A 227,323-nucleotide genomic window follows, 5' to 3' on the forward strand; every position below is an offset into this window, starting at 1 on the left:
CCGGCAGCGATCCGCGCAACGGTGCCCGGGTGGCCGAGGCTCCGGCAAAGATCGAGCTGCGTTTCCTGGCGAAGGCGGATCCGGGTACGACGAAGATCACAGTCACCGGCCCGGACAACGTGGCCGCGTTGGGCGGCACGCCGACCTTCGCCGGTTCCCGGGTGAGCGTTCCGTTCAAGCCGGGCCGGGCGGGGCTCTACGTCGTCGGCTACCGGCTGGCGTCCAGCGACGGGCACCCGGTGACCGGCGAGGTGCGGTTCACCCTGACCACCGGCACCCCCGCCGAGCCGCCGACCGGCCCGAGCGCTCCTGCGTCGGCCGTACCGCCGTCGACCGGGGCCGGGCCGACCTCGGCCGCGCCCGGTCCGGCGAGCCCAGGCACGCCGGAAGCCGCGGTGCCGGCGGCGAAGGAGAACGACGGTGCGGCCGGGCGTGGCTGGCTGTGGGCGCTCGGCGGCGTGCTTCTCCTCGCCGCTCTCGCCGTGGGCCTGCTGCTCCGTCGCCGCTCCACCCGCCGCTGAGCGGCACCTACGGGGTCAGCGCCCGGACCGACGGTCCGGGCGCTGACGGGCTCAGACCAGGCGGACCCGGGCGGCGCGCAGCCGGCTCAGGGCGCGCTCGCGACCCAGCACCTCCAGCGACTCGAACAGCGGCAGCCCGACGGTGCGGCCGGTGACCGCGACCCGCACCGGGGCCTGGGCCTTGCCGAGCTTGAGCCCGCGCTCGGCGCCGACCGCCTCCATCGTCGACTTCAGCGTCTCCGCGTCCCACGACTCCACTGCCTCGAACGCCGCCGTGGCGGCGTCCAGCAGCTCCGCCGAGCCCTCCTTCATGGCCTTGGTCCAGGCGGCCTCGTCGATCAGCGGCGCGGCGAGGAAGAGGAAGTCGACGTTCGGCACGATCTCGCTGAGCACCGCGATCCGGGTCTGGGCGAGCGATGCCACGGCCGCGAAGGCGTCCGCGTCGAACTCCTCCGGCTGCCACGGCGGCGGGGCGATGGTGCCGGTGCCCGTCAGCCACGGCCGGCAGGCGTCGACGAACTCCTCGACCGGGAGCGCCCGGATGTATTCGCCGTTGAACGCGCGGAGCTTCTTCTCGTCGAAGAACGCCGGTGAGGGGTTGACCTCGTCCAGCCGGAACTCCTCCTCGATCACCGACCACGGGACGATCTCCCGGTCACCCGACGGCGCCCAGCCGAGCAGCATCAGGTAGTTGCGCATCGCCGCGGCCAGGTAGCCCTCGTCCCGGAACGCCTCCAGGGCCACCTTGTCCCGGCGCTTGGAGAGCTTCTGCCGCTTCTCGTTGACCACCACCGGCACGTGCGCCCAGATCGGCGGCTTGACCCCGAGTGCGTCCCAGAGCAGCTGCTGCTTGGGGGTGTTGGGCAGGTGCTCCTCGGCCCGGATCACGTGGGTGATCCCCATGGTCATGTCGTCGACCACGTTGGCCAGCAGGAAGACCGGCGAGCCGTCGCCCCGGGCGATGACGAAGTCCTCGATGAGCTTGTTCTCGAAGGTGGGCTCGCCGCGGATCAGGTCGACCACCACGGTCGCGCCCTCGTCCGGCGTACGGAAGCGCAGGGCGCGGCCCTCGCCGGCCGGCAGGCCCCGGTCGCGGCAGAACCCGTCGTAGCCCTGGTACTGCGAGCCGGTGCGGGCCTGCACGGCGTCGCGGGTGCAGTCGCAGTAGTACGCCCGGCCGGACTCGTGCAGCCGGGCGGCGGCGGCCCGGTGCTCGCCGGCGTACTGGGACTGGAAGTAGGGGCCCTCGTAGCTGTCGCGCTCGATGCCGATCCAGTCGAGCGCGGAGAGGATGCCCTCGGTCCACTCCGGCTTGTTGCGGGCCGCGTCGGTGTCCTCGATGCGGAGCACGAACACCCCGCCCTGCTGCTTGGCGTAGATCCAGTTCTGGAGTGCCGAGCGGGCACCGCCGACGTGGAACATACCGGTCGGGGAGGGGGCGAAGCGTACACGTACCGTCACGCCCCCAGCCTACGGCGACCCGCGACCGGATTCCGCCAGGGGTGCGGCTCAGGGCACCGAGCGGATCTTGAGCACCAGCACACTGCCCAGTACGGTGACCGCCGCGGTGACCGCGTAGAGCGCCGGATAGCCGCCGAGGTACACCACGAGCGGGGCGGAGATCGCCGGACCGAGCACCTGCGGAGCGGAGTTGGCGATGTTGATCACGCCCAGGTCCTTGGCCCGGTCGGCGGCGGCCGGCAGCACCTGGGTGATCAGCGCGGCGTCCACCGACAGGTAGATGCCGTAGCCGGCGCCGAGCAGCAGCGCGGCGGCCACGGCCACCGGCCAGACCGGCGCGACGGCGAGCAGCAGCGCGGCGACCGCCATGATCCCACCGGCCGTGATGACGAAGACCTTGCGCCGGCCGGACCGGTCCGACAGTCGCCCGGCCACCACGGCGGTGGCCGCCAGGCCGGCCGTGTAGAGCAGGATCAGCACCAGCAGGCCGCCCTCGGGATCGGGGTGGCGCACCTCGTCGGTGAGGAAGAAGAGCAGGTAGAGCGTGCCGAGCGCGTTGCCGAGCTGCACCAGGAACCGGGTGATCCAGGCCCAGCCGAAGTCGGGGTGGCGGCGGGGCGAGACCCACATCGACGCGAACAGGGCGCGCCACCGCAGTGCCGGGCGGTGCGCCCTGGGCAGCGGGTCGTCGGCGGTGAGCAGCGCGAACGGCAGGGACAGCAGCAGCACCGCCGCCGCCATCGCCAGGTAACCGGCGGCGGTGCCGCTCACCACGGCGGTGACCAGCACCACCCCCAGCACCAGCCCGAGCGCCTGGGGGATGCCGACCCAGCCGGAGACGCCACCCCGCTGGGCGACCGGCACCCGGTCCGGCACGGCGGCGGTCAGGCTGGCCAGCATCGCGTTGAAGCAGACCTGGGCGGCGACCCAGCCGAGCGCGACCCCGGCGACGGTGCGCTGCTGCGCCAGCAGCACCAGGGCGGCGGCGCCGAGCAGCGCGCCACCGGCGGTCCAGACATGCCGGCGGCCGAACTCGCGTCCGGCCAGCCGCAGGCAGGTCCGGTCCGAGAGGGCGCCGGCGAGGGGGTTGGCGAGCACCGCGGCGAGCGCGCCGAGGCCGGTGACCACGGCGAGCGCGGTCTCCTTGTCGGCCGGTGCGATCTGCTCCAGCTGCTGCGGCAGCAGCACCTGGATCGGCGTGAAGAACGCCATCCAGACCCCGAGGTTGCCGGCGAAGATCAGCGCGATCCAGCCCCGCCGGACCGGCACGGTCGGGTCGGCGAGCGCCGCCGGCAGCGAGGCGGGCGTCGGATCGACGGTGGTCACGGCCGGGCGATCAGGTCACGAAGCCAGGCGTACGAGGACTTGGGCGTACGGAGCTGGGTGTCGAAGTCGACGTGCACGAGGCCGAACCGCTTGGTGAAGCCCTCCGCCCACTCCCAGTTGTCCAGCAGCGACCAGACGAAGTAGCCGGTCACGTCGACGCCGTCGGCCATCGCGGCGTGTATGGCGCGCAGGTGCCCGTCGAGGTAGGCGATCCGCTCCGGGTCGTGCACCCGGCCGTCGGCGTCGGGCGTGTCGTCGTACGCGCAGCCGCTCTCGGTGATCTGGATCGGCGGCAGGTCGTCGGCGTACGTGCGGTGCAGCCAGCCGAGCAGTTCGTGCAGCCCGTCGGGGGCGACCGGCCAGTCGAAGGCGGTACGTGGGTATCCCTCCAGCGGCACCAGCTCGAACGGCAGCGGCGAGCCCTCCTGCGCGGCGCGTACGCCGGTGGGGTTGTAGTAGTTGACCCCCAGCACGTCGATCGGCGCGGCGATCACGTCGAGGTCGTCGGCGCGTACCGCGCTCGTGTCGAAGCCCAGCTCGTCGGGGTAGCCCCGGCCGAACAGCGGGTCGGTGAAGAGGCGGTTGTGCAGCGCCTCGTACGCCGCGACGGCCGCCCGGTCGGCGTCGCTGTCCCCGGCCGGACGGACGGGCGAGTAGTTGTTCGCGATGGCGATCGGGCTGGTGGTGTGCGTCCGCAGCGCGGCGACGGCGAGACCGTGGCCGAGGAGTTGGTGGTGGGCGACAGGGAAGGCGTCGAAGAGCAGCGTCCGGCCGGGGGCGTGTTCGCCCGTGGCGTGGCCGAGGCTCATGTGGATGAAGGGCTCGTTGAGGGTGATCCAGAGTTTCACCCGGTCGCCGAGCCGGGCGGCGGTGGCGTCGGCGTACTCGGCGAAGCGGTGGGCGGTGTCCCGGTTGAGCCAGCCGCCCGCGTCCTCGAGGGACTGGGGCAGGTCCCAGTGGAAGAGCGTGGCGACCGGGTCGATGTCGTGGGCGAGCAGGTCGTCGACGAGCCGGTCGTAGAAGTCCAGCCCGCGCGGGTCGACCGGGCCGTCGCCGGTGGGCCGCACCCGGGGCCAGGCGATCGAGAAGCGGTACGACGAGACGCCCAGCCCGGCGAGCAGCGCGACATCCTCGGCGTGCCGGTGGTAGTGGTCGCAGGCCACGTCGCCGGTGCTGCCGTCGGCGATCCGGCCGGGGGTGTGGGCGAACGTGTCCCAGATGGAGGTTCCGCGTCCGTCGGTGTCGGCGCCGCCCTCGATCTGGTAGGCGGAGGTGGACACTCCCCAGCGGAATCCGGCGGGGAACTCGGGCATTGCTGCGGTCGACATGCGCTCTCCCGTCATACGTGAATCGTGTTCGCGACTCTAGGACGCCATCGGTCGATGCGCCATAGGCCGTACGTCGTGGTAGCGCAATGCATTTCGGCGTGTCTTTTCCGAACCCGTCCCGGTACGTCCGAATTTGCGCATAGAGTGCCGATATCGTGGGAAGTCCTCACTGGAGGAAAGACGGAAAATGATCCTCGTGGAACGCAGTGCGCACGTGATGGCGCCAGTGGAAGCGGTCTGGGACGTCGTGCAGCGGGCCGAGCAGTTGCCGGCCTGGCTGGCGGGGGTCCGTGCGGCCGAGGTGCTCTCGGGGGAGGGCTACGGGCGTCGACAACTCGTCCAGGCGGGACGGGGCGCGGCCCATGAGGCCGAGGTGATCGCCTACCAGGAGCCGTCCCTGATCGGCTGGCGCGAACGCGCCAGGGGCGCCGGTGCCCGGGCGGAGGCGCGCACCGAGATCTACGTCCAGCTCACCACGGGTGAGGAGGAGGGCGGGACGATCGTGCGGCTCATCGTCGTACGCTGGCCGGCCGGTCCGGTCAAGGCCGCCCTGCTCCGCCTCGGCCTGCGCAGGGTCGGCGCCGACCTGGAGGAGTCGCTGGCCCGGCTCACCGACCTGGCCGCCGTCGGCTGACCACCCCGGCCAGTTCCTCGACGGCGGGGACGGCGAAGGGCCCGGCGCGGATGCGCCGGGCCCTTCGTCTCGTACGTGTCTAGCTGTCGCCGCCGGTCTCGCCGACCGGGGCCGCGTTCACGTCCTCGATGGCGTACTTCTTGGCCGCCTCGGCCGGCACGTTCGCCGGTACCGTGCCGCGCAGGGCCAACTGCCGCAGCGTCGCGACCACCACCGACTCGGCGTCGACGTGGAAGTGCCGGCGCAGGGCGTGCCGGGTGTCGGACATGCCGAACCCGTCCGTGCCGAGCGAGGTGTAGTCGCCGGGCACCCAGCGGGCGACCAGGTCCGGCACCGCGCGCATCCAGTCGCTGACCGCGACCTTCGGCCCGTCGGCGTCGGCCAGCTTCTGCTGGATGTACGGCACCCGCTGCTCCGAGCCCGGGTTGAGCAGGTTGTGCTCCTCGCACTCCACCGCGTCGCGGCGCAGCTCCGTCCAGGAGGTCACCGACCAGACGTCGGCGGCCACGCCCCAGTCCTGAGCCAGCAGCTGCTGCGCCTTGAGCGCCCACTGCATGCCCGTGCCGGAGGCGAGCACGTTGGCCTTCGGGCCGTCCACCTGCGGGGCGGGGGAGTAGTGGTAGATGCCCTTGAGCAGGCCCTCGACGTCCACACCCGCCGGCTCCGCCGGCTGCAGGATCGGCTCGTTGTAGACCGTCAGGTAGTAGAAGACGTTCTCCTGCGCCTCGCCGTACATCCGGTGCAGGCCGTTCTCCAGGATGTGCGCCAGCTCGAAACCGAACGCCGCGTCGTACGCGACCACCGCCGGGTTGGTGGCGGCGATCAGCAGCGAGTGGCCGTCCTCGTGCTGGAGCCCCTCGCCGTTGAGCGTGGTCCGGCCGGCGGTGGCGCCGAGCAGGAAGCCCCGGGTCATCTGGTCGGCGGCGGCCCACAGCCCGTCGGCGGTGCGCTGGAACCCGAACATCGAGTAGAACATGTACATCGGGATCATCGGCTCGTCGTGCGTGGCGTACGCCGAGCCCGCCGCGGTGAACGAGGCGACCGAGCCGGCCTCGTTGATCCCCTCGTGCAGGATCTGCCCGTTCGTGGACTCCTTGTACGACAGGAACAGCTCCCGGTCGACGGCGGTGTACCGCTGACCGTGCGGCGAGTAGATCTTCTGCGTCGGGAAGAGCGAGTCCATGCCGAAGGTGCGGGCCTCGTCCGGGATGATCGGCACCCAGCGCTTGCCGAACTCCTTGTCCTTCATCACGTCCTTGAGTAGGCGGACGAAGGCCATCGTGGTGGCCACCTTCTGTTTGCCCGAGCCGCGCTTGACGTCGGCGAAGCGCTCCGGGCCGGGAATGGCCAGCCGCTTCTGACCGGGGCGCCGCGACGGCAGGTAGCCGCCGAGCTGTTGGCGCCGCTCCTTGAGGTACGCGATCTCGTCGGACTTGTCGCCCGGGTTGTAGTACGGCGGCAGGTAGGGGTTGTCCTCCAGCGCCTTGTCCGGGATGTCCAGGTAGAGCCGGTCGCGGAAGGTCTTCAGGTCCTCCAGCGTCAGCTTCTTCATCTGGTGGGTGGCATTGCGACCCTCGAAGTGCGAGCCCAGCGTCCAGCCCTTGATCGTCTTGGCCAGGATCACGGTCGGCTGGCCGGTGTGCTCCATCGCCGCCTTGTAGGCCGCGTAGAGCTTGCGGTAGTCGTGCCCGCCCCGCTTCAGGTTCCAGATCTCGTCGTCGCTGAAGTCCTCGACCATCTTGCGGGTCCGCTGGTCGCGGCCGAAGAAGTGCTCCCGGACGTACGCCCCGGACTCCGCCTTGTAGGTCTGGTAGTCACCGTCGGGCGTGGTGTTCATCAGGTTGACCAGCGCGCCGTCGGTGTCCGCGGCGAGCAGCGGGTCCCACTCCCGGCCCCAGACCACCTTGATGACGTTCCAGCCGGCGCCCCGGAAGAACGCCTCCAGCTCCTGCATGACCTTGCCGTTGCCGCGCACCGGCCCGTCGAGCCGCTGGAGGTTGCAGTTGATCACGAAGGTGAGGTTGTCCAGCTCCTCGCGGGCGGCCACACCGATCGCGCCGAGCGTCTCCGGCTCGTCCATCTCGCCGTCGCCCAGGTAGGCCCAGACGTGCTGGTCCGAGGTGTCCTTGATGCCCCGGTGGTGCAGGTAGCGGTTGAACCGCGCCTGGTAGATCGCGTTCAGCCCGCCCAGGCCCATGGAGACCGTGGGGAACTCCCAGAAGTCCGGCATGAGCCGGGGGTGCGGGTAGGACGGCAGGCCGCCGCCCGGGTGCGACAGCTCCTGGCGGAACCCGTCGAGCTGGTGCTCGGTCAGCCGCCCCTCCAGGAACGCCCGCGCGTACATGCCGGGGGAGGCGTGGCCCTGGTAGTAGATCTGGTCGCCGCCGCCCGGGTGGTTCTTGCCCCGGAAGAAGTGGTTGAAGCCCACCTCGTAGAGCGAGGCCGAGCTGGCGAAGGTGGAGATGTGCCCGCCGACGCCGATCTCGGGACGCTGGGCCCGGTGCACCAGCATGGCCGCGTTCCACCGGACGTACGCCCGGATCCGCCGTTCCACGTGCTCGTCACCCGGGAACCAGGGCTCACGCTCCGGCGGGATGGTGTTGATGTAGTCGGTGGTGGTCAGGGACGGCACCCCGACCTGGCGCTCGCGGGCCCGCTCCAGCAGGCTCAGCATGACGTAGCGGGCGCGTTTTGTCCCGCGCTCGTCGATGACACCGTCGAGCGACTCGACCCATTCGCTGGTCTCTTCAGGGTCGATGTCCGGAAGCTGGCTCGGCAGACCAGCGGTGATCACCGGGCGCTTGCGTTCCGTAGCCACAGGCGTTCCCTCGGTTCTGTGTGGGATAGGTCTCTAGCGCCATCCTGCCCCCTGGTGGCACCCGCCGTCACGTCCACCGCCCGGAGACGCGACGCGCGACACAGGTACCCGCCAGTAACTTTGCGCAACCGGCCGCCCGGTGTGAGCCGGGCCGCTCGCTCGGTCGGCGGGGACTCCGGCGGCGGCCGGTCCGGTGGCGGGAACTCCGGCGGCGATTGCTGACCCGCTCGGGCAGAATGCGTCGTATGCGCAGTGAGGTGATCACGGTCCAGACCGGGTCCCGGCCGACCGTCCGGGACATCACGGCGGAGGCCGAGCGGTTCGTCTCCGGGCAGGGCGACGGTCTGCTGCACGTCTTCGTGCCGCACGCCACCGCCGGGCTGGCGATCATCGAGACCGGGTCGGGTTCCGACGACGACCTGCTCGCCGCACTCGACGACCTGCTTCCCACCGACAACCGGTGGCGGCACCGGCACGGCTCGCCCGGCCACGGGCGCGACCACGTGCTGCCGGCGTTCGTCCCCCCGTACGCGACGCTGCCGGTCGTCGACGGGCGGCTGGCGTTGGGCACCTGGCAGTCGGTCTGTCTGGTCGACCCCAACGGCGACAACCCCACCCGCACGGTCCGTTTCTCGTTCCTCCCCGGCTGACCACGCCCGCCTCGCGTCCCGGCGGTCCGCCGAGCGTCGCGAGAAGATCAACTGCTGAGCGTAAGTAGGCTGTGGGTCATGGCGCAGCACACCGCCCCCTCCACCCCGCCGGACTCCGCCGATCGTGCGGCGCTGGCCGGCGACGTGGTGCGCCGCATCACACACCTCGCCTCCGCGCTGCGCCACCACCAGGACGTGGAGATCGCCGAGCTGGGGCTCACCCCCGCGACCGCGCGGGCGCTGCACGAACTGGACCCGGACCGGCCGCTGCCGGCCCGGGACCTCGCCGAAGGGCTGGGCTGCGACCGCTCCAACGTGACCGCCCTGGTCGACAAGCTGGAGCGGGCCGGGCTGGTCGAGCGGCGCACCGACCCCGCCGACCGGCGGCAGAAGACGCTGGTGGTGACCGGGCCGGGGCGGCAGGTACGGGCCCGGGTGCGGCAGGTCATGTCGGACTCCCGACTGCTCGCCGGGCTCACCCTGGAGGAGCTGTCGGCCCTGCGTGAGCTGGTCTGGAAGGTCTCCGACGGCGGCTGCCCGGAGCGGTGCGGCGACGACTGATCCACCCCGTGTCGTTCGTGTCCGAGTGGGCGCTCGGGCCGCTTGTCGGTAATGCTGTCCGACGTGACCACCCCGCAAGATCTCGACGACCGCTTCCGGGAGGCGTTGGCCGCGCTGGCCGTCCCGCCGCAGCGGCGTGACCCGGCCCGGCCGGTCACCGACGACACGACGCTGACCGGCGCGCGGGCGCTGGAACTCTTCGACGCGCAGGCCACCAGTCGTCAGCTCGACCTGGCCGGCCGGTGGCTGCGCAGCTTCGGCGAGGGGTTCTACACGATCGGCTCCGCGGGCCACGAGGGAAACGCCGCGGTCGCCGCCGCCCTGCGCGTCACCGACCCGGCGCTGCTGCACTACCGCTCGGGCGCCTTCTACTGCGTCCGCGCCGCCCAGGCCGCCCGGTCGGCATCGTCCGACCGGCCCGAGGCCGAGTTGGCCGGTGCCGAGCTGGCCGAGGTCGACCGGCCCGGGGCTGAGCAGGGCGGTACCGACCGGCCCGGGGTCGAGCAGCCGGGTGCGGCCGACGGGCCCGCCGGAGCCGCGCCGGCCGGCCCGGCCGGATCCGGCGACGCCCCCGCCCCGGACTCCCCTGTCCCGGACGATCCGACCGGCGGCGCCGGGCCCGCCGTGGACCGGCCGTTCTCCCCGGGGTACGCCGAGGCGGCCCGCGACGTGCTGCGGGGCATGGTCGCCTCCAGCGAGGAGCCAGCCACCGGCGGACGGCACAAGGTGTTCGGCCGAGCCGACCTGGCCGTCGTCCCGACCACCTCCACCATCGCCTCGCACCTGCCCCGCGCCGTCGGGATGGGGCTGGCGGTGGAACGGCTCCGCCGGCTGGACACCGCGGGCCGGCGGGACGGGGCGCGGATCGGCAGCGGCGGGGCCGCCACGCAGGCGGCCTGGCCGCCGGACGCCGTCGTGGTCTGCTCGTTCGGCGACGCCTCGGTCAACCACGCCAGCGCCACCGCCGCGTTCAACACCGCCGGCTGGTACGACCACACCGGCCTGCGCATCCCGGTGCTCTTCGTCTGCGAGGACAACGGCCTCGGCATCAGCGTCCGCTCCCCGAAGGGGTGGGTGGAGACCACGCTGCGGTCCAAGCCGGGCGTCCGCTACTTCGCCGCGGACGGCGGCGACCTGGTGCGGGCGTACGAGGTGGCGGCCGAGGCGGTGGCCTGGGTGCGCCGGCACCGACGCCCCGCCGTGCTCCACCTGTCGACCGTACGGCTGATGGGGCACGCCGGCGCGGACGCCGAGACCGCCTACCGGAGCGCCGAGGAGATCGCCGCCGACCTCCACCGGGATCCGCTGGCCGGTACCGCCCGGCTGCTGGTCGGGGCCGGGGTTGCCACCGGCGAGGAACTGCTGGCCCGCTACGACGAGATCGGCTGGCAGGTGCGCCGGATCGCCGAGGAGGTGCTGGACGAGCCGAAACTCACCGCACCCGCCGAGGTGGTGGCCCCGCTGGCCCCGCGCCGGCCGGCCCGGGTCACCCGGGCGGTGGGCGAGGCGGCGGCCCGCGCCGCAGGCCCCGGTGCCGGAGCCCGGGCGGAGGCGTTCGGCGGGAAGCCGCCGGAGCTGGCCGGTCCGCTGACGCTGGCGCAGAGCATCAACGCCGCGCTCGCCGACGGGATGCTCGACCATCCGCAGATGGCCGTGTTCGGCGAGGACGTCGGCGCCAAGGGCGGCCTGTACGGGGTGACCAAGGGGCTGCGGGACCGCTTCGGCCCGGCCCGGGTCTTCGACACCCTCCTCGACGAGACCTCGATCCTCGGTGTGGCGCTGGGCGCCGGGCTGGCCGGGCTGCTGCCCGTGCCCGAGATCCAGTACCTGGCGTACCTGCACAACGCCGAGGACCAGTTGCGTGGCGAGGCGGCCACGATGCAGTTCTTCTCACGGGGCGCCTTCCGTAACCCGATGGTGGTGCGGGTGGCCGGTCTGGCCTACCAGGAAGGCTTCGGGGGGCACTTCCACAACGACAACTCGGTGGCCGTACTCCGGGATGTGCCGGGCCTGGTGATCGCGGTGCCGGCGCGGCCGGACGACGCCGCGCCGATGCTGCGCACCTGCCTGGCCAGCGCGGCGGTGGACGGCAGCGTCTGCGTCTTCCTGGAGCCGATCGCGCTGTACCACACCCGCGACCTGTACGCCGACGGTGACGGCGAGTGGTTGGCCCACTATGCCGAGCCCGGCGCGTGGGCCGGCGGGCACCTCCCCATCGGCAGGGCCCGCGTCTACGGCGTCGGCTCGGCCGAGGACGTCACCATCATTACTTTCGGTAACGGGGTCCCGATGTCGCTGCGCGCGGCGGCGACCCTGGCCGACGAGGGGATCGGCACCCGGGTGGTGGACCTCCGCTGGCTGGCCCCGCTGCCGGTGGCCGACGTCATCCGGGAGGCGGCGGCCACCGGCCGGGTGCTGGTCGTGGACGAGACCCGCCGGTCCGGCGGGGTCGGCGAGGGGATCATCGCGGCCCTGGTGGACGGCGGATACGTCGGAGCGGCGCGGCGGGTAGCCGGAGTTGACTCGTTTGTACCATTGGGCCCGGCGGCCCGTCAGGTTCTGGTCTCCGAGGAAGCAATTACCCAGGGTGCCCGCGCGCTCTTGGCACGGTAAATTCCGTTCCACCCGGTGCGCCACTTGCGCGGGGAGCCACAACTGTGTGGACTTTGCCTGACGGCGTCGACCTGACGCCGCGGGTAGGGATGAGATGAGGAGGCACGCGACAGTGAGCGCGACCGCTGGTCAGGCCGCCGACGGGGTACGCAGCCTGGCGGACCGGTTCGGGATCGAACCGGGGATGGTCGTCATGGAGATGGGGTACGACGACGACGTCGACCAGGATCTCCGGGACGCCCTGACCGACCGCTGTGGAGATCTGGTCGACGAAGACACCGACGAGGTGGTCGACGCGGTGCTGGTCTGGTACCGCGACGGTGACGGTGATCTCTTCGAGCTTCTCGTCGACGCCCTCGGCCCGCTGGCCGACAACGGTGTGGTGTGGCTGCTCACGCCCAAGGCGGGGCGTGAGGGGCACGTCGAGCCGAGCGAGGTCGCTGAGTCCGCGCCCACCGCCGGCCTCCAGCAGACCTCCACCGTCAACGCCGGCCGGGACTGGAGCGGCGCCCGCCTCGTCCTGCGCCGCGGGGCCAAGGGCGGCAAGAAGTAGGCGTCGCCGACGATCACCCGGCGGCGTCCGCCGCCGGGTGTGGCAGGCTGTTGCCCATCCGATCCCATCCTGAGGAGCTCGCATGCCGATCGAGGTTGGCGCCGAGGCGCCGGACTTCGTGCTCAAGGACCAGAACAACCAGGAGGTCCGGCTCTCGGACTTCCGTGGCAAGCGCACCGTGCTGCTGGTCTTCTACCCACTCGCCTTCACCGGGATCTGCCAGGGTGAGCTGTGCGAGGTGCGGGACAACCTCAACGACTACGGCAACGACGACGTCCAGGTGCTGACCGTCAGCGTCGACTCGGTCTACGCTCACAAGATCTGGGCCGACAAGGAGGGCTACCAGTTCCCGCTGCTGGCCGACTTCTGGCCACACGGCGCGGTCGCCCAGTCGTACGGCGTCTTCAACGAGGTCGCCGGCATCGCCAACCGGGGCACCTTTGTGATCGACAAGGCCGGAGTGGTCCGCTTCTCCGAGATGAACATGCCCGGGGAGGCACGCGACCAGCAGGGCTGGCGTAAGGCCCTCGCCGGCGCCGTCGCGGCCTGACCGACCGGGCACACCGTACGACCGGGCCGGTGGAGGGCAGGGTAAGCTTGCCAACCTCCGGCCCGCCGTACGGGCGTTCCGGGCGCGTAGCTCAGTGGGAGAGCACTCGCCTTACAAGCGAGGGGTCGCAGGTTCGAAACCTGCCGCGCCCACACTCTGACCAGCACGCGAGCAGGGCACCGGATGACCGGTGCCCTGCGTCGTCTCAGTTCGTTCGCCAGAGCAGTCCGGCAACCTGCTCAGCGATGCCGGAGATCGAGGTGCTGATAGCGGGTCGTCATCGCCATCTGCGACCAGCCCATTACCTCCATGACCGCGCGGGTCGGCACGCCGAGCGCCAGGAGCATGGTCGCGGCCGTGTGCCGGGCGTCGTGCAGGCGGGCATCCCGTACGTTCGCCTCCTTCAGCAGCGCCTTCCACGCGTCATGATCGGCGCGCGGGTCGATCGGTCGGCCGTTCGGTTGGGCGAACACCCAATCGCCTTCCTCCCAGAGTTGGGCTGCGGTCTCCCGTTCCTTCTCCTGGGCTGCCCTGTGCTGCTTCAGCGCTTTGAGCAGGGGAGCGGGAATACCGACGGCACGGCGACCGGCCCGAGACTTCACGTCAACCTCTTTGAGGCCGCCACCGTGGCGCTGAGGGCATTTGCTGGCGTGCCGGGTGCAAGTCGCGGGGGCACGGCGGCGGACACGCGAGCTGGTGGCGCTTGCAGTCCTTCGGGCAGGGCTCGACCTTGTGCAGGCGAGCGCCGCACGCGTGCGGGTTGTCGCAGCCGTGCTGCCACCGGTGCCGCTGAAGCTGCCGCGGCGTGCGGAGTAGCCCCTTGTCCAGGTCGATCCGGCGCCACTTCAGTCCGAGCGCCTCGGAGTGCGACACCCCGAACAGCGGACCGATCTGCCGCATGGTCAGGTTCGTGCGCCAGTACGCGGCGACCAGCAACACCCGATCGGCGAGGTCAAGCGACCACTGCCGGCCTGGCCGACCATCGGCGATCGCGTCACCCGCCACGCTCAGCGACCAGCCGGACCAGCCTGCGGAACTGGGCGGGCTGCAGCCCGGTGAACGGGAAGATCCACTCCGGGCGAACCGCCGAGATCACCTGCACCCCGACATAATCCACCATGGACGACCACCCGAGTTACGAGACGTCCCTTAGAAGGTGCACATATCTTACACCCCGGCCAGCATGCTCTTTTTCAAGTTTTCGCTCGGAAGCAGGTTGATGACTGGGTAAACATTCTTGATGAGGGTGACAGCGAAAAGGAGTCGTGCGATTCGTATATCTGGTTCCATCCGGCGGATGCTGAGGGTCCTCGCTGTGGTGTGAAAATTCATACCCAAGGAATTCCCCTGAGTCGCGGGAGGCCAGATGACGCCTATGTCATATTTGACGCAAATAGTTACTTCCGCGTTGGGCTTGAATTCTTGCGGAGCTATCCCGAATCGGAAGAAGAGATATCGGCGGACCTTGGAGGTGATAGGGAGGAGTTGTTCTGGATATCAGTACGAAAGCAAAGGCTTGAAATGATCCGCAAAAGCCGGCAAAAGGAATGAGATGATGCCTTTAGTGGCACTCGCCAACGACGCCCAGCGAGGCTGGACAGAGCGGATGTGATAATTACGTGTATGGGTGAGATGGTCGGCGTGCTAATGGAGCGGCTTGCCGGATGGGTGCCAACGATGCATTGGTACCCGCGCCGCTGTCGCCGCGTAACTACACTTCGTGGCTCTTGTCGGGAACGAGTGGACGGTAGCCATCGATGTATTCGCCGTAGTCCCATCCAGGGGGAGGGCATACTGCCATTACGCCCAAGTCTGGTTCGTCAAACCAGACGCGGGAATTGTATAGCTCGTAGAACTTGTTATCGCCGAGGTCAAAGAAGTGAAAGAAATGCGCCCCAATGATCCTGATCTTGCCGTCACACTTCGCGTCGACCAGCCCTAGGAAGTCGTGGAATCGGGCGTGGTCGAATAGTCCCCCGCCGTTGAAGGAGGCGCGGTTGAAGAATGCCCCGTCTTTGAATGTTGCCTTGTAGAACTCGACATGAGCTTCGAAGTGAGTGCTGACAAATGCGGCGGCAGAGCTAAAGATGCACTTATCGAACGACGCGCCGGATTCGAAGCGCGCTGACCGAAATTCGGCTTCGTCGTGGAACTCGCACTCGTCGAAGTAGGCGTGGCCGCCTAGCTTGGCTCCCGCAAACTCGACCCGACCAGCGAAGCATGCCCCTTCAAACCTGATGTCTTCGGCGATGTGAACATGCGAGAATTTCGAGCGCCCCTGGAAGATGCAGCCTCGGAATATTCCACGTCTCAGCCTGCACTCTTCGATATCGAAGTCGTAGAGCGTCGCTCCTGTAAGGTCCAGCTCGACCGGCTCCCACCGTGCTGCATCGCTTCCGGCAAGATGGCTCTTTAGTATCCGCTGAGCGGTATATCGAACCTCTAACTCGTCTCGGAATAACCAAGGGCTTGCCTCGGCTAAGTCAATTGGAGGCGCAAGGCGAAGATAGCCGCAGATCAGGTTGACTACGGTGTTCCTGTGGCTGGGATTATTCTCGCCTAGGCGGGATAGGGCGTATAAGGCGGCGATGCGCGCGGACGGTCGGTCGTGCCCCAGCAGTTCGGCGGCTTTGGCGTATAGGTCAGTTATCCGGCGTTCTTCTGCATCTCGCTCGGTGACTTGTGAGGTCCGAATTTGTAGCAGATGTTCGCGCTCGCTTAACCATTGCCTGCGCGCGGTGAGAAGAAGTGCCAGTGCTCCGCCGGTCCCCGCGCCTACGGTAAGGCCAGTTTTAATCGCTTCGATCTGGAGTCGAACCTCCTCGGCCTGGTTGCCCACCCCCTTGACCAGTGACAGTAGGAGATAAACGGATGCCGCGGCCGCCACGGCGACTAACGCGGCAAGCATCGCGATCGTCGCTCCGCTTATAGGGCGAAAGCGGCGAGGGTCTGTCATGGCTCACCCCGGGCTGTTGGACACGGACCTGCTCATCCTTGCTTGCGGGCGCAAGAGCGTGTGCCTGACCTGCCAGTGGCGAGCGCGACAGGGTCGTGCGTCCCGTAGGGCGCTCCACCCTTGTCACCCTGGCCCTGGCCCTGGCCCGCTCCACGGTGTGCGGGGCGACAGACGGGGTGGCAGGTGTTCGAAGGCTAGAGACCAAGCTTGCGGCGGTCGAAAGTCTCTTGAAGGCGGGCATAGTCAGCCATCGCCCGGAGGAGAGCAAGCATTTGAAGTAGAGCGTAGATGATTATCGAGATAACCATGAAGAAGCCAAGCCGGGAGCGTAGGCAGTGGGACGGGTCCACCATATTCGCGTCTCCCGCTATCGCAAAATACGCCATAGCCCCCACGCCTAGGGTAAGCTGAGCGACCATTGTCCATAAGAAGGTAAAGACGAGATCGCCGTACAAAGAACGGAATCGCGAGTTATAGCGGGCTGGAGTCAGAAGGTGCTGCTCGTCAGGATTTCGGGCCCGCGGCTTATCGTCTGGGCCAATGACAACCTCTGGTGCTCCTGGCCCATTCGCAATCATCGTGTAGTAGTAGCTGGTCTTAGGGATAGACAAAGCCAAGGCGGCGGCGGCTGTCGAGGCGCCGAAGCCAAGAGCGGAGTACGCCAGGAGCCCGGCCACAAAATCTTTGACCGCGATCTTCGTTAGGGCAGGGAAGAAGTCCAACTGGAAGGCCGCAAAGGTAAGGACTCCAGCACCGAGTAGACTTATCGACACATTACGATGAAAAACGGTGTCCGAGAAGCGAGGCCCTAGGTGCGAACGTGTGAAGCGAAAGTACCGCACGCGTGACTGCTTCGAACTCGTCATGATGCAACCCTAGGACAGGCGTACGACAAGTTTCCGGCTCTACCCCGACGCCTGTCGTGCCCTCTCCCTGACCAGAGGTAGGGCCGCTTCCGCCAGCTCCTCGGCCGCAGCGAACACCTGCTCATCCTGCTCCTCCTGGGGAGCTGCCGAATTGATCCGCGTTGTTGTCCGCATCTGATGCTTGTCGAGGGTGAGAATCCGGTCGGCAGCTTCTCCTTCCCTCCGGCCAACGATCCTGATATTCCGAAGGTTATGAAGGCCGTCTCGAAGGTGCTGTTTAACGAGACGAATCGCCCCAGAGGTGCGGGACAGCGACTTTCCGCGTTCCGCCTTCACTGCGATCTCGGCCTCGCCGGCGTTGGAATCGTCAGCCAAGCGTGATAGCAAGTCACTGGAATCGTCCCAATCGGAGTTGGGCCTTGCGACAACCAGAGCCGCTTCTCGAATGCGGACCAGTTGATTGATGTCTTCCTCGAATGATGGTGAAGGCATCGGGCTTAGATCGACGTGCAATTTCTCCACGAATCCGAGATTGCGAGCGATGTTGTTGAAATATCGCTCCAGATTGGTTGCCCCAACACCCACGCGACGACTCTCAATAAAGACGCACCGGTCCTCGGGGGCGACGGAAACCCTGGTTGACTGAACTAGCCAGGTCCCCTCTGGTGTGCGCCCCTGTACGGTTGTGCCGGTGCTCTCGTCGTAAAGAATTGGGATATCTCTCGGATTTCCGCTAACGAATCGGAAGTGATGCATCCCTTCTCGCTCAACTGAACGTACGATCGCAAGCACGACGTTGGAGCTAACATCGATTCTTGTTCGCCCGTAGGGGAGATTGACGAGCCAGTGAAAGAACTCGGGGTAATTCAAAAGCCCTTCGGTTGTCCGCCCATGAATGACGTACGCCTTGATGAACCGGACCTGGCTCTGCGGCACGATCTCCTCCTATCCGCCAACCCATCGAATGAGGCTGACGGGCTACAGCAAGTCGCGATCGTAGCCGCTTACAGACCTTGAATGGCCAGGTTCGTCCGATGTGGCCTGTGTGATGGCCTCGCGTTGGGGTAGATCGATGGGATGAGGTATCCCGATGGAGGTGGGTTGTCCGCGCGGGGGCGGGCGAAGCGTGAGGCGGTACGACGGCAGGCGGCCGGGTGGTTCGCCCAGGATGTGTCGGTGCCGGAGATCGCGCGCAGGCTGCGGGTGTCGCAGACCGCGGTGTACGGGTGGCGTAAACGGTGGCAGGTCGGTGGTGAGCAGGCCCTGGCCTCGAAAGGGCCGGGTGGGTCTCGGTGTCGCCTGGATGAGGGCCGGCTGCGGCGGCTGGCCGATGGCCTGGAGGAAGGGCCGGCGGCGCACGGGTTCGGTAGTGATCAGCGGTGGACCCTGGCGCGGGTGTCGGACTTGATCGCCCGGATGTTCCGTACCCGGTACACGCTGCGCGGGACGGCGAACATCATGTACCGGTTGGGTTGGTCGGTGCAGGTCCCCGCGCATCGTGCGGTCGAGCGTGACGAGGCCGCGATCGTCACCTGGCGGCGGGAGACGTGGCCGGCGGGAAAACGGTAGCGGCGCAGCGGCAGGCGTGGCTGGTCTTCGAGGACGAGGCTGGTCAGACGTTGCGCCCTCCGAAGGCCCGCACCTGGGGACGACGCGGGCACACCCCTGTGGTTCCGGTGGCGGGCAAGGGTTCCGGTCGGGTCTCGATCGCCGGGTTGACCTGTTACCGGCCCGGGAAGCGGTCCCGGCTGATCTACCGCACGATCACCCATCGCGGTCGCAAGAACGAGCGCCGTAGCTTCAGTGAACGCGACTACATCTGCCTGCTCGACGCCGCTCACCAGCAGCTCGGCGGCCCGATCGTGTGCGTCTGGGACAACCTGAACACCCACGTCTCCGCCGCCATGCGGCAGATGATCGACGCCCGGGACTGGCTGACCGTCATCCGGCTACCGGCCTACGCCCCGGACCTGAACCCGACAGAGGCAGTGTGGTCCCACCTCAAACGCAGCATCGGCAACCTCGCCGTGACCGGCGTCGACCACCTCCTCGCAATCGTCAAGAACCGACTCAAGAGCATCCAGTACCGCACCGACCTACTCGACAGCTTCCTCGCGCACACCGGACTGACCCTCAAACCCGACACAACCTGACCATTCAAGATCTGTAGCGCACCCAGACGCATAAGACAAACTATAAAGAATGGCCCTAAACTGGCGACAGGAAGTCAGTCGCCTTCCCGACAGCTCCCGTCCCCTTCAGGTGAGGGCCACTGCCACGTTGCCGCCGCTCGAAGTGTTGGGCGTCAGCCCAAAGCAGCTTGGTTGCTCTGGTGGCTCGTCGCGAGCATCTACCCGTCTCAGTTCTCGTCTCGTTCACTGACGTTCAGGGCAGGTCAGGAGCGGTGATACATGCCTATCCCTCCTGGCGATGGACACCGACGGACCTCTCTGGACAGGGCGTCATGGAACTTACAAGCGAGGGGTCGCAGGTTCGAAACCTGCCGCGCCCACACTCTGACCAGCACGCGAAACGGGCCGCCGGATGACCGGCGGCCCGCTCCGTCTCAGTTCGTCACGTTCCAACTGATGTGGTTGCCGACCCCAACTTCGGGGCTCGTCGCGTGCCGCCTCTGCGACTGGCGGGTCCGCGGAGCCGCTCGCTGGCAGCGGCACTCACGTCAGTTCTGCGATCACTGCGCGGACCATTCGGCGGCCGTGCTCGGCCATCCGGGGAAAGGTGTGCCGGTAGTAGTCGATGCCGGTCAGCGACGGTGCGAGGGCCCAGCCGCAGGCGCGGTGCCAGGTGGCGTCGTCGTACTCGATTGCCTTCCGGTACGCGTCCCGAGCCGCGCCGGTGAAGGTCCACAGCGCCGGTGCCACGTCCGGTGCCGGGTCGCCGACACCGAGTGCCCCGAAGTCGACGACCGCGACCAGCCGGCCAGCGTCGGTGATCAGGTTGCCCGGCTGCAGGTCGCCGTGGATCCATACGGGGTCTCGGTCCCAGTCGGGAGCGGCGAGGCAGGCGTCCCAGGCGGCCTCGGCTGCGGCCACGTCGAAGCCGTCGTCATGCTCGGCCAGGCGGGGCAGCACCCGGCGGACGTTCGCGTCGACGTGGCGCAGGGCGGACCCGCGGGAACCCGGTGGCTTGACCGGACCTTCGGCAGGATCCATCCGGTGCAGGGCATGGACGAAGGCCGCCACGTCGCGGGCCAGGGGTACGTCGTCGCAGCCGAGCCGGGGCGGTGTGTCGCCCGGGACCCACGGCACCACCGTCCACCGCCACGGGTAGCCCGCGCCCGGCTCGCCGACGTGCAGCGGAACGGGGATCCGCACCGGCAGGTGAGGCGCCAGCACGGGCAGCCATCGAGCATCAGAATCGGCTTGGTCGACCGCCGAGGCAATCTTGGGCATCCGGGCGACGAGGTCGTTGCCGATCCGGAACAGTACATGGTCGGTGCCCTCCAACTCGTCGGCCAAATTGGTAACGGGAAGGTCAGCCCACTGTGGGCACTGGGCCGTCACCAGGCGGCGCATCTGACCGACGGTGGCTCGGACCTCGTCATCGTGGATGGGCACGACCGGCACGGTAGTGCGGTGAGGCGGCGCGGTGCCAACCGATTAGTCCGGCACCGCACTTTGCCTACGCTCGCCGCGTTGGGCGTCAGCCCCATCGCCGCCGCCTGGCCTAGGGCGACTGCGAAGTCGGGCGGGAGCGCTTCGACCAGGGGGTCTGGGGGATTTGGGGTGGGCGCTGCTCCATGGCGGGGTATGCCTCCCGGTGCCTATGGAGCTGAGTCGGATACGACATCACCCGCGCCCGCCGTGCTCGGCGACCGCAAGCGCCGACCCGACGGTCGTGGGTCACCCGACGGGCCATGGCCCGACCGGCGTTGATGACGTGGACGACTCAGCTCCATAGGCGCCGCCCCACGGCATCGACCGCCTCGCCCACAGCTCCGCCCCGGCCACGAGCCCCGAACCGACCGGGGACCGCACCCGCGACAACGCAATGACCCTGCCTGGCCGCTCTCGTAGCTTGTTGTGAGTCATCTCGGTTCCCGTCTCGTTCACTGACGTTCAGGGCGGGTCGGGAGCGGCGGCGGGTGTCGATCTTTCCTGGTGATGGATGTCGGCGGACCTCGGTGGACAGAGCGTCACGGAACTTACAAGCGAGGGGTCGCAGGTTCGAAACCTGCCGCGCCCACCCATCACCACCAGCACCAACACCGGGCCGAAGATCAGAGATCCGGCCGATGACAGCAACGGCGGCCAGCTCCGACCCCGGGAGCCGGGTCCGTGCCGGGCGCGGTTGGGCCAACTGCGCCACCGTGGCGGTGTCCGCCGGGGGCGCGGTCCGTGACACGAGAGCCGACTCAGTCTGTTCCGGTGGCAGCGTCCGTACGTGCGTGAAGGCCTACTTGACGTAGCGGGCTGGGCGGCGGCCCGCTCTCCCCAGCGGCGGGCCGACGGCGAACGTGGTGGCAAAAGGTTCCTAGCGGATTCTTGCTGCCCGTTCGGACAATGATCGGCATGGCAGAGATGAGCCCGCGCAAGGTTAGACGGCTGGGTCGGCTGTTCATGCTGGGATTCCCGCTGTTCGAGTTGGTCTTCGACTTCGTCCTCCTCCTTGTCACGTATCTGGTGCTGGCCTCGATCGTTCCCAACGTGCTGGGTGAGGTGGCCGTGAGCCCTGCCAGGTTCGCTGCCTGGATCGCGCTGGTGAGGTTGCCAATGACCCTCGCCTACACGCTGGCCGTTTCGTGGCGCGGGTGGATGGCCTTGGTGACCAGGGGCGAGGTTCTCGATCCTCCGGTACGGAAGGGTTGGCGGCGCGCCCTGGTCAGGGTGCGCGACTGGGGAGCAGATGCCGCTTGGTCAGTGATGGCCGCGTTGATCGTCTTCGACCACGTAGCCGATCCGGGCGATGCAAGGGTCTGGCAGCTCGTCGCTGTAACTGCTGTCGGACCGTTCCTGCTGCCGAAGTCCGTGAGGGGATTGTTCTGGCTGCTGCGCTGGTGGTGGCGACGGAGGCGCATATACCGCGCACGGCACGCGAGGCCTGATCAGGAGACCATCAATGTCTGACAGCCGGGCTGAGTGACCAACTGGGTGACGATCGGGACGGACGCCAGCGGACGGGCAGGGACGCTGATGGACGGTTCCAGCAGGCCAACACCCATTAAATGGCAGGTCAGCGCCCCGTGTTGGTTGCCTGGGGGCCAAGTAGTCGGGTGTCGGCCCTCGCCTCTCACACGTAGTCACGCCAGAAGGCCACGGTCGCCTTGGGCTCCCGGAACTCTTGGTCGATGTAGTGGGCGAGGTCGTGGCCGTACACGATGGAATCGGTGAGTCGGTGGATGGACAGCACGGGATGCCCGAAGGAGCCGCGACCAGCCGGTAGGTAGCGGTGGGCGTACACGGGGATCATCCGGGGCACGTCGGCGAGGAGCCGCTTCGCCTTGGCCATGCGCCTGACGAGGTCGTGAGGGCGATTGCTCCACCCCGGTGGCCACTCGCCGTGCTGGATGTCGTCGAGCGCGGTTGCGAACGGCCAGTCGACCTGCTCTTGCAGGGTGGTGGAGCCGAGCTGCCGCCAGTTCGGCCAGCCCCAACTTGCCTTGGCGGGGTGGTCATCGTGGCCAGGCGTCCAGACGGGCAGCCCGGCCGCGAGGAAAGCGCGGTGGTCGTCGGCGAACTCGAAGCCGAACCGTCGCTCGATGGTGACGAACTCGGTGTCGGTGAGCCCCGGTTGGATGTCCACCAGGTCCAGATTGGCCATCCGGCGAGCGGCCTCGATACCCAATTCGACACCCGCACCGTTCGTCACCGGAGAAGGGTAGCGACCTGGGTGCCCCATGTGGGGTGACTCGTTCACACCGAAGCGGCCGGCGTCGGGGACAATACGTGGGCCGCCGGCCGACCGGCGGCCCGCCGTCGCCTCGGTTGGGCAGACTTCGGCAGGCGTCATCGTCCCCGCTGGCGGATCTTGATGCTGTCGAGATCAGTCGACACCGACGTGAGATCGCGGTGCTCGGCTCCGAGTTCCCGGACGGCGGCTGCGGCGAGCGCTTCCGCCCTGCCGATCACGACCTCTTCCTTGTCCTCCTCGGTGGCCGGGACGACGCAGCGGAAGGTGAACGACGAGAGCAGGGACCGCTCGTACGTCACGGTGCCCTCCTCGGTGAACCTGGCCCGGAACACGTCGTGTTCGTCGGCCTGAGCGAGCAGTGCGGCCCGCTGCTCGTCATTGAGGGGCGCGAACTTGCCGCGCACGATGACCTGATAGGCCTTACGGGTCATTGCTGGAGACCTCCGGATCTGGCTGATCGTCACGATCGTGCGGCGGGGTTGTACGTGACGACGAACGGCTGCGCGTGAATGTCGGGGATCACCAGCGCACCCGCGAGGCGCGTGCCTCGTCCGATACCGGCCGCAGCTCAACCTGGCCATCGTCCCGCCACCCTCGACTCATCGCCGGCAACATACCAACGAGCGTTACGGCGTCGCCGCCTCTTTATCGCCGCGCTGGCGGGGACACCCGAAGCCGATCCTGATTCCGCCCAGCGTCTCCTTTCTCGTTCATCGACATTCAGCGGAGACACGACGTATACCGCACGGCATGCAGCCGGGTCCTGTGGTCCCGCGCCGGACGACCGGCGCGGGACCACAGGCACTGGCGGGTCAGTTCGCGCAGACGGCGTACGCGCGCACCTTCCAGTTGCCGCTGAAGCCGTTCTCGTCCTCCATGGCGCGGACGGTGACGACGGTCGAGCTGGTGGCCCGCATCTCGGTCAGGCGCACCTGCCCGTCGCCACCGAGGATCTCGCCGCCCACCCCGTGCACGCGCGTGCCGGGAGGGCAGGTGGCGGTGACCGACTGGACACCGGCGGAGCTGTAGACGCTGTCGTCGATCACGCGCTGCTCACCGGGCAGCGGGTCGGCGCAGATCGCGGTGGCGTCCAGCCACCAGGTGTCGGCGAAGCCGGTGCCGTCCTCGGCACCCGCCACCACGACGCTGTTCTGGTTGATGCGCAGGTCCTCGAGGATGACCTCGCTGTTCGACGCCCCGACGACCGCGCCACCGACCCCGATGGCGTGCTTGCCGGCCGGGCAGGACTTCTCGAACCAGTTCGACGTGCCGAAGCTGGGCGCCGAACTGCCGGACACGGTCACCAGGCCCGGCGGCGGCGTGGCGCACAGCGCGCTCGCCGTGACCGCCCAGTTGCCGGCGACGCCGTTCTCGTCCTCCCGGCCGGTCACCGAGTACGCGTCCGAGCCGACCAGCGGCCGCATGATGTCCATGCCGACCTGCCCGAGGCCGGAACCGGTGATCGCACCGCCACCGCCGATGACCTTGGTGCCGGCCGGGCAGGTCGCGTTCTGCGACTTCGCGACGCTGTTGCTGGGGCCGGTCGTCGTCTTGATGCTCAGGCCGGGCACCGCCGCCACCGGCCCGGTGAGGGCCAGTTGGCCGAGCACGAGCGCGCTCAGCGCGGCTCCGCCCACGGCTGCCGTCCGACGCGACCACGGGTTCCGGTTCGATCCTTCTCGCATGGTGTCTTCCCTAATCTCAGGCTGTTCGGTTGCGATGACACCGGTAGGAGCGCGGTCGGGTCGGGATGCCAACAGAAAGCTCCAAGAAAAAAATTCCGCGGTTCTAATTGACCGGTCGACGAGCAGCGGGAGACACGGATGGACACGGCGGGACGGGACGACACCGCACTGGTCGAGGCGGTGCGTCGCGGCGAACGGGCCGGGCTGGAGGGCATGTACCGGCGGTACGCCGACCGGCTGTACACGTACGCCCGGACGATGTTGCGCGAGCCGGAGGCCGCCGCGGACGCCGTCCACGACGCGTTCCTCACCGCCAGCCAGCGCATCGGCCAGCTCCGGGAGCCGGACCGGCTGCGCTCCTGGTTGTACGCGATCGTGCGCACCGAATGCCTCCGGCAGCTCCGGGAACGGTCCCGCTCGCTGCCGCTGGAGGAGGCCGGCGAGCCGGTGGCCGACGCCGCCGATCCGGGCACGGGCGTCAACGCCGAGCAGGTACGCGACCTGGTGCACACCGCGGTCGCCGCGTTGAACCCGGGCGACCGGGAGGTGGTCCACCTGGCCATCCGCCACGATTTGTCGTCCGCCGACATCGGCGCGGCCCTCGGGGTGCCCGCGAACCACGCGCACGCCCGCCTGTCGCGCGCCCGCTCGCAGCTCGAACGGGCGCTGGGGGCGCTGTTGGTGGCACGCAGCGGAGCCCGGGACTGCCCGACCCTCGCCGGCCTGATCGACGGCTGGCAGGGCCGGCTCACCCCGACCCTGCGCAAGCGGGTCTCGCGGCATATCGAGAGCTGCGCGGTGTGCGGGCTGCTCCGGCGGGAACAGCTCAGCCCGGCGGCGCTGCTGTCGGCGTACACGGCACCGGCCTTCCTGGTCGTCGCCGACACGGTGTGGCCGAGACTGACCGAGGCCAGCGCGACCGACGTCCCGGCCGACGCGGGGGCTGATGTCCCGGCCGACACAGCGGCTGACATCCCGGCCGGCGCGCCGGCCGACACGACGGGTGCGGTCACGGCCGGCCCGGCGACCGACCAGGTGCCGGCGGACGGCGGGTCGGTGCCGCCTGGTGTGGCGCACGCCGTGCGGACGACCTCGTCGGCGAACCACGGCCGGCGCCGCCGGCGGCTGGCCGGGACGGTAGCCCTGCTGGTCCTCCTCGCCGCGTTCGGCACCTGGGCACTGGCACCGGGGCGCCCGACCGCCGCGCGGGACGGCTCCGGCCGACCGGTGTCCGAGACGCTCGGATCACCGGCCGGTGTTCCTGTGGCACCCGACTCCACGCCGTCGTCCGTCACGACCCCGTCAGCCGGCACGTTGGCTGCCGACCCGCCACCGGCCGGCGCCGCCGCTCCGACGTCCGGGACCGCTGTCGGGCCGGCGGACGGTGACGGGGCTGCCCGGACCGAGTCGCCCGAGGCCGCGCCCGGTGGCGTCGCACCGGTGCCGGCACCGGCACCGACCAGGCCGTCGGCCGGGCCCCGGCCGACGGCCGCACCGCAGATCGCCGCGCCGTTCACGGTCTCCGCCACCGCTCACGTGCGGTGCGGATCGGAGACGTACAGCCTCGTGGTGCAGGCCACCGGCAGCGCCACGCTCCGCGCCGCCGAGGTGCGCTGGGCACCCACCGGAGGCAGGACGTCGGTGCGGGCGATGACGGTGGACGGGTCGGCTGCGCGGTCAACCGTCGGGCAGTTGCGCACGCCGGCGCTGACCTGGTCGGTGCGGGCGACCACAGTGGATGGCCGCACGGCGCAGAGCCCGAGCTACCCGGTCACCGATCCTTGCGTCCGACCGGGATAGTCGGGACGGTCGTGGGTGGTCTGCGGAACAAGCGCTCGGCAGCAAGCCCGGCGCGACGTCCTGTTTGTTCCTCCTGGGCCGTCCGGTCCGGATGGCTGAAATACGGTGTCGGGGTGACGCTGAGACTTGAGCCGATGACCGACGAGCAGTACCTCCGGTACCGGCAGCAGGCGGAAACGAACTACGCGCGCAACATCTCAGACTCGGGTGCGATGCCGGTGCAGGAGGCGCAGCAGAAGGCGCAGGAGGAGTACGCGAAGCTCCTGCCCGACGGTCTGGCGACGCCGGATCACCATCTCTGGACGGCCTACGACGGCGACGACGAGGTCGGCATGCTGTGGCTGCACGTCGAGCAGAAGTCGGACGGCGCGCACGCCTTCGGCTACGACTTCGAGGTGCGAGCGGACCTGCGGCGCAAGGGCCACGGTCGGGCCATGATCGAGGCCGCCGAGAAGTGGTGCCGGGAGGAGGGTGTCGTCTCGATCGGCCTGAGCGTCTTCGGCTTCAACCTGCCCGCCCGGACGCTCTACGAGCAGATGGGCTTCGAGGCGACCGCCATCCAGATGCGCAAGCGGCTGTAGTTTTGGGGCGATGAGCTACGCGGAGGTCGGCGGGCTGCGCCTGTGGCACGAGGAGCACGGCACCGGCCGTCCGCTGCTGTTGCTGCACGGCGGCTTCGGCGCGGTGGAGATGTTCTCGGCGATCCTGCCGGCCCTGGCCGCGCGCCGCCGGGTGATCGCGGTCGACCTCCAGGGCCACGGGCGTACCGCTGACGTCGACCGTCCGCTGCGCTACGAGTCGATGGCCGACGACGTCGCGGCGTTGATCGACCACCTCGGCCTGACCGAGGCCGACGTGCTGGGCTATTCGCTCGGCGGCGGCGTGGCGTTGCGTACCGCGATCCAGCACCCGGCGGTGGTGCGGCGGCTGGTCGTCGTCTCCGCTCCTTACCGGCGAGAGGGCTGGTATCCGGGGGTGCTGGCGGGTATGCCCGACCCCGACGAGGCGGCGGGCGAGCGGATGCGCGGCACCCCGTCGCATGAGCTCTACTCGCGCATCGCACCCCGGCCGGGGGACTGGTCGCGGCTCTGGGCGAAGACGGGCGAGCTGCTGCGGCGCGACTACGACTGGTCGGCCGAGGTGGCGGCCCTGACCGTGCCGACCCTGCTGGTCTTCGCCGACGCCGACTCGGTCAGCACCACGCACATGGTGGAGTTCTTCGGGCTGCTCGGCGGCGGCCATCGCGACGCCGGCTGGGACGGCACCGACCGTCCGGCCTCCCGGCTCGCCGTGCTGCCTGGGCTCACCCACTACGACATCGTCGACTCGCCGGCGCTGCCCGCCGCCGTCCTGCCGTTCCTCACCCACCCGGTGTCGCCGCCCGGCTGACGCCGACACGGTGCCGGGCCTCGGGGTCGGCGAGGTGTGTCATGCAGGAGGGACCGGCTACTCAGCTTCGCGGGGGCGGGCGTAGTGGAGGATGACCACGCCGCTGTCGAACGGGCGGGTGTCGACCAGGTCGAACCGGCGCGGGTCGAAGCCGCGGGCGGCGAGCGGGATGCCGCTGCCGACCACGTACGGGTTGAGCTTGATGATCAGTTCGTCGACCTGGGGCAGGAGTTGGCCGGCGAGCTGGCCGCCGCCGCAGAGCCAGATGTCGCGGCCGGGCTGGCGCCTCAGCTCCCGGACGAACTCCACCGGGTCGGTGGAGACGATCTCCACCTCCGGCTCCGCTGCCGGCGGCAGGGTACGGGAGAAGACGTACTGCTTGAGGTGGGCGTACGGGCTGGTGACGCCGACCTTCAGCGCCGGGTCGTAGGTGGCCCGGCCCATCACCAACGAGTCGAAGCGGCCCTCCGGCTCGTCGATGCCGAACTGCGGGTGGGCGAACGTGGGAAATGTCTGCGACCAGTTCGCCGCCAGGTGGGCGGCCAGGTCGGGGTCCAACTGGAAGAAGTCGTACGCCCCGTCTGGGGCGGCGATGAAACCGTCGAGGGTGCTGGCGACGTAGTACACGAGCTTGCGCATAGAGTTCCCCAATCACTACTGGTGTCGTGGATCAAGTTACTACATGCGTAGTGGTTGTTGGCTAGGGTGTTTCCCATGGCGAGAAACGTGCAGCGACGGGCGACCCTGGCCGACGCGGGGCTGCGGGTGCTGGCGGCGACCGGGGCGCGCGGCCTGACCCACCGGGCGGTCGACGCCGAGGCGGGGGTGCCGACGGGCACCGCCTCCAACTACTTCCGCTCCCGGGACGCGCTGCTCGGCGCGCTCGGCGAGCGGATCATGGAGCGGTTCGCCCCGGATGATCAGGTCGTGGCCGAGTTGGCCGCCCGTGAACCGTCGCTGGAGCTGTTCACCGACTACCTGCGATACATCGTCGAGCGGACCACCCGGCAGCCGGATCTCACCCGGGCCCTGATCGAGCTGCGGCTGGAGGCGGCCCGCCGCCCCGACCTGGCTCGGATCCTCGGCGACACCCTGCGCCGGGGCTACCGCGACGACGTCGCTTTCCACCTCGCCTCCGGACTGCCGGGAGGCGCGTTCGAGGTCGCCCTGCTGCACTACGCCATTGACGGGCTGCTGCTCGACCTGCTCGGCACCTCCATCGAGGCGGGGTTCGACCCCGACGACGTGGTCGTGGCGTTCGTGTCCCGGCTGGCCGGCGCCGCCGGCCGGTGACCCGCGAGACGTCGAGGTGCATTCCGGACACCGGGGGCAGGGGCACGGGAGGCGGGATGATGCCGCTCATCGCGGCCGAAGTCGCCGCCCTCGGCCTACCCGAGCCGGGACGCCCCCGGGGTGAGCCGGGTCAGGAGTGTTCCCCCGCGCAGCGGGAACCCGCCCCGGACGCAGCACCTGGGGAGGAGCTACGGATGACGCATGGTGGCGGACTGACCATCGGTGTGCTCGGCTCGTACGGCGGTCGCAACCTCGGCGACGAGGCGATCCTGACCGGTCTCCTGGCCGATCTGCGGGAGCAGGAGCCGAACGGCCGGATCATCGTCTTCTCCCGGAATCCGGAGCACACCCGGATCGCCCACCCCGACGTGGAGGCGGTGCCCTGGGAGGGGGTCAGCCGGACCGACTCGGCGCTGGTCCTGGCCCAGCTCGACGTGCTGATCCTCGGCGGCGGCGGCATCCTCTACGACCGGGAGGCCCGCCGCTACCTGCGGGTGGTCCGGGTCGCCCAGGAGCGGGGCCTGCCGCTGCTGACGTACGCGGTGGGGGTCGGGCCGCTCAGCGAGAGCGTGGACACGGGCATGGTGCGGGAGACCCTGGCCGGCGCGACCCAGGTGACCGTGCGGGACCAGGAGTCCCGGATGGTGCTGGAGGAGGCGGGGCTGATCAACCCGATCACCGTGACCGCCGACCCCGCGTTCCTGCTCGAACCCGAGGACTTCCCGGCGGAACTGCTCCGTGAGGAGGGCGTGCCGGCCGGCACCCGGCTGGTCGGGATGAGCGTGCGGGAGCCGGGCCGGGCCGCCGAGCGGCTCGACGTCGACGGCTACCACCGCCTGCTCGCCCAGATCGGCGACTTCCTGGTGCACCGGATCGACGCGTACGTGCTCTTCGTCCCGATGGAGCGCGACGACATCCGGCACTCGCACGGCGTGCTGTCGCACATGGTCGCCGCCGAGCGGGGCCGGATCCTGCACGGCACCTACTCGCCCCAGCAGGTGCTCGGGCTGATGCGCCACTTCGACCTGGCCGTGGGCATGCGGCTGCACTTCCTGATCTTCGCCGCGATGGTCGGCACGCCGTTCCTGCCGCTGCCGTACGCCGGCAAGGTCTTCGACCTGGCCCAGCGGCTCGGGGTGCCGGCGCTGCGCGGCGTGGAACGGGAGGTCGAGGGCCCGTTGCTGGCCGAGGTCGACCGGCTCTGGGACGAGCGGGACCAGCGGGCCGAGGCCACCGCCCGGCGGGTGGCCCAGGTGTGCGACGAGGCCCGGGGGACCTCGCAGGTCACCCGGGCGGTGCTGGAGAGCCTGCGTGCGCGCACCCTGACCCGGGTGGGCTGAGCCGTCTCAGACCGCCGGCCCGCGCCAGTGGTAGCGCCACCCGTTGTCGCCGGCAGCCACGGACTCCAGCTCGTAGATCTCCGCCTCGGCCAGCCCTTTCGCACCGAGGTGGTGGTGGGTCAGCGGCGGTCGGCCGTTCGGGTCCAGCTCCACCGTGACGGTCTCGCCGTCGGCCACGCCACCGACCAGAGGGATTTCTGCCGTTGATGCCATGCGCCCCATCCTGCCCCGCCCCGCCCGGCCCCGCAGCGGATAGCGGGGCAGCGGATCGGGGCACCCGGGCCCTAGAGTCGGTGGATGGCGGAGATGGCGATCGATCCCACCCTCGGCCCGGTGTTGGCGCGCACCGGTGACGAACGGGCCGTGCTCGAATCCTTCCTCGACTTCCACCGGGGCGTGCTGCTGCGCAAGCTGCGCGGGCTCTCCGACGCCGACGCGGCCCGCCGGCTGGTGCCCTCGGCCACCACCGTCGCCGGCCTCGTCAAACACCTGATCCTGGTGGAACAGAACTGGTTCCCGCGCCTGCTCGCCCCCGACTCGGGCGACGTCCACCTCACCTCCGAGCAAGACGCGTTGGACAGCTTCACGCTCACCGACGGCGACACCGTCGAACGCCTCGCCGCCGCGTACGAGCAGGCCTGCGCCCGGTCCCGGGAGGTCGCCGGGCGGTTCGACCTCGACCACGTCGTGCCGCAGCCGCAGCTCGGTGAGGTCTCGCTGCGCTGGATCCTGGTGCACATGATCGAGGAGACCGCCCGGCACGCCGGGCACGCCGACATCCTCCGCGAGCTGACCGACGGCGCCACCGGCGCGGTCTGAGCGCCGCCCGACGGCATCAGCGACGCGGCAGCAGGCCGGGCGGATACTCCATGCCGTCGTGGGTGCAGGCCGCCGCGGCGACCCGGGCCGCGAACGCTGCCGCACCGGTCAGCGACGCGCCGCGCAGCCGGCCGGCGATCACGCCCGCCGCGAAGGCGTCCCCCGCGCCGTTGGTGTCGACGACCGGCGCGGGCGGCTCGGTGGCGGGCACCAGCGTCGGGTCGCCCGTGCCGGTGTGCAGCTCGGCGCCGTCCGCCCCCCGGGTCACCAGCACCGTGCGGGGCGCCAGCGCGGCGGCGAGGGCGCCGGCCCCCGCGCCCAGCCGGACTCCGCTGACGAAGACCAGGTCGGCCACCTCGGCGAAGGGCCGGTGGTAGGCGTTCGCGCCGTCCCAGTCGTGCAGGTCGGTGGAGACGACGGCCCCGTCGGCGAGCCCGGCGCGCAGGGCGGGCAGCAGCGGGAGCGTCCAATCCATGATCGACAGGTGTACGTGCGCCGCCTCCCGGGCCAGCGCCGTCACCTCGGCCGCCGGGAACGGGGCCGGGCCGTGCCAGGGGCGCGGGTCGTACAGCGACATCCGGCGGCCCGTCGGGTCGACCATGTTCACCGACCGCCGGGTGCCGGCCGAGGCGTCTCCCAGCACGGCGTGCACGCCGGTGCGGGCCAGGGCGGCCCGGACCACGTCGCCGGCCGGGTCGGCACCGATGACGTCGATCACCGCCACCCGCAGCCCGAGCGCGTGCCCGGCGAGGGCCACCCCGGCACCGGTGTTGCCGATCCGCAGCTCGATCGGGTCGACGGCGACGGAATCGGCGGCCGGCAACGGGATCGCGGGCACCCGCACCCGCACGTCGACACCGAGCCCGCCGACCACGAGAAGGTCGTACACGCGCCCGAGGCTAGCGCCTCGTCTGTGAACGTGGGTCGGGTGACTGGCCGCAAGCGGCGCCGCGACCGCCCCCGGAGACGGCGCGACCCGAGCCGCGCGGGAGATCTTGGTGAGAAACGGCCCTTCCGGGGGCCGTTTCCTGCCAAGATCTCCCGTCATCCTGAGGAGTGGAACGGGTTCCCGGAACATGGACGCTGGCGATTCGCCAGCTCGACCCAGGCACTGAAAGTCGGGCGGGGCCAGAGGGGTGACCCGCGCGCCGGGCGGGGCTTCCGTTGGGCGGGGCCGGGCGGCCGGTACCCGGCGACCGCTGGTCGGCGGGCATGCGCCGCTCGCGGCTGCGATCGGCGTGCTGCCGGACACTGCGCGGCTTTGCCGGCGCCGGCCCGATATCCTCGCCGGGGTCGCCGGGAGGAGGGGTCACGTGCTGGTCGTCCACGGGGTCTGGCGCGCGGGCGTCGGGCTCGCCGTCTGGGCCGAGGACAGCACGCTGCCGGCGCACGCGCCGCGCCGCCCGGGCCGGGCGCCCCGGGAACGGCCGCACCCGTTCGCCGCCGACCACACCGCGCTCGCCGCCGCGCTGGCCGGCACGGCTGAGCCCGCCGACCTCGGCACGGCGCTGCTCACCCTCCCCACCCGGGCCGGTACGCCGCTGGACTCCCCGGAGCTCGTCCGCGCCGACGCCGACGGGGCGGTCCGGGGCCCGGTCACCCTCGCCGGGTGGCGGGTTCCCGTCCTCTGGTACGCCCCCGACGCCGCCCTGCCCCTGCTGCGCGGCCTCGACGAGGTGGTCGCCGTGTCGGGCGCGACCCTGCGCCACCTCGCCGGGCTGGCCGACTTCGCGGTCGACCTGGCCGCCCGGGGCCGGGTCCTGCCCGGCCTCGCCGAGCCGCCCCTGCCGCCGGCCAGACCGGCCCGGGCCGGAGCCGCGGTATCAGCCAGGGCTGCCGGCAGGTCGCCGGCGGGGGCCACCGCCCGGGCGGTGTGGCAGCCGCTGCTGACCGGCACGGACGCCGCCTGGGCCCGGGCGTTGGCGCTGGCCCTGCCCCCGGCTGCCCGCGCCGCCGCCGGGCCGGACGAACCGGGCTACCCCGACGCCACCGACGCCTCGGGCACCACGTCCGGCGCCGGTCGCCGCCGCCCCGTGCGGCCCGGCCCGCCCGCCGGGCGCCACCGGTCCGGGCCGGACGCCGACGACGCGCCGGGCACGCTGGTCGCCGACGCGCTCGACGCGCTCACCGATGCCGCCGTCCGGGCGGCCCTGGCGGAGACCGCGCTGGCCCGGGGCGTACGCCCGAACGGCGCGGTTCCCGCCTGGCTGGCCGCGCTCACCGGACCGGTGCGGGAGTTCGCCGCCGACCCGGTCGCGCTGGACATCCTCCACGCCGAGCTGGACGCCTGGCAGCGCGACGCGGCCGGTGGCGCGGTGCGGGCGAGTTTCCGCCTGGTCGAGCCGCCGGCCGACGAGGACACCGAGCCGGTCGTCGTGGTGCCCGCCGATCCGGTGGCGACAGACCCGGCGACGACGGGACCGGCCGGGCGGTGGCGGATCGAGTTCGGTCTCCAGGCGGCCGACGAGCCGAGCCTGCACGTGGACGCCGGGCAGGTCTGGCGGGCACCGGAGACCGTCGCCGGGCTGACCGGTCGCGGCGACGACCCGCAGGAGACACTGCTCGCCGAGCTGGGCCGCGCCAGCCGGCTCTGGCCCGAGTTGGACACCGCCCTGCGTACGGCCACGCCGGAGGCACTGGAGCTGGACATCGAGGGGGCACACCAGTTCCTCCGCGAAGGCGCGCCGGTGTTGCACGCCGCCGGGTTCGCCGTGCTGCTGCCGTCCTGGTGGCGGCGCCCGTCGTCCCGGCTCGGCGCCCGGTTGCAGGCCCGCAGCCGGACCGCCCCGGGCACCGTCGCCACCACCGCCGGCGGCATCGGGCTGGACGCCCTCGTCGACTACCACTGGGAGGTGTCCCTCGGCGACCAGCCGCTCACGGCCGAGGAACTGGCGTCGCTGGCCGCGCTGAAGACCCCGCTGGTGCGGCTGCGCGGGCAGTGGGTGGAACTCGACCCGAAGCGGCTCGCCGCCGGCCTGCGGCTGCTCCGCTCATCCGGCGAGCTGACCGTCGCCGACCTGCTCCGGCTCGGCCTGGCCGACGCCGAGCAGCCGGACGCGCTGCCGGTGCTGGAGGTCAGCGCCGACGGCGCGCTGGGCGAGCTGCTCGCCGGGGCGGTGGAGCGGCGGCTCGCCCCGCTGGACCCACCGCCGGCGTTCCACGGGACGCTGCGGCCGTACCAGCGCCGGGGGCTGGCCTGGTTGGCGTTCCTACAGTCCCTCGGGCTCGGCGGGGTGCTCGCCGACGACATGGGGCTGGGCAAGACGGTGCAGTTGCTCGCCCTGCTCGCCGGGGACCCGGCCGATGCCGGCCCGACCCTGCTGGTCTGCCCGATGTCGCTGGTCGGCAACTGGCAGCGGGAGGCGGCACGGTTCACGCCGGGTTTGCGCGTACACGTGCACCACGGCGCGGAGCGGGCGCGGGGCGCGGCGTTCGACACGGCCGTGCGGGACGCGGACCTGGTCCTCACCACCTACTCGGTCGCGGCCCGCGACGCGGTCGACCTGGCCGGCATCGACTGGCGGCGGGTGGTGATCGACGAGGCCCAGGCGATCAAGAACGCCGCCACCCGGCAGGCCGAGGCGGTCCGGGCCCTGCCCGCCCGGCACCGCATCGCCGTCACCGGCACGCCCGTGGAGAACCGGCTGGCGGATCTCTGGTCGATCATGCAGTTCGCCAACCCGGGCCTGCTGGGCCCGGCGGCGACCTTCCGGAAGAAGTACGCCGAGCCGATCGAGCGGCACGGCGACGCCGAGGCGGCCGAGCGGTTGCGCCGGATCACCGGCCCGTTCGTGCTGCGCCGGCTCAAGACCGACTCCTCGATCATCTCCGACCTGCCGGAGAAGCTGGAGATGGAGGTGGTCTGCAACCTCACCGCCGAGCAGGCGTCGCTCTACCGGGCGATCGTCGACGACATGCTGGCGCGGATCGAGTCCAGCGACGGCATCGAGCGGCGGGGGCTGGTGCTCGCCGCCATGACCCGGCTCAAACAGGTTTGCAACCATCCCGCGCAACTGCTGCGCGACGGCTCGGCGCTGGACGGCCGCTCCGGCAAGCTGGCCCGCCTGGAGGAGATCCTGGACGAGGTCCTCGCGGCGGGGGAGCGGGCCCTGCTGTTCACCCAGTACGCCGAGTTCGGCGGGATGCTGCGCGGCCACCTGTCGGCCCGCTTCGGCCGGGAGGTGCTCTTCCTGCACGGCGGAGTCGGCAAGGCCGACCGGGACGCCATGGTCACCCGGTTCCAGGCCCCGCAGGGCCCGGCGATCTTCGTCCTGTCACTCAAGGCCGGCGGCACCGGGCTCACCCTCACCGAGGCCAACCACGTGGTGCACGTCGACCGGTGGTGGAATCCGGCCGTCGAGGACCAGGCCACCGACCGGGCGTTCCGGATCGGCCAGCGGCGCCGGGTGCAGGTCCGCAAGTTCGTCTGTGCCGGCACGGTGGAGGAGAAGGTGGCGGCGCTGATCGCCGACAAGCGCAGCCTCGCCGCCTCGGTCGTCGGCACCGGCGAGCAGTGGGTCACCGAGCTGTCGACGACGCAACTGCGCGAACTGTTCACCCTGGAGGCCGGGGCGGTGGTGGAGTGAGCGGGCAGCCGGCCCGCGACGGCGGGACGAACGGCCGGTTCGCCGACTACGGCCGGCCACGCCGGATCGACGGCGGGCTGAAGGCGCGCAGCACCCGGGGCGCCATCGGCCAGTCCTGGTGGTCCCGGCGTTTCCTGGAGGTGCTGGAGTCCTTCGCCCTCGGCACCAGGCTGACCCGCGGCCGGTCGTACGCGCGGGCCGGTCAGGTGGTCCGCCTGGACGTCGCCCCCGGCGAGGTCAGCGCCGCCGTGCAGGGCTCCCGCGCCCGCCCGTACGAGGTGAGCATCGCCCTGCACCCGTTCCCGGCGGCGCTCTGGGCCCGCATCGAGGCGGAACTGGCCGCCCAGGCGTTCTTCAGCGCCCGGCTGCTCGCCGGTGACCTGCCCCCGGAGCTGGAGGAGTTGTTCGCTGCTGCCGGCGCCCCGCTCTTCCCCGCGGACGTGGCGGAGCTGCGGCAGTGGTGCAGCTGCCCCGACTTCGCCGTCCCCTGTAAACATCTCGCGGCCACGTTCTATCTGCTCGCCGAGGCGTTCGACGCCGACCCGTTCCAGTTGCTGCACTGGCGGGGCCGGGGCCGGGCGGAGCTGCTCGACCGGCTGCGCATCCTGCGGGCCGCCGGACCCGTCGGCGACCGGCCGGACGCGACAGGCTCCGTGCCGTCGGACGCGACAGGCTCCGTGCCGTCGGACGCGACAGGCTCCGTGCCGTCGGACGCGACAGGCTCCGTGCCGTCGGACGCGACAGGCTCCGTGCCGTCGGACGCGACAGGCTCCGTGCCGTCGGACGCGCCGGGCACCGTGCTGTCGGACGCGCCGGATCGTGGCGAGCCGGGTGCCGGACGGGACACCGTGGACGCCCCGCCGGTCGGGGCGGCGCGGGCGCTCGCCGGCCTGCCGGCAGCGCCGCTGGGCGAGGCGGTCGACCGGTTCTGGCTGCCGCCGGTCCCGTTGCCCGACCGACCGCCCAGCCTGCCGACCGGACCGGACCTGCTGCTGCGGCAGCTCGGCGCGCCGGCCCCCGCCATCGGCGGACCCGGTCTTGTCGAGCGGCTGCGGCGGGCGTACCAGCTTCTCGGCCGGTGAGACGGCCGGCGGAACGGTACGGGACTCCGGGTCACAGCCAGCGGCGACGGAACCGCCACATCACCGCGGCGTTGGCCACCAGGACCACCGCGCACAGGGCCCCGGCCAGCCGCCCGGCCAGCACGGTAGTCGCCGGCAGTGAGGCCCACAGCACGATCGTCAACAGCATCAGCCAACGGCCGCGACGGGCCCGGGCCCGGCTGTCGAGCCGGGCGAAGAACGCCGGATCACTCTCCCGGAGCTGACGGGTGATCTGCTCGAACCTGCGCTGATCCTCTTTGCTGAGCATGTGCCTTCCCCTCACGTGTTCAGCGGTTCGGCGGCATACCCGCTGCGACGGCCGCTCACGCTCCCGTCCTGCTGCTACTTTGCGGCCCGGTCCGGCGGCACCGGTCCGCCCGCCGGTCGGTCGCGCTCGGGCCGCCCGCAGGTGAGCGGGGAAACGCCTCAGCTGCGGCTTAGTCGAACCTTAAATTTGTCTGTACCGATGAAAGTGGCGTCCCGCGTCGGGTGGGCGGGAATCGTCGGGTCCGGGCCGGGACGTGCCGCGTACGCCCTGCTCCGGAGGTCCGTACCGCGCCGGGTGGAAGCCCGGCGCCACCGACCCGCGTTGAGCTGCGCCTTAAGTGCCGTCGTGGGGGCTTCCGGTGCTGCTTGAAGGCACCTGAACGGTTCACTACCTTCCGGTGCAACCCCCTCAGGCACCAGCCGCCGCACCTGCACCCCGTGCCAGCCGTCGCGGCGCAGCAGAAACGGATTGGTACATGGCCGACCAGAATGTGCCACCACGTCGACCACGGGACGGCCGCGGATGGGACGGACGCCAGCACCCCGCCGCCGACGGTCACCGCGACACCCCCGCCCCCGCCCCGTACGGCCCCGGCGCGTACCCGCAGCACCAGGGTGGACATCTCGCCGACCCGCGCGGCCAGTACGCCCACGCCGGGCATCCGCCCGCGCGCGGGCCGCAGTGGGTCGGCCCGGACGGCTTCGCGCGGCAGGCAGGCGCGCCGTCACCCGGCCCGGTACTGCCCGATCTGGACGATGACGACGAGCCGGGCCGCGGGGTCGGCCGCCGCAGGGCCCTCGCCACCCTCGGCGGCACCGCGGCCGTGGTGGCCGGTGGCGCCGCCCTGGCGATGACCCCGCAGGTCCGCAGTCTCTTCGGTGACGAGGCGGTGGCCGGCGACGCCACCGGCGCCACGGTCACCGACGGCACCCCCGCCCGCCCGAGCGGCCAGCAGCCGAGCATGGTACGCACCTACACCGAGCAGAACGAGAGCTACATGGGCTCCCGGGCCGGCGAGGCGCTGAAGAAGAACGCCCCGACCGGCGGCCGCACCTTCTCCGGGCCGGCCGCTGCCGCCGCGGAGACCAAGGTGACCGTCAAGACGGTGCTCGCCAAGGATCCGATCCTGCACCTGGCCCGGCGGGCCACCTTCGGCGCCACCGGGCAGGTCGTCGCCGAGATCAAGGAACGGGGCATCGACGGCTGGCTGCGCTGGCAGCTCGACCCCGACAAGATCGCGCCGACCAGGGCCGAGCTGAAGCTCGCCGACCTGCCTACGCTGAAGCTGGGCACCGCGCAGCTGCGCGAGCAGCGCGACCAGCTCAACGAGCGGGGCGCGCACCCGGAGAAGGAGATGGTGGACGCCACCATCGCCCGGCAGATCTGGTCGAACCGGCAGCTGTTCGAGGTGATGGTCGACTTCTGGAACGACTTCCTGCACGTCGCCGCGGACTTCGACGGCGGCGAGGTGTACCGGGCGTCCTTCGACCGGGACGTCGTGCGGGCGCACGCCCTCGGCAGCTACCCCGAGATGTTGCTCGCCGCGAACCGGCACCCGGCGCTGCTGCTCTACCTCAACCAGAACGAGTCCCGCGGTGACGCGGTCAACGAGAACCTGGCCCGGGAGAACCTGGAGCTCTACTCGGTCGGCGTCGACGGCGGCTACACCGAGAAGGACGTCCGGCAGGCGGCCCTGCTCCAGACCGGCCGGGGCGTCAACGACGGCAAGTACGTGTTCCGCCCCGAGCGGCACTACCTCGGCAAGGTGAAGGTTCTCGGCTTCACCCACGCGAACAACTCGAAGGACCCGAAGAAGGCCGAGGCGGCCATCGACGCGTACCTGACGTACATCGCGCTGCACCCGTCCACCGCGAAGTACGTGGCGCAGAGCCTGGCCACCCGGTTCGTCTCGGACACCCCGCCGAAGTCCCTCGTGGAGCGGCTGGCCAAGTCGTACAGCACCAACAAGGGCATGATCAAGCCGGTGCTGATGACGCTGTTCAGCTCCTCGGAGTTCTGGGCGGCGGTGGGGCAGAAGGTGCGCCGGCCGATGGAGTACCTGGTCGCCACGTACCGGGCACTGGGCGTGTCCCCGGAGGCGTCGCCGAAGCACGACAACGGCGACAGCAAGCGCACCCCGTACGCGCGGGGACTGCGGCAGGTCCACGACCGGATGCGCGAGCTGGGCCAGTATCCGATGGGCCAGCCCACCCCCGACGGCTACCCGGACGTCTACGTGGCCTGGACCTCCGCCGGCACCATGGTCAACGGCTGGAACGAGGCGGGCGAGCTGCTCGCCGGGCGGCGCACCGTCTTCACGTACACCCCGGCGGAGAAGCTGGTGGCCAGGCCGCCGGCCACCGCCGGGGCGTACGTGGACGCGCTGGCCCTGCGGTTGGTGGGCCAGAAGCTGAGCGCCCGGGAACGGTCCCTGATCCTCGGCGTGGCCGGCGTGCCGGCCGGCGACCGGGTCGACGCCACGTTCGACGGGGCCGTCACCGCCGTCGCGCGGGCGATCCTCGCTTCCCCCCAGCACCACCTCCGGTGAGGCATCCGATGGAGAAGACTGTGCACACGTTCCCCCTGCACCCCGAATGCCCCGACCTGCGGCGGCTGGCCGACGACCCGGCCGAGGCGCTGCTGCGGGCGGAGGCCGACATCGTCGCCGCCGAGAACGCCGCCGAGGCCGACCGCTACCGGCGGCTGGAGGACCTGGAGGAGGCCCAGCAGGACGGTCGCGGCGTCAGCCGGCGGACGTTCGTGGCCGGCGCCGCCGCCACCGCCACCGCCCTGGCGACCGCCCAGTTCGTCACCACCTCGGCGTCGTTCGCAGCTACCAAGACCGGCACCCTGATCCACGTCTTCCTCTACGGCGGGCTGGACGGGCTGAGCCTGGTCGCCCCGGCGGACGACCCGGTGCTCGCCAAGGCCCGCCCCGACCTGCTGCTCGCCGACGACTCCCTGGCGGTGGGCCGAGGCTTCAAGCTCACCAGCGCGTTCAAGCCGCTGGAGAAATGGCTGAAGAGCGGCAACCTCGGCTTCGTCCCGGCGGCCTCCGACGAGCGGCTGTCCCGCAGCCACTTCCAGGCCGCCGACGCCTGCAACCTGGGCGGCCTGCCCAGCCAGACCGGCGGCCGGGGCTGGCTGGACAGCCTGGTCGACACGCTCGGCACAGGCACCGCGTTCCGCAGCGTCGGCATCGGCAGCACGCTGCCCCGGTCGCTGGTCGGCAACAACGGCGCGCTCTCCCTCAACAGCGTCGGCTCGCTGCGGCTCAACGGCGACGACCGGTACCGGGCCGCGACCGAGAAGGCGATCAAGGGCCTCTTCACCGGGATCAACCACCCGGTGCAGGAGGCCGTGCAGGACGGCCTGGGCGCGCTGTCCACCGCGCAGCGCCTCGCCGCGAAGCCGTACCAGCCGGCCGAGGGCGTCGAGTACAAGGGCGTCGGCTACGCGTTCCAGCAGCTCGCCCAGCTCATCAAGGGCGGGGCGAACGTCCGGGTCGCCACCGTCGGGATGGGCGGCTACGACACCCACGAGAACCAGGGCACCCGCGAGGGCGGCCAACTGCACCGGCGGCTGAACGAACTGGCCGGCGCCATGGCGGCGTTCCTCACCGACCTGGGGGAGAGGTCCGCCGACGTGACCATCATGGTGTCCAGCGAGTTCGGCCGACGGGTCGCCTCCAACGGCGGTGGCACCGACCACGGCCACGGCGGGGTGGTCACCCTGCTCTCCGGCCGCAAGCTCGCCGGCTCGCTGCTGGGCACCTGGAACGGGCTGGACGACCTGGACTCGGGCGACGTGCCCGAGTACAACAACATGTTCAACGTCTACGGGTCCGTCGCGCAGGGCCGGTTCGGGCTCACCAACGCACAGGTGGACAAGATCTTCCCCCGGCAGAAGTACACCCCGATGAAGCTGTACGCGTGACGTACCCGCGCGCCCACGCCGCCGGCCGCCGCACCGGGACGACCCCGTCCCGTCCCGGCGGCCGGCCGGCTGCGGACGTACGCCCGCTGGTGCCGCCACGACGCGGACCCGGCGGTCGGCGGCTGCTGGCCGCCCTGCTCGTCGTCGGACTGCTCGCCAGCGTGCTGCCCTGGTGGCTGGACACCCCCGCCGCGTCGTTGCGGACGATGGCCGCCACGGTCACCGCGGCCGGCCGGATCAGCGGGCTGATCGCCGGCTACCTGCTGCTCGTACAGGTGCTGATGATGAGCCGCCTGCCGGTGCTGGAACGCTGGGCCGGTAGCGAGCGGATCGCCCGCTGGCACCGCGACGTCGGGGCCACCCTGCTGGTCGCGGTGCTCGCGCACATGTCGCTGATCCTGGTCGGCTATGCCGGCCTGGAGGACAACTCGGTGCTCACCGAGGCCGGCGTGCTGCTGCGCGACCACGAGAACATGGTCGCCGCGTTCGCCGCCGCCGGCATCCTGGTGCTGGTCGGCCTCACCAGCGTCCGGGTGATCCGGACCGCGCTGCCCTACGAGCTGTGGCACGCCCTGCACCTGTCGAGCTACCTGGTGCTGCTGCTCGGCTTCGGCCACCAGTTCAGCAACGGCGCGCAGCTGTTCCGGCCCGGCCCGGTGCGCACCTTCTGGATCGCGATGTACGCACTGGTGCTCGCCGCCCTGCTCTGGGGCCGGGTGGTCGCGCCGCTGGCATTCAACCTGCGGCACCGGCTGCGGGTCGCCGACGTGGTCGCGGAGAACCCGGACACCATCTCGATCTACCTGACCGGACAGCGGCTGGAGCGGCTGGAACTGCTCGGCGGGCAGTTCTTCCGCTGGCGTTTCCTCGCCCGGGGCTGCTGGTGGCAGGCACACCCGTTCTCGGTCTCCGCCGCAGCCAACGGCCGCTGGCTGCGGCTCACCGTCAAGGTGGTCGGTACGCACACCGCCGACCTGCGCGACCTCGATCCCGGCACCCGGGTCTGGGCGGCGGGGCCGTCGGGCACCTTCACCGCCGCCCATCGCACCCGCGAGCGGGCCCTGCTGATCGCCGGCGGCAGCGGCATCACCCCGATCCGGGCGATGCTGGAGGAGTTGCCGCCCGGCGCCGCGCTGATCTACCGCGTCCGCACCCCGGCCGACGTGCTGCTGCACCGCGAACTGGACTGGCTCGCCGAGGCCCGGGACACCGCCATCTGGTACGTCGTCGGCTCCCGCGACGACCCCGGCCCCCGCCAGGTGATGAGCCGGGACGGGCTGCGCCGGCTGGTGCCCGACGTCGCCCGGCGTGACGTCTACCTCTGCGGACCGCCCGGCCTGGTCGAGCAGTCGCTGCGGGTGCTCCGCCAGGCCGGCGTGCCCCGTCGGCAGATCCACGTCGCCACGTTCGAACTGTAGGAAGGCATCCATGCGCCGCGCCCTGCTCGCCATCACCGGTTTGGCAGCCGGCACCACCGCCATGGTGGTGCTGAAGGGCTCGCCGGGCGCCGCCCCGGTCGCCCAGGACCTGCCGGCGGAGCGGCCGACCGTGGTCCCCGCCCCGGCCGGTCCGACCCCGAGCGGCGGGGACACCGCCGGCACGCCGCAGCCGGCCGACAGCACCGCGTCGCCCCGCCCCGGCCGCACCGCCACCCGGGCGTCGACGAGCCGGCCCAGCGCCACCACCCGGGCGCCGTCCGCCCCACGCACCACCACGAAACCGCCGCCCGCGCCGACCACCCGTACCGTCACCGGGCCGGTGGTGGAGAACGAGTACGGCAACGTCCAGGTGCAGATCACCCTCTCCGGGACGCGGATCGTCGACGTGGTGGCCCTGGAACTGCCCGAGGAGACCGCCCAGTCCGACCAGCGCAGCGAACAGGTCGACGGCCGCTACAGCGGCAGCTCCGGGCTGGTGGTGCAGCGGCAGAGCGCCGACGTGGACACCGTGTCCGGGGCGACCGCCACCAGCACCTCGTACAAGCGGTCGTTGCAGGCCGCGATCGACCGGGCGAACTGACGTGCCGACGTCGGCCTCGGCCGCCGCCCCGACAGCTCTCCCGACGGTGGCCTCGGTGACGGCGCCACAGCATGATCCGGGCGTGAGCCCGCCGGTGTCGGCGGCGCCGCGGCATGATCCGGGCGTGAGCCCGCCGGAGCCTGCTGCGCCGCTGCGGCGCGATCCTGGCGGGTGTCCGCCGGAGAGCCGGCCGGGGCTGCGTCGGGTCGAGCAGGTCATGGGTACCGCGATCAGTCTCGACCTCGCCGACGACCTGCCCGCCGCCGAGCTGGACGAGCTGGCCGGTGGCGTGTTCACCTGGCTGCGCGAGGTGGACGCCCGGTTCAGCACGTACCGGGCAGACAGCGAGGTGTGCCGCGTCGACCGGGGCGAGCTGCCGCTCTCCGGGGCCAGCGCCGACCTGCGGGCCGTGCTGGCGCGCTGCGCCGACCTGTGGAAGGCCACCGACGGCTTCTTCGACGTGTACGTCACCGGGCGGCTCGACCCGTCCGGCTACGTCAAGGGCTGGGCGGTGCAGGTCGCCTCGGACCGGCTGCTCGCCGCCGGGGCGGCGAACCACTGCCTGAACGCCGGCGGTGACGTGCGGGTACGCGGCCACTCCTCGACCGGGCAGCCCTGGCGGATCGGCGTCCGGCACCCGTGGGACGCGATGTCCACCTGCCTCGTGCTCACCGGCACCGACCTGGCCGTGGCCACGTCCGGCGTCTACGAGCGCGGCCACCACGTGTACGACCCGCGTCGGGGCGTACCGGCCCGGGGGTTGCGCTCGGTCACCGTGGTCGGATCGGACCTCGGGCTGGCCGACGCGTACGCCACCGCAGCCGTGGCGATGGGCCCCGCCGGCCTCGCCTGGCTGGCCGCCCTACCCGACCACCGCCACGCCGTCATCTCCGACAACGCCCACCTCCACCACTCCACCCCCTCCCCTGACCACCCCCGCGCCCCCGCGCCGCCCTTGCGCCCCCGCGCCGCCCTTGCGCCCCGCCCGCCCCCGCGCCCCCGCGCCCCGCCCCCGCGATCTTGCAGCTTGGGCCCTCGATATGCCCTGATCGCCCGATATTCCGGGGCCGAAAGTGCAAGATCGACGGCGCGGGGAGGCGTTGGGCGGGGCGGGGAGGCGTTGGACGGGGCGGGGAGGCGCTGGGCGGGGCGGGGTGGGGGAGGGCGGGGGAGGCGGCTGGGGTGGTTAGCGGAAGGGGCGGGTGGTGGCGGGGCGGGAGCCTGGGGGGCGGGGGCGGCCCGGACGGGAGCCGAAGGGGCGGGTGACCGGCCAGCGGCGGCGTGGCCGGTGCTGCCGGGGTGGCGGCTCTGCGCCGTCCGGCTGGCGCGTGGTGTCGTCGGTGGACATGTAACCCCCGCTCCCGGCGCGGGTGCGCCGTCGCCGTACTCAACGAGCGCCGGCCCTCCGGCGTCGCTGCCGAGCCGCCGTCATCTGCCCCGACCGGGGCGGCGGCAACTGCCGTCACCGCGCTCCGACCGGGCAGGGCAGCCGCCGTCATCTGCTCCGACCGGGCAGGGCAGCCGCCGTCGCCTGCCCCGACCGGGGCGGCGGCAGTTGCCGTCATCTGCCCCGGCGGGGCAGGGGCAGGTGTCCGGGGAGCAGGTCGGAGGTGACTGTGACGCCGGTGGCCCGCAGGGCCTCGATCAGCGCGTTCTGCACCAGGTAGGAGTCGGGCAGTTGCCAGCGGGCCTGTTCGGGCGCGACCGCCCACCGGACGGTGCCCTCCGGCAGCCGGGTCGGCGGGGCGGGGATCCACGAGCCGGGACCGTGCCGGACCACGTGGAAGCAGTGGTCCAGTTCGGGGCGCAGCGGGTCGCCGGGGCGGACCAGGAACATCCAGCGGCCGGTCGGGGTCACCAGCACCGGCCCGCGTACGCCGACGCCGGCCGGGTGCGTCCGGACCGCGTCCAGCACGTGTCGGCCGAGGTGCGTGGGGACCTCCAGCACGTCGAAGGTCCGCCCGGTCGGCAGCAGTACGCCGTGCGGCCGGGTACGCCACCAGGTGGCGACCCGGGCCGGGTCGGCGCTCGCCGCGTTTTCCCAGTTCTCCAGTGCGGGATGGCAGCCGACCGTCGGGCAGCCGGCTCGTCCGCAGACGAAGCGGCTGCGGGCGAGGCAGGCTCCCGGGGTGACGTCCCAGCCGTGCAGGGCGTACCGCACCGCCACCCGGCGCAGCCGCACCCGCTCCAACGGGGACAGTTGAACGACGCGCGGTGCGACATTCCCCCACATGTGCCATCTCCCCTCGCCGGACCCCGGCCGGTGCCCAGGTCGCATGTCGAGCACCGTCACTGCCGTAACCCGTGATCGTTGAGCTGACGAACGGCTGATGCAACTTGCACGAAAACTACGAGGACTGTCTGTACGGCTGACGTACACGCTGTGCGACCAGCGAAAACCTGAGACGTACGGATCGCCGCAACCGGGAGGACCGGCCGGCACACCCGCCGGAGCGGGCACAGGGAGAGGGACGGGTAGATGGACGAGTTGCCCATCGGGCGGCGGGTGGCCTACTGGCGGGGGCGGCGCAAGATGTCGCAGCAGGTCTTCGCGGACCGGTTGGGTAAGTCGAAGAGCTGGGTCGACAAGGTCGAGCGCGGGGTGCGCCGGCTGGACAAGTTCTCCGTCCTCTACGAGATCGCCGACATCCTCCAGGTCGACGTGCAGTTGCTGCTCGGCAAGGACCCGGAGCGGCGTACGGACGCGCTGAACTGCATCGACCAGGTCGAGGTGCAGGAGATCCGGGCGGCGCTGGAGCGGTACGACTCGATGAGCGCGTACTTCGACGCCGTGTCGTACCCGCCGCCGCTGGCCGACATGCGCAAGGCCGTCAACCACGCCTGGCTGACCTACCAGTACGGCCGCTACGGGATGCTCACCCGGGCGTTGCCGAAGCTGCTGCGTGACGCCCAGGCCGCCGACGCGGGCTATCGCGGCGAACACGCGCGCGAGGCGGCCCACCTGCTCGGGCAGGTCTACCAGATCGCCTCGTCGGTGCTGCGCAAGCTGGGCGAGTGCGACCTGGCCTGGCTGGCCGCCGACCGTTCGATGGCGGTCGCCCAGCGCGCCGACGACCCGCTGCTGGCCGGCATCGCCACCACCCGGGTCTGCAACGCGCTGGTGGCGATGGGCCGGCCTCGACCCGCCCTCGAACTCAACGTCACCATCGCCAACCGGCTCGCCCCCGGTGGCGGCAACGAGGCGTCCCCGGCTCTGCTGTCGGTCTACGGGATGCTGCTGCTCCAGGGCGCGATGGCCGCCTCCCGGATCGGCGACTCCGCCACGGTCGACGACCTGATCAACGGCGCGCAGGAGGCGGCCACCCTGCTGGGCGGCGACCACAACCACTACTGGACCTCGTTCGGGCCGACCAACCTGGAGCTGCACCGGGCGGCGGCGGCGGTCGAGCTGGGTGACGGCGGCCGGGCGGTGGAGGTGCACCGGCAGAAGATCCAGGAGCCGGCGTTCAACGCGCTGCTGCCCGAGCGCCGGGCCCACCACCTGCTGGACATCGCCCGGGGCTTCGCCCAGATCGGCGACGTGGCCAACGCCGGGGAGATGCTGCTGCGCGGCGACCGCCTCGCCCCGTCGGAGATCCGCTGCCGGCCGATCGCCCACGAAGTCATGTCGGACATCCTGCGTCGCACACGTGGTGCGCCGCCTTCTCCGATTGCGGAGTTGGCTGAGCACATGGGAGTAGGGGTATGAGCGTGGAGCTGGCCTGTTGACCGGCCCGCACCCGAGCAGCGAGCGCCGTGAGGTGCTCTACGTCATCGCCTGCGGTTCGCCGCTGGCCCGCCACGTCGGCCGGCTCGTCGAGCTGGCACACCAGGACGGCTGGGACGTCTGCGTGGTCACCACGCCGGACGGCGCCAAGTTCGTCGACCGGGCCGCGCTGGCCCGGCAGACCGGCCATCCGGTCCGCACCCACTACAAGAACCCGGGCGACTTCGACGTGCTGCCGCAGGCCGACGCGATGATCGTCTGCCCGGCGACGGTCAACACCGTCAACAAGTGGGCGGCCGGGATCACCGACACGTTGGCCCTCGGGCTGCTGGTGGAGGCGCAGGGTCTGGGGGTGCCGGTGGTGGCGGTGCCGTACACGAACACGGCGATGGCGGCCCACCCGGCCTTCCGGGCCGGCGTCGCCCGGCTCGCCGAGTGGGGGGTCACGGTGCTCTTCGGCGACGACTTCCTCCCGTTGCACGCGCCCGGCACCGGCGAACGGCACCTGCACGCCTTCCCGTGGGCCGTGAGCCTCGCCGCCGTGCGGGACCGGCTCTGCCCCGTCGCCTGACGCGAAGGGAAGGGTCCCTTGCTGGCGCCATGCGTCAGCAAGGGACCCTTCCTCGCGTCCCGGAGAGCGGTGGGGACACGCCGTCGCCTCGGTGGGCGACACCCCCGGGCGCGGCCCGCGCCGGTAAGCTGGCCCGCCGTGAGCACCGATGCGGTCCCGCCGACCGTCGCCGACGTGGTCGCCGAGCTGGAGCGGCGCTATCCGCCGGCCTGGGCCGAGGACTGGGACCGGGTCGGGCTGGTGCTCGGCGAGCCGGGCGCCCTGGTGCGCCGGGTGCTCTGCGTGGTCGACGTGGTGCCCGAGACGGTCGCCGAGGCGCTCGACGCCGGCGTCGACATGATCGTCGCCCACCATCCGTTGCTGCTGCGCGGCGTCTCCTCGGTGGCTCCCACGACCTTCAAGGGCCGGATCGTCCACCAGCTCATCAGGTCCGACGTGGCGCTGTACGTCGCGCACACCAACGCCGACGTGGCCGACCCGGGGGTCTCCGGCGCCCTCGCCGCCCGGTTCGGGCTGACCGGGCTGCGCCCGCTGCACCGGCCCGCGCCCGGTTCGCCCGCGCACGGTGGTGGCCGGGGGATCGGCCGGGTCGGCGAGCTGCCGGAGCCGATGACGCTGGCGGAGCTGACCCGGCACGCCGCCGCAGTGCTGCCCGCCACCGCCTGGGGAGTTCGCGCCGCCGGGGATCCCGGGCGTATGGTTCGTACCCTCGCGGTCAGCGGTGGCTCGGGGGACAGCTTCCTCGCCGACGCGACCGCTGCCGGGGTGGACGCGTTCCTCACCGCCGACCTGCGCCACCATCCGGCCGGCGAGCACCTGGCCGCCGGCGGCCCGGCCCTGCTCGACGCCGCCCACTGGGCGACGGAACGACCGTGGCTGGACGACCTGGCCGCCCTCCTGCGGGAGGCGACGGGTGTCGAGACGCTGGTGTCCGACCTGGACACCGACCCGTGGACCGTACACGCCGCCCCACCCGCGGCGGACGACAAGGAGCCCGACCGTGAAGGCTGACCCCCAGGTCCAGCGCCGCCTGCTCGACCTCCAGGCGATCGACACCACCCTCGCCCAGCTCGCCCACCGCCGCCGTTCGCTGCCCGAGCGGGCCGAGCTGGACGCGCTGGCCCGGGAGCTGTCCGCGCTGGAGGACGAGCGGGTCCGCGCCCAGGTGGCGGTCGACGACCTGGACCGGGACATCGCCCGCATGGAGAAGGACGTCGACCAGGTGCGGGCCCGCAAGTCCAAGAACGAGGCCCGGCTCACCGCCGGTACCGGTCCGGCGCGGGAGCTGGAGGCCCTCCAGCACGAGCTGGTCTCGCTCAACCGCCGCCAGGGCGACCTGGAGGACGCCGAGCTGGAGCTGATGGAGCAGCGGGAGACGGCCCAGGGCGTGCTGGACGGAGTCGAGAAGCGGCTCGCCGAGGTGCGGGAGAAGCGCGACGCCGTCGAGCGGCGCCGTGACGAGAGCCTGGCCGAGATCGCCAAGGAGGAGGAGTTCAAGCGCGGCGCCCGCCAGCCGCTGGCGGGCGACCTCCCGGTGGACCTGGTGCAGCTGTACGACAAGATCCGCGAGGACACCGGGCTCGGTGCGGCGCTGCTGACCGCCAGCCGGTGCGGCGGCTGCCGCCTGGACCTCTCCGGCGCCGACCTGGCCCGGATCCGCAAGACCGCGCCGGACGAGGTCGTCCGCTGCGAGGACTGCCGGCGGATCATGGTCCGCACCAACGAGTCCGGCCTGTAGCCCGTGGCGCCGCGCGTGGTCGTCGTCGAGGCCGACGGCGGGTCCCGGGGCAACCCCGGCCCGGCCGGCTACGGCGCGGTGGTCCGCGACCAGGACACCGGTGAGGTGCTGGCCGAGCGGAGCGAGTCGATCGGTGTCGCCACCAACAACGTCGCCGAGTATCGCGGGCTGATCGCCGGGCTGGAGGCCGCCGCCGAGCTGGGTGCCGCCGAGGTCGACGCGCGGATGGACTCGAAGCTGGTGGTCGAGCAGATGTCCGGCCGCTGGCAGATCAAGCACCCGGGGCTGCGCCCGCTCGCCGCGCAGGCCGCCGTCCTGGTGAGTCGTTTCGCCGCCGTCCGGTTCCACTGGATCCCCCGGGAACGCAACCGGCACGCCGACGCCCTCGCCAACGCCGCCATGGACGCCGCCGCCGGCCGGGCCCCCGCCGCCCGGGCCGCCGTCGTCCCGCCGCGCGTCGTGGAGCCGCCGCGTGAGGTCGCCGGCCCCGACTCGTCGGCCCGGGCGAGAGCCCGCGAGGTGGCCGCCCGGGCCGCGTCGACGGCGACCTCGGGCACCGACCCGGCCACCGCGCCCGCCTCCTGGGAGCCGCGGCCGAGCTTCACCGCCACCCGGCTGATCCTGGTCCGGCACGGCGAGACCGCGTACACCGAGCAGCGCCGCTACTCCGGCCGCGGCGACGTGCCGCTGTCGGAGCGGGGCCGGGCCCAGGTCCGGGCCACGGCTGCCCGGGTGGCCGCGCTGGCCCCGAGCGTGGCGGCCGTGGTCAGCTCACCCCTGTCCCGGTGTACGGCGACCGCGGAGGCGATCGCCGGGGTGCTCGGCGGCGTGCCGGTGCGCCGCGAGGACGACCTCATCGAGTGCGACTTCGGAGCCTGGGAGGGGCGCACCTTCGCCGAGGTCCGCGAGGAGTGGCCGGGGGAGATGGACGCGTGGCTAGCCTCGACCCGGGTGGCCCCGCCGGACGGCGAGTCGTTCGTCGACGTCGCCGAGCGCTGCCGCCGCGCGGTCGACGGGCTGTGCCGGGCGTACCCCGGGGAGACCGTGGTGGTGGTCTCGCACGTCTCGCCGATCAAGCTGGTGCTGCGTGACGCGCTCGCGGCCGGCGACGGCTTCCTGCACCGGCTGTTCCTGGACGCGGCCGGCATCTCGGTGCTGGACACCTGGCCCGACGGCGGCGTCGCCGTCCGCACGGTCAACGACACCGCGCACCTGGACGCGGTCGGCTAGCTGGCGCGGGTCGGGAGGATTCGTCAAGGTCGTGACGTTCCCGCGAATCTGTTGACAGGCCGCCGGCAGCCGTTCAAGATCGGTTCCGTGCGAAGCGTCCATCTGACAAAGCGGGGTCACATCGACCTCCTGCGTGTCGCCAGCGCCGCCTGTCGACGCTCTATCTGACGCCGGGTTCTTCCCCCTTTCTCGCACGCTGCTGGCGTTTCCGACCCCGCAGGTCTCCGGCCCTGCGGCGCGTCCGCCTGTGCGCACTCCCTCGTGACAGGAGACTGTCCTTGTCCGTCAACAGACTTTTTCCCCGGCTCACCGCGACGGCGGTAACCGTATCCCTGCTCGGTACGGCGGCGTGGGCCGCTCCGGCGACTGCCTCGGCGCTGCCGGCGGTGCCGCCGCGCGCCTCCGACGTCGCCGACGTCCGGGGCTATCCCCAGCGGAGCGCCCTGCCGGTCTGGCCCGACAATCCGGCGGACGCCTCGATCCCGATCGGCGTCATCGCCTACGACGACATCGCGCCGAAGCTGAACGCCCTCCAGGCCGCGAGCGACCGGGTCTCCGCCCGGGTGGCCGGAAAGTCGGCCGGTGGCTACGACCTGTACGCGGTCACGGTGACCGCGCCGGAGAGCCGGGCCGAGGCTCGGCAGCAGGAGATCTGGAAGCGCCGCATCGAGGACGAGCCGGCCTGGGCCCAGCGGGACCGGCAACTGCTCGCCGGCTACAAGACCCCGCTCTTCGTCAACGCCAACATCCACGGCAACGAGTGGGAGGGCACCGACGCGGCGCTGCGGGTCATCGAGGACCTCGCCACCAGCAGCAGCCCCGAGGTGGCCGGGCTGCTCCGGCGCAACCGGCTCGTCTTCAACGTCACCGCCAACCCGGACGGCCGGGTGGCCGGCAGCCGCGCCAACTCCGCCGGCTACGACCTGAACCGGGACCTGACGGTGGTGGCGCAGCCCGAGACCAACCTGATCCGCGAGCTGATCATCGACACGAAGCCGATCATCACGCTCGACCTGCACGGCTACGTGAGTCCGACGCTGCTGCACCCCAGCACCCCGCCGCACAACGTCAACAACGAGTACGACCTCTACATCAAGCACGGCCTGCCGAACGCGCTGGCGATCGAGGAGGACCTGCGTGGTCTCGGGCACGCCGAGACCCAGCGGGCCCGCATCCCGTTCCGCGACGACGAGCCCGGCGTGTGGGACGACTTCCCGCCGATCTACGTGCCGTCCTTCGCCATGTTGCAGAGCAGCATCCCGTACACCATCGAGGCGCCGCTCAACCCGCGCGGCGGCGCGCTCACCCCGGCCGAGCGGGTACGCCGCTCCGGCATCAACACCGACGTGCACGAGGTGGCGATCCGGACGTCGCTGCGGTACATCCAGGAGCACCGGGCGCAGGTGCTGCACGACCAGGCCGAGGTCTACCGGCGCGGCTGGGCGGGCGAGCCGCTGCGCGACCTCCCCGACGGCTTCGTGCCGGGTTGGGGCCCGGAGGACAACTACCACACCACCTTCCCCCGGGCGTACGTCATCCCGACCGGAACCGGCCAGCGCTCGGAGCCGGCTGCCGCGCGCCTCGTCGATCTGTTGATCAGCAGCGGCGGGCGGGTGTGGCGGGCGAAGAAGCCGTTCACCGCCGGCGGCCGGAGCTACCAGGCCGGCTCGTACGTGGTCGATCTGCACCAGCCCAAGCGCGGCCTGGTCAACTCGTTGCTTGAACCGGGTGCCGACATCACCGGTCGGGTGGACGACCTCTACGCCGGCCCGGCCGCCTGGAGCCAGGGACTCACCTGGGGCGCCACCGTCGAGACCCTCTGGAACGAGTTGCCGGCCGTGCGGCTGGAGCGGACGTACGACGGACGGGCCGAGGGCGGAGTTCCCGCCGGCAACGGTGACCTGCGCCTCGACCTCCGGGACGCCGCCGACCTGCTGGCGGTCAACTCGCTGCTGAACCGGGGTGTCGCGGTCCACCGCCTCGCCGACGGTTCGGTCGTCGTCCCCGGCACGCCCGCCAACCGCAGGCTGGCCCGCGCGGAGGCCCGCACCCACGCGGTGACCTTCGAACGCGCGCCCGCCGGCTGGCGCGGCACCCGGCTGGACAAGGTCGTCGTCGGCTATCTGGGCACGGTCGAGGAACGGGACACGCTGGCCGACCTCGGCTTCGAGGCGCGTGCCCTGACCGCCGCCACGCTCAGCACGAGCCTGACCGGCGACGTCGACGTGCTCCTCGTCGCCAGCAACGTCAACCTGGCGAACCTGTCGGCGGAGAACCGCGCCGCACTGGACGCCTTCCTGACGCGGGGCGGCGGCGTCGTCGGTCTGGGTACCGCCGGGGCGGGCTTCAGCAACGCCGCCTCGCTGCTCTCGGTGACGGCGACCGCCGGGCCGGGCCTGGCCAGTGGGGTGGCCAACGTCGTCAACACCGGCGGCCCGGTCAGCGCCGGCGCCATCCCGCACTCGTTCATCAGCCAGCCGGTCTGGTTCACCGCCCTGGGCGGCAACGTCACGGTCGAGCAGTCCTACGCGGCCGATCCGCTGCTCGCCGGCTGGTGGGCGACGGAGGGCGCCAACGGCCAGGGCGCGGCGGCCAACCAGGCCAGCATCGTCCGGGGGGTGTCCGCCGGCGGCAACGGGGTGGTGCTGTTCGGCACCGACCCGACGTTCCGTCTGCACCCCAAGGGCCTGCAACCGCAGCTCGGCCGGGCGCTGCTCTGGACGGCCGGGCGGTGACCGCCAAGCGGTGAGCCATTGACCGGCCGGTGACGGGCCCGGGTGCCGAGTTGGCGCCCGGGCCCGTCACCGTCCAGCTTTCAGGCCGGTTGCTGGCGGCGGGAAACGGCCTCGCGTACCCGCCGTTCGGCGCAGGACGCCGGCCGTTCGGCGCAGCAGCCTCCGACCATTGGGCGTGACGGCCGTCACAGAGTCGTAACCTCCGGCCGTCATCAGTGCCGATCTACGACACGCGGAGGTTTGTCGCAATGGCCGCACCCGAACCGGAGGCGCCGCCAGCGGCGCGGTCCAGGGCGAAGGACCACAGCCCCTGGAACTGGTTGCTCTTCATCCCCATCGTGCTGCCCCTGATCCCGGTGTTCTTCAACGCCGACTCGCCCCGGTTCCTCGGCTTCCCGCGCTTCTACTGGCTGCAACTCGCCTACATCCTGGTCGGCGTGGCCACCACCACGCTGGTGTACCAGCTGACGAAGAAGCGGGCCGCCGCGCCGTCGGACGGGCTGGCCGGCGCGGATGCGGGTGACCGCTGATGTGGCGCGAGCACCTCACCGAGATCATCGTCTTCTCGGCGCTCTTCCTGCTGGTCAGCGGCATGGGGTTCGTGGCGGCCCGGTGGCGTGCCCCGAAGGACATGGCGCACCTCGACGAGTGGGGGCTGGGCGGGCGCAACTTCGGCGGCTGGATCACCTGGTTCCTGGTCGGCGGTGACCTCTACACCGCGTACACCTTCGTGGCGGTGCCGGCGCTGATGTTCGGGGCCGGCGCGGCCGGCTTCTTTGCCGTCCCGTACACCATCGTGATCTATCCGTTGGTCTTCCTGGTGCTGTGCCGGCTCTGGTCGGTCTCGCACCGGCACGGCTTCGTCACCCCGGCGGACTTCGTCCGCAAGCGGTTCGACTCGCCGGTGCTGGCGCTGCTCATCGCGATCACCGGCATCGTGGCCACGATGCCGTACATCGCGCTGCAACTCGTCGGCATCGAGGCGGTGCTCAAGACCATGGGGGTCACCGGCGAGAGCGCCCTGGCCCGGCACCTGCCGATCATCATCGCGTTCGCGATCCTGGCCGCGTACACCTATCAGTCGGGGCTGCGCGCGCCGGCGCTGATCGCCTTCGTCAAGGACACGCTGATCTACATCGTGATCCTGGTGGCGGTGCTGTACCTGCCGTACAAGCTGGGTGGCTGGGGCGAGATTTTCGACGCCGCGGAGGCGAAGTTCGACGCGTCGCCGAACCCCAACGACGGGGTGCTGCTCAACGCCAACAACCAGCTCCAGTACGTCACACTGGCGTTCGGCTCGGCGCTGGCGCTGTTCCTCTACCCGCACAGCATCACCGGCGTGCTGGCCAGCCGGAACCGTGACGTGATCAAGCGGAACATGTCGGCGCTGCCCGCGTACAGCCTGCTGTTGGGCCTGATCGCGCTGCTCGGCTTCATGGCCATCGCGGCCGGGGTGAAGCCACTGCCCGGCTCGTCACCGGGGAGCGTGGACAGCAACACCGTGGTGCCGGTCCTGTTCGACCAGCAGTTCCCCGACTGGTTCGCCGGTGTCGCGTACGCGGCCATCGGCATCGGCGCGCTGGTGCCGGCGGCGATCATGTCGATCGCGGCGGCGAACCTGTTCACCCGCAACATCTACAAGGAATACCTGAAGCGGGACGCCAGCCCGGCGCAGGAGGCGAACGTCTCCAAGATCACGTCTCTGGTGGTGAAGGTCGGCGCGGTGGCCTGCATCGTCTTCCTCGACCCTCAGTTCTCCATCGACCTCCAGCTCATCGGCGGCGTGATCATCCTCCAGACGCTGCCGGCGGTGGCGCTCGGTCTCTACACCCGCTGGTTCCACCGTGGCGCACTGATCGGCGGCTGGGTCGCGGGCATGGGGCTGGGCATGTGGATGCTCTACCAGATCCCGAACGCCGCGACCGGCCGTAAGCACTTCGGCGGTTCGGCGTTCCCACTGGCCGACTTCGGGTTCGACACCCCGAAGACGATCTACGTCGGGATCGTGGCGGTGCTGGTCAACCTCGCGGTCGCGGCGCTGCTGACGGTGGTGCTGCGGGCGGCGAAGGTGCGCGACGGCGGCGACGGCACCACGTCGGACGACTACTTCGCCGACGAGGGCGACCCGCGCGTCGTGCCCGGCCCACGCCGCGACGCCGACGCCGCCCCGGAACCGGTCGCCTGAAAGGAAGGGCCCCCTGCTATCGGATTTTGATGTGCAGGGGGCCCTTCCTGACACCCGGCTGGCGTGTGGGAGGTCAGCGCAGCGCGCGCCAGAGCAGGTAGAGACCGATCGTCGTGCCGAAGACCACGATCAGCACCTTGAGCACCACCGGCGGCAGCCGGCGGACCAGCCGCGCACCGGCGTACCCACCGGCCAGGGTCGCCGGCGCGACCACCGCGACGGCCGCCCAGTTCACCGGCCCGAACAGCGCGAACACCACGAGCGTGGTCAGCCCGACGATGGCGGAGAGCAGGTTCTTGATCGCGCTAACCCGGGCCAGCGTCGCATCCAGCACCAGGGCCAGGCCGGCGACCAGCATCACCCCGAGGGCCGCGCCGAAATAGCCGCCGTACACCGCGCCGACCGCGACCATCACCTGCACCGTGACCGTACGGCGGCGCGGCGACAGGTCACGCGGATGCCCGACCAGCCGGCGTAGCGGATCCTGGAACGCCAGCACCGCCGTCGCCCCGAGCACCAGGAAGGGCACCACCAACTCGAACGCCCGCGCCGGGGTGGCCAGCAGCAGCAGGGCGCCGGCGATCGTGCCGACCAACGTCGTGGGTATCAGCGTGGCCAGCGCCCGGCGGGGCGGCAGATCCTGTCGGCTGCCCGCCACGCTGGCCACGTACCCCGGGAAGACCGCCACCGAGTTGCTCACGTTGGCCGGCACCGGCGGCAGCCCCACCGCGATCATCGCCGGGAAGGTGATCAGCGAGCCCCCGCCGGCCACCGCGTTGACCGTGCCCGCGGCGAGCCCGGCGGCGACCAGCAGCGCGGCGTCGGAGACATCCATGGTTCCCAGAGGCTAGTACGCGGTGCCGGCGGCTGCCGGCTGCGGTGTGCCGGGCACGCCGGCTGTGGTGCCGTGCCGGGCGCGGCTGGTTGCCGGCCGGGGTGGCAATAGACGCGCCCGCGGCGTCGTTAGGATGGGTGCGCGACGGACGAGTCGACCGGGCGGTCGCGTCGGCGGGCTTTGGCCCGTCGCCGAGGAACGTCCGGACTCCACAGGGCAGGGTGGTTGCTAACGGCAACCCGGGGTGACCCGCGGGACAGTGCCACAGAAAACAGACCGCCGGCCCATCGGGGACGGTAAGGGTGAAACGGTGGGGTAAGAGCCCACCAGCACCCCGGGTGACCGGGGTGGCTCGGTAAACCCCACCCGGAGCAAGGCCAAGAAAGGGCCGTCATCAGCATGATGACGACCCGCGCAGACGCTTGAGGGCTGCCCGCCCGATGTCTGCGGGTAGGCCGCTTGAGCCTGCCGGCAACGGCAGGCCTAGATGGATGGCCGCCACTGGCGCGAGCCTTTCGGGGCGCGCGCCGGTCACAGAATCCGGCGTACAGGTCGACTCGTCCGTCGCCCACCAGCTCAGAGCCGTGATCAAGGCCCTGAGCTGGTTCTATGTCCGGGCGTCGATGGTCGTCGTTGGTCAACTTTGGCCGACGTTTGACGGCCTGGCGACGGCCTGACGGCCTGGCGACGGCCTGACGGCCTGGAGACGGCCTGATCTTGGACGGGCCTTCATCGCTTTGCATCTATCTACGTCGGGGTTGTGGTCGGTTTCTGGCTCGGCGGCGCGCCGCACTTGCCCCCGGGCTGCCATCCCGTCACCGTCGTCCCACACCTCGTGGAGCGGGCCTGCCCCGGGGTGACAAGGTGGAGCGCCCTGCCGGACGAACGACCTTGGCGCCCCGGGGCAGGTCTGCTCGGCTTGCCTGGGACGGCGGTGACGGGATGGCAGCCACCTCAACCACCGCGGACCGTGAGCCGCTGACGGTCCCCAGCCATCCCGGAGCCTGAGGCCCCCGCCGGAGGCGCTTTGACCTGGCTCGCCGGGAGCCTTGCCCTGTTCGGCCGGCGGCGGCCTCTGTGGCTCTCTCGTTGCTGCGCCGTGCGCCGGGGCGTGACCGGCCGCCAGGCCGCACGCGCGCCCCGGCGCGACACGGCGGCGGGCCGCAGGCCCGCCCTTGACCAAGTAAAGAAAGTCTGAACACACTACGCTCCGGCCAACGGCCAAGTCACTGGCGACCAGCTCATAAGATTGGTTCATGCCGACCTACGGATGGATGGTCCTCGCGATCGCAACCGTCGTTGCGTTGGTCTCAATGGCGTGGCTCCGGCGCTCCCGGCGCGGCAGACCGCGTACCAAGGAACAGCAGCGCCAGGATGCGGTGCGGGCGGCGCGGTCAATACGCAGGAATTCACTCCGACCGAACCGGGACACCTTCGAGCGAGGCCACGGTGTGCCGGATCGGCACTCTCACGCCATCTTCGAGAACGGCGCCTTGGGTGACGGGGCCGGCGGTGGTGGTGGAGGCGGTGGGCACTAACGAGGGCGAAAGGTTGCAGTCCTCCCCAGCCTTAGGAGTTCATCCGCGCGACCAACACGTCAGCGATCTCCCGCATGCTGGTGACCACTACGTCGGCTCCGGCTTCCTGGAACTTCTCGACCTTGGCCGGGCGGTTCGCGTACCCGATCACTCGTGCCCCGGCTGCCCGCGCCCCGTCGATGTCCGAGAGGGAGTCGCCAATCAGTACGCACCGGGCCGGCGCTCCGCCTACTGCGTGTGCGGCTTGCCGGATCGGTTCCGGGTTGGGCTTCATCCGCTCCGGGGCGGCGTAGGCCCGGCCAACGATCGGCGAGACATGGACGGCAAGGCGGTGCGCTGCCAGGTAGGCGCTCACGGCACCGGCAGAGTTGTTGCTGACGACCGCCACGGGGAGGCCGGCTTGCCGGGCAGCGACGACGACTTCCCGGCCGTATGGCGTCGGTTCGGCGGTCTCGACGGCCTGGCGCTCAGCCGCGCACAGTGCATCCTCTACCGCCTGCGTGACCTTCTGGTCGCCGGTGGCCCCGATGCGGCGTAGTACCTCAAGCGGGTCCGGTTCGCTGGCGAGATCCGGCGGGACTTCGATGCCGCGCCGGTGCAACACCTCGACCAGTTCCGCGGCGACCCTCGGCGCTGGATAGCCCGCGAAGACGCTGCACACCGGCCCGTCGAAGTCGAGCAGCACGGCACCGACTTCGTCGAACAGCCGGCCAAGGTCGGCGTTCATGCGTCGTACCGGTAGGCGATGGTCGACCACACCGAGTCGAACCACTGGCGTGACGCTTCCACGAATTGCGTGCCGTGGGAGGCATCGTCGTCGGTTACCGCGTAGTGGAAGAGTGGCACATCCTTGCCCATCAGGTCATAGATCGCCATCGGTTCACCCTTGATCGACACGGTGCGCTCAACGACCGGATAGAAGCCGTAGAAGACTTCGTCGCCGTTGAGGATGTAGAGCTTGAACAGCGGGGATGCCCGGTGCATCCTCGACCGTGGTTGAGCGGATGAGCCCGAGGTCGCCCAGCTCGGTGACCTGGTCGATGATGCCGTCCGCTGCCCGGCGGGTGATCCGTTCCGCTCGCTCGCGTACGGCTGGATCGTCGGTCTGGGGCTCGGCTCGTGCGGGGAGTGCCATGGGGACGGTCATGTCGGAGATCAGGACGCGCACGGTGATCGTCTCTGGTGTGAGTCGCCCGACCCGGACCTTGTCGAGCGCCTCAGCGAGCGCGTCCCTCAGCGTCTCCCCGGAGAACCCGGCGAAGTCGATGCTGACGTGAGGTCGCTCGAATGCGGCTTCGATGTGGGGGCGCAGCTCGACGGCCCGCTGTGTCTGAGCGCGGACGAAGGCGCCGCTTCCCTGCCGGGTAACGATCAGTCGTTCTGCCCGGAGCAGGTCCAAGGCTCGCTTGACGGTTTCCCGTGCGACGCCGTAGCGCGCTGCTAGGTCGGGCTGTGACGGCAGCTTGTCGCCGGGGGAGAGCTCCGGCGTACAGGTCGACTCGTACGGGTTTGGTCAGCCGAGCAGTCCCAGGACGGCCGCCGTCAGGTCGAGCAGGGCGGCGATGCGGGCGATGGTGGCGGTGGCGGTGTGGTCGGGAGGTGATATCGGCCAGCAGCACCGGCAGTGTTCAGCTACGGATTTCACCGTGATCGGCCAGGAGGAGCCGAGGCGTCCACCCCTGTTTCAGCCAGCCACGGATCCACTGGTGGTGCCGAATCCGCCCCGCGCGGGGATACCTGCTCGGATGCGTGCGGCCTGGTCCATCGCGGCGATTTTCTGCTCTCCGGCAGTCGCCGGGAGCCTGCTCCCGGGCCTGTACCCAGAGCCGTACCGGCCGATGTAGATGTAGCGGTTGTGGTCGTCGTCTCCGTCACAGTCACTCTCAGGGAGGACGCGGCGCTGCTCATCGGCGCAGTAGGCGGTTCGGGCCGGCTCGCTCTCGGAGATGAAGTTGCGCGGCTCGCCGTCAGAGATGTCGCTGTCAGCAGGCGGTCGTCCGGTGTGGCCGCGGGTCGGCTCGTTGCCGACTGCACACCCAGCTACTACGAGGGCCAGGGCGGTGAACGTAGTGGAGAGGGGGATGTGGCTGCTGCGTAAGCGGCGGGCGTTGATCCTCATGAGTCTCCTCAGTCATGGACGTGGGGCTTGAGCCTGGTGACAGTCTCCAAAGGAGAGTCAAACTCGGGCGTCGCGCGCGCCGGCAGCGACTACGACGCCGCCCGCCTCGCTACGCGCGGCGACATCGTCGTGGTGACCCTCAACTACCGGCTGGGAATCTTCGGCTTCTTCGGCCACCCCGGGCTGCCCGACAGCGGTGCGTTCGGCGTGCAGGACCAGCAGGCGGCGCTGGGGTGGGTACGGCGCAACGCGACCGCGTTCGGCGGTGATCCAGGCAACGTCACGCTCGTCGGTGAGTCATTGGGCTCGCACTCGGTATGCGCCCAACTCGCCGCTCCGGCCTCGGCCGGCCTGTTCCACCGCGCGATCACGCAGAGTTCCCCATGTTGGAGCCAGGACGACCTGCCGGCGGTCCTGGGCGTGCCACCCTGGGTTCCCGCCTCGGCTCATGAGGGACACGGGCAGCTCATCGCCGAGCGGCTCTCCTGCTCCGACGTCACCTGCCTGAGGGGTAAGTCGGCTCTGGAACTTCTCGCGCAGCCCGCACTGCCTCTGCCCGGATACGGCAACGCCGTGCTGCCGGAAGACCCGGCGGAGGTGTTCGCCGAGGGACGCTTCCACCGGGTGCCGATCCTGTCCGGCATCACCCGGGACGAGGGCACCATGTTCGCATCGATGGTGTTTCCCAAGCTCACCGCCGCACAGTACGTCGATGGCCTCACCCAGATCTTCGGGGAACGGGCACCGGCTGTCCTGGCCGCCTATCCGCCCGGCGACGTGCCCACCCAGCCCGCTGCCGCCGTGCTGAGCGACCTCGACTGGGCGAGGTCGGCGCGGGACACCGATCGGTTGCTGGCCAGGCACGTCCCGGTCTATTCCTACGAGTTCCTCGACCGGACGGCACCGCAGCTGTTCCCGTTCCCCGACGAACAGGTGGAGCCCATGGCATCGCACGGCTCGGAACTGCCGTTCCTCTTCGACCCGTCGTGGGAATCCGCCCCGCTCACCGACAAGCAGCGTCGACTCGGCGACCTGATGATCGGCTACTGGGCGCGGTTCGCCGCCACGGGCAACCCCAACGGCCACGGCCTACCGGCGTGGCGGCAGCACCCGTACGTCCAGGGCCTGGACCTCGACAGGGTGGGCCACTTCGACCGGAGCGCCGCGCACCGGCTGACCTTCTGGGACGGCATCTGAGCCCGAAAGCGACGCGGACACCTGGCGGGCGATCACGTTCACCACGCATCTCTTGCAGCCGCCGGGCTCGTCGACATGACTCCGCACGACCTACGCGCCACCCACGCAAGCTGGGTGGCTGACTCTCACGGCGTGCTCGTCGATGCCCGACGGTTCGGGCATGCCAACGCCAGCGTCACCACCAGACACCACGCCCGCGCCCTCCCGACGCCCGCGACGCCGAGGCGGCCGTTCACCTCGACAACCTCGGTCGGAGTACGCAACGGGCACGGGATTGTCGAGAGGAAGGAAATGATCTTTGATCAAGGGGCCTGACATGATGCCGCCGGCAGAGTAGAACCTGCGACACACGGTTTAGGAATTCTCGGCCCTGCCGTTCAGGCGGCCTGCCACCTGCCGTTGCTGCTGAGTAGGCACCTCGGCCCCCGTCAGACCTTGACCGTTGTTGTCCGTTCGCTACCGCAGGATCGGGCACGCAACTGGCACGGTCCCGCCGCCGTCCTGACGTCTCGCTTACAAGAACCGTGCGCTTCGTCTGCCTGCGTCCGCATCCGTCGCCCGCCTCGGCCGACCGTCCACGCGACGCCGGGCGTGGTCGTCTTTGTTCCGGCTCGTAGCTGTCACCGTTGCTGTCGACAGCCCGCCCGGGAAAAGGCCACAATTCCCCGTCCGCCTGACGTTGAGCAGCCGGGCCAACGCCAGCGCCGATGAGGTGATTTCATTCGATCATGATCCAGCCCATACGCCGTGGCGCCTACCGGTTCTACGCCCGTCGCCTCCGCGCCCAGTTGGCCGGGAAGTCGCTGCCACGGCACGTGGCAATGGTGATGGACGGGAACCGCCGGTGGGCCAGGCAGGTGGGCTTCGATGACCCCGGGGTGGGCCACCGGTACGGCGCGGAACACGTCCACGAGGTACTGGGCTGGTGTGCCGACATGGGCATCCATCACGTCACTCTGTTCGTGGCCTCCGTCGACAATATGCGTAAGCGGGCATCCGAAGAGGTGGAGAACCTGATGCGGATGATCGAGGAGGTCGTCGCGGAGCCGCTCCTCCGCCCGGCCAATCCCTGGCAGCTTCACCTGGCCGGCCGCGCGGACGTCTTACCCGACTCGACACGCCACGCCCTGAAAATCGCGGAAGACGCCACCCGCGAACGCGGTGCCGAGTTCCATCTCACGGTCGCCATCGGCTACGACGGCCGCGAGGAAATCGTCAGTGCAGTTCGTTCCCTGTTGGAACAGGAGGCACGAGCGGGCGCCACACTCGACGACGTCGCACAGCGGCTAACCGCCGAGACTCTCGCGGCGCACCTGTACACCGGCGGCCAACCCGACCCTGATCTGGTCATCCGCACGAGCGGAGAACGCCGCATGTCCGGATTTCTACTCTGGCAGGCCGCCTACTCCGAGCTGTACTTCTGCGACGTGTACTGGCCCGGCTTCCGGAAGATCGACTTCCTCCGCGCCCTGCGCTCCTACTCGGCCCGCAGTCGACGATTCGGAGCGTGACAATCACATCCCCCTGCTCCCGGTTCCGTGGCGCAACCGCAAGGACTGGCGACCGTCAGACGTTGAAGCGGACCTAAGAGCCGCTATCCCCTACCAGCGGCGACACCGTCGGGCACCTGCTCACACGGCGTCTCGGGCTGTCATGGTTGTTCGCTGGTTGACGACGTTTCACGGTGTCTTGTGCCCCCTGTGTGCCCCAGGGCGGAACGTGTCAAGGGATTGAGGTTAACGGGAGTTAAGCGGCTTGTCGTTGCGGCTCGGGCTTGTTGATCCAGACCTGTTCGGGCAGGTCGAGGATCTTGGGCAGGGGCCGGTTGGTGCCGAACCGTTCCGGGTGCGCCGTCCGGGCTGCGGCGAAAGGGTCCGCGTTCAGGCGGGCCGCAGGCACTCCGGTCGTTCACGCCGGGGCAGAAGCTGGAGTTGTTGGTCGGGTATGAGCAGGCCGTCGCGGCTGGTGAGGGCGGTGCGTTCCTGCGGCGTGAGGGCTTGTACTCGTCGTTGATGTCGGAGTGGCGCCGGGCCCGCGACGCGGGTCTGTTGCGGGGCAAGCCGGCTGGGGAGACGGTTGGGAGGCCGTCGGCGGAGCAGGCTGAGATCGCCCGGTTACGCCGTGAGTTGGAGTTGGCGCAGGCGAAGCTGGCACGGACCGAGACGGCGTTGACGATCATGGGAAAAGCGCGCGAGCTCTTGGAGGACATCTCCAGGAGCGAGCCGGACGGTCCGGACGTGTTCGGGCTCGGCAGGCGCTGATGGCCGCCTATCATGCGTTGACCAGCGAGAGGATCACGACGCGGGACGCGAAGCGGCTGACCGGGATCGCCCGGTCCAGCGCCGTACGCGACCGGCGGCGGCCGACGCCGGCGGCGCCGGTGCGGCGGGCGCCGGCGAACGCGCTCACCCCGGCCGAACGTGAGCAGGTCCTGCGGCTGTTGAACAGTGCGGAGTTTGCTACGGCCTGCCTCCTCCGGTTGCCCCCTCTTGACCGCTGTTTCGGGCACGCTTCGCGGGTAGCGCAGGTGCACCAACTCGGGGATGATCATCGTCATGTCGGAGCAAGATCTGGCCGAAACCTGGCGTCGCATCATCCGGGGAGACAACAAGTCCTGGGTCGTGTTCGCCCACGGCACGTGCGTCGTACTACCAGACCCCGGACCCAGCGTTGACCTCGCCGCTCAGGCCGTCGACACCCTGCGCGAGTACGGCCCCGTCTACGCCGGCTCGCCTGCTGGAGACTTTGGCACCATTACCCTCGATCCCGGTCCCGGATGGGTGGTCTACGGCCACCACAACGACGTGCTGACCTACGTAGGACCCGACGAGATCTCGGACAGCAACGATCTGGCCGTTGGTCTGTACGGACGCAGCAAGCGAAACCAGGACGGCCATGAGCTTGACGTCGTACACGTCGAGGACAAGCGGCCTCGGTAAATCGGGGCCGAGCCGCTCCCGTTGTCAGACGTTGAAGCGGAACTTAGACCGGCAGTTGCGGGACCTGCTGCAACTCGGCCGGTGCGCTGCCCGGGGCCCTCTCATGGTCCTCATCGCCTCGCGCCGGTTGACGACGTTTCACGCTGTCTTGTGTTCCGACTGTCCCCCAGCAGCATCGCTCCGCCTGGGACAGGACTCAATCGCTATTGCCTCCGCCTGGCCGTCGCCACTCCTCGCGCCACAGCTCGTGCCCCCGCATCAGCCAGCCGACCCAGAAGATTGCAAACAAGATCAGGAAGCATCCGAACAGCACGACGGCAAGCACTGCCGCGATCGGCTGGAAACGCCCACCATCGCCGTTCCATCCGCTCGCCGCGACTGCTCCCAGGCCGAAGAAGATGATCATGAGCACGGTAATGACCGGCCGGTCAATCGGGTGAGGCTCACGGGGCAGACGCAACTCCGACTCCTTCAATCTGACGCAAGAGACGTCCACCCAAGGCCGCCTCCGATCGCCTGCATCCTGGCAGACGACAGCCGAAGATCAGAGACCCAGAATCCGGCGTACAGGTCGACTCGTCCGTCGCCCACCAGCTCAGAGACCTGATCAAGGCTCTGAGCTGGTCGTTTATCTGGTGCCGTGCTGGGAGCTTGGTTGGTTGTGGTGGGTGGTGTTCTGCAGGCGTAGGCGGGTGAGGCCGAGCATGTCGATCAGCCATCCGGGTCCGCCGGTGATGCCGCGGGTGCGTAGGAGGATAACGACCTTGTGGTGGGTCGGCCGGCCGCTCCCGGTCCGGGTCACACGCGCCTTGGCAGCATGGGGCTGACCTGTGGGCTGTCGCCGCGCTGCCCAGCGGTCACCACTACGGCCATCAGCTTGCGGCCCTGCTCATACGCCAGAAGCGTCTTGGTGGTCCAGCCGCCCCGAGATCGGCCGAGCCCATGGTCTGCCGGCTCGGCCTGCACAGCACTGGGCGGCTCCTTTTGCGCATCGCCGTCACGGCGGGCGGGTCGAGAAATCGATCGTCAAAAAGTTCCGGAGTCACGGCAACGTTTGCTGGGGTCGAGAGCGTAAGTAGTGGCCGTGAGATTGAAGCTGAGGGTGCGGGTGGCTGATGCATGATCGCGAGGATAAGGAGGTGACAGCCTTTGTGCGGGCGCGTTACGGATCGCTGCTCCGGACCGCCTTCCTGCTGTGTGGAGACCGAGGGAAAGCCGAGGACCTGGTCCAGACGACGCTGGCCAAGACGGTTGTGGCGTGGCCTCGGCTGCAACGCTCGGAAGGCGTCGATCACTACGTTCGACGCATTCTAGTCAACACCTTCGTGAGCTGGAGGCGGCGCCGGTCCTGGTGGGAACAGCCCTTGGGTCGGCTGGTGGAGAGTCAGGCACGCGACGAGTATGTGGGGGTGGAACAGCGGGACCTGCTCCGCCGGGCGTTGGACGGGCTGCCAGCACGACAGCGTGCCGCCGTCGTACTGCGCTTCTACGAGGACCTGTCCGAGCAGGACACGGCGCATGTACTGGGTTGTTCGGTTGGCACGGTCAAGAGTCTTTCATCAAGGGGACTGCAGACTCTGCGTAAGCAATGGGTTAAGGCCGACGCTGTTGCTGATGAAGAGGTGCGCTATGCATAACACGACCGAGTTGCGTGACGGCCTGGCGGATCTGGCCGAGTCGGTGGTACCGACCGAGGGCTATGAAGGCAAGATCATGCGGCGGGCAGACCGGCGTCGCGGGCGGCGGCGTGTCGCCGCAGCAGCCGCAGCCGCAGTATGCGTGGCGGTGCTGGTCACGATGTTTCGGGTTGTCGGATTCGGGCCCACACCGCAACTCGCTGCACCGCCGCCGGATGGCCCGTTTCTGGGCTGGTCCCCGGTGGGGGACGTGGACGCTGGCCTGGTACGTGAGGCCACCAGCGTCTGGGACCGTACCAACTCGGCAGGCCCGCACACTGATGTTCGGGCCCTTGTCGCGACGCGCCATCCACGCCTGCGCTCGACGGTGGTCGTCCTGCAGGGATACGACAAGCAGGGCGACGCGCGGTTGGCGTTCTTCACCGGTGATTCCGGTGCGGCGGACGCCTTGCGGATGCGGGTTGATCGGCCCGCGCCCGACCCGGTGAAGACTCAGGTGATAAGTCTGGTCAGTCCACGATTGTCCGGAGCCGCCGGCGAGGTTAGTAATGACCCCTGGGGCACCTATGCCATTGCCCTCGCCATGCCGGGCGTGACAGCGGTGCGGGTTTCGAGTACCGCAGTCGATGATGAAATGATACAAGAACCGGACGGACCGACCAGTCGCCTCATTGTAAAACGATTTCCGATCGCTGCGACCGCGCAGACGACGACGATCGCGGGGTTCATCAAGCCGAAGCGACCGTTCGCCAGCCTCACGAAGGTGTTCGAGGTACCTGGTGAGGACGGTGTGGACGGTGACGCGCGGGCCGTACCCGCTGAGGTAGTCGGCAGGAGCGGCCAACAGATAATCGTGGCGTTCCTGAAGGATCAGGGAGTCCGGCGAGGGCAACTAGCCGTTGTCGCCGAAGGTTTGGTCGGACGCGTAACGGCAGTCGATACCGTCCGCGGTGAAGCCACTGTCGACCTCGTTACCAGTACCGGGTTCACCGGCCAGGTGTACACGAATATCAGTAATGTTCCGGGTTCCGTACGTGGCACCGGCGGAAAGCTGGTCATGGAAGGCGTTCCCGCAGACGGTGAGGTTTACCAGACCAACCGTGTCTTGATGCCGGATCCGTCCCAGCGGAGCAATCAGGTTGGCGCTGTCACGATCGGGCGAGCGTCTGCGGACAAGGCGGCAGGCGCGACCACGGTGGAGCTTACGCCAACAGCCGACCTTGCCAACCTGACCAGATTGTCGATCATGACGCCATCCGCCCCCTGACGGCGACCCGCCCACGCAAGGATGCGCGGAGGCGACTCGCCTCCGCGCATCCTCAACAGGTCTGCAGGTCAGTAGTGGACCGAGCCGCTGCCGGAAGCCTTTGCGATGTCACCGCCGGAGTTACCAACGACGCCGTGGCTGCCCCGGCGGCGGGTCCGGAAGGACACCGGGGAACGACAACTGACTCCAGCGTGACCAGTTCACATCCCCAAGCCGGCTCTTCGGAGAAGGCACTTACCGGACCCGCCGAGACTCAGCTTAAAACCCGATCCCGGCGTTGTCTTGACACGGAGGGGAGCCGTGAGCGGATGTTCGCTAAACGCGAGTGCCGCTCCGCCGCGACGAGGGAACCAGACGCCACCGCCATCGTGTGTGAGCCCGACCTCAGATGTAACGGCCGCGACCACACGCGGACCGACTGATCGCCGCGGCGGCATGATCGCACGTATCGGCGCGGGGTCGTCGGGGACCGCTGGCGGGGCCCCGACGTCCAATGGACGATCGGGCACCATGGCCGTCGTAGACGAGAGGGGGGCCTGCATCACGCCCATGATTACGGAGAGTGGTCCGCTCTTGACGGGAGAGATTTTGTCTCACTAAGGTATCGACATGTCTAGATCGGTCTTGATCAGAGCATTGACCGTCACCTTCGCGGCCGCCCTAGTCGCTGCCGCTGGGCCAATCAGCGCTTCGCCCGCCCTTGCCTCCAACTTCGGGTCCACGGGGACAGTGGGTATCACCGGAACCACGAACGGCGTGTGGTTGACGACCAGCGCGAGTTTCGTCGTCGGCAGGATTTCGCTGACGAGTACCTACAGCAGCGCGGTGACCACTGTCATGAACGGCCAGTACGACCCGACTGACCTGACCGTCTCCATCGCGTCTCCAACGTTCTGCGACTCCAGCCTCGATACCTGCATCTATGATTCCGACTATGGAGACAACGGACTGAACGGCTGGAACGCCTGCGATGGACCGACGAGCGGGAGCCACCCGAACATGCGCTGCACGACCCAGTGGGTCCGGATCAACCAGCGGTACAACCCGCCAGCGAACCGAATCGTCTGCCACGAGGTCGCCCACAGCGTCGGCCTGCGCCACACGTCGGAACAGGCTTCATGCGTAAAAAGCACCGCTGATGGCGGAAACTCATCAACTCTGAGCGCCCACGACAAAGGACACATCAATGCGACCTACTGAGAAGGTCAACGAACCACGCCGGGCACGAGGAGTGGCCATTATCGCGGCGCTGTTCCTCGGCGTGTCGATATCTCTGTCGGCGTGCGCCGAGCCGCGCTCGGGCAGCGACCCAACGGCGGGCTCGGCCGAGGCGCAGAATTCTGACGAGCGCTTCTGGCAGACGTTCCGGATCTCCGGTGACGAGGTGGAGCCGTATGTCCCCCTGGGATCTATGGCGCAGACCGCTGACGCAACCGTGTTGGCCCGCTTCGGCAAGGTAGGAAAGATTCGCACTCTCACCGCCGAGGGTAACGATACGGTCCACTACGTATCCGTCGACCTGGCTGTGACCCGTGAACTCGCCGGCAAGGGCGGCCTTCCCTCGGTGGTCCCGCTTGAATTCATGGTCATTCCCGGACGAGGGCAATCGATCGATGACGTCGCCGGGGAAATGTCCGCAGCGCTCCCGAAGGAAGAAATGGTCCTCTTCCTGCGCGCGAAGAAGGGTGCCGGTGAGGCGGGGCTGTACCGCGTGGTCAACTCTCGCGGACTCTGGGCATCCACCTCGCGTGAAACCCTCGACACGCCTTTGGCCGAGAAGCCGGTGAAGGACGAGGCGCAGTACAAAAGCGATCTCGCCAAGGTGTCGACGATTCCAGAACTCGCCAACCTCGTCGACAACCTACGGTAACGCCCACGACAGGCTGCCAATGCCCGGTGACGCAGGTGATGGTTGCAGGTGGTTGCTTCGCGGCGAGGGTGGTAACCGTGCTGATGCTCAACCTTCCCTCGTTGATGCGACTCTGCCGCTGATCCAAATGGGGCAGACTCCTGGAGGGGTACGACTCCGCGCAGGCGAACGCTGAGGTGAAGAGGCGCAGCGTCCTGATGGCTGCCCTGACCGCAGTGCGGCGCTCGATCCTGCGTTCGAGCCCCGGTGGCCAAGCGCCGTTGTGGGTGTGCGCGCCGGCCGCCGGGTTGCCGTCGGCGCGCACACCGAAATGGTCAAGAGCAGTTTGACGCGGCTCCGTCGGAGGTCGGCTCCAACTCGGCCGCCGGGGTGCAGCAGGCGCTCTCGGTCTTCTTCTGGAGCTGGTCTGAGTCGGCCTTGACGGTGTAGACCTCCCAGGGCTCGTTGCCCGGACCGCGCACCCAGACCTTGTCCTGGAGGGCGTAGCAGCACTCGGTGCTGTTCTCCTCCAGGGTGATCAGGCCTGCGTCGGTGAGCCGCTTCGTGGCTGCGTTGACCTCGTCGGTGCTGAACACCTCGACGCCCAGGTGGTCCATTACGGTGGGCTGCTCGGGCTCGCCTTCGAGCAGGACGAGCTTCAGTGGCGGGTTCTCGATGGCGAAGTTGGCGTAGCCGGGGCGCCGCTTGGCCGGCTCGGTGTTGAACAGCCTGGAGTAGAAGGCGACGGAACCTTCGAGGTCGGACACGCGCAGGGCGAGCTGGACACGGGACATGGGATTTTTCCTGCTGTCTAGATGTTTTTCTAAGCAGGTCCACCTTTGCAGCCTGTTTCGACATCTGTCAACCTAGAGATATATCGAAACAATCCCTCCCTGTGGAGGTCTTCAAGCGGTGGCGTGCGCTCGTCGAGTTGTAGGTGTTTCCGGCCTGAGTCCTAAACACCCTAATTCCGCCCGAGTGGGGGATTTCGTACCACTTGACGTGACGTATCCTCCTACCTCTCGTTGCCCCCGGTGTCAACCATCCACAACACGGGGGAATACATGAGCAAGACCTCTGCGTCGCTCAGGCGAGGCGGCCTCTACGCGCGGCTGGCGGTGTTCGCGCTGCTGGCCAGTGGCCTGCTGCTCGCCGGCGGCTCGCCGGCCGCTGCCGCGTCGACGATCAACATCAACCCGGGGCACGTGCCGACGACGGCGGCTTCGTTCACCCAGAACTGCGACTTCCACGGCGGTGCCTACCCGGACGAGGACGGATGGGCGTTCGAACTGCCGGGCGCTCCCGACATCAGCGGCGTCTTCCAGACGATCACGACGACGTTCAGGACGCCGACCGGCGCCACCACGAGGACGATCCCCACCGCCCCCAACAGCGCCATCGTCAGGGGCCCGGGCACCAGCAAGGCGTGGATCCGGGTCCCGGCCGGCTGGACGTTGACCGGTGCCAGCGCGGTGGTCTCCGGTACCGCCGACTCCTTCGTGCTCAGGTCCACCTGCATGGCGTCGTCCGCCCCCCGGCCGAACTCGAAGCTGTACCTGACCAAGACCGGGTATCCGGCCAAGGACGTGAAAGCCGGTGATGAGGTCACCTACCTCTACAAGGTGACGAACCAGAGCACGGGCACGACCTACCCGATCAGCAAGATCGCCATCACCGACGACACGGTCACCGGTATCACCTGCGAGGCCACGTGGCTCGCGCCGAAGGCGAGCACCACCTGCACCGGCAAGTACACCGTCAAGAAGACCGACGTGAAGAAGGGCAAGATCGTCAACACCGCTCAGGCCACCGGGTGGTTCGACAGGCAGGCGGTGTGGTCCAACAAGGCGACGTTCACGGTGACCACCAAGCCGGAGCCGCCGAAGCAGGTCAGCCTGTCGATCGACAAGAAGGCCCGGGTCGAGTCGGACTGCCACAAGAAGTGTGAGAACGACGGCTACGCCGCCAAGGGCGACAAGATCTTCTACACCTACCGGGTGACGAACACCGGCACGGTCACCATCACCCACGTCGGCGTCCACGACCGGAACGCCGGACGCGTGGTCTGCAACAGCGGCACGCTGGCGCGCGGCACGAGCACCGACTGCCACGCCGTCAAGCCGCACGTGGTGACCAAGGCCGACGTCAAGGCCGGCAAGGTGGTCAACACGGCCCGGGCGACCGGCAAGTTCGACGGCAGGTACGTGGCCTCCGACCCGGCCACCGTCACCGTCTGCATCCGGCACGGCAAGTACGACCACCGGCACGACGACAAGGACGGCAAGCACGACAAGGACGGCAAGCACGACAAGGACCAGAAGGAGCTGCCGGTCACCGGTGACAGCTCCAACATGGCCCTCTCCCTCGGTGGCGGCCTGCTGGCCGCCGGTGGTCTCCTGCTGGGAGCCAGCCGGATCCGCCGCAGGGCGCACGTCCAGATCTGATCGGTACGGCAGACACTCCGGGCACCGCATTCGGTGCCCGGAGTTGTCTTTTCTCCGCCCTCCGACGTGCCTGTGGAGATCACTGGTTCGCGCCAGGGTCGGCCGCCGGCCGACCGAACCGGGCACAGCATGTCGGGTCGGGCACGGGCTTCCCGCCTAGCGTTGCTGCTCGTAAGGGAAAGGAGAACCGGGTGCTGGAGCGGCTCAACCAGGCGATGGAACACATCGAGCGGTACCTCGAACAGCCGATCGAGGTGGCCGAGCTGGCGCGGATCGCGGTGACGTCGGAGTACCACCTCCGGCGGCTCTTCTCGGCGTTGGCGGGAGTCGGCCTGTCCGAGTACATCCGCCGCCGGCGGTTGACCGTCGCGGGCGCGGAGGTGCTCGCGGGGGAGCGGGCGCTGCTCGATGTCGCCGTCCGCTACGGCTACAGCTCGACCGAGGCGTTCGCCCGGGCGTTCCACGCCGTGCACGGCGTGGGCCCCGGCGAGGCCCGGCGTACGGGGGCCGCATTGCGCTCCCAGCCCCGGATGTCCTTCCGACTCGTCGTCGAAGGGAGCAGCAGCATGCGATACCGGATCGTGCACAAGGACGAGTTCCAGCTGGTGGGTCGTAAAGCCCGCGTACCGCTGGTGCACGAGGGGATGAACCCGGCGATCGTCGCCTTCGTCAAGGGCCTCGCGCCCGAGACGGTACGCCGGATCGAGGCGCTGTCCGACCAGGAGCCGCAGGGCATCGTGAACGTGAGCGCCGACGTGGCCGACAGTCGCGCGGAGGGCACCGAGCTGGACTACTGGTACGGCGTGGTGACCGGCGCGGACGTGCCGGAGGACCTGGACGCGCTGGAGGTGCCGGCGGGCGCCTGGGCGGTCTTCGAGACCTCCGGGGCGTTCCCGCAGGCGGTGCAGTACCTGTGGCGGGACGTGTTCACGCAGTGGTTCCCGTCCAACCCGTACCGCAGCCGACCGGGACCGGAGATCTCCCGTACCCGGCTGTCGGCGGACGGCACCGAGGCGGACGCCGAGCTGTGGATTCCGGTGGAGCCCGTCACCCGCTGATCTCGTTCAGCACCGCTCGTTGGAAGGCGCGGGCCTCGGGACCGCCCGGCGGTGGCCCGCCGGCCCGCGCCGCGATCGACCGTTCGATCAGGTCGCCGGGCTCGCCGTGGACGCGGCGCTCGGCGCCTGCCGTCGGGTCGCCCGGCCAGCCGTCGGCGACCAGCCGACGGCCGGCGTCGACCTTCGACAGCCAGACGCCGTGGCGGACCTTGACCAGGGAACGGCAGGCGCCGAGCACCGCGTCCTCGGCGCCGGGGGCGGGACCGTCGCCGGGCGGGGTCGGCAGGGCCAGCCACCAGCGCAGCGAGTCGGTCAGCAGGCGACGCAGGTCGGCGGGGAAGAGGTCGGCGAAGGTCTCGGCGGCCGGCGGCCCGAGCAGGGCGTACCCGCACTGGTGCAGGATGCTGCGGTCCAGGCCGTACCAGAACAGGCCGTCCTCGGCCGGCCGGTCGGCAGCGGCCCACGTTGCCCGGAACGGCATCCGCGCGCCGGTGTTCAGTTCGACCTCGAAGCCGGCCTCCGGTGTGCCGGAGCGGGCGATCTTCCACCGGTACACGACCAGTTCCAGCCCGCGCGCGGGGCAGGGCAGCGCCTCGTGTCGCAGCCGCGCCACCAACTCCTGTTTGCGCGTGAGGTCGAGGGCTTCGGCGCTGACCAGCGCGACGTCGACGTCGCTGCGTCCCGGCTGGTACGCGCCCAGCCCGACGGAGCCGGCCGCGTACGCCCCGACGAGGTCGTCGCCGAGGACGTCGCGGGCGGCGGTGACCAGGTCGCCGAGGTAGCGGCGCAGGGGCGGGTCGAGGTCAGTCATCGGACTCGGCCCAGCCCGTGCCGGCGGGCAGGAACCAGGCGGTCGCCTCGTCACCGAGGGCGTGCGCGACGACCAGTCGGGCGTGCCGGTCCAGCGCGGGCAGCCGGTCCGGCGGGAACCAGCCCACGGCCACCGACTCGTCGTCGTTGACCCGGGCGGTGCCGCCGACCAGCCGGCAGCGGAAGCCGAGGTTGAGGAACTCGCAGCGGTCGCCGTTGGGGTAGGTGTGCGGGTGCGAGACGACGCTGCTCAGCCGGACCGGCTCGACCTGCACGCCGGTCTCCTCCCGCACCTCGCGGACCACCGCCGTGGCCGGCTGCTCGCCCGGCTCGATGATGCCGCTGACCACCGACCAGCGGCCGTCGTCGGCGCGCCTGCCGAGCAGCAGCTTGCCGGCGTCGTCGCACACCACCGCGCTGACGCTCGACAGCGGGAGCAGGTCGTGGCCGACGCGTTCGCGCAGCCGCAGGATGTGGTCCGGAACGCCCATCCGGCGACCCTAACCCGCCCCCGAGCGGCGGCCCGCCCGGCCAGCACCTCGCCCCGCCACGGCTGCCCCTAAGCGGTAGACGGGGTGTGCGTCGTGCACCGGCTTGGCCTGTTTTCGCAGTTCCAGCCCCTGACGGCGGGAGCACGTCTACTGTGGAGAACATCGGCGACTTGTGGTGTTCCGGTGGCGGACGGGTGGTTCCCGGTGCACAGTGATCCCATGAGCGACAGCGGAAACGGTGGGCACTACTACTGGTGCACCCGACACCACCGGGTCGAGACCGATGCCGACGTGTGCCCCGCCAGGCACGTTCTCGGGCCGTACGCCTCAGCCGCCGACGCGGAGAACGCCCTGCAGACGGTGCGGGAGCGCAACGACGCGTGGGAGGCCGAGGACGCCCGCTGGGCCGGGGAGAGCAGATAGGCGGCGCGGGACGGCCCGCGCCGAGATACTTGGTGCTCCGCGAGGGCGAGAGCACGTCCCCAGGAAGGGAACCGAGATGGCCGAAGCACAGCAGGCCACCACCCGCCCGGCCGCCAGACGTACGACCGCCAGGAAGACCGCCGCGGCGGAGCGGACCGCGGGCACCACGCGGACCGCGCGCCGGTCCGCCACGACCACGGCGGCGAAGAAGGCGCCGGCCAAGAAGGCGACGGGCGGTGCGGGGCGGGCCCCGGCGAAGAAGACCACCGCCGCGAAGGCGCCCGCGAACAAGGCGACGACCAGGAACGCCACGGCGGCGAAGAAGACGACCGCCGCCGCGAAGAAGGCCCCCGCCACGGCGAAGCGGACGACGGCGGCGGCCAGGAGCACGGCGGCGAAGAAGACGACCTCGGCGAGGACGCCCGCCCGAAAGGCGGCGACGAAGGCTGCCACCACGGCGAGGAAGACGGCCGCGCCGGCGAAGAAAGCCCCCGCCAGGACCACCGCCGCCGCCCGCAAGGCCACCCCGGCGGCGAAGAAGACCACCACCACGGCGGCGAAGACGACCGCCACCACAGTGGCGAAGAAGACTGCCTCGGCGGTGGCGAAGACGACCGCCACCATGGTGGCGAAGAAGACTGCCTCGGCAGTGGCGAAGAAGACCGCCGCAACGGTGGCGAAGAAGACCACGACGGCGGCGAAGGCCCCGGCGAAGAAGGCCGCCGCCAAGAAGACGACGCCGGCCAGAAAGACGACGCCGGCCAAGAAGACGACGTCGGCGAGAAAGACGACGCAGGCCAGGACGACGGCCGCGACCCGGCCTACCGGTGGCGCCCGCAAGGCCGCCGCGAAGAAGGCCCCCGCCAGGAAGGCCACCGGAACATCCTCGGCCACCACCCGCAAGGCGGCGGCGAAGAAGGCCCCGGCGAAGAAGACGACCGCCGCCAAGGCGCCGGCCAGGAAGGTCACCGCGCGCAAGGCACCCGCCCCGATGGCCGCGGCCCGGGCCACCGCTACCCGGGGCGTACGGGCGAGCGCGCGCAGGGCGACCGGCTGACCGCCACGCGGGGCGACCGGCGCTCGCCGGGAAGCGGATCATCCGCCACACTGTCAGGATTGACCCCGTGGTGATCCGACGCGTAATCGCACCCCGCATCGACTTCGGCGCGCTGCGTCGCGAGCTGGGACTGCCCGAGGGGTTCCCGGTCGCGGCGCAGCGCGAGGCCGACGCCGCGGCGGCCACGCCGCCCCGGCCCGCCGCCGACCGCACCGACGTCCCGTTCGTCACCGTCGACCCCGCCGGCTCGCGTGACCTCGACCAGGCGATGCACCTCGCCCGCCGCGCCGGCGGCGGCTACCGGGTGTCGTACGCGATTGCCGACGTCGCCACGCACGTCCGCCCCGGCGGTGCGCTGGAGGAGGAGACCTGGCGGCGCGGGCAGACCGTCTACCTGCCCGACGGCACCGTGCCGTTGCACCCCGAGGCTCTCAGCGAGGGCGCGGCGAGCCTCCTGCCGGACGTCGACCGGGCCGCCGTGGTGTGGACCGTCGACCTGGACGCCGACGGCGGCACCGTCGGGGTCACGCTGGAACGCGCGCTGGTCCGCAGCCGGGCCAAGCTGGAGTACGTCGGCGTGCAGGCAGCCGCCGACGCCGGCCGGCTGCCCGAGCCGATCGCCCTGCTGCCCGAGATCGGGGCCCTGCTCACCGCCCGTGGCCTGCGCCGGGGCGCGATCAACCTGCCACTGCCCGAGCAGGACGTGGAAGCCGACGGCGACGGCTGGCGGCTGGTGCTGCGCGGGCCGGTGCCGATGGAGGAGCACAACGCCCAGATCTCGCTGCTGACCGGGATGGCCGCCGCCGACATCATGCTGGCCGGGGAGATCGGCCTGCTGCGTACGATGCCGGCGCCGAAGCCCGAGGCGGTGGCCCGGCTGCGGGCCGCCGCCGCCCCGCTGGGCGTGCACTGGCCGGACGGGGCCGGCCCCGGCGAGGTGATCGCCGGCCTGGACCCTGCACAGCCCCGGTCGGCCGCCTTCGTCGACCAGGCCGCCGAGTTGATGCGCGGTGCCGCGTACACGGCCTTCGACGGCGCGTTGCCCGAGCAGCGCGAGCACGGCGGGGTCGCCGCCGCGTACGCCCATGTCACCGCGCCGTTGCGGCGACTGGCCGACCGGTACGCCACCGAGGTCTGCCTGGCTTTGCACGAGGGTCGGGCGGTGCCCGACTGGGCCCGCGCGGCGCTGCCCCGGCTGCCGGACGTGATGGCCAGCACCGACCGGGCCGCCTCGGCGGCCACTCGCGGTGCGATCGAGCTGGCCGAGGCGGTGCTGCTCCAGCACCGGGTGGGGGAGACCTTCGACGCGGCGGTGCTGGACGTGGACACGGCCCCGGACGGCAGGTCCCGCCCCGGTCGCCGGCCCGGCGGCACCGTGGCGCTGGACGACCCGCCGGTCCGCGCCCGCTGCCTCGGCGAGCTGCCGCTCGGCGAGCGGATCCGGGTCCGGCTGGTCACCGCCGACCCGGTCGCCCGCGCGGTGGCCTTCGAACGGGCCTGACAACCCGTCGGCGCCGCCCCGGTCCTCGGTCCCCGGCCCCCGGTCCTCGGTCTTCGGTCCTCGGTCCTCGTTCCGTCCCGGTCCCGGGTCGCCGGTTCCCAGCCCCGGCCGGTCGCTGGTCCGCTGGCAGCGGGGATTGTCACAGCGCCCGACGCTGCTGCTGGCGTCACCGGTTTGCGAGGATGACGGCATGGCTTACGACGCGAGCACGCTGCCCGACGTGTCCGGGCTGACCGTCGGCATCATCGGCGGCACCGGCGACCAGGGGCGGGGCCTCGCCTACCGGTTCGCCCGGGCCGGCCAGACCGTGCTGATCGGGTCCCGTTCCGCCGAGCGGGCCGCGCAGTCCGCCGAGGAGATCGCGGCCCTGCCCGGTGTGCCCGCCGGGGCCCAGGTCGCCGGCGGCGGCAACGAGGAGGTGGCCCGACGCAGCGACGTGGTCGTCATCGCGGTGCCGTGGGACGGGCACGCCGCCACCGTCGCGGCGCTCGCCGAGCCGCTCGCCGGCAAGATCGTCGTCGACTGCGTCAACCCGCTCGGCTTCGACAAGCAGGGCCCGTACGCGCTCACGGTCGCCGAGGGCAGTGCCGTGCAGCAGGCCGCCGGACTGCTGCCCGACTCCCGGGTCTGCGCCGCGTTCAACCACGTCAGCGCGCCGCTGCTGGCCGACCCGGAGGTCGACCGGATCGATCTCGACGTGCTGATCTGCGCCGAGGACCGGGAGTTGGTCAGCGTGGTCGCCGCGCTCGCCGCGCGGATCCCCGGCATGCGTGGCATCTACGCCGGCCGGCTGCGTAACGCGCACCAGATCGAGGCGTTCACCGCCAACCTGATCGCCATCAACAAGCGCTACAAGGCGCACGCCGGCATCCGCGTCACCGACCTCTGACCTCCGACCCGGGCGGACCGTAGCGGCCGGTGCTCTCCGCCGTCCAGCCATGATCGGACGGCAGGGGGTGGCGTCCGCATCAGGTCGGACGGCAGGGAGGTGGCGTCCCGGTCAGGGCCGGACTGGCGCCGCGTCGACCTCGAAGAGCATGTCGGACGGAGCGAGGGCCTGGGCGGGCGGCAGCCCTCCGGCCTCTCCCGCGACGCTCTCCCGCGACGCTCTCCCGCGACGCTCTCCCGCGACGCTCTCCCGCGACGCTCTCCCGCGACGCTCTCCCGCGACGCTCTCCCGCGACGCTCTCCCGCGACGCTCTCCCGCGATCTTGCAGTTTCGGCCCGCGTTATGAGTTCAATATTCCTTTTGCCGAGGCAAAAAGTGCAAGATCGCGGCCGTCGGCGGCGGCCGTCGGCGGTCGGCGGCGGCGGTCGGCGGCGGGGCGGGGGTTGTGGGCTGTGTGCGGGCCGGGGGCGCCGGGTGGGGCGCCCCCGGACCGCACGGACGGTGTCAGAAGGTGTGTTCCGCGGCCGGGAAGTCGCCGCCCCGGACCTCGTCGGCGAAGCGCCGGGTCGCGTCGGTCAGCGCGCCCGCCAGGTCGGCGTAGCGCTTCACGAAGCGCGGCGCCTTGCCGGTACGCAGGCCGGCCATGTCCTGCCAGACCAGCACCTGGGCGTCGGTGTCCGCGCCGGCGCCGATGCCCACGGTCGGGATCGGCAGTTCCGCCGTGATCCGCTTGGCCACCTCGCCGGGCACCATCTCCAGCACCACGGCGAACGCGCCCGCCTCGGCCACGGCACGGGCGTCGGCGATCACGTCGTCGGCCGCGTCGCCACGCCCCTGCACCCGGTAGCCACCGATGGCGTGCTCGCTCTGCGGCGTGAAGCCGATGTGCGCCATCACCGGGATGCCGGCGCCGGTGATGGCGGCGATCTGCGCCGCGCAGCGCCGGCCGCCCTCCAGCTTCACCGCGTGGCAGCCACCCTCCTTCATGAACCGCACGGCGGTACGCAGCGCCTGCGTCGGACCCTCCTCGTAGGAGCCGAACGGCAGGTCGCCGACGACCAGCGCGTGCCGGGTCGCCCGGACCACCGCGCGGACCAGCGGGAGCAACTCCTCGGCGGTCACCGGCACCGTCGTCTCGTAGCCGAAGACGTTGTTCGCCGCCGAGTCGCCGACCAGCAGCACCGGGATGCCGGCCTGATCGAAGATCGAGGCGGTGTACTGGTCGTACGAGGTGAGCATCGGCCACCGCTCGCCGCGCTCCTTGGCGGTGATCAGGTCGCGGGTGCGGACCCGCCGGGTGACCGGGCCGCCGTAGAGGGCGGTCACCTCGGACGGGGTGGACTCCACCATGACTGTCTCCTTCCTCGAGGCCGCGTGCGCGGTCCCCGGGTTCTGCCGCGATCGTCGCACCCGACGACCGGCCTGCGGCAGAGCGCAGTGGAGGATGTCACTCCCGGGCCAGCCGGGCCCCATGCGCCGCCGCCGCCGGCAGGCAGTCGACCGGGCCGCCGGCAGGCCGGGCCGCCGGCCCGGGAGCGATCCGGCTCAGCCGTCCTCGCGCCACCGGTTCGTGATCGGCAGCCGCCGGTCACGCCCGAACGCCTTCATCGAGATCTTCGTGCCCGGAGCGGACTGGCGGCGCTTGTACTCGGCGGTATCCACCATCCGCAGCACCCGGTCGACGACGGCCGGGTCGTGGCCGGATGCGACCAGCCCGTCCCGGCCCAGGTCACCGTCGACGTAGCCGATCAGGATCGGGTCCAGCACGTCGTAGTCGGGCAGGGTGTCGCTGTCCAACTGGCCCGGGCTCAGCTCGGCGCTCGGCGGCTTGCCGATCGAGTTCTCCGGGATGGGCGGGGTGTCGCCCCGGCGGGCCGCGTCGGCATTGCGCCACTTCGCCAGCCGCCAGACCAGCGTCTTCCAGACGTCCTTGACCGGGTTGAAGCCGCCGACCGAGTCGCCGTAGAGGGTGGAGTAGCCGACCGCCAGCTCGCTCTTGTTGCCGGTGGTCAGCACCAGGTGCCCCTCCTGGTTCGACAGCGCCATCAGGATCACCCCGCGTACCCGCGCCTGGAGGTTCTCCACGGAGACCCCGGAGAGCGACATGTTCGCCAGGAAGGTGTCCACCATCGGCTGGATCGGCTCGACCCGGTAGTCCAGCCCGGTCCGCTTCGCCAGGTCGGCCGCGTCCTCCCGGCTGTGCTCGGAGGAGTGCTGGCTGGGCAGCGACACCCCGACCACCCGGTCGGGCCCGAGCGCGTCGACGGCCAGCGCGGCCACCACCGCCGAGTCGATGCCGCCGGAGAGGCCCAGCACCACCGAGGGGAACCGGTTCTTGTTGACGTAGTCGCGCAGACCCAGCACGAGCGCCTGCCACACCTCGGCCTCGTCGGCCACCGGGGCGATCGTCCCGCCGGTGGCGGCGGGCCCGTCGGGTGCCGGCGGGATGTCGCCGGCCTCGGCGCGGACCACTCGCATCTCGTCCGCCAGCACCTGGTCGGGGGCGGCCGGCTCCCCGGCCGCCGGCAGCTCCACGTCGTGCACCAGCAGGTGCTCGACGAACTGCGGGGCCCGGGTGAGCAGGGCGCCGTCGGCGCTCACGATCATCGAGTCGCCCTCGAAGACCAGCTCGTCCTGGCCGCCGACCATGTTGACGTACGCGACGGTCGCCCCGGCCTCGGCGGCCCGGCGGCGGACCAGCGGCAGCCGGACGTCGTCCTTGTTCAGCTCGTACGGCGAGCCGTTGATGGTCAGGACCAGGCCGACCCCGGCCTGACGTGCGGCGGCGAACGGGCCACCGGCCTGCCACAGGTCCTCGCAGATGGTCAGCGCGACGTCCACCCCGCCGACGCGGACGACGGTCAGCGCGTCGCCGGAGACGAAGTAGCGGTCCTCGTCGAAGACCCCGTAGTTGGGCAGGTGGTGCTTGAAGTAGGTGGCGACGATCCCGCCACGGTGCAGCAGGGCCGCCGCGTTGCGGGTGCCGCGACCGGGCTCGGCGTCGCCGCTGAACTGCGGCGGGCCGTCGGCGTCCAGGTAGCCGACCAGCACCGGGAGCGCGCCCAGCCCGTCCGCGTCGAGATCGGCGGCGAGGCGTCGCAGTGCGGCCTTCGACGCGGCGACGAAGGACCGGCGGAAGACCAGGTCCTCGACCGGGTAGCCGGTCAGCATCATCTCCGGGAACGCGACGATCTGGGCGCCGGCGTCGGCGGCCCGACGGGTCCAGTCACGGACCAGGCCGGAGTTGCCGGCGAGGTCGCCGACGGTCGGGTTGACCTGGCACAGGGCGAGACGCAGGTTGGGCATGTCCTCATCTTGCCCCAGCCGGTCGGGCCCGACACGGCGGGCGGCGCGCCCGCCGGGCGTACGTCGTGCGGGAGGGCGCGGGCCGCGGGACAGGGCAGGACGCCCGCCTCCCGGTCGCGTAACGTCGGCGTAACGAGGCCGGTGGAGACTGGTCGGTCAGGCCGGGTCGACCCCGGTCGCAGGTGGGCATTGTGTCGCGAGGGGTGGAAGTGGACCGTCAGCAGGAGTTCGTCCTCCGTACGCTGGAAGAGCGGGACATCCGGTTCGTCCGGCTGTGGTTCACCGACGTGCTGGGCACGCTCAAGAGCGTCTCGGTGGCTCCCGCCGAGCTGGAGGCGGCCTTCGAGGAAGGCATCGGGTTCGACGGCTCGGCGATCGAGGGCTTCGCCCGGGTCTTCGAGTCCGACATGGTGGCCATGCCCGACCCGACCACCTTCCAGGTCTTCCCGTTCGAGGGTGGGGCCAGCGGCGAGAGCGCCCGGATGTTCTGCGACATCCTGCTCCCCGACGGCGGCCCGTCCTGGGCCGACCCGCGGCACGTGCTGCGCCGGGCGCTCTCCAAGGCCGCCGAGAAGGGCTTCACCTTCTACACCCACCCCGAGATCGAGTTCTTCCTGCTGGAGAACGGCCCGCTGGACGGCTCGGTACCGACCCCGGTCGACACCGGCGGCTACTTCGAGCACACCACCCACGCGGTGGCCCGAGACTTCCGCCGGCAGGGCGTCCTGGCGCTGGAGCGGATCGGCATCTCGGTGGAGTTCAGCCACCACGAGGTGGCCCCCGGCCAGCAGGAGATCGACCTGCGCTATGCCGACGCGCTGACCACCGCCGACAACATCATGACCTTCCGGCACGTGGTCAAGGAGGTCGCGCTCTCCACCGGCGTGCAGGCCACCTTCATGCCGAAGCCGTTCACCGACCAGCCCGGCAGCGGCATGCACACCCACCTGTCGCTGTTCGAGGGCGAGCGCAACGCGTTCCACGACGCCGGTGACCCGATGAAGCTGTCCAAGGTGGCCCGGGCCTTCATCGCCGGGCTGCTGGTGCACGCCCGGGAATACACGGCCGTCACCAACCAGTGGGTCAACTCCTACAAGCGGCTGTTCCCGCAGGCGCTGCCGGACCGGGTCACCGAGAGCCCGGCGTACGTCTGCTGGGGTCACCTGAACCGGTCGGCGCTGGTCCGGGTCCCGGCCTACGGCAAGCCGAACTCGGCCCGGGTGGAGGTCCGCTCGCCGGACTCGGCGGCCAACCCCTACCTGGCCTTCGCGGTGCTGCTCGGCGCCGGGATGAAGGGCATCGAGGAGGGCTACGAGCTGCCGCCGGGCGCCGAGGACGACGTCTGGTCGCTGACCAGCGCCGAGCGGCGGGCGATGGGCTACGAGCCGCTGCCGGAGAACCTGTCCGAGGCGATCGACGTGATGGCCGGCTCCGAACTGGTCGCCGAGGTGCTCGGCGAGCACGTCTTCGACTTCTTCCTGCGTAACAAACGGGCCGAGTGGGAGCAGTACCGCCGTGTGGTCACCCCCTACGAGCGGCAGCACTACCTGTCGCTGTAGGTCTGTCTCCCGGCGCCGGAGCGGGGCTCCCACCGCTGGCGCGGTGCCGCTATCGTCTCGGTCACCGCGCCGGCATCCCCGCCAGGCGCAGAGTGCGGGAGGCAGTCGGTGCTGGAAGACCTGCTCAACGGAGCCTGGCAGAGCCTGGTGTTCGGGGTCGTCGGGGTGGGCCTGATGGCGGCCGGGTTCGGGCTGGTCGACCTGCTCACTCCCGGCCGGCTGCGGGAGCTGATCTGGGTGCGGCGCAACGGCAACGCCGCGCTGCTGCTCGCCGCCAACCAGCTCGGCATCGCCGGGATCGTGTTCACCGCGATCCTGACCAGCTACAGCGACTTCACCAAGGGGCTCGCCTCGACGGTCGTCTTCGGCCTGGTCGGACTGGCCATCATGGCGCTGGCGTTCTTCGTGCTGGACCTGCTCACCCCGGGCAAGCTCGGCGAGATCATCTGCTCGGACGAGCCGCACCCGGCAGCCCGGGTCAGCGCCGCCACGCACTTCGGCGCCGCGCTGATCGTCTGCGCCTGCATCGCCTGAGCGGTCCGTCCGGCCCGCTGTCCGCCCGAGGCGGAGCTGTCCCGTCACACCCCCGTCGTAGGTTGCGGGAGTGAACCGGACGGACCGTCTCTACGCCCTGGTCGAGGAGCTGCGCGCCGTGTCGCCACGGCCGCGCAGCGCCCGCTGGCTCGCCGACCGCTTCGAGGTGAGCACCCGCACCATCGAGCGGGACATCGGCGCCCTCCAGGAGTCAGGTGTGCCGATCTGGGCCGAGGCGGGCCGCACCGGCGGCTACGCGCTCGACCGGGCGCGCACCCTGCCGCCGGTCAACCTCAGTCCCGTCGAGGCGGTCGCCATGGCGGTGGCGTTGCACCGGATGCGCGGCACGCCGTTCGCCGCGGCGGCCGGCACCGCCCTGCGCAAGCTGCTCGCCGTGATGCCCGCCACCGACGCCGCCGAGGCGCACCGGCTCGCCGCCCGGGTGCACCTGATCGGGGACGGGCCGGTGACGCCCGTCCCGGCCGCCGTCGCCGACGCGGTGCGCGCGCGCCGCCTACTGCGCATCCGGTACGCCGACCGTGCCGGCGCCGGCTCGCTGCGCGACGTGGAGCCGCTGGGCTACCTCGGCAATCCCCGGCACTGGTATCTGCTGGCCTGGTGCCGGCTGCGCGACGGCATCCGTGCCTTCCGCGTCGACCGGATCACCTCCGTCACCACGCTGGCCGAGCGGGTGCCGGAGCGCGAGCTGGCCGCCGACGACCTCGACATCCCCCGGGAGCGCATCCGCCGCCTAAGCCTGGTCTGACACCCCAGCCCCTGGTCTGACACCCCAGCCCCTGGCCTGACACCCCAGCCCCTGGCCTGACGCGGCCGCGATCTTGCACTTTCGGCCCGCGTGATGCCGCTTTCGCGACTTTCGTCGGGGCGACAAGTGCAAGATCGCGGGGCCCGGAAGAAAACACCGACAGGACGGTGTCGCGGACGGCGTCGAGGCTGACTCCTGACGGCGCCGGTCGACCGGCCGGCGCGTGGAACGGGAGGCCACACATGAGCATCGACAACGCCGTGACCTGGTTCGAGATCGGCACCGAGCGGCCGGACGAGGCCCAGCGGTTCTACGGCGACCTGTTCGGCTGGAGCTTCACCGAGGAGGGCACCGCGGAGGCGTCGTACCGGACGACCGAGGGCGGTGCCGGTGCGGGGATCAGCGGGGCGGTCCGGGGGACCGGCGGGGCGAGCCCGAGCTACGCGGTCTTCTACGTGCAGGTGGCCGACGTGGCGGAAACGGTACGGCGGGCGGAGGCGGCCGGCGGCAAGGTGCTGGTGCCGCGCAGGGAGAACGACAACGGGCTGACCTTCGCCCACCTGCTCGATCCGGCCGGCAGCCATTTCGGCGTCTTCGCCCCGCCGCCGGCCGGCTCGTGACCGGTTGAGGATCCCGGTCGCCGGTGTGGCGGTGCCACGGTTACGGGCACCGCCACACCGACGGGACGGGACTGCTCAGCCAGCCGTCACCTGTCGGTCGGCCACGTCACTTGTCGGTCAGCCAGCCAGCCGTCACTTGTCGGTCGGGTCGGCCGGACCGTCCTGCCCGTGCTGCCCGCCCCGACCACCCGGGCCGGGGAAGACGCCCGCCTCGGCGGCGGCGGTGATGGCATCGGCCTGCTCCTGGGTGAGCTTGCCGTCCTCGACAGCCTGCGCCAGGCGCTCCTTCATCGCGGCCTTCCGGTCGGCAGAGTCGCCCTTCTCGCCCTTCTCGGGCCGGTCGCCCTTGTCGCCTCGGTCGCCCCGGTCGCCCTTGTCTCCCCGGTCGCCCTTGTCGGGCCGGTCGGCCGGCTTGTGCTCCTCGCGCAGCTTCTCCAGCGCGGCCGTGACCTTGTCAGTGTCGACACCCAGCTCCTCGGCCAGCTTTCCGGCGAACTCCGCCTGCCGGTCGGTCCGCTGCTGCTGCCGCTCGTCGCTCCCGTTCTCGCTCGCGCTCGCGCTGGCGCTCGGCGTCGGGGTGGCGCCGTCCGCGGCGAATGCGACCGTCGGGGCCGCGATCCCCACGCCGAGTACGCCGGCTGCGGCCAGTCCGGCCAGCAGGTGCTTCTTCCTCATCGTGCGGGACATGCTGTCCTCCATCTGGTCGGGGTGATGCGATGACGTCACCGACAGTGATCGGCCGGGCTGGGGGGAAGCCGTGGCGATCCTGTCAGCGGGCTGGCAATTCGGCCCGCCGAGTCGGACAAACGGGTTGCCTCAGCCCTCTCGGGCGGTAAGGGTGGGCGGTCGACAGGCCCCGTCGGGGCGGAGCAGGTGACGGAAGGTGGCTCCTCTTGAAAACCTCCCCGAAGATCCGGGAAGTTCCGCTGACCGGAGCGGGCGCCGGCCCGTACGGCATCACGGTCGGCCCCGACGGCGCGCTGTGGCTGACGCTGGTCCATGCCGGCGAGATCGCCCGGGTGGGTGCGGACGGCGAGCTGCGCACCTGGCCGGTGGCGGCCGGCAGCCGGCCATTGATCATCACCCCGGGCCCCGACGGCGCCCTCTGGTTCACCCGCTCCGGCGACGACCGGGTCGGCCGGATCACCACCGACGGCGAGCTGAGCGCCGTCGCGCTAGCCCCTGGCACCGGCCCCTGCGGCATCGCCGCCGGTCCCGACGGCGCCCTCTGGTACGCGGGGATGAGTACCGACACGATAGGCCGGGTCACCGTCGACGGGGAGGTGACGCGGTTCCCGCTGCCGGTGAGCGGCGGCTTCGTCTCGATGGTCGCCGCCGGTCCCGACGAGGCCGTCTGGTTCACGCTCAACCAGGCGAACGCGGTGGGTCGGATCGGCATGGACGGCGCGGTGACCCTGCATCCGCTGCCGACCGAGGGGGCGGCGCCGGTCGGCATCACCGCCGGCGTGGACGGGGCGCTCTGGTTCGTCGAGATCGGCGCCGGTCAGCTCGGTCGGATCACCCCGAACGGCCGGATCGACGAGTATCCGCTGCCGGACCGGTCCGCCCGGCCGCACGCGATCGTCGCCGACCCGGCCGGCGGCTGCTGGTACACGGAGTGGGGCGGCAACCGCATCGGCCACGTCGCCCCGAACGGCGCGATCACCACCCACGACCTGCCGACCCCGGCCTCCGAACCCCACGGCCTCACGGTCGCCCCCGACGCCACGGTCTGGGCAGCTCTGGAAACCGGCGCCCTGGCCCACCTGACCCCCTAACCCACCCCCACCCGCCTCGGGTTGATCATGAGGTTGGCGGCAACGATTCCGACATTTCGCGCCGCTAACCTCATGATCAACCGGGTGGCCGGGTGGTCGGGGGTGGGGTGGGGTGGGTCAGTGGACGGCGGGGGCGATCTTGAGGGTGCCGGTGTTCGTGTCGAGGGTGGCCTCGGTGCCCACGGGGACGGTGAGCTGGCCGGGGCCGTGACCGATCGGGAGGCCGCCGAGGACGGGGACGCCGAGGTCGCCGAGGCGCTCGGAGAGCACGTCGGCGACGCCGACCGGCCAGCCGTCCGCGCAGTCGGTGAACTGGCCCACCGCCACCCCGGCCAGCCCGTCCAGCACTCCGGCGCGGCGGAGCTGGGTGAGCATCCGGTCCACCTTGTAGGGCGGCTCCTGCACGTCCTCGACCAACAGGACCGCCCCGGTCAGGTCCGGCATGTCCGGGGTGCCGAGCGACGCCACGACCAGGCAGAGGTTGCCGCCCAGCAGCGGGCCGGTGGCCCGGCCGGGCACGCGTACTCCGAAGCTCTCCTCCTCGGCGACGGCGCTCACCGTGACCGGCTCGGTGGTCATCAGGGCGGCGTGCAGCGACTCGGCCGAGCGCAGCGGCGTGCGCTCGTCCAGCCAGGCGGCTCCCGGGCCGTGCACGCCGGTCAGCCGGGCGCCCCGCCAGAGCGCGAACTGGAGCGCGGTGATGTCGGAGAAGCCGGCGACCACCTTCGGGTCGCGGCGTACGGCGGCCATGTCGATCGCGTCGACGATCCGCTGCGCGCCGTAGCCACCCCGGGTGCAGATCACCCCGCGCACCTCGGGGTCGGCGAACGCCGTGTTCAGGTCGGCGGCGCGCAGTTCGTCCGTGCCGGCGAGATAGCCCTGCCGGGCGTACGCGTTCGGCGCGAGCACCGGCCGCAGCCCCCAGCCGGTGAGCAGTTCGATGCCCCGAGCCACCCGTTCCGGCCGGGTCGGGCCAGACGGCGACACCAGCATGACGGTGTCGCCGGGGCGCAGCACCGGCGGTCGTACGGCGGTGGCGGGGGTCGGGTGGGTGCGGTCGGACACAGCGGCAGAGCCTAGTCGCGGCAGGTCAGGCTTCCACGTACCGGTCGGCCCAGTCCGCCGACGGTGGGACGGGCGTGATGACGTCGATCAGCACTCCGTCGGGTGCGGCGACGATGAAGTGCCGCTGCCCGAAGTCCTCGTCGCGCAGCCCCAGTTCGGCGCGCAGTCCGCCCCGGACGACGAGCCGCTCCCATTCGGCCCTGGCGGACACCCGGGCCGCCCTGGCCCGGATGCTCGACGCGTTGCGTATCCCCTGGCCCGGGTGCCCGGCCGCGCCGGGGCCGGTCGGCGGCGAGGTCGCCGCCGCGCGGGGTGGAGGCGTTCCGGGTTCCGTCGGGGTCACCGGCTAGCCTCGACGTCGTGGCTACCGCGTTGGTGATCGAGAACGACCCGACTGACGACGTCCGCCGGCTCGGCGAGTGGCTTACCGAGGCCGGCCTCGACCTGTGGGTGGTCCGCACCCACGCCGGTGACGAGATCCCCGCCGACCTGGCGGGATACTCCGCGCTGGTGGTGCTCGGCGGTCCGGTGCCGCCGTACCCGCTGCCGGACGGGTCGCCCGCCGAGCCCTGGCTCCCGGCGCTGGAGGGGCTGCTGCGCAAGGCCGTCCGGCACCGGGTGCCGACCCTCGGCATCTGCCTCGGCGCGCAACTGCTGGCCACCGCGCACGCCGGCGAGGTCGTGCGCAGCCCGAGCGGGCCGGAGGTCGGCCCCAGTGTGGTCGGCAAGCGGGACGCCGCCGACACCGACCCGCTGTTCCGTTACGTCCCGCTGATGCCCGACGTGTTCCAGTGGCACGCCGACGAGATCACCGAGCTGCCCCGTGGCGCCACCCTGCTGGCCGCCTCCACCCGCTACCCGCACCAGGCCTTCCGCATGGGCGACCGGGCCTGGGGGCTGCAGTTCCACATCGAGTGCGACACCGCCATGATCGCCGACTGGGCCGCCGACTCGGCGCTGCTGGCCGAGCTGGGTTACGACCCCGACCTGGTGGTGGCGGCCTGCCACGACGTGATGGTCGACGTCGAGGAGGTCTGGCAGCCGTTCGCCGCCCGGTTCGCCGCGCTGGCCCTCGGCGAGTTGGACGACGCCGAGCCCCGCCGTAGCCTGCCCCTGCTCGGGCAGTGATGAGCCGGCCGGCCAGGGCGGCGGGCCGGCTCGCCCGCTACGGCTTCGGCACCGACGGCGGCGTCGGTGCCACCCGCGCCGACGACCTGCTCGGCCCGGACGGGCTCGGGCTGTGGCGGCCGGACGTGCAGGAACCCGCCGACGACCGCGCGGCGGAGCTGCTCGTCGCGCTCTCCCGGGCTGCCGACCCGGACCTGGCGCTGCGCCAGCTGCACCGCATCGTCGAGGCTGAGCGCCGGACCGCCCCGGAGCACACCGCGTCGGCGCTGCTGGCGGCGCTCGCGGACGACCCGGGCCTGCGCCGCCGGCTGATCGCCGTCCTCGGCGCGTCCGCCGCGCTCGGCGACCACCTGGTCGCCAACCACGACCAGTGGCCGGCGCTGCGCACCGAACCGGACGGGCTGGCGCCGACCGCCGAGGGGCGGCTCGACCTGTCCGACGACGGGCAGCCGGTGGCGGTGCTGCGCAGGGCGTACCGGCTGGCGCTGTTGCGGATCGCGGCGGCCGACCTGACCGGCGGCCGGGGCCTGGAGCAGACCATGGCCGCGCTCTCCGGGCTGGCCGACGCGACCCTGGCGGCGGCGTACGAGATCGCGGTCGGCGAGCTGCCTGAGGGCACCCACCGGCCCCGGCTCGCCGTCGTGGCGATGGGCAAGTGCGGCGGCGACGAGCTGAACTACGTCTCCGACGTGGACGTGATCTTCGTGGCCGCCGAGGACGACGACCTCGCCGCGGCGACCACGGTCGCCACCCGGCTGATCCACGTCTGCGGGCTGGTCGCCTGGCCGGTCGACGCCGCCCTGCGTCCGGAGGGCAGCCGAGGGCCGCTGGTGCGGACGCTGGCCAGCCATCTCGCCTACTACCGGCGCTGGGCGCGCACCTGGGAGTTCCAGGCGCTGCTCAAGGCCCGGCCGGCGGCCGGCGACCTGGTGCTGGGCCGGGAGTGGATCGACCAGCTCGCCCCCCTGGTGTGGCGGGCCGCCGAGCGACCCGAGGCGGTCGAGGACGTCCGCGCCATGCGGCGCAGGATCATCGACAACATCCCGCCGAAGGAGCAGGAGCGCGAGATCAAGCGCGGCCCGGGCGGGCTGCGCGACATCGAGTTCGCCGTGCAGCTGCTGCAACTGGTGCACGGCCGGGGCGACGAGTCGCTGCGGGCGCCCGGCACCATCCCGGCGCTGCGCGCGCTGGTCGCCGGTGGCTACGTCGGCCGGGCCGACGGCGAGGCGCTGCTGCGCGGCTACCGCTTCCTGCGCGGCGTCGAGCACCGCCTCCAGCTCCAGGGGCTGCGCCGCACCCACACCGTGCCGACCGAGCCGACCGCGCTGCGCTGGCTGGCCGCCGCGCTGGGCCACACCGCCACGCCGGGCCGCAGCGCCGTCGAGGAGTTCCGCGCCGAGTGGGTCACCCACGCCACCGAGGTACGCCGGCTGCACGCCAAGCTGCTCTACCGGCCGCTGCTGGAGTCGGTGGCCCGGGTGCCGGCCGACGGGCTGCGGCTGACCCCCGAGGCGGCCCGGCACCGGCTGGAGATCCTCGGCTTCGCCGACCCCGCCGGGGCGCTGCGTCACCTCCAGGCCCTCACCGGCGGGGTGAGCCGCACCGCCGCCATCCAGCGCACCCTGCTGCCGGTGCTGCTCAGCGAGTTCGCCGACGCCCCCGAACCGGACCGCGGCCTGCTCAGCTACCGGCAGGTCTCCGACAAGCTCGGCAGCACCCCCTGGTACCTGCGCCTGCTGCGCGACTCCGGGCCGGTGGCCCGCCGGCTGGCCCGGGTGCTCTCCTCCTCCCGGTACGCCGCCGACCTGCTGGCCCGCGAGCCGGAGGCGCTGCGACTGCTGGCCGAGGAAAGCGAGCTGACCCCCCGGCCCAGGGCGGTCCTCTGCGAGGGCTTCGCCGCCGCCGCGGCCCGGCACGCCGACCCGGTCGAGGCCACCCGGGCGATCCGGGCGCTGCGCCGCCGGGAGCTGGTCCGGATCGCCTGCGCCGACCTGCTGAGCCGGGCCGGGTCGCTGGCCCCGTCGCCGCCCCGGCCCGACGGTGGGCGGGCGGCGCTCGGCCTCGCCGACGTGACCGCCGTCGGCACCGCCCTGGCAGGCGTCACCGACGCCACCCTGGCCGCCGCGCTGCGGGCCGCCCGGGCTGCCCAACCACCCGTGCCGGGGCTGCGCTTCGCCGTCATCGGCGTGGGCCGGCTTGGCGGGTACGAGTCGAACTACCTCTCCGACGCCGACGTGCTCTTCGTCTACGACGCGCCGCCCGGTGCGGGCGACGGCGTGGCCGGCACCGCCGCCCGCACCGTCGCCGAGGAGCTGCGCCGGCTGCTCGGCGTGCCCGCGCCCGACCCGCCGCTCGGCGTCGACGCCGACCTGCGCCCGGAGGGCCGGCAGGGCCCGCTGGTACGCAGCCTGGCCGCGTACACGCAGTACTACGCCCGCTGGTCGAAGGTGTGGGAGGCGCAGGCGCTGCTGCGCGCCCGGTTCGTCTGCGGCGACGCCGACCTGGGCGCGGAGTTCGAGGCGATGGTCGACCCGGTGCGCTATCCGGCGGACGGGCTGACCCGCGAGCAGGTGGTGGAGATCCGCCGGATCAAGGCGCGGGTGGAGCACGAGCGGCTGCCCCGGGGCGCCGACCCGGCCACCCACACCAAGCTCGGGCGGGGTGGCCTCGCCGACGTCGAGTGGGCGGTGCAGTTGCTCCAGCTCCGGCACGCCGGGATGATTCCGGCGCTGCGCGGCACGCGTACGCTCGACGCCCTCGCGGCGGCCCGGAACGCGGGCCTGGTAGATCCGACGGACGCCACCGAGATGGCGGCCGGCTGGACGCTGGCCGCGCAGGTCCGCAACGCGCTGATGCTGGTCCGTGGCCGGGAGGGCGACCAGCTGCCCCGGCACGGCGTCGAGCTGGCCGGGGTGGTCCGGCTGCTCGGCCGGGACGATCCGGGCGAGTTCCTCGACGAGTACCTGCGCACCGGCCGCCGCTCCCGGGCGGCGATGGAACGGGTGCTGGACTCCTGAGCCGGTGCGCCCCGGGCCGCAGAACGGTCCGGGGGCGCCCTCGGGGACTACCGCGTGCGGCGCACGAGCACCACGTTGTCGACCAGCATGCCGGTCTCGCCGTCCGGGCCGGTGGCCTGCCGGCTCGGGGCGTCGAGCCGCTCGGTCTGCCACCGGTCGGGGTCGAGGTCGAGCGCGGCCAGGGTCTCCTGCGGGGTGGAGAAGCGCGCGTGCCCGTGGTCGTGACGTCCCCACGGCGGCGCCTCGCCGTGCTCGACGACGAGCAGCCGGCCGCCGGGGGCCACGGCCCGGGCCGCCGACCGGAGCAACTCCGCCCGGGGAAACTCCAGCGGCGACTGGAGGAACTGCGCGGAGACCAGGTCGTACTCGCCCGGTGGGAACGTCCGGGTGAGGTCGTGCCGGCGGAACTCGACGCGCGACGCGACCCCGGCCGTGGTGGCCTCCTCGGACGCCCGGGCGAGCGCGGTCTCGGAGACGTCGACTGCGGTCACCCGCCAGCCCTGCCCGGCCAGCCAGATCGCGTCGCCGCCCTCACCGCAGCCGAGGTCCAGCACGGTGCCGGCCGGCAACTGTCCGGCTACCTCGACCAGGATCGGGTTCGCCCGGCCGCTCCAGACCCGGTCGTGCCGTCCGTAGTGCTCCTCCCAGAACCGCACGGTCTCGTCGTCCACGTCCGGGTTTTGCCGCCCGTCGTGGCCGGTGGCCGCCGTGGTGTCGTGGTGCCGGTGCCCACCGGTCGTCGCGTCGTGCATGTCTCGTCCTCCTGGTGCGCTGCCTCGGTGACCTGCCACGTCGATCGTGCGCGCTGGCGGCGGACGGAGCAAGTAACCTTGCCGGATCGGCAAAAGTGCGGGTGACGTCCCGGGGTCAGCTGCCGAGCCGGTACTGCCCGGCGCGGGGCACCGTCACCGCCGTCCAGCCGCCGTCGGCGGCGACCGTGGCCCCGCCCGAGGCGGTCAGCCAGCGGTTGTGCCGCACCCGGACCGGCACCGTGCCGGCGGCCGGCGCCCGGAACGTCACCGAGGCGCCGTCCTGCGCGACCAGCTCGGCCGGAGCGCCGACGATCGGGGTCGGGTCGGTCACCGCCCAGACCCGCCAGTGCGGGCCGGACCAGACGGGCGTCAGGTACGGCAGCCCGCCCGCGACCAGCTCGGCCTCGGCCCGCCCGACCCAGGACAGCGGGGCGTCCGGCACCGCGACGAACTGCACCGCGTTGTCGGTGAGCCAGTCCCGGTAGCTCGCGGCGGTCAACGGCACCCCGGTGCCGGCCGCCCCCGGCACGGTGGTGAAGAAGATCGGGTTGCGGTCGATGTCGGCCTGCCGCAGCCAGCCCCGGGCCAACGGCACCCCGCCCAACGAGGCGGCCTCCCAGTAGTTGCGGGTCGGCGGGACCTCCACCCGGCCGGTGAGTCGCTGCCCGTCGAGGAACGCCCGCAGCGGCGCGAAGTAGGCCGCCCGGCTGGTCGGGTCGTCGACGCTGCGCAGGTCTGCGGGGGACACCGGCGGCTGCCACCAGCACACCGCCGCCAGCAGCACGGCGAGCGCGACAGCTGGCACGGCGGGGCGGTGGTTCCGGCCCCGCCACGCCGTCAGCCGGGCCGGGGGCCGGGCGGCGGCGGCCAGCAGGGGCAGGGCGAACATGACGGCCAGCCGGGTGGCGTTCAGCCCGACGGGGGTGTGCACCAACGATGCCGCCAGCACTCCGGCCGCCGAGAGCAGCGCCCCCACCCGCACCGGCCGGTACCCCACCAGCGCAGCGACGAGCAGGCTGGTCAACACGGCACGGACCGTGTCGGTGCGGCTGATGTTCATCCAGCCGCCGTCGCCGAAGAGCAGGGCGGTCAGCCCTAGCGGCAGCGCGGCGGCGACGCCGAGCGCCAGGCCGTCGGCGTACCGGCGGGTCAGTAGCAGCGCCGCGCCGGCCAGGCCGACGAAGAGGCCCGCCACCGGGCTCGTCGCCGAGGCCAACAGCGCGCCAGCCGCCGCCAGCCCGAGCCGTACGAGCTGCCGGCGCCGCGCCCGCCCGTCCGCGCTGGCGTCGGTCGGGGCGTCCGGGCCGGTGTTTGTCGGCGGGGCCGGGACACGGGGGAGGGTGAGGGCGAGCAGCGCCCCGAGGCCGAAGGCCACCCCGAGGCCGTACGTCACCCGGCCCGAGACCAGGTTGCCGGCGATGGTGAGCACCCCGACCAGGCTGCCGAGCAGTGGCCGGGGCACGCCGGTGCGCACCAGCAGCGCCGCGAACGCGGTCGCCGCCGCCACCAGGGCCAGCGCACCGGTGACCCGCACCCCGAGCAGCGCCATCACCGGCTGGGAGAGCAGGCTGTAGCCGAACTGCTGCACGCCGCCGTACCAGCGCAGGTCCACCGGGGCGAGACCGTGGGCAGCGAAGAAGTCGGCCCGCGCGACCTGTGCCGCGAGGTCGGAGCCAGTCGGTGGAAGGGTGAGGTAGGCCACGCCGAGGAGCACTGCGGACACGGCGGCCACCGCCACCACCCGACTGCGCCGCATGCCCACCTCCGTACCGCGACCACCGTACTGGCAGCATGTCCGGCGTGCCTCACCACCTCGCGCGCTGGCTCGGCCTCGCCGGCTCGACGCTGCTCGCCGTGGCCGCGTTCCTCGGCGGAGCGCTGCCCGGCGGCGACCTGCGCCCCAACCCGGTCAGCATCTGGCAGGGCCCGCACGGCCCGCTGATCATCGCCGCCTGGGCGGTCGGCACCGGCCTGATGGCGTACGCCTGGTGGGCGTTGCGCGACCGGGTGCCGTCGACCCGTTGGGCGTTGGTCACCGTCGGGCTCTGGCTGCTTCCGCTGCTGGTCGCGCCGCCGCTGGGCAGCCGGGACGTCTACGCGTACGCCTGCCAGGGCGCCAGCTACTCCGCCGGGATCAATCCGTACGAGCAGGGCGTCTCCGCGCTGCCGTGCCCGTGGCTGGACACCATCTCCTACATCTGGCGGGACACCTCGGCCCCGTACGGGCCGCTGTTCGTGCTGATCGCCGGGGCCGTGGTGAAGGCGACCGGTTCGCTCTACGGCAGCATCGTGCTGTTCCGGCTGCTCGCCGTGGTCGGAGTGGGGCTGACGGCGGCCTGCCTGCCGGCGCTGGCCCGACGCTGCGGCGTACCGGCCGGCCGGGCGGTCTGGCTGGCGCTGGGCTCGCCACTGATCGGGGTGCACCTGGTCTCGGGGGCGCACAACGACGCGCTGATGGTGGGGCTGCTCGTCGCCGGGCTGGCCGTCGTGGTGTCCCGACCAGGTCGCCCCGGCCCGCTGCTCGCCGGGGGAGTGCTGCTCGGCCTGGCCACCGCGATCAAGGTGACCGCGCTGGTCGTGGTGCCGTTCGCCGCGCTGGCCGCCATCGTCGGGGCGTACTCGATCAGGGCGCTGGTGCGCGACGGCGGGTGGGTGGTCGGCGGGGCGGTCGCCGCCGTGGTCGGCGCGACCCTCGCCACCGGCCTGGGCTTCGGCTGGGTGACCGGGCTGGAGCAGGGCGGCCTGGTGATCGCCTGGACCTCGCCGCCGACGGCGGTGGGGCAGACCGTCGCCTACCTGGCCGCACCCTTCGGCTGGCACGGCGACCCGCTGCCGGTAACCCGGGGGATCGGCATGGCGGCGCTGGCGCTGCTGCTGCTCTGGCTGTGGTGGCGGGCCCGCACCCGGGAGCCGATCTGGCACGCCGGCCTGGCGCTGGCCGCCACCGTCGCGCTCGCCCCGCTGTTCCACCCCTGGTACTGGACCTGGCCGCTGGCGGTGCTCGCGGCCACCTCACGGCGCACCGGCTGGTTCGCGGTGGTCACGATCGTCTCGTCGTTCCTGGTGCTCGCCGACGGCACGGGGCTGGCCCGCTACACCAAGACCGTCGGGGCGCCGCTGATGACGCTGTTCGTGATCGTGGTGGTGGTCCGCTTGGTACGGTCGGCCCGGGCGGCCCGTCGACCGGCCGCCGTGGACTGAGGAGAGGGCCGCCGGTGACCACTCCCGGCACCCCGCCGGTCCCGCCTGGCTTTCCGCCGTCGCCTGACTCTCCGTCGCCGCCGGCCGGCCCTCCGCCGTCGCCGGGCACCCCGCAGCCTGACCCTTCGCCGTCGCCCGGTACCGCCCGGCTCGCGCGCTACGCCGGGTTGGCCGGTGCGGTGCTGCTGGCCGTCGCCGGCTTGCTGGGCGGCGCGCTGCCCGACACCGCCTCGGCGCGGGGCGGTCGCCCCGCCGACGAGCCGTGGACCGTCGCGCTGTGGCTGGCCGGCACCGCCCTGCTGGTCGGCGCCTGGTGGGCGCTGCGCCGGGGCGCACCGTCGACGCGGTGGGCGTACCTGACCGCCGGGCTGTGGGCGCTGCCGCTGCTGGCCGCCCCGCCGCTGGGCAGCCGGGACGTCTACTCCTACGCCTGCCAGGGCTGGGCGTACGCGCACGGCGTCGACCCGTACGCCACCGGGGTGGCCGAGGCCGGCTGCCCCTGGGTGGAGGCGGTCGCGCCGATCTGGCGGGACACCCCCGCGCCGTACGGGCCGATCTTCGTGCTGCTCGCCGCGCTCGCCGTGACCCTCGGCGGTGGCCTGGTGGGCGCGATCGTGGCGTTCCGGCTGCTCGCGGTCGCCGGGGTGCTGCTGGCCGCCCTCTGCCTGCCGGGGCTGGCCCGGGCCGCCGGCGTGCCCACCCGCCGGGCGGCCTGGCTGGCGCTGGCCTGCCCGCTGGTCGGGGTGCACCTGGTGGCCGGCGCGCACAACGACGCGGTGATGCTCGGGCTGCTCCTGCTGGGCCTGCTGGTGCTCGTCCGCGGCCCCGGCCGGCCCGGGCCGCTGCTGCTGGCCGGGGCGCTGCTCGGGCTGGCGGTGACCGTGAAGGCGACCGCAGTGGTGGTGCTCCCGTTCGCGGCGCTGGCCGCCGTGCCCAGTCGCCACACCCTGCGGGCGCTGCTGCGCGACGGCGGCTGGCTGGCCGGCGGGGTGCTCGGCGCGCTGGCGGTCACCTCGCTGTTGTCCGGCCTCGGCCTCGGCTGGGTGGGTGGGTTGACCCGCAGCGGCGACTCCGAGCAGTGGACGTCGCCGCCGACGGCGGTGGGCTTCGTGATCGACTACGCGGGTGGGCTCGCCGGTCGCGAGCCGGGCGCGGTGCCGGCGACCCGCGCGGCGGCGCTGCTGCTGCTCGCCGTGCTGGTGACAACGCTGTGGTGGCGGGCCTGGTCGGCGCTGCGCCACCTCGACGCCACCCGCCCGGATGCCGCCCGAACCCGGGTCGCCCTGCTCGGGGCCGGGCTGGCGCTGGCTGCCACGGTCGTGCTGGCCCCGGTCTTCCACCCCTGGTACGCCACCTGGCCGCTGGCCCTGCTCGCGGTCGCCGCGAGGCGGACCACCTGGTTCGTTGCGCCCTGCGCGGCGGCGGCCTTCCTCGCCCTGCCCGACGGCACCAACCTGGCCCGGTTCACCAAGGCCCCGGGCGCGCTGGCGATGACCGCGCTGGTGCTCGGGCTGGCGGTGTGGGGCCTGCTCCGGCTGCGCCGGACCCGCGTCGCGCGTACCGGCTGACGGGGCCGCGCCCTGGCTGACGGGATCGCCCTCTGCGCGCCCACGTACGACCTGCTGCGGCGCGTGGTTGCGGAGCAGCGGCGTAGGCCGTGGGCCCGGATCTGGACTGAGGCCCGTACTGGCCACCGCCGACCACCTCGACGCCCACGACGAGGAATGGGAGGCGACCCTGCGCTGACCGCCCGCCCGCCGCCGCGAGCGCCCTTCCGGCGAATGTCGGTCGCCCCGCCACTCGCCGCCGTTGATCGGCCGCGGCGAGTGGAACACCACGGCTGTCAAAACGGTCCGGTGACAGCCATGCCGTTCCACCGATCCCGCGGGGTGCCGAAGGCCTACGGGACCCGCTCGGTGGTGCGCCCGCAGGTCGGGCAGCGGTCGCTGGTGACGGTCGGCTTGGGTGCGCGCAGACGCTTGCGTAGGGCGATCGTCAGCGGCAGCAGCGCGGGGCCGGCCAGGCCGATCACGACGGCCGTCGCGGCGAGCGCGTACCAGCCCGGGTTGGGCGCGCCGCGCATGTTGCCGTCGATCGCGCCGGCCAGCGGGTGCAGGAAGAGCAGGCCGATCGGGGTCAGCAGCACCGCCAGCGCCCAGCCGCCCCGATGGTCGGCGCGCAGGGCGAGCCCCGTGCCGAGCAGCAGGACCACCACGAGCAGTACCACGGCGGCGCCGGGCAGGATCCCGCTCGCCGTCCAATCGTAGTAGCTGGCGTATTGGGGCAGAAGGTTGACACCTGCGAGGACGCCGGCGGCGACGACGAGCAGGGGCGCTGCCTGGAGCAGCGGCGGCAGCCGCTCGGGAAGGCCGAGCGCCACCAACCCCAACCCGACCTGCGGCAGCAGGACGAACAGCGGCGGTCGGGGCAGGCCGGCGAGGGCCGCGACCGGCACCACCGCCACCGTGAGCAGCAGGGCGAGGGCCACGGCGCGGCGGGTCCAGCGACCCGGGGCCGCCGCGTACACCACCGCGGCGAGGAGCCAGGCGGCCCAGACGCCGATCCCGAGCGAGACGAACGGCCCGGCGCTCGGCACACCCCACTCCGCTCGCGGTGGCCGCAGTTCCAGCACCGACCAGACCGCCGCCAGGGCGGTCGCGGTGAGGAAGGCGAGGACGGCGGCGAGGCGTACGCCCGGGATCAGGTCGGCGGCCCCGGCGGCCCGCAGCCGCTGGCGCAGGCCGCCGCGCAGCAGGTCCGCGGCGTCCGCTGGCGAGGGCCAGCGCCGACCCGGCCCGGCCAGGTCGAGGTAGGTACCGACGATCTCCGCGCCGCGCGCCCGCCGGTAGTCGGCCGGGTAGGCCCGTAGCAGGCGGTGGTAGCGCCGCTCCAACTCGCTCACGCCAACCCTCCGGCGGTACGCGGGGCGAGCGGTCGGGCCGCGCGGGCGCGTAGCCGGGCGGTGGCCGCCTCGACGTTGCGGCGCAGGCGCTCGGTCTCGGCGCTCAGGGTGGCGTCGCCAGCGGGGGAGAGGCGGTAGTAGCGGCGCAGCCGGCCGTCCACCACCTCCTCCCGGTCGACTTCGACCAGGTTGGCGTCGGTCAGCCGGTCGAGTGCGCCATAGAGGGTGCCGGGGCGCAGCGACACGCGCCCGTCGGAGAGGGCGGCGACCTCGCCGATCAGGCCGTAGCCGTGCATCGGCGCGCCGGCCAGCGCGGTGAGGATCAGGAAGGTCGGCTCGCGCAGCGGTGTGTCCACGTCCGCAATATAACGGACGCGAAGGTATCCCGATGGCCGTTACGCGGCCTAGCGGAGGAATCGTTCCGGCTGCGTCGCTCAGCGGTGCGGCTGCCTGCGCTGCCGCCTCGACGGGGCGGTGCGGACACTGAGCGTGGATCGGTCGGGTCGAGTGGAACACCATGGCTGTCACCGAGGGTTTTGACAGCCATGGTGTTCCACTCGTGAGTCGCGGAGCCGGCGAGCCCGGCAGCGCAGAAGGCCCCGGGTGAACCCGGGGCCTTCTGCGAAGGTTGCCTGCTGCGTCAGCAGTCGTAGTACATGGCGAACTCGTGCGGGGTCGGGCGCAGGCGCACCGGGTCGACCTCGTTGGCCCGCTTCCACTCGATCCAGGTCGAGATCAGGTCGGGCGTGAACACCCCACCGTCGAGCAGGTAGTCGTGGTCGGCCTCCAGCGAGTCGAGCACCGCCGACAGCGAGCCCGGCACCTGCTTGACGTCGCCCCACTCCTCCGGCGGCAGGTCGTAGAGGTCCTTGTCGATCGGCGCCGGCGGCTCGATCTTGCTCTTGATGCCGTCCAGGCCGGCCATCATCATCGCCGAGAAGGCCAGGTAGACGTTGGCCGACGGGTCCGGCACGCGGAACTCGACCCGCTTGGCCTTCGGGTTGCTACCGGTCACCGGGATGCGGGTGCAGGCGGAGCGGTTGCGCTGCGAGTAGACCAGGTTGACCGGCGCCTCGAAGCCCGGCACCAGCCGGCGGTACGAGTTGATCGTCGGGTTGGTGAAGGCCAGCAGCGACGGGGCGTGGTGCAGCAGGCCGCCGATGTACCAGCGGGCCATGTCCGACAGGCCGGCGTAGCCGGTCTCGTCGTAGAACAGCGGCTCGCCGTTCAGCCAGAGGCTCTGGTGGGTGTGCATGCCGGAGCCGTTGTCACCGAAGAGCGGCTTCGGCATGAACGTCGCGGTCTTGCCGTTGGCCCAGGTCTCGTTCTTCACGATGTACTTGAAGAGCTGGAGCTGGTCGGCGGCGTGCAGCAGCGTCGAGAACTTGTAGTTGATCTCGGACTGGCCGGCGGTGCCCACCTCGTGGTGCGAGCGCTCCACGGTGAACCCGCTGTCGATGAGCCGGCGCACGATGCTGTCGCGCAGGTCGGCGAGGTGATCGACCGGCGGCACCGGGAAGTAACCACCCTTGTACGGGGTCTTGTAGCCGCGGTTGCCGCCCGGCTCCTCGCGGCCGCTGTTCCAGGCGCCCTCGATCGAGTCGATGTAGTAGAACGACTGGTGCGCCGAGGTCTCGTGGCGGATGGAGTCGAAGATGTAGAACTCCGCCTCCGCGCCGAAGTACGCGGTGTCGGCGATGCCGCTGGCGGCCAGGTAGGCCTCGGCCTTCTTCGCCACGTTGCGCGGGTCCCGGCTGTAGGCCTCGCGGGTGAACGGGTCGTGGATGAAGAAGTTGAGCGCGATGGTCTTCTGCGCCCGGAAGGGGTCGACGAAGGCGGAGGCGACGTCCGGGAGCAGGAGCATGTCCGACTCGTGGATTGCCTGGAAACCGCGGATCGACGACCCGTCGAAGGCCAGGCCATCGGTGAAGAAAGCGTCGTCGACGGACTCGACCGGCAGATTGAAGTGCTGCATCACGCCGGGCAGGTCACAGAAACGTACGTCGACGAACTTCACGTCCTCGTTCTTGAGGTATCGCAGGAGTTCCTCGGGATTGGCGAACACACGTCCTCCTGGCACGTCCACGGTGGCTGGGCTCCTAGCGACGCTATGGCCGTGCGGTTGCCCTGCCATGTCTTGAGTGTTTCTGCCGTGTTACGTCCCTCGCGGAGCGTCATCCGCGCCGCTCGGGCAGGCCGGACCACGCGACGGGACGCCACCGGCGGTGCCATTGTATTGACACTTGCTCGCTTTCGCCCCTTTTCGCGGCTTGGGTGTGGGCTGGAGCTCGCCATCGACCGGCCCGCCGCCGACCGTCCCCGATCCGTCCGCACGCCCTGGATACCCTTGACCGTTGTGAGCAACCCGCATGATCGCCCCGTACCGCCCGCGTCGGATTCCACCTTCACCCCGCCCAGCCTGGGACGCCGGTTCGGCGCGCTGGTGATCGACTGGGTGCTCTGCGTCCTCATCGCCCGGGGCTTCGCCGACCCGGTCCGCGACGGATGGGCCCCCGTGCTGGTGCTGATCCTGGAGTACGGCTTCTTCCTCGGGCTCTTCGCGCAGACGCCCGGCATGTTCATCACGAAGATCCGCTGTGTCGGCTGGGCCGACGGAGGTCGCATCGGGGTGGCCCGCGCACTGCTGCGCGGCCTGCTGCTCGCCCTGGTCGTCCCGGCCCTGCTGATGGACGGCCACCGCCGTGGCCTGCACGACCGCCTCACAGCCTCCGTAATCACCGAAGCCCCCCGCCCCTAACCACCCCTGCCCCTGCCCCGCCCTGCCCTGCCCTGCCCCGCCCCGCCCCGCCCCGCCCCCGCGATCTTGCACTTTTGGCCCCGTCAAATGGGATATATGCCTTGCTGCGAGGGCTGAAACTGCAAGATCGCGGACTGCGGCGCGGGCGGCGCGCTGCGGCGCGGGGCGGCGGCGCGGGACTGCGGCGCGGGGCGGCAGCGCGGCGAGGCAGAGGGGCGATGGCGGAGCAGACGCGGGGCGCGGCGGCGGGGCGGGGCGGCGGGGCGGGGCGGCGGCGCGGGGCGGTACCGCGGGAAGTAGCGCGGGGGCGGAAGGAAGGCGGGGGACAGGCGAAGAGCCGGGCCCGTCGAACGGGTCCGGCTCTTTCGCGTACGTCTGGTGGGTCAGCGACCGCGCGACTGGCGGAAGGCGCTGCCCGAGGGCCGCATGTTCTTCGGGATCGCGCCCTTGGGCATCTGCGGGCGGGCGGTGAGCGCCTTGAGCCGCTTGTCCAGCGAGTTGACGTCCTTGCCGCTGAGGTTGCGCGGCAGCCGCATCAGCGTCATCCGCAGCTTGCGGATCGGCAGCTCGCCCTCCTCCTGCCCGATGATGTAGTCGAAGAGCGGAGCGGAGCCGATCACCTTCGCCAGCCGCCGCTTCTCCTGCCCGAGCAGGCCGCGTACCCGCTGCGGGTTGCCCTCCGCCAGCAGGATCACGCCGGGCCGGCCGATGACCAGGTGGATCATGTCCATCTGGGTGGTGGAGCTGACCGCCGGGGTGACCCGCCAGTCGCCGCGCATGTTCTCCATGATCTGGGCCGCCGCGCCGGGCTGCCCCTCGGCGGCGTTCATCATTGCCCGGTTGGATCGCAGGTTGAGCACGATCAGCAGGCAGAGCAGGGCGAACAGGATGCCCAGTGGCAGCCAGATCCAGCCCCAGAGCAGGACAGCGACCACGGTGAGCGCGAGCGGGATCAGCACCGCGCCGGCGGCCATCGGTGCGAACCACCGGTCCTGCTTGGCGGTGAACTTGAACACCATCCCGATCTGCTTCAGCCGTTGGCCGAACGAGACCTTCTCCTGGGGCTTTGCCATGCCGCAGAGTCTAGTGGGCGCCGCACGTCGCGTTGTCCGCGGCCGGGCTGAGTACCTTACGCCGCCGTCGTGCCCGTGCGGGCCGGGAGTAAGGAGGGGGAACGGGCGAAGATCAGGCGGCGCACCCATGCCCCCGGGGCACCTTCGCGCGCAGAGTCGGAGTCGACAGATGACGACGACAGCAGGGAGCCCGACATGTTCGGCACCGACGCAGACCTGATCCTCTCGATCCACCGTACGCACGCCGCCGAGCTGCGCGCCGAGGCCGCGGTCGACCGGCTCGCCCGGGCCCTGCCACGGCGTACCGCGCGTGACTGGCTGAGTCGTCGGCACCACCCGGGACGTGCCGGCGACATCCGTCGGTGAGCGTTCCCGCGCCCCCGGCTGTCGCCACCGACCCGCCGGGGCCCGGCGCCGCTGACCGGCCAGTCAGCGGAGTCGGCGGTGGGGGCCGTGGCATGCTCGGTGCCGTGACCGCACGCGCCGCCAGCACCGTCCTCGTGGGCCGCCAGCCGGAACTCGCGGCCCTGCGCGACGCCCTTGCCCGGGCCCGCACCGGGGAACCGGCCACCGTCCTGGTCGGCGGTGAGGCCGGGGTGGGCAAGACCCGGCTGCTGGAGGAGTTCGGTCGGTCGGCCACCGAGGCCGGCGCGCGGCTGCTGGTCGGCCAGTGCCTCGAACTCGGCGAGGCCGGCCTGCCCTTCGCACCCTTCGCCGCCGCGCTGCGGGCGGTGCTGCGCCGCGACGGCGCCGGCGTCTTCGACGGGTACGAGGCCGAGTTCGCCCGCCTCCTGCCGGAGCTGGCCCGGGGGCCGGCCGGCTTCGCCCCGCCCGCCGGCGGGCCGGTCTCGGACGCCCCGCGCGGCTACCTGTTCGACCTGGTCGCCGAGCTGTTCCAGCGGCTCGCCACCGGGCAGCCCCTGGTGCTGTTGATCGAGGACCTGCACTGGGCCGACCGGTCCACCCGCGACCTGATCTCCTTTCTGGTACGGGCCGCCCGCACCGCCCGGCTGCTGCTGGTCTGCACCTACCGCACGGACGAGCTGCACCGCGGGCATCCGCTGCGGCCCTTCCTCGCCGAGCTGGACCGGGCCCGTGGCGTCGAGCGGATCGAGCTGGGCCGCCTCGACCGGGACGGTACCGGGGCGATCCTGGCCGACCTGCTCGGTGTCGAGCCGCTCGCCCGTGCGGTCGACGACATCCACCATCGCACCCAGGGCAATCCGTTCTTCATCGAGGAACTGGCCGCCGCCGGCGACCCGATCGGCTGCGCCACGCTGCCGGAGACGCTGCGCGACCTGCTGCTGGCCCGGGTGGACCGGCTGCCCGACGCCGCCCAGCGGGTGCTGCGGATCGCCGCCGCCGGCGGCACCCGGTTCGCCCACCAACTGCTCGCCGAGGTCGCCGGGCTGCCCGAGCCGGAGCTGGAGGACGCGCTACGCGCCGCCGTGGCCGCCCAGCTCCTGGTGGCCGACCCGGAAGGTGACTACGAGTTCCGGCACGCGCTGGTCCGCGAGGCCGTCCACGACGAGCTGCTGCCCGGCGAGCACGCCCGGCTGCACGCCCGCTGGGCGGCGGCCGTCGAGGCCCAGCCGCACCTGGTCGCCGCCGGCCGCGCCCCGGCCGAGACTGCCCACCACTGGTACGCCGCCCACGACCACCCCCGCGCCCTGGTGACCGCCCGCACCGCGGCCCGCGCCGCCGCCGACCGGTACGCGTACGCGGAGCAGAGCCGGCTGCTGGAGCGGGTGCTGGAGCTGTGGGAACTGGTGCCCGACGCGGCCGACCGGCTCGACATGGACCACCTCGCGGTGCTGGAGGAGACGGTTGCCGCCGCCACCACCGCCGGCAACTACCAGCGCGCGCTCACCTTGACCCGGGCCGCCCTGGCCGAGGTGGACAGCGACACCGAGCCGCTGCGCGCCGCGCGGCTGCTGGACCGGCGCGGCCGGATGCTGTCCATGCTCGGCACCGGCGACGGCGTCGCCGAACTGCGGGAGGCGTACCGGCTGTGCCGCGAGGCGCCGGACGGGCCGGAGCGGGTCCGGCTGCTCGCCGACATCGCGGTGCAGCTGCTCCGGCTCGAACCCGAGCAGGCCGGCGTGCTCGCGGCGGAGGCGGCGGAGGCGGTCGAGGCGCTCGGCGACGACCTGGAGCTGCTGTCGACCCGGATCGCCATTCTCTGCCGTACCGAACCCGCACCCGAACGCCGCCTGGCCGGGCTGCGCCTGGCCGAGGAGCGGGCCCGCGCCGCCGGCCACGCACCGGCGCTGGTGAGCGCGCTGGTCCACCTCTCCGACGTGCTCTTCGAGCTGGGCCGGTACGCCGAGTCGGCGGAGACGGCCGCCGCCGGGGCTATCGAGGCGCGGCGGGTGGGGATCAGCCGCTCCACCGGCGCGTACCTGCTCTCCAACCAGGCCGAGGCGCTGATCGCCCTGGGCCGCTGGGACGAGGCCGACACGGCCTGCGCCGAGGCAGCCCGAATCGACCTGCCGGGCGTGTCCGGCCTGCACTGGCTCCAGCTCCGCGCCGGCCTGCGGCTGGCCCGTGGACACCCGACCGCGGACGAGCTGGTGGACCGCGCCCTGGCCTTCCTGGCCCGGCCCTTCCTCTGGCCGAACCACCGGCTGCCGCTGCGTGAGCTGTGGATCGAGGCGGCGCTGGCAGCCGACGATCCGGCCGGAGCGGTGCGCGCGGCACACGCCGCGCTGGCCGACGAGCGCCTGCCGCAGCTTCCCCGGGAGGGCTGGCCGGTGCTCAGCGCCATCGCCCGGACCGCCGCGCGGACCGGGGACGCCGAACTGCCCGGCGCGGTGTCCGCACTCGCCGCCGGCCTGCCGGCCCGCCACCCGGCCGAGCGGGCGCACGCCGCCCAGGTGGTGGCCCTCCTGGCCACCGGCGGCGAGGCGCTTCCGGCATGGCGTACGGCGGTCGCGGCGTGGCGGGCCGACGGGCAGCCGTACCCCCTCGGGCGGGCGCTGCTGTCGTTCGCCGAGGCGGCGGCGGCAGCGGGGGAGCGGGACGAGGTGGCGGCGGCGGTCGCCGAGGCTGCCGCGCTCGCCGACGGGCTGGGCGCGGCACCACTCGCGAAGCAGGCTGCCACCCTGGCCCGCCGGGTCGGCCTGCGCGGGGCGACCCGGGGGCGTCCCGGCGCGGACCTGCTCACCCTGCGCGAGCGGGAGGTGTTGCGGCTGGTCGCCGAGGGGCACAGCAACAGCCGGATCGCCGAGCAGCTCTTCATCTCGCCGAAGACGGCCAGCGTGCACGTCTCCCGGATCATCGCCAAGCTCGGCGTGAGCAACCGCGTCGAGGCCGCCGCGCTGGCCCACCGCCTCGGCCTGCTCGGCGAGCCCACCCCGCCCCGCTGACCGGCGAGCCTGCCGTGCCGTGCTGACCGGCGAGCCTGTCCGTGCCGTGCTGACCGGCATGCCCGCCGCGCCGCGTTGATCGACGAGCCTGTCACGTTGCGGTGACCGGCGAACTTTCCGCGCCGTACTGACCAGCGAGCATGCCGCGCCGCGCTGACCCGCCGTCCGACCGAGGCTTGCCGGACCGTCTGCCTGGCCGATCGCCTGCCCGTCCGATCGCCTGGTCGGGCGGTGCGCGGGACCGGGGCGAAGGCGTCGGTCAGCGGCGGGGGAGGTAGATCCGTCAGCCGGGGACGGTGACCAGGTCGAACGCGGTCGGATCGGTATGCCTGCGTTCGTCCAGGCGGGCGGCCAGCGGCGAGCCGACCGGTGCGACCCAGCCGGGGCCGCCGACTGCCGCACCGCCCGGCGGTACGGCAGGTACCGGTCGTGCCCCGGGCCCCGCTACGAGAGATCTTGGACAGTTGCCGTTCGAGCCTGACGGCAACTGTCCAAGATCTCTGGTGGATGGAGGCGGGGGGTGCAGCGTGCGCCAGGCGGAGAGGCCGGCCGCCATCAGGAGTAGCGGGAGGGCGACCGCCCACCAGAGCTGGCCGGGCGCAGCGGCTCGGGGAGTAGAAGCCAATGCCCAGCGGCGGGCCGAGCATCAGGCCCCGTGCCGCCGGTCCGTCCAGCCGGCGGGCTGCCCGGAGCCGCTGGCGGCGAGCACCGCCCCGAGCGGGTCGCGCCCCGCCGCCAGGCTGTGCGCCAGCAATGGTCCGGCACCGAGTAGCACGCCGGCACCGAGTAGCACGCCGGCACCGAGTAGCACGCCGGCACCGAGCAGCGCGGCGGCACCGAGCAGCACGCCGGTCCGGCCGCGCAGTTCCCGCCAGCGGTACGCGAGAAGCGCCACGCCGGTCGCCGCCACGTACGGCAGCACCCAGCGGATCCACCCAGAGCATCAGCCCGGCCAGGAAGCCTTACGCCGCCCAGCGCGGCAGCCGGCGCCCCGGTCTGCCGGCCGCCAGGTCGTACGCCCGCACGGCGAGCGCCATCCCGGCCGCGTTCATCTCCGGGTGGCCGCCCCGGCGATGAGCTGGTTCTTCACCACCGGGTGGGTCAGCCGGGTGGGTCAGCCGGCGGCGGCCGGGGCGCCCTCGCGGGCGTCGAGCGCTTGCCGGTAGAGCCGGCCGGCCCGGTACGATGAGCGCACCAGCGGCCCGCTCATCACGCCTGCGAAGCCGATCTCCTCGGCCTCCTCGCGCAGCTCGACGAACTCCTCCGGCTTGACCCAGCGGGTGACCGGGTGGTGCCGGGGGGTGGGTCGCAGGTACTGCGTGATGGTGATCAGCTCGCAGCCGGCGTCGTGCAGGTCGCGCAACGCCTGGGAGACCTCGGCGCGCTCCTCGCCCATGCCCAGGATCAGGTTGGACTTGGTGACCAGCCCGTCGGCGCGGGCCTGCCGGATCACGTCCAGCGACCGCTCGTAGCGGAAGGCCGGCCGGATCCGCTTGAAGATCCGTGGCACGGTCTCCACGTTGTGCGCGAGCACCTCAGGCCGGGCGCCGAAGACCTCGGCGAGCTGCTCGGGTACCGCGTTGAAGTCGGGGATCAGCAGCTCGACGCCGCAGCCGGGCTGGAGGGCGTGGATCTGCCGGACGGTCTCGGCGTAGAGCCAGGCGCCGCCGTCGGGCAGGTCGTCGCGGGCCACGCCGGTGATGGTCGCGTAGCGCAGGCCCATCGAGACCACCGACTCGGCGACCCGCCGCGGCTCGTCGGCGTCGAAGTCGGCCGGCTTGCCGGTGTCGATCTGGCAGAAGTCGCAGCGCCGGGTGCACTGGTCGCCACCGATGAGGAAGGTGGCTTCCCGGTCCTCCCAGCACTCGTAGATGTTGGGGCAGCCGGCCTCCTGACAGACGGTGTGCAGCCCCTCGCGCGAGACGAGCCCGCGCAGCTGGGTGTACTCCGGGCCCATCTTGGCCTTGACCTTGATCCACGGCGGTTTGCGCTCGATCGGCGTCTCGGCGTTGCGGGCCTCGATCCGCAGGAGGCGCCGCCCCTCGGGGGCGGGCGTCGCCGTGCGCGCTGCCTGGCCGGTCGTCGGCGCGGAGTGCTCGATCGTCACAAAACCGAGCCTACGCCCGATGGCCGCCGTCGATGTGGCTCGGGCGACCGGCGTCACCCCGGAAAGCTTGTGACGCCGGACACCGATGGCCGGAAAAAACCTGTCACAGGGGGTCGGCGGGGGTGCTAGCGTGCCCGGCAGAGCTGTGACGGAGCCGAGTAGCGCCCCGACCCGCCAGTTGGAGAGAGCCGCCGGTTGCTGTGAGGCGGTCTGGCGCCGGTGCGCGAAGACCCTCCCGAGCTGCGGGAAGAACGACGGGTGACCGGCGCTGCCGCGACTACGCGGACGGGCCGCCCCCGCCCAGTAGAGCCCGCCCGGTTGGCCCCGGTGAAAAGGCGACGAACGAGGCCCCCGTTTGCGGGGGTGAAGGTGTGGTGGCACCGCGAGGTTCCCGCTCGCCCACACCTCCCGGGGCTGAGGCGACGCGTCGCCGCCCCGCGGCGGCGAAGGCGTTGCGATCGATCGAGGAGCAGCCCACCGTGCAACGCATCCTTTCCACCCAACTGTCCGCCCACGTCGGCATGCCCGTCCGGATCGCCGGCTGGGCGCACCGCCGCCGGCTGCTCAAGTCGGTGGCCTTCCTGATCGTCCGGGACGCCGCCGGCCTCGCCCAGGTGGTCGTCACCGACCCGGCCGTCCGCGCCGAGGTGGAGAAACTCCCGGAGGAGACGGTCGTCGAGGTCACCGGCACGGTGGTCGCGAACCCGACCGCCCCCGCCGGGGTCGAGCTGACCGCGCCGACGGTACGACCGCTCGGCCCGCCCGCCGAGCCACCGCCGTTCGACCTGTACCGGCCGGCGCTCACCGCGAGCCTGCCCACCCAGCTCGACCACGCGCCCGTCGCGTTGCGCCACCCGACCCGAGCGGCGGCGCTGCGCGTCTCGGCGGCGGCGGTCGCCGGCTTCCGGGCCACGCTCGACGCCCGCGACTTCGTGGAGATCCACACCCCGAAGGTGGTCGGCTCGTCCACCGAGAGCGGGGCGAACGTCTTCACGCTGGACTGGTTCGGTCGGCCCGCGTACCTGGCCCAGTCGCCGCAGTTCTACAAGCAGCTGATGGTCGGCGTCTTCGAGCGGGTCTACGAGGTCGGGCCGGTGTTCCGGGCCGAGCCGCACGACACCGTACGGCACCTGGCGCAGTACACCTCGCTCGACGCCGAGCTGGGCTTCGTCACCGACCACCGGGACGTGATGGCCGTGCTGCGGCACACCGTCGCCGGCATGCTCGACGCGGTACGCGGGCGGGCCGGGGCCGCGCTCGCCACTCTCGGGGTGTCGGCCCCGGACGTGCCGGCCGAGATTCCCGCCGTGCACTTCACCGAGGCGCTCAGGATCGCCGGGGCGCCGGCCGACGAGCCGGACCTCGCCCCGGCGCACGAGCGGGCGCTGGGCGAGTGGGCGCGGCGGGAGCACGGCTCGGAGTTCCTCTTCGTCACCGGCTACCCGATGGCGAAGCGACCCTTCTACACCCACCCGGACCCGGCGCGACCCGCGTACTCCAACGGGTTCGACCTGCTCTTCCGGGGATTGGAGCTGGTGACGGGCGGGCAGCGACTGCATCGGCACGCCGACTACCTGGCGGCGCTCGCGGCCCGGGGCGAGGCGGTCGAGCCGTACGCCGGCTATGTCGACGCCTTCCGGCACGGGATGCCGCCGCACGGCGGTTTCGCCATCGGGCTGGAACGTTTCGTGGCCCGGCTCACCGGCGCGGCCAACGTCCGGGAGGTGACCGCCTTCCCCCGCGACCTGCACCGGCTCACCCCGTAGGGCAGTTCGTCGGGACGCCGTGGGGGCGGCGGGGGTTGCTCGTCGTCTCCACGGACCGCGCCGGAGGTCAGCCCCGGGCGGCCAGCCGGCCCCGTAGCGCCCGGCGGGCGAGCGGGCCCAGCTCCTCGACCACCTCGACCAGCACCGCGAGGCGTTCCAACGAGTCGAAGGCGTCGCGCGCGCCGGTCGGGTCGACCCCCTCGAAGAGCTCCAGGCCGACGAACGCGGCCGAGATCGCGCGGGCCAGCCCCGCCGGGTCGGCGACCGGGGCGACCGGCGAACCGCGCAGCAGCCGGTGCAGCACGGTCTCGATCTCGGCCGTCCACAGCCGGAGCGCGGCGGCGGTCGGCTCGGCGAGCCGCTCGTCGGTCTGGGCGCCCGCGAGCAGCTGGGCCAGGACGGCCACGTTGCCCTCGGCCCGTTCCTGCTCGTGCAGGACGCGACCCAGGTCGAGCAGCTCGCGCAGCGACCGTACCGCCGCGAAGCGTTCGCGGTAGACCGCGACGCGGGCCGTGGTCGCGTCGCGGCAGGCCTCGGCGAGCAGGGCGTCGACGCTGCCGAAGTGGTAGAAGACCAGGGCCTGGTTCACCCCGGCTGCCGTGGCGATGGTGCGGGCCGAGGCGCCGGCGATGCCGTGGGTGCGGATCGCCGCGAGCGCGCCGTCGATCAGCTTCTGGCGGGTGGCGGCCATGGGGGTCCTTTCCGTCAGTCCCCGGGATTCTCCCGCAGTGGCCGCACCGCCGCCGGCACCGGTGCCCGGTCTGGCCGGACGTACTGGACGGTGAAGCTGCCCGTGTAGCCGAACAGCGGTCCGACGAGCGGGTTGGTCACCCGCACCTCGATGCCGAACCGCCCGGTGGGCTCGTCGTACCACTCCCGCAGGTGTGCCTGGCCGGTGAGGGCCGCCGGGCAGGGCATCCCGCCGCGGAACCGCTGGGCACCGCTGCGGATGGTCAGCGCACCGGCCGGATCGACGCCCAGGTGCAGGTCGACGGCGAGGTGCTGGTGCGTGCCCAGGTAGTCGACCAGGACCCGGCGGCGCGGGCTGTAGACCATCGTGGCGTCGAAGCGGCGGCGACGGTGCGTCGCCACCTGGAAGGTCCGCACGAAGGTCAGCGTGGGCCGGCGGTACGAGTCGGCGTAGGCGTAGTTCTCGATGGTGAACGGAACGTCGACGCCGGTCTCCGGGAACAGGATGTGCCGCAGGGCGCCCAGGTGCAGGAACGGCGCGGTGAAGGCGGGGCCCCGCCAGACGCGCTCCATGACACCAGTGCCGACGCAGCCCACGTCGGTGCTCCCGTCGACACCGAACCGACGCCGTAGTCGGGGGTGCAGTCGGTCGAAGTCGGCGCCCAGCGCGCGTTGGAAGACGGAGGTCACAGCTTCTCCAACAGGGACGGCGGTCGGGCGGCGAGAAGGTCGGGCGGCCGGCGTCGGCAGCGGCGGGCGGCGGGGGCGTGCGGGTGGGGTGGCAGCGCCATCGCGACCACCGTGGCGGCGAGCACCGCGAGCGCCCCGGCCAGGGTTCTGTCGGTGACCCGCGCGGCCAGGGCGCCGACTCCCGCGACCGCGAGCGTCCGCAGGGCGACCTCGCGGGCGGCGTTGCCCAGGGCACGCTCCGGCGGTACGCCCTGCTCCAGCCACAGCCGCAGCCGGTCGAACGACCACGCGGTCGCCCAGCCGAACACCGGGCGGAACGCGAGGTCGGCGAGCCGGCCCAACGGTCCCCAGCGGGGCGCGTACGTGTAGCCCGTCAGGAAGCGCACCCCGGCCGGGCCGGGCACGTACCGCCAGTAGCCCGAGCCCGACGCGATCAGCGAGCGCGGGTCGTCGGAGCCGAACCGCAGCGCCGAGGTGCGGGTGCCGTCCGGCCGGGTCCGTTCACCGGCGTGTACGCCGTAGCCGCCGATCCGTACGGCCGGCAGCACCCGGGTGGCGTAGCTGAACCGGGCGGGTGTCGAGTCCGGTACGGGGTCGATGCTGCTGAACCGGGCGTCCCAGCGCGGATGCGTCGTGGGGTCCTGCGTCGCCCACCACACCTGTTCCATCGGCGCGTCGATGAGCGTCTCGACGTAGACGGCCCGCATCGGCATCCTCCATCATCTTGAGCGGTCGCTCAAAACAGAGCGTACTGCGATTTGAGCGACCGCTCAAGAGGTCGGATACCCGCCGGGCCTGGTGGGCGGTCAGGCCGGGCCGAGGAGGTCCCAGAGGTTGCCGGCGATGTCGCGGAAGACGGCGACCCGGCCGTACGGCTCGGTGCGGGGCGGCTTCACGAACTCGACGCCCGCCTCGACCATCCGCCGGTGGACGGCGTCGAAGTCGTCGGCCCGGAGGAAGAAGCCGACCCGGCCGGCGACCTGGTCGCCGACCGTCCGGGCCTGCCGGTCGCCGTCGGCGCGGGCCAGCAGCAGCCCGGTCTGCCCGCCGGGCGGACGGACGACGACCCAGCGCTTCGGGCGGCCGTCGTTGGTCAGCGACGGGTAGTCCTCGACCAGCTCGAAGCCGAGCACCTCGGTGAAGAAGTCGATGGCCGGGTCGTACTCGGCCACGACGATGGTGACCAGGTCGATCTGCATTCCAGAGAGAATAGGGGTGGGCTCGAGCGCCGGAGGCGGCCCGTCGACGGTCAGGCCAACAGCGTCGGCAGGCGCCGCTCGACGACCGGCAGCACGTCGGCCACGGTGACCGGGCGGCCCAGCTCGGCGGTGAGCGAGGTGACCCCGGCGTCGCGGATGCCGCAGGGCACGATCCGGTCGAAGTGCCCCAGGTCGCAGTCGCAGTTGATGGAGAAGCCGTGCAGGGTCACGCCACGGGCGACCCGGATGCCGATGGCCGCCACCTTGCGGGCCGGGCCCCGGTCGTCCTCCGGCACCCAGACCCCGCTGCGCCCGTCGATCCGGCCGGCGGTCAGCCCGAAGTCGGCACAGACGTCGATCAGCAACTGCTCGGTGCGGCGGACGTAGGCGACCACGTCGACCGGGTCGGGGAGCCGCACGATGGGATAGCCGACCAGCTGCCCCGGGCCGTGCCAGGTGATCTTGCCGCCCCGGTCCACGTCGACGACCGGGGTGCCGTCGACGGGACGGTCCCACGGCTCCGTGCGCTTGCCGGCGGTGTAGACGCTCGGGTGCTCCAGCAGCAGCACGGTGTCGCCGCGTTCGCCGGCCACCACCGACTCGTGCAGCCGGCGCTGCTCGTCCCAGGCGGCCTGGTAGTCGAGGACACCGGCGCGGACGGCCGTGAGGCCGGGGGTCGTCGTGGTCACGCTGCCAAGCCTAGACCCGTACCGGCCGGTCACCTGCGGTGACGCGGCTCACGGGTGGCCCTGCGGCGGGGCCGCGCGTCGTCGCGGGAACGGCCGGGCCCGTAGGCGAGGCCGCGCGCGACGGCTCAGCCCTGCGGGACCCGCCACAGCCACACGTCGTCCACCCGCTCGGGTGGGCCGAGCAGCGCCGTCACGGTCTGCCGGATCGCCTCCTCGTCGACCGGCCACTTCGCCCCGTGCACCTCGTCGGCCAGCACGACCGTCTCGACCCGCCAGTGCCGCAGGTCGGCGCGGACCTCCTGGATGCTGCCCTCGGTGACGATCGGCACCAGCCCGGTCCGGCCGGCCTGGTCCACCAGGGCGCCGAACGGGCGCGGCGGCGGGCCGATCCGTCCCCGGCCGTCCGGGCCGCCCGGGCCGAGGAAGAAGCCGGAGGGGATGGCGAACTCGCCCTGCCGGTGCGCCAGCGCGTACGCCTGCCAGCGCTGGCCGTCGGGGTAGACGTCGAGGGCCAGCGGCACCGGGGTCAGCACCCCGCCGGGGGAGACGTACTCCTGCCAGGTCCCGGCGGTGATGAACCGCGGGATCGGCTCGCGTTCGATGGTCAGCAGCGGGGTCGGCACCAGCGGCACCAGCGCCAGCGCGAACCCCGCCCACCAGGCCAGCCGCGCGGGGCGGCGCCGGGGTGGGTCGGCGCGGAGCTGGTCGACGGCGTACGCGAGCAGCACCCCGATCACCGGCGCCACGATCAGCGCCAGCCGGGCGGGCAGGGCGGCGTTCACGACCGGCAGGTGCCCGAGCAGGTCGAACGGCATCGGCAGGTCGAAGCGGCGGCCGTCGACCTTGGCCTCGGGGCCGAACGACAGCACCGTGAAGACGACGGCGGTCACGCCCAGCGCCCAGAGCGTCGCCCGGCGGCCCGGGTCGGCCCGGCGCCACAGCAGCACGAAGCAGGCGACGGTGAGCAGCAGCAGCGGGAGGCCGAAGAACGAGTTCTCCTCGGTCGGGTTGGGCGCCAGCCGGGTGCCCAGCCCCACCTCCCCGGCCAACGATCGGCGCGGGTACGCCCCGTACGCGACGACGTCCTCGGAGTGGATGACGGCGTCGAAGCCGGTGCCGTGGAAGCGCTGCGGACCGGCGAAGTGCAGCCACAGCGGGTACGCCAGCAGCACCCCCGCCACGACGGCGGTCACCGCGAGGCCGCGCAGGAAGGTCGGCAGCAACGTGCGGGCCTCGGCGCGGTGGGCCGGATGCAGCGCCCAGACGGCGACGAAGACGCCGAGGGCCAGCGCGGTGAAGAAGAGCCCCTCGGCGGCGATGGAGAAGGCGACGGCGACGAGCACGCCGAGGATCGCGCCGTCGCGCAGCGGGTGCCGGGAGCGGCGCAGCGCGAAGGTCCGCCAGATCAGCAGCGGCACCAGCCAGCCCGCCGTCCAGTTCAGGTGGGCGTTGGCGTGCGAGACCATGCCGGGGGAGAAGCCGATGAACAGCCCGCCGACGGCGGCGGCGAGCGGGCTGCGGACCAGGTGCCGGGAGAGCAGCCAGTACCAGGCGAGCGCGGTGGCGGCCAGGTTGAGGGTGAGGATCACCAGGAACGTGGCCGGCGGCCCGATCAGGTACGTCAGCGGCGCGAAGACGACGGCGTACACGGTGATCGAGGTGTTGACCGCGAGGTTCACCCCGTCGGGGACGTTGACCAGGTAGGTGAAGAGCGGGTTGTCGCCGTGGGTCACCGCGTGGCCGCCGAAGGCCAGCAGCCACTCGAAGAGCGCCTGGTCGCTGGAGTTGACCGTGATGGCGCGGGTGTTCGGGCCCCGCCACAGCCCGCTGGCCACCCAGACGGCGAGCGCGAGCGCGACCAGCGCCACGATCAGATCGGCCCGCCGGTGGCGGACGACGCGGGGCGGCGAGGCCGGCGAAGGCGCCAGGGACGGGGAGGACGGCACGCAGCGGACGTTACCAACCGCACCGGGGCACGCCGGTCAGGACGTACATCCTTCCGGCCGAGAATGTGTGAGCGTGCCCCATGTCACAACATCGACACATCGACGTAACCTCTCGGCAATTCGCGGGTGACCCAGTTCACAACCCGTCCCCAGGAGGCCCCCGTGCGTCGCTCCCCGTCCCTGCTCACCCGGCTGACCGGCGCGGTCGCCGGGGTGCTCCTCGCCGCCGCCGTGGTGACGACCGTCGCCGCCCCCGCCCAGGCCGCCACCCTCACCCAGGTCACCGGCTTCGGCTCCAACCCCGGCAACCTCACCATGTACGCGTACCGGCCGGACAACCTGCCGGCGGGCGCCCCGGCCGTCGTGCTGCTGCACGGCTGCACCCAGAACGCCGCCGGCTACTTCGCCAACTCCGGCTGGCAGAAGTTCGCCGACCAGTGGAAGTTCGCCCTGATCGTGCCGCAGCAGTCCGCCGCCAACCAGGCGCTGAGCTGCTTCAACTGGTTCGTCGAGCAGGACATCACCCGGGGCTCGGGCGAGGCGCTGTCGATCAGGCAGATGGTCGAGCATGCCAGGAACAACTACGGCACCGACGCCGGTCGGGTCTTCGTCAGCGGGCTCTCCGCCGGCGGCGGGATGAGCGCGGTCATGCTGGCCGCCTACCCGGACGTCTTCGCCGCCGGCTCGGTCATCGCCGGCCTGCCGTACCGCTGCTCGCCGCCCGCCTCCACCAGCACCTGCCAGTACAGCGGGGTGAACAAGACCCCGCAGGAGTGGGGCAACCTGGTCCGGGCCGCGTACCCCGGGCACGCCGGCCCGCGCCCCCGGGTCGCCATCTGGCACGGCACCTCGGACTCCACCGTGGTGCCGGCCAACTCCACCGAACTGCGCGACCAGTGGACCAACGTCCGGGGTGTGTCGCAGACCCCCACCAGCACCGCGTCGCTGCCCGCCAACACCAGCCTTGAGGTGTACGGCAACAACGACGTCCGCCTCTACCGGGTCTCCGGCATGGGCCACGGCACCCCGGTCGATCCGGGCTCCGCGCCCGACCAGTGCGGCACCGCCGCCGCGTACCTCCTGGACACCATCTGCTCGGCGTACCACGACGCGGTCTTCTTCGGCCTGAACGGCGGGACGAACCCCAGCCCCACCCCGACGGCGAGCCCGACCGCCTCCCCGACCGCCTCCCCGACGGCGAGCCCGACCGCCTCCCCGACGGCGAGCCCGACCACGGCGCCGACCTGCGTGACGGCCAGCAACTACGCGCACGTCGCCGCCGGCCGCGCCCACCACTCCGGCGGCTACGCCTACGCCAACGGCTCGAACCAGCGGATGGGCCTCTACAACACCTTCTACACCAGCGTGCTCAGGCAGACCGGCCCCAACCACTGGGTGATCGGCTGCTGATCGCGCTGCGCCGCGGTGGTCCACCGGCGCCCGGCCACGGTGGTGCCGCCGGGGACACTGACGACCCCGTTGGGATTGTGGATCTGAAGGCACCCTCTCTGTGTCAAGGCGTGGTGGCAGAGAGGTCTTCAACTTGTTGGAATTGGTTGAGTTCATGTCACTGACGTCGGTCGGTCAGGTCGCCATCTCGTCGCCGATATGGTGGCCGCGAGGCCTCCGGTTTCAGGTCTTCTGCTCGGTCGCTGAACCATCTACCGGAGACCTCGCTGCGTATCGATCACCGACACGCCGACCATCTGATCAGAATCAGCTGCCAGCCCTAGCCGTGAAACCTGGCCTAGCGCCGATGGAGATCAACCTTGTTGTTGCTGGGGTTGTAAGTGCAGTAATAGTCCCATCCGGCATTGTTGAGTTCGTACGCGGTGGCAAGCGGTGGGCAGTCGCCGCAAAGCTCTGGGGCCAGACTTAGTACCCAGTAGCTGTTGGGGTATGCGGAGGTGCGAAATCCGCATTGATTCGCCATGATGGAGATGTCGCCCGAAACTGCGTTCCGGGTGGCCTCCGCTTCGGTGGCTGGGGCGGCTGATGCGATGGTTGCTGACGCCAGAAGCATTGTCGCTGTTGCCAGGGCAACCTGAACGGACCTCACGAAGCCTTTACGCATTACACGTCCCTCCCGTGGTCGTCTTCCTCTTCCCAGGAATGGCACAATCCGCGATTTAAGACCCAAATCGCTCTTGGTGCCGCACCTGACGGTAGTGCCAGTAAGAGCTCAATGTCAAGACTCAGCTACTGTCCGCGACATCGAGCCTGGTCGAGGCCCGAATGTATTAATTATTACGAAAAATCATCCGATAAGGTACTGCTTGCTTGCAATCTGTCCGTGTGTTGCGCTGCTGAATCAGCGAGTCTGTGGCGACGGTCCGGCGAGGAATTTCAGCAACAGTGGCGAAGCGCTGAAGACGTAAAACCGAACTAAACACCGGTCAAGAAGGAACCGCGTGACCGGGAGCAGCGGCTATGTGCGGTAGGAGAGGAGTGTCGATTTCCGTGCTTGGGTGTGTGGTGTAATCGAGGTTGTTAGATGATGATCCGGAGGAGCGCGTCACCACCCCGACTGAGGTGTGCCCACCGGCCGGCCCCGGGCCGAGGGAGACGCATCCATGCGTGGTCATCGGAATCGACGCGCACAAGCGCACCCATTCATCCGCGTACCGCCGAAGCTGGATGGCACATGCCCGCGACGCCGACCGCACCTACGGCAAGTCCGACCCGATCGACACCCTGACCGTCGCCCGCGCCGCTCTACCGTCAAACGCCACGCGCGGATCAGTGCGTCCGAACGCCTAGTCCACGCGCCGCAGTATAGGCCCACGGTCGTGGACCCCTATCGCGAGACAGAGCCGTTCGTTTGACAGATTCCTAGTCGGCGAGGGCGGCGCGCAGGGCGGTGGCGAGGTCCGGGTGGCGGTAGGTGAAGCCGGCCTGGGTGAGCACCCCCGGCAGGACGCGGGTGCTGGTCAGCGCCTCGTGGGCGAAGCCGCCGAGCACCACCTTCAACGCCAGCGCCGGGATCGGGATGATCGCCGGCCGGTGCAGCTGTCGGGCCAGCTCGCGGGTGAACTCGGCGTTGGTCACCGGGGCCGGTCCCACCAGGTTGACCGGCCCCACCACGTCGTCGCGGTCCAGCAGGAACCGGGCGGCGTCCAGCCAGTCGGCCATCGAGATCCACGGCAGCCACTGCCGGCCGCTGCCGAGCCGGCCGGCGATCCCCAGCTTGAACGGCAGCAGCTGCGGCTTGAGTAGGCCGCCGTCGCGGTGCAGGGGCAGCCCGACACGCAGCCGCACGACGCGTACGCCCGCGTCCTCGGCCGGCCGGGTCGCGGCCTCCCAGACCCGGCAGACGTCGGCCAGGAAACCCTCGCCCGCCGGGGCGTCCTCCTCGACCGCCCGGTCGCCGGTGTTGCCGTACCAGCCGACCGCCGAGGAGTTGAGCAGCGCCCTGGGCCGGTCGCCCTGCGGCAGGCCGGCGATGGTGATCGCCAGCGTGGTCGTGGTGTCGACCCGGCTGGACCGGATCAGCTGCCGGTACCCGTCGTCCCACCGCTTGTCGCCCACGCCCGCGCCGGCCAGGTTGACCACTGCGTCCGCCTCCGCCACCACCGCCGGGTCGAGCTGCGCGGCGGACGGATTCCACTGCCGCTCGTCCGGGGTACGCGGCGGCCGGCGGACCAGCCGGGTGACCTGGTGCCCGTCCGCCGTGAGTCGGTCGACCAGCCGGGTGCCGAGGAAGCCGGACGCGCCGGCCATGAGGATCCGCATGCTCATATCTTCGGGTACGGAGCGGACTCGGCTGCGCCGAGCGGCATGAGTCACCGCCGCGCTGTCGATCAGATGTTGTTCTGCCGGGGTTGAGCTGGCGCTGAGGCCGGCCTTCCATCAAACGATCGAGACTGGAGTCGGCCGGCAGCGTGCAGTTGCCCGCCAAGGGTCGTACGACGCTGTCGAGCTGAGTCGTCTGTGACATCAGGCGGTGTCCGGGCCGATGTGGCACCAGACGGGGGTGAATCGTTTGCGACATCAGCTCGACAGCGTCTTGCGTGTGGATCCTCCGCTGTGCTGGCAGTCTCGCGCGAGCAGGAACGCCGCCAACCGTGCCCGGTTTCGCGCCGCGTGCAGCCAACCGCCCCACCGGCCGTAGCCGGTCCGCAGTGCCCCGCCGGCCGTCGTACACGACCGGCGGGGCACCGTTGTGTGGTCAGGCTGTCGCCGGGGCGGGGCGGAGGTCGGCCAGGAGGAGTGCTGTTCCGCTGCCTGCGTGACACCGGCATGCCGATCGCCGAGATGTCCCGCTACGCCGAGCTGTCCCGCGAGGGCGAGCACACCGTCGGCGAGCGGAAGGCGCTGCTGGAACGGCACGCGGAGCGGACCGAGGAGCAGATGCGCCTGATACAGCGCCAGTACGACCACCTCCGCGAGAAGATCCGCTTCTACGAACGGCTGCCCAGCTCTGCCTGACGGCGCAGGTGATCGGATGACGTTCCACCGGGCTGAGCCGGCGCTGGGGCCGGCTCCCCATCAGCCGATCATGACTGGCGCAAGCCGGCCAGCACCGGCGTGAGTGGGTCCAGCGCGTCCTTGCGTACGACGAAGCGGGTGACGCCCCAGCGCCGCCGGTGCGCGGCGACCGCCGCGACGATCTCGTCCCCGGTGCCGATCAACACGAACGGCGTCGCGAGCAGCTCGGCGACGGTCAGGCCGGTGTCCTCGGCGATCGGCGCGGCGGCGGCCTCGGCGTCGTCGGTTACGACGGTGTGCTGCACGAGCGCCTCCAGCACCGGCGGCTCGGCCCGCCCGGCCGCCCCGGCTGCGACACAGTCGAGCTGCTTCTCGATGTCCGCCTCGCGCCAGCGCACCTCGTGCGCGTAGCCGTCCGGCAGGGTGCGGCCGAGCCCGGAGAGGCCGACCACGTCGGCGTGCGCGCCGGCCCAGCGCAGCATCGCGGAGTTCGCCGTGCCGATGGTGAGCGGGATTCGGGTCTGCACAGGCCGGGGCTTCTCCAGGCGAGCCGTCCGCATCACCAGGTCGGGTGTGTCGACGGTGACCTCCTCGCCGTCGAGCAGGGCGCGGACGGCCTCGGCCACGGCCAGACAGCGGCGCACCCGACCGGCGACGTCGGGGCGTTCCCGGCCGACCGCGAGCCACTCCGCCGGGGTGTGGCCGGCGCCGAGGCCGAACCGGGCCCGCCCGCCGGAGAGCAGGTCGAGGCTGGCCACGTCCGAGGCGAGCAGCATCGGCTCACGGACGCCGGCGTTGGAGACGTACGAGCCGAGGCCGATCCGCTCGGTCACCGCCGCGGCGGCGGCCAGGGCGACGAACGGGGACGCCGCCGCGCCCGGGTGGTCGGCGGTGGACAGCCCGTCGAAGCCGGCCGCCTCGGCCCGCCGGGCCAGGTCCAGCCAGCTCGGGCCGTCGGACGGGGTCGCCTGGAGGGTGAAGGTCGCCATGTGGCCCACCCTGCCGGGCGCGGGCCAGCCGGCCAAGCCCGGTGGCGGCGATTCTGCTACCGGCAGACCCGCCGGTCACCGGTGGCGGCGACCACCACGACGGGCGATTGGACCGGTCCGGTCCGGCCCACCCTCGGGCGGTGGGAGGGAAACCCCGAGGAGATTCTCGGTGCTGCCCTCGGTCAGCGCGTTCAGCGCGCCGACAAGCTTCTTCTCCTCGTAGACGAAGTGCGTCTCGAGCAGCGCCGCGAGGGTGTCCAGCTCCGTCCGTACCTCGTCGGGCGGCGCGGTCCCGCCGACCAACTGCTCGACCCGGCGCAGGGTCTCGGCCACGAGGTGGTGGTCGGCCGCCAGCTCGCGCAGCACCGGGGCCAGCTCGGGCACCTGGTCGGCCAGCACCCGGAACGCCCCGGCGTCCTCGCCGGTGTGGTGCCGGGTCAGCGCCGCGCAGAAGGCCAGGCAGTGGGCCCGCAGCTCCCGCGGCCGTACGTCGGGGTCGTCCACGCCGTCACGGAGGCGGGTGAGTTCCTCGCGGAGCCAGAGGTGGACCTCGATCAGTTGGTTGCCGAAGGCCCGCAGGCGCTCGTCCGGCGTGAACGGAGGCATGTGTGTCCCATGCTGTCCCGCGCCTCCATGCCCTCGGCGGTCTGTTTGCCGGGTGCACCGCGACGCTGCGGCCAGCCTACGACAGGGATCACGAACGCGCGGACCCTGTCACGGCCGCCGGACCGGCCGGACGCTGACCAGATCCTCCAACCCGACGAAGTCGGTCGGGTTTATGGTGTAGAGCGACAGCCCGTTCGCGTGCGCGACGGAGGCGATCATCAGGTCCGCCAGCCGACGGCGGGTGGTGCGCCCGGTGGCCAGGACCGCACTCGTGACCAGGCCGAAGGCCCGCGCCGCCTCGGCGTCGAAGGGCAGCGGCTCGAACATGGCCTCGGCATGCTGAAGGATGCTGGTCCGCCGGGCCCGTTCGGCGCGGTCGTCGGTGTGGTGCGGGCCGGCGGAAAGCTCCGCGAGCGTCACGGCGCTGATCACCATCTCCGCGGGCAGGTCCTCCGGACCGAGGGCGCCGAGATGGATCACGATGTTCGTGTCGATCAGGCCACGGTCCGGCGCCTCACCACTCACGGCTGAACGGGTCCTGCTCCACCGACGAGTCGATGTCCGCGCGGAACCTCTCGTCGTCCAGCACCGGGGCCGGGGCGAAGGCGGCAAGCACCTCGCTCCGCGGCACGAACGTGCGCCGACGCAGCGGGATGAGCTTCCCGACGGGGGTGCCGTTGCGCGTGATGACGAAGGACTCGCCTGACTCGACATGCCGCATGATCCGGCCCGAGTCGTTGCGCAATTCCCGCTGCGTTATCTCCCGGTGAGCGTGCTCTGCCACGGCGTAATCCTAGTCGAATGTGCTACGGAGTGCTACGCCGCCGCCGGCAAGGGCCGTGCCGGCCGGGCGGGTCCGCAGGGCGTCACGTCGACGGTTCGTCCGTGGCGGGCTCCCGCCACCGGGCTCGCCAGGCAGCCTCGTGTGCCTCGTGGCTGGTCTTCTCCTCGAAGACCAGCTCGCGCAGCGCGCGCCGGGAGTCCGCCATGACCACCGCCTCGACCGCCACCAGCCCGACGCAGATGGCGGTGAGCAGGGCGAGAGCGGCCAGCGCCGGCAGCCGTTGGCCGACCGGAATGGTGGCGGCGAGCAGGAGCACCGCGCCGACCCTGGTCCAGGAGACGGTGCGCAGGGTGCGCAACTGGAACAGCATGTTCGCGCACAGGAAGCAGATCACCCCGCCGAAGAGCAGCAGCACGCCGGGGCCGTGCGTCGGGTCCCCGATCGGCACCTCGGTATCGGCGACCTGGTGCACGATCTCCTCGGCGCCGAGGGCGAACAGGATGACTCCGGCGATCATCGGCAGGTGCAGGTACGCGTACGCGTCCCGCGCCATCGAGACCCGGGGACGGCCCTCGGCGGCGTGCAGGGCGATCCGGGCGGCCGGTGCGATCAGGTCGTAGTGCGCCCACCAGAGCGCGGCCGTGAAGAAGATGCCGAGCACCGCCGCGGCGACCGCCGGCCACGTAGGGGCCTGGCCGAGCAGGTTGCTGCCGACGCCGACGGAGATGACCGACTCACCCAGGGCGATGATCAGGATGAGGTCGTAGCGCTCCGTCCAGTGCTCGGCGGAGGTCACCGTCCAGCCCCAGGCGCCAGCGACGAGACCCATGCCGTACTGGAGCAGGATGACGCTGACCCAGAGCCCGTCGCGCAGCATCGCGGCTTGGACCGGGTCGTCGATCTGCGGCGGGACCAGCGCGGCGGCCGTGAGCAGCAGGGTGCTGATCGTCACCTCCGGGGAGTACTTCAGCAGCATCCGGCGCTCGCCGGGTTTCTCCCGCGCGATGTGCCAGTACAGCGTCAGGTGCACGCCCCGGATCACCACGTAACTCAGCGCGACCACCATCGGCCCGGCGGCCACGTCGGTCGCGTCGCTGAACGCCTGGGGGAGGGACAGCGCGAAGCAGAACAGCGCGGCCATGCCGACGACCATCAGCACCGGGACGAAGCCCTCGCCGAGCCGGACCCGGGTGGCGACCACGCAGTGCACCACCCAGCACCACCAGAGCACGGCGAGCACGAGCATGGCGTGCCCAAGCCGCCAACCGGAGATGTCGGCGGCGGTGGTCCGGGTGATGATGAAGAACGAGAAGACGAAGACCAGGTCGAAGAAGACCTCGAACCGGTCGACCCGAGCGCCGGGGGCGATCGAGACGGCCGGTCCCAGCCGCTCACGCCACCGGATGCCACCCACCTCATCCACTCTGGCAGCGCCCCGACCCGACCGGGCCGGAATCGGGCCAGCCTGGTGGCGGTCGGGCCGACCGGACGGCGGGGCACGCCACACGGCAAGCGGGCCGGTCGGCGGCGTACCAGCCGGCCGGTCGGCATGCGGGCCGGACGGCGAAGGGCGCCCCGGTCGGTGACCGGGGCGCCCTTCGTGTCGTACGCGGGGAACTACAGGCCGAGCTCGGCCTCGAAGCTGCCCGACTCCAGCCGCTCCTTGATCGCGACCAGGAAGCGGGCGGCGTCCGCGCCGTCGATGATCCGGTGGTCGTACGACAGGGCCAGGTAGACCATCGACCGGACGGCGATGACCTCGCCCAGCTCCGGGTCGTTGACCACGACCGGCCGCTTGACCACGGCACCCGTGCCGAGCATCGCCGACTGCGGCGACGGCACGATCGGGGTGTCGAAGAGGGCGCCCCGGCTGCCGGTGTTGGTCAGCGTGAAGGTCGCCCCGGCCAACTCGTCCGGGCTGATCTTGTTGGTCCGGGTGCGCTCGGCCAGGTCGGCGATCCGCTTGGCGATCCCGCCCAGGTTGAGGTCACCGGCGCCGTGGATCACCGGCACCATCAGGCCCCGCTCGGTGTCCACGGCGATGCCGAGGTGCTCCGAGCCCGGGTAGGTGATCGTGCCGGCGTCGAGGTCCATGCTGGCGTTCACGATCGGGTACGCCTGCAGCGCCTCGATCGCGGCCAGAGCGAAGAACGGCAGGAACGACAGCTTCACGCCGTGCCGCTGCTGGAACGACTCCTTCGCCTGCGTCCGCAGCTTGGCGACCTTGGTGACGTCCACCTCGATCACCGTGGTCAGCTGCGCCATCTCGTGCAGCGACTCGTGCATCCGCTTGGCGATGACCGCGCGGATCCGCGGGAGCTTCTCGGTGCTGCCGCGCTTCGGGCTCGGCTGCGCCTTGGCGGCCGGCTTGGCCGGGGCCGCCGCAGCGGCGGGCTGCTGCGCCGGGGCCGGCGCGGCCTTGGCGGCCTTCGCCTTCTCCGCCGCCTCCAGCACGTCCTGCTTGCGGATCCGGCCGCCGACACCGGTGCCGTTGACCGAGGAGAGGTCAACGCCGTGCTCGCCGGCCAGCTTGCGCACCAGCGGGGTCACGTAGCCGGCGGCCTCCTCGCCGCCCTGGGCGGGCGCCGACGGGCGCTGCGGGGCCGACGGCACGGCCTTCTGCTCGGCCTGCGCGGGCTGCGCCGAGGTCTCGGCCTCCGCCGACGGCTCGTTGTACGACACGCCCGGGGTCGGCTCCTCGACCTTGGGCTCCGGCTTGGCCTCTGCCTTGGGCTCGGGCTTCGGCTCTGCCTTAGGCTCGGGCTTCGGCTCTGCCTTGGGCTCGGGCTTCGCCTCGGCCGGGGCGGCTCCGGCAGCACCGATCACGGCCAGGTCGGCGCCGACCGCGGCGGTCTCGTCCTCAGCGACCTTGATCTCCAGGACCGTGCCGGCCACCGGCGACGGGATCTCGGTGTCGACCTTGTCGGTGGAGACCTCCAGCAGCGGCTCGTCCACCTCGATGGTGTCGCCGACCTGCTTGAGCCAGCGGGTGACCGTGCCCTCGGTGACGCTCTCGCCGAGGGCCGGCATCTTGACCGGGGTGCCCTCGCCCGACGGCGCCGGCGCGGCCTGCTCCTGCGCCGGCGGCTCCTCGACGGCCGACTGCTCCGCCTCGGCCTGCGGCTCCGCGGCGGCTTCCTCGGCTTCCTCGGCCGGCTCCTCCTGCTGCGGGGCGGCCTCGCCGCCGCCGGTGGACTCGCCCTCGCCCGCGATCACGGCCAGCTCGCTGCCGACCTCGGCGGTCTCGTCCTCGCCGACCACGATCCGGCTCAGCACGCCCGCCGCCGGGGACGGGATCTCGGTGTCGACCTTGTCGGTCGACACCTCGAGCAGGGGCTCGTCGACCTCGACGGTGTCGCCCTCCTGCTTCAGCCAGCGCGTGACGGTGCCCTCGGTGACGCTCTCACCGAGCCGGGGCATGGTGACCGATACCGGCATCTTCAAAGACTCCTTCATTCCCCTGGTGGGATCATCGCCCGTCGCCGGACGCCGCGGTTGTCGTGATCAGGCGTGTGCGTGCAGCGGCTTGCCGGCGAGCGCCAGGTGCGCCTCGCCCAGTGCCTCGTTCTGCGTCGGGTGGGCGTGCACGAGCTGCGCCACCTCGGCCGGGTACGCCTCCCAGTTGTAGATGAGCTGCGCCTCGCCGACCATCTCGCCGACCCGGGCGCCGACCATGTGCACGCCGACGACGGGGCCGTCCTCCACCCGGACGAGCTTGACGAAGCCGGCCGTCTTGAGGATCTGGCTCTTGCCGTTTCCGCCCAGGTTGTAGTTGTAGGTCTTGACCTTGTCGGCGCCGTACTGCTCCCTGGCCTTCGCCTCGGTCAGGCCGACCGACGCCAGCTCCGGGTCGGAGTAGGTGACCCGGGGGATGCCGGCCTCGTCGATGACGGCCGGGTTCTGGCCGGCGATCTCCTCGGCGACGAAGATGCCCTGCTGGAAGCCCCGGTGGGCGAGCTGGAGGCCGGGCACGATGTCGCCGACCGCGTAGACGTTCGGCACGCTGGTGCGCAGCCGCTCGTCGGTCAGCACGTAGCCGCGGTCCGTCTTGACGCCCTGCTGCTCGTAACCGAGGTCAGCGGTGTTCGGGCCGCGGCCCACGGCGACCAGCAACAGCTCCGCCTCGACGGTCTCGCCGCCGGCGATGGTGACCTTGACGCCCTTGTCGGTCTTCTCGACCTTCTCGAACGGCTTGCCGACCTTGAAGTTGATCTTCCGCTTGCGGAACGCCCGCTCCAGCGCCTTCGAGGACTCCTCGTCCTCGGCCGCGACCAGTCGGGGGAGCGCCTCGATGATCGTGACGTCCACCCCGAAGGACTTCCACACGCTGGCGAACTCGACGCCGATCACGCCGCCGCCGAGCACGATCGCCGAGGCCGGAACCCGGTCGAGCGTGAGGGCGTGGTCGCTGGTGATGACCCGCTCGCCGTCGACCTCCAGGCCGGGCAGGCTCTTGGCGTACGAACCGGAGGCCAGCACGACGTTGCGGCCGGTGTAACGCTTGCCGTCGACCTCGACGACGTTCTTGCCGACCAGCTTGCCGTGGCCCTCGACGATGGTGATCGCCTTGTTGCCCTTGAGCATGCCCTGCAGGCCCTTGTAGAGGCGGGAGACCACGCCGTCCTTGTACGAGTTGACCGCCGCGATGTCGATGCCGATCAGCTCGGCCTTCACGCCGAACTGCTCCGACTCGCGGGTCTGGTCGGCGATCTCGGCCGCGTGCAGCAGCGCCTTGGTCGGGATGCAGCCGTTGTGCAGGCAGGTCCCGCCGAGCTTGCCCTTCTCGACCAGCGCGACTTTCAGGCCCAGTTGGACGGCACGCAGTGCGGTCGCGTAGCCGCCGCTGCCACCTCCGAGGATGACAATGTCGAAGGTTGCGTCGTTCGGCTCGCTCACGTCCAACTCCCAGGTCGCGTCGCTGCTTCGGGGGTCAAGGCGGGGTAACACGGGCACACCCCACCTCGGTCATCTTGTCACCACCGCCCGTCGCCCGCGTAGTGAGGTGCCCAACGACACGTCCGTGACACGTACGCTTGGCACCGGCCTCGATGACGGACGGAAGGGGAGGCGCTCGGTGGGACTGTTCCGGCGACGCAAGAAGGCGCGGGCGGTCAGCCTCGACCGGGCCGCCGACCGCGCGGACCTGGAGCACCTCGAGGGCTTCGTCCGTAGCCGACGCGGGGTCGAGGCGTACATCGAGCCACGGACCACCGTCACCGAGACCACGGTCATGCTGATCGCCGACGACGGGGAATGGACCCGCCGCCGCATCGACGGCCCCGACGGCGCCCGCCGCTTCGCGTACCGGCTGGGCATCCCGGTCTACGACGTGCGGCTGATGGGCTACCCGCAGCGGATGCGCGACTACAACGAGCGTCGCAAGCGCCGCCCCGAGCTGTTCTGACCCGGCGCCCACGCCGGCCAGGTGAAACGGGAGAGGGCCCCTCGTCGACGAGGGGCCCTCTCCGCGTACGTACGTCAGCCGTTGGTGGCGACGTCCTCCACGAGTTGGACCAGCGTGCGCACCGGCACACCCGTGCCGCCCTTGGTCCAGTAGCCGGTCGGCTCGCCCGAGTGGTAGCCCGGCCCGGCGATGTCGATGTGCGCCCACGCGACGTCGGAGGTGACGAACTCCCGCAGGAACACCCCGCCCTGGAGCATGTGCCCGGCCCGGTCCATGCCGGCGTTGACCTGGGAGATGTCGGCCACCTCGGAGTCCATGCCCTTGCGCACGTCGTCCGGCAGCGGCATCGGCCAGGCCGGCTCGCCGACCGCGTCGCCGGCGACCTTGACCCGCTCGCACAGCTCGGGGGTGCCCATCACGCCGGCGATCCGCTTGCCCAGCGCGATGACCTGTCCGCCCGTCAGGGTGGACGTCTCGAAGAGGTAGTCGCAGCCGTCCTCGCAGGCCCGCGCCATCGCGTCACCCAGGACCATCCGACCCTCGGCGTCGGTGTTGAGCACCTCCACCTTCTTGCCGTTGTACATGCTGATCACGTCACCCGGCCGGTACGACCGCCCGGACGGCATGTTCTCCGCCATCGGCAGGTACGCCGTCACGGCCACCGACGGCTTGAGCGCGGCGATTGCCAGCATGGCCGCACCCACCGCGGCGGCGCCCGCCATGTCGGACTTCATCTCCCACATGCCCTGCGCCGGCTTGATCGAGATGCCGCCGGTGTCGAAGGTGATGCCCTTGCCGACCAGCGCCACCCGCTTGCCGTTGCCGCCGCCAGCCGGGGTGTAGGTCAGCTTCACCAGCCGTGGCGGGGCCTCCGAGCCCTGCCCGACGGCGATGATGCCGCCGTACCCGCCGGCGGCCAGGGCCGCCTCGTCGAGCACCTCGACCGCCAGGCCGGCCTCCCGGGCGGCGTCCGCCACCGAGTCGGCGAAGGACGGCGGGCGCAGCTCGTTCGGGGCGGTGTTGACCCAGTCGCGGCTGCGCCGGACCGCGCCGCCGACCGCCTGGGCGCGGGCGATCTCGGCCTGCGAGCCGGCATCACCGGCGTCCGGCACGGCGACCAGCACCTCGGCCACCGGCTCGCGCCGGGACGGCTGCGGCCGGGTCTTGTAGCCGGCGAACCGGTAGCCGCCGAGCAGGGCGCCCTCCGCCACCGCGCGCAGCGCGGCGGGCGCGTCGGCGTCGTCCGGCAGCGGCAGCGCGAGCGCGACCCGCGGCGCTCCCGCGAGCGCCCGTACGGCCGCGCCGGTGGCCCGGCGCAGGGTCTCCGGGGCGGGGGCGGCGCCGGTCGGCTCCGGGCCGAGCCCGACGGCGGCGACCACCGGGGCGGTCACGGTGCCCAGCGTGGCCAGCTTGATCACCTCGCCGGGGCCACCGGTCGCGCCCAGCAGGGCCAGTGTCTCGGTCAGCTTGCCGTCGAAGGCGGCGGCGATGCTCTCCGCGCCGCTGGCCAGCAGCAGGGTTCCGGCCAGGCCGCTGGTGGCGTCCTGCTCTCCGGTCTGGCTGTGCACGCCGATCACGATCGCGTCGACGGTGAGTTCGGCGGGGTCGGTGTCGACCAGGCTCAGGGTGGTGCTGGGCGATGTCACTGAAGCTACTCCGGGCGGGCCGGGCCGGTCGCGGCGTCGCGTACCGGCGATGGAGGTCTCCGGCGGAACGTACCCGTCGGAGGTCGGGGCTGTCCCGCCGATGGTCCCGGCGGGTCCCGCCGATGCTAACCAGCCGCCCAGCTCCCGGTAAGTTCCCACCCATGACCGACGTGACCTCCGACGCCGCCGCGACCCGACTGCGTCGTTCTCCGCTGCACGAGCGGCACACCGCTCTCGGCGCCAAGTTCGCCCCGTTCGGTGGCTGGGAGATGCCGCTGGAGTACGCCGGGGGCGGGGTGCTCAAGGAGCACACCTCGGTGCGGACCGGGGTGGGCGTATTCGACGTCTCCCACCTGGGCAAGGCGCGGGTGACCGGGCCGGGCGCGGCGGAGTTCGTCAACGCCTGCCTCAGCAACGACCTGGGCCGGATCGGGCCGGGCCGGGCGCAGTACACCCTCTGCTGCGACGACGCCACCGGCGGCGTGGTGGACGACATCATCGCCTACCTGCACGCCGACGACCACGTCTTCCTCATCCCGAACGCCGCGAACACCGCCGAGGTGGTGCGCCGGCTGCGCGCCGCCGCCCCGCCGTCGGTCACGGTTACCGACGAGCACGAGGCGTACGCCGTGCTCGCCGTGCAGGGGCCGCGTTCGGCAGAGCTGCTCGACGCGCTGGGCCTGCCGACCGGACACGACTACATGAGCTTCTCCACCGCGACCCTGGACGCCGCCACCGGCCCGGTCGAGCTGACCGTGTGCCGCACCGGCTACACCGGGGAGCTGGGCTACGAGCTGGTGCTGCCGGCCGGGCACGCGGTCGCGGTCTGGGACGCGCTCTTCGCGGCGGGCTTCGACCTACGCGCCTGCGGGCTGGCCGCCCGGGACACCCTGCGCACCGAGATGGGATACCCGCTGCACGGCCAGGACCTGTCGCTGGAGATCACTCCGGTGCAGGCCCGCTCCGGCTGGGCGGTCGGCTGGGACAAGCCGGCCTTCTGGGGCCGCGACGCGCTGCTCGCGGAGAAGACCGCCGGCCCGAGGCGTACGCTGCGCGGCCTGGAGGCGGTCGACCGGGCGATCCCGCGCCCCGGCATGACGGTGCACGTCGGTGACGCACAGGTCGGCATCGTCACCAGTGGCACGTTCTCACCGACGAAGAAGCAGGGCATCGCCCTCGCCCTGCTGGACACCGACCCGAAGCTCGCCGACGGCGACCTGGTCGAGGTCGACATCCGAGGCCGCCGCGCCCAGATGCGCCTAACCCGCCCCCCGTTCGTGACCCCCTCGGTCAGGTGACGTGACCTACCGGCGCTGGGTCAGAGCGGGGGGAGGGGGCGTTCGCCGGCGTCCAGGACGGCCTGGGTCCAGCCGCCCTCGATGACGCCGGTGCCGTCGAGCACGGCCCAGTCGACGACGTCGGCGGCCTCCACCACCACGGGCGAGCCGATGCGTACGGTGGGTTCGGTGTCGGCGTCGCAGGCGCTGGCGGCCACGATCCGCTCCGGCGTGTCCCACGAGGTCACCCCGGCCCAGACGAACTCCGGGCCGTCGTCACCGGGCAGGCCGTACTTCACCACCAGTTGGGTCTCCGGCGGGAGCTGGCCGGCGAGGAACCGGGCCCGGATCTCGCCCAGCGCGGCCCGGGCGGAGGCGACCGCCCTGCTCATCGCGTCGCCCGCCCGGGCGTAGCGCACGTCCGGCTGGATGCCGCTGAAGAGGGTGGCGCAGGCGGCGGCGTAGTAGCGGCCGTCCGGCCCGGCGTGCCCGGCGGGCGGGCGCAGGCTCAGGAACGAGTCGGCGTCGGGGTCGGTGGCCGGGTCCAGCTCCAGCCGCAGCAGCACCGGCGCCGTCGCCCCGTGCTGCTCCGGATTGCCGTACGCCACCGCGATGTCGTGCCCGGTCACCGTGGCCAGCACCGGCAGCTGCACGAACGCGGGCACCTCCTCCCCGGAGAGCCCGTCGGTCCAGTCCCGCAGCAGCCGCCGGGCGGCACCGGTCAGCACCGCGCCCCAGGCCCGGGTCAGGTGGTCCGGTACGCCCTGGGTCTGCAACTCCAGCAGCCCGAAGCGGCGCAGCCCCTTCGTGGTGAACCAGAGCCCCTCGGCGTCGGAGGAGTAGGGCACCAGCACCCAGTCGACCAGCCGGATCCGCCCCTGCTCGTCGGGGAGCGAGCGCAGCGCCGTCGCCGGGTCGAGGAACTGGAGGCCGAAGACGTCCACCACGTCGCCGTCGACGGACTCGGCGATGGCCGCGGCCACCGCCCGGGCCGCCCACTCGTGCGCCGGCGGCCAGCCGGGCCGGTATTCGGCCTGCACCACCACCAGGTGGCTCGCGGCGGCCAACCGGGCCAGCTGTGCCTCGGTGGCGCCGAACGCGGTGAGCAGGTCCGGCGGCAGCTCGGGAAACTCGGAGATCGGGCGGGTGTCCACGCTCATCAGCGGGCTGTCGAGCATCTGCCGCGCGAGCCCGTGCACCGGCTCGGCCAGCCGGCCGGCGAGCCGCGCGACGGCGGTCTTCGTGCCCACCTTCGGCAGCCCCGTCATGGGCACCAGGTAGGTCGCACTCAGCGACTCCGGAACCGGTACGGGCAGGAAGTCGTCCGTGATGAGCATGTCGTCCCCCGGTTGGCCGCGCCGGTGCTGTCGTGGGAGAACGCTACCCGTCGCGGCCTGCCCCGTTCAGCCGGACAGCACCAGTCCCAGGTAGACCAGCGTGGTGACCACCTCGACGGTCGCGCCGAGCACGTCGCCGGTGACACCGCCGAGCCGGCGTACCACGTGTCTCAGCAGCCCCACCGCGACGGCGAGGGCGGCGGCGACGGCGAGCGGCCCCTGCCACGGGCGGCCCGGCACGGCCGCGAGCGCCGGCAGCGCGACGGCGACCGCCCCGGCGGCCAGGGCGACCGGCCCCACGGTGCCCGCGACCAGCGCGCCGAGCCCTTCCGGGCGGGCGGCCGGCACCCCGCGCCGGCAGGCCACCGCCACCCCGAACCGGCCGGCGGCCGTCGCTGCGACCACCGCCGCGAGTGCCGCCGGCCACGACCGCCCCGCCAGCTCCGCGAGGGCGGCCGTCTGCACCAGGAGTACGACCACCAGCGCGGCCACCCCGAACGGGCCCACGTCCGACTTCTTCATGATCTCCAGCGCGGCCGTTCCCCGCCGGTACGACCCCAGCGCGTCCACGGTGTCGGCCAGCCCGTCCAGGTGCAGCCCACGGGTGAGCAGCGCCCCGGCGCCGACGGTCACCGCCGCCGCGACCAGCGGGGGCGCGAGGGCACCCGGGAGCAGCAGGATCCCGGCGAGGACGACGCCGAGCAGCGCGCCGACCGCCGGGGCGAGGGCCATCGCCGTTGCCGCCACCGACCGGTCGATGCGACCGGCGCGTACCGGCAGGGTGGTGAAGGTGGTCAGCGCCAGCCGCGCCCCGTCGGCGAGCCGCGACTCAGCCGGCACGCCGACCGGACGGGTCCACCGGTTCCGTCTCCGTCCCGGTGCTGGTCGGCCCCGGGCCGGCCGGCTCCGGCTCCCGGACGTCGGGTTCGGTGCCGCCGGGCTCCGGTTCGCGGGAGTCGGGTTCGGTGCTGGTCGGGCCGGGACCGGCGGGTTCGGGTTCGCGGAAGTCCGGCTCTTCGGTGTCCGGCGCGGTCTCCGGTTCGGGGTCCCGGTCGTCGCCGCCGAGCGACGGGTGGGCCGGCAGGGCTGCGGCCAGCGCCAGCACCGACCGCAGCAGCGGCAGCGCGGCCAGCGCGTTGGCGCCCTCGCCCAGGTCGAGCCGCAGGTCGAGCAGCGGGGTCAGGCCGAGCACCTCGGCGCCGAGCCGGACGGCGGGGTGCCCGCCGTGGTCGGCCAGCAGGCACCAGTGTCGGGCCTGCCCGGCCAGGTCGCGGGTGACCATGGCTGCGGCCACGCCGACCGGCCCGTCGAGCATGACCGGCAACCGGCGGGCGGTGGCGCCGAGCAGGACGCCGGTTGCCACCGCGATGTCCCCGCCGCCCAGCTCGGCCAGCACGTCCTTGGCGCTGCGCGGCGAGTGCCGGGTCCGGTGCAGGGCGTCCCGCACCGCCGCGCACCGTCGCATCCAGGCCGCGTCGTCGACCTCGCCCGAATCCGTGATCACCCGGCTGAGCACGGCGGGCGCCTCGGCGCCCGCCGTCGCCACCAGCACCGCCGCCGCGGCGGCCTCGGTGCCGACGCCGCACGCCCCGAGCACCAGCAGTCGTACGCCCGCGTCGGCGGCCTCCTCGGCGAGCCGCCAGCCGTAGCGCAGGGCGGCCTCGACCTGCTCGCCGGTCAGCGCCGGCTCGGTCTCCATCGGTGCGGACGCCGGGGCCTCGACCACCTGGAGTTCGGCGCCGCTGTCGGCGGCCAGACGGGCCAGCGCCCCCCGGCCGGCGCGGGCCTGGCGGGCCCGGCGCGCCGACTCGCCCGGCACGGTGCCGGTGGCGGCGCCGCCGAGGTGCTCGCCGTGCAGCAGCAGCACCCGCACGGGAGCCCACGGGGCCGGCGTGACGGTGCCCTGGGTGGCGGCGGCGAACCCGACGGCCCGCTCCAGCACGCCGAGCCCCGCCCCGGGCACGTCCAGGGTGGCGAGCCGCTCGATCGCCTGCGGACCGGTGTACTCGTCGGGCATGGGCAGTTCCATGCCCGCCTGGATGACCAGGCCAGTGGCGACCACCGGCAGCGCCAGGGTCGGGGCGGCCCAGGCGGTGCCGTCCGCCCCGGTGCCACCGGCCGGGTTGGCGGCGGCCGGCGGCGGCATCCCGGGGGTGAGCACGTCCGGGGAGGGTTCCGGCGCGGTCACCGGCTCGCCCGCGCTGACGGCCGTGACCGGAGAAACCCGCGTCGGACCGGCCTGTGTCGGGCCGGCCTGGACGGGCACCGTGGCGGGCTGCGGGGCGCCCGGCTTCAGCCAGGCCGCCTGGCCGGCGACCACGAGGACCACGGCGTCGCAGGCGTCGGCGACCGCCCGGTTGGCCGCGCCGAGCGCGTCGGTGAAGGCCCGGCCGAGCGGGGTGGTGGGCACCAGCGAGAGCCCGACCTCGGGACTGACCAGCACCAGCCGGGCTGTGCAGGCGCGGACCGCCGCCGCCAGTTCGGCGATCGTGGCGGTGTCGTCCGCCGGCTGGTGGGCCGGGTCGAGCAGCACGGTCGCCCAGCCGCCGAGGTCGTCGACGAGCAGCGTCTCGTTCGGCCCGGCGGAGGCGATCACGTCCGCGAGGCGGCGCGGGTCGTCCGCGGTCTCCTCGGTGGTCCAGGTCTCCGGCCGGCGGACGCGGTGCGCTGCCAGCCGGGCCGCCCACTCCGCGTCGTCGGCGGGCGCGTCGGCGGCGGTGGCCACGTAGCGGACCGTCGGCGCGTCGGCGACCAGGGACTCGGCGAACTCGGACTTCCCGGACCGGGTACCGCCGAGTACCAGGACCGTGTTCCACCCGTCAACGGACATGCCCGTACTTTAGAGCCAGGGCCGGGGCGCGGCCCCCCGGAGGTGCGGGGTGCGCGGGCCGCGCTCAGCCGCAGTGCTCGAACCCGCTGCCGTAGCTGGCCCCGCCGGTGGATCCGCCCCACTTGACGCAGACCCCGGGGGCCTTGGCCCGCACCGGTCCCGCGTAGTACGAGAACGACCCGCTGTCGGTGCCGCGCGCGCGGCCCCGCACCTCCAGCCACGCCGAGGCGGCCGTCGCCCTGCCCACCGCGGTCTCCTTCATCGTCACCACGCAGTTGTTGCCGCTGCCGGCGTGGTAGAGCAGGTAGACCCGGCCCTTCCTGCTGCCCGAGGCGGTCAGTGCAGCCGAGTCGATCACTTTGTACCCGCTGCCGCACGCCTCGACCGGCGTGTACGGGTTCGGCTTCTCCGGCTGTCTGGTCGTCGGGGCGGGGCCAGGCTGCCCCGGAGCGGTCACGGTCGGCTCGACGCCGCCGGCCGTCGGGGGCGGGGAGCGATCGGGCGGCGACGCGGACGGCCTGCCGGACGCCGACGGTGCCGCCGAACGGGTGGCTGTCGGTGAGGGCCCGACGCGGAGTTCGTCCGTACCGTCGTCGACCGCCGCGCCGGGCGACCCCGCCGCCCCGGACTCGCCGGTCAGCGCCGCCGGCACGTTCCCGCCGGCCGGGTCGTCGTCGGAGAGGACCACGGTCGCCCCCACCACCCCGGCCAGCACCACGAACACGGTGGCCGCCGCGCCGAGCAGCGCGGCCCGGCGCCGCCGGGACGGCTTTGGCTCGACCTGGTCCTCCCGGGTCGGCGGGACCGAACCCCAGGTGCCGGTCGCGGTGTCCGGTCCCTGGTGGGCAGCGTCCCGGTGGCCGAACGGGCCGCCCGGCAGCGGTCCGGCGGGCATCGGCGCGGCGGCGGGAATGGGCAGCATGGTGGCGGGCGGGACCGGTGACCCGGTGGCGGGGAACGGCGGGCGCGGGGCCGGCGCGGGACGCGTACCGCCGGGGGCTCCGGAGATCGGGCGCGGCGGTGCGGGGGAGACGGGCGGCAGTGGCGCCCACGGATCCGGCGGTGCGACCGGCCCGGCGGGGCCGGTGGCCGGGGTGCCGCCCGGGTCCGTCCTGGGGACGGCCGGGGCGACGGACGCGGCGGGGGCACCGCCCGGGCCCGTTCCCGCAGCGGCCTGCGCCGCCGGGGTCGGCCCGGCGACGGCCCACGGCGGACGGGCGGAATCGGGGACCACGGCCAGGGTCGCGTCGCGGGCCCCGACCGCGGCGTCGGCCATCACCGCCGCGTCGGGGAACCGGTCGCCGGGACGCTTCGCCATCGCCTGCTCCACCAACGCCGCCACCGCCGCGGGGATGCCGTGGGGCAGCGGCGGCGGCTCATCCTGGAGGTGGCGCAGTGCCACCTGGAGCGGATTGTCGCCGTCGAACGGTGGCTGGCCGGTCAGGCAGAAGTACGCCACCGCACCGAGCGCGTAGACGTCCGTCACCGGGGAGACCGGCTGGTTCGCGGCCTGCTCCGGCGACATGTACGAAGCGGTGCCGAGCATCACGTTGGCGGCGGTGATCCCCGCCGTGGTGCCCGAGCGGGCGATGCCGAAGTCGACCAGCACCACCCGGCCGTCGGCCTTCACCAGCAGGTTGCCCGGCTTCACGTCCCGGTGCACGATGCCGGCGAGGTGGGCCGTGTGCAGCGCCTCGGCGGCCTGCGCCACCACCGACATGGTCGACGCCGGGTCGAGCCGCCCCGCGCGCCGCAGCCAGGAACTCAGCGGCTGGCCGTCGACGTACTCCATCACCAGGTAGTCGGCCTGGCTGCCGTCGGTCAGCACGGACCGGCCCACGTCGTGCACCGCGACCACGCCCGGGTGGCGCAGCGCCGCCAGCATCCGCGCCTCGGCCCGGAACCGGGTGGTGAACTCGGGATCGGCGCTCAACGCCGGCAGCAGCACCTTCACCGCCACCTCGCGTTCCAGCATGATGTCGGTGCACCGCCAGACCGCGCCCATGCCGCCGGTCGCCACCCGGTCGTCCAGCCGGTACCGGTCGCTCAGCACCACTCCTCGAGTCAGCACCGCGACACCGTACCGGTCGGGCGGGACATGGCCGCCCGCCCGGCGGTGGTCCTACCGGGGTGTCTGGTACTGGAAGTCGTTGGGGTTGACCGCCGCCGGCTTCGTGTCCTCCTGCCAGGCGCCCTCGCCGGGGCGGGCCACGAGGGCGTTGAGCAGGTCCTCCCGTTCCATCTGTTCGGCCCCCACGATGCCGCCGCGTACCGCCATTCTCCGCAGCGTCTCGGTGTCCTTGTCGTGCAGCGGTTCGTCCATCGTCGCCCCCTCCGGGCCCCGTCGGCGGTCCGCGACCGCCCCGCCGTGCCTCAGCAGGCCCATACCCGGCCAGGGGCCGGGGAACCCTGCGCGACCCGGGCGGTGCGCGCCCGCCGGACGGATGTCGGGCCGCCCCGCGCCCGGCCGACTACGCTGGCGGGGGTTCGTCCCACGGGACACTCAGCGGCGAGGGGAGACGCGGCATGGCGTGGAGCTGGCGGTACGAGGGCGCGAACGGTGAGTCGGTCGACGGGCCGGCGGAGTCGTTCGGCAGCCAGGCGGATGCCGAGTCCTGGATCGGTCAGGCCTGGCGGGAGCTCGCGGCGTCCGGCGTCACCTCGGTCGCGCTCGTCGAGGACGACCGGGTGGAATACCGGATGAGCCTGCTGCCCACGGCGGAGTGATGGCCGGCGACCGCCCGGGGGGCGAGCCGCTGGTGCTCGGCGTGCCCCGGGCGGCGTTCCGGCCCAGCCCGGTCTTCCTCGCCCTCGTCGCGCTCTTCGTGACCAGTGGGGTGCTCACCTGGAACGGGTTCGGCAACGTCCGGCTCGACGTGTTCCTCTTCGTCGTCTCCGGCTGGCTGGTCTCGCTCTGTCTGCACGAGTACGCCCACGCCGTCGTCGCGTTCCGGGCCGGCGACCGCAGCGTCGCCCACCGGGGCTACCTGACGCTCAACCCGCTGAAGTACAGCCACCCGCTGCTGTCGATCGTGCTGCCGGTGGCCGTCGTGCTGCTCGGCGGCATCGGCCTGCCCGGCGGGGCGGTCTGGGTGGACCGGCACGCCATTCCGGGGCGGCTGCGGCACACTCTGGTCAGCCTCGCCGGCCCGGCCACCAACGTGCTGTTCACGCTCGTCCTGGTGCTCGCCGTACGCCTCGGCGCGGCCGGCGGCGGGCCGGTCGAGTTCTGGGCGGCCCTGGCGCTGCTGGCGTTCCTCCAGCTCACCGCGAGCGTGCTCAACCTGCTTCCGGTGCCGGGCCTGGACGGCGGCAACATGATCCAGCCGTGGCTGAACCCGCAGTGGCGCAAGATGTACGACCTGTTCGCCCCGTTCGGCTTCATCCTGCTGTTCGCGCTGCTGTGGAACCCGCGGATCAACGGCTGGTTCTTCGGCGCGGTCTTCACCGTCGGCGACTTCCTCGGCCTGCCCCAGCGGCTATACGCCCTCGGCCTGGACCTGATCCGCTTCTGGCAGGGCTGACCGCCGCCGGGCCGGGCAGGGCTGACCCCGCCGCCGGGCCGGCGGGGCTGACCGGCGTGCCGGGCCGGTGCGGAGGCCGCGCCGACCCGGCAGGGCCTCACGGACGCTCGGCCGGGCTCTCGGTCTTCGCCGGGTCGCGCTCGACGATCGGGTCGATGATCTCGTCGATCGCCTTGAGCAGGCCGACGTCGAGCTGCACGCCGGCCGCCTTGGCGTTGTCGTGCACCTGCTCCGGGCGGGAGGCGCCGACGATCGCCGAGGAGACGTTCGGGTTCTGCAGCACCCAGGCGACGGCGAGCTGCGCCATGCTCAGCCCGGCCTGCTCGGCCAGCGGCTTGAGTCGCTGCACCCGGGACAGGACGTCGTCGGTCATGAACCGGGAGATGAAGCCCGCGCCCGACTTCTCGTCGGTGGCGCGGGAGCCGGCCGGCGGCGGCTGGCCCGGCAGGTACTTGCCCGAGAGCACACCCTGCGCGATCGGCGACCAGACGATCTGCCCGACGCCCAACTCCTCGCTGGTGGGGACGACCTCGGACTCGATGACCCGCCAGAGCATCGAGTACTGCGGCTGGTTGGAGACCAGCGGGATGTGCAGCTGCCGGGCGAGCTGGTGGGCCTCGCGGATCTGCGACGCCTTCCACTCCGAGACGCCGATGTAGAGCGCCTTGCCGGAGTGCACGACGTCGGCGAAAGCCTCCATCGTCTCCTCCAGCGGCGTGCTGTAGTCGTACCGGTGGGCCTGGTAGAGGTCCACGTAGTCGGTGCGCAGTCGGCGCAGCGAGCCGTTGATCGACTCCATGATGTGCTTGCGGGACAGGCCCCGGTCGTTGCGGCCCGGCCCGGTGGGCCAGTACGCCTTGGTGAAGATCTCCAGCCCCTCGCGCCGCTCGCCCTCCAGCGCGCGACCCAGCACGTCCTCGGCGCGGGTGGCCGCGTACACGTCGGCCGTGTCGAAGGTGGTGATGCCGGCGTCCAGGGCGGCCCGGACGCAGGCGAACGCCGCGTCCTCCTCGACCTGCGAGCCGTGGGTGATCCAGTTGCCGTACGAGATCTCGCTGACCATCAGGCCGGACAGGCCCAGGTGACGGAATTCCATGCCCCGACCCTAGCCCGTGCGGATCATGACCACCCTGGTGGCGGGGCCAGTGTCGCTCAGAGCACGGGGCTGGTGTCGACGAGCAGCCGCTCGATCTCGGCGACGACCTCTTCGCGGTCGCGGTGCACCGGCTCGATCAGCGGCTCACCCCGGCGGTCGAGCGCACCCCACCGGCCGGTGCCGTCGCCGACCAGGAACGCCACCGGGTGGATGACCAGCGCCGGATGGGTGGGCGGGACCAGCACCTTCCCGGCCCGGTTCACCACGCCACGCCGGCCGGCCACGTCCACCACGGCCAGCCCCTCGTCGGTGAAACCCTCGACGTACCGGCCGTCGGCCAGGACGGTGGGGAACCCGTGGTGCCGGGTGGGCACCACGATCCGGCCGTTGCGGTCGACCGCACCCCAGCCGTCCCGGCGGACCACGGCCACGCCGCGCCGGAACGGGCGTACGTCTGCGAAGCCGTGCGGCACGACCACCTCGCCGGTGGCGTCGATCGCCACCCAGCCGGCGTCGTCGCCGTCGGACACCCAGGCCAACCCGTCGGAGAACGGCCGGACCACCGGGTACGACGGTTCGAGCACCGTGGCACCGGTGCGGTCGACCAGCGACCACCGCTCGGTCTCCGGGCACCGCACCCAGGCCAGCCCGTCGCGGAACGGCTGCGCCTGCGCGTACTCGGCCGCGATGACCATGTCGCCGTCCGGGTCGGAGAAACCCCAGAGATCGCCGTCGCGGGCCGGCACCGGGGGCCGGTCATGCTCCAGCACCTCCTCGCGGCTGCGGGGGTACGGTCCGAAGCCCGTCTCCGCGACCCGCTCCGCCACCGCGTCCAGGCTCAGCCGGATCCGGGCCTGCAACTCGGAATCCTCGGTGCCGCGCAGGTCCAGGGCCCGCTCGAAGTGGTGACAGGCCTCCATCAGCCGGCCCTGGTCGTAACAGGACCGCCCGGCGTGCTCGTGCAGCACCGCGCGCAGCCGCTCGGGCAACTCGGTGCAGTTGGCCTCGGCGAAGAGCCGGTCGGCCTCGACGAACTCACCGCGCCAGCGCAACACGTGCGCCAGCCGCGCCTGGGCCACCGCCGTACGCCGCAACTCCCCGGTGGCCTCGGCGTAGGTGAGCGCGAGCCGGCCGTCAGCGAGGGCATCGTCCAGCTCGCCGAGGATCCGGGACACCACCGCCCGCAGGCTGAGCAGCCGGGCGCGCGACTTGTTGTCCACGGCCGCACCCAGCTTCTCGGTCAGCCGCCGTCGGATCGTCCGGAACTCGTCCGGCTCCGCCACGATCTCCCGCAGGGTCGCCGGATCGAGCCGCCAGCGGTAGCTCGACAGCACCTGCTCCGGATCACCCTGCGCCGCGCTCAACCGTCCGACGTCCCGCGACCCGCCGGGCAACTCGGTATCCGGCTCGGCGGTGCCCGTTTCGGCGGTACTCGGTCCGGCGGTACTCGGTCCGGTGGTGCTTGGCGTGGTCGGCCGTTCCGCGTCCGTCGGTGGCACCTGCCCAGCCAACGGTGCGGCGACTGACGGTGTGGCGGTGGATGGGGCGGCGGCGGGTGGTGTGGCGGCGGGCGGCACGACAGATGGCGTGGACCCTGGCCGCTCCGACACGTCCGTAGGTGGCGCGGTGGCAGCCTGCGTCGCTGGCGGCGGAACAGGCGACGCGGATACCGGCTGTGCCGGCACGGCGTGCTCGGCAAGGGCGGAGACATCGGGTGCCGGCGGCGCGGCGACAGGAATGGTGTACGGGGCTGGCGCCGTTCCGGCAGGTGGTGCGGAGACCGGCTCGATCAGCGGGCCCGACACCGCTTCGGACTGTGGCGCGGCGGTGCCGGAGGTGGCCCGCGCCAGCGAATACGAGGCGGACGCGACGGGCGGCGTAGCGACAGGCTCAGCCGCCAGAGCGGAGAAGGGCGGGGTCCTCGGTGCAGGGCTGGGCTCAGCCGCCAGCGCGGATAAAGCCTGGCTCCTCGGTTCGGAGCTGGGCTCAGCCGGTGGTGCGGAGACGGGCTCAGCCGGTGGTGCGGAAGCGGGTCGCGCCGTTGGTGCGGAGACGGGCTGGGCCGGTGGTGCGGAGCTGGACTGGGTAGGTGGTGCGGAGACGGGTCGTGCCGTCGGTGCGGCCGGGATCGGCTCGCTCGTCCCGGTCGGCGGCTCGCCGTTGAACCCGGTCCAGGACGCCCCCGCCGGTTCCGTCGAAGAGTTGGCGACGGGGGAGACCGCTGGTGCTGACACCAATACCGCAGTGCCACCAGGCGGCGCGGAGACCGGACGCGGATCGGTCGTGACGGGTGGAACACCATGGGTGTCAAAGGCTTTCGGTGACAACCATGGTGTTCCACCCGTGGGCTCAGCCGAGGCGTTCGGCATCCGTTCGACGGGTTCGGATGTCGGAGTCGCGACCTGTCCGGGCGCGGCCGAGGTCTCGGTGTTGGCTCTACCCGGTTCGGAGGGCACCTCTGCCCGCAACTCGTCGGCCGGCACAGACGACAACCGGTCGGTCTCGGTTCGGGTCACGCGGGAGCCGGGGGTCTCCGTGTCGAAGACACCCAGGTCCGGAGAGCCGGTGCCAAGGTCGTGAGGTGCCGGAGTTTCCTGGCGGGGGACGTACGACGCGGGGGCGTCGTGGTCGGCCTCGTGTGTGGCCGGGGCATCGAGGGGCGGCGGCGCGTATCCGGGCCGTGGCGCCGCATCCGGAGCTGTTCGATCCGCCGCATCCGCATCGGGCGTGGCCGGGTGGGCCTGTACTGCTTCCTCCGGTGGTTCCGGCACGGGGCAAACGACCGGTGCCGGAACCGGCGGGACGGACGAAGGTACCGCCACGGGGTGGGCCGGAGGCGCGGAGACCGGGCGCGGCGCGGCCGACGTGGAGTCGGTCTGGACAGGCGGTACGGAGACCGACTCCTCGGGCGGCGCGGATGGGGCGGTGGCGAGTGAGGCGGACGGTGCGGAGACGGGCTGCACCGACGGTGTGATGCCCGGCCGCGGGTCTGCGGGATCCGGCTGCTCAACCGTCCAGGAGGCCGGAACGGAAGGCTCAGGGTCTGTCGGGGCGGACGCGGAGGCTGGGCCGGTGGGCGGACCGGAAACGGGGTTGGGCGTGGGTGGTACCTGTCCGGTGGGCGGACTGGACACGGGGTTGGGCGTGGGCGGTACCTGTCCGGTGGGCGGACTGGACACGGGGTTGGGCGTGGGTGGTACCTGTCCGGCGGGCGGACCGGACACCGGTGCGGGTACGGAGGCCGCAGGCGATGCTGGCGTCGTCGGCGGGGCCGGCACGACCGGTGGGGTGGACACGGGCGGGGCGGCCGGCAAAACCTGATCGGGGACAGCGACGGCCTCGGCCGGAGGTGCGGAGTCGTCATGAGCGGGCGCGGGCGACGAGGGACCTTCGTCGGCGGGCTTCGGGATCGGCACGTCGAGGCCAGGGGCCGGCCTAGCCTCGTCCGGCGCGGTCGGGGGCGCCACGGGCCGGGAAGGTCGGAACCAAGCGTCAGGCCCGCCCTGCGCGGGTGGCTCGGGACGTGGCGGGGTGGCCGGCATGGGCGGGTCGCTCGACGGTGGCGGGACGTACCGCCTGGGTCTGTCGGGCGCGATGGCCGGCTGCGGTGCCGCGGCGTCCTGCCCGGTCGTGACTGCGGCTTCCTGGCCTTCGGTCGACCGGTGCGGTTCGGTCGGATGGCCGGCCGGCGGCCGGGCCGGCGTGGCGGCCGAGGGCTGCGTCACGGACCGGGCCACGCCGGGTCCGGCGCCCGGGTGCGGCGTCGATTCGTCCGGTTGGGTCGGCCCTGGGTGTGTTGGAGCCCGGCCGGACACCGTGTCGGCGGTCGCCGTCCGGTCCGGTCCGGACGCCGCTGCCGGGCCGGATGCCGCTGCCGGGCCGGATGCGGTGTTCGTGGTCGCCTCCGGTGCCGGCAGGAACTCCAGGCGAAGTCGGGAGGCGGGAGGCGCGGAGACCGGCGTGGCGTCGTCCTCGGGGGCAGGGCGTTGCGTGCTGCTGGGGGGTGGGAACGGCTCCCCGGGCGCCTGTGCCGGTCGGGGGCTGGCGGCCGATGGTCCGTCGACCGACGCTGGCGGGGGCGCGGGGACACCCGAAACGGGAGCCGGCGGGGCCGGCACGCCAGGGCGATCCGTGACGGGGCCGGCGGAGCCAGGCCGGTCGGTGCCAGGCGCCGGTGATCCCGGCCGGCCGGCGGAGGGGCCCGCTGGCGACACGGGGTGGTTGGTTACCGGACCAGCCGGGCGGCTGGGGGACGGGCCCGCAGGCGACACCGGGTGGCCGGCCACCGGATTCGTCGGGCCCGCGGGCGACACCGGGTGACTGGCCACCGGATTCGTCGGGCCCGCGGGCGACACCGGGTGACTGGCGGCCGGACCAACCGGCGACACCGGGGCCGGGACGGGACCTGCCGGCGATGTCTGCCCGGAACGGGGGGCGGCGGGTGAGACCAGGCTGTTGATCGGGCCTGCGGGTGACACAGGCACGGGGGCGGGAGCGGCAGGCGACACCGGCCGACCGCGGAGCGGCACAGCCGGGTCGGGCCGGTCGGAGCGTGGCAGGTCGTGGGGCGGCGCGGGGAAGACAGGGCGGCCCGGGACCGCGCTGTCCCCGGTCGGGCCCCGGAAGCCCGCCGGCCCTGGAGTGCCCGGCCCTGGAGTGCCCGGCGCTGGAGCCGGCGGCCCGGAGGTGGGGGCGCCGTAGGCCGGGGACGGTCGCCGTTGGTCGTACCCGGGCGGGACCGGTGGTGTCGCGGCGTCGTGGGGGCGGGAGCGGTCGACCGGTTCGACCGGCCGCCGGGGCTCGGCGTGCCGCGTCGCGTCCCGGTCGAAACCGGGCCGCACCGGGCCAGGCGGCGGCCAGGGCAGGCCGCCGTCCTGCTGCGGATGTCCGCGGGGCTCCCGGTGCGCCTCGGCCCCTCGATAGGCGTCCGGCCGGGCTGTCCCGCGTGGACCCCGCTCCGGGTACGTCTCGGCCCGCGCCGCCTCGTGCGCCCGCTGGCGTTCGTCCGGCTCCTGCTGCCGCCGTTGCCCGTTCGGAGCCGGTTGCTGCCCGGCGGTAGCCCGATCCGGGCGCGGCCACCCGTCCCCGGGTACGCCGGACTCCCGGCCCCGCCCGCCGTGGCCACGCTCCCCCTGAGAACTTGCGGAGCGGTCCCCCTGAGAACCTGAGCGGTCCCACTGCGCGCCCACCGGGCGGTCCCACTGCGCGTCGGACGGACGCTCCCACTGCGCCCCGGAGGAGCGTTCCCGCTGGCCGTCGGTCGGGCGTTCCCGCTGGCCGTCGGTCGGGCGGGGCTCCGAGGCCGGGGTTCCCCACTGGTAGCGGGGCCGGCGCCCGTCCGACTGGTGCTCGTCGGGTGTCTCCGGCCGACGGTCGGGTCCGGCCGCCGCCGCACGGTCGTGACCGCGTTCGGCCCGACGGTCGTGGCCCGGATCCGGTCGGTGGTCGTAGCCGGCGTCCGGGCGGTCGTACGCCGTCGAGCGGCGGGGCGGGGCGTCCTCGTCGGGCTCCGGGAGCCAGCCCGGCTCGGACCTGCCGGCGGGGGAGACGGGGCGGTCCCGCCCGGTCGGCTCGTAGCGGGGCGTGCGGGTGTCGTAGCGGTCGGGACCGGTGTGTTCGCGCGGTCGGGGGGAGTCGACGGGCCGGCCGGGGGCGTCGAATCCGCCCCGGTCGTTGCGGTGCGGGGGTTCCTGCCGGGGCGGCCACTGCCGGTCGTCGTCCTGCCGGCGTGGCTCGGCGTGCGGGTGGCGGTACGACTCGTCGCCGGGTCGTCGGGCGTCGAGTCCGTCCGGTCGACCGTTCCATCCGTCCTGCCGACCGGGCCGGCCGTCGGGTAGGTCGTCCCATGACCGGCCGACGTAGGTCCCGTCCGGCCGGGTCGGCGCGAGCGGGGGCACCTCGGCCCGGCCGACGACGGCCGAGCGGCCCCGGGATGCGGGCGGGGCGTGTTCGACGCCGATGTCGCCCGCGTAGCGCTGGCCCGGGAACTGCGGGTGCCACTCGGTGGTCGGCTCGATCATCCAGGCCGGTTCGGCGGAGTTGTGCCAGTTGTCGGTGTATCGGCTCATCCGGCTGACCTGTCGGCGGTCGTACTGGCCCTGGCGAAGGTTCGCGGCGGCGGGGTCGAGGCTCGCTGGTCGCCACGGAGGGTAGGCGGAATGCCCGTGCTGCGCCGCCGTCGACTGGGCGTGCCCGGGTGACCGGCTGGCGTCCGCCCGCCCACGGCGGCGCCCCGGTGGCCGGCTCGGGTCCGCTCGCTCACGGCGATGTCACCTCGTTGGAAATTGTCGCGCTGGGCGCTCCACGTGCCGGTAGAGTCGCCCCCTCCGGTACGGCGTGGCTGCGGAAGGAGGGTAGCGGCGTGGGCTCGCTCACCGCCACTGTGGCACCGCCCAACGCCTCAAACGTTATCCTATGGTTCCGGACATTTAAGGCTATAGCCGGATCAGGCTTTCGACGTTACGCCACGTACCGGCAGGCGTCGGTGGCGGGAGTCGTGACCAACTCGGTGTTCGGCTTCCTGCGGTGCTACGTCCTGCTCGCGGCGGCCGGCGCCGCCGGCACGGTGGCCGGGTACGACCGGGGCCAGCTCGCCACCTTCGTCTGGGTCGGCCAGGGCCTGCTGGCGGTCGTCCTCCTCTGGGGTTGGACCGAGCTGGCCGACCGGATCCGCACCGGCGACGTCGCCAGCGACCTGCTCCGGCCGGTGCACCCCGTGACCAGCCATCTCGCCGCCGACCTGGGCCGGGCCGGCCACGCCGCGCTGGTCCGGTTCCTTCCGCCGGTGCTGATCGGGCCGATCTTCTTCGAGGTCCACCTGCCGCACCGCTGGTCCACCCTGCCGATCTTCGCGCTCTCCGCCGTCCTCGCCGTGGTCCTCTGCTTCGGCTGCCGGTTCCTGGTCAACGCGACCGCGTACTGGTTGCAGGACGTCCGGGGACCGCTGATCCTCTGGGTGCTCGCCTCGGGCGGGCTCGCCGGGCTCTACTTCCCGCTGCGCTTCCTGCCGGAGTGGCTCCAGCTCGTCCTGTGGCTGGGCACCCCCTTCCCGAGCCTGCTCCAGACCCCGCTCGACGTGCTGGTCGAGCGGGATGCGACCGGCACCCAGGTCGGGCTGGTCGGGCTCCAGTTCGCCTGGGCGGTGTTGATCCTGGCCGCCTGCCGGCTGGTGCAGCGCCGCGCGGAACGCCGGCTGGTGGTGCAGGGTGGCTGATCCGTCGGGCGGGGCACTGGCCGCGTACCGGGCACTGCTCGGCGCTCAGGCCCGCGCGCAGACGGCGTACCGGACCTCGTTCGTGATCGATGTGGTCGGCAATGTCGGGTCCACCATCTTCGACGTGCTCACCGTGCTGGTCATCTTCGGGGTGACCCGGGAGCTGGGCGGGTTCACGCTGCGCGAGGCGATGGTGATCGTCGGCCTCTCGACGTGCGCGTTCGCCGTCGCCGACCTGCTGGTGGGCAACATCGAGCGGCTGCCCCGGTACGTGCGCACCGGGCTCTTCGACGCCGTGCTGGTCCGCCCGCTCGGCGCCCTGCCCCAGTTGCTGCTCATGGACCTGCCGCTGCGCAAGGTGTCCCGCGCGGTCTTCGGGCTCGCCGTGCTGGTCGTCGCGGTCGGCTCCGCCGACGTCGAGTGGACCCCGGCGCGGGCGCTGCTGGTGGTCCTCGCCCCGCTGGCCGGTGTGGTCTTCTTCGGGTCGGTCTTCGTGGCCACCGCCACCGTCTCGTTCTGGTGGGTCGACTCGGGCGAGCTGGCCAACTCGGTCACCTACGGCGGCCGGGACTTCACCTCGTACCCGATCACCGTCTTCGAGGGCTGGTTCCGCGCGCTGTTCGCGTACGGCCTGGGCTTCGCCTTCGTCAGCTACCACCCGGCGCTGGCGCTGCTCGGCCGCGCCGACCCGCTCGGCCTGCCGGCGTGGGTCGGCTGGACCGCGCCGGCCGTCGCGCTGGTCGCCGCCGCCGGGGCCGCGGCGGCCTGGCGCACCGGGGTCCGCCACTACCGGAGTACGGGGTCATGAGCGACGACGTGATCGTGGCCGACGGGCTGCGCAAGGAGTTCACCGTCCGGGTACGGGCCGGCCGGCTGCGCCGGGAGAAGCGGCGGGTCACCGCCGTCGACGGGATCGACCTGCGGGTGCCCCGGGGCGAGATGCTCGGCTACATCGGGCCCAACGGCGCCGGCAAGTCGACGACCCTCAAGATGTTCACCGGCGTGCTGATGCCCTCCGCCGGCGAGGTACGCGTCTGCGGCCTGCGTCCGGTGGCCCAGCGCACCCGGCTCGCGCTGCGCGTCGGCGTGGTCTTCGGCCAGCGCTCGCAGCTCTGGTGGGACCTGCCACTGGGGGAGTCGTTCGCGCTGCTGCGGCACGTCTACCGGGTGCCGGCCGCCGCGCACGCCGCCCGGCTGCGCCGCTGCCGGAGCCTGCTCGACCTGGACCCCTTCCTGGACACCCCGGTCCGGCAGCTCTCCCTCGGGCAACGGATGCGCGGCGAGCTGGCCGCCGCCCTGCTGCACGGCCCGGAGGTGCTCTTCCTCGACGAGCCCACCATCGGCCTCGACGTGGTCAGCAAGCAGGCCGTCCGAGGTTTCCTCGGCGAGCTGGGCCGGGCCGGGGACACGACGCTGGTGCTCACCACGCACGACCTGGCCGACATCGAGCGGCTCTGCCGGCGCCTGGTCGTGGTCGACCACGGCCGGGTGGTGCACGACGGGTCGATCGCCGCGCTGCACGAGCGTTACGGGTCGCGTCGGCTGCTCGTCGCCGACCTGGACGCCCCGCTGCCCGCGCCGCCGGTGCTGCCCGGCGCGCCCCTGCACCGGCAGGAGGCCGACGGGCACCGGCTGGTCTTCGCGCTGGAGTCGGCCGGTGTGGCCGAGGTGGTGGCGGCCCTGGCCGGGCTGGGCGCGCTGCGGGACGTCTCGATCGTCGAGCCGGACATCGAGGACGTGGTGACCCGGCTCTACCGGAGCCGCTGACGCCCGACGGCGACAGCCCCACACCGCAGGGCGGGAGGGGCCGTCGGTGCGGCAGGGCTTAGACCGGGTCGCCGATGTTGACCCGGGGCGCGGGGGCACGCATCCGGCGGAACGTGATCGACCGCATGATGGCGTAGAGGTAGAGCGAGCCCATCCGCTGCCCGGTGTTCGGGAAACGCTCCCGGACCAGCTTGCGGATCTTGCGCGAGATCAGGACCGAGTCGATCACCACACCCAGGGCGAGCGCGCCCCAGAGGACGTTGGAGACCAGGCGGATGATCGGGGGCATCGCGGCGTTCGAGCCGATCAGCACGATCAGCGCCCCACCGAAGAACCAGGTGCCGACCGTACGCCGGGAGTCGACCACGTTGCGGGCCAGCAGCCGCTCCGGGCCGCGGTCGCGGGGGCCGCCCTCGGTGCGGAACTCCGCTGCCGCCTCGGCGCGCAGCTGGCGCTTGCGCTCCCGCTGCTCCTCCTTGGTCAGCGGCTTGGTGGGCCCGGCCGGCCGGCGGCCGGCGGTCGGCCGCTTCGGGGTGACCCTGCCCAGCTCCTTCTTGCTCGGGGTGTAGCCCCGGGACTGGGCGTGCGTGGACTCCTCGTCGGGGGTCACCGGGGTGACGGCCTCGTCGACGAGGGCGGAGGACTTGCGGCGAAACAACGACGGCACGTGGAAAGGGTAGCCACACGACGGCGCCCGGTGCACATCGCGGTGCACCGGGCGCGTACGGGAGTGGTCGACGTTACGGACGCTCGACGTGCGCGCCGAGGTCGGCCAGCTTCGCCTCGAAGTCCTCGTAGCCCCGGTTGATCAGGTCTACGCCGTACACCCGGGAGGTGCCCTCGGCGGCCAGCGCGGCGATCAGGTGGCTGAAACCGGCCCGCAGGTCGGGGATGACGAGGTCGGCGGCGTGCAGCTTGCTCGGCCCCGCGATCACCGCCGAGTGCTTGAAGTTGCGCCGGCCGAAGCGGCACGGGGTACCGCCCAGGCAGTCCCGGTAGACCTGGATGTTGGCGCCCATCGAGTTGAGCGCCTCCGTGTAGCCCAGCCGCTGCTCGTAGACCGTCTCGTGGACGATGGACAGACCGCGGGCCTGGGTGAGCGCCACCACCAGGGGCTGCTGCCAGTCGGTCATGAAGCCAGGGTGCACGTCGGTCTCCAGCGCCACGGCGTTCAGCTCGCCGCCCGGGTGCCAGAACCGGATGCCGCCCTCCTGGCCGGCGTCGCCCAGCTTCGGCGGCCGGGCGTCGGTGACCTCGTACTCGCCGCCGACGGAACGGAAGATGTTCAGGAAGGTCATCATGTCGGCCTGCTGCGCGCCGAGCACCTCGACGTGGCCACGGGTGGCCAGCGCCGCCGCCGCCCAGCTCGCCGCCTCGATCCGGTCCGGGATCGGCCGGTGCGTGTAGCCGTGCAGCTTCGGCACACCCTGGATCTCGATGACCCGGTCGGTGTGCACCTTGATGATCGCGCCCATCTTCTGCAGGATGCAGATCAGGTCGATGATCTCCGGCTCCACCGCCGCGTTGCGCAGCTCGGTGACGCCCTCGGCCATCACGGCCGTCAGCAGCACCTGCTCGGTCGCGCCGACGCTCGGGTACGGCAGGGCGAACTTGGTGCCGTGCAGCCCGTTCGGCGCCGACAGGTGCAGCCCCTCCGGGGTCTTCTCGACCGTCGCCCCGAACTCCCGCAGCGCCTGGAGGTGGAAGTCGATCGGCCGCGGCCCGATGTGGCAGCCGCCCAGATCGGGTATGAAGGCGTGGCCGAGGCGGTGCAGCAGCGGCCCGCAGAACAGGATCGGGATCCGGCTGGAGCCCGCGTGCACGTTGATCTGGTCCGTGCTGGCGCTTTCCACGTTCGCCGGGTCGAAGACGAGCTCGCCGTCCTCCGCGCCGTCGGTGACCTTGACCCCGTGCAGGCCGAGCAGGCCGCGGACCACCTCGACGTCACGGATCTTCGGCACGTCGAACAGTCGGCTCGGGCTGTCACCCAGCAGTGCGGCGACCATCGCCTTCGAGACCAGATTCTTCGCGCCGCGCACGCGGATCCGCCCTTCGAGCGGAGTGCCTCCGTGTACGACCAGGACGTCGTCGGTCAACGCAACCTCCAGCGCGTCGGTGCTGCCGTGTTGATGGTGGGGCTCGCGATAGTCATCGCTACCCGGAATGCGGCCATGTCGGCCCGCGTGAGTTTGTCGCACCGGCAGCATAGCCCTCGGTGACGGAGATGGACCCGGTCACATCGTCCCGGAGGGTACTTATCGGCGATCGAACCCTTTTCCGTACCAGTATCGCTACTGACCGTGATCAGCTCTGTGTCGGCGGCGGGGTGTCCGCCCCGGGCAGGGCGAGCATCTGGTCCAGCGCCACCCGGGCGTGGTGCGCGGTGTCCGGGTCGACGGTGATCTGGTTGACCACCCGGCCGGCCACCAGCTCCTCGAGCGCCCAGACCAGGTGGGGCAGGTCGATCCGGTTCATCGTCGAGCAGTAGCAGACGGCCTTGTCCAGGAACATGACCTGCTTGTCCGGGTGGGCCAGCGCGAGCCGGCGGACCAGGTTCAGTTCGGTGCCGACCGCCCAGGCCGAGCCGGCCGGGGCCGCCTCGACGGCCTTGATGATGTATTCCGTCGAACCGACGAAGTCGGCGGCGGTGACCACCTCGTGCCGGCACTCCGGGTGGACGAGCACGTTCACCCCCGGCACCCGCTTTCGCACGTCGTCGACGCTGTCGAGCGTGAACCGGCCGTGCACCGAGCAGTGCCCGCGCCACAGGATCATCTTCGCGTCGCGCAGCTGCTCCGGGGTGAGCCCGCCGTTCGGCTTGTGCGGGTCGTAGAGGACGCAGTCGTCCAGCGAGAGGCCCATCTCCAGCACCGCCGTGTTGCGGCCCAGGTGCTGGTCGGGCAGGAAGAACACCTTCGACCCCTGCTGGTACGCCCACTCCAGCGCCCGCTTCGCGTTCGACGAGGTGCAGACCACGCCGCCGTTGCGGCCGACGAAGCCCTTGATGTCCGCCGAGGAGTTCATGTACGTCACCGGTACGGTCTGCGCCGCGACGCCCAGTTCGGTGAGCACGTCCCAGGCGGTCTCGACCTGCGACAGCACCGCCATGTCCGCCATCGAACAGCCGGCGGCCAGGTCCGGCAGGATGACCTTCTGCGCGTCCGAGGTGAGGATGTCGGCGCTCTCGGCCATGAAGTGCACGCCGCAGAAGACGATGTGCTCCGCGTCGGGCCGGGCCGCCGCCTCGCGGGCCAGTTTGAACGAGTCACCGGTCACGTCGGCGAACTGGATCACCTCGTCGCGCTGGTAGTGGTGCCCCAGCACGAAGACCCTGCTGCCCAGTTCCGCCTTCGCAGCCTTCGCCCGGGCCACCAGATCCGGGTCGCTGGGCGCAGGCAGGTCACCCGGACACTCGACGCCGCGCTCCGTGGCGGGGTCGCTGCCCCGGCCGAGCAGCAACAGTGCCGTCGCGGTGTTGGAGGGTTCCACCCAGGTCGAAGTCACGTGCCCCATGGTCCCACAGAGCGGCCGGGCCGCAGCCTCCACCGGTGTGTGCTGCCACACTGCTCGGCATGCGCGTGCTGCTCTGCCCCGACAAGTTCGCCGGCACCCTGTCGGCCCCGCAGGTCGCCGACGCCGTGGCCACCGGCTGGCGGGAGGTCGCCCCCGGCGACGACCTGCTGGCCCGGCCCCTGTCCGACGGCGGCCCCGGCTTCATCGACGTGCTCGCCGACGCGCTCGGCGGACACCGGATCCCGGTGCCGACCGTCGACCCGCTGGGCCGCCCGACAGCCGGTGAGATCCTGCTCACCGACGGCGGGACGACCGCCTGGCTGGAGAGCGCCCAGGCGTGCGGGCTGCACCTGCTCGGCCCCGCCGAGCGTGATCCGAAGACCACCACCTCGTACGGGCTGGGGGTGCTGGTCGCCGCCGCTGTGGAGGCGGGCGCCCGGACGGTGGTGATCGGGCTGGGCGGCTCCGGCACCAACGACGGCGGCGCGGGCATGCTCACCGCGCTCGGCGTGACCCCGCTGGACGGCACCGGCCAGGCACTGCCGTACGGCGGGGCCGCGCTCGGCGCGGCGGACGCCCTCGACGGCGTACCCCGGCTGCGTGACGCCCGCCTGGTGGCCGCCACCGACGTGGACAACCCGCTGCTCGGGCTGCACGGGGCCAGCAGCGTGTTCGGCCCGCAGAAGGGCGCCGACCGGGCCGACGTGCTGCTGCTCGACGCCGCGCTGGAGCGCTTCGCCGCCGTACTGGAGCGGGATCTGCCCGGCTGCCCCGACCGGCTGGGCACGCTGCCCGGCGGCGGCGCGGCCGGCGGGCTGGGCGCAGCCGTCCTGGCGCTGGGCGGGCACTGCGAGTCGGGCATCGGCCTGGTCACCCGGGCGATCGGGCTGGACGCCACGCTCGACGCGGTCGACCTGGTGATCACCGGAGAGGGCTCGTTCGACCACCAGTCGCTGCGCGGCAAGGTGGTGGCCGGGGTGGCCGGCGCCGCCCGGGACCGGGGGGTGCCCTGCGTGGTGGTCGCCGGCCAGGTGAGCACCGGCCGGCGGGAGGCCGGGGCGGCCGGGGTGACCGACGCGTACAGCCTGGTGGAGCACTTCGGGGGCGATGAGCGCGGCGGGCTGGCCGCCGCGATGGAGCGCCCGGCCGAGGGGCTGCGGGCGCTCGGCACCCGGCTGGCCCGGCAGTGGAGCCGCTGACCCCCACCCCCACCCACACCCACACCCACACCCACACCCACACCCACACCCACACTCCCGCGATCTTGCACTTTCGGCCCCTGAGACGCGCGGATCACCCGATTTGTCGGGGCATGAAGTGCAAGATCGCTGCGACTCGCGGGAAGGGGAGGGGTCCGGTGGGGGAGCACCGGGCTCTCGCCGTGTACGTGTCGTGTCGTGCCCTGCGCAGTGGCCGGCGATACCCGGCGTCGGGCAGCGGGCCAGGTCACGCCGGACGGGTGGGCCCGGCCGTGGCGGCGTACCATCGGAACTGGACCACGCCGGGAATGGCTGGGCGACACGAGATGTTGGCCAGAGCGTCCGGACCCAACCGCGCAGGGAGATTTCACGTGACCACGCCAGCGCAGACCGACTCGACCGAGGCCCAGGCCACCACGTCCATCGTCCTTACCGACGTCGCGGCCCAGAAGGTCAAGGCCCTGATCGAGCAGGAGGGCCGCGACGACCTGCGGCTCCGGGTCGCCGTGCAGCCGGGTGGCTGCTCCGGCCTGCGGTACCAGTTGTTCTTCGACGAGCGGTCGCTCGACGGTGACGTCGTCACCGACTTCGACGGTGTCGAGGTCGTCGTCGACCGGATGAGCGCCCCCTACCTGTCCGGCGCCACCATCGACTTCGCCGACCGGATCGACGCCCAGGGCTTCACCATCGACAACCCCAACGCGGGCAACTCCTGCGCCTGCGGCGACTCGTTCAACTGAGTCACCTCCGCTGACCACGGCGGGGCCGTCCTCCGGGGCGGCCCCGCCGTCGTCTTTCGGGCTGGCTCCGCTGTCGTCTTCCGGGCCGAAATGCGCCGTCGAGAAGATGAATCGGGGCCGACCGACCGGTCATCCTGAGAGGGCCGGACCGGTAGGCTGACCGGCGCCCTGCTCCCGACCCCGAGGTTGACATGAAGATCGCCGTCACCGGCTCGATCGCCACCGACCATCTGATGAGCTTCCCCGGTCGCTTCGCCGACCAGTTCCTCGCCGACCAGCTGCACAAGGTCTCGCTCTCCTTCCTGGTGGACGACCTGGTGCTGCGGCGCGGCGGGGTGGCGGCCAACATCGCCTTCGGCATGGGGCAGCTCGGCATGCGCCCGGTCCTGGTCGGCGCGGTCGGAGCGGATTTCGCCGACTACCGCTCCTGGCTGGAGCGGCACGGGGTCGACTGCGACTCGGTGCACGTCAGCGAGGTGGCACACACCGCCCGGTTCGTCTGCACCACGGACACCGACATGTGTCAGATCGCCTCGTTCTACGCCGGGGCGATGAGCGAGGCCCGCAACATCGAGCTGGCGCCGGTGGCCGGCCGCCTCGACGGGCTGGACCTGGTCCTGGTGGGCGCGAACGACCCGGAGGCGATGCTGCGGCACTCCACCGAGTGCCGGGATCGGGGCTACCCGTTCGCCGCCGACCCGTCCCAGCAGCTCGCCCGGATGGACGGTGCGGACGTCGTCGCGCTGATCGAGGGCGCCGACTACCTGATGACCAACGACTACGAGAAGTCGCTGCTACAGAGCAAGGCCGGGCTGACCGACGCGCAGCTGCTCGACCGGGTCAAGGTCCGGGTCACGACGCTGGGCAAGCACGGGGTGGAGATCGCTGGGCGGGACTTCGACCTGATCCACGTGCCGATCGCGCGCGAGACCCAGGCAGTCGACCCGACCGGCGTCGGCGACGGATTCCGAGCCGGCTTCTTCACCGCGCTCTCCTGGGGGCTCGGCCTGGAGCGGGCCGCCCAGGTTGGCTCCCTACTCGCCACGCTGGTGCTGGAGACCGTCGGCACGCAGGAGTACGAGGTCCGTCGTGACCTGTTCGTCAAGCGGCTGGCCGAGTCGTATGGCGACGTCGCCGCCGAGGAGGTCCGTCCGCACCTGGTGCCGTGACACCGGTGCTGGTCGCGTTCACCGGGCTGCCCGGGGTGGACAGAAGCACCCCGGCAGCCCGTGTCGCCGCCGCCCGTCCTCACCCTCACTCGCTTCGCCCTGCCCTCCCTCACTCACCCCTGCGATCTTGCACTTCTGGCCCCTGTTTCGCGGCTTTTATCCCACTTGCCGGGGCGGAAAGTGCAAGATCGCGGGCGTCGGGCGTCGGGCGTCGGGGCGTCGGGGCGGGTGGGGGGGTCAGTGGCGGCGGCGGATGTCGAAGGCGGGGCCGTCGGGGCCCGTGATGGTGCCGAGGAACTCTTGGCCGCGCATCCGGCACCAGGCCGGGAGGTCCACGGCCGCGGCCGGATCGTCGGCGAGCACCCGGACCACCGTGCCGACGGGCAGTTCGGGTAGCCGTCTGGCTGCCGCGATCACCGGCAGGGGGCAGCGCTGACCGCGGCAGTCGAGGATCTCCGCCGGCGCCGTCACAGCCCCACCACCCCGGCCTCGGCGCGCAGCCCCGCCACGATGCCGGGCAGTTCGGTGAGGAACCTCTCGACGTCGGCCTCCGTCGTCTCCCGGTGCAGCGAGACCCGTACGTTGCCGTGCGAGAGCACCCCCATCGCCTCCAGCACGTGCGACGGCCGCAGCGTCGACGACGTGCACGAGGAGCCCGAGGAGACGGCGAAGCCGCGCCGGTCGAGCGCGTGCAGCAGGGCCTCGCCGTCGACGTAGAGGCAGGAGAAGGTGACCAGGTGGGGGAGGCGCTGGTCGGGGTCGCCCACCACCTCCACGTCGGGCACCTCCGCCGCCACCCGGGCCCGGATCCGGTCCACCAGCGGCGTCAGCCGGGCCGCCTCGGCCGCGGCGTCGGCCGCCGCCGCGCGCAGGCTCGCCGCCGCTGCCACCACCGCCGGCAGGTTGAGCGTTCCCGGCGTACGCCCCGCCTCCCGTTCGTCGGTCGGCCAGGGCGACTCCCACCGGGTGCCCTTGCGCACCACGAGCAGCCCCACCCCGGGCGGCCCGCCCCACTTGTGCGCGCTGGCGCTCAGCACCGACCAGCCGACCGGCACCGGCGCGCGGCCGACCAGTTGGGCGGCGTCCAGGTAAAGCGGCACCCCGGATTCGGCGCACTCCCGCGCGGCCTCCGTCACGGGCTGGAGCGTGCCGACCTCGTGGCTGGCGGCGATCAGCGCGGCCAGCGCCACCCCCGGCGACCGGACCGCCGCCGCCCACCCGTCCAGGTCGAGCCGGCCCAGCCGGTCCACCGGTACGGATGTCGCCGTGCCGCCCGCCGCGATGTGCCTCTCGGCGGCGTGCAGCACCGCCGAGTGTTCGATCGCGGAGTGCACCAGGGCCGGACCGACCCGCCGCCGGCCGGCCAGGCCCCCGAGTACGGCGGAGTGCGCTGCCGTCGTACCGCTGGGGGTGAAGGAGAGTTCGTCGGCGCGGACGCCGAGGGTCTGCGCGGCGGCCTCGCGGGCGGCGTCGAGGAGTTGCCGGGCGCGACGCGCCTGCGTGTAGAGCCGGCCGGGGTCTGCCCAGCCGTCGTCGAGGGCGGCCAGCAGCGCCTGCCGGGCGACCGGGTGCAGCGGCGCGGCGGTGGCCGCGTCCAGGTAGACCGGGGATGCGCTCACGGGAGCCAACGTATCGCGCCGGTATGCCCAAGATCCCCCCGATGGGGGCGGACAACGACCCCCAACACGGTCCAGCCTGTCATGGTCGAGTAATCTGCGACCGTCGGTGACGCCTTTGCCGCTGGTGCTGTCGCTCCGCAGGCGGAGGGCAGGACATGACACCGCGGCGTGCTAGGGAGGCAGGACCAGGTGGTCGCAAGGAGTTCGGAGGTACGGCCGTCGGCCGTACGGCACAGCGCTTCCTCAGGAGCCGTTGGGCGCCGGGGACGTGGTGCCGGGCGGATTGCCGGGCTCGGTCTCGGCGGAGCGGCGCTGCTGGTCCTGCTCACGGGCTGTGACGTCGGCGCGGCGTTCGGTGGTTTCGGCTGGCCGCAGGGCGGCATCACGCCCGAGTCGCACCGGATGTACGACCTGTGGATCGCCTCGTGCATCGCGGCGCTCGCGGTCGGCGTCTTCGTGTGGGGCCTGATCTTCTGGTGCGTCGTGCGCTACCGCAAGCGGGGCAACGAGCTGCCGGTGCAGACCCGTTACAACCTGCCGATGGAGTTCCTCTACACCATCGCGCCGATCCTGATCGTCTCCGTGCTCTTCTACTACACGGCGATCGTGCAGACCGACGTGGTGCGGACGACCAAGAACCCCGACGTCACGGTCGAGGTGGTCGCGTTCAAGTGGAACTGGCAGTTCAACTACCGCGACGGCCAGGGCCAGGACGCCAACACCGTCGCCTCGGTGCTCGGCACCAGCGATGTCATCCCGATCCTGGTGCTGCCGACCGATCGGTCCATCCGGTTCGAGGAGACCAGCCGCGACGTCATCCACTCCTTCTGGGTGCCGGAGATGCTGTTCAAGCGGGACGTCTTCCCGGGCAAGATCCGCAACGTGTTCGAGGTCTCGAAGCTGGATTCCGAGGGCGCCTACGTCGGCCGCTGCGCCGAGCTCTGCGGCAGCTACCACGCGTTCATGAACTTCGAGCTGCGGGTCGTCTCTCCGGAGAAGTACGACCAGTTCCTGGCGGCCAAGCGGGACGGCAAGTCCACGCAGGAGGCTTTGACGGCCATCGGCGAGGACCCGTACGCGAAGACCACGAAGCCGTTCGAGACCCGTCGCGGCGAGGCCAACTTCAACCCGGACGACGCGCCGGCCGGCGCGGGAAACTGAGGGATCGGGCATGAAGACCGAGTGGCGCATCTTCCTGGCCATCGCCGGGTTCCTGCTCTTCGCCACCGTTCTCTACGGTGCGTGGACCGCCGCCGACGCGGGTGGCCAGGTCGAGTGGGTGGGCACGATCGCCCTGCTGCTGAGCTTCCTGCTCTGCTCCATGTGCGGAGGCTTCTTCTGGTTCGTCTCCCGCCGGATCGACCTGCGGCCGGAGGACCGGCCGGACGGTGAGATCGCCGACGGCGCGGGCGAGATCGGCTTCTTCAGCCCGGGCAGCTACTGGCCGATGGGGCTGGCGTTGGCCGTCGCGCTCGCCGGTTTCGGCATCGCGTTCTGGCAGTTCTGGCTGATCGGCCTCGGCCTGGTGGCGGTCACGTTCTCCGTCTGCGGCCTGCTGTTCGAGTACTACAGCGGCACCCGGCGCACCGCCGAGCACTGAGTTCCGCCGGTAAACGGCTCGCAACTCGTGGCGAAGGCCCGTCTCCCTCCGGAGGCGGGCCTTCGTCGTCCGGGTGGCAGGCCGTCGGCTAGGTAGCTCGTGGGACCACCTCTTGATCGTTTGCTGCTCACCCGGCGCAATCCGCAGACGGGACCCGGGTAAGCGACAAATGATCTCCGCTGCCTGACCCGGCCGGCCACTTCGGCCTCGGTAGCCGGACAGCCGAAGCTCGGCCACCTTGCGTCATTCCGTCCCGCCGCGTGGGCTCAGCGCCGGCCACGTGGGTCAGGCGGCGCGGCGGTCCCGCCGTGTGGGTGGGCTCAGCGCCGGCCGTGTGGGTGGGCTCAGCGCCGGCCGTGTGGGTTGGCCAGCGGTCAGGCGGCGCGGCGGTGGGTCGTCTGACCGGGCCGGCTGGCCGGGCGTGCCAGGTGGACCGCGAAGGTGGTGACGAGCAGGGCCGCTCCACAGCCCGTGCAGGCCAACTCGGGGCAGTCGGCGCCGTGGCCGTCGACACACGGCGGTGCCTCGAACGGCTCGACGCCCTCACAGGTGTCGCAGTAGAGCTCGCGCTCCGACACGGGCGTCTCCTCTCGCTCCGGTCCCGCGGGGGTCTCGCACCCGCCTTGCGGGGATGCCGCACTTGACGGCGCGGCAGGGCTGGATGCCGCACCTGACGGCGCGGCAGGGCTGGATGCCGCACCCAAGGGCACGGCGGGGCTGGATGCCGCGCGCGGCGGCGCGGGACAATGTGTGAACTACTCAGCTGTAGTTTCCCACGCGGGTCCGACAACCTGTCGCGCCACCCGGCGGCACCCGGCGTTCAGAGGGAGCGCGCGACCTCGATCCAGCGGTCGAGGACGCGGGCGGCGGCCCCGGAGTCGACGGACTCGGCCGCCCGGTCCAGCCCGGCCCGCAGCGCCTCGGTGAGATCGCCGTCGAGCGGGCCCTGCGTGGCGAGCGCCGCCGCCGCGTTGACCAGGACGGCGTCACGCACCGGGCCGGTCTCGCCGGCCAGCAGCCGGCGGACCACGTCGGCGTTGAAGGCGGCGTCACCGCCGCGCAGGTCGGCCAGGGTAGCCCGGGGTACCCCGAGGTCGGCCGCGTCCAGCAGCGACTCCCTGACGACGCCGCCCTGGGCCGCCCAGACCCGGGTCGGCGCGGCGGTGGTGAACTCGTCCAGCCCGTCCTCGCCGCGCATCACCAGCACCGAGTCACCGCGTGCGGCGAAGACACCGGCCATCACCGCGGCCATCCGGGGGTCGAAGCAGCCGACCGCTGCGGCGCGGGGCCGCGCCGGGTTGGTCAGCGGGCCGAGGAAGTTGAACACGGTGGGCACGCCCAACTCCCGGCGTACCGGGCCGGTGTGCCGCATCCCCGGGTGGAACCGGGCCGCGAAGCAGAAGCCCATGCCGGCCTCGGCGACGCACCGGGCCACCCCCTCCGGACCCAGGTCGAGCGGCACGCCGAGGAACTCCAGCACGTCGGCGGTGCCGCACGAGGAGGAGGCCGCCCGGTTGCCGTGCTTGACCACGCGGACGCCGGCGCCGGCCACCACCAGCGAGGCCATGGTCGAGATGTTGACCGTGTGCGCGAGGTCACCACCGGTGCCGACAACGTCGAGGGCGGTGGCGCGCACCTCCTCGGGCAGCTCGACCGGGACCGCCTGGCCGAGCATCGCCTCCACCAGACCGGCCAGCTCGGCCGAGGTCTCGCCCTTGGCACGCAGCGCGACGACGAAGCCCGCCATCTGCGCCGGGGCGGCCGAGCCGGCCATGATCTCGCCCATCGCCCAGGCTGTGTCGGCGGTGGCGAGTTCCTCACCGCGCAGCAGCGCGTTGAGCAGGTGCGGCCAGGTCCGATCGCCCAAGGCGGGCCTCCCGAGCGTGCGAGATGCGGGTGGGATGGAACCGGCACCGGTCGGCCCGGCGCCGTGGCTGCCGGAGCGGGGGACGTCAGGCGGGTGCGTGCGTCCGCAACAGCTCGGCCACCGTGGTGCCGGTGGTCACCGGGTCGAGCGGGTGCACCAGGGTGGCGTCGACCTCGGCGTAGGCGGCGAGCCACCGGTCGGCGGCGCGGGCGATCACCACGCAGGTCGGGGGAGCGTCGTCCCGGTCGTCCTTGATCTGCCGGGCGATGCCGATGCCGCCGCCCGGGCTCGCCTCGCCGTCGAGCACGAGCAGGTCGATCTCGTAGTCGTCGACGAGCCGGATGCACTCGGCGTAGGTGGACGCGTCGACGAACTCGATCCGCAGACCGGGCGCGGGGCGCGGCCCGACGGCGAGCCGCATCTGGTTGCGGACCTCCGGGTCGTCGCTGTAGAGCAGGACGGTGCAAAGACGATCGCTCATGCCGGCACTCCGGTTCGTTCCGTGCCGTCGTGAGGCACCATCGCACTGATCTTGACGATTCGTTCGCTGCGCACACTCATTGGCTGGACTGGCTCCCACCTCGTAGCTGCCCGCTGATCGTACCGGTCCGGGTGAGGTGTGCGACGTCCGCCCGGGGGCGGCGTCGGGGCGTACCGCCGGTGGGGGTCAGGGTGCGGGTTCCGCGGCGCGCTGACGTGCCTCCTGGCGGTCCAGGTCGCGGTCGATGCGGCGGGCCTCCCGCTCGGCCTGTCGCATCCACTGCACGACCAGTACGGCCAGCATGGTCACGCTGACGAACTCGCCGCCGGCCCAGAGGATGCCGCCCGCGAGCACCTGGTCCTCCCACGGGTCCGACCAGGTCAGCCCGAGCGACGGGTACCAGTCGCCGCCGAACAGCGTGCTGCTCTGCATGATGGTGAGCCCGAGCACGGTGTGGAACGGCACGGAGAGCAGCATCAGCAGCGCCCGGGCCGGGTACGGCCAGCGCCCCGGCAGCGGGTCGAGGCCGAGCAGCGGCCAGAAGAACACACAGCCGGTCATGATGAAGTGCGCGTGCACGACCTCGTGCGCCCACACGTTCTCCAGCGTGTAGCGGTACAGGTCGGTGAAGTAGAGCGCGAACGGGTTCACCACGAAGATGGCGAACGCCACCAGCGGGAAGCTGTAGATGCGTGCGATCCGGCTGTGCACGATCGCCAGCAGCCGCTTGCGGGGCCGTAGCGGCAGGGTGCGCAGGGCCAGCGTCACCGGCGCGCCCAGCGCGAGGAAGATCGGCGAGATCATGGAGAGCACCATGTGCTGGACCATGTGCACCGACAGCAGCGCCGTGTCGTACGCGTGCAGGCCGCTGACGGTGACCGCCGCGATGCCGCCGAGGCCGGGGCCGAGGAAGAAGACCGTCCTGGCGATCGGCCACCGGTCGCCCCGGACCCGCAGCCGGTGCACCCCGTAGAGGTAGACGCCGGCTGCCAGCACCAGGCCGACGGCGAGCCAGCTGTCCAGCTTGGTCTCGGTGAACACCGAGGTCACGGTGAACGGCGGCGGGGTGGCCGCGGTCGCCACCGGCGCGGCGAGGGCGGCTGCGGCGGAGATCGGATCGGCGTGCAGCACGCTTTTCAGCCTAGGCCAGGCGAACCGGACTGCCCCGATCGGGCTGTGGTTGGCACGGGTTTGGCCCCCCGCTGATCGCCGGCCCCGGTCAAGGGCAATAATGACCGCGTGACTGCGGCCCCAGCCATTGACAAGAGCCGGATCCACTCTCTGACACGACCCAACATGGTCAGCGTCGGGACGATCGTGTGGCTCTCCAGTGAACTCATGTTCTTCGCGGCGCTGTTCGCGATGTACTTCTCCATCCGCGCGGCGGCACCGGAGCAGTGGGCGGAGCACACCGCTCACCTCAACATCCCCTACGCGACCACCTTCACGGTGATCCTGGTGTTGTCCTCGGTGGCCTGCCAGATCGGCGTGTTCGCCGCCGAGAAGGGTGACGTCCACGCGCTGCGGCGCTGGTTCACGATCACCTTCGTGATGGGCCTGATCTTCGTCCTCGGCCAGCTCAACGAGTACCGCGAGCTGGTGCACGCGGGCATCAAGATCAACGCCGACGGTTACGGGTCGATGTTCTACCTGACCACCGGGTTCCACGGCCTGCACGTGGCCGGCGGTCTGGTCGCCTTCGTCATCTTCATGATCCGCACCACCATGGGCCGGTTCACGCCGGCGCAGGCCACGTCGGCGATCGTCGTGTCCTACTACTGGCACTTCGTCGACGTCGTGTGGATCGGGCTCTACGTCATGATCTACTGGCTTCAGTGATCTTGGCGCGTCACGAACCGCGCCGCTGCTCCGTCCCCTGAGACAAGGTCTAACCGGTTAAGGACACAGGTCATGACTTCTGACAACGACCGCCGACGCGGTCTGCTCGCGCGGCTGCGCGAGCGGCCCGCAGCGCGCAGCAGGGGCCGCCGCCGGCTGGGCGCCGCGGTCCGGCTGTTCGCCGCGCTGATGCTGGCCGGCGGCGCCTACACCGTCTTCGCCCCCGGCGTGCAGGCGCAGGACGCCCCGCTCACCGGCGCCGCCGCGGAGGGCAAGGCGCTGTTCGACGTGAGCTGTGTGACCTGTCACGGTCGCAACGCCCAGGGCGTCGAGGGGCGCGGGCCGAGCCTGATCGGCGTCGGCGCGGCCTCGGTCGAGTTCCAGGTCAGCTCCGGCCGCATGCCGATGGCTCGCCAGGAGGCCCAGGCCCAGCGCAAGCCGGAGCTCTTCACCGACGAGGAGACCCGCCAGCTCGCGCAGTTCATCCAGGAACTCGGCGGCGGCCCGGAGGTGCCCGACGGTGAGAACCTGCACTCGGACGGCAACATCGCCGCCGGCGGCGAGCTGTTCCGGATCAACTGTGCGCAGTGCCACGCCTTCGGCGGTGGCGGCGGCGCCCTGTCCTCCGGCAAGTACGCGCCGAGCCTGAAGCCGGCCACCGACCGGCAGATCTACGCCGCCATGCTGAGCGGCCCGCAGAACATGCCGGTCTTCGGTGACAACCAGATCTCCCCGGACCAGAAGGCGGACCTCATCGCCTACATCCAGGAGACCCTGAACCACGACAAGGACCCGGGCGGGTTCAACCTCGGTCGGTACGGGCCGTCCACCGAGGGCATCGTGATTTTCCTGGTAGGCATCGTCGCACTCGTCTTCGCGAGCCTGTGGATTGCGGGCAAGTCGTGACCGGGCGGCTCATCCGATTCAGTGCTGTGGTGCCGCAGCCCGGCACCGCGCGTAGCGAGGTGAGGGCATGACCACGCACACCGAGCACCAGGCCCAGCCGGCCCGGGAGCCGCTCGACGTGAACACCCCCGGGCTCAGCCAGTTCGACATCGTCCGCGAGGGCGCGCGCCGGGACGACATCGAGATCGTCCACTACGAGGCGCAGGTCGCGCCGGGCAGCAAGGCCGAGCGCCGGCTGACCCGTACCGTCGCGTCGTTCTTCCTGCTGACCGGACTGGCGGCGACCGCCTTCCTGGTGATCTACATCTGGTGGCCGTGGGAGTACGCCCCCGGCAGCGGCGGCGACAAGTGGTACACCCCGCTGCTCGGCGTCACCCTCGGCGTGGCCCTGCTCGGCATTGGCTTCGGCATCCTGACCTGGGGCAAGAAGCTGTTGCCGAAGGAGGTCTCGATCCAGGACCGGCACGAGGGTGCCGTCTCGGAGGATGACCGGATCATCACCGGCCAGACGATGCTCTACATGGCCGACGAGTTGGGCGTGAAGCGCCGGCCGCTGCTCGGCATCTCGCTGCTGGCCGGTCTCGCGCCGGTCGGCGCGGTCGTCGCGGCGCCCCTGGTCGGCGGCCTGATCTCCCAGCCGCACAAGAACAACCAGATGTTCACCACCGGGTTCGCCCCGGGCGAGGGCGGCGCGAAGATCCGGCTGGTCCGCGAGGACGGCCGGCCGGTCCGCCCGGCGGACGTCAGCGCGGGCGGTCAGATCACCGTCTTCCCCGGCATCGACCACGGCGTGAGCAACCTGCACGCGGACTCGCCGGCCCTGCTGATCCACCTGCGGGAGGGCGACGCGCAGGAGTCGCTCCGGGCCAACGAGCGGGTCGGGCACGGCGACTACATGTGGGGCAACTACGCCGCCTACTCGAAGATCTGCACGCACGCCGGCTGCCCGGCGAGCCTGTACGAGCAGCAGACCAACCGCCTGCTCTGCCCGTGCCACCAGTCGCAGTTCCTGATCACCGACAACGCCCGGCCCATCTTCGGCCCGGCCAGCCGTCGGCTGCCGCAGCTGCCGATCGAGGTGGACTCCGAGGGCTACTTCGTGGCCAAGTCCGACTACACCGAGACCGTCGGGCCCGACTTCTGGGAGCGGCCGTGAAGCGGCGCAAGTTTGAGATGGCAGCTGTGCCGGGCAACGCCGCCCGGGGGGTGGACGACCGTTTCCAGGTGGCCACCCCGCTGCGCCGGGTGCTGAACAAGGTCTTCCCGGACCACTGGTCCTTCCTGCTCGGCGAGATCGCGCTCTTCTCGTTCGTCGTCCTGCTGCTGACCGGGGTCTTCCTGACCTTCTTCTTCGAGCCGGCGATGACCGAGGTGGTCTACAACGGCAGCTACGCCCCGCTGCGGGGCACGCCGATGTCGGCCGCGTACGCCTCCAGCCTGGACATCTCGTTCGACGTCCGCGGTGGCCTGATCATGCGGCAGATGCACCACTGGTCGGCGCTGCTGTTCATGGCCGCCATCGTGGTGCACATGCTCCGGGTGTTCTTCACCGGCGCGTTCCGCAAGCCGCGTGAGACCAACTGGATCATCGGCTCGCTGCTGTTCTGGGTCGGCTTCCTCGCCGGCTTCACCGGCTACTCCCTGCCGGACGACGGCCTTTCCGGCACCGGCCTGCGGATCGCCTCGGCGATCATGCTGTCCATCCCGGTGATCGGCTCCTGGGTCACCTCGTCGGTCTTCGGCGGGGAGTTCCCCGGCACGATCATCATCAGCCGGTTCTACATCGCCCACGTGCTGCTCGTCCCGGGCCTGCTGCTCGCGCTGATCGGCGCCCACCTGGGCCTGGTCTTCAAGCAGAAGCACACCCAGTGGCCCGGCCCCGGGCGGACCAACGGCAACGTGGTCGGCGAGCGGATGTTCCCCCGCTACGCGATCAAGCAGGGCGGCTTCTTCATGGTCGTCTTCGGCGTGATCGCGCTGTTGGGCGGCCTGTTCCAGATCAACCCGATCTGGCTGTTCGGCCCGTACGAGGCGTGGGTGGTCTCGGCCGCCAGCCAGCCCGACTGGTACGTCATGTTCCTCGACGGCTCGACCCGTCTGATGCCGGCTTGGGAGATCAACATCCCGATCGGCGACGGATACGTGATCCCGCCGCTGTTCTGGCCGACGGTCGTGCTGCCGGGCATCCTGGTCGGCATGTCGACGCTCTACCCGTTCCTGGAGGCCCGGCGCCTCAAGGACAACCGGAGCCACAACCTGCTCCAGCGGCCCCGGGACGTGCCGGCCCGGACCGGCCTGGGCGCGATGGCGCTGGCCTTCTTCGTCGTGCTGACCCTCTCGGGCGCCAACGACGTCATCGCCGACAAGTTCCAGATCAGCCTGAACGCGATGACCTGGGCCGGCCGGGTCGGCCTGCTGCTCCTGCCGCCACTGGCGTACTACGTCACCTACCGGATCTGCCTGGGTCTCCAGCAGCACGACCGGGAGGTGCTCGCCCACGGTGTCGAGACCGGCATCATCCGGCGCCTGCCGGACGGCCGGTTCGAAGAGGTGCACCAGCCGCTCGCGGCGGCGGACGGGCACGGCGACGGCCACGGCGCGCTGCCGTACGCCGGCTGGGTCGTGCCGAAGAAGATGAACCGGCTCGGCGCCCTCGGCCCGGCCATCCGGGGCTTCTTCTACCCGATCGAGAAGCCGGCCGAGGCGCCGGTCTCGCCGGGCCACCCGCCGGTCGAGCCTCGACCGGAGCGGGAGGAGATCGGCAGCGGCGACAGCCGCGGCTGATCCCGCGACACCCCCGACGTGGCGCCCACCGGAGTTCTCCGGTGGGCGCCACGTCCGTTTCCGCCCTCCGACACCTCGACACGGGCGTGTCGGTCGTCGCCTCCCCCGTCGGGGGATCGCAGGAATAACCCCGGCCAGCCGGGTATCCGTGCGGTCCAACGTCTCAAGGGGGGGAAGTATGTTGGGTATCAAACGCCTCGGCCTGCTGGCCGCGCTGGTGCTGGTGGGAATGGCGCCAGCCGCGGCGGCACAGGCCGCGGTGCAGCCGTCACAGCAGGACACCCAGTATCTGCAGGCACTGCACCAGGTGAACCTGTTCGAGATCACCGCGGGTGACCTGGCCCAGCAGAAGGGCCAGGACCAGGGGGTCAAGGATCTGGGTGCCCGGCTCAAGACGGACCACACCCAGCTCGACCAGACGGTGCAGCAGACCGCGTCGCAGCTCGGTGTGGAGTTGCCGGCCGATCCCACCGCGGATCAGCAGTCCGTCATCGACCAGCTGAACAACGCCAGCGGCGAGGAGTTCGACCGGCTCTGGGTGACCAGCGAGCTGGCCGGCCACGTCCAGGCCATCCAGGCCACCCAGACGGAGATCTCGCAGGGCTCCGAACAGTCGGTGGTCCAGCTGGCCCAGACCGCCCTGCCGACCCTGCAGGCGCACTACGACGCGCTGGTGCAGCTGGCGGAGCAGTTGGGCATCCCGGTGCCGCAGACCAGCGCCAGCGGCACCCCGAGCCCGGGCGGCACGACGCCGGCCCCGGGTGGCACCAGCACCGAGACCCCGGCTCCGGGTGGCACCACCGAGACCCCGGCTCCGGGCGGCACCACCGAGTCACCGGCTCCGGGTGGCACCTTCGAGACGCCGGCTCCCGCACAGAGCTGACGTCACCGCACCACGGCCGGCCCATCCTCCAGGGATGGGCCGGCCGTTTCGTAGCCGTGCCGGGCCGCGACAACCGGCCCGGCGTCCGCGTCAGTCGGCGTTCGCGAGGCCGATCGCGAACGCCTCCTCCAGGTCGTGCTGGGAGTACGCCCGGAAGGCGATGTGCGACTCGGTGCCGAGCACCCCCGGCACCTTGGAGATGCTGCCGGCGATCACCTGGGCGATCTGGTCGAACTCCCGGACCCGGACCATCGCGATCAGGTCGACGTGGCCGGCCACCGAGTAGACCTCGCTGACGCCGGGCAGGTTGGCCAGGTTCTCGGCCACCTCGGGGATCGAGTCGGTGGCACAGTCGATCAGCACGATCGCGGTGATCACGGGGCATTTCTCCGTTCGTCGGCGTCGTCGCCCATGCTAGATGTTTCCCCGGCCCGAGGTCGGTGGTGTGCCGTGCACGGTGAGGACGGTGCCGGCGCGGACCGCGTCACGGAGGCGCTCGGCGGGGCCGACGGTGGCGCCGGGCCAGACGACCGCCCGCTCCACGTCGCCGTGGACGACCGCGCCCGCGCCGATCACCGCCGCCCGGCAGCGGCCGGTCACCGTGGCCGTCGGGTCCACCAGGTTGTCGCCGCCGGCGGCGTGCAGGTTGGCGGCCAGGTAGTCGGCCGGGGTGCCGGTGTCGTAGAATGTGCCGGGGTACGCCACGACGGTCAGCGCGCCGGCCGCCTCCGCCGGGCGCCAGAGCGCCCGGACGAGGTCGCCGAACCCGGCCGGCAGCTCCCGCACCAGCCGCCACGGCAGCAGCGAGAAGCCGGTGAACACGTGGCCGTCGAAGGTGCCCGGTGCCGCCGGGTCGGCGGCGGGCTGCCCGAGCAGGCGTACGGAGTCGCCGTCCCAGTCGCGCAGCAGCGCGGCGATGTCGGGACCGGGTGGCCGGTCCGGGTCGGCGAGGTAGGCGTCGGCGTTGCCGACCAGGACACCGCGCCCGGCGATCCACTCCCGCAGGTTCGCCACCCCGCCGGCGGTGCCGAGCGGGTCGCCCGGCTCCACCGACAGGTGGGCGCGGCCCCCGACATGCTCGACGACCTGGTCGCCGAGGTAGCAGGCGTTGACGGCGACCCGGCCGGGCCCGACCAGGCCGAGGCCGGCCAGCCGGTCCAGCGCCCGGTCGAGCAGCGGCACGTTGCCCACCGGGCAGAGCGCCTTGGGCAGCCGCTCGGTCAGTGGCCGCAGCCGGGTGCCCTCGCCAGCGGCGAGCACCACCGCGCAGACCTCGGCCCGGCCGGCGGTCACGGTCGCGCCGTGGCCTCTCCCGGCGGCGGTGGCCCCGCCGTCGGCGGCCCGGCCGGCGGTCATGGCTTCGCGTCGGGCACCGGTGGCGGGAACTGCCCGGCCAGCGGCCCGATGTCGTAGTACGCGAGCAGCCGGGCCGTCGGCCAGGTCAGCTTGGGCAGATCGTCCAGCGGGTGCCAGGCGGCCTCGAAGACCTCGGCGCCGTCGACCTTCAGCTCGGTCGTCGACGCCGGCACCTCGGCGGTGAACACGACGTCCACCCAGCCCTTGGCGTGCACCACGGCGTTCGGGACGGCGGGGCTCAACTGCCGGGGCGAGAGCCGGACGCCGGACTCCTCGTGCAGTTCCCGGGCCGCGCCCACCACCGGGGCCTCGCCCTTCTGCAACAGGCCGGCGGGCAGCCCCCAGGCCCTGCCGGGCGGCTGGCGCAGCAGCAGCAGCCGGCCCGGCCCCTCGGCCTCGCTGTCCCGGACCAGGGTGACCGCGCCGACGATGTACTTCGGCACGGCCAGCCGGACCAGGCGGCGGCGTACCGGCAACGGCAGCCGGTAGAAGACCTGATAGGCGATGGCCCGGCCGGTGGCACGCGAGCGGGGGATCATGCGTCCAGGCTAGTGGCCGTGAGGAACGTCCGGACCACCCGGGCCACAGCGGTCACTGCCGGTGGTCCACCAGGTCGATCAGCTGGCGTACGACGGTGTCCGGCTCGATCACCCGGTCGAAGACCGCGACCAGCAGCGTCTCCAGGTCGGGGTAGCCCAGTTCCTCCGACAGCCGCAGCAGCGGCAGGTCGCTGGCCAGGCCCCGGTCGTGCTTGCGCAGGGCCAGCCCGATGGTGGCCCGGCCGAGGCGGACCTTGTCGGTGATGGAGATGCCCGGCTCGGTGTGCTCGGCGAACCACCTGCTGATCTGCATCTGCGCCTGCGGCGACTTGACGAAGCCGAGCCACTCCCGGCGCGGCCCGCGCGGGGCGACGTCGGCGTCGAAGCCGTTCGCCGAGTCGGTCTCGGTGAAGATCTCCACCACGTCGCCCTCGTCCAGTTCGGAGGAGAGCGGAGCCAGCCGGCCGTTGATCCGTGCCGCGAGACAGTGGTCGCCCCGCTCGGTGCCCAACTCGTACGCCAGGTCGACGGGGGTCGCCCCGGCGGGCAGCACGAGCTGTTGCCCGTCGGCGAAGACCTGGATCTGCGCCTCGGCGAGGTCGCAGCGTAGCGATTCGAGGAACTGCGCCGGGTCGGTGGTGTCCTGCTCCCAGTCGAGCACCCGGCGCAGCCAGTCAAGCTGCTCCGCGCGGGCGGCGGACCTACCGCCCCGGGCAGCGGTCGCGCCGCCTCCGGAGCGCGGGAAGCGGAAGTCGGCGGCTACGCCGTACTCCGCCGAGCGGTGCATCTCCACGGTGCGGATCAGCACCTCCACGGTGCGGTTCTTCGGCCCGCAGACGCTGGTGTGCAGGGACCGGTAGAGGTTGTTCTTGGGGGAGGCGATGAAGTCCTTGAACCGGCCGGGCACCGGCCGCCACACCCCGTGGATCGCGCCGAGCGCCGCATAGCAGTCGGTTGCCGGGCCGTCCACCACGATCGCGATGCGGGGCAGGTCGAAAGGGGTGCCGTGGCCACCGGCCACGGTGTCCTTCCAGATCGAGTAGAGGTGCCGGGGGCGGGGGGTCACCGCCGCGTCCACCTGGCTGCGGCGCAGGGCCGACTTCGCCCGGGCGACCACCTCGTCGAGGTACGCGTTCCAGCCCGGCCGGTCGTGCACGTGCCGGGCGATCTGGGCGTGCTCGTCGGGCTCCAGGTGCAGCAGCACCACGTCGTCGAGTTCGCGCTTGAGCGTCTGGATGCCCAGCCGGTCGCAGAGCGGGACCAGGACTTCCTGCGTCTTGCGGGCGATCCGCTCCCGGGACGCGGCGGACCGGACGCCCAGGGTGCGCATGTTGTGCAGCCGGTCGGCCAGCTTGATGATCAGGACCCGGACGTCCTTGCCGGCCGCGATGATCATCTTGCGGATCGTCTCGGCTTCGGCGGCCTTGCCGTAGAACGCCTTGTCGAACTTGGTCACCCCGTCGACCAGGTGCGCCACCTCCGGCCCGAAGTCCTCGGCGAGCGCCTGGAGGGTGTAGCGGGTGTCCTCCACGGTGTCGTGCAGCAGCGCGGCGACCAGGGTGATGGCGTCCATGCCGATCTCGGCACAGATCTGGGCCACCGCCAGCGGGTGGGTGATGTAGGGCTCGCCGCTCTTGCGGAACTGCCCGCGGTGCATGTTCTCCGCGATGGTGTAGGCCCGGCGCAGCACGGAGGGCTCGGTGCCGGGATGGATCGTCCGGTGGGTCCGGACAAGCTGGCTGACCGGGTCGGTGTCGGCGGTGGGCCAGCTCAGCAGCGAGCGCAGCCGGCGGGCCAGCGGCAGCTCGCCCGGTTGGGTCGGAAGGGCGCCCCCCAGAGCGGCGCCGCTTCCGGCGTCGACGTCCACGTGGGACACCTCCTCACCCCGGCCCCACGGCCGCCGACACCCGGCAACCGGGAGCAGGCCCACGAAACGGGCAGGACTGCACTTCTCCAACAGCCTAAGGGAGTCGAGGTAGTCCGATCGGTCACTTGGTCATGGGCGTTCGGTCGAGCTTTGCTGAGACGCGGCTTTCTCGGCCTTGCTCAGCAGGTCGCGGAAGCGGCCCGCACCGGCCACCGGGGACGCCCATCCGGAGGACATCTCCACCAGCCGGGTCTCCGGTCTTTCCAACCAGGACAGGACGCGCTCGGTCTCCTCGGCCGAGGCACGCGGGACCGGGCCGTGGCCGGGCAGGACTGTCTCGGCGGTCGCCCGGATCGCGGTGATCGTCGGTCGGGGGTGGACCCCGGGTGGTGAGACGCCCGCCCCGGCCAGCCGGCCGTGCCGCACCAGCGCCAGCTCCCAGCCGCCGTGGGCCGCCGGACGTGCCGCGACCAGCTCGGCGATCCCGGTCAGCGCGGTCAGCCGCTGCATCCGCACGGTCGCCCGCAGCACCGCCGCCAGCCGGGACCGGGCCACCGCCGCCTCCTCGTAGCGCCGGGCATCAGAGAGCGCGTCGATCCGGGCGAGCAGGGCGTCGACCACCGGTTGCGGGTCGGTGGCGGTGGCGGTGCGGAACGGCGCCACCGCGCGGTCGTCGTACTCCTCGGGGGAGATCCGGTGCTCGCAGGGCGCCGGGCAGCGGCCCAGCTCGGCCAGCGCGCAGGCCGGCGTGACCGTGCGCAGCGAGAGCCGGTGGGTGCACTGGCGCAGCGGGACGGCGTCGTGGAAGCCGGCGGCGGCCAGCTCCGCCGCTCGGCGGGAGCTGAACGGGCCGAGGTATGCGGCGTCGCCGGGGGCGATGGCCCGGACCACCGACAGCCGGGGGTACGGCCCGTCGGTCAGCTTCAGCCAGAGCACCCGCTCCGGGAACTTCGACCGCCGGTTGTACGGCGGGGCGTGCGCCCCGATCAACCGCAGTTCGCGGACCTCCGCCTCCAGCGAGTGGGCACACTCCACTGCCTCCACCCGCTCCGCCGCGGCGAGCATCTCGGAGATCCGGGCCCGCTTCTCCGACGCGGTGAAGTAGCTGCGCACCCGGGTGGCGATGTCGCCGGAGGTGCCGACGTAGAGCGGCCGGTCGTCGGCGGCCCGGAAGATGTAGACCCCCGGCGCCCTGGGCAGCCCCTCGGCCAGGTGCCGCTTGCGCCGCTGGGTCGGGGTGACCGCCCGGGCGAACTCGATGGCGTCGCCGACGGTGTCGACCCGGTGCCCGCCCAGCCGGGCGATCAGCCCGTGCAGCACGTCGACGGTGGCCCTGGCGTCGTCGAGCGCCCGGTGGGTCGGCTGGGTGGCGGTGCGGAAGTAGGCCGCGAGCGTGCCCAGCTTGCGGTTGGGCACCTCGTCGCGGGTCAGCACCCGGCGGGCCAGCGCGGCGGTGTCCAGCACCCGCGGGTTGGGCCAGCGGTAGCCGTGCTTCGCGCAGGCGGCCTTGAGGAAGCCCACGTCGTAGGGGGCGTTGTGGGCGACCAGCACGGCGTCGGTGACGAACTCCAGGAAGCTCGGCAGCACCTGCTCGATCGGCGGGGCCGGCACCAGCATGGCCTCGGTGATGCCGGTGAGCACGGTGATGAACGGCGGGATGGGCACGCCGGGGTTGACCAGGGTGGCCAACACGCCCAACTCCTCGCCGCCGCGTACCTTCACCGCGCCGATCTCGGTGATCCCGCCCCCGTCCGGTGAGCCACCGGTGGTCTCCAGGTCGACCACCACGAACGTCGTCGCGTACAGCGGCAGCGCCGGGTCGATCCCGCCCGCGCCCGGGACGAAACCGGCCAGCGGCTCCTGGACGTACTCGGTCTGTGCCATCGGCGGCACGCTAGCGTTCCGGTCCGACACTCCTGTCCCACCGGCATCAGACGTGGCCACCGGTCTAGGATGAGAGATCGGCTCACTCACCGGGCGGTGGGCCCGGTCGCGGTGGGAGACTTGCCACATGCCCCTCACCGAGCCGCACGACGACCGCCTCCAGCAGGAGGAACCGGTCGACGCTGCGCGCGACGTCGGTGAGGGCGGTCCCGACGTCGGTGAGGGCGCCCCCGACGAGGTCAGCCTGCCCGAGCCGGAGCCCGTCCTGCCCGAGCCGGTCCGGCAGCGGATCGTGGCGCTCACCGCGACGGTGCTGCCCGGGCTGCCCGCCGACGAGGTGCCGGTGCCGTTGCGCCGGGTCGCCAAGTTCGCCCCCAACCGCCGGGCGCGGCTCGGCGCCCCGGCGATCGCCGCCCAGCTCACCGCGGATCCGTTGTTCCGGCAGCGGATCACCGCCCGGGTCCTCGCCGACACCGGCGACCTGGGCGCCGCGGTGCTGGAGGGCACCGCGCCGGCCGCCGCCGACCCGGTCGAGGTGGCGGCGCTGGCCTACCTGGCCAGGCCCCGCGGCTGGCGGGAGCTGATCGAGGCCAGCGGGGCGGCGGTCCGCGCCGAGGCCGACAGCGCGGTCGTTGCCGAACTGGTCCGCGAGGCCGAGCAGCGGGCCACCCGCGCCGAGCACGACCGGGCGGTGGCTCGGGTCGAGGCGGAGAAACTCCGCGACGAGCTGGCCCGGGTCCGCGAGGAGCTCGGTCAGCTGCGCGAGGAGGGCCGGCAGCTGACCCGGTCGCTGCGCGAGACGCAGGCCCGCGAACGCAAGGCCACCGAGCTGCTCGCCACCGAGCGGGGGCGGGCCACCCGGGCGGCGGCCGACGTCGACGCCGAGCTGCGCCGGGTCCGGGCCCGGCTGGCCGAGGCCGAGGCGGCGGCGGGGGTCGCCCGGACCAGCGCCAAGGAGGCCCGCTCGGTCGACGACGCCCGGCTCTGGCTGCTGCTGGAGACCATCGGGCAGGCCGCCGTCGGGCTGCGCCGCGAGTTGGCGCTCGACCCGGTCGACAAGCTGCCCGCGGATTTCGTCGCCGACGCGTTCGCCGACCAGTCCGGCACCACGCCGGCCGGCACCGCGGCCCGGGCCCGGGACACCGACGACCCGGCCCGCCTCGACCAGCTGCTCGCCCTGCCCCGGGCGCACCTCGTCGTCGACGGCTACAACGTGACCAAGCGTGGCTTCGGCGAGATGTCCCTGGAGCAGCAGCGCAAGCGGCTGATCACCGGCCTGGGCGGGATCGCCGCGCAGACCGGCGACGAGGTCACGGTCGTCTTCGACGGCGCCGAACGGATGCACGGGCTGCCGCCCACGCCGCGCGGCGTGCGGGTGCTCTTCTCCCGCAAGGGGGAGACCGCCGACGAGCTGATCCGGCGCCTGGTCCGCGCCGAGCCGCCGGGCCGCCCGGTGGTGGTGGTCTCCTCGGACCGCGAGGTCGCCGACGGCGTACGCCGGCACGGCGCGTACCCGCTCGGCGCCGACTCGCTGCTGCGCCGGTTGTCCCGGTCCTGATCGGGGTGCTTGATCGCTTTCGAGCCGTCCGCGACCGGTTGTCCCTTTTCTGTCGTACCCCGCGCCTAGCGTCGTGGTGACCGACGGTGGTCGGGCGGCGACGCAGGTGTCCCGTCCGTCGCCGCAGCGCATCAGGAGGCGAGATGCTCATCGACTGCGACGGGTGTGGTGTCCGGGGCGACGGCTGCGCGGGCTGCCTGGTGACCGCGCTGTTCGACGATTCGTCCCCGGCCGCCGGGCTGGGCGGTCCCGAGGCCCGGGCGATCGAGGTGTTCGCCCGGGCCGGTTTCGAGGTGGAGGTGCTGCCCGAGCCCCGGCCGGCGCGACGCCCCGCCCGGCGCCGCCGCGCCGCGTGACGCGCCCGCTGCCGTGACGCGCCCGCTGCCGTGACGCGCCCGCTGCCGTGACGCGCCCGCTGCCGTGACGCGCCCGCTGCCGTGACGCGCCCGCTGGCTGTCACGGCCCGCTGGCCGTGCCGGCCGGCCTGGTTGGCGGTGGCCGGTGTAGCGGTCCCCGCCCGTGGGGGGCGCGCCGCTGCGGGCGGCGGCCTCCTCGACGGGCCGGGACACCGGTGGGCCGGGGTGGCACCGGCGGCGGGGCAGCGATCGAGGCGGGCAATAGGATGGGCGGTCACGGCGGAGGGAGCGGCGGCATGACGCGGGTACGGCGCGGTGGTGACAGCCCCGACGCGATCGGCGACGCGGCGCCGGGAAGGCCGCGGTGACCCCGCGCGGCTGGGCGTTGCTCACCCTCGCCGGGCTGACCCTCGCCCTCCTCGTCGCCGCGGCGCTGCTGATCCCGTGGCACCGGCCGCCGGCTCCCCGGGCCGACCAGCTTGCCGCGCTGGGCGACCTCCCCGCCGACCAGGTGGCCCGCGGCCGGGAGTTCCGGTCCGCGCTGCGCCCCGCCGGCTGGACCGCCGTCGCCGTCGGCCTGCTGGTGGCCCTGCTGCTCGGCCTGACCCCGCTGGGCAGCCGGCTCGTCGAGCTGGCCGGCCGTCCGTTCGGTGGCCACTGGGCCGCCCAGGCCGTGCTCGGCGGGCTCGCCGTGGTGCTCGTCGCCGACCTGGTGACCCTCCCGTTCGCCGCCTGGCGCCAGTCCATGCTCACCCGCTACGGGCTGAGCACCAACGGCTGGAGCGGCTGGACGGTCGACCTGCTCAAGTCGTACGCGGTCAGCGCGGTCATCGGCGCGGTGGCGCTGCTCGGCTTCTACACCGTCATCCGGCTGTCGCCGCGCTGGTGGTGGGCGTTCGGCGCGGCCGGGGCGGCAACCCTGGTGGTGCTGCTCTCCTTCGTGCTGCCGGTGCTCGTGGAGCCGGTCTTCAACAGGTTCACCCCGATGGAGCAGGGCCCACTGCGCACCCAGCTGACGGAAATGGCGGCCCGCGACGGAGTTCCGGTGCGCGACGTGCTGGTCGCCGACGCGTCGCGGCGTACGAGGGCCGTGAACGCGTACGTCTCGGGGCTCGGTCCGACCCGGCGGGTGGTGGTCTACGACACGCTGCTGCGCGAGGCGACGCCGGCCGAGGTGACCGCCGTGGTGGCACACGAGCTGGGGCACGCCAAGGACCGGGACGTGGCGGTCGGCACGCTGACCGGGGCGCTGGGCGCCGCCGCCGCGGTGGTCGCCCTCTACCTGCTCGGCTCGTCCGGCCCGCTGCTGCGGCTGGCCGGCGTCGAATCGGTCGCCCAGCCGCGCGCGTTTCCCCTGCTGGTCGCCCTGGTGACGGTGGCCGGGCTGGTCTCCGCGCCGGCGCAGGCGCTGATGTCACGGCGGGTGGAGGCGCGCGCCGACGCGCACGCGCTCGCGCTGACCGGCGACCCGGCCGCCTTCGAGGCGATGCAGCGCCGGCTCGCCGGCATCAACCTCGCCGACCCCGATCCGCCGCGCTGGGAATACCTCTACTCCGCCACGCACCCGTCCACGGTCGAGCGGATGGCCGCCGCCCGCGCCCACGCCAGGGAGGCCGGCCGATGAGCCGTACGCTGCTGATCACCAACGACTTCCCGCCCCGCCCCGGCGGGATCCAGTCCTTCGTGCACAACCTCGCGGTGCGCCAGCCCGCCGGGTCGGTGGTCGTCTACGCCTCGACCTGGCGCGGCGCGGAGAAGTTCGACGCCGACCAGCCGTTCGAGGTGGTACGGGACCGCAGCCGGGTACTGCTGCCCACCCCGCGGGTCGCCCGACGGGCCGCGCGGCTGGCGCGGGCGTACGACTGCGACACCGTGTGGTTCGGCGCGGCGGCCCCCCTCGGGCTGCTCGCCGCGGGCCTGCGCCGCCGGACGGGCATCCGCCGGGCGGTGGCGCAGACCCACGGGCACGAGGTCGGCTGGGCCGCGCTGCCGGCCGCCCGGGCCGCGTTGCGCCGGATCGGGCGCGGCGTCGACGTGACGACCTACCTGGGCGAGTACACCCGGGTACGGCTGGAGCGGGCGCTGCACGGGGTGACCGAGCTGCACCGGCTGGCCCCCGGAGTGGACGTGGACGCCTACCACCCGTCGGTCGACGGCGAACCGGTCCGGCTCCGGCTCGGACTGGCCGACCGCCCCGTGGTGGTCTGCGTGTCCCGGCTGGTGCCCCGCAAGGGACAGGACATGCTGATCCGGGCGATGCCCGAGATCCGTCGCCGGGTGCCCGACGCCGCGCTCCTGGTGGTCGGGGGCGGGCCCTACCGGGCCACCCTGGAGAAGCTGGCCCGCCAGACGGGCGTCGAGCGGGACGTGGTCTTCACCGGCTCGGTGCCGTCGGCCGACCTGCCGGCCCACTACGCCGCCGGCGACGTCTACGCCATGCCCTGCCGCACCCGCAACCGTGGCCTGGACGTCGAGGGGCTCGGGATCGTCTACCTGGAGGCTTCCGCGACCGGCCTGCCGGTGGTCGCCGGCGACTCCGGCGGTGCGCCGGACGCGGTCCGCGAGGGCGAGACCGGGTTCGTGGTCCGCGGCCGGGACGCCGCCCAGCTCGCCGACCGGGTGGCCACGCTGCTCGCCGACCGGGACCTGGCCCGCCAGTTCGGTGCGGCCGGTCGCGCCTGGGTGGAGCGGGAGTGGCGCTGGGAGGCGCAGGCACAGCGGATGGCCGCCCTGCTCGCCGGCTGACGGCGTCCCGGCGCGGGCGACCGGTCAGCGCAGGCGGGCCAGGACGCGCTCGGCGGAGTCCGGGCGGCCGAAGTGCCAGCCCTGGCCGGCGTCGCAGCCGATCGCCCGCAGCCGTTCCGCCTGCCCGGCGGTCTCCACGCCCTCGGCGGTGACGGTCAGGTCCAGTGCGTGCGCCAGCGAGACGAGCGAGGCGAGGATCCGCTCGTCGGCCCGGGCCTCCGGCGCCCGCAGCCCGGCCACGAACTGCCCGGCCACCTTCAGCTCGGTCACCGGAAGGTCCCGCAGGTACGCCAGGTTGGAGTAGCCGGTGCCGAAGTCGTCGATGGCGATCCGGACGCCGAGGTCGGCGAGCACCCGCAGTGCCCGGACCGGCTCCTCGGCGGTGCTCATCATGGTGCTCTCGGTGATCTCCAGCTGGAGCCGGTCCGGCGACAGCCCGGTGTGCCGCAGCAGCGCGCGCACCTCCTGGACGAGGCCGGCGCGGCGCACCTGCCGTACGGCCAGGTTGACACTGACGAACGGTGCCGGCCCGGTGCCGGCCGTCCAGCTCTCGGCCTGCCGGCACGCCTCGGCCAGCACCCACCCGCCCAGCGGGACGATCAGCCCGGTCTCCTCGGCCAGCCCGATGAAGCTGTCGGGCCGCAGCACGCCCAGCTCCGGGTGCCGCCAGCGCACCAGGGCCTCCATGCCGAGCACCCGGCCGTCGCGCAGTGAGGTCAGCGGCTGGAACTCGAGGTAGAACTCGCCCCGTTCCAGTGCGGCGGGGATGGCCGCGGAGAGCGCGTACCGGGCCAGGTCCCGGCGGTCCCGGTCGGCGTCGTAGAGCGCCCAGCGGGCGCCACCGGCGGCCTTCGCCCAGTGCAGCGTGCTGTCGGCCGCCCGCATCAGGTCACCGGGGGAGGTGCCGGCGACCGCCCGTTCGACGATGCCGATGCTCGCCGAGACGCTCAGCTCGTGCCCGTCCACCAGCACCGGCTCCCGTACCGCCGCGAGTGCGGCCTCGGCCACGGCGACGGCGTCGTCGGTGCCGGTGGTGCCCTCGACCAGGACGACGAACTCGTCCCCGCCGAGCCGGGCGACCAGGTGCCCGTCGAGGGCCAGCCGGAGCCGGTCCGCCATGGCCACCAGCAGCCCGTCGCCGACCTGGTGCCCGTGCGAGTCGTTGACCACCTTGAAGCGGTCCAGATCCAGGAAGCAGACGCCGAGGCGTCCCTCGTCGCGGGCCGGCGAGTCGATGGCCGCGCTGAGGCGCTCCGTCAACAGGGCGCGGTTGGGCAGGTCGGTCAGCGGGTCGTGGGTGGCCTGGTGGCGGAAGCGCGTCTCGCTGCTGCGCAGCGCCCGCTCCGCCTCCGCCCGGGCGGTCATCGCGGCCCGGCGGATCGACTCCTGCTCGTCCAGTGTCCGGTCCCGCAGCGCGCGGGCGTACCCGGTGGTCACGGCAGCCAGCAGCCGGGCCAGCCGGTCCTCGACCTCTTCGTCGACCAGCCCGAGGTCACGGACCAGTCGGAGCTGGACGACCTCGACCGTACGACCCAGCGCCTCGGCCGAGGCGATGTGCGCGGCCACCAGTTCCGTGCCCACCCGGTGCCCGACCCGCAGGTCGATCGGCTCGGCCAGCAGCGCCGCCGCGAGCTGCTCGGTGAGGCGTTGCAGCAGTGCCTCGAGCTGGGCCTGGGTCATCGGCAGGTAGCTGGTGCCGGAGACGGCCTTGGCCCACGCCCGGGCGAAGGTGCCCGGGCGGGCCGGGCGCCGCAGGGTGGTGCCGGTCGGGGCGACGGTGGCCGCCCCGGGCGGCTCACCCACCGAGCCGCCCGACGCCACCGATGAAGGCCGCCCGCTCGGCGTCCTCAGCGCTGTCGGGGGACTCCGGGCGCCACTGCGGCACCCAGACCACGCCGGGGTCGACCAGCTCGAAGCCGTCGAAGAGGGTGGTCAGCTCGCCGCGGCTGCGGATCCACAGCGGGCTGTCGGTCCGCCGGTAGACCCGCTCGGCGTCGGCTCGCTCGTCGTCGCCGCGGCCGTCGCCGCTGGTCTGCGAGAGCACCAGGTAGCTGCCCGGCGCCAGTGCCTCGCGCAGCGTACGCAGCAGTTCGGCCGGCCGGTCGTCGTCCGGCACGAAGTGCAGCACCGCCACGACCATCACGGCGATCGGCTGGTCGAAGTCGAGCAGCCGGCGGACGTCGGGGTGGCTGACGATGCGCTCGGGGTGGCGCAGGTCCTCCTGCACGACCGTGGCGCGGTCGTTGCCCGCCAGGATCTCCCGGCTGTGGGCGACCGCCACCGGGTCCACGTCGACGTAGACCACCCGGGCGTCGGGGGCGTCGCGCTGGGCGATCTCGTGCACGTTGCCGACGGTCGGGATGCCCGAGCCGACGTCAAGGAACTGCCGGATGCCGGCGTCGAGGAGGAACTGCACCGCGCGGCGGAGGAAAGCCCGGTTGGCCTGCGCCATCAGCGGCGCCTCCGGCACCGCCGCCACCATCGCCTGGGCCGCCGCCCGGTCGACCGCGAAGTTGTGCGAGCCGCCGAGGTAGTAGTCGTACATGCGGGCCACGCTGGGGCGTTCGATGTCGATCTCGTCGGGTGCCCAGTCCGGCCGCTGCATGCGCTCACCCCTCTTGTCGACGTCTGGGCACCGTTGCCCGCGCCGGTATTCTGCCGGCTGACCGTCGCGGAGACCATAGCGCGCCGTGCCATCCGCTGACGATGCCGCTCAATGCGACGACCGGCAGGCCCGCGCCGCCCGTTGGCGGGCACGGACCTGTCGGTGGTACGTCGTCGGGCTCCCGGCCGGGAGCGGTCAGAACTTCGGGGCGTCCGGAGCCTCGAGCAGGCCGAGTCGCAGCGCGGTCATCAGCGCCTGGGCCCGGTTGGCCGCGCCCAGCTTCTCGTAGAGCTTCGAGATGTGGGTCTTGGCGGTGGACTCGCTGACGAAGAGCTGCTTGGCGATGCCCGCCACGCTCATCCCGTCGGCGAGCAGCCGCAGCACCTGACCCTCGCGGGGGGAGAGCTGCGGCCCGGACGGGGCCAGCCGGCGCTTCATCGCCTCGGCCAGGTCGGCGGCGGTGAAGGCGCTGGGGGAGGAGGCGGCGTGCCGGGCGGCGGCGACCACCTCGTCGGCCGGCGCGGTCTTGGGCACGAAGGCGCTGGCCCCGGCCTCCAGGGCGCCGAAGAGCTGGTCGTCGCCGGCGTACATGGTGAGCACGACGATGCCCATCGAGGCGCTCGACTTACGCAGCGCCCGGGTGGCCTCCAAGCCGCTGCCGTCGGGCAGCCGCAGGTCCATGATCACCACATCCGGCTGTAACGCGCCGGCCTGGCGCACCCCCTCCGCCGCCGTGGCGGCCTCCCCGACGACCTCGAACTGCCGGTCACGCTCGAACGCGTGCCGCAGGCCCTTGCGGATCAGGTCGTGATCGTCGACAAGGAGGACCTTGGTACGAGCGGCCGGTGTCGGACTTGTGGTCATCCTCGGGTTACTCCCCTTCTACTGCCGTTGCGCTACCGCGCACGTTATCGCGCCGGGGCGAGGAACCGAGCACCACCGCAACGGTCGTGCCGCTCGGCTGGCGCGGCCTGATCTCCAACCGGCCCCGGATACGTTCCGCCCTCTCGGCCATGATCGCAAGACCGTAGTGCCCGTCGGAGCGCTGGTCAGCGATCCCCTGACCGTCATCCGACACTTCGATCTGCGCGTACGGCGGGTCGACCTCACAGGTTACCCAGAGATTCGACGCGCCCGCGTGCTTACGCGCGTTGGTGACCGCCTCCTGGGCGATGCGCAGCAACTCGGCCTCGGTGGCGGCGGGCAGCCGGGCGGTGGACTCGTCCAGGGACAGGTGCACCCGCAGCCCGCCGGAGGCGCCGACCGTGCGGGCGTACTCGGCGATCGCGGCGGCCAGACCGCCGTGCCGGTCCACCTCGCTGCGCAGCTCGAACAGGCTCAGCCGCAGCTCGGTGATCACCCGGGTCACCTCGCCGCGCAGCGTGCGCAGCGCCTCGGCGGTCTCCTGCGGGTCCTCGTCGACGTACGCCAGGGCGTTGTCGATGCCGTAGCCGACCATCACCAGTTCCTGCGCCACCCCGTCGTGGATCTCCCGGGCCAGCCGCTGTCGTTCCTCGTTGGTGGCCAGCGAGCGGACCTCGTCGAAGAGCAGCGCCGCCTCCAGCCGCAGCGCGGCCGGCTGGGTCAGCCCGGTCACCCGGGACACCACCGGTGGCGGGTACGCCTGCGCCGCGTCCGCCTCCAGCACCACCAGGCCGACCGTGCGCACCCCGGCCACCAGCGGCACGATCAGGGCGGAGACGTCGCCGCCGCGGTGCGACCGGGCCTGCGACCGGGCGGCGGTGTGCGGCTGCTGGCTGGCCCACGCGTCGGCGATGGCCGAGTCCGCGTCCAGCGTCGTCTCCCAGTCGACCCGCTCCACGCCCACCTGGGCGAGCACCACCAGCCGGCCGCCGCCGCTGGCCGACAGCACGGCCGCCCGGTCCGCCCGGGCCACCGTGCGCAGCTCCTCAAGCAGGTGCTCGGAGATGCCGCCCGGGTCCAGGGTGGCCCCGGGTAGCTGCCGGGCCACCGTGCGCAGCTGGGTGAGCAGCCGGGTCGCCTCAGCGTACGGCTGGGGCTTGCTCTCGTTGCGGACCTGCATCACCCGGTGTAGGCCGCTGGCGGCGGCGAGGCCGAGCCCGGCCAGGATCAGCCACTGGGCGCAGACCGCCAGGTAGCCGGGCTCGCCGATCTGCCGGCCGCCGTCGACCTCGGTGAGCGCACCGGCCACCAGCAGGGTGGCGGCGGCGACCGCCAACAGGGCGACGCCCTCGCGGAACCGGCGGCGCAACGCGGTGACGGTCACCGGGACCGCCAGGTAGGGCAGCACGGCGGAGGCGCCCAGCCCGTCGACTTCTCCGCCGATGGTGGCGACGGCGGCCACCTGGCTCGCGGCCAGCCCCAGCACCAGCACCTCGGCCACCCGGCTGAGCGGCCCGATCGGCCGGTGCTCGGGCGCCAGCAGGGCGGGCAGCCCGGCGACGGCCAGCAGCGCGATCCACCAGAGCTGACCGGGGTCGTGCGTGGCGAACAGGGTCAGGGCGGCGACGAGGGCCAGCATGAGCACGCGCGCGGCGGCGGCGAGCGGATGTGGCTGGGGCCGGGGGGGCGTGGAGGCGGGCACGTGACGGATGGTAGTCAGCCTCGGTAGATGTCGGCGATTTCCGCCGCGTAGGACTTGTGCACCACCTGCCGCTTGACCTTCAGCGACGGGGTCAGTTCGCCGGTCGCCTCGGTGAAGTCGTGGGGCAGGATCCGGAACACCCTGATCGCCTCGGCCCGGGAGACCGTCCGGTTCGCGACGTCGATGGCGCCCTGGATCTCGGCCCGCAGCCCTTCGTGGTCGCGCAGCTTCTCGACGGGGGTGTCCTCCGGCAGTCCGGCCGAGGCGAGCCAGCGTGGCAGCGCCTCCTCGTCGACGGTGACCAGCGCGGCGATGAACGGTGCCCGGTCGCCGACCACCACGCACTGGCTGATCAGCGGGTGGATCCGGACCTGGTCCTCCAGCACGGCCGGGGCGACGTTCTTGCCGGCGGCGGTCACGATGATTTCCTTCTTCCGGCCGGTGATGCTCAGGAAGCCGTCGTTGTCGAGCTGGCCCAGGTCGCCGGTGCGGAACCAGCCGTCCGCGCTGAGCGCCTCGGCGGTCGCCGCCTCGTTGCGCCAGTAGCCCTGGAAGATCAGGTCGCCGGCGATCAGAATCTCGCCGTCGTCGTCGATGCGGATGGTGACGCCCGGCAGCGGCCGGCCGACCGAGCCGATCCGGGTGGCGCCGGGCAGGTTCGCGGCGGCGGCGGGGGAGGTTTCGGTCAGGCCGTAGCCCTCGCACACCGTCACGCCGATGCCGCGGAAGAAGTGGCCGAGCCGGGCGCCGAGCGGGGCGCCGCCGGAGATGGCGTCGCGGCACCGGCCGCCGAGCGCCGCCCGCAGCTTGCGGTAGACCAGCTTGTCGAAGAGCGCGTGCTGGGCGCGCAGCGCCAGGCCGGGACCGCCGGGGGTCTCCAGCGCCTCGCTGTACGCGATGGCGACCTGTTCCGCCCGGGCGAAGATCCTGCCCTTGCCGTCGGCCTCGGCCTTCTGCTTGGCGCCGTTGTAGACCTTCTCGAACACCCGGGGGACCGAGAGCACGAAGGTGGGCCGGAACTCCTGGAGCTCGCCGACCAGGTTCTTGGGGTCCGCGCAGTGCCGCATGGTGGCGCGCGCCTGCACCACACCGATCTGGATCAGCCGGGCGAAGGCGTGCGCCAGCGGGAGGAAGAGCAGGGTCGAGGCGCCCGGCCGGAACAGGTTCGGCAGCACCGGCACCGCGTTGGCGATGTCGGCGTACATGTTCCGGTGGGTCAGCACGCAGCCCTTGGGGCGGCCGGTGGTGCCGCTGGTGTAGATGATGGTGGCGACGTCGTCGGCGCGTACGGCGGCCCGCCGCCGGTCGATCTCCGCCGGGTCGACCGACGCGCCGGAGCGGACCAGTTCGGCCACGGCGTCGAGGTCGATCTGCCAGACGTGGCGCAGGTCGGGCAGCCGGTCCCGGACGCCGGCGACCAGGGTGGCGTGCGCGTTGCTCTCCACCACGCAGGCCACCGCGCCGGAGTCGGACAGGATCCAGGCGGCCTGGTCGGCGCTGGAGGTCTCGTAGATCGGCACCGTGACCGCGCCGGCCGCCCAGATCGCGTAGTCCAGCAGGGTCCACTCGTATCGGGTGCGGCTCATCAGGCCGACCCGGTCACCGGGCTGGACGCCGGCGGCGGCCAGGCCCCTGGCCGCCGCGACGACCTCGTCGCGGAACTGCCGGCAGGTGACGTCGGCCCAGCTGCCCCCCGCGCCGGTGGGGCGGACGAACTGGACCTCGTCCGGGGCGACTTCGGCGTTGTCCCAGACCGGGTCGGTGAGGTTGGCCGCATCGCCGACGGTGACGATCGGCGGGACGGAGAACTCGCGCACCTGAACTCCCTCGTGCTCACACTGGCCGGGCCGGCCGCACCACGGGTCGGCTCTGTGGAAACCTACCCGCCCTGGTGGCCGGAGCGAAGAGCCAGGTCGCCCAGGCTGTCAGCGGGCCACCGTCGGAAGCTTCGCTCCGGCGTGCCGGGGACGGCGCGGCGTGGGCGCCGCCGGTGCCGGGTAGCCTCCCCCCATGGCGGACACCTCCACCCAGTCGATCATCATCGGCGCGTCACCGGAGCGGGTGGCGGCGGTCATCTGCGACTTCCCGAGCTACCCGGAGTGGACCGAGGCGCTGCGGCGGGCGGAGGTGATCGAGGAGTACGAGGACGGCTACGCCAGTCAGGTCCGGTTCACCATCGACGCCGGCGTGATGGCCGACGAGTACGTGCTGGCCTACGAGTACGCCGAGGACCTGTCCCGGATCGAGTGGCACCTGGTGGCGCCCTCGAAGATGCAGAAGCTCCAGCGCGGCTCCTACGACCTGGACGGCAACCCGGACGGCAGCACGACGGTGACCTACACCCTGGAGGTCGAGCTCTCCGTCGGGATGCTCGGCATGTTCCGCCGCAAGGCCGAGAAAATGATCATGGACACGGCGTTGAAGCAGCTCAAGCTCCGGGTAGAAGCACCCGGTGCGGCGCAGTGACGCGTCCGGCGGCAGGCTAGGGGAGCCGACCATGGGTGCAACGGATCCGGGTTCGGCCCGGGAAGAGGCCGAACGTCTGGTCGCCACGGCGCTGGCCGCCGCCCGGCTGGCCGCGGCCGGTGCGAAGAACGGCCAGTGGGGTCCGCTCGGTGGGATCGTGTCGGGTGTCCTCGGTCACAGTGACAGCCCGGGTGGGGCACCCGGGCAGCCGGTGGGCGGTTTCGCCACCGGTACGGCCGAATGCTGCGTGTGCCCGGTCTGTCGGGGCATCGCGGCCCTGCGCGATCCGAGCCCCGAATTCGCCGAGCGCCTCGCCACCGGCGCGGGCGACCTGGCCGCCGGGGTGGCCAGCCTGCTGCGTGCCTTCGCCCCGGCCGAGCCCACCGCCGACGCCTCCGCCGGACCGCCGAGGACCCCGGGCCCGGGGGGCGCGGACGACCAGGTGTGGCGCGAGGCCACCCGTAGCGGGCATGATTCTCAGCCGGCACCGGAGCGGGACGTCTGGTCCGCCGCCACGCGGGCGGAGGACGAGGTCGTCTCCGCCGCCGCACCGCCCGTCGACGTCGCCGGGCCGGCCCGTCCGGCGACCGTCCGGGCGTCGGCCGACGGGCCCGCGGTCCCCGCGTCCCGGGCATCCGGCGACACGGGCGGGCAACCTCCGGGCGACGGGGCCTGACCAACGCACATACCGACCCACGCGCCGGTCGTCCGCCGGCGCCGGTGCGGGCCGTACAGCAGAGGGGAGTGGCGGCGGTGACGCTGACCATCGGAGTCGACGTCGGTGGCACGAAGGTGGCCGGTGGCGTCGTGGACGCCAGCGGCAAGGTCCTCGTGCAGACCCGACGGGACACCCCCGCCGACGACGTCGCCAAGACCCGGGACGTCATCATCGAACTGGTCGGCGACCTGGCCGCCGGGCACCCGGTCGAGGCCGTCGGCATCGGCGCGGCCGGCTGGATCAACGCCGGCCGCTCGACCGTGCTGTTCGCCCCGAACCTCGCCTGGCGCGACGAGCCGCTGCGCGACTACGTGAGCGCCGCGACCGGACTGCCGGTGATCGTGGAGAACGACGGCAACGTGGCCGCCTGGGCGGAGTTCCGCCACGGCGCGGCCCGCGACGCCGACGACTCGATGGTCATGTTCACCATCGGCACCGGCGTAGGCGGCGGCATCGTGCTCGGCGGGGAACTGCTGCGCGGCGCCAACGGCATCGCCGCCGAGCTGGGCCACATGCTGACCGTGCCGGACGGCCACCAGTGCGGCTGCGGCCGGCTCGGCTGCATCGAGCAGTACGCCAGCGGCAGCGCCCTGGTGCGGTTCGCCCGCGCCGCCGCCCGACAGGAGCCGCACCGCGCCGTCGCCCTGCTGGAACAGGCCGGCGGCGAGGCCGAGGCCGTCACCGGGCCCATGGTCACCGCTGCCGCGCAGGCCGGCGATCCGGTCGCCACCGAGGCGTTCGCGCAGGTCGGGCGCTGGCTCGGCACCAGCCTCGCCGACATGGCGCAGATCCTCGACCCGCAGGTGCTCGTCGTCGGCGGCGGGGTGATCGACGCCGGTGACCTGCTGCTCGGCCCGACCCGCCGGTCCTTCACCGACGCCCTCGCCCAGCGCAGCCGCCTCCCGGTCGCCGAGATCCGCCCGGCCGAGCTTGGCAACACCGCGGGCGTCATCGGCGCCGCCGACCTGGCCCGCCGGATCTGAGGCGGTGGCCGTGACGAAGAGCCCGGGCGTGCCCCTGCGCGTCGTGTCGTACAACATCCACAGCCAGCGCGACGACACGGCCGCGCTGGCGGCGGTGGTCCGCGAGGCCAGGCCGGACGTGGTGATCGTGCAGGAGGGGCCGCGCCGGTTCCGGTGGCGGCCGAAGTCGGCGGCGCTGGCCGGGTCGTTCGGCCTGGTGGTGGCCGCCGGCGGGCTGCCCGCGCTGGGCAACCTGCTGCTGACCAGCCTGCGGGTGCGGGTGATGGCCGAGAAGTGCCAGCGCTTCCCGCTCACCCCCGGCCGGCACCTGCGCGGCGCCGCGTACGCCGAGTGCGTGGTCGCCGGCGCGGCCCGGTTCACCCTGGCCGGGTCGCACCTGTCCACCGACCCGGCCGAGCGGCCCGCCCAGGCGGCGCTGTTCAAGCGTGAGCTGGACGCCGCCGTCACGCCGGTGATCGCCGCCGCCGACCTGAACGAGGGCCCGGACGGGCCGGCCTGGGCCACCGTGGCACACGGGCTGACCGACGCCGCCGTGGCGATGGACCGGGCCGACCGGCTCACCTACTCCTGCGCCCAGCCCCGGCGTCGGATCGACGCCCTCTTCGTCGATCCGCGGATCACGGTGGTCGACTACGACGTGGTGGACACCCCGCAGACCCGCCGCGCCAGCGACCACTTCCCGGTCCTGGTCGACCTGCTGCTGCCCGCCGCCGACTGAGCGCCCGCCGGGCCCGGGGCTGGACAACCCGCTCCGTTGTGGAGAGGATGCTGCGCGACCCGGCACTCGTGCCGCACAAAAGGAGATCCCGGTGTCCACCTCCACCGACCACGGCCGGCCCGACCCGGAGGCGAGCACTCTCGCCCTGACCCGAGACGGCCGACCGGTCTCCGACCGGGGCGACACCGTCTGCGTCATCGGCGCCGGTGCCAGCGGTCTCACCGCCATCAAGAACCTCAGGGAGCACGGCTTCGGCGTCGACTGCTACGAGCGGGAGACCGGCGTCGGCGGCGCCTGGAACTGGCGGCACGACCGCAGCCCGGTGTACGCGAGCACACACCTGATCTCGTCGCGGCCGTTCACCCAGTTCCCCGACTTCCCGATGCCGGACGACGGGCCGGACTACCCGCACCACAGCCAGCTGCTGTCGTACTTCGAGCGGTACGCCGACCACTTCGACCTGCGCGGGCACATCTGGTTCGGCACCGAGGTCGTCCGGGTGGAGCCGGTGGCGGGCGACCGGTGGGACGTGACCACCCGCAGCACCGGCGGCTACGGCCCGCAGCGCACCTCCCGCTACGCGGCCGTGGTGATCGCCAACGGCCACAACTGGTCGCCGAAGCTGCCCCGCTACGAAGGGCTGGAGGAGTTCCGGGGCGAGGTCATGCACGCCTCGTCCTACAAGGACCCGGCGCAGCTGCGCGGCAAGCGGGTGCTGGTGGTGGGCGCCGGCAACACCGGCTGCGACATCGCCGTCGAGGCCGCCCAGCAGGCGTCGCGCTGCTGGCACTCCACCCGCCGGGGCTACTGGTACGCCCCGAAGTACGTCCTCGGCCGCCCCGCCGACCAGGTCAACGACACGCTGCTGGCGCTGCGCGTGCCGCTGCGGGTGCGGCAGTGGCTCTACCACTGGACGCTGCGGCTGACCGTCGGCGACCTGACCCGCTTCGGCCTGCCCCGGCCCGACCACCGGGTCTACGAGACGCACCCGATCGCCAACAGCCAGCTCGTCTACTACGTGGGCCACGGCGAGATCGCGCCGGTGCCGGACGTCGCCCGCTTCCACCCGTACGCCGTCGAGCTCTCCGACGGCCGGGAGATCGACCCGGAGCTGGTCGTCTTCGCCACCGGCTACCTGCCGCGCTTCGAGTTCCTCGACCCCGGGGTGCTCGGCGACGACGCGGGGCAGGGCCGTCCGAAACTCTGGCTGAACGCCTTCGTCCCCGACCGCCCCACGCTGGCCGTGGCCGGGCTGGTGCAGCCGGACTCGGGCATCTTCCCCCTGTCGCACTGGCAGACGGTGCTCTTCGCCCGGCTGCTGCGGCTGCGCGTGGCCCGCCCCGACCGGGCGGCGGCCTTCGCCGCCCGGGTGTCGGCCAAGGCGGGGGAGCGGTACGCCGGGCCCGTCAAGGACAGCAGCCGGCACTGGTTCGAGGTGGGCCACGCCGACTACCTGCGCGCCGTCCAGCGCGCGCTGCACGACCTGGAGGACAAGTGAGTCAGGTGCGGATCATGCGGGGACGGGAGTGGGCCCACCCGGTCCGCCCGGTCCGGCGTGAGGTGCTCAGCGCGGCTCCCGAGGTGGAGCAGGGGCGTCCGCCGCTGCTCTTCGTGCCTGGCTTCGGGCACGGGGCCTGGGCGTTCGCCGAGCACTGGCTCGGCCACGCGGCGTCTCGGGGCTTCCCGGCGTACGCGCTGAGCCTGCGCGGGCACGGCGACAGCGGCCCGGCGCCGGAGGCGACGCTGCGGGCGTACGCCCACGACGTGACCCAGGTGGCGGCGGGCCTGCCGCGCCAGGCGGTGCTGGTGGGGCACGGGGCCGGGGCCCTCGTGGTCGCCCACGCGCTGGCCCGCTACCCGGCCCGGGCCGCGGTGCTCGTCGCGCCGGTGCTCGGCGGCTGGGCGACGTTCGGGGCGGCGCTGCGCCGTAACCCGGTCGGCACGCTGCCGGCGGTGTTCGGCGGGCCGCTGCGGCTGCACCGCCGCCAGCTGTTCAGCCGGGAGCTGCCCGAGGCCGAGGCCCGGCGGTACGTGGGCCGGCTGGGCCGGGCCGGCCGGCGGGCCCAGTGGCAGCTGCTGACCGGGCGGGCCGCGGAGCCGACGGTGGGCGACCCGCCGATGCTGGTGCTGGGCAGCCCCGACGACCGGGTCGTCCCGGCGGCGGCGCTGACCCGGGCGGCCCGGCGGTACGGCTCGGCCCCGCTGCTCTTCCCCGGCATGGGGCACGACATGATGCTCGACGCCCGCTGGCGGGAGCCGGTCGACGCGATCCTGGACTGGCTGGAGAAGGACCCGGCACCAACCGGCCGCCCCTGACCGCAGCGCCTCTCGGCTGGCCTGGCCCCGGCGCTGGCCGCCCGGCTGGCCCTGACCGCGCCCCGACCGCACCGCCTCCCGTGTCCCTGGCCCGGCGCTGGCCGGCTGGGCTGAGCGCTCCGGGCGTCAGTCGGCGGCGCCCAGCCGGGTCAGCAGTGAGCCGCTGTCGTCGAGGGCGGAGAGGTAGGAGCGGGCCCACGCCCGGATGTCGTGCCGGTGCAGGTGCGTCCGCATGGCCCGCATCCGCTCGCCGAGGTCGTCGGGGCCCGCCCGCAGCGCCGAGAGCAGTCCCTGCTTGAGGCCCTCCAGGTCGTGCGGGTTGACCAGGTACGCCTGCGGCAGTTCGGCGGCGGCGCCGGCGAACTCGCTGAGCAGCAGCGCACCCGTGTCGTCGACCCGGGCGGCGACGTACTCCTTGGCGACGAGGTTCATCCCGTCACGCAGCGGGGTCACCGCCATCACGTCGGCGACCCGGTAGAGCGCGGCCAGTTCGGCGCGGTCGAACGGCTGGGTCAGGTAGTGGATCGCCGGCTCGCCGACCCGGCCGAACTCGCCGTTGATCCGCCCGACCTCGCGTTCCACCCGCTCGCGGAGGATCTGGTACTGCCCGACCCGCTCCCGGCTGGGCACCGCCACCTGCACGAGCACGGTGTCGCGCACCTTGACGTGCCCGCCGGCGATCAGCTCGCTGTACGCCTTCAGCCGCTGCTCGATGCCCTTGGTGTAGTCCATCCGGTCGACGCTGAGGATCACCTGCTCGGGACTGCCGAGATCGCGGCGCAACAGGCTGGCCCGGTCGGCCACGTCGGGCCGGGCGGCCAGCGCGGCCATCTCCGCCGTGTCGATGGAGACGGGGAAGGCACCGATGCGGACCACCCGGTCGTCGACGGCGATCCGCCGGTCGGTGGCGGGAACGTCCAGCACCTTCGCCACCAGCTGGGCGAAGTTGTGCGCGGCCTGGGAGCGCTGGAAGCCGATCAGGTCGGCGCCGAGCATCCCGCGCAGCAGTTCGGCCCGGCGGGGAAGCTGCATGAACAGCTCGGGTGGCGGGAACGGCACGTGCAGGAAGAAGCCGATCCGCAGGTCGGGCCGCAGCGCCCGGAGCAGGCCGGGCACCAGTTGCAGGTGGTAGTCCTGCACCCAGACCACCGCGCCGGGCTCGGCCACGTCGGCCGTGGACTCGGCGAACCGCTGGTTGACCCGCTGGTACGCCTCCCACCAGCGCCGGTGGTATTCCGGTTGCTCCACCGAGTCGTGGTAGAGCGGCCAGAGGGTGGCGTTGGAGAAGCCCTCGTAGTGGTCGCGCAGGTCGTCGGCGGTCAACGCGACGGTGTGCATCCGGACGCCGTCCACGTCGGGCAGCGCGGGCGCCGGGCCGGTGCCGCCGGCCCACCCGACCCACGTCGCCGGGGTGTGTCGCAGCAGGGCGTGGAGGGCGCTGACCAGGCCACCGGGACTGCGGCGCCATTCGCAGGCACCGTCGGGCGCCACACTGTCGTCGATGGGCAGGCGGTTGGCCACCACCACGAGGGAACTCTGTCGCATCTCGGGCATTCCGATCAGCAGGGAATGACCACCGCAGCGGAGGAACAACCGGGCAGTCAGCGAGGGATGTGACGGACAGCGGTATTCCTACTGACAGTAAGTTACACCAGTGTTGCGTCCCGGGCATGGGGCGCCGGCCGTCCCGGGATGCGGGCAGGAACGCCGGTGGGCGAGGCGTCGATCAGACGACCGCGCCGTCGTCCGGGTCGCGCTCGTCGTCGTCGCCGGAGCGCAGCCGCCAGATCAGCGCGACGAAGCCGGCCAGGATGCCGGTGAAACCGAACAGGTTGACCACCGAGGGGTCGGCCACGGGGAACACCGAGGGGAACAGGAAGAGCACGAAGCCGACCACCATGGCCAGCACACCGACCACCGCGTACTTCGAGAGGCGCGGCAGGGGCGGGGGCGGCGGCGGGGTGTAGCGCTCGTCCTCCGTCTCGTCGTCGGGCAGGTCCGCGCCGAAGGTGTCCAGCCCGTCGAGCAACGACGGCTCGTCCTGCGGGCCCCGGGAGAGGGAGACGCCCGAGATGTCCGCCGCGTACGGCAGTCGGCGCACGTCGGTGGCGGTCGGTCCGGCGGGCTCGTCGGGCGTGCCGAGGGTCACCGGGCCGCCGGCCGGCCCGGGCGGGTCGTCCACGTCCTCGGCGGCGGGCCACGGGTTGTCGCCGCCGCGCGGCGCGGTGGTGTGGAAGCCGGCGACGATGCGGGCCCACTCGGCCTCGATGTCCGGCTCGTCGTCGCGAGAGGGCTCGGTGGCCGTCTCGTCGGCGAGCTGGGTCAGGTAGTCCCGTGCGGTCCGCAGGTGTGACCGGTCGACGTAGAGCCGGTCGACGGGACGGGACGGGACGGTGGTGGTGCGGGTGACCGGGTTCAGGTCTGCCGAGGGTTGGAGGTAGGCGGCGATCCCACCGGCGGCCAGGACGGCGAGCAGGTGCTCACCGACGCGCGGATCCACGTCGCCGGCGACGGCGTACTCGCTCGCGTCGATCCCGTTGTCCCGCCGTCCCCGGCGGGCCCCACCCGCTGACACCGGACATCCTCCTCATCGCGCCGGTGGGCGCGTCACCTGAGCGCTCTCGGCGTCCCTGAACCGTGCCATGAATCGTGACACGTCGGCACCCCGTTCCGGGAGTGCGTTGTGTCGCGTCTTGCCCGCCAGTGGGCGAGCCACAGGTGATGGGCAGGGCATTTTGTCCCTTTGTGCGCGCACTGCGCGGTTCGGCACAACCGAGGTGAGGGTGGCCCGTCCCTTATCGCGGGATCGTCGCGACCACCTCGGCGACGTCGACCCGGACGGGGTCCGGGTTCGCCCAGCTCCAGTTCGGGTGGGCGCGGTTGGTCAACAGGACCAGGACCATCCGGCGGTCCGGGTCGACCACCAGGGAGGTGCCGGTGAAGCCGGTGTGCCCGAAGGTGCGCGGACCGCTCAGCCGGCCCATGAACCACGGCTGGTCGAGCACGACGCCGAGGCCGTGCGCGGACGTGCGGTGGGGCCGCTCCGGGTCGACGGCGGGCAGACCGGTGTTCACGTTGGCGAGCATCTGCCGGGTGATCTCCTCGGAGAGGATCCGGGTGCCGTTGTGGACGCCGCCGCCCAGCAGCAACTGTCCGATGACGGCCACCTCGGCGGCGGTACTGAAGATACCGGCGTGTCCGGCGACTCCCCCCATGTGGTTGGCGACGTCGTCGTGCACCACGCCACGGAGCAGCCCGCGCGTCGAGCGTGCGTCGGTGGCGACCAGCCGGGCGGCCTGGTCGGCGGTGCTGAGCCAGGTCTTCGGGTTGAATCCGGTGTCCCTGAGGCCGAGCGGCCCGGTCAGTCCGGTCTTGAGTGCCTGATCGAACCGCTGGCCGGTGAGCTTCTCGACCAGGAACGCGAGCACCATCAGCCCGACGCTGGAGTAGCGGTACACCGTGCCCGGCACCGCGCCGCTGACCAGTGACGTGGCCAGGACCGCCTTGCGGCGGGCCGCGTCGTCGGGCAGCCCGGTGACCTTGGCCCCGACCGGCAGGCCGCTGGTGTGCGCCAGCAGCATGGCGACGGTCACCTTTTCCTTGCCGGCGCCGGTGAACCCGGGAAGGTGGTCCGCCACCCGCGTCGACAGGTCGATCCGTCCCTTGTCGACCTGCTGCAACGTCAGGATCGCGGTGTAGACCTTGGTGATCGAGGCGAGGTCGAAGATCGAGTCGTACCGCATCCAGACCTGCTCGGGGCCGGGCAGCAGCACCGGGCCGGCGGCGTAGCGCACCGCCTTGCCCACGACGGCCTTCGCCACGGTCGCGCCGGCCATCTGGCAGAGGGCGACCGCGCCGGTGTACGCCGGGTGCTTCGGGTTGGCGCTGGTCGGAGCGAGGTGACGGTTGAGGGTGAACCGCAGCCGGCCCGCCGCCTGCGCCCCGCCGTGCAACGCCTCGGCGGTGGGCCCGGTGGCCTCCGGGACGGCGGCGACCCGCGCCGCGGATCGGCTGGGCGCGGCCGAGGCGCTCGCACTCGCGCTCGCGACCGGCCCGGCGCTCGCCCCGGCGGTGGCCGACCGGACCGCCTCGCGACAGCCGGTGAGGGTCGCGGCGGCCGCCGCGAGGCCGGCACCGAGCACGGTACGACGATGCAGTGGCATGCGCCGCATCATGGCAGGCGCGGCCCGCCGGAACCAACCAGCCCGACCAGTCCGGGAACCGCCCGACGAGGGGATTCATGCCGGGCGCCTGCCCGGGCTCACGATCACGTCCATGAGGGTCGACGGGCGATTCGTAGGACTAGGCCCGGGTGACGGAAGTTGATCGATCGTCCGTTGTGGCGGAGGGTCCGTGCTCCGTAGGCTCGTCGGCGACGGCAGCGCTCCCGGGCGCGGGCGCCGTCGCGGGGCACACCACGGGAAAGGACGCCGGTGCTGTACTGGCTGCTGAAGTACGTCATCCTCGGGCCGCTGCTGAGGCTGATCTTCCGCCCGCAGGTGGAGGGCCTGCACCACGTACCGGCGACCGGCCCGGTGATCCTGGCCAGCAACCACCTCTCCTTCTCCGACTCGATCTTCACGCCGCTGATCGTGAAGCGGCGGGTGACGTTCATCGCCAAGGCTGAGTACTTCACCGGAAAGGGCGTCAAGGGCTGGCTGACGAAGATGTTCTTCGTCGGCTCCGGCACCATCCCGGTCGACCGCTCGGGCGGCCGGGCGGCCAGGGCGGCCCTGGACACCCAGCTGCGGGTGCTGCGCGGCGGCGGCATCGCCGGCATCTATCCCGAGGGCACCCGCTCGCCGGACGGGCGGCTCTACCGGGGCAAGACCGGCGTGGCCCGGCTGGCCCTGGAGAGCGGCGCCCTGGTGGTCCCGACGGCGATGCTCAACGCCGACGAGATCCAGCCGCCCGGCAAGCTGATCCCCAGGATCGCCCGGGTGCGGATCCGGTTCGGCCCGCCGCTGGACTTCTCGCGCTACGCGGGGATGACCGGTGACCGGTTCGTCGAGCGCGCGGTGACCGACGAGATCATGTACGAGCTGATGGAGCTCTCCGGCCGCGAGTATGTCGACACATACGCCCAGAAGGCCAAGAACCCACCCCCTACCCCCGCGAACCAGTCCCCGCCTGAACACCCCCGCCCACTCCCCGCTTCGCCCCTCCCTGCCCCGCCCCTCCCGCTCCGCCCTTTCCGCACGCCCTGCCCCTCCCACCCCCGCTCCGCGCGTCGATCTTGCACTTATGGCCCTGCATTTGCGGCGTTCGTCAGCATTTCTCCGGGCAGAAAGTGCAAGATCGACGCGCGAGGGCGGGCGTGCGGGGGCGAGGGCGGGGGCGTGGGGACGGGGGCGTGGGGACGGGCGTGCGAGGGGGGCGGGCGGGGGTGAGGGCGGGGGCGGGCTGTTAGCGGGTGAGGGCGGGGTTGGCGGGGGTTGTTGGGGGGCGGGTCAGGTCCAGTAGGGCGGGGGCGTTGTTGCGTAGCGCGAAGGCGCGCAGCTCGGCCAGCTCCGGGCGGCTCGCCGGCGGCTCGCCGGCCCGCTCCAGCTCGACCGCCGCGAAGGTGAGCGCCAGCATCCGGTCGGTCACGTCAGGAATCCCGGCGTAGATCTCGGCGCCGGCCAGATGCAGCTCGGCGGCCCGCCGGTGGTCACCGTCCGAAGCGGCCAGTGCACCGGTCACCGTCCGCCGTGCCGCCTCCGACCAGGGCGTGCGGTGACCCACCCGGTCCAGCATCGCGCGCACCCGGGCCGCCGCGTCCCGCCCGGCGAGGCTGGCCGCGTACCCGGCCGCCGCGATCCACTCGCCGCTGGCGATGGCGGGCACCGCCGACCAGGAGTCGGCCAGCTCGTCGATCAGCGCCGTCGCCTCCTCGTGGCGCCCCTGGAGGGCCCGGCAGAGCGCGCCCATTCCCAGCATCGTCCAGTGCGGCCGGTGGAAGCCGCCGCGCCGGGCGGCGTCGAGTGCCGCCGCCACGTCGTCGCTGAACGTGGCCGCGGCGTCGTCGTCGGAGTGGGAGTGGGCCGGTGGCACCCGTTCGCCCCGCAGCACCAGCAGGCAGGAACGCAGGCCGCGGACCTGCATGTCCCAGCTTCCGGTCGGGGTGTCCACGAACGCCTCGGCGGCGGCCAGCAGCCGGTCGAAGTCGCCCTCGAACCAGGCGCGCATCGCCTCGGCCGAGTAGCTCGTGGTCAGCGTCTGCCCACTGGCCTTGCGCGTCGGCGACGACGAGAGCAGAGCGTCGGAGCGCAGCCAGTCGCCCTCCTCGCAGACGGCGTAGGCGAGGTTCTGCATGGCCCGGGGCAGGGCGATCAGCTGGCCGGCGCGGCTGAGCTCGACGATGCTGTGCAGGTCGTCCAGGCCGGACCGGTCGCCCGCCTGGTAGCGGGCGATGGCCGAGGTGATCCGGGCGTTGGTGCGGGTCTCGGTCAGCCCCAGCCGCTCGCCGATCTCCGCCGCCCGTTCGGCCGCGGCGACCGCCGGGTCACGCTCGTAGTTCAGCATGTGCAGCCGGCCCAGTTCGGCGTAGGCGTCCGCCTTCTGAGGGCTGTCCGGCAGCGGGGCGAAGAGCTGGACGGCCCGGTCCAGGCAGGCCAGGGCGGCGGCCCGGTCGGCGCGCAGCCACGCGGCCTGACCGAGCAGCGTCCAGGCGCGCGCCGCGCAGGCGTCGTCGCCGTGCGCCAGCAGCCGGTCGGCGAGCGCCTGCACCTGCTCGGGGCCACCGCCGGAGAGGAAGGCGTTGCCGTCCCGGTAGAAGGAGATCTCCGTGCTGAGCAGCTCCAGCTGGAGCCGGTCGAGCGGGTCGGAGTCGTCGGCCAGCCCGAGTGCCCGGCCCGCGTGGTTCGCCGCCGCGTCGAGGCTGTGCAGCGCGTACGCCCGTCGGGCCGCCCGGTGCAGCGCGGCCCGGGCGGCTCCGGCGAACCGGTCGATCTCCATGCCCAGCGTCCGGGCGATCTCGTGGGCCGCCCACCGGTGGTGGGCCAGCACCTCCGCCAGGTCGGTGTCCCGACTCTGGGAGAGCATGTCCAGCCACTGCGCCGTCCGTTCGTGCCGCGCCACCCGCTCGGTACGGGGCAGCCGCTGGTAGCAGACGTCGCGCACCAGCACGTGCCGGAACCGGTACTCCGGCTGCCCGGCCATGGTGGAGGCGGCCTGCTCGTGCACGAAGTCGCGCTGCTCCAGCCGGCGCAGCGCACGTTCCACCGACTCGACGGGCTGTCCGAGCGCGGCGGCCACCGCCCCCGGCCAGAACTGCACGCCGACCACGGCGGCGGCCAGCAGCACCGTGCGTTCCTTGGCGTCGAGCAGGTCGATACGGTTGGCGATGACGGCGTGCACGCTCTCCGGCATCGGTAGGTCGAGGTGCTTCTCCAGCGACCAGCCCCGCACGGACTGGCGCAGCGCGCCCTGCTCGATCAGCATCCGGACGTACTCGTGGGCGTAGAGCGGGTTGCCGCCGGCCACCTCGACCAGCGGCGTGAGCATGTCGGCGGAGAAGGCCGCCCGGCCGAACATGTGGGCGTAGAGCGCGGCGATGCCGGTGTCGCGCAGCGGGGGCAGGGTGATGGTCACCGAGCCGGTGATCGTCCCCGCCCAGCTCGGGTCCCGGTCGACGAGTTCCGGCCGGGCGGTGCACAGCAGCAGCAGCGGCACGTCCCGGGCGGCGGTGCCGAGCAGCTCCACGAAACGCAGCATCGCGTCGTCGGCCCAGTGCAGGTCCTCGAAGACCAGCACGGTCGGCCGGCGGGTGGCCAGGGCCAGCAGGAAACGCCGCCACGCCGACTCGGTCTCCTCGGCCGGCAGCGGGGTCCCCGACAGGCCCACCAGCGGGCGCAGGGCGTCGACGAGGCGCTGCCGCTCGCCCGGGCCGACCAGCTCGCCGACGGCGGAGGCGAGCCGCTGGGCGGCGGTGGACGCCGGATCGGTGTCCAGGATGCCGGCCTCGGACTTGACGATGTCGGCCAGCGCCGCGAACGCCACGTTCTCGCCGAACGGCGGGCACCGCCCGATCCGCCAGGTCAGCGGCTCGTCGACCAGCCGGTCCACGTGCCGGTACAGCTCCCGCACCAGCCGGCTCTTGCCCAGCCCGGCCCGGCCGAAGACGGTGACCACCTGCGGACGTCGGTCGCGCAGCGACCGGTGCAGGGCGTTGACCAGCATGCCCAGCTCGTGTTCCCGGTCGATCAGGGGCGTGACGTCCGGCTGCCGGTCGGTCGGCTGCCGGCGGACCGGGGACAGGGCCAGCCACACCTCGGTCGTCGTCGACCGCCCGCGCAGGGTGACCGGCGGTTGTTCCGAGTAGCGGATCGCCTCCCGGGTGAGGGCGTGCGTCGCGCCGCAGACCAGCACTCCGCCCGACGGCGCGACGGACTGCATCCGGGAGGCGGTGTTGACCACGTCGCCGGCCACGATCGCCTGGCCGCCGTCGCGGGCGGCGGCCACGTCGACCAGCGCCTCACCGGTGGCCACCCCGACCCGGAAGTGCAGCGAGTCCGCGCCGGTGGGGGTGAACCGGGTCAGCACCCGTTGCAGCTCCAGGCCGGCCCGGACGCAGCGCAGCGCGTCGGTCTCGGTCGCCACGGGCGCGCCGAACAGGGCCATCACCGCGTCGCCGATGTACTTCTCCACCACCCCGCCGTACTGCCCCACGACGCGGCGGGCGGCCGAGAAGAACCCGGTCTGCATGCCACGGACCAGCTCCGGGTCGGCCCGCTCGACGTACGGGGTGAAGTCGATCAGGTCGACGAAGAGCACACTGACCCGGCGGCGGTCCTCCTGCGGGGACAGTTGCCGCTCGGTGCCCGGCCGGGCCGCGCCGCAGGAGGTGCAGAACGCCACGTCCCGGGCGAGCGGGCGGAGGCAGTGCGGGCAGACCGCGCCCAGCTCGTTGCCGCAGCCGCCGCAGAAGCGGTCGCCCGCGGCAGCCGTGCGTCCACAGCGGTCACACTGCGTGGCGATGACACCCTCCACTGGTGGTCCCGCCGGCACCGGGATCGGCACCGTTCCGGTGTCAGTATCGCCGTATGTCCAGCTGTCGGGTACCGGGCTGTTGGCTTGTGGACAGTCCACCGGCCGGTCCTGCGGTTACAGTCAGGCGGCTGATTGTCGACCATTGACCACAGGGGGATTTCCCGATGGTGTACGTGATGTTGCAGAGCGACTGGACCGACGGCAGCGGGGTGAGCCACCTCGCGGGCGACTCCGTCGACGTGGATGCCGCCACGCTGGCCGCGTTGCAGGCGCAGGGGATCGTCAGCGAGCAGTCCGGTGGCGGCAAGGACGGCACGGAGTGGGTCGGGCCGGGCAGCACCAACTGGGTCGGGCCGGGCAGCAACACTCCCTGACACCCCACGCACGAAGGGCCGGAGCAGCCGCTCCGGCCCTTTTTCGCGTACGCCTCAGCGGTCGCTCATGCCGGCGCGGCGGCGTAGCGCCGCCACGTCGGTGACCACGATCCGCCGGCCCTCGGTGCGCAGCCAGCCTCGGTTGGCGAACGATCCGATCGCCTGGTTGACGCTCTGCCGCGAGCCGCCGGCCATCTCCGCGAGCTGGCTCTGGTTGAGCTCGATGGTGATCATCGGGGCCTGACTCTCGCCGGCCAGCCGCACCAGGGTCTTGGCCACCCGGCCGGGCAGGTCCAGGAAGACGTGGTCGGCGTTCTGCTCGGTCAGCCGGCGGATCAGCCCGCCGAGCGAGCGCATTACCGCGTCGAGGATGCGGGGGTTGGAGTGCACCAGTTCCATGAACGCGCCCCGGGACAGCGCGAGCGCCGCGGAGTCCTCGATCGCCTCGGCCGAGGCGGACCGGGTGGAGGCGTCGAGCAGGGAGACCTCGCCCAGCACGTCCGGCGGACGGATGACCGACAGCACCGCCCGTTCGCCGGTCGGCGCGGTGCGGAAGACCGCGACCGCACCTCGGCGCAGCACGATGAGCGACTCGCCCGGGTCGTTCTCGACGAAGAGCAGCTGGCCCTTGCGGTACGTCCGGGGGACCGCTGCGGCGATCACCCGCTGCCGGACCTCCGGCTCCAGCCCGGCGAACATCTCCACACCCGTGAGCGCGTCACCCGGCTCCGGTAGGCGCATCTCCACGGCCCAACCCCTCCCCGGTCAAGGACCACAACTCGCTCACCGGGTGAACCTGAAGGCCCTCGACGAGGTGAACTGACACCGGTTCGGCGTCCGGTAGCGGTACACATCAGATCATGACGGTCCAGTCGCTTGCTGTACACCCCTCAAATCACTTCCGTGACACTCCCGAGCTGCGGCGACCGGCATGCGGGAGACGGATCCGGCCGCCCCGGTCGCCGGGACGCGACGGGCGTGGGCGAGGATGACGGGGATGGTCTACCGCTATTTCTACGACTGCGAGTTCATCGAGGACGGCCGGCTCGTCGACCTGGTGTCGATCGGCGTCGTCGACGAGTACGGCCGTGAGTTCTACGCCGTCTCGACCGAGTTCGACGACTCGCGGGCCGTGCCCTGGGTGCGCCGCAACGTGCTCGACAAGCTGCCCTCCCCGGCGAACCGCGCCTGGCGTTCCCGGGAACGCATCCGCGACGACCTGTTCGACTTCCTCGTCGAGCCGATCCGGGACCGCCCGGGCGAGCAGTTGGAGCTCTGGGCCTGGTACGCCGCGTACGACCATGTCGCCCTGGCGCAGTTGTGGGGCGCGATGACGGCGCTGCCCCGGGAGATCCCCCGGTTCACCAAGGACCTGCGCCAGGTCTGGGACGACCGTGGCCGGCCGCGGCTGCCGGACGCCGACGCGGCACGGCACGACGCGCTGGTCGACGCCCGGCACAACCTGGCCCGGTGGCGGGCGATGACCGGTTCGTAGGTTTGGTCGGTTCTGTCCCGGGCACCGGTGCGACGTCGAGCCGATGTGAGGGAGAGTCCCATGAGCAACGAACCGACCGCCGCCGCCGACGCCCGACGCCGGGTCACCGAGCTGGTCCGGGAGGCGCGGATCTGCATGCTGACCACGATCGCCGTGGACGGCCGGATGGTGAGCCGCCCGATGGGTTTGCAGGAGGCGGAGTTCGACGGCGACCTGTGGTTCTTCGCGTACGCCGACTCCGCCAAGGTGCGGCAGATCCGCGTCAACCCGGAAGTCGACGTCTCCTTCTCCGACTCCCGGCGCAACTCCTGGGTGTCGGTCTCGGGCACGGCCCGGGAGGGATACGACCGGGCGAAGGCCGAAGAACTGTGGAACCCGCTGCTCAAGGCGTGGTTCCCGGACGGGCTGGAGACCCCGGGGATCACCCTGATCAGGGTGCACGCCGGCTCCGCGGAGTACTGGGACTCTCCGTCGAGCACGGTGGTCAACCTGTTCGGCTACGCCAGGGCGGCGGTGACCGGCAGACCGCCGAAGGCGGGGGAGAACCACGAGGTCAGCTACTGACCGGTAGGTCGACCGACCGGTGGGACCGGCCCGGGGCGCGGTGTCGGCGTACTCCTGCGGCGACTACAGTGCGCAGTGACGGCCCGCCCCGGGCCGGCAACGGCGCCGATGGTCTTGATCCGACACATATCCTGGGGCAAATCGGGCTTCACCTGATCCCAGGAGGATGAGCAGATCATGCGTATCGGCGTGCTCACCGGCGGCGGCGACTGCCCAGGTCTGAACGCGGTCATCCGGGCGGTGGTCCGTAAGGGCGTCGCCAGCTACGGCCACGAGTTCGTGGGTTTCCGGGACGGCTGGAAGGGCCCGCTGGAGGGCCTGTCCCGCCCCCTCGGCATCGCCGAGGTCCGCGGCATCCTGCCGCGCGGCGGCACCATCCTCGGCTCGTCCCGGACCAACCCCTTCAAGATCGAGAACGGCGTCGAGCGGATCAAGGAGAACCTCGCCGCGCAGGGCGTGGACGCGCTCATCGCGATCGGCGGCGAGGACACCCTCGGCGTGGCCACCAAGCTGCACGAGCTCGGTGTCCACGTGATCGGCGTGCCGAAGACGATCGACAACGACCTCGGCGCCACCGACTACACCTTCGGGTTCGACACCGCCGTCAATATCGCGATGGAGGCGATCGACCGGCTGCACACCACCGCCGAGAGCCACCACCGCACCCTGGTGGTCGAGGTGATGGGCCGGCACGCCGGCTGGATCGCCCTGCACGCCGGCCTGGCCGGCGGCGCCAACGTGATCCTGCTCCCCGAGCGGAAGTTCGACGTCGAGCAGGTCGCCGGCTACGTCGAGAAGCGCTTCCAGCACCAGTACGCCCCGATCGTCGTGGTCGCCGAGGGCGCCCAGCCGCTGGACGGCCAGATGGTCCTGCACAACCAGGAGCTCGACGCGTTCGGCCACGTCCGCCTCGGCGGCATCGGCCAGTGGCTCGCCGCGCAACTGGAGGCCAAGACCGGCAAGGAGGCCCGCACGGTCGTGCTCGGGCACATCCAGCGCGGCGGCACCCCGAGCGCCTTCGACCGGGTGCTCGCCACCCGGCTCGGCCTGCACGCCATCGACGCGGTCCACGAGGGCGACTGGGGCAAGATGGTCGCCATGCAGAGCACGGACATCGTCCGCGTCCCGCTGGCCGAGGCCACCCGTGAGCTGAAGACCGTGCCGCTGGAGCGGTACGCCGAGGCCGAGGTCTTCTTCGGCAGCTGATCGATCCACGGCGTCGCGGCGGGCCGCCCGGCCCGCCGCGCGCCGGCTCACGGCGAGGGGGTACGACCCGATGGCGGGTTCGGTGCACACGGTCGCGGTCATCGGGGCCGGCAAGATCGGTGAGCTGATGCTCAGCGGGCTGCTGCGGTCGGGATGGCCGGTGGACCGGCTGCTGGCCACCGCCCGCCGGCCCGCCCGCGCCGAGGAGCTGACCGCCCGGTACGGGGTCCGGGTGGTCGACAACCTCACCGCCGTGGACGAGGCGGAGGTGCTCGCCGTCTCGGTCAAGCCGCAGGACGCGGCGGCGCTGCTGGACGAGATCGGGCCCAAGGTGCCGGCCGACAAACTCGTGATCTCCCTCTGCGCCGGCCTGCCGACCAGCTTCTTCAACCGCCGGCTGCCCGAGGGCACCCCCGTGGTGCGGGTGATGACCAACACCCCGGCCCTGGTCGACGAGGCGATGACCGCGATCTCCGCCGGGGCGCACGCCACCGGCACGCACCTCGCGCTGGCCGAGGAGATGTTCACGCCGCTGGGCGCGACGATCCGGGTGCCCGAGTCCCAGCAGGACGCGGTGACCGCGCTTTCCGGCTCCGGGCCGGCGTACTTCTACCTGCTGGTCGAGGCCATGATCGACGCCGGCATCCTGCTCGGCCTGCCCCGGCAGGTCGCACACGAGCTGATCGTGCAGACCGCCATCGGCTCGGCCGTGATGCTGCGCGACTCCGGCGAGCACCCGGTGAAGCTGCGCGAGGCGGTCACCTCGCCGGCCGGCACCACCATCTCCGCCGTGCGCGAGCTGGAGAAGCACGGCGTACGCGCGGCGCTGCTCGCCGCGCTGGAAGCGGCCCGCGACCGCGCCCGCGAACTGGCCGCCCAGGCCGTGGACTAGGCCGCTACAACAGGCCGTTGCGGCGTGCGTACCCCGGGAACTCCGCGCCGCTGCAGGGCAGCCGGTGGCCGGTCCGCCGGAGTGCCTCGATGATCGCACCGGCGCCGGTTTCCGTCAGCTTGCCCTCGCCGCATCCGCCGGCCAAAAGCCAGATCGTCCCGTGAACGGGCAGGCCGTGGGCTCGGCCGACCCTGGTGGCCTCTTGGTCGTCGGTGATGGCGACTCCGCCGTAGATGTCCGCGGCGGCGAAGACGCTGGCCTCACCCATGTCGCGGGCGCCGGCCCCGATCCTGCGGACCCAGTCCGCGAAACACCGGATCTCGGTGGGCTGGTCGAGGGCGATGATCTGCATCCACTCCAGGTCCAGCGTGCCACTGAGGGCAGGGTGCTGCTCCACACCGGAGCGAAGCTCGTCCAGCACCACGGCCGTGGAGGCGCACGGGTGGTCGATGACCATGGTCGCCAGGACGTCGAGGCGGTCGGCGAGCGCGAAGTGGTTCAGCACCATGGTGTCGAAGACCCACATGCGTCCGTCGCCGGCGCTGTGGCTGCTCACAGCGTCAGATCCGCATCGTCGCGCGGGGGTAGGTCATCGCGGGCGATCTGCCCGTGCAGGAGTTCGACAGCCCGCGAACCGGTCACCAGGTGGCGCCGCCAGGCCTCCATGACCGCGTGCGAATAGCCGGGTGGGACGCGTACCGCGTCAAGATCGGGCTGTGGTGACCACCCCACCGCGTCCATGAATTCGGCGCGCGTGGGGCTGGCCTGGCTCAGCTTCCTGCGCGTCGTCACGTCGACCCAGCCTGCCTGCTCCGCCTGCCGTAGTGCGAGCGACCACGAAGTGCGGTAGCGGGCGGCCAATCCGATGAGCTCCTCACGGAGATTGCCGTTTCGGCTGCAACCCGCAAAGGCGGCGAGTGGCAGGAGGAGTTCGGCGGCGAAGGCGTTGATGAGGCCCTCGCGGTCCGCCCGGGACAGGTGCACCGCAAGGTCGCTGGAATACTCGTCGCCGAGCACCAGGTGGCCGAGTTCGTGGGCCGCTGTTGCCCGCCGCCGTCCAGGATCACCGTTGGTGCTGACAACTGCCACGGCGAGATCACCGTCGACCAGCGAGGCGCCGTCGCCGGGTAGCTCGCTGACGAGAACGTACTGGCCGCTCAGTTCGCTGAATTCCATGAGCGTGTCGATCGGGGCATCGCCCACCCCGTGCGCCCGGCGCAACCACCGGGCGGCCATCCGGGCTTCATCTTCGGACTTGAGGTGTCGGTCGTAGCGCGTCGGGGGGCGGGCGCGCAGCGTCCCCGCGTCGAGCATCTGGCGTACGTCGCCGAGCCACGCGGACAGCGCGATGTCAAGCCGTTGGGACTTACGCGCCGCGTCCGTGTCACTGTCCTCGGCGAGCAGTTCGGCGCGCCGCGAGATGACCGCCGGCCGCCGCTGCAGCAGGTAGTCGATCGGCACGTCGAGCGCGGTGGTCAGGCGGATGAGTTCCAGGGCGTCGATGCGGCGGCCACCCGACTCGACCTTCGCGATCATCGTCCGGTCAAGCCCGACGCGCGCCGCCAACTCGGCCTGCGAAATACCGGCGCCGAGGCGTGCCTGGCGGATCTGCTCGCCGACGGTCGTCCAGTCGCTGTCATCGACCATGGTGCGATAATCGCACACTTTCGTCGATTCGCGTGTTCGATGGGAAGGTCCGAGGTGATCGGCGGCCCGTCACCACCAGCCCTCGCCCGGGCTGCCTGCCGCCCCGCCCGTGTGCTCATCAGCCACCACGCCAGCCTGCGGTTAAGGAGCGGTCGACCGCTATGTCGCGATGACCCGAGCAACCCAGCAACTCGTGATTCTGACCAGATCCTGACGGCCTGATCGCCGCCTGGCGATCATGAGGACCGCTGCCGAAGCTCGGCGCTGCCGTCAGGCCCGCCGCCGGCGCGTCGAGTTGATCGGTGGATCAGCCCGACAACGCCGGCCAGCCAGACGCGGAACCGGTCCTCAGTAGAGCAGGTGGGGCTTGCGTCGGCGGTTGAACTCCGCCAGCTCGCCGGACCAGGCGGCGACCACGTCGTCCACGTCGGCGCCCGCGTCGATCATCGTGCGCAGCCGCGGTGACCCGGTCAGCTTGTCGATCCAGTACGGCCGCACGGCGTCCCACGAGTCGCGCCGCCACGCGAACGCCTCGTACTTGTGTGCCTCCACCAGCATCGCGACCCCCGTACGGATCGGGTCGTACTTCGCCCGGTCGACGACCTTCACCTCGACCCCGGCGCAGAGCTTGTTGAGCAGCGCGGGCTTCTGCCCGGCGGACGTCGGCGTGAAGTACGCCTCGCGGAACTCGACGCCGGGCAGCTCGCGGGCGTTGAGCCGGTCGGACCAGTGGTAGTCGAAGTCGTTGGCCAGGCCGCCGATCAGCTCGAACGGCTTGCAGGTGCCCCGGCCCTCGGTGATCGAGGCGACGCCCTCGAACAGGCCGGTGCCGGGGTAGACCAGCGCGGTGTCCGTGGTGGGCATGTTCGGGCTGGGCATCACCCAGGGCAGGTCGGTGTCGGGGGCGAGCTTGTCGCGCTTCCAGTGCCGGCACTTCACGACGTGCAGGTCGACCGGCCGTCCGGCGGCGGCGGGCAGGAACTCGGCGTTGAAGAAGCTGGCCAGTTCGCCGACGGTCATCCCGTGCTGCTGGACGATCTCCTTCAGCCCCACCCCGGAGGTGTACGCGGTGGTCATCATCGGCCCGTAGGCCCGGCCGCCGACCGGGTTCGGCCGGTCCAGCACCACGTACCGCTTGCCGACGCGGGCGGCGGCCACCATCGAGGTGTACATGGTCCAGATGTACGTGTAGAAGCGGACGCCGACGTCCTGGATGTCGAAGACGACGGTGTCGACGCCGGCCTCGGTGAACATGGTCTCCCACTTGGCCTGGGAGGCGCCGTACGCGTCGTAGACGGTGATCCCGGTGCGGGCGTCGACGCCGGTGCCCTCGCTGCCCCCGGCCTGCGCCGAGCCGCGGAAGCCGTGCTCGGGGCCGAACGCGGCGGCCAGCCGTACCGCGCCGGAGCCGTGCATCAGGTCGACCAGGTGCCGGTAGGCCGAGTCCACGCCGGTGGGGTTCGAGATGACGCCCACCCGCTGGCCGGCGAGTTCGGCGAAGTCGGATCGGACCAGCACGTCGAGACCGGTCTCCACGTGGCGGATGCCAGGTGCGGCGTGGCCGGCCACACCGGGGGCCGTCGCCGCGACCGCGCCCGCGGTCACCGCACCCGCTCCGGCCAGGAACTTTCTACGCTCCATGTCGCCCCTCCCATCGGTTTGGTCGAAACTTAGCTACACGTGGATGCCCCGTCAAGGAAAGTTAGCTACGAAGTCGGGGTGGGCGGGCGGGCCGCTGAGCCGGCCCGCTACGCCGACCGGTCCGGCCCGTGACCGCCCGACCGGTTCGGCCCGCGGCGTCCCGGCCGGGCGGTCGCGTGCTCCATACTGGCCCGGTGTTCACCCTCGCCCAGGCCCGCCACCTGATCGCCACCCTGCGCCCGCGCGTCGACGAGCTGATCCGGCTGCGGGCCGACCTGGCCGAGCTGCGGGTCGACCTGGCCGACCACGGTGCCAGCCCGCTCGGCGGACTGGCTGAGGTCAAGGGGCTGGAGGCACGGCTGCACGCCCTCGTCGAGGAGTTGCACTCCCACGACATCCAGGTCAAGGGCATCGCGCCGGTCCTGCTCGACTTCCCCGGCGAGCGGGACGGCCGGCCGGTGCTCTGGTGCTGGTTGGAAGGGGACACCGACGTGCGCTGGTACCACCGGGTGGAGTGCGGCTTCGCCGGCCGCCGCCCGGTCTGATCGACGCGGCGGGGGAGGAGCCGGCTCGTCGCCCCCGCCGGTGGTGCTCAGGCCAGGGACGCACCTCGTAGCCTAGCTCCGTCGAGACGGACGCACCTTCCGTGATGCGACCGTCCGTGAAGGCCGCACCACGGCGGCCGTTCAGCGGGTGGCTTCGGCCAGGGCGGTGCGCACCCTGGCGGCGTCGGCCGGCGCCTCGCGCTCCCAGTTGGCTGGGTCGGCCGAGTAGATGGTTCCGTACGCCGGGGTGTCCGGCTGGTGGCGCCAGCTCTCGGTGAGGGGCCCGGCGTCCACGGCGTCGTAGCCGATCCGATCGAGGAAGGCCGTCGCCTCCGCCTTCGCGCCCGCGTCGTCGCCCGCGATGGGCAGCGCGCTGCGGTCGCCAGCGCCGGTCGACCGGGCCAGCGCGTGCAGGTGCTTGAAGAAGATGTTGTTGAACACCTTCACCACCCGCGACTGCGGCAGGTGCCGCTGGAGCAGCTCGCTGCTGGTGGTGGAGCCGGAGTCGAGCTCGGGGAACCGGCCGTCGCGCTCCGGGTAGTAGTTGTTGGTGTCCAGCACGAGCTTGCCGGCGAGCGGCTCGACCGGCACGTCCCGGTACGCCTTGAACGGGATGGTGACGACCACCAGATCGCCGGCCGCTGCGGCCTCCCGGGCGGTGGCCCCCCGGGCACGCGGGCCCAGCTCATCGACGAGATCCTTGAGGGTCTCCGGGCCGCGCGAGTTGCTCAGCACCACCTCGTAGCCGGCCGCCACCGCCAGCCGCGCCACTGTGCCGCCGATGTGTCCACTGCCGATCAGTCCCACTGTTGTCATGTTGGTTCCCAACTCTGTTCGCGGTGACGACACTCCCCACCGAGATGGTCGACAATTCCGCCTGGCGCCTGGCGGCGGGGCCGTTCGGTCCGGAAGCCCGCAGCGCCGTCGCGGCGGACCGCCGCCACCACCCGCTCGACGCGCTCGCCGGTCGTCGGGTCGGTCCAGACGAAGACCACCGGCCGGGCCGCCGTGAACAGTTCCCAGACGAACGGCGGCAGGTCCTCGGGCGACATCCGGATGTAGCAGGCCGCGTTGTCGACCTGACCGGACAGGTGGTCCAGCACGAAGCGGTGCCGCCCCGGATCGTCGAGGTGCTCGGGGAACGGCGGCAGGTGCCGCAGCCGGCCGTGGTCGCGCAGCACGTCGTCAGGCACGGCGGCGTCGAGCACCACCCGGCCGGCGTCGAGCGGTCGCTGGATGCTGACGTGGTGGTCGGGCGGGACCTGGCCCGGTGGGAGCGTCTCCCGCACCGCGAAGAACATCCCGCCCCCTCCACCCGGACCAACCGCGTGTCGCCGATCGTAGTCCGATCGACACGTAGCGGCACGGCGAAGTCCATGCCGGACGTCCGCCGCCCCGCGTCAGGCCGTCGGGGGCAGCACCTTCTCGATGGCGGCGCGCAGGTCGGCCGAGGTCGGCTCGACGGTGGGCGCGAACCGGGCCGCCACCGTGCCGTCCGGAGCGACCAGGAACTTCTCGAAGTTCCACCGCACGTCGCCCGTGTGCCCCTCGGCGTCGGCGGTCCCCACCAGTGCCGCGTAGAGCGGGTGGCGACCGGGACCGTTCACGTCGATCTTCTCGGTCAGCGGGAAGGTCACTCCGAAGTTGACCTGGCAGAAGTCGCTGATCTCGGCGGCGCTGCCCGGCTCCTGGCCGGCGAACTGGTTGCAGGGCACGCCGAGCACCACCAGGCCGCGGTCGGCGTACTCGTCGTGCAGTGCCTGGAGGCCGGCGTACTGCGGGGTGAGGCCGCAGCGCGAGGCGACGTTGACCACCAGCAGCGCGCGTCCGCGGTACTGCGCGAGGTCGGCCGGGCCGCCGGCCAGGGCATCGATCCGGGTGTCGAAGACGGTCATGGGCCGAGGCTACGCGCCGCCGCGCGCCGCCGTCGGCCTGCCGCCAGGCCGTGGCCCTGCCCGCTGCCGGGCCGCCGCCGCGCCGCCGCTCGGCTGCCTGGGGGTCGGCGGTAAGAGGCTGGTCGCGCTCCCAAGAGGAATCGATACATGTACATCTTGACGAATCGGTGACGGCGTGAGTAGCGTCTCACCATCAATCTGGAAAGTTTCCTAACTGTTTAGGGAGACGCCGCATGAAGAGATCGTTCCGCCGGGCCCTCTGGGTCGGCGCCGTGATGGTGGTGACCGCCGCCATGGTCCCGATGGCCAGTGCGTTCGGCGCCGGCAGCGTGACCGCCGGGTTCGCCAAGGCGCAGGACTGGGGGACCGGTCACGAGGCGCGGGTGACCATCACCAACGGGACGAATGCCTCGGTGAGCACCTGGCGCATCGAGTTCGACCTGCCGTCGGGCACCAGCGTCAGCAGCTCCTGGGACGCCGACGTCACCCGCACCGGCGACCACTACGTCGCGGTCAAGAAGAGCTGGGCCGGTCCACTCGCGCCGGGCGCCGCGTTCAGCTGGGGCTACAACGGCACCGGCGCGTACAAGGCGCCCCTGAACTGCACGATCAACGGTGCCCCGTGCGCCGGCGGCACCCCGCCCACCACCAGCGCGCCGCCCACCACCACCCCGCCGACCACGGCGCCGCCCACCACCCCGCCGCCGACCACGCCGCCGCCCACCACCACGCCGCCGGACCCGACCGGCAAGAAGGTCGTCGGCTACTTCACGCAGTGGGGCGTCTACGGCCGCAACTACCACGTCAAGAACATCCACACCAGCGGCTCCGCGGCCAAGATGACCCACATCCTGTACGCCTTCGGCAACACCACCGGCGGCCGGTGCACGATCGGTGACAGCTACGCCGACTACGACAAGGCGTACACCGCGGCGGACAGCGTCGACGGCGTCGCCGACACCTGGGACCAGCCGCTGCGCGGCAACTTCAACCAGCTGCGCAAGCTCAAGCAGATGTACCCGCACCTGAAGGTGCTCTGGTCCTTCGGTGGTTGGACCTGGTCCGGCGGCTTCACCCAGGCCGCACAGAACCCGGCCGCGTTCGCCGAGAGCTGCCACAACCTGGTGGAGGACCCGCGCTGGGCGGACGTCTTCGACGGCATCGACATCGACTGGGAGTACCCGAACGCCTGCGGGCTCACCTGCGACAGCAGCGGCCCGAACGCCTTCAAGAACGTGATCGGCGCGGTGCGTACGAAGTTCGGCTCGTCGGCGCTGGTCACCGCCGCGATCACGGCGGACGGCAGCGACGGCGGCAAGATCGACGCCACCGACTACGCCGGCGCCGCGCCGAACCTCAACTGGATCATGCCGATGACCTACGACTTCTTCGGCGCGTGGGCCGCTCAGGGCCCCACCGCCCCGCACTCCCCGCTCACCTCGTACGCCGGCATCCCGCAGCAGGGCTTCTGGTCCGACGCGGCGATCCAGAAGCTCAAGAGCAAGGGCATCCCGTCGAACAAGCTGCTGCTCGGCATCGGCTTCTACGGCCGGGGCTGGACCGGGGTGACCCAGGCGGCGCCCGGCGGCACCGCCACCGGCCCCGCCCCGGGCACCTACGAGCAGGGCATCGAGGACTACAAGGTCCTCAAGAACACCTGCCCGGCCACCGGCACCGTCGCCGGCACGGCGTACGCCAAGTGCGGCAGCAACTGGTGGAGCTACGACACCCCCTCCACCATCAACGGCAAGATGACGTACGCGAAGAACCAGAACCTCGGTGGCGCCTTCTTCTGGGAGCTCTCCGGTGACACCGGCAACGGCGAGCTGATCGGTGCCATCAAGGGCGGCCTCGGCTGAGCTGAGCGCCGACGCACCACCCACCTGGCGGGGAGGGACCACGCACCGGTCCCTCCCCGCCGGCTGTGCCCCGGCCGGCTTGGGGGAAGCGTCTCCGGCCCGGTTCGGGCGCGGCCATCCGGTTCGGGCGCAGCGGCCATCCGGTTCGGGCGCGGCGACGTCCGGGCACGCGCGTCGATGTGACAGACTCGCCGCTCAACGGGCTCGATGTCCACGGCGACGGAGGTGGCGATGCGCGCGACGCGCGGGAGACTGGCGGCGGGCGCCGTGCTGCTCGGAACCCTGCCCCTCGCCCTGTTCGGCTGCGGCATCGGCGAGGAGGACGATCCGGCGACCAAGCCCGGTCGGGCCCCCGCCGAGGAGGCCGCCACGAAGTCGCGGGAGCGGGTGCAGGCCTACCTCGACGCGATGACGGCCAAGGACGTCGCGGCCGGGCGCAGCCAGCTCTGTGTCGCCCTCCAGGAGAGCTTCGACGCCGCCGCGACCGGCCCCAACGGCGACTTCGCCGAGCATTTCAAGGTGCCGCAGGCCGAGATCACCGACATCCGCTCCGGCCCCCGAGGCCAGGAGGTGAGCACGTCGGTCTCGGTCGCCGCCGGTTCCGGCACGATCATCCGGCCGCTGCTGTTCACGGTCACCCGCGACGGCGCCGACTGGTGCATCGCCGCCGAGGCGCCGGGCGGCAACACGCCGGCCCCGGCCGCCACGCCCTGACCTGCGCTCGGGTGAGTCAGCTCTCACCTGCCGGAACCATGCCCCTCGCCGGTCGGTCGCCGGGCCGGTCGCCGTACGCTTTCTGTCATGCGCCATGAGTGGCATCAGCTGAGCCATCCCGCGGTGGGCAGCCCGGGTCTGCAGACCAGCCGTCCGACCGTCGACTCCGCCGAGGACGCGGCCCTCGGCCTCGACCGCTGGCGGGAGCTGCCGCGTACGCAGATCCCGCCCTGGCCGGACCCGGCGGAGGTCGCCGAGGTCTGCAAGGTGCTCGACACCGTGCCCTCGGTGGTGGCGCCCTACGAGGTCGACCAGCTCCGCCAGCGGCTGGCTCTGGTGTGCGAGGGCAAGGCGTTCCTGCTCCAGGGCGGCGACTGCGCGGAGACCTTCGCCGACAACACCGAGAGCCACCTGCTGGCCAACGCCCGCACCCTGCTCCAGATGGCGATCGTGCTCACCTACGGCGCCTCACTCCCGGTGGTCAAGGTGGCTCGGGTCGCCGGGCAGTACACCAAGCCCCGGTCGCTGCCGACCGACGCCCGCGGCCTGCCCGCCTACCGCGGCGACATGATCAACTCGCTGGAGGCCACGCCGGAGGCACGGGCCGCCGACCCGCAGCGCATGATCCGGGCGTACGCGAACTCGGCCGCCGCGATGAACATGCTCCGCGCGTACCTCGCCGGTGGGCTCGCCGACCTGCACGCCGTGCACGACTGGAACAAGGGCTTCGTCAAGAACTCCCCGGCCGGCGAGCGCTACGAGGCGATCGCCCGTGAGATCGACCGGGCGCTGGCCTTCATCCGGGCCTGCGGGATGACCGACGAAGAGGCGCTGCGCACCGTCACCCTCTACTGCTCGCACGAGACCCTCGCCCTGGAGTACGACCGGGCGCTGACCCGGGTCTCCGACCGCCGGGCGTACGGCCTGTCCGGGCACTTCCTGTGGATCGGCGAACGCACCCGGCAGATCGACGGGGCGCACATCGACTTCATCTCCCGCATCGCCAACCCGATCGGTGTGAAGCTCGGCCCGACGACGACCCCGGACGAGGCGATCGAGCTCTGCGAGAAGCTCAACCCGGACAACATCCCCGGCCGGCTCACCCTGATCAGCCGGATGGGCAACCACCGGGTCCGCGACGCCCTGCCGCCGATCGTGGCGAAGGTGACCGCCGCCGGCGCCAAGGTGGTCTGGCAGTGCGACCCGATGCACGGCAACACGCACGAGTCGTCCAACGGTTACAAGACCCGGCACTTCGACCGCATCGTCGACGAGGTGCTCGGCTACTTCGAGGTGCACCGTGGCCTGCAGACCCACCCCGGCGGGCTGCACGTCGAGTTGACCGGTGAGGACGTCACCGAGTGCCTCGGCGGGGCCCAGGGCATCGAGGACCTCGACCTGCCCGGCCGGTACGAGACCGCCTGTGACCCGCGACTGAACACCCAGCAGTCGCTGGAACTGGCCTTCCTCGTGGCGGAGATGCTCCGTGGCTGACGCGAGGAGTGAGCTTGCGAGCCCCGCAGTCGGCGGCCGAGAGGATCACTGTGGCTGACCCACTCGTCGACCTTCGCTCGGACACGGTCACCCGGCCGACCCCGGGGATGCGCGAGGCGATGGCCACCGCCGAGGTCGGTGACGACGTCTACGGCGAGGACCCGACCGTCAACGCGCTGGAGGCCGAGGTCGCCGCGCTGTTCGGGCACGAGGCGGCGCTGTTCGCCCCGACCGGGTCGATGGCCAACCAGATCGCCCTGCAACTGGTCGTGCCGCCGGGCGACGAACTGCTCTGCGACGCCGACGCGCACGTGGTGACGTACGAGATCGGGGCCGCCGCCGCGTACGGTGGCATCTCCTCGCGGACCTGGTCACCGGTGGGCGCGGACCTCGACCCGGACGTCGTCGCCGCGATGATCCGTCCCGAGGGCTACCACGCGGTCCCCACCCGGGCGATCGCCGTCGAGCAGACCCACAACCGGGGCGGCGGCGGGGTGATCCCGCTGGCCACCCTGCGTGAGCTGCGCCGGATCGGCGACGACGCGGGCGTGGCCCTGCACTGCGACGGGGCCCGGATCTGGCACGCACACGTCGCCGACGGCGTGCCGCTGGCCGAGTACGGCGCCCTCTTCGACACCCTGTCGGTCTGCCTCTCCAAGGGGCTCGGCGCGCCGGCCGGCTCGCTGGTCGTCGGCAGCGCCGACAAGATCGCCCGGGCCCGGGTGATCCGCAAGCGGATGGGTGGCGGGATGCGGCAGGCCGGTGTCCTCGCCGCCGCCGGCCGGTACGCCCTCGCCCACCACGTCGACCGGCTCGCCGCCGACCACGCGAAGGCGGCCCGGCTCGCCGAGGCGATCGCTCCGTTCGGGGTGCTGGCCACGGCTGTCCGGACCAACCTCGTGCCGCTGGACCTGGCGAAGGCGCGGCTGGACGCGCACGCCCTGGCCGCCGCCGCCCGCGCCGAGGGCGTCCTGGTCTCGGTGCTCGGCCCCCGCACCGCCCGCCTGGTCACCCACCAGGATGTCGACGACGCCGGCATCGACCGGGCTGTCGAGGTCCTCACCCGCGTCCTGCGCGACACCTGAGCCGAACGGCTCCGGCAGGAGCACATGCGGTCTCGACCGCACGACGACGACGCCCTGCCAGCGGTCGGCCGCCCGCAGCTCGGACCACCAGCCCGATTGTGGTCCGGGCGCGAACATCGACTCCCGCCTTCTATTGGAAGGCCAACTGTCGCGTCGGCCCGGCGAGGGCCGGGCCTGAGAGCAGCGGAACGAGGGGCCAGGCGACCGTCGGCGTGGGTAGCGCGTGGATCATCAGGCGGTGGTGCCGCCGCCTGTCGAGGTCAGGGGTGCAGTCGCCGGAGGGTGGCGATGTCGGCGGCGTGGCCGACGTGCTGCTCCGTCGGGGTCTCCACCACGACCGGTACGCCGGCGGTGGCCGGATGCGCCATCAGCTCGGCGAACGCCGTCTCGCCGATGGTGCCCCTGCCGATGTTCTCGTGCCGGTCCCGGGTGGAGCCGCAGAGATCCTTCGAGTCGTTCGCGTGCACCAGCCGCAGCCGGTCGGCACCGACCGTCGCCACGAGCGTGTCCAGCGTCGCGGTCATGCCGCCCTCGGCGGCCAGATCGTGCCCGGCGGCCCAGGCGTGGCACGTGTCGAAGCAGACCCCGAGCCAGGGGTGCCCGTCCACCGCGTCGAGATAGGGCCCGAGGTGCTCCGCCCGGGAGGCGAGCGAGCGACCGCCGCCCGCGCTCGGCTCGACCAGCAGCCGCGGGCCGTCCGCTGCCGCCGTCTCGTCGAGCAGCGGCAGCAGCGTCTCGCGTACCTGCCGCATCGCGGCTTCGGCGTACCGCTCGTCGACCGAGCTGCCGGCGTGGAAGACCACACCCTCGGCGCCGATCGCCCGGCCCCGGCGCAGTGCGTGGGCGAGCGTCTCCGCCGAACGCTCGACCGTGTTCGCGGTGGGGGAGCCGAGGTTGACGAGCAACGACGCGTGGATGAAGACGGGCAGGCCCCGCTCGCCGCAGCCGTCGCGGAACAACGTGTCCTGGGCCGGGTCGCCGGCCGGCAGTGCCCAGCCCCGCGAGTTGGACACGTAGACCTGCACGACCTGTGAGCCGGCCGCGTCGGCGTACGGCAGGGCGGTCTTCGCCAGACCGCCTGAGGTGGGCGTGTGCGAGCCGACCGGCCGGGGTTGTGCCGACATCGCTACATGCACCCGAGGGTGACCGGGGTGCCCGGCGGCACCTCCGTGTTCTCCGGGTTCTGGAACCGGACGATGCCGTTCGGGTTGAACTGGATCGCCACCGGGAAACCCTGGCTCTCCAGCTGCTGCTTGGCCTGCTGGCACGGCAGGTCGATGACCCGGGGCACGACGACCAGCGGCGGGCCCTTGCTCAGCTCGAGCTTGACCTTCGCACCCCGCTCCACCCCGGAGCCGTCCGCCGGGCTCTGCCCGAGGACCTCGTCCCTGGGCTTGTCGGAGTCCTTGTAGGTGGGCGGCTCCACCAGCACCAGGCCCAGCTGGGCGAGGATCGTCCGCGCCTCACCCAGGCTCTTGCCGACCAGGTTCGGCACCGAGATCGGAGCCTTGCCCTTGCTCAGGATGACCGTGACCTTGTCGCCCGGCTTGACCTCGGTGCCGGCCTCCGGGTTGACGGCCACCACGACGCCCGAGGGCAGGTTGTCGTCGTAGCGGGCGGTGCCCTTCGCCACCACCAGCTTCGCGGCGAGCAGATCTGCCTCGGCGAGCTCGAACTCCTTGCCCACCACGTCGGGCACCGGGAAACGCTCCGGACCCATCGATAGGGTCAGCGTGATCGTGTCGCCCTTGACGATCCGGCTGGCGGAGGCCGGGTCCTGCGCCAGGACGGCGTCCTTCGGGACCTTCTCGTCGTAGCGCGGGTCGGCGTAGCTGAGGACGAACCCGGCGCGGGCGGCCTGCGCCTCCGCGTCGGCCTTCGTCATGGCCACCAGCTGCGGCGCCTCCGTGTAGCGCCCGGCCCCGAACCACCAGCCGCCGCCGGCGGCCACCAGGACCAGCACCACCACGGCGGCGACGACCGCCATCCGGCCCCGCGGGTCGCCCATGACCTGGGTGCGCAGCGCGGACAGCCGCGACCACAGGCTCTCGCCCTCCTCGGGCTCGGCCCGCCGGCGGCCCGCCCGTGGGGCGCCGCCCTCGGGCAGCCGGGCCCAGGCGGGCCGCTCGGCCGGCCGGACCGCCGCGACCATCATCGTCGGCCCGGCCATCGGCTCGTCGGACACCCGGCGCAACACGGCGGTACGCGAGTTCGCGTCCGCGTCGCCCAGGTCGTCCCGGACCGCCTGCACCTCGGCGAGCAGCGCGCCGGCATCGGTCGGCCGGGCGCCCGGATCACGCCGGGTGGCCCGGGCGACCAGTTCGTCGAGCGCCTTCGGCAGGCCCGGCACCAGGGTCGACGGTGCCGGAACGTCATTGTCGACGTGCTGCCAGGCGACGTCGACCGGGCGGTCCCCGTCATAGGGCACCCGACCGGTGAGCATCTCGAACAGCACGATGCCGGCGGAGTAGACGTCGGTGCGGGGGTCGGCGTGGCCGTCGGTGACCAGCTCCGGGGCCACGTACGCGACCGTGGCCATCAGCTGGTTGCCGTTCTCGTCGTCGGCGCTCGCCTCGACGGCCCGGGCCAGCCCGAAGTCGGCGACCTTGACCACGCTGTCGACCAGGTTGGCCGTGCCGCCGGTGGGGGCCTCGGCGACCAGGACGTTCTCCGGCTTCACGTCGCGGTGCACCAGCCCCGCCCGGTGTGCGGCGGCGATCGCGGCGAGCATCTGCTCGGCGATGGCCAGCGCCTCGTCGGGGTTGAGCCGGCGCCGCTCGGCGAGCACGTCACGCAGGGTGCGACCGCGGACATACTCCATCACGAGGTAGGGCAGGCCGGAGTGGGTGCCCTGGTCGTAGACCGCGACGACATTGGGGTGGGTCAGCCGGGCGATGGTCTTCGCCTCGTCGGTGAACCTCGCCACGAAGCCCGTCGTCCGCGCTCGCGCCTCCGGGGCCTGGGACGGGTGAATGATCTTGACCGCCACGGTGCGCTCGAGGCGCTCGTCGGTGGCGGTGTACACGGTCGCCATGCCGCCACGAGCCACGCGACCGCGGATGCGGTAGCGCCCGTCGATCAGCGAGCCCAGCAACGTGTCGGCGACCTGTGTGTCCATCGGCAGGCAGTCTATGTGTCCAGGAGGTGAAGGTTGAACAGGATGCTACAGCCGGGGTGCGACCATGACTGCCCCGGCGCGCTCGCTTGTTCCGTCGGCCCTGTTCAGCCCACCTGTCGGGGTGCCGTTGGCCCCGGCCGGGCGGGACATGGCAGGGTGGTCCGGTGACCGACTCCGTACCCGCCGACCGGGCCGTGCCCGGCCCCGAATCCGCCGGCCCTGCCGATGCCGCCGACTGGCTGACCCTGCCGGACGTGGCCGAGCGCCTCGACGTGTCGATCAGCAAGGTCCACCAGATGATCCGGGACCGGGAGCTGATCGCGGTGCGCCGCGACGGCGTCCGCCGGATGCCGGCCGACCTGGTGGCCAACGACACGGTGCTCAAGCACCTGCCCGGCGTACTCAACCTGCTGGCCGACGCCGGATACGACGACGAGGCCGCGCTGCGCTGGCTCTACGAGCCGGACGACACCCTGCCCGGCGCCGCCCCCGCGAAGGCGCTCGCCGGCGACCAGGCCCGCGAGGTCAAGCGCCGAGCCCAAGCCCTGGGCTTCTGACCCACCCCCTCCCCGCTCCACCCCGCCCTCGCCCTGCCCGCTCGTCCCGCCCCGCCCCGCCCCGCCCCGCCCCGCCCCGCCCCGCCCCGCCCCGCCCCGCCCCGCCCCGCCCCGCCCCGCCGCCCGCCCCGGCCTGCCCCCAACCCGCTCCCGCCAACCCGTCCCCGCCCCCGCTCCCGTCCCCGCCCCAGCCCCTCGCGATCTTGCACTTGATGCCCCGACATCTGGGGCGCATCGGACAAAATGCGGGCCGAAAGTGCAAGATCGACGGGACTAAGACCAAGACCAGGGCCAAGACCAGGGCCAAGACCAAGACCAAGACCAAGACCAGGGCCAAGACCAAGACCAGGGCCAAGACCAAGACCAGGGCCAAGACCAGGGCCAAGACCAGGGCCAAGACCAGGGCCAAGACCAGGACCAAGGCCAGGACCAGGACCAGGGCCAAGGCCGGGGACGAGCGGCTAGGGCCAGGGCCGAGCAGGGAGGGCCGGGCGCGGGCCAGGGCAGGGAGGGGTAGGTGCGGGCGGGGGTGGGTCAGTCGGCGCGGCGGGTGGCGGCGATGGCCAGGTCGACCAGGGCCTGCCGGGCCTCGGTGTCCAGGTCGACGGCGGCCAGCGCGGCCAGCGCGGTGTCGGTCAGCACGCCGATCCGCTGCTCCGTACGCGCCAACGCCCCGCTGCCGTCGATCAGCTCGCGCAGCCGGGCGACCCCGGCCTCGTCCAGCCCCGGGTCACCGAGCCCGCCGAGCAGCAGTTCCCGGCCCGCCCTGTCGGTCGTTTCCAGGGCCGCCGCCACCAGGTAGGTCCGTTTGCCCTCGCGTAGGTCGTCACCGGCCGGCTTGCCGGTCTGGGCGGGATCGCCGAAGACCCCCAGTACGTCGTCACGGAGTTGGAAGGCCTCACCCAGCGGCAGCCCGTACGCGGAGTACGCCGCCCGGACCTCCGCCGGCGCGTCGGCCAGCGCGGCGCCGAGCAGCAGTGGCCGTTCGACCGTGTATTTCGCCGACTTGTAGCGGGCGACCTTGCCGGCCCGCTCCACCGAGGTGTCCCCGGTGACCTGGGTCAGCACGTCGAGGTACTGGCCGACGGTGACCTCGGTACGCATGGCGTCGAAGACCGGCCGGGCCCGGGCCACCGTGTGCGGGTCCAGCCCGGCGGAGTGCAGCAGCTCGTCCGACCAGACCAGGGACAGGTCGCCCAGCAGGATCGCCGCGGCGTCGCCGAAACCGTCCGCGTCGCCGCCCCAGCCGGCCGCCCGGTGCCTGGCCGCGAACCGCCGGTGCACCGCCGGCTCGCCGCGCCGGGTGTCGGACCGGTCCATCAGGTCGTCGTGGATCAGTGCACTGGCCTGTACGAACTCCAACGCGGCCAGGGCGGTGACCACCTGGTCGGTGTCCACCCCGCCGGCTCCCCGGAACCCCCAGTAGGCGAACGCCGGCCGCAGTCGTTTGCCGCCGCCGAGGACGAACGCCTCGATCGCTTCGGCGAGTGGAGCCAGGGCGTCGTCGACCTCGGCCATCCAGGCGCGCTGGCTGGCCAGGAACTCGGTCAGGGCCTTGTCGATCCGTTGGCGCAGCCCGGCGCGGTCGACGGGGGAAACAGGAGCAGCGTGGGTCACGCCACGACGCTAGCCGGTCGGGTCGGACCCCGTCGCGCCACCGGGGGGCCGACGCGCCGTACGCCCCGCCGGAGCCCGCCGGCCGGTCGGCCCAGGTGGGGGCCCCGAACGGGGCAGGTACGGAGTGGCCGCGGTGGCGAGCGCCCGGTACCGCCGGACGGCCGGCACGTCGCCGTGCCCGGCCAGCAGCCGGCGTACCTCGGCCAGTTGGCCCACTGCGCGGGGCGACCCGGCGCGTACGGCGTCGAGCAGCGCCTCGCCGGCCACCGCGCAGGCCCGCTCCACCTCGCCGAGTCGCAGGTAGCCCCGGGCCAGCCAGCCGCCGTAGATCGCGGCGGTGCGGGGGCTGCGCCGCCGGACGGCGTGCAGCGGTGCCTCGGCCGGGAGCGGTCGGCCCATCGCGACCAGCGTGCGCCCGGCCATCGCGGCCAGCTCCGGCCCGTCGAGCCAGTAGAGCCACGGTGGCTCCCGGCCCGGCTCCGGCGCGTCGGTCAACCGGCAGGCCGCGTCGAGCGCCTGTCGGGCCGCCCCGGCCCGGCCGCCCAGCGCCGCGGCCAGGGCCACCCGGTGCAGCAGCAGGGCGCGCAGGCCGGGGCTGGCCGACTGCCGTGCCCCGGCGTACGCGATCCGGGCCAGCACCAGCGCGCCCTGCGGGTCGCCGACGCCGGTGAGCAGGTGGCTGGCTGAGCCGAGCACGTGCCCGGCGAGCGCCGGGTCGCCGGCCGCCGCGGCGGCGCGTAGCGCCAGCCGGTAGGTGTCCAGTGCGCCGGCGGCGTCTCCGGCGTCCGCGGCGAGCCAGCCGGCGAGCTGGGCGGACTCGGCCAGCCCGGGCAGCAGCCGACGGCGCTCGGAGGGGCCACACCCGGACAGCGCCCGCACCGCCCGCCCCAGCCGGTACGCCCCGAGCCCGGCCAGGTCGGCCCCGCCGGCGAGGTCGTCGAGCCGGCGCAGCTCCGCCAGCCGCACCGGACCCTCCCGCCCGCCGTCGGCCTCCTGCGGGGACGTCGACGCCGGCCCGGGTGGCCCGGCTGGGGGGCGGTGACCTGCTGCCGGAGCGCCGGGCAGCAGCACGTCACGCGGGTCGGCCACCCAGCGCTGGGCCAGGGCGAGCAGTGCGGCCCGGGGCCGGGATCCGCCGAAGGTCGGCGGTGCGTCGAGGCCGCGGGTGCGGGTCGCGGCGGTGGACAGCAGGTCGACCGGCACCGCGAGGACGACGGCGAGCCAGCCGAGCCAGAACTCGCCGGGGACGCGCAACTGCCGCTCCCACCGGGAGACCTCGTTCCTACTGAGGGTCGGCACGCCGGACGCGGCGCAGAGCTCGGCTGCGACTCGCAGCTGGCTCCAGCCGCGGGCCAGCCGGAGCTGGGCGAGCAGCGGCCCGAGCAGTTGCGGGCCGGGCGGCGGGGGCGGCGTCATCGGTCCTCCGGGCGGGCGTCGGCGCGGCGGCGGCGTGGGCCCCGGACCGGGACCGGTGCGCCACCGGTGGATGCTGACCCCCGCGCGTGCCCCCGGTGGGTCGGCCTCCGCCGGGCCCACCCCGCGCAACCCCATGACTACTCCGGGGGTACGACGCTTTCCGGCCCGCGGCCCAATGGGCGAGGCAGCGGGGGAGACGGTGACGGCGCGGTGTCCCGTCGTCAGGCTGGCCGTCGGCAGGTTCGTGCGGTCCTGTGTCCACCAGTGTGGGAAGGTCTCGGCACTGAGCCTCCGGCCGGCTAGAGTCGTGGCGTGGCGCTCGGTCTTCCATCAGTCCTCCCCAATCCGCAGCCGGCGATCGGGGAGCTGATCCGTGACCGCCAGCCGACATTCTCCTTCGAGTTCTTCCCGCCGAAGACCGAGCAGGGTGAGCGGCTGCTGTGGCAGGCGATCCGCGAGCTGGAGTCGCTGCGCCCGTCGTTCGTCTCGATCACCTACGGCGCGGGCGGGTCGACCCGCGACACCACCGTCGCGGTCACCGAGCGGATCGCCACCGAGACCACCCTGCTGCCGATGGCCCACCTCACCGCTGTCAACCACTCCGTGGCCGAGTTGCGCCACGTCATCGGTCGGCTCGCCGGGGTCGGGGTGCGCAACGTGCTCGCCGTGCGGGGCGACCCGCCGGGCGACCCGGGCGGCGACTGGGTGCGCCACCCCGAGGGCGTGCTGTATGCCGAGGACCTGGTCCGGCTCGTACGCGACGCCGGCGACTTCAGCGTCGGGGTGGCGGCGTTCCCCTACAAGCACCCGCGCTCATCCGACGTGGCCGGCGACACGGCGCACTTCGTCCGCAAGTGCCGGGCCGGCGCCGACTTCGCGATCACCCAGATGTTCTTCGACGCCGACGACTACCTGCGGCTGCGCGACCGGGTCGCCGCCGCCGGCTGCGCCACCCCGATCCTGGCCGGCGTGATGCCGGTGACCCAGATCGGCACCATCGAGCGCTCGGTGCAGCTCTCGGGGGCGCCCTTCCCGCCGGCCCTGGCCGAGCGGTTCGCGAAGGTCGCCGACGACGCGGAGGCGGTGCGCCGGCTCGGTGTCGAGCAGGCCAGCGAGATGTGCCGGCGGCTGCTCGACGAGGGCGTGCCGGGGATCCACTTCATCACCCTCAACCGCTCCACCGCCACCCGCGAGGTCTGGCAGAACCTCCAGGCCGGCGCGCGGGTGTGACCCCGGTGCCGCGACACCTGAGCGGCGGTGCGACGGTTGTTCCGTGGTGGGCACACAGCTGAACTGGGACGATTACGCCACGGCCTGGGCGCGGCTGCACGGGGGCTTCGACCCTCGGGCGGCGACCCCGGTCGTCCGCGCGTGGCTGCGGTTCTCGTACCACCTCGGGTTCGTGCTGGGCCGGCTGCGGGTCGGCCCGACCCCGGTCACCGTGGTCGGCGTGCTGCTCTGCGCCTGCGTGCCGCTGTTCGCCGTACGGCCGCAGGACGGCCCGTTCCTCGCGGCGCTGTTCGTGCTGCTCGCCGCGGTGGCGGACAGTGTCGACGGCGCGGTGGCGGTGGCCACGAACCGGACCACCCGGCTCGGCTACGTCTACGACTCCCTGGCCGACCGGCTCGGTGAGGTCGCCTGGCTGGCCGCGTTCTGGCTGGTCGGCGCGCCGGGGGCGCTCGTCGTGACCGCCGGGGTGCTCTCCTGGCTGCACGAGTACGTCCGTGCCCGGGCGGTCTCCGCCGGGATGCGGGAGCTCGGCGCGGTGACCGTGGGGGAGCGCCCCACCCGGGTCGCGGTGGCCCTGGTCGGGCTGCTGCTGGCCGGGTTGACCGGGCTGATCGAGCCGGACCTGGCCGCCGGCACGATCACCATGGCGACCGCTGTCTGGGTGCTGCTGGCAGGGTTCGGCCTCGGCCAGTTGCTCTCCACCGTCCGCCGGGCCCTGATCGACGCCGGCTGACCGTACGCCGACCCGGCGTGCAGGGCTGGACCGGCCAGCCGGAACGTCAGGAAGGGCCCCTTCCTCTACCTCAGGCGTTGACAACCCGGGGCTACCAGGCGGGGCCGATCTCGTCGGCGACGATCTGGGCGGAGAGGGTCACCATCGGCAGGCCGCCGCCCGGGTGGCTGGAGCCGCCGACCAGCCACAGCCCGTGCGCCGGGCCCCGGTTGGCCGGGCGCAGCAGGCCGCCCGCGGTGCCGTAGATCGATCCACCGGGTGCGCCGGTCGCGTCGTCCAGGTCGGCCGGGGTGCGGACCTCCCGGAACACCAGCCGGTCCCGCACGTCGACGCCGCGCTCGGCCAACACGTCGAGGACCCGGTCGGCGTACGCCTCGGCGAGGCCGGGCCGGCGCCAGTCGACGGCACCGGGGGCGGTGCCGTGGCGAGGGGCGTTGACCAGCACGAACCACGCCTCGTGGCCGGCCGGCCGGACCATCGGGTCGTCGGCCACGGTGACGAAGACGGTGGGGTCCGCCGCCGGCCGGGCCCGCACGCCGCGCCCCGGGTGGCCGAAGACCGCGTCGAACTCGGCGTCGTAGCCGTGCGGGAAGAACACGTTGTGGTGGGCCAGCCCCGTGTCCCCGGCGACGCCGAGCAGCAGCACGAAACCGGCCAGGCTGCGGTCGGTCAGCCCGGCCAGCCGGCGCGGGCTGGGCAGCAGGTCCCGGTAGAGGGTGAGCGCGTCGACGTTGGACACCACCACGTCGGCGGGGACCGGCGTGGTGACGCCGCGCAGGCGTACGCCGTGCACCCGGCCGCCCGCGGCGTCGATCCGGGTGACCGTGGTGCCGGTCTGCACGACCACGCCGAGGTCCAGGCAGCGGGTCAGCAGCGCGTCGGCGAGCGTGCCCAGCCCGCCGCGCAGGTACCAGCCGCCGAAGGTCAGCTCGGCGTAGGGCACGGCGACCAGCGCGGCCGGCGCCCGGCGCGGGTCGGCGCCGGTGTAGGTGGCGTACCGGTCCAGCAGCATCCGCAGCCGGGGGTCGGACAGGTGCCGTCGGCCCAGCCCGCGCAGCGTCCGGCCCGGGCCGATGGCGGCCAGGTCGCCCAGCCGCCAGGACAGGGCGGCCAGGTCCACCGGGGAGTCGATCGGGCGGCGCAGGATGTCCCTGTTCGACGCCTGCCACACCCGCGCGGCCCGGCGCCACAGGCGCTGCCACTCCCCGGCGGCCCGGTCGCCGAAGGCCGCGCCGATCCGGGCGGCGAACTCGGCCGGGTCCGCGCACGAGTCGAGGGCCGGGCCGCCGCCGGGGAAGACGTGCCGCACGATCGGGTCCACCGGCGTCAGGTCCAGGTACTCGTCGAGCTTCGCGCCGGTCGACTCGAACAGGTCGTGGAAGACGTCGGGCAGGGTGAGCAGGCTCGGCCCGGTGTCGAAGTGGAACGGGCCGGCCGGGGTGTCGTGGACGTACCGGCCGAGCTTGCCACCGACGGTGTCAGCGCGTTCGAGCACGGTGACCTGGTGCCCGGTGGCGGCCAGCCGGGCGGCGGTGGCCAGGCCTCCCACCCCGGCGCCGACGACCACGATCCGCGCCATGCCGGGCCTCCCTAGGTGACGGGGCGGCCACGCCAGGACAGGCGACGCCGCTTCCGCAGATGGTACGACCGCAGGGTCAGCCAACCGAGGACCCCGACCGACACGGGGTGTGCCAGCGCGTCGGGCCACCACCGGCCGCCGGTGGCCCGGGCGCTGACCGCCCGTCCGGCCACCCCGAGCAGGTAGGCGGCCAGCGCCGCGGCGGCCACCGCCGGCGCGCCGACGGCCAGGGCTGCCACCGCCAGCAGCGGGGGAGCGGTGTAGAGCAGGAGCAGCACGGTCACCACGGCGGCTGCGGCTGCCGGGTGGCCGAAGGTCGCCCAGAGCGACTTCGAGTAGCCGTCGCGCAGTTGCGGCCAGTCCTCGTACATCCGGCAGGTGGCCAACCGCGAGCCGTCGGCGAGGGCGATCCGGCCGCCGGCCCGCTTGACCGCGCGGGCCAGCTCGACGTCCTCCAGGATCTTCTCGGCCACCACGGCGTGCCCGCCGGCCGCGTCGTAGCCGGCCCGGTCCAGCACCAGGAACTGCCCGCCGGCGGCGGCCAGCGACGGCCGCCGCGAGCGCTCCATCGCCCGCAGCGGCAGGAAGGTCAACCACAGCCACTGCAACAGCGGCTGGACCAGCCGGTCGGACGCCGTCACCACCAGGATCCGGGGGTACGGCGACAGCAGCGTCACCCGCGCGGCGCGCAGTTCGGTGACGGCCGCCGCGACCGCGTCCGGGGCGAGCACCACGTCGGCGTCGACGAAGACCAGCACGGTTGCCGCGGGGTCGGCCCGGGTGGCCAACTGCCAGCAGGCGTGCGGCTTGCCCAGCCAGCCCGGCGGCGGGGCGACCCCGTCGAGCAGGGTGACCCGGGGGTCGTCGCCGGCCACGGCGCGGACCACGTCCGCCGTGCCGTCGGTCGACCCGTCGTCGAGCACCACCACGCGCAGCCCCGGTACGCCCCGCTGGGCGAGCAGCGCGCGCAGGCACGGGGCGACCCGCCCGGCCTCGTCGCGCAGCGGCAGCAGCACCGCCACGGGCTCGGTGACCGGCGCCGGCCCCTCGGCCGGTCGGCGCAGCCAGCAGCCGGCGTTGACCAGGGTGTGCGCGGTCAACACGGTCAGCGCGGTCAAAACGGTCAGCGCGGCCACGCCGGGCAGCAGCGTGAGGACGCCGGTCATGCCGTCGCGTCGACGCCGGGACGCTGTGGCTGACGGGGCCGGTGCCGGTCGACGCGGCGGGCGCGGACCAGCGTGACCGCCAGCGGCACGGCGGCCACCGACATGCCGACCGCGCCCCACAGCGCCGAGGCGGGCAGGTCGAGGAAGACGGCGTGGGCCAGCACGCTGGAGAAGTACGTCCACAGCCAGAGCGCGAACATCGGGTCGTCCCGCCGGTCGGTGGTGGCCACGGCAGGTCCGGCCAGCGGGCGCAGCGCGCTCATCATCAGCACGGCGAAGAGCAGCCAGCCCAGGTAGTTGCTCACCGGGATGCCGGGCAGGCCGGGCAGCGCGGGGGTGGCGTCGCGCCAGACCCAGTAGCCCTCGGCCACCATCTGCGGGTCGAGGAAGAGGTCCCAGGCGGCCAGCCCGACGGCGGCCAGCGCGATCCGCCGGACACCGAACGCGCCGCCCCGTCGCCCCAGCCGGCCTCCGGCGTCGCCCCGGTGCCCCGACTGGCCTCCGGCGTCGCTCCGGTGCCCCGACTGGCCTCCGGCGTCGCTCCGGTGCTCAGGCCGGCCGGCATCGCCCCCGGTCAGCCGGGTGGCGGCCAGCCAGGCCGGCCAGGCCATCCAGGTCCAGGCCAGCGGGATGATCAGCGGCACCCCGGCCAGCTTCGGCCCCAGCTCGCCCGAGTAGTCGTAGCTGCCGAACGGGAAGCCGGTGGCCACGCCGAGCGCCTCGATGGCGAACCCGCCGACCGTGGCCACCGCGACCAGCGCCGCCGCCGTACGGGGGCCCCGGCTGAGCAGCGCGTGGCCGACCGAGAGGAGGTAGCCGAGCACGACGGTGGCGACGGTCAGCCGGGCCCGGGTCTCCCCGGTGGTCAGTGGGTAGCAGATCTGCGCCAGCACCAGCACGGTCAGCAGCGCCCAGGACAGCCGTCGGGTCACGGCGTGACGCGGCCGGGCGGGGTGGGTGTCGGGGGCGCCAGCGGCAGGTCCCGACCGAGCACGCCGAACGGGCGCTCGTCGCCGGGAAAGTGGAAGTCGCGCAGGACGTCGACGAAGCCGAACCGGCGGTACAGCCGCCAGGCCCGGGACCGCTGCTCGTCGGCCTCCGGGGTGGAGAGCAGCGTGGTCGTCCCCTCCGCCAGGCTGAGCAGTGCCCGCAGCTGCCCCGCGCCCAGGCCGTGCCCCTGCGCGGGCGGGCGGACGTGCAGCTCGACCACCTCGAAGCAGTGGGTCAGCCAGCGCTGCCGGGCCGGGGCCTCCAGCGCCCGCCAGACCTGGTCGTGCCACCACTGCCCGGAGGCGCCGAGGTAGCCGTAGCCGAAGCCGGCCAGGTGGCCCTCGCTGGTCAGGCTGGCGACAGCGCGGAAACCGGGCCGGCGTACGTGGGTGGCGATGTAGCCGCGCCGGGCCTCCAACAGCTCCGGCCGGTATCCCATCGCCTCGCCGTAGACGGCCACCACGTCATCCAGCCGTCGGACGAGATCGTCCGGCGTCCACCGCACCAACCTCATGCCCGTGTACCCTCCACCGCTCCCGGGTCGCCGTCCGCGACCCACCCCAGCACCGCCCGGTCACCCACCACGTCGCGTACCTCGAACCGCGCGAAGAGTTCCTCCGCGTACCACCCCTCGGTGGGGGTCCGCATGATCGCCGCCCGGTGCTCCGGGTGACGGTACGCGAACGCCACGAGGTCCGTCGGGTCGCGCCACACGCTCACCGTGCCCTGCCAGCCCAGCGGGGCCTCGCCGACGCCGAACCGGGCCAGCAGGCCGGGCGCGGCGTGCAACGCGGCGGCCACCGGAGGGACCGCCCGCCAGAAGGTGGCCGCCCGCCGTGGCCGTAGCCGGGCCCGGGTCAGGGCCAGCACCGGGCCGGTGGCCCGGCCGCCGGGCGGCGCACCGAACGGCCGGCGGCCCGACCACTCGCCCCGGCTGCTCAGCGGGCGCAGGTCGACCCGAACGGCCGCGTGGGCGATCCGCGCCCAGGCGCGTCCCACCGGTGAGTCGTCGAAGCCGGCCGAGGCGGCGGGGGAGTCCCACACGGTCAGCGCCGCCCATCGGGTCAGGTCGGCGTCGCCCGGCCCGAACCCGGTGCCGGTCCCGGTGCCGAGCAGCTTGCCGAACCGTACGCCGGGCAGCGCGCGCAGCCGGCGGGGGTCGACCGCCATCCGGGCCAGCGCCCGGGGCAGCGCGGCGCGGTTGGTGCGCCACACGTGCAGCGTGACCAGTTCCGGGACGTCGGTCACGCCGTCGGTCCGGCCTCGCGGCGCGGTGGCGGCGCCACGTTGCCGAGCCCCACGGTCCGCTCGCTCACGCCACCTCGGCCGGGGCGCCGCCGGTGACCCGTAGCAGCTCCGGGTACGTGGTGGGGAAGACCGCCTGCGGCACGCCGCCGGCCGCCCAGATCTCGTCGTACGACTCCAGCGCGGTGTCGACCAGGGTGCGCAGCGGGCGCGGGTGGCCGACCGGGGCGACCCCGCCGATCACCTGCCCGGTGTGCGTGCGGACGAACTCCGGGGTGGCCCGGCGCAGCCGGGTGACCCCGAGGGACGCGGCCAGGCCGGCGGTGTCCACCCGGTGCGCGCCGGAGGTGAGCACCAGCAGCGGTACGCCGTCCGCCTCGAAGACGAGCGAGTTGGCGATCTGGCCGACCCCGATGCCGAGTGACTCGGCGGCGGCTGCGGCGGTGTGGACCGCGTCGGGCAGCAGGCGGACGGCGCTCGGCACGCCTGATCCGTCCCGGGCGCCCGCGGCGTCGAGCACGTCCTGCACCGCCCGTACGTTCGGGTGTGACTGCATGCCGGCCATTCTTCCCGGTACGCCGCCCGGCGGCTCATCCGGCCGTGCCGGCTGCACTCCGAGCGGCGCCGGCTGGCTCAGTGCGGGACGGTGACGGTGTCCGGCGTGGGCGTGGCGGCCCGGCCCGGGGCGGGGCGGTGGGCCGTGCCGGGGCGATCCGGGCCGTCTCGGCCAGCGCGACGCCGACCAGCACCAGGAGCCCGCCGGCGAGCTGGGCGGTGTTGAGCCTCTCACCGGCGCCGATGACGAACCAGGCGACCGCCGAGGCGAGCACCGGCTCGGCCATGCCGAGGATCCCGACGCTGGTCGCGGGGAGGTGCCGCATCGCCCCGGCCACCAGCAGGTACGGCGCGACAGAGCCGAGCAGCACCGCGTACCCGCAGAGCAGCGCCACGGGCACGCCCCCGTCGGTGTCGGCGGCCAGCGGCTCCCAGCCGCCGGTGCCGCCGGTGACCGC

The 227,323-nt window shown here is 72.6% G+C and carries 200 protein-coding genes, 1 tRNA gene, 1 other RNA gene and 8 pseudogenes (2 of these 210 cut by a window edge); 104 read left to right on the forward strand and 106 right to left on the reverse strand.

Features of this window, described 5'->3' with window-relative positions; all coding sequences use genetic code 11:
* Window positions 1–521, forward strand: partial view of a copper resistance CopC family protein gene (locus tag GA0070608_RS17355; RefSeq protein ID WP_091629294.1) — the 3' portion only. Its footprint begins 112 nt before the window's first position; only the last 521 of its 633 coding nucleotides appear in the window; its start codon lies beyond the left edge, outside the window; it ends in the stop codon at window positions 519–521.
* A gap of 51 nt (window positions 522–572) precedes the next feature.
* On the opposite strand, the gene gltX is transcribed toward GA0070608_RS17355, so the two are convergent.
* Genes gltX through GA0070608_RS17370 form a run of 3 tightly spaced genes read right to left on the reverse strand, consistent with a single transcriptional unit; the run spans window position 573 to window position 4,636 of the window.
* Window positions 573–1,982, reverse strand: a complete 1,410-nt coding sequence (gene gltX / locus GA0070608_RS17360) for a glutamate--tRNA ligase (RefSeq protein WP_091629297.1) — start codon at window positions 1,980–1,982, stop codon at window positions 573–575.
* A 48-nt stretch (window positions 1,983–2,030) separates the two neighbouring features.
* The gene (locus tag GA0070608_RS17365) at window positions 2,031–3,308 is read right to left on the reverse strand and encodes an MFS transporter (RefSeq protein WP_091629300.1); all 1,278 of its coding nucleotides are present in this window, start codon (window positions 3,306–3,308) and stop codon (window positions 2,031–2,033) included.
* Complete coding sequence (locus GA0070608_RS17370; protein WP_245715818.1) at window positions 3,305–4,636, reverse strand: GH1 family beta-glucosidase; 1,332 nt, start codon at window positions 4,634–4,636, stop codon at window positions 3,305–3,307. Before GA0070608_RS17370 ends, GA0070608_RS17365 begins: the two co-directional genes overlap by 4 nt.
* A 187-nt stretch (window positions 4,637–4,823) precedes the next feature.
* On the opposite strand from GA0070608_RS17370, the gene GA0070608_RS17375 reads away from it, so the two are divergent.
* Window positions 4,824–5,270, forward strand: a complete 447-nt coding sequence (locus tag GA0070608_RS17375) for an SRPBCC family protein (RefSeq protein ID WP_091629305.1) — start codon at window positions 4,824–4,826, stop codon at window positions 5,268–5,270.
* 79 nt (window positions 5,271–5,349) lie between these two features.
* On the opposite strand, the gene aceE is transcribed toward GA0070608_RS17375, so the two are convergent.
* Entirely contained in the window at window positions 5,350–8,088 is a 2,739-nt protein-coding gene (aceE, locus tag GA0070608_RS17380; RefSeq protein ID WP_091629307.1) for a pyruvate dehydrogenase (acetyl-transferring), homodimeric type, read from the reverse strand.
* Window positions 8,089–8,333: 245 nt separating this feature from the next.
* On the opposite strand from aceE, the gene GA0070608_RS17385 reads away from it, so the two are divergent.
* The 6 genes from GA0070608_RS17385 to GA0070608_RS17410 all read left to right on the forward strand — a co-directional run bounded on the left by GA0070608_RS17385 (window position 8,334) and on the right by GA0070608_RS17410 (window position 13,167).
* A complete protein-coding gene (locus tag GA0070608_RS17385) occupies window positions 8,334–8,738 on the forward strand; it encodes a YjbQ family protein (protein ID WP_091629309.1) in 405 nt (134 codons plus the stop codon).
* Window positions 8,739–8,816: 78 nt separating this feature from the next.
* Window positions 8,817–9,299 carry a MarR family winged helix-turn-helix transcriptional regulator gene (locus GA0070608_RS17390; RefSeq protein ID WP_091629311.1) on the forward strand — a complete coding sequence of 161 codons (483 nt, stop codon included), beginning with the start codon at window positions 8,817–8,819 and terminating at the stop codon, window positions 9,297–9,299.
* Window positions 9,300–9,350: 51 nt separating this feature from the next.
* Entirely contained in the window at window positions 9,351–11,912 is a 2,562-nt protein-coding gene (locus GA0070608_RS17395) for a thiamine pyrophosphate-dependent enzyme (protein WP_091629314.1), read from the forward strand.
* 112 nt (window positions 11,913–12,024) lie between these two features.
* Window positions 12,025–12,465 carry a DUF3052 domain-containing protein gene (locus GA0070608_RS17400; protein ID WP_091629316.1) on the forward strand — a complete coding sequence of 147 codons (441 nt, stop codon included), beginning with the start codon at window positions 12,025–12,027 and terminating at the stop codon, window positions 12,463–12,465.
* An 82-nt stretch (window positions 12,466–12,547) separates the two neighbouring features.
* Complete coding sequence (locus GA0070608_RS17405; protein ID WP_091629318.1) at window positions 12,548–13,015, forward strand: peroxiredoxin; 468 nt, start codon at window positions 12,548–12,550, stop codon at window positions 13,013–13,015.
* An 80-nt stretch (window positions 13,016–13,095) separates the two neighbouring features.
* Window positions 13,096–13,167: transfer RNA gene (locus GA0070608_RS17410), tRNA-Val, on the forward strand.
* A gap of 87 nt (window positions 13,168–13,254) precedes the next feature.
* Here the strand turns inward: GA0070608_RS17410 and GA0070608_RS32670 are convergent.
* From GA0070608_RS32670 to GA0070608_RS32065, 5 genes and pseudogenes are all read right to left on the reverse strand, one after another.
* The gene (locus GA0070608_RS32670) at window positions 13,255–13,617 is read right to left on the reverse strand and encodes a tyrosine-type recombinase/integrase (protein ID WP_176733595.1); all 363 of its coding nucleotides are present in this window, start codon (window positions 13,615–13,617) and stop codon (window positions 13,255–13,257) included.
* A gap of 253 nt (window positions 13,618–13,870) precedes the next feature.
* Window positions 13,871–14,117, reverse strand: a pseudogene (locus tag GA0070608_RS32675) (helix-turn-helix domain-containing protein); the annotation flags it as partial.
* Window positions 14,118–14,726: 609 nt separating this feature from the next.
* A complete protein-coding gene (locus GA0070608_RS17420; protein ID WP_091629320.1) occupies window positions 14,727–15,971 on the reverse strand; it encodes a pentapeptide repeat-containing protein in 1,245 nt (414 codons plus the stop codon).
* Between the two features lie 194 nt (window positions 15,972–16,165).
* Window positions 16,166–16,837, reverse strand: a complete 672-nt coding sequence (locus GA0070608_RS32060) for a hypothetical protein (protein ID WP_141719484.1) — start codon at window positions 16,835–16,837, stop codon at window positions 16,166–16,168.
* Between the two features lie 39 nt (window positions 16,838–16,876).
* Window positions 16,877–17,773 carry a DUF4747 family protein gene (locus tag GA0070608_RS32065; protein WP_141719485.1) on the reverse strand — a complete coding sequence of 299 codons (897 nt, stop codon included), beginning with the start codon at window positions 17,771–17,773 and terminating at the stop codon, window positions 16,877–16,879.
* 141 nt (window positions 17,774–17,914) lie between these two features.
* On the opposite strand from GA0070608_RS32065, the gene GA0070608_RS17430 reads away from it, so the two are divergent.
* Both GA0070608_RS17430 and GA0070608_RS17435 read left to right on the forward strand, forming a co-directional pair.
* The gene (locus GA0070608_RS17430) at window positions 17,915–18,406 is read left to right on the forward strand and encodes a helix-turn-helix domain-containing protein (protein ID WP_091623943.1); all 492 of its coding nucleotides are present in this window, start codon (window positions 17,915–17,917) and stop codon (window positions 18,404–18,406) included.
* Window positions 18,385–18,990: a transposase gene (locus GA0070608_RS17435; protein WP_245715730.1), complete on the forward strand. Its 606-nt coding sequence runs from the start codon at window positions 18,385–18,387 to the stop codon at window positions 18,988–18,990. The genes GA0070608_RS17430 and GA0070608_RS17435 overlap by 22 nt, the downstream gene beginning before the upstream one ends.
* 522 nt (window positions 18,991–19,512) lie before the next feature.
* Here GA0070608_RS17435 and GA0070608_RS17440 read toward each other — a convergent pair.
* A complete protein-coding gene (locus GA0070608_RS17440) occupies window positions 19,513–20,415 on the reverse strand; it encodes an aminoglycoside phosphotransferase family protein (RefSeq protein WP_218107519.1) in 903 nt (300 codons plus the stop codon).
* 954 nt (window positions 20,416–21,369) lie between these two features.
* On the opposite strand from GA0070608_RS17440, the gene GA0070608_RS17445 reads away from it, so the two are divergent.
* Window positions 21,370–21,924, forward strand: a complete 555-nt coding sequence (locus tag GA0070608_RS17445; protein ID WP_245715819.1) for a hypothetical protein — start codon at window positions 21,370–21,372, stop codon at window positions 21,922–21,924.
* Between the two features lie 163 nt (window positions 21,925–22,087).
* Here the strand turns inward: GA0070608_RS17445 and GA0070608_RS17450 are convergent, their stop codons facing one another.
* The 3 genes from GA0070608_RS17450 to GA0070608_RS17460 all read right to left on the reverse strand — a co-directional run bounded on the left by GA0070608_RS17450 (window position 22,088) and on the right by GA0070608_RS17460 (window position 24,393).
* The gene (locus tag GA0070608_RS17450; RefSeq protein WP_245715820.1) at window positions 22,088–22,666 is read right to left on the reverse strand and encodes a hypothetical protein; all 579 of its coding nucleotides are present in this window, start codon (window positions 22,664–22,666) and stop codon (window positions 22,088–22,090) included.
* A gap of 137 nt (window positions 22,667–22,803) precedes the next feature.
* The gene (locus GA0070608_RS17455; RefSeq protein WP_091629327.1) at window positions 22,804–23,139 is read right to left on the reverse strand and encodes a DUF6204 family protein; all 336 of its coding nucleotides are present in this window, start codon (window positions 23,137–23,139) and stop codon (window positions 22,804–22,806) included.
* Between the two features lie 381 nt (window positions 23,140–23,520).
* Entirely contained in the window at window positions 23,521–24,393 is an 873-nt protein-coding gene (locus GA0070608_RS17460) for a hypothetical protein (protein ID WP_141719486.1), read from the reverse strand.
* 138 nt (window positions 24,394–24,531) lie between these two features.
* On the opposite strand from GA0070608_RS17460, the gene GA0070608_RS17465 reads away from it, so the two are divergent.
* From GA0070608_RS17465 to GA0070608_RS17475, 3 genes are all read left to right on the forward strand, one after another.
* A complete protein-coding gene (locus tag GA0070608_RS17465) occupies window positions 24,532–26,193 on the forward strand; it encodes a sigma-70 family RNA polymerase sigma factor (RefSeq protein WP_091629332.1) in 1,662 nt (553 codons plus the stop codon).
* Between the two features lie 113 nt (window positions 26,194–26,306).
* Window positions 26,307–26,774 (forward strand): GNAT family N-acetyltransferase, encoded by a 468-nt coding sequence (locus tag GA0070608_RS17470; protein ID WP_141719487.1) that lies wholly within the window; start codon window positions 26,307–26,309, stop codon window positions 26,772–26,774.
* Between the two features lie 10 nt (window positions 26,775–26,784).
* Window positions 26,785–27,582, forward strand: a complete 798-nt coding sequence (locus GA0070608_RS17475) for an alpha/beta fold hydrolase (RefSeq protein ID WP_091629336.1) — start codon at window positions 26,785–26,787, stop codon at window positions 27,580–27,582.
* Window positions 27,583–27,639: 57 nt separating this feature from the next.
* Here GA0070608_RS17475 and GA0070608_RS17480 read toward each other — a convergent pair whose 3' ends face one another.
* Complete coding sequence (locus GA0070608_RS17480) at window positions 27,640–28,221, reverse strand: dihydrofolate reductase family protein (RefSeq protein WP_091629338.1); 582 nt, start codon at window positions 28,219–28,221, stop codon at window positions 27,640–27,642.
* Between the two features lie 75 nt (window positions 28,222–28,296).
* Here GA0070608_RS17480 and GA0070608_RS17485 point away from each other — a divergent pair, with 75 nt between their 5' ends.
* Together GA0070608_RS17485 and GA0070608_RS17490 are read left to right on the forward strand one after the other, a co-directional pair.
* Complete coding sequence (locus GA0070608_RS17485) at window positions 28,297–28,875, forward strand: TetR/AcrR family transcriptional regulator (RefSeq protein ID WP_091629340.1); 579 nt, start codon at window positions 28,297–28,299, stop codon at window positions 28,873–28,875.
* 194 nt (window positions 28,876–29,069) lie between these two features.
* Window positions 29,070–30,215 (forward strand): polysaccharide pyruvyl transferase family protein, encoded by a 1,146-nt coding sequence (locus tag GA0070608_RS17490; RefSeq protein WP_091629342.1) that lies wholly within the window; start codon window positions 29,070–29,072, stop codon window positions 30,213–30,215.
* Between the two features lie 6 nt (window positions 30,216–30,221).
* Here the strand turns inward: GA0070608_RS17490 and GA0070608_RS17495 are convergent, their stop codons facing one another.
* Window positions 30,222–30,428 (reverse strand): hypothetical protein, encoded by a 207-nt coding sequence (locus GA0070608_RS17495; RefSeq protein WP_091629344.1) that lies wholly within the window; start codon window positions 30,426–30,428, stop codon window positions 30,222–30,224.
* A gap of 84 nt (window positions 30,429–30,512) precedes the next feature.
* Between GA0070608_RS17495 and GA0070608_RS17500 the strand changes: the two genes are divergently transcribed.
* Complete coding sequence (locus tag GA0070608_RS17500) at window positions 30,513–31,034, forward strand: DinB family protein (protein ID WP_091629347.1); 522 nt, start codon at window positions 30,513–30,515, stop codon at window positions 31,032–31,034.
* A 16-nt stretch (window positions 31,035–31,050) separates the two neighbouring features.
* Here GA0070608_RS17500 and GA0070608_RS17505 read toward each other — a convergent pair whose 3' ends face one another.
* Entirely contained in the window at window positions 31,051–31,923 is an 873-nt protein-coding gene (locus GA0070608_RS17505; RefSeq protein WP_091629350.1) for a carbohydrate kinase family protein, read from the reverse strand.
* Window positions 31,924–32,347: 424 nt separating this feature from the next.
* Here GA0070608_RS17505 and GA0070608_RS17510 point away from each other — a divergent pair, with 424 nt between their 5' ends.
* Together GA0070608_RS17510 and GA0070608_RS17515 are read left to right on the forward strand one after the other, a co-directional pair.
* Window positions 32,348–35,620, forward strand: a complete 3,273-nt coding sequence (locus GA0070608_RS17510) for a DEAD/DEAH box helicase (RefSeq protein ID WP_091629352.1) — start codon at window positions 32,348–32,350, stop codon at window positions 35,618–35,620.
* On the forward strand, window positions 35,617–36,702 hold the full coding sequence (locus tag GA0070608_RS17515; RefSeq protein ID WP_091629355.1) for an SWIM zinc finger family protein: 1,086 nt from the start codon (window positions 35,617–35,619) through the stop codon (window positions 36,700–36,702). The genes GA0070608_RS17510 and GA0070608_RS17515 overlap by 4 nt, the downstream gene beginning before the upstream one ends.
* Before the next feature lie 31 nt (window positions 36,703–36,733).
* Here the strand turns inward: GA0070608_RS17515 and GA0070608_RS17520 are convergent, their stop codons facing one another.
* Entirely contained in the window at window positions 36,734–36,991 is a 258-nt protein-coding gene (locus GA0070608_RS17520) for a DUF3040 domain-containing protein (protein WP_091629357.1), read from the reverse strand.
* A gap of 475 nt (window positions 36,992–37,466) precedes the next feature.
* On the opposite strand from GA0070608_RS17520, the gene GA0070608_RS17525 reads away from it, so the two are divergent.
* From GA0070608_RS17525 to GA0070608_RS17545, 5 genes and pseudogenes are all read left to right on the forward strand, one after another.
* The gene (locus GA0070608_RS17525) at window positions 37,467–39,539 is read left to right on the forward strand and encodes a DUF1800 domain-containing protein (RefSeq protein ID WP_091629359.1); all 2,073 of its coding nucleotides are present in this window, start codon (window positions 37,467–37,469) and stop codon (window positions 39,537–39,539) included.
* A gap of 8 nt (window positions 39,540–39,547) precedes the next feature.
* Window positions 39,548–40,927 (forward strand): DUF1501 domain-containing protein, encoded by a 1,380-nt coding sequence (locus tag GA0070608_RS17530; RefSeq protein ID WP_091629361.1) that lies wholly within the window; start codon window positions 39,548–39,550, stop codon window positions 40,925–40,927.
* Window positions 40,924–42,345, forward strand: coding sequence for a ferredoxin reductase family protein (locus GA0070608_RS17535; protein WP_091629363.1), 1,422 nt, complete (start codon window positions 40,924–40,926; stop codon window positions 42,343–42,345). The genes GA0070608_RS17530 and GA0070608_RS17535 overlap by 4 nt, the downstream gene beginning before the upstream one ends.
* 10 nt (window positions 42,346–42,355) lie before the next feature.
* Window positions 42,356–42,946 (forward strand): FMN-binding protein, encoded by a 591-nt coding sequence (locus GA0070608_RS17540; protein WP_091629365.1) that lies wholly within the window; start codon window positions 42,356–42,358, stop codon window positions 42,944–42,946.
* 217 nt (window positions 42,947–43,163) lie between these two features.
* Window positions 43,164–43,883, forward strand: a pseudogene (locus GA0070608_RS17545) (FAD:protein FMN transferase); the annotation flags it as partial.
* Between the two features lie 624 nt (window positions 43,884–44,507).
* On the opposite strand, the gene GA0070608_RS17550 reads toward GA0070608_RS17545, so the two are convergent.
* Window positions 44,508–45,179: a bifunctional DNA primase/polymerase gene (locus GA0070608_RS17550; RefSeq protein ID WP_091629367.1), complete on the reverse strand. Its 672-nt coding sequence runs from the start codon at window positions 45,177–45,179 to the stop codon at window positions 44,508–44,510.
* 246 nt (window positions 45,180–45,425) lie between these two features.
* Between GA0070608_RS17550 and GA0070608_RS17555 the strand changes: the two genes are divergently transcribed.
* The 9 genes from GA0070608_RS17555 to mctP all read left to right on the forward strand — a co-directional run bounded on the left by GA0070608_RS17555 (window position 45,426) and on the right by mctP (window position 55,132).
* On the forward strand, window positions 45,426–46,655 hold the full coding sequence (locus GA0070608_RS17555) for a helix-turn-helix domain-containing protein (RefSeq protein ID WP_091629369.1): 1,230 nt from the start codon (window positions 45,426–45,428) through the stop codon (window positions 46,653–46,655).
* Between the two features lie 16 nt (window positions 46,656–46,671).
* Complete coding sequence (locus tag GA0070608_RS17560; RefSeq protein WP_091629372.1) at window positions 46,672–47,244, forward strand: flavoprotein; 573 nt, start codon at window positions 46,672–46,674, stop codon at window positions 47,242–47,244.
* 174 nt (window positions 47,245–47,418) lie between these two features.
* Window positions 47,419–48,255, forward strand: coding sequence for a Nif3-like dinuclear metal center hexameric protein (locus tag GA0070608_RS17565; RefSeq protein WP_176733978.1), 837 nt, complete (start codon window positions 47,419–47,421; stop codon window positions 48,253–48,255).
* Window positions 48,245–48,982: a zinc ribbon domain-containing protein gene (locus tag GA0070608_RS17570; RefSeq protein ID WP_091629378.1), complete on the forward strand. Its 738-nt coding sequence runs from the start codon at window positions 48,245–48,247 to the stop codon at window positions 48,980–48,982. The genes GA0070608_RS17565 and GA0070608_RS17570 overlap by 11 nt, the downstream gene beginning before the upstream one ends.
* 3 nt (window positions 48,983–48,985) lie before the next feature.
* Window positions 48,986–50,212: a bifunctional RNase H/acid phosphatase gene (locus GA0070608_RS17575; protein ID WP_091629380.1), complete on the forward strand. Its 1,227-nt coding sequence runs from the start codon at window positions 48,986–48,988 to the stop codon at window positions 50,210–50,212.
* Between the two features lie 87 nt (window positions 50,213–50,299).
* Complete coding sequence (locus GA0070608_RS34315; RefSeq protein ID WP_350874228.1) at window positions 50,300–50,380, forward strand: putative leader peptide; 81 nt, start codon at window positions 50,300–50,302, stop codon at window positions 50,378–50,380.
* Between the two features lie 110 nt (window positions 50,381–50,490).
* Complete coding sequence (locus GA0070608_RS17580) at window positions 50,491–52,947, forward strand: M14 family zinc carboxypeptidase (protein WP_091629382.1); 2,457 nt, start codon at window positions 50,491–50,493, stop codon at window positions 52,945–52,947.
* 248 nt (window positions 52,948–53,195) lie between these two features.
* The gene (locus tag GA0070608_RS17585) at window positions 53,196–53,477 is read left to right on the forward strand and encodes a DUF3311 domain-containing protein (protein WP_091629383.1); all 282 of its coding nucleotides are present in this window, start codon (window positions 53,196–53,198) and stop codon (window positions 53,475–53,477) included.
* Window positions 53,477–55,132 (forward strand): monocarboxylate uptake permease MctP, encoded by a 1,656-nt coding sequence (gene mctP, locus GA0070608_RS17590; protein WP_091629385.1) that lies wholly within the window; start codon window positions 53,477–53,479, stop codon window positions 55,130–55,132. The genes GA0070608_RS17585 and mctP overlap by 1 nt, the downstream gene beginning before the upstream one ends.
* A 73-nt stretch (window positions 55,133–55,205) precedes the next feature.
* Here mctP and GA0070608_RS17595 read toward each other — a convergent pair whose 3' ends face one another.
* Entirely contained in the window at window positions 55,206–55,967 is a 762-nt protein-coding gene (locus tag GA0070608_RS17595; protein ID WP_091629388.1) for a sulfite exporter TauE/SafE family protein, read from the reverse strand.
* 149 nt (window positions 55,968–56,116) lie between these two features.
* On the opposite strand from GA0070608_RS17595, the gene rnpB reads away from it, so the two are divergent.
* An RNA gene (gene rnpB, locus GA0070608_RS17600) (RNase P RNA component class A) lies at window positions 56,117–56,531 on the forward strand.
* A 1,005-nt stretch (window positions 56,532–57,536) separates the two neighbouring features.
* On the opposite strand, the gene GA0070608_RS17605 is transcribed toward rnpB, so the two are convergent.
* The 4 genes and pseudogenes from GA0070608_RS17605 to GA0070608_RS17615 all read right to left on the reverse strand — a co-directional run bounded on the left by GA0070608_RS17605 (window position 57,537) and on the right by GA0070608_RS17615 (window position 59,624).
* The gene (locus GA0070608_RS17605; protein WP_091629390.1) at window positions 57,537–58,232 is read right to left on the reverse strand and encodes an HAD family hydrolase; all 696 of its coding nucleotides are present in this window, start codon (window positions 58,230–58,232) and stop codon (window positions 57,537–57,539) included.
* Window positions 58,229–58,994 (reverse strand): annotated as a pseudogene (locus GA0070608_RS17610) (GntR family transcriptional regulator); the annotation flags it as partial. The pseudogene GA0070608_RS17610 and the gene GA0070608_RS17605, both read right to left, overlap by 4 nt.
* A 24-nt stretch (window positions 58,995–59,018) precedes the next feature.
* Window positions 59,019–59,150, reverse strand: a complete 132-nt coding sequence (locus tag GA0070608_RS33985; RefSeq protein WP_281186087.1) for a hypothetical protein — start codon at window positions 59,148–59,150, stop codon at window positions 59,019–59,021.
* A gap of 39 nt (window positions 59,151–59,189) precedes the next feature.
* On the reverse strand, window positions 59,190–59,624 hold the full coding sequence (locus tag GA0070608_RS17615; protein WP_091629392.1) for a hypothetical protein: 435 nt from the start codon (window positions 59,622–59,624) through the stop codon (window positions 59,190–59,192).
* Between the two features lie 36 nt (window positions 59,625–59,660).
* Between GA0070608_RS17615 and GA0070608_RS17620 the strand changes: the two genes are divergently transcribed.
* The 3 genes from GA0070608_RS17620 (at window position 59,661) to GA0070608_RS17630 (ending at window position 63,082) form a co-directional block, all read left to right on the forward strand.
* Window positions 59,661–60,821, forward strand: coding sequence for a carboxylesterase/lipase family protein (locus GA0070608_RS17620; RefSeq protein WP_245716119.1), 1,161 nt, complete (start codon window positions 59,661–59,663; stop codon window positions 60,819–60,821).
* Window positions 60,822–61,549: 728 nt separating this feature from the next.
* Window positions 61,550–62,332, forward strand: coding sequence for a polyprenyl diphosphate synthase (gene uppS / locus GA0070608_RS17625; protein ID WP_091629398.1), 783 nt, complete (start codon window positions 61,550–61,552; stop codon window positions 62,330–62,332).
* Between the two features lie 420 nt (window positions 62,333–62,752).
* Complete coding sequence (locus tag GA0070608_RS17630; protein WP_091629401.1) at window positions 62,753–63,082, forward strand: hypothetical protein; 330 nt, start codon at window positions 62,753–62,755, stop codon at window positions 63,080–63,082.
* Between the two features lie 10 nt (window positions 63,083–63,092).
* On the opposite strand, the gene GA0070608_RS32680 is transcribed toward GA0070608_RS17630, so the two are convergent.
* On the reverse strand, window positions 63,093–63,230 hold the full coding sequence (locus tag GA0070608_RS32680; protein ID WP_176733744.1) for a hypothetical protein: 138 nt from the start codon (window positions 63,228–63,230) through the stop codon (window positions 63,093–63,095).
* 134 nt (window positions 63,231–63,364) lie between these two features.
* Between GA0070608_RS32680 and GA0070608_RS17640 the strand changes: the two genes are divergently transcribed.
* Window positions 63,365–63,760 carry a hypothetical protein gene (locus GA0070608_RS17640; protein WP_176733745.1) on the forward strand — a complete coding sequence of 132 codons (396 nt, stop codon included), beginning with the start codon at window positions 63,365–63,367 and terminating at the stop codon, window positions 63,758–63,760.
* Window positions 63,761–63,956: 196 nt separating this feature from the next.
* Here GA0070608_RS17640 and GA0070608_RS17645 read toward each other — a convergent pair whose 3' ends face one another.
* Window positions 63,957–64,220, reverse strand: a complete 264-nt coding sequence (locus tag GA0070608_RS17645) for a hypothetical protein (protein WP_141719489.1) — start codon at window positions 64,218–64,220, stop codon at window positions 63,957–63,959.
* A 315-nt stretch (window positions 64,221–64,535) separates the two neighbouring features.
* A pseudogene (locus GA0070608_RS34320) lies at window positions 64,536–64,768 on the reverse strand (IS5 family transposase); the annotation flags it as partial.
* 107 nt (window positions 64,769–64,875) lie between these two features.
* Between GA0070608_RS34320 and GA0070608_RS17655 the strand changes: the two are divergent.
* From GA0070608_RS17655 to GA0070608_RS17665, 4 genes are all read left to right on the forward strand, one after another.
* Window positions 64,876–65,397, forward strand: coding sequence for a SigE family RNA polymerase sigma factor (locus GA0070608_RS17655; protein ID WP_091629405.1), 522 nt, complete (start codon window positions 64,876–64,878; stop codon window positions 65,395–65,397).
* Window positions 65,390–66,664, forward strand: coding sequence for a rod shape-determining protein MreC (locus tag GA0070608_RS17660; RefSeq protein WP_091629407.1), 1,275 nt, complete (start codon window positions 65,390–65,392; stop codon window positions 66,662–66,664). Before GA0070608_RS17655 ends, GA0070608_RS17660 begins: the two co-directional genes overlap by 8 nt.
* A 609-nt stretch (window positions 66,665–67,273) precedes the next feature.
* A complete protein-coding gene (locus GA0070608_RS32080) occupies window positions 67,274–67,864 on the forward strand; it encodes a hypothetical protein (RefSeq protein ID WP_141719490.1) in 591 nt (196 codons plus the stop codon).
* A complete protein-coding gene (locus GA0070608_RS17665; protein ID WP_141719491.1) occupies window positions 67,851–68,534 on the forward strand; it encodes a hypothetical protein in 684 nt (227 codons plus the stop codon). The genes GA0070608_RS32080 and GA0070608_RS17665 overlap by 14 nt, the downstream gene beginning before the upstream one ends.
* A 314-nt stretch (window positions 68,535–68,848) precedes the next feature.
* Here the strand turns inward: GA0070608_RS17665 and GA0070608_RS17670 are convergent, their stop codons facing one another.
* Window positions 68,849–69,307 carry an ArsI/CadI family heavy metal resistance metalloenzyme gene (locus tag GA0070608_RS17670; protein WP_091629411.1) on the reverse strand — a complete coding sequence of 153 codons (459 nt, stop codon included), beginning with the start codon at window positions 69,305–69,307 and terminating at the stop codon, window positions 68,849–68,851.
* A gap of 270 nt (window positions 69,308–69,577) precedes the next feature.
* Here GA0070608_RS17670 and GA0070608_RS17675 point away from each other — a divergent pair, with 270 nt between their 5' ends.
* Window positions 69,578–70,957, forward strand: a complete 1,380-nt coding sequence (locus tag GA0070608_RS17675; protein ID WP_091629413.1) for a DUF7507 domain-containing protein — start codon at window positions 69,578–69,580, stop codon at window positions 70,955–70,957.
* 191 nt (window positions 70,958–71,148) lie between these two features.
* Window positions 71,149–72,015 carry an AraC family transcriptional regulator gene (locus GA0070608_RS17680; protein ID WP_091629414.1) on the forward strand — a complete coding sequence of 289 codons (867 nt, stop codon included), beginning with the start codon at window positions 71,149–71,151 and terminating at the stop codon, window positions 72,013–72,015.
* Here GA0070608_RS17680 and GA0070608_RS17685 read toward each other — a convergent pair.
* From GA0070608_RS17685 to GA0070608_RS32685, 3 genes are all read right to left on the reverse strand, one after another.
* Window positions 72,005–72,826 carry a nucleotidyltransferase gene (locus GA0070608_RS17685; RefSeq protein WP_091629416.1) on the reverse strand — a complete coding sequence of 274 codons (822 nt, stop codon included), beginning with the start codon at window positions 72,824–72,826 and terminating at the stop codon, window positions 72,005–72,007. The genes GA0070608_RS17680 and GA0070608_RS17685 overlap by 11 nt on opposite strands.
* A complete protein-coding gene (locus tag GA0070608_RS17690; protein WP_091629418.1) occupies window positions 72,819–73,316 on the reverse strand; it encodes an NUDIX hydrolase in 498 nt (165 codons plus the stop codon). Before GA0070608_RS17690 ends, GA0070608_RS17685 begins: the two co-directional genes overlap by 8 nt.
* Before the next feature lie 327 nt (window positions 73,317–73,643).
* Window positions 73,644–74,717, reverse strand: a complete 1,074-nt coding sequence (locus GA0070608_RS32685) for a hypothetical protein (RefSeq protein WP_176733746.1) — start codon at window positions 74,715–74,717, stop codon at window positions 73,644–73,646.
* A gap of 146 nt (window positions 74,718–74,863) precedes the next feature.
* On the opposite strand from GA0070608_RS32685, the gene GA0070608_RS17705 reads away from it, so the two are divergent.
* Together GA0070608_RS17705 and npdG are read left to right on the forward strand one after the other, a co-directional pair.
* Window positions 74,864–76,297: an RNB domain-containing ribonuclease gene (locus GA0070608_RS17705; RefSeq protein WP_091629423.1), complete on the forward strand. Its 1,434-nt coding sequence runs from the start codon at window positions 74,864–74,866 to the stop codon at window positions 76,295–76,297.
* Between the two features lie 190 nt (window positions 76,298–76,487).
* Entirely contained in the window at window positions 76,488–77,186 is a 699-nt protein-coding gene (npdG, locus tag GA0070608_RS17710) for an NADPH-dependent F420 reductase (protein WP_091629426.1), read from the forward strand.
* Between the two features lie 504 nt (window positions 77,187–77,690).
* Here the strand turns inward: npdG and panB are convergent.
* Together panB and GA0070608_RS17720 are read right to left on the reverse strand one after the other, a co-directional pair.
* Window positions 77,691–78,536 (reverse strand): 3-methyl-2-oxobutanoate hydroxymethyltransferase, encoded by an 846-nt coding sequence (gene panB, locus GA0070608_RS17715; protein ID WP_091629429.1) that lies wholly within the window; start codon window positions 78,534–78,536, stop codon window positions 77,691–77,693.
* 195 nt (window positions 78,537–78,731) lie between these two features.
* Window positions 78,732–80,492: an NAD+ synthase gene (locus tag GA0070608_RS17720; RefSeq protein WP_091629432.1), complete on the reverse strand. Its 1,761-nt coding sequence runs from the start codon at window positions 80,490–80,492 to the stop codon at window positions 78,732–78,734.
* A 209-nt stretch (window positions 80,493–80,701) separates the two neighbouring features.
* Between GA0070608_RS17720 and glnA (GA0070608_RS17725) the strand changes: the two genes are divergently transcribed.
* The 4 genes from glnA (GA0070608_RS17725) (at window position 80,702) to GA0070608_RS17740 (ending at window position 83,971) form a co-directional block, all read left to right on the forward strand.
* Window positions 80,702–82,051, forward strand: coding sequence for a type I glutamate--ammonia ligase (gene glnA / locus GA0070608_RS17725; protein WP_091629434.1), 1,350 nt, complete (start codon window positions 80,702–80,704; stop codon window positions 82,049–82,051).
* 108 nt (window positions 82,052–82,159) lie between these two features.
* A complete protein-coding gene (locus tag GA0070608_RS17730) occupies window positions 82,160–82,585 on the forward strand; it encodes a DUF350 domain-containing protein (protein ID WP_091629436.1) in 426 nt (141 codons plus the stop codon).
* A gap of 70 nt (window positions 82,586–82,655) precedes the next feature.
* Window positions 82,656–83,351, forward strand: a complete 696-nt coding sequence (locus GA0070608_RS17735) for a helix-turn-helix transcriptional regulator (RefSeq protein WP_091629438.1) — start codon at window positions 82,656–82,658, stop codon at window positions 83,349–83,351.
* 242 nt (window positions 83,352–83,593) lie between these two features.
* Window positions 83,594–83,971 carry a VOC family protein gene (locus tag GA0070608_RS17740; protein ID WP_091629440.1) on the forward strand — a complete coding sequence of 126 codons (378 nt, stop codon included), beginning with the start codon at window positions 83,594–83,596 and terminating at the stop codon, window positions 83,969–83,971.
* Window positions 83,972–84,103: 132 nt separating this feature from the next.
* On the opposite strand, the gene GA0070608_RS17745 is transcribed toward GA0070608_RS17740, so the two are convergent.
* Window positions 84,104–84,658, reverse strand: coding sequence for a hypothetical protein (locus GA0070608_RS17745; protein ID WP_091635371.1), 555 nt, complete (start codon window positions 84,656–84,658; stop codon window positions 84,104–84,106).
* 206 nt (window positions 84,659–84,864) lie between these two features.
* On the opposite strand from GA0070608_RS17745, the gene GA0070608_RS17750 reads away from it, so the two are divergent.
* Complete coding sequence (locus tag GA0070608_RS17750) at window positions 84,865–85,749, forward strand: Vgb family protein (RefSeq protein ID WP_176733748.1); 885 nt, start codon at window positions 84,865–84,867, stop codon at window positions 85,747–85,749.
* A gap of 117 nt (window positions 85,750–85,866) precedes the next feature.
* Here the strand turns inward: GA0070608_RS17750 and GA0070608_RS17755 are convergent, their stop codons facing one another.
* On the reverse strand, window positions 85,867–86,742 hold the full coding sequence (locus GA0070608_RS17755; RefSeq protein ID WP_091635379.1) for a S66 peptidase family protein: 876 nt from the start codon (window positions 86,740–86,742) through the stop codon (window positions 85,867–85,869).
* 97 nt (window positions 86,743–86,839) lie between these two features.
* The gene (locus GA0070608_RS33035; protein WP_218107520.1) at window positions 86,840–87,157 is read right to left on the reverse strand and encodes a VOC family protein; all 318 of its coding nucleotides are present in this window, start codon (window positions 87,155–87,157) and stop codon (window positions 86,840–86,842) included.
* A gap of 17 nt (window positions 87,158–87,174) precedes the next feature.
* On the opposite strand from GA0070608_RS33035, the gene GA0070608_RS17765 reads away from it, so the two are divergent.
* Together GA0070608_RS17765 and GA0070608_RS17770 are read left to right on the forward strand one after the other, a co-directional pair.
* The gene (locus tag GA0070608_RS17765; protein WP_091629442.1) at window positions 87,175–87,942 is read left to right on the forward strand and encodes a type 1 glutamine amidotransferase; all 768 of its coding nucleotides are present in this window, start codon (window positions 87,175–87,177) and stop codon (window positions 87,940–87,942) included.
* Window positions 87,942–90,959: a bifunctional [glutamine synthetase] adenylyltransferase/[glutamine synthetase]-adenylyl-L-tyrosine phosphorylase gene (locus tag GA0070608_RS17770; protein WP_091629445.1), complete on the forward strand. Its 3,018-nt coding sequence runs from the start codon at window positions 87,942–87,944 to the stop codon at window positions 90,957–90,959. The genes GA0070608_RS17765 and GA0070608_RS17770 overlap by 1 nt, the downstream gene beginning before the upstream one ends.
* Before the next feature lie 47 nt (window positions 90,960–91,006).
* On the opposite strand, the gene GA0070608_RS17775 is transcribed toward GA0070608_RS17770, so the two are convergent.
* The gene (locus GA0070608_RS17775) at window positions 91,007–91,711 is read right to left on the reverse strand and encodes an SAM-dependent methyltransferase (RefSeq protein WP_091629447.1); all 705 of its coding nucleotides are present in this window, start codon (window positions 91,709–91,711) and stop codon (window positions 91,007–91,009) included.
* A 115-nt stretch (window positions 91,712–91,826) separates the two neighbouring features.
* Window positions 91,827–93,467 carry a hypothetical protein gene (locus GA0070608_RS17780; protein ID WP_091629450.1) on the reverse strand — a complete coding sequence of 547 codons (1,641 nt, stop codon included), beginning with the start codon at window positions 93,465–93,467 and terminating at the stop codon, window positions 91,827–91,829.
* 44 nt (window positions 93,468–93,511) lie between these two features.
* Here GA0070608_RS17780 and mptB (GA0070608_RS17785) point away from each other — a divergent pair, with 44 nt between their 5' ends.
* Window positions 93,512–94,912 (forward strand): polyprenol phosphomannose-dependent alpha 1,6 mannosyltransferase MptB, encoded by a 1,401-nt coding sequence (mptB, locus tag GA0070608_RS17785; RefSeq protein ID WP_176733749.1) that lies wholly within the window; start codon window positions 93,512–93,514, stop codon window positions 94,910–94,912.
* A gap of 14 nt (window positions 94,913–94,926) precedes the next feature.
* A complete protein-coding gene (mptB, locus tag GA0070608_RS17790; RefSeq protein ID WP_141719492.1) occupies window positions 94,927–96,480 on the forward strand; it encodes a polyprenol phosphomannose-dependent alpha 1,6 mannosyltransferase MptB in 1,554 nt (517 codons plus the stop codon).
* Window positions 96,481–96,812: 332 nt separating this feature from the next.
* On the opposite strand, the gene GA0070608_RS17795 is transcribed toward mptB (GA0070608_RS17790), so the two are convergent.
* From GA0070608_RS17795 to glnA (GA0070608_RS17805), 3 genes are all read right to left on the reverse strand, one after another.
* Window positions 96,813–97,814, reverse strand: a complete 1,002-nt coding sequence (locus GA0070608_RS17795; RefSeq protein ID WP_091629457.1) for a hypothetical protein — start codon at window positions 97,812–97,814, stop codon at window positions 96,813–96,815.
* On the reverse strand, window positions 97,811–98,170 hold the full coding sequence (locus GA0070608_RS17800) for a PadR family transcriptional regulator (protein ID WP_091629460.1): 360 nt from the start codon (window positions 98,168–98,170) through the stop codon (window positions 97,811–97,813). Before GA0070608_RS17800 ends, GA0070608_RS17795 begins: the two co-directional genes overlap by 4 nt.
* Before the next feature lie 284 nt (window positions 98,171–98,454).
* Window positions 98,455–99,879, reverse strand: coding sequence for a type I glutamate--ammonia ligase (gene glnA / locus GA0070608_RS17805; protein WP_091629463.1), 1,425 nt, complete (start codon window positions 99,877–99,879; stop codon window positions 98,455–98,457).
* Between the two features lie 291 nt (window positions 99,880–100,170).
* Between glnA (GA0070608_RS17805) and GA0070608_RS17810 the strand changes: the two genes are divergently transcribed.
* Window positions 100,171–100,572: an RDD family protein gene (locus GA0070608_RS17810; RefSeq protein ID WP_091629465.1), complete on the forward strand. Its 402-nt coding sequence runs from the start codon at window positions 100,171–100,173 to the stop codon at window positions 100,570–100,572.
* Between the two features lie 383 nt (window positions 100,573–100,955).
* Here the strand turns inward: GA0070608_RS17810 and GA0070608_RS17815 are convergent, their stop codons facing one another.
* Window positions 100,956–101,645, reverse strand: coding sequence for a DUF4191 domain-containing protein (locus GA0070608_RS17815; RefSeq protein ID WP_091629468.1), 690 nt, complete (start codon window positions 101,643–101,645; stop codon window positions 100,956–100,958).
* Between the two features lie 195 nt (window positions 101,646–101,840).
* Here GA0070608_RS17815 and GA0070608_RS32690 point away from each other — a divergent pair, with 195 nt between their 5' ends.
* Together GA0070608_RS32690 and GA0070608_RS17820 are read left to right on the forward strand one after the other, a co-directional pair.
* A complete protein-coding gene (locus GA0070608_RS32690) occupies window positions 101,841–102,011 on the forward strand; it encodes a hypothetical protein (protein WP_176733750.1) in 171 nt (56 codons plus the stop codon).
* Between the two features lie 104 nt (window positions 102,012–102,115).
* The gene (locus tag GA0070608_RS17820; protein ID WP_245715822.1) at window positions 102,116–105,013 is read left to right on the forward strand and encodes an ATP-binding protein; all 2,898 of its coding nucleotides are present in this window, start codon (window positions 102,116–102,118) and stop codon (window positions 105,011–105,013) included.
* 508 nt (window positions 105,014–105,521) lie between these two features.
* Here the strand turns inward: GA0070608_RS17820 and GA0070608_RS33475 are convergent.
* Window positions 105,522–106,106: pseudogene (locus GA0070608_RS33475) on the reverse strand (hypothetical protein); the annotation flags it as partial.
* A gap of 21 nt (window positions 106,107–106,127) precedes the next feature.
* Complete coding sequence (gene lipA, locus GA0070608_RS17830) at window positions 106,128–107,177, reverse strand: lipoyl synthase (protein ID WP_218107521.1); 1,050 nt, start codon at window positions 107,175–107,177, stop codon at window positions 106,128–106,130.
* A gap of 422 nt (window positions 107,178–107,599) precedes the next feature.
* Between lipA and aspS the strand changes: the two genes are divergently transcribed.
* Window positions 107,600–108,886 (forward strand): aspartate--tRNA(Asn) ligase, encoded by a 1,287-nt coding sequence (gene aspS / locus GA0070608_RS17835; protein WP_091635384.1) that lies wholly within the window; start codon window positions 107,600–107,602, stop codon window positions 108,884–108,886.
* A gap of 67 nt (window positions 108,887–108,953) precedes the next feature.
* On the opposite strand, the gene GA0070608_RS17840 is transcribed toward aspS, so the two are convergent.
* From GA0070608_RS17840 to GA0070608_RS17865, 6 genes are all read right to left on the reverse strand, one after another.
* Window positions 108,954–109,577, reverse strand: coding sequence for a TetR/AcrR family transcriptional regulator (locus GA0070608_RS17840; protein WP_091629475.1), 624 nt, complete (start codon window positions 109,575–109,577; stop codon window positions 108,954–108,956).
* Window positions 109,578–109,591: 14 nt separating this feature from the next.
* A complete protein-coding gene (locus GA0070608_RS17845; protein WP_091629477.1) occupies window positions 109,592–110,266 on the reverse strand; it encodes a DUF4166 domain-containing protein in 675 nt (224 codons plus the stop codon).
* On the reverse strand, window positions 110,263–110,979 hold the full coding sequence (locus tag GA0070608_RS17850) for an SRPBCC family protein (RefSeq protein WP_245715823.1): 717 nt from the start codon (window positions 110,977–110,979) through the stop codon (window positions 110,263–110,265). Before GA0070608_RS17850 ends, GA0070608_RS17845 begins: the two co-directional genes overlap by 4 nt.
* 93 nt (window positions 110,980–111,072) lie before the next feature.
* Complete coding sequence (locus GA0070608_RS17855) at window positions 111,073–111,465, reverse strand: VOC family protein (RefSeq protein ID WP_091629480.1); 393 nt, start codon at window positions 111,463–111,465, stop codon at window positions 111,073–111,075.
* A gap of 50 nt (window positions 111,466–111,515) precedes the next feature.
* On the reverse strand, window positions 111,516–112,154 hold the full coding sequence (gene lipB, locus GA0070608_RS17860; RefSeq protein WP_091629482.1) for a lipoyl(octanoyl) transferase LipB: 639 nt from the start codon (window positions 112,152–112,154) through the stop codon (window positions 111,516–111,518).
* Window positions 112,155–112,279: 125 nt separating this feature from the next.
* Window positions 112,280–114,100, reverse strand: a complete 1,821-nt coding sequence (locus GA0070608_RS17865) for a DUF6311 domain-containing protein (protein WP_091629484.1) — start codon at window positions 114,098–114,100, stop codon at window positions 112,280–112,282.
* Between the two features lie 162 nt (window positions 114,101–114,262).
* Between GA0070608_RS17865 and GA0070608_RS17870 the strand changes: the two genes are divergently transcribed.
* Both GA0070608_RS17870 and GA0070608_RS33040 read left to right on the forward strand, forming a co-directional pair.
* Entirely contained in the window at window positions 114,263–115,510 is a 1,248-nt protein-coding gene (locus tag GA0070608_RS17870) for an extracellular catalytic domain type 1 short-chain-length polyhydroxyalkanoate depolymerase (protein ID WP_091629486.1), read from the forward strand.
* Between the two features lie 1,167 nt (window positions 115,511–116,677).
* A complete protein-coding gene (locus tag GA0070608_RS33040; protein WP_091629488.1) occupies window positions 116,678–116,860 on the forward strand; it encodes a hypothetical protein in 183 nt (60 codons plus the stop codon).
* A 72-nt stretch (window positions 116,861–116,932) separates the two neighbouring features.
* On the opposite strand, the gene GA0070608_RS17880 is transcribed toward GA0070608_RS33040, so the two are convergent.
* Entirely contained in the window at window positions 116,933–117,832 is a 900-nt protein-coding gene (locus GA0070608_RS17880; protein ID WP_091629490.1) for a TIGR01777 family oxidoreductase, read from the reverse strand.
* Window positions 117,833–118,309: 477 nt separating this feature from the next.
* Here GA0070608_RS17880 and GA0070608_RS17885 point away from each other — a divergent pair.
* Window positions 118,310–118,528 (forward strand): annotated as a pseudogene (locus tag GA0070608_RS17885) (MerR family DNA-binding protein); the annotation flags it as partial.
* 68 nt (window positions 118,529–118,596) lie between these two features.
* On the opposite strand, the gene GA0070608_RS17890 reads toward GA0070608_RS17885, so the two are convergent.
* The 7 genes from GA0070608_RS17890 to lpdA all read right to left on the reverse strand — a co-directional run bounded on the left by GA0070608_RS17890 (window position 118,597) and on the right by lpdA (window position 125,803).
* Window positions 118,597–119,517: an LLM class flavin-dependent oxidoreductase gene (locus GA0070608_RS17890; RefSeq protein WP_091629492.1), complete on the reverse strand. Its 921-nt coding sequence runs from the start codon at window positions 119,515–119,517 to the stop codon at window positions 118,597–118,599.
* 75 nt (window positions 119,518–119,592) lie between these two features.
* Window positions 119,593–120,123 (reverse strand): hemerythrin domain-containing protein, encoded by a 531-nt coding sequence (locus tag GA0070608_RS17895; RefSeq protein WP_091629494.1) that lies wholly within the window; start codon window positions 120,121–120,123, stop codon window positions 119,593–119,595.
* Window positions 120,124–120,231: 108 nt separating this feature from the next.
* Entirely contained in the window at window positions 120,232–120,648 is a 417-nt protein-coding gene (locus tag GA0070608_RS17900) for a type II toxin-antitoxin system VapC family toxin (protein WP_141719493.1), read from the reverse strand.
* Window positions 120,638–120,907, reverse strand: coding sequence for a type II toxin-antitoxin system Phd/YefM family antitoxin (locus tag GA0070608_RS17905; RefSeq protein WP_091629498.1), 270 nt, complete (start codon window positions 120,905–120,907; stop codon window positions 120,638–120,640). Before GA0070608_RS17905 ends, GA0070608_RS17900 begins: the two co-directional genes overlap by 11 nt.
* 82 nt (window positions 120,908–120,989) lie before the next feature.
* Window positions 120,990–122,321, reverse strand: coding sequence for a low temperature requirement protein A (locus GA0070608_RS17910; protein WP_091629500.1), 1,332 nt, complete (start codon window positions 122,319–122,321; stop codon window positions 120,990–120,992).
* Between the two features lie 203 nt (window positions 122,322–122,524).
* A complete protein-coding gene (sucB, locus tag GA0070608_RS17915; RefSeq protein WP_091629502.1) occupies window positions 122,525–124,345 on the reverse strand; it encodes a 2-oxoglutarate dehydrogenase, E2 component, dihydrolipoamide succinyltransferase in 1,821 nt (606 codons plus the stop codon).
* A gap of 66 nt (window positions 124,346–124,411) precedes the next feature.
* Window positions 124,412–125,803 carry a dihydrolipoyl dehydrogenase gene (gene lpdA, locus GA0070608_RS17920; RefSeq protein WP_091629504.1) on the reverse strand — a complete coding sequence of 464 codons (1,392 nt, stop codon included), beginning with the start codon at window positions 125,801–125,803 and terminating at the stop codon, window positions 124,412–124,414.
* 178 nt (window positions 125,804–125,981) lie between these two features.
* Here lpdA and GA0070608_RS17925 point away from each other — a divergent pair, with 178 nt between their 5' ends.
* The gene (locus GA0070608_RS17925; protein ID WP_091629506.1) at window positions 125,982–126,311 is read left to right on the forward strand and encodes a hypothetical protein; all 330 of its coding nucleotides are present in this window, start codon (window positions 125,982–125,984) and stop codon (window positions 126,309–126,311) included.
* Between the two features lie 74 nt (window positions 126,312–126,385).
* Here the strand turns inward: GA0070608_RS17925 and GA0070608_RS17930 are convergent, their stop codons facing one another.
* Window positions 126,386–127,957: a leucyl aminopeptidase gene (locus GA0070608_RS17930; protein ID WP_091629508.1), complete on the reverse strand. Its 1,572-nt coding sequence runs from the start codon at window positions 127,955–127,957 to the stop codon at window positions 126,386–126,388.
* Between the two features lie 161 nt (window positions 127,958–128,118).
* On the opposite strand from GA0070608_RS17930, the gene gcvT reads away from it, so the two are divergent.
* Entirely contained in the window at window positions 128,119–129,255 is a 1,137-nt protein-coding gene (gene gcvT, locus GA0070608_RS17935; protein WP_091629510.1) for a glycine cleavage system aminomethyltransferase GcvT, read from the forward strand.
* A gap of 20 nt (window positions 129,256–129,275) precedes the next feature.
* Here the strand turns inward: gcvT and GA0070608_RS17940 are convergent, their stop codons facing one another.
* From GA0070608_RS17940 to GA0070608_RS17960, 5 genes and pseudogenes are all read right to left on the reverse strand, one after another.
* On the reverse strand, window positions 129,276–130,571 hold the full coding sequence (locus tag GA0070608_RS17940; RefSeq protein ID WP_091629512.1) for a DUF2314 domain-containing protein: 1,296 nt from the start codon (window positions 130,569–130,571) through the stop codon (window positions 129,276–129,278).
* Window positions 130,572–130,637: 66 nt separating this feature from the next.
* The gene (gene cobS / locus GA0070608_RS17945; RefSeq protein ID WP_091629514.1) at window positions 130,638–131,411 is read right to left on the reverse strand and encodes an adenosylcobinamide-GDP ribazoletransferase; all 774 of its coding nucleotides are present in this window, start codon (window positions 131,409–131,411) and stop codon (window positions 130,638–130,640) included.
* On the reverse strand, window positions 131,401–133,401 hold the full coding sequence (locus GA0070608_RS17950) for a bifunctional adenosylcobinamide kinase/adenosylcobinamide-phosphate guanylyltransferase (protein ID WP_091629516.1): 2,001 nt from the start codon (window positions 133,399–133,401) through the stop codon (window positions 131,401–131,403). The genes cobS and GA0070608_RS17950 overlap by 11 nt, the downstream gene beginning before the upstream one ends.
* Before the next feature lie 1,186 nt (window positions 133,402–134,587).
* Window positions 134,588–135,472 (reverse strand): annotated as a pseudogene (locus tag GA0070608_RS33480) (serine/threonine-protein kinase); the annotation flags it as partial.
* Window positions 135,473–135,523: 51 nt separating this feature from the next.
* Window positions 135,524–135,724 carry a hypothetical protein gene (locus GA0070608_RS17960; RefSeq protein ID WP_091635395.1) on the reverse strand — a complete coding sequence of 67 codons (201 nt, stop codon included), beginning with the start codon at window positions 135,722–135,724 and terminating at the stop codon, window positions 135,524–135,526.
* Window positions 135,725–135,927: 203 nt separating this feature from the next.
* Here GA0070608_RS17960 and GA0070608_RS17965 point away from each other — a divergent pair, with 203 nt between their 5' ends.
* Both GA0070608_RS17965 and GA0070608_RS17970 read left to right on the forward strand, forming a co-directional pair.
* Window positions 135,928–136,128 carry a hypothetical protein gene (locus GA0070608_RS17965; protein ID WP_091629518.1) on the forward strand — a complete coding sequence of 67 codons (201 nt, stop codon included), beginning with the start codon at window positions 135,928–135,930 and terminating at the stop codon, window positions 136,126–136,128.
* On the forward strand, window positions 136,128–136,925 hold the full coding sequence (locus tag GA0070608_RS17970) for a site-2 protease family protein (RefSeq protein ID WP_091629520.1): 798 nt from the start codon (window positions 136,128–136,130) through the stop codon (window positions 136,923–136,925). The genes GA0070608_RS17965 and GA0070608_RS17970 overlap by 1 nt, the downstream gene beginning before the upstream one ends.
* 97 nt (window positions 136,926–137,022) lie before the next feature.
* Here GA0070608_RS17970 and GA0070608_RS17975 read toward each other — a convergent pair whose 3' ends face one another.
* Both GA0070608_RS17975 and GA0070608_RS34325 read right to left on the reverse strand, forming a co-directional pair.
* Window positions 137,023–138,021, reverse strand: a complete 999-nt coding sequence (locus tag GA0070608_RS17975; RefSeq protein ID WP_091629523.1) for an aldo/keto reductase family protein — start codon at window positions 138,019–138,021, stop codon at window positions 137,023–137,025.
* Window positions 138,022–138,077: 56 nt separating this feature from the next.
* Window positions 138,078–140,390, reverse strand: coding sequence for a WG repeat-containing protein (locus tag GA0070608_RS34325; RefSeq protein ID WP_091635399.1), 2,313 nt, complete (start codon window positions 140,388–140,390; stop codon window positions 138,078–138,080).
* Window positions 140,391–143,699: 3,309 nt separating this feature from the next.
* Between GA0070608_RS34325 and GA0070608_RS32705 the strand changes: the two genes are divergently transcribed.
* The 4 genes from GA0070608_RS32705 (at window position 143,700) to GA0070608_RS18000 (ending at window position 147,001) form a co-directional block, all read left to right on the forward strand.
* Entirely contained in the window at window positions 143,700–143,858 is a 159-nt protein-coding gene (locus GA0070608_RS32705) for a hypothetical protein (RefSeq protein WP_176733752.1), read from the forward strand.
* A 524-nt stretch (window positions 143,859–144,382) separates the two neighbouring features.
* Window positions 144,383–145,234 carry an ABC transporter permease gene (locus GA0070608_RS17990; RefSeq protein WP_091629529.1) on the forward strand — a complete coding sequence of 284 codons (852 nt, stop codon included), beginning with the start codon at window positions 144,383–144,385 and terminating at the stop codon, window positions 145,232–145,234.
* The gene (locus GA0070608_RS17995) at window positions 145,227–146,042 is read left to right on the forward strand and encodes an ABC transporter permease (RefSeq protein ID WP_245715825.1); all 816 of its coding nucleotides are present in this window, start codon (window positions 145,227–145,229) and stop codon (window positions 146,040–146,042) included. Before GA0070608_RS17990 ends, GA0070608_RS17995 begins: the two co-directional genes overlap by 8 nt.
* Window positions 146,039–147,001 (forward strand): ABC transporter ATP-binding protein, encoded by a 963-nt coding sequence (locus GA0070608_RS18000; RefSeq protein WP_091629531.1) that lies wholly within the window; start codon window positions 146,039–146,041, stop codon window positions 146,999–147,001. The genes GA0070608_RS17995 and GA0070608_RS18000 overlap by 4 nt, the downstream gene beginning before the upstream one ends.
* 58 nt (window positions 147,002–147,059) lie before the next feature.
* Here GA0070608_RS18000 and GA0070608_RS18005 read toward each other — a convergent pair whose 3' ends face one another.
* The 3 genes from GA0070608_RS18005 to nadA form a co-directional block, all read right to left on the reverse strand.
* The gene (locus GA0070608_RS18005; protein WP_091629533.1) at window positions 147,060–147,668 is read right to left on the reverse strand and encodes a DUF3043 domain-containing protein; all 609 of its coding nucleotides are present in this window, start codon (window positions 147,666–147,668) and stop codon (window positions 147,060–147,062) included.
* Between the two features lie 73 nt (window positions 147,669–147,741).
* The gene (murA, locus tag GA0070608_RS18010) at window positions 147,742–149,097 is read right to left on the reverse strand and encodes a UDP-N-acetylglucosamine 1-carboxyvinyltransferase (RefSeq protein ID WP_091629535.1); all 1,356 of its coding nucleotides are present in this window, start codon (window positions 149,095–149,097) and stop codon (window positions 147,742–147,744) included.
* Window positions 149,098–149,305: 208 nt separating this feature from the next.
* Window positions 149,306–150,505 carry a quinolinate synthase NadA gene (gene nadA / locus GA0070608_RS18015; protein WP_091635405.1) on the reverse strand — a complete coding sequence of 400 codons (1,200 nt, stop codon included), beginning with the start codon at window positions 150,503–150,505 and terminating at the stop codon, window positions 149,306–149,308.
* Window positions 150,506–150,573: 68 nt separating this feature from the next.
* On the opposite strand from nadA, the gene GA0070608_RS18020 reads away from it, so the two are divergent.
* From GA0070608_RS18020 to GA0070608_RS18030, 3 genes are all read left to right on the forward strand, one after another.
* The gene (locus GA0070608_RS18020; protein ID WP_091629537.1) at window positions 150,574–151,713 is read left to right on the forward strand and encodes a glycerate kinase family protein; all 1,140 of its coding nucleotides are present in this window, start codon (window positions 150,574–150,576) and stop codon (window positions 151,711–151,713) included.
* Window positions 151,714–152,084: 371 nt separating this feature from the next.
* Window positions 152,085–152,453 carry an iron-sulfur cluster insertion protein ErpA gene (gene erpA / locus GA0070608_RS18025; RefSeq protein WP_091629539.1) on the forward strand — a complete coding sequence of 123 codons (369 nt, stop codon included), beginning with the start codon at window positions 152,085–152,087 and terminating at the stop codon, window positions 152,451–152,453.
* A 191-nt stretch (window positions 152,454–152,644) separates the two neighbouring features.
* Window positions 152,645–153,622: a carbohydrate kinase family protein gene (locus tag GA0070608_RS18030; protein WP_091629541.1), complete on the forward strand. Its 978-nt coding sequence runs from the start codon at window positions 152,645–152,647 to the stop codon at window positions 153,620–153,622.
* A gap of 237 nt (window positions 153,623–153,859) precedes the next feature.
* On the opposite strand, the gene GA0070608_RS18035 is transcribed toward GA0070608_RS18030, so the two are convergent.
* Window positions 153,860–154,093 carry a sulfurtransferase TusA family protein gene (locus GA0070608_RS18035; RefSeq protein WP_091629543.1) on the reverse strand — a complete coding sequence of 78 codons (234 nt, stop codon included), beginning with the start codon at window positions 154,091–154,093 and terminating at the stop codon, window positions 153,860–153,862.
* Window positions 154,090–155,241 (reverse strand): cysteine desulfurase family protein, encoded by a 1,152-nt coding sequence (locus GA0070608_RS18040; RefSeq protein ID WP_091629545.1) that lies wholly within the window; start codon window positions 155,239–155,241, stop codon window positions 154,090–154,092. The genes GA0070608_RS18035 and GA0070608_RS18040 overlap by 4 nt, the downstream gene beginning before the upstream one ends.
* Before the next feature lie 189 nt (window positions 155,242–155,430).
* On the opposite strand from GA0070608_RS18040, the gene ctaC reads away from it, so the two are divergent.
* Window positions 155,431–156,402 carry an aa3-type cytochrome oxidase subunit II gene (gene ctaC / locus GA0070608_RS18045; protein WP_091629548.1) on the forward strand — a complete coding sequence of 324 codons (972 nt, stop codon included), beginning with the start codon at window positions 155,431–155,433 and terminating at the stop codon, window positions 156,400–156,402.
* 10 nt (window positions 156,403–156,412) lie between these two features.
* On the forward strand, window positions 156,413–156,841 hold the full coding sequence (locus GA0070608_RS18050) for a cytochrome c oxidase subunit 4 (protein WP_091629549.1): 429 nt from the start codon (window positions 156,413–156,415) through the stop codon (window positions 156,839–156,841).
* A 374-nt stretch (window positions 156,842–157,215) separates the two neighbouring features.
* Here the strand turns inward: GA0070608_RS18050 and GA0070608_RS18055 are convergent, their stop codons facing one another.
* The 4 genes from GA0070608_RS18055 to GA0070608_RS18070 form a co-directional block, all read right to left on the reverse strand.
* Window positions 157,216–157,419, reverse strand: coding sequence for a hypothetical protein (locus GA0070608_RS18055; protein WP_091629551.1), 204 nt, complete (start codon window positions 157,417–157,419; stop codon window positions 157,216–157,218).
* A 242-nt stretch (window positions 157,420–157,661) separates the two neighbouring features.
* Complete coding sequence (gene trpD / locus GA0070608_RS18060; protein WP_091629553.1) at window positions 157,662–158,708, reverse strand: anthranilate phosphoribosyltransferase; 1,047 nt, start codon at window positions 158,706–158,708, stop codon at window positions 157,662–157,664.
* An 85-nt stretch (window positions 158,709–158,793) separates the two neighbouring features.
* Window positions 158,794–159,189: a response regulator gene (locus GA0070608_RS18065; RefSeq protein ID WP_091629556.1), complete on the reverse strand. Its 396-nt coding sequence runs from the start codon at window positions 159,187–159,189 to the stop codon at window positions 158,794–158,796.
* A gap of 186 nt (window positions 159,190–159,375) precedes the next feature.
* On the reverse strand, window positions 159,376–160,320 hold the full coding sequence (locus GA0070608_RS18070) for a cytochrome c oxidase assembly protein (RefSeq protein WP_245715826.1): 945 nt from the start codon (window positions 160,318–160,320) through the stop codon (window positions 159,376–159,378).
* 108 nt (window positions 160,321–160,428) lie between these two features.
* On the opposite strand from GA0070608_RS18070, the gene ctaE reads away from it, so the two are divergent.
* The 5 genes from ctaE to GA0070608_RS18095 all read left to right on the forward strand — a co-directional run bounded on the left by ctaE (window position 160,429) and on the right by GA0070608_RS18095 (window position 165,601).
* Window positions 160,429–161,028: an aa3-type cytochrome oxidase subunit III gene (gene ctaE, locus GA0070608_RS18075; protein WP_176733753.1), complete on the forward strand. Its 600-nt coding sequence runs from the start codon at window positions 160,429–160,431 to the stop codon at window positions 161,026–161,028.
* 72 nt (window positions 161,029–161,100) lie between these two features.
* Window positions 161,101–161,934 carry a cytochrome bc1 complex diheme cytochrome c subunit gene (gene qcrC / locus GA0070608_RS18080; protein ID WP_091629562.1) on the forward strand — a complete coding sequence of 278 codons (834 nt, stop codon included), beginning with the start codon at window positions 161,101–161,103 and terminating at the stop codon, window positions 161,932–161,934.
* Between the two features lie 67 nt (window positions 161,935–162,001).
* Complete coding sequence (qcrA, locus tag GA0070608_RS18085) at window positions 162,002–163,090, forward strand: cytochrome bc1 complex Rieske iron-sulfur subunit (protein WP_091629564.1); 1,089 nt, start codon at window positions 162,002–162,004, stop codon at window positions 163,088–163,090.
* Window positions 163,087–164,718, forward strand: a complete 1,632-nt coding sequence (gene qcrB, locus GA0070608_RS18090; protein WP_091629566.1) for a cytochrome bc1 complex cytochrome b subunit — start codon at window positions 163,087–163,089, stop codon at window positions 164,716–164,718. The genes qcrA and qcrB overlap by 4 nt, the downstream gene beginning before the upstream one ends.
* 178 nt (window positions 164,719–164,896) lie before the next feature.
* Window positions 164,897–165,601: a DUF4142 domain-containing protein gene (locus tag GA0070608_RS18095; protein ID WP_091629568.1), complete on the forward strand. Its 705-nt coding sequence runs from the start codon at window positions 164,897–164,899 to the stop codon at window positions 165,599–165,601.
* 90 nt (window positions 165,602–165,691) lie between these two features.
* Here the strand turns inward: GA0070608_RS18095 and GA0070608_RS18100 are convergent, their stop codons facing one another.
* From GA0070608_RS18100 to GA0070608_RS18120, 5 genes are all read right to left on the reverse strand, one after another.
* Window positions 165,692–165,979, reverse strand: coding sequence for an Lrp/AsnC family transcriptional regulator (locus tag GA0070608_RS18100; protein ID WP_091629571.1), 288 nt, complete (start codon window positions 165,977–165,979; stop codon window positions 165,692–165,694).
* A 36-nt stretch (window positions 165,980–166,015) separates the two neighbouring features.
* Entirely contained in the window at window positions 166,016–166,957 is a 942-nt protein-coding gene (locus GA0070608_RS18105; protein ID WP_411970715.1) for a nucleotidyltransferase family protein, read from the reverse strand.
* Window positions 166,954–167,496 carry an NUDIX domain-containing protein gene (locus GA0070608_RS18110; RefSeq protein WP_091629573.1) on the reverse strand — a complete coding sequence of 181 codons (543 nt, stop codon included), beginning with the start codon at window positions 167,494–167,496 and terminating at the stop codon, window positions 166,954–166,956. The genes GA0070608_RS18105 and GA0070608_RS18110 overlap by 4 nt, the downstream gene beginning before the upstream one ends.
* 52 nt (window positions 167,497–167,548) lie before the next feature.
* The gene (locus GA0070608_RS18115) at window positions 167,549–169,363 is read right to left on the reverse strand and encodes a RelA/SpoT family protein (protein WP_091629576.1); all 1,815 of its coding nucleotides are present in this window, start codon (window positions 169,361–169,363) and stop codon (window positions 167,549–167,551) included.
* Between the two features lie 129 nt (window positions 169,364–169,492).
* Window positions 169,493–171,247, reverse strand: coding sequence for a DEDD exonuclease domain-containing protein (locus GA0070608_RS18120; RefSeq protein ID WP_091635415.1), 1,755 nt, complete (start codon window positions 171,245–171,247; stop codon window positions 169,493–169,495).
* Window positions 171,248–171,374: 127 nt separating this feature from the next.
* Here GA0070608_RS18120 and GA0070608_RS18125 point away from each other — a divergent pair, with 127 nt between their 5' ends.
* From GA0070608_RS18125 to GA0070608_RS18140, 4 genes are all read left to right on the forward strand, one after another.
* Entirely contained in the window at window positions 171,375–172,805 is a 1,431-nt protein-coding gene (locus tag GA0070608_RS18125; protein ID WP_091629579.1) for an NYN domain-containing protein, read from the forward strand.
* Between the two features lie 143 nt (window positions 172,806–172,948).
* Entirely contained in the window at window positions 172,949–173,161 is a 213-nt protein-coding gene (locus tag GA0070608_RS18130) for a hypothetical protein (protein ID WP_091629581.1), read from the forward strand.
* A gap of 364 nt (window positions 173,162–173,525) precedes the next feature.
* Window positions 173,526–174,785 carry a M48 family metallopeptidase gene (locus GA0070608_RS18135; RefSeq protein ID WP_091629583.1) on the forward strand — a complete coding sequence of 420 codons (1,260 nt, stop codon included), beginning with the start codon at window positions 173,526–173,528 and terminating at the stop codon, window positions 174,783–174,785.
* Complete coding sequence (locus GA0070608_RS18140; RefSeq protein ID WP_091629585.1) at window positions 174,782–175,906, forward strand: glycosyltransferase family 4 protein; 1,125 nt, start codon at window positions 174,782–174,784, stop codon at window positions 175,904–175,906. The genes GA0070608_RS18135 and GA0070608_RS18140 overlap by 4 nt, the downstream gene beginning before the upstream one ends.
* Before the next feature lie 24 nt (window positions 175,907–175,930).
* Here GA0070608_RS18140 and GA0070608_RS18145 read toward each other — a convergent pair whose 3' ends face one another.
* From GA0070608_RS18145 to GA0070608_RS18165, 5 genes are all read right to left on the reverse strand, one after another.
* Window positions 175,931–177,586: a putative bifunctional diguanylate cyclase/phosphodiesterase gene (locus GA0070608_RS18145; protein WP_091635420.1), complete on the reverse strand. Its 1,656-nt coding sequence runs from the start codon at window positions 177,584–177,586 to the stop codon at window positions 175,931–175,933.
* 115 nt (window positions 177,587–177,701) lie between these two features.
* Window positions 177,702–178,511, reverse strand: a complete 810-nt coding sequence (locus tag GA0070608_RS18150) for an SAM-dependent methyltransferase (RefSeq protein ID WP_091629587.1) — start codon at window positions 178,509–178,511, stop codon at window positions 177,702–177,704.
* Window positions 178,512–178,706: 195 nt separating this feature from the next.
* A complete protein-coding gene (locus GA0070608_RS18155) occupies window positions 178,707–179,375 on the reverse strand; it encodes a response regulator transcription factor (RefSeq protein ID WP_076467977.1) in 669 nt (222 codons plus the stop codon).
* A gap of 7 nt (window positions 179,376–179,382) precedes the next feature.
* Window positions 179,383–181,077: a sensor histidine kinase gene (locus GA0070608_RS18160; protein WP_091629589.1), complete on the reverse strand. Its 1,695-nt coding sequence runs from the start codon at window positions 181,075–181,077 to the stop codon at window positions 179,383–179,385.
* A 14-nt stretch (window positions 181,078–181,091) separates the two neighbouring features.
* On the reverse strand, window positions 181,092–182,894 hold the full coding sequence (locus GA0070608_RS18165) for an AMP-dependent synthetase/ligase (protein ID WP_091629591.1): 1,803 nt from the start codon (window positions 182,892–182,894) through the stop codon (window positions 181,092–181,094).
* A 193-nt stretch (window positions 182,895–183,087) separates the two neighbouring features.
* Here GA0070608_RS18165 and GA0070608_RS18170 point away from each other — a divergent pair, with 193 nt between their 5' ends.
* From GA0070608_RS18170 to GA0070608_RS18195, 6 genes are all read left to right on the forward strand, one after another.
* Window positions 183,088–183,543, forward strand: a complete 456-nt coding sequence (locus tag GA0070608_RS18170) for an SRPBCC family protein (protein WP_091629593.1) — start codon at window positions 183,088–183,090, stop codon at window positions 183,541–183,543.
* Between the two features lie 31 nt (window positions 183,544–183,574).
* Entirely contained in the window at window positions 183,575–184,219 is a 645-nt protein-coding gene (locus GA0070608_RS18175) for a hypothetical protein (protein ID WP_091629596.1), read from the forward strand.
* Between the two features lie 77 nt (window positions 184,220–184,296).
* Window positions 184,297–185,244 carry an ROK family glucokinase gene (locus GA0070608_RS18180; protein WP_091635426.1) on the forward strand — a complete coding sequence of 316 codons (948 nt, stop codon included), beginning with the start codon at window positions 184,297–184,299 and terminating at the stop codon, window positions 185,242–185,244.
* A gap of 10 nt (window positions 185,245–185,254) precedes the next feature.
* Window positions 185,255–185,962 (forward strand): endonuclease/exonuclease/phosphatase family protein, encoded by a 708-nt coding sequence (locus GA0070608_RS18185; RefSeq protein ID WP_091635430.1) that lies wholly within the window; start codon window positions 185,255–185,257, stop codon window positions 185,960–185,962.
* 91 nt (window positions 185,963–186,053) lie between these two features.
* On the forward strand, window positions 186,054–187,460 hold the full coding sequence (locus GA0070608_RS18190) for a flavin-containing monooxygenase (protein ID WP_091629599.1): 1,407 nt from the start codon (window positions 186,054–186,056) through the stop codon (window positions 187,458–187,460).
* Between the two features lie 14 nt (window positions 187,461–187,474).
* Window positions 187,475–188,278, forward strand: coding sequence for an alpha/beta hydrolase (locus GA0070608_RS18195; protein WP_091635433.1), 804 nt, complete (start codon window positions 187,475–187,477; stop codon window positions 188,276–188,278).
* A gap of 126 nt (window positions 188,279–188,404) precedes the next feature.
* On the opposite strand, the gene GA0070608_RS18200 is transcribed toward GA0070608_RS18195, so the two are convergent.
* The 3 genes from GA0070608_RS18200 to GA0070608_RS18210 all read right to left on the reverse strand — a co-directional run bounded on the left by GA0070608_RS18200 (window position 188,405) and on the right by GA0070608_RS18210 (window position 192,441).
* Complete coding sequence (locus GA0070608_RS18200) at window positions 188,405–189,823, reverse strand: alpha,alpha-trehalose-phosphate synthase (UDP-forming) (protein ID WP_091635436.1); 1,419 nt, start codon at window positions 189,821–189,823, stop codon at window positions 188,405–188,407.
* 181 nt (window positions 189,824–190,004) lie between these two features.
* Complete coding sequence (locus tag GA0070608_RS18205; protein WP_091629601.1) at window positions 190,005–190,853, reverse strand: DUF308 domain-containing protein; 849 nt, start codon at window positions 190,851–190,853, stop codon at window positions 190,005–190,007.
* Between the two features lie 220 nt (window positions 190,854–191,073).
* Window positions 191,074–192,441, reverse strand: a complete 1,368-nt coding sequence (locus GA0070608_RS18210; protein ID WP_245715827.1) for a serine hydrolase domain-containing protein — start codon at window positions 192,439–192,441, stop codon at window positions 191,074–191,076.
* 270 nt (window positions 192,442–192,711) lie between these two features.
* Here GA0070608_RS18210 and GA0070608_RS18215 point away from each other — a divergent pair.
* Window positions 192,712–193,386, forward strand: a pseudogene (locus tag GA0070608_RS18215) (lysophospholipid acyltransferase family protein); the annotation flags it as partial.
* A gap of 298 nt (window positions 193,387–193,684) precedes the next feature.
* Here the strand turns inward: GA0070608_RS18215 and GA0070608_RS18220 are convergent.
* Complete coding sequence (locus GA0070608_RS18220; protein WP_176733754.1) at window positions 193,685–197,248, reverse strand: ATP-binding protein; 3,564 nt, start codon at window positions 197,246–197,248, stop codon at window positions 193,685–193,687.
* A gap of 164 nt (window positions 197,249–197,412) precedes the next feature.
* Between GA0070608_RS18220 and GA0070608_RS18225 the strand changes: the two genes are divergently transcribed.
* Complete coding sequence (locus GA0070608_RS18225) at window positions 197,413–197,622, forward strand: hypothetical protein (protein WP_091629607.1); 210 nt, start codon at window positions 197,413–197,415, stop codon at window positions 197,620–197,622.
* Between the two features lie 54 nt (window positions 197,623–197,676).
* Here GA0070608_RS18225 and GA0070608_RS18230 read toward each other — a convergent pair whose 3' ends face one another.
* Window positions 197,677–198,369 carry a Crp/Fnr family transcriptional regulator gene (locus GA0070608_RS18230; protein WP_091629609.1) on the reverse strand — a complete coding sequence of 231 codons (693 nt, stop codon included), beginning with the start codon at window positions 198,367–198,369 and terminating at the stop codon, window positions 197,677–197,679.
* A 250-nt stretch (window positions 198,370–198,619) separates the two neighbouring features.
* Between GA0070608_RS18230 and GA0070608_RS18235 the strand changes: the two genes are divergently transcribed.
* The 4 genes from GA0070608_RS18235 (at window position 198,620) to proC (ending at window position 201,779) form a co-directional block, all read left to right on the forward strand.
* Window positions 198,620–199,117 (forward strand): polyadenylate-specific 3'-exoribonuclease AS, encoded by a 498-nt coding sequence (locus tag GA0070608_RS18235; protein WP_091629611.1) that lies wholly within the window; start codon window positions 198,620–198,622, stop codon window positions 199,115–199,117.
* Window positions 199,118–199,177: 60 nt separating this feature from the next.
* Window positions 199,178–199,681 carry a pyridoxamine 5'-phosphate oxidase family protein gene (locus GA0070608_RS18240; RefSeq protein WP_091629614.1) on the forward strand — a complete coding sequence of 168 codons (504 nt, stop codon included), beginning with the start codon at window positions 199,178–199,180 and terminating at the stop codon, window positions 199,679–199,681.
* A 177-nt stretch (window positions 199,682–199,858) separates the two neighbouring features.
* Window positions 199,859–200,887: a 6-phosphofructokinase gene (locus GA0070608_RS18245; protein WP_091629617.1), complete on the forward strand. Its 1,029-nt coding sequence runs from the start codon at window positions 199,859–199,861 to the stop codon at window positions 200,885–200,887.
* A 70-nt stretch (window positions 200,888–200,957) separates the two neighbouring features.
* Window positions 200,958–201,779 (forward strand): pyrroline-5-carboxylate reductase, encoded by an 822-nt coding sequence (proC, locus tag GA0070608_RS18250; protein WP_091629619.1) that lies wholly within the window; start codon window positions 200,958–200,960, stop codon window positions 201,777–201,779.
* A 4-nt stretch (window positions 201,780–201,783) separates the two neighbouring features.
* Here proC and GA0070608_RS18255 read toward each other — a convergent pair whose 3' ends face one another.
* From GA0070608_RS18255 to GA0070608_RS18265, 3 genes are all read right to left on the reverse strand, one after another.
* Window positions 201,784–202,335 carry a PIN domain-containing protein gene (locus GA0070608_RS18255; protein ID WP_091629621.1) on the reverse strand — a complete coding sequence of 184 codons (552 nt, stop codon included), beginning with the start codon at window positions 202,333–202,335 and terminating at the stop codon, window positions 201,784–201,786.
* Window positions 202,332–203,426, reverse strand: a complete 1,095-nt coding sequence (locus GA0070608_RS18260; protein WP_091629624.1) for a helix-turn-helix domain-containing protein — start codon at window positions 203,424–203,426, stop codon at window positions 202,332–202,334. Before GA0070608_RS18260 ends, GA0070608_RS18255 begins: the two co-directional genes overlap by 4 nt.
* A 348-nt stretch (window positions 203,427–203,774) precedes the next feature.
* Window positions 203,775–205,067 (reverse strand): exo-beta-N-acetylmuramidase NamZ family protein, encoded by a 1,293-nt coding sequence (locus tag GA0070608_RS18265; RefSeq protein ID WP_091629627.1) that lies wholly within the window; start codon window positions 205,065–205,067, stop codon window positions 203,775–203,777.
* A gap of 194 nt (window positions 205,068–205,261) precedes the next feature.
* Between GA0070608_RS18265 and GA0070608_RS18270 the strand changes: the two genes are divergently transcribed.
* A complete protein-coding gene (locus tag GA0070608_RS18270) occupies window positions 205,262–205,612 on the forward strand; it encodes a DUF2203 domain-containing protein (protein WP_091629629.1) in 351 nt (116 codons plus the stop codon).
* A gap of 141 nt (window positions 205,613–205,753) precedes the next feature.
* On the opposite strand, the gene GA0070608_RS18275 is transcribed toward GA0070608_RS18270, so the two are convergent.
* The 3 genes from GA0070608_RS18275 to GA0070608_RS18285 all read right to left on the reverse strand — a co-directional run bounded on the left by GA0070608_RS18275 (window position 205,754) and on the right by GA0070608_RS18285 (window position 207,507).
* Complete coding sequence (locus tag GA0070608_RS18275; protein WP_245715828.1) at window positions 205,754–206,440, reverse strand: NADPH-dependent F420 reductase; 687 nt, start codon at window positions 206,438–206,440, stop codon at window positions 205,754–205,756.
* Window positions 206,425–206,913, reverse strand: coding sequence for a hypothetical protein (locus GA0070608_RS33490; protein ID WP_091629634.1), 489 nt, complete (start codon window positions 206,911–206,913; stop codon window positions 206,425–206,427). The genes GA0070608_RS18275 and GA0070608_RS33490 overlap by 16 nt, the downstream gene beginning before the upstream one ends.
* A 99-nt stretch (window positions 206,914–207,012) precedes the next feature.
* Window positions 207,013–207,507, reverse strand: a complete 495-nt coding sequence (locus GA0070608_RS18285; protein WP_091629637.1) for a glutathione peroxidase — start codon at window positions 207,505–207,507, stop codon at window positions 207,013–207,015.
* A gap of 233 nt (window positions 207,508–207,740) precedes the next feature.
* Between GA0070608_RS18285 and GA0070608_RS18290 the strand changes: the two genes are divergently transcribed.
* From GA0070608_RS18290 to GA0070608_RS18305, 4 genes are all read left to right on the forward strand, one after another.
* Window positions 207,741–209,366, forward strand: coding sequence for a glycosyl hydrolase family 18 protein (locus GA0070608_RS18290; RefSeq protein WP_091629640.1), 1,626 nt, complete (start codon window positions 207,741–207,743; stop codon window positions 209,364–209,366).
* Between the two features lie 231 nt (window positions 209,367–209,597).
* Window positions 209,598–210,080: a hypothetical protein gene (locus GA0070608_RS18295; RefSeq protein ID WP_091635443.1), complete on the forward strand. Its 483-nt coding sequence runs from the start codon at window positions 209,598–209,600 to the stop codon at window positions 210,078–210,080.
* A gap of 87 nt (window positions 210,081–210,167) precedes the next feature.
* On the forward strand, window positions 210,168–211,574 hold the full coding sequence (locus GA0070608_RS18300; protein WP_091629642.1) for a class II 3-deoxy-7-phosphoheptulonate synthase: 1,407 nt from the start codon (window positions 210,168–210,170) through the stop codon (window positions 211,572–211,574).
* Between the two features lie 50 nt (window positions 211,575–211,624).
* Window positions 211,625–212,659 carry a threonine aldolase family protein gene (locus tag GA0070608_RS18305; protein WP_091629644.1) on the forward strand — a complete coding sequence of 345 codons (1,035 nt, stop codon included), beginning with the start codon at window positions 211,625–211,627 and terminating at the stop codon, window positions 212,657–212,659.
* A gap of 260 nt (window positions 212,660–212,919) precedes the next feature.
* Here GA0070608_RS18305 and GA0070608_RS18310 read toward each other — a convergent pair whose 3' ends face one another.
* Together GA0070608_RS18310 and pknB are read right to left on the reverse strand one after the other, a co-directional pair.
* On the reverse strand, window positions 212,920–213,783 hold the full coding sequence (locus GA0070608_RS18310) for a deoxyribonuclease IV (protein ID WP_091629646.1): 864 nt from the start codon (window positions 213,781–213,783) through the stop codon (window positions 212,920–212,922).
* A gap of 2 nt (window positions 213,784–213,785) precedes the next feature.
* Window positions 213,786–215,777: a Stk1 family PASTA domain-containing Ser/Thr kinase gene (gene pknB, locus GA0070608_RS18315; RefSeq protein ID WP_091629649.1), complete on the reverse strand. Its 1,992-nt coding sequence runs from the start codon at window positions 215,775–215,777 to the stop codon at window positions 213,786–213,788.
* A gap of 164 nt (window positions 215,778–215,941) precedes the next feature.
* Here pknB and GA0070608_RS18320 point away from each other — a divergent pair, with 164 nt between their 5' ends.
* Window positions 215,942–216,334: an Rv2175c family DNA-binding protein gene (locus GA0070608_RS18320; RefSeq protein ID WP_141719495.1), complete on the forward strand. Its 393-nt coding sequence runs from the start codon at window positions 215,942–215,944 to the stop codon at window positions 216,332–216,334.
* 534 nt (window positions 216,335–216,868) lie between these two features.
* On the opposite strand, the gene GA0070608_RS18330 is transcribed toward GA0070608_RS18320, so the two are convergent.
* Both GA0070608_RS18330 and GA0070608_RS18335 read right to left on the reverse strand, forming a co-directional pair.
* The gene (locus tag GA0070608_RS18330; RefSeq protein WP_091629651.1) at window positions 216,869–217,951 is read right to left on the reverse strand and encodes a polyprenyl synthetase family protein; all 1,083 of its coding nucleotides are present in this window, start codon (window positions 217,949–217,951) and stop codon (window positions 216,869–216,871) included.
* 9 nt (window positions 217,952–217,960) lie between these two features.
* Window positions 217,961–219,367 carry a helix-turn-helix domain-containing protein gene (locus GA0070608_RS18335; RefSeq protein ID WP_245715829.1) on the reverse strand — a complete coding sequence of 469 codons (1,407 nt, stop codon included), beginning with the start codon at window positions 219,365–219,367 and terminating at the stop codon, window positions 217,961–217,963.
* Between the two features lie 312 nt (window positions 219,368–219,679).
* Between GA0070608_RS18335 and metF the strand changes: the two genes are divergently transcribed.
* Both metF and GA0070608_RS18345 read left to right on the forward strand, forming a co-directional pair.
* Complete coding sequence (gene metF / locus GA0070608_RS18340; protein WP_091629654.1) at window positions 219,680–220,597, forward strand: methylenetetrahydrofolate reductase [NAD(P)H]; 918 nt, start codon at window positions 219,680–219,682, stop codon at window positions 220,595–220,597.
* Between the two features lie 43 nt (window positions 220,598–220,640).
* Window positions 220,641–221,330: a CDP-alcohol phosphatidyltransferase family protein gene (locus tag GA0070608_RS18345; RefSeq protein ID WP_091629656.1), complete on the forward strand. Its 690-nt coding sequence runs from the start codon at window positions 220,641–220,643 to the stop codon at window positions 221,328–221,330.
* Between the two features lie 91 nt (window positions 221,331–221,421).
* On the opposite strand, the gene GA0070608_RS18350 is transcribed toward GA0070608_RS18345, so the two are convergent.
* From GA0070608_RS18350 to GA0070608_RS18380, 7 genes are all read right to left on the reverse strand, one after another.
* Window positions 221,422–222,909 carry a phytoene desaturase family protein gene (locus tag GA0070608_RS18350; RefSeq protein ID WP_091629658.1) on the reverse strand — a complete coding sequence of 496 codons (1,488 nt, stop codon included), beginning with the start codon at window positions 222,907–222,909 and terminating at the stop codon, window positions 221,422–221,424.
* A gap of 11 nt (window positions 222,910–222,920) precedes the next feature.
* Window positions 222,921–224,075 (reverse strand): glycosyltransferase family 2 protein, encoded by a 1,155-nt coding sequence (locus GA0070608_RS18355; RefSeq protein ID WP_091629661.1) that lies wholly within the window; start codon window positions 224,073–224,075, stop codon window positions 222,921–222,923.
* The gene (locus GA0070608_RS18360; RefSeq protein WP_091629664.1) at window positions 224,072–225,007 is read right to left on the reverse strand and encodes a carotenoid biosynthesis protein; all 936 of its coding nucleotides are present in this window, start codon (window positions 225,005–225,007) and stop codon (window positions 224,072–224,074) included. Before GA0070608_RS18360 ends, GA0070608_RS18355 begins: the two co-directional genes overlap by 4 nt.
* Window positions 225,004–225,579 carry a GNAT family N-acetyltransferase gene (locus tag GA0070608_RS18365; protein ID WP_091629666.1) on the reverse strand — a complete coding sequence of 192 codons (576 nt, stop codon included), beginning with the start codon at window positions 225,577–225,579 and terminating at the stop codon, window positions 225,004–225,006. Before GA0070608_RS18365 ends, GA0070608_RS18360 begins: the two co-directional genes overlap by 4 nt.
* On the reverse strand, window positions 225,576–226,313 hold the full coding sequence (locus tag GA0070608_RS18370; protein WP_091629668.1) for a monooxygenase: 738 nt from the start codon (window positions 226,311–226,313) through the stop codon (window positions 225,576–225,578). The genes GA0070608_RS18365 and GA0070608_RS18370 overlap by 4 nt, the downstream gene beginning before the upstream one ends.
* 64 nt (window positions 226,314–226,377) lie before the next feature.
* The gene (locus tag GA0070608_RS18375; RefSeq protein ID WP_091635451.1) at window positions 226,378–226,866 is read right to left on the reverse strand and encodes a YbaK/EbsC family protein; all 489 of its coding nucleotides are present in this window, start codon (window positions 226,864–226,866) and stop codon (window positions 226,378–226,380) included.
* Between the two features lie 34 nt (window positions 226,867–226,900).
* Window positions 226,901–227,323, reverse strand: the 3' end of a protein-coding gene (locus GA0070608_RS18380) for an EamA family transporter (protein WP_218107523.1). Its footprint extends 609 nt past the window's final position; 423 of the gene's 1,032 nt are visible here — the last part of the coding sequence; its start codon lies off the right edge, out of view — the gene reads right to left on this strand; its stop codon occupies window positions 226,901–226,903.

Source organism: Micromonospora peucetia, from assembly GCF_900091625.1.
Taxonomy (GTDB): domain Bacteria; phylum Actinomycetota; class Actinomycetes; order Mycobacteriales; family Micromonosporaceae; genus Micromonospora; species Micromonospora peucetia.

Coding starts and splice junctions, on each gene's coding strand:
- GA0070608_RS17370 (WP_245715818.1), bottom strand. CDS start 4,636: ATGTCGACCGCAGCAATGCCCGAGTTCCCCGCCGGATTCCGCTGGGGA.
- GA0070608_RS17375 (WP_091629305.1), top strand. CDS start 4,824: ATGATCCTCGTGGAACGCAGTGCGCACGTGATGGCGCCAGTGGAAGCG.
- GA0070608_RS17385 (WP_091629309.1), top strand. CDS start 8,334: ATGCGCAGTGAGGTGATCACGGTCCAGACCGGGTCCCGGCCGACCGTC.
- GA0070608_RS17390 (WP_091629311.1), top strand. CDS start 8,817: ATGGCGCAGCACACCGCCCCCTCCACCCCGCCGGACTCCGCCGATCGT.
- GA0070608_RS17395 (WP_091629314.1), top strand. CDS start 9,351: ATGCTGTCCGACGTGACCACCCCGCAAGATCTCGACGACCGCTTCCGG.
- GA0070608_RS17405 (WP_091629318.1), top strand. CDS start 12,548: ATGCCGATCGAGGTTGGCGCCGAGGCGCCGGACTTCGTGCTCAAGGAC.
- GA0070608_RS17420 (WP_091629320.1), bottom strand. CDS start 15,971: ATGACAGACCCTCGCCGCTTTCGCCCTATAAGCGGAGCGACGATCGCG.
- GA0070608_RS32060 (WP_141719484.1), bottom strand. CDS start 16,837: ATGACGAGTTCGAAGCAGTCACGCGTGCGGTACTTTCGCTTCACACGT.
- GA0070608_RS17430 (WP_091623943.1), top strand. CDS start 17,915: ATGAGGTATCCCGATGGAGGTGGGTTGTCCGCGCGGGGGCGGGCGAAG.
- GA0070608_RS17445 (WP_245715819.1), top strand. CDS start 21,370: ATGGCAGAGATGAGCCCGCGCAAGGTTAGACGGCTGGGTCGGCTGTTC.
- GA0070608_RS17455 (WP_091629327.1), bottom strand. CDS start 23,139: ATGACCCGTAAGGCCTATCAGGTCATCGTGCGCGGCAAGTTCGCGCCC.
- GA0070608_RS17460 (WP_141719486.1), bottom strand. CDS start 24,393: ATGCGAGAAGGATCGAACCGGAACCCGTGGTCGCGTCGGACGGCAGCC.
- GA0070608_RS17465 (WP_091629332.1), top strand. CDS start 24,532: ATGGACACGGCGGGACGGGACGACACCGCACTGGTCGAGGCGGTGCGT.
- GA0070608_RS17475 (WP_091629336.1), top strand. CDS start 26,785: ATGAGCTACGCGGAGGTCGGCGGGCTGCGCCTGTGGCACGAGGAGCAC.
- GA0070608_RS17480 (WP_091629338.1), bottom strand. CDS start 28,221: ATGCGCAAGCTCGTGTACTACGTCGCCAGCACCCTCGACGGTTTCATC.
- GA0070608_RS17485 (WP_091629340.1), top strand. CDS start 28,297: ATGGCGAGAAACGTGCAGCGACGGGCGACCCTGGCCGACGCGGGGCTG.
- GA0070608_RS17490 (WP_091629342.1), top strand. CDS start 29,070: ATGACGCATGGTGGCGGACTGACCATCGGTGTGCTCGGCTCGTACGGC.
- GA0070608_RS17495 (WP_091629344.1), bottom strand. CDS start 30,428: ATGGCATCAACGGCAGAAATCCCTCTGGTCGGTGGCGTGGCCGACGGC.
- GA0070608_RS17500 (WP_091629347.1), top strand. CDS start 30,513: ATGGCGGAGATGGCGATCGATCCCACCCTCGGCCCGGTGTTGGCGCGC.
- GA0070608_RS17520 (WP_091629357.1), bottom strand. CDS start 36,991: ATGCTCAGCAAAGAGGATCAGCGCAGGTTCGAGCAGATCACCCGTCAG.
- GA0070608_RS17525 (WP_091629359.1), top strand. CDS start 37,467: ATGGCCGACCAGAATGTGCCACCACGTCGACCACGGGACGGCCGCGGA.
- GA0070608_RS17530 (WP_091629361.1), top strand. CDS start 39,548: ATGGAGAAGACTGTGCACACGTTCCCCCTGCACCCCGAATGCCCCGAC.
- GA0070608_RS17540 (WP_091629365.1), top strand. CDS start 42,356: ATGCGCCGCGCCCTGCTCGCCATCACCGGTTTGGCAGCCGGCACCACC.
- GA0070608_RS17550 (WP_091629367.1), bottom strand. CDS start 45,179: ATGTGGGGGAATGTCGCACCGCGCGTCGTTCAACTGTCCCCGTTGGAG.
- GA0070608_RS17555 (WP_091629369.1), top strand. CDS start 45,426: ATGGACGAGTTGCCCATCGGGCGGCGGGTGGCCTACTGGCGGGGGCGG.
- GA0070608_RS17585 (WP_091629383.1), top strand. CDS start 53,196: ATGGCCGCACCCGAACCGGAGGCGCCGCCAGCGGCGCGGTCCAGGGCG.
- mctP (WP_091629385.1), top strand. CDS start 53,477: ATGTGGCGCGAGCACCTCACCGAGATCATCGTCTTCTCGGCGCTCTTC.
- GA0070608_RS17595 (WP_091629388.1), bottom strand. CDS start 55,967: ATGGATGTCTCCGACGCCGCGCTGCTGGTCGCCGCCGGGCTCGCCGCG.
- GA0070608_RS17605 (WP_091629390.1), bottom strand. CDS start 58,232: ATGAACGCCGACCTTGGCCGGCTGTTCGACGAAGTCGGTGCCGTGCTG.
- GA0070608_RS17615 (WP_091629392.1), bottom strand. CDS start 59,624: ATGAGGATCAACGCCCGCCGCTTACGCAGCAGCCACATCCCCCTCTCC.
- uppS (WP_091629398.1), top strand. CDS start 61,550: ATGATCCAGCCCATACGCCGTGGCGCCTACCGGTTCTACGCCCGTCGC.
- GA0070608_RS17640 (WP_176733745.1), top strand. CDS start 63,365: ATGATCATCGTCATGTCGGAGCAAGATCTGGCCGAAACCTGGCGTCGC.
- GA0070608_RS17655 (WP_091629405.1), top strand. CDS start 64,876: ATGCATGATCGCGAGGATAAGGAGGTGACAGCCTTTGTGCGGGCGCGT.
- GA0070608_RS17660 (WP_091629407.1), top strand. CDS start 65,390: ATGCATAACACGACCGAGTTGCGTGACGGCCTGGCGGATCTGGCCGAG.
- GA0070608_RS32080 (WP_141719490.1), top strand. CDS start 67,274: ATGTCTAGATCGGTCTTGATCAGAGCATTGACCGTCACCTTCGCGGCC.
- GA0070608_RS17665 (WP_141719491.1), top strand. CDS start 67,851: ATGCGACCTACTGAGAAGGTCAACGAACCACGCCGGGCACGAGGAGTG.
- GA0070608_RS17670 (WP_091629411.1), bottom strand. CDS start 69,307: ATGTCCCGTGTCCAGCTCGCCCTGCGCGTGTCCGACCTCGAAGGTTCC.
- GA0070608_RS17675 (WP_091629413.1), top strand. CDS start 69,578: ATGAGCAAGACCTCTGCGTCGCTCAGGCGAGGCGGCCTCTACGCGCGG.
- GA0070608_RS17685 (WP_091629416.1), bottom strand. CDS start 72,826: ATGACTGACCTCGACCCGCCCCTGCGCCGCTACCTCGGCGACCTGGTC.
- GA0070608_RS17690 (WP_091629418.1), bottom strand. CDS start 73,316: ATGGGCGTTCCGGACCACATCCTGCGGCTGCGCGAACGCGTCGGCCAC.
- npdG (WP_091629426.1), top strand. CDS start 76,488: ATGGCTTACGACGCGAGCACGCTGCCCGACGTGTCCGGGCTGACCGTC.
- panB (WP_091629429.1), bottom strand. CDS start 78,536: ATGGTGGAGTCCACCCCGTCCGAGGTGACCGCCCTCTACGGCGGCCCG.
- GA0070608_RS17720 (WP_091629432.1), bottom strand. CDS start 80,492: ATGCCCAACCTGCGTCTCGCCCTGTGCCAGGTCAACCCGACCGTCGGC.
- GA0070608_RS17740 (WP_091629440.1), top strand. CDS start 83,594: ATGAGCATCGACAACGCCGTGACCTGGTTCGAGATCGGCACCGAGCGG.
- GA0070608_RS17745 (WP_091635371.1), bottom strand. CDS start 84,658: ATGTCCCGCACGATGAGGAAGAAGCACCTGCTGGCCGGACTGGCCGCA.
- GA0070608_RS17755 (WP_091635379.1), bottom strand. CDS start 86,742: ATGCTGGTGTCGCCGTCTGGCCCGACCCGGCCGGAACGGGTGGCTCGG.
- GA0070608_RS17770 (WP_091629445.1), top strand. CDS start 87,942: ATGAGCCGGCCGGCCAGGGCGGCGGGCCGGCTCGCCCGCTACGGCTTC.
- GA0070608_RS17775 (WP_091629447.1), bottom strand. CDS start 91,711: ATGCACGACGCGACGACCGGTGGGCACCGGCACCACGACACCACGGCG.
- GA0070608_RS17780 (WP_091629450.1), bottom strand. CDS start 93,467: ATGCGGCGCAGTCGGGTGGTGGCGGTGGCCGCCGTGTCCGCAGTGCTC.
- GA0070608_RS17815 (WP_091629468.1), bottom strand. CDS start 101,645: ATGGCAAAGCCCCAGGAGAAGGTCTCGTTCGGCCAACGGCTGAAGCAG.
- GA0070608_RS32690 (WP_176733750.1), top strand. CDS start 101,841: ATGTTCGGCACCGACGCAGACCTGATCCTCTCGATCCACCGTACGCAC.
- GA0070608_RS17840 (WP_091629475.1), bottom strand. CDS start 109,577: ATGGCCGCCACCCGCCAGAAGCTGATCGACGGCGCGCTCGCGGCGATC.
- GA0070608_RS17850 (WP_245715823.1), bottom strand. CDS start 110,979: ATGCCGATGCGGGCCGTCTACGTCGAGACGCTCATCGACGCGCCGATG.
- GA0070608_RS17855 (WP_091629480.1), bottom strand. CDS start 111,465: ATGCAGATCGACCTGGTCACCATCGTCGTGGCCGAGTACGACCCGGCC.
- GA0070608_RS17880 (WP_091629490.1), bottom strand. CDS start 117,832: ATGCGGATCCTCATGGCCGGCGCGTCCGGCTTCCTCGGCACCCGGCTG.
- GA0070608_RS17890 (WP_091629492.1), bottom strand. CDS start 119,517: ATGGCGACCTTCACCCTCCAGGCGACCCCGTCCGACGGCCCGAGCTGG.
- GA0070608_RS17895 (WP_091629494.1), bottom strand. CDS start 120,123: ATGCCTCCGTTCACGCCGGACGAGCGCCTGCGGGCCTTCGGCAACCAA.
- sucB (WP_091629502.1), bottom strand. CDS start 124,345: ATGCCGGTATCGGTCACCATGCCCCGGCTCGGTGAGAGCGTCACCGAG.
- gcvT (WP_091629510.1), top strand. CDS start 128,119: ATGACCGACGTGACCTCCGACGCCGCCGCGACCCGACTGCGTCGTTCT.
- GA0070608_RS17940 (WP_091629512.1), bottom strand. CDS start 130,571: ATGCTCATCACGGACGACTTCCTGCCCGTACCGGTTCCGGAGTCGCTG.
- GA0070608_RS17950 (WP_091629516.1), bottom strand. CDS start 133,401: ATGTCCGTTGACGGGTGGAACACGGTCCTGGTACTCGGCGGTACCCGG.
- GA0070608_RS17960 (WP_091635395.1), bottom strand. CDS start 135,724: ATGGACGAACCGCTGCACGACAAGGACACCGAGACGCTGCGGAGAATG.
- GA0070608_RS17965 (WP_091629518.1), top strand. CDS start 135,928: ATGGCGTGGAGCTGGCGGTACGAGGGCGCGAACGGTGAGTCGGTCGAC.
- GA0070608_RS17970 (WP_091629520.1), top strand. CDS start 136,128: ATGGCCGGCGACCGCCCGGGGGGCGAGCCGCTGGTGCTCGGCGTGCCC.
- GA0070608_RS17975 (WP_091629523.1), bottom strand. CDS start 138,021: ATGGAATTCCGTCACCTGGGCCTGTCCGGCCTGATGGTCAGCGAGATC.
- GA0070608_RS34325 (WP_091635399.1), bottom strand. CDS start 140,390: ATGCCGAACGCCTCGGCTGAGCCCACGGGTGGAACACCATGGTTGTCA.
- GA0070608_RS18000 (WP_091629531.1), top strand. CDS start 146,039: ATGAGCGACGACGTGATCGTGGCCGACGGGCTGCGCAAGGAGTTCACC.
- GA0070608_RS18020 (WP_091629537.1), top strand. CDS start 150,574: ATGCGCGTGCTGCTCTGCCCCGACAAGTTCGCCGGCACCCTGTCGGCC.
- GA0070608_RS18030 (WP_091629541.1), top strand. CDS start 152,645: ATGAAGATCGCCGTCACCGGCTCGATCGCCACCGACCATCTGATGAGC.
- GA0070608_RS18050 (WP_091629549.1), top strand. CDS start 156,413: ATGAAGACCGAGTGGCGCATCTTCCTGGCCATCGCCGGGTTCCTGCTC.
- GA0070608_RS18065 (WP_091629556.1), bottom strand. CDS start 159,189: ATGAGCGATCGTCTTTGCACCGTCCTGCTCTACAGCGACGACCCGGAG.
- qcrC (WP_091629562.1), top strand. CDS start 161,101: ATGACTTCTGACAACGACCGCCGACGCGGTCTGCTCGCGCGGCTGCGC.
- qcrA (WP_091629564.1), top strand. CDS start 162,002: ATGACCACGCACACCGAGCACCAGGCCCAGCCGGCCCGGGAGCCGCTC.
- GA0070608_RS18095 (WP_091629568.1), top strand. CDS start 164,897: ATGTTGGGTATCAAACGCCTCGGCCTGCTGGCCGCGCTGGTGCTGGTG.
- GA0070608_RS18105 (WP_411970715.1), bottom strand. CDS start 166,957: ATGACCGCCGGCCGGGCCGCCGACGGCGGGGCCACCGCCGCCGGGAGA.
- GA0070608_RS18110 (WP_091629573.1), bottom strand. CDS start 167,496: ATGATCCCCCGCTCGCGTGCCACCGGCCGGGCCATCGCCTATCAGGTC.
- GA0070608_RS18120 (WP_091635415.1), bottom strand. CDS start 171,247: ATGGCACAGACCGAGTACGTCCAGGAGCCGCTGGCCGGTTTCGTCCCG.
- GA0070608_RS18125 (WP_091629579.1), top strand. CDS start 171,375: ATGCCCCTCACCGAGCCGCACGACGACCGCCTCCAGCAGGAGGAACCG.
- GA0070608_RS18130 (WP_091629581.1), top strand. CDS start 172,949: ATGCTCATCGACTGCGACGGGTGTGGTGTCCGGGGCGACGGCTGCGCG.
- GA0070608_RS18140 (WP_091629585.1), top strand. CDS start 174,782: ATGAGCCGTACGCTGCTGATCACCAACGACTTCCCGCCCCGCCCCGGC.
- GA0070608_RS18145 (WP_091635420.1), bottom strand. CDS start 177,586: ATGACCCAGGCCCAGCTCGAGGCACTGCTGCAACGCCTCACCGAGCAG.
- GA0070608_RS18150 (WP_091629587.1), bottom strand. CDS start 178,511: ATGCAGCGGCCGGACTGGGCACCCGACGAGATCGACATCGAACGCCCC.
- GA0070608_RS18155 (WP_076467977.1), bottom strand. CDS start 179,375: ATGACCACAAGTCCGACACCGGCCGCTCGTACCAAGGTCCTCCTTGTC.
- GA0070608_RS18170 (WP_091629593.1), top strand. CDS start 183,088: ATGGCGGACACCTCCACCCAGTCGATCATCATCGGCGCGTCACCGGAG.
- GA0070608_RS18175 (WP_091629596.1), top strand. CDS start 183,575: ATGGGTGCAACGGATCCGGGTTCGGCCCGGGAAGAGGCCGAACGTCTG.
- GA0070608_RS18195 (WP_091635433.1), top strand. CDS start 187,475: ATGCGGGGACGGGAGTGGGCCCACCCGGTCCGCCCGGTCCGGCGTGAG.
- GA0070608_RS18200 (WP_091635436.1), bottom strand. CDS start 189,823: ATGCGACAGAGTTCCCTCGTGGTGGTGGCCAACCGCCTGCCCATCGAC.
- GA0070608_RS18210 (WP_245715827.1), bottom strand. CDS start 192,441: ATGCCACTGCATCGTCGTACCGTGCTCGGTGCCGGCCTCGCGGCGGCC.
- GA0070608_RS18225 (WP_091629607.1), top strand. CDS start 197,413: ATGGTGTACGTGATGTTGCAGAGCGACTGGACCGACGGCAGCGGGGTG.
- GA0070608_RS18235 (WP_091629611.1), top strand. CDS start 198,620: ATGGTCTACCGCTATTTCTACGACTGCGAGTTCATCGAGGACGGCCGG.
- GA0070608_RS18240 (WP_091629614.1), top strand. CDS start 199,178: ATGAGCAACGAACCGACCGCCGCCGCCGACGCCCGACGCCGGGTCACC.
- GA0070608_RS18245 (WP_091629617.1), top strand. CDS start 199,859: ATGCGTATCGGCGTGCTCACCGGCGGCGGCGACTGCCCAGGTCTGAAC.
- proC (WP_091629619.1), top strand. CDS start 200,958: ATGGCGGGTTCGGTGCACACGGTCGCGGTCATCGGGGCCGGCAAGATC.
- GA0070608_RS18260 (WP_091629624.1), bottom strand. CDS start 203,426: ATGGTCGATGACAGCGACTGGACGACCGTCGGCGAGCAGATCCGCCAG.
- GA0070608_RS18265 (WP_091629627.1), bottom strand. CDS start 205,067: ATGGAGCGTAGAAAGTTCCTGGCCGGAGCGGGTGCGGTGACCGCGGGC.
- GA0070608_RS33490 (WP_091629634.1), bottom strand. CDS start 206,913: ATGTTCTTCGCGGTGCGGGAGACGCTCCCACCGGGCCAGGTCCCGCCC.
- GA0070608_RS18285 (WP_091629637.1), bottom strand. CDS start 207,507: ATGACCGTCTTCGACACCCGGATCGATGCCCTGGCCGGCGGCCCGGCC.
- GA0070608_RS18290 (WP_091629640.1), top strand. CDS start 207,741: ATGAAGAGATCGTTCCGCCGGGCCCTCTGGGTCGGCGCCGTGATGGTG.
- GA0070608_RS18295 (WP_091635443.1), top strand. CDS start 209,598: ATGCGCGCGACGCGCGGGAGACTGGCGGCGGGCGCCGTGCTGCTCGGA.
- GA0070608_RS18300 (WP_091629642.1), top strand. CDS start 210,168: ATGCGCCATGAGTGGCATCAGCTGAGCCATCCCGCGGTGGGCAGCCCG.
- GA0070608_RS18310 (WP_091629646.1), bottom strand. CDS start 213,783: ATGTCGGCACAACCCCGGCCGGTCGGCTCGCACACGCCCACCTCAGGC.
- pknB (WP_091629649.1), bottom strand. CDS start 215,777: ATGGACACACAGGTCGCCGACACGTTGCTGGGCTCGCTGATCGACGGG.
- GA0070608_RS18335 (WP_245715829.1), bottom strand. CDS start 219,367: ATGACGCCGCCCCCGCCGCCCGGCCCGCAACTGCTCGGGCCGCTGCTC.
- GA0070608_RS18350 (WP_091629658.1), bottom strand. CDS start 222,909: ATGGCGCGGATCGTGGTCGTCGGCGCCGGGGTGGGAGGCCTGGCCACC.
- GA0070608_RS18355 (WP_091629661.1), bottom strand. CDS start 224,075: ATGACCGGCGTCCTCACGCTGCTGCCCGGCGTGGCCGCGCTGACCGTT.
- GA0070608_RS18365 (WP_091629666.1), bottom strand. CDS start 225,579: ATGAGGTTGGTGCGGTGGACGCCGGACGATCTCGTCCGACGGCTGGAT.
- GA0070608_RS18375 (WP_091635451.1), bottom strand. CDS start 226,866: ATGCAGTCACACCCGAACGTACGGGCGGTGCAGGACGTGCTCGACGCC.